This is a genomic window from Microbacterium sp. NPDC076768 (assembly GCF_040687205.1).
GTDB lineage: Bacteria > Actinomycetota > Actinomycetes > Actinomycetales > Microbacteriaceae > Microbacterium.
Genome location: NZ_JBFBMU010000002.1, coordinates 632768 through 860806 on the forward strand (window position 1 = coordinate 632768; position 228039 = coordinate 860806).

218 protein-coding genes and 5 tRNA genes (2 of these 223 only partly in view) are annotated in these 228039 nt (G+C 62.2%); 113 read left to right on the forward strand and 110 right to left on the reverse strand.

Annotation, left to right across the window (positions count from 1 at the left end; all coding sequences use genetic code 11):
* From leuD to AB0O87_RS09450, 5 genes are all read left to right on the forward strand, one after another.
* A protein-coding gene (gene leuD / locus AB0O87_RS09430) for a 3-isopropylmalate dehydratase small subunit (protein ID WP_363514624.1) crosses the window boundary here: on the forward strand, positions 1-114 show its 3' end. The gene continues 483 nt to the left of window position 1, outside the view; the window shows 114 of its 597 coding nt (coding positions 484-597); the start codon falls outside the window, past its left edge; its stop codon occupies positions 112-114.
* Between the two features lie 65 nt (positions 115-179).
* Positions 180-1547, forward strand: coding sequence for a UDP-N-acetylglucosamine 1-carboxyvinyltransferase (murA, locus tag AB0O87_RS09435; RefSeq protein WP_363514627.1), 1368 nt, complete (start codon positions 180-182; stop codon positions 1545-1547).
* A gap of 5 nt (positions 1548-1552) precedes the next feature.
* Positions 1553-2308, forward strand: a complete 756-nt coding sequence (locus AB0O87_RS09440) for a lysophospholipid acyltransferase family protein (RefSeq protein WP_363514629.1) — start codon at positions 1553-1555, stop codon at positions 2306-2308.
* On the forward strand, positions 2298-3431 hold the full coding sequence (locus AB0O87_RS09445) for an NAD(P)H-dependent glycerol-3-phosphate dehydrogenase (protein WP_363514632.1): 1134 nt from the start codon (positions 2298-2300) through the stop codon (positions 3429-3431). Before AB0O87_RS09440 ends, AB0O87_RS09445 begins: the two co-directional genes overlap by 11 nt.
* The gene (locus AB0O87_RS09450; RefSeq protein ID WP_363514635.1) at positions 3337-4419 is read left to right on the forward strand and encodes a D-alanine--D-alanine ligase family protein; all 1083 of its coding nucleotides are present in this window, start codon (positions 3337-3339) and stop codon (positions 4417-4419) included. The genes AB0O87_RS09445 and AB0O87_RS09450 overlap by 95 nt, the downstream gene beginning before the upstream one ends.
* A gap of 18 nt (positions 4420-4437) precedes the next feature.
* On the opposite strand, the gene AB0O87_RS09455 is transcribed toward AB0O87_RS09450, so the two are convergent.
* The gene (locus tag AB0O87_RS09455; protein WP_363514638.1) at positions 4438-4920 is read right to left on the reverse strand and encodes a DUF3515 domain-containing protein; all 483 of its coding nucleotides are present in this window, start codon (positions 4918-4920) and stop codon (positions 4438-4440) included.
* Positions 4921-4943: 23 nt separating this feature from the next.
* On the opposite strand from AB0O87_RS09455, the gene thiL reads away from it, so the two are divergent.
* Positions 4944-5939 (forward strand): thiamine-phosphate kinase, encoded by a 996-nt coding sequence (gene thiL, locus AB0O87_RS09460; protein ID WP_363514641.1) that lies wholly within the window; start codon positions 4944-4946, stop codon positions 5937-5939.
* On the opposite strand, the gene rsmD is transcribed toward thiL, so the two are convergent.
* The gene (gene rsmD / locus AB0O87_RS09465) at positions 5909-6526 is read right to left on the reverse strand and encodes a 16S rRNA (guanine(966)-N(2))-methyltransferase RsmD (protein WP_363514644.1); all 618 of its coding nucleotides are present in this window, start codon (positions 6524-6526) and stop codon (positions 5909-5911) included. The two genes, thiL and rsmD, sit on opposite strands and share 31 nt — an antisense overlap.
* Before the next feature lie 61 nt (positions 6527-6587).
* On the opposite strand from rsmD, the gene AB0O87_RS09470 reads away from it, so the two are divergent.
* From AB0O87_RS09470 to mutM, 6 genes are all read left to right on the forward strand, one after another.
* Positions 6588-8762, forward strand: coding sequence for an ATP-dependent DNA helicase RecG (locus AB0O87_RS09470; RefSeq protein ID WP_363514647.1), 2175 nt, complete (start codon positions 6588-6590; stop codon positions 8760-8762).
* A gap of 30 nt (positions 8763-8792) precedes the next feature.
* Positions 8793-9290, forward strand: coding sequence for a pantetheine-phosphate adenylyltransferase (coaD, locus tag AB0O87_RS09475; RefSeq protein WP_363514650.1), 498 nt, complete (start codon positions 8793-8795; stop codon positions 9288-9290).
* Between the two features lie 70 nt (positions 9291-9360).
* Positions 9361-9909 (forward strand): DUF177 domain-containing protein, encoded by a 549-nt coding sequence (locus AB0O87_RS09480; RefSeq protein ID WP_363516183.1) that lies wholly within the window; start codon positions 9361-9363, stop codon positions 9907-9909.
* A 2-nt stretch (positions 9910-9911) separates the two neighbouring features.
* The gene (rpmF, locus tag AB0O87_RS09485; protein WP_046014316.1) at positions 9912-10121 is read left to right on the forward strand and encodes a 50S ribosomal protein L32; all 210 of its coding nucleotides are present in this window, start codon (positions 9912-9914) and stop codon (positions 10119-10121) included.
* A 34-nt stretch (positions 10122-10155) separates the two neighbouring features.
* The gene (rnc, locus tag AB0O87_RS09490; RefSeq protein ID WP_363516186.1) at positions 10156-10824 is read left to right on the forward strand and encodes a ribonuclease III; all 669 of its coding nucleotides are present in this window, start codon (positions 10156-10158) and stop codon (positions 10822-10824) included.
* The gene (gene mutM, locus AB0O87_RS09495) at positions 10817-11680 is read left to right on the forward strand and encodes a bifunctional DNA-formamidopyrimidine glycosylase/DNA-(apurinic or apyrimidinic site) lyase (protein ID WP_363514654.1); all 864 of its coding nucleotides are present in this window, start codon (positions 10817-10819) and stop codon (positions 11678-11680) included. Before rnc ends, mutM begins: the two co-directional genes overlap by 8 nt.
* A 6-nt stretch (positions 11681-11686) precedes the next feature.
* On the opposite strand, the gene AB0O87_RS09500 is transcribed toward mutM, so the two are convergent.
* Together AB0O87_RS09500 and AB0O87_RS09505 are read right to left on the reverse strand one after the other, a co-directional pair.
* Positions 11687-12766 carry a GNAT family N-acetyltransferase gene (locus tag AB0O87_RS09500; RefSeq protein WP_363514657.1) on the reverse strand — a complete coding sequence of 360 codons (1080 nt, stop codon included), beginning with the start codon at positions 12764-12766 and terminating at the stop codon, positions 11687-11689.
* Positions 12766-13050 carry a hypothetical protein gene (locus AB0O87_RS09505; protein WP_363514660.1) on the reverse strand — a complete coding sequence of 95 codons (285 nt, stop codon included), beginning with the start codon at positions 13048-13050 and terminating at the stop codon, positions 12766-12768. Before AB0O87_RS09505 ends, AB0O87_RS09500 begins: the two co-directional genes overlap by 1 nt.
* 523 nt (positions 13051-13573) lie before the next feature.
* Between AB0O87_RS09505 and smc the strand changes: the two genes are divergently transcribed.
* The 3 genes from smc to AB0O87_RS09520 are packed head-to-tail and all read left to right on the forward strand — an operon-like array spanning position 13574 to position 18594.
* Positions 13574-17137, forward strand: a complete 3564-nt coding sequence (gene smc / locus AB0O87_RS09510; protein ID WP_363514663.1) for a chromosome segregation protein SMC — start codon at positions 13574-13576, stop codon at positions 17135-17137.
* A 39-nt stretch (positions 17138-17176) separates the two neighbouring features.
* Entirely contained in the window at positions 17177-18049 is an 873-nt protein-coding gene (ftsY, locus tag AB0O87_RS09515; RefSeq protein WP_363514666.1) for a signal recognition particle-docking protein FtsY, read from the forward strand.
* A 44-nt stretch (positions 18050-18093) separates the two neighbouring features.
* On the forward strand, positions 18094-18594 hold the full coding sequence (locus AB0O87_RS09520) for a DUF2004 domain-containing protein (protein ID WP_363514669.1): 501 nt from the start codon (positions 18094-18096) through the stop codon (positions 18592-18594).
* A gap of 14 nt (positions 18595-18608) precedes the next feature.
* Here AB0O87_RS09520 and lipA read toward each other — a convergent pair whose 3' ends face one another.
* Positions 18609-19598 (reverse strand): lipoyl synthase, encoded by a 990-nt coding sequence (gene lipA / locus AB0O87_RS09525; RefSeq protein ID WP_363514671.1) that lies wholly within the window; start codon positions 19596-19598, stop codon positions 18609-18611.
* On the reverse strand, positions 19595-20248 hold the full coding sequence (gene lipB / locus AB0O87_RS09530) for a lipoyl(octanoyl) transferase LipB (RefSeq protein WP_363514674.1): 654 nt from the start codon (positions 20246-20248) through the stop codon (positions 19595-19597). The genes lipA and lipB overlap by 4 nt, the downstream gene beginning before the upstream one ends.
* Before the next feature lie 123 nt (positions 20249-20371).
* On the opposite strand from lipB, the gene AB0O87_RS09535 reads away from it, so the two are divergent.
* Together AB0O87_RS09535 and ffh are read left to right on the forward strand one after the other, a co-directional pair.
* On the forward strand, positions 20372-20956 hold the full coding sequence (locus AB0O87_RS09535) for a TetR/AcrR family transcriptional regulator (protein WP_363514677.1): 585 nt from the start codon (positions 20372-20374) through the stop codon (positions 20954-20956).
* A gap of 53 nt (positions 20957-21009) precedes the next feature.
* Entirely contained in the window at positions 21010-22575 is a 1566-nt protein-coding gene (gene ffh, locus AB0O87_RS09540) for a signal recognition particle protein (protein ID WP_363514680.1), read from the forward strand.
* On the opposite strand, the gene AB0O87_RS09545 is transcribed toward ffh, so the two are convergent.
* Complete coding sequence (locus tag AB0O87_RS09545) at positions 22472-23434, reverse strand: EamA family transporter (RefSeq protein WP_363514683.1); 963 nt, start codon at positions 23432-23434, stop codon at positions 22472-22474. The two genes, ffh and AB0O87_RS09545, sit on opposite strands and share 104 nt — an antisense overlap.
* Before the next feature lie 78 nt (positions 23435-23512).
* Here AB0O87_RS09545 and AB0O87_RS09550 point away from each other — a divergent pair, with 78 nt between their 5' ends.
* Positions 23513-24412: a LysR substrate-binding domain-containing protein gene (locus AB0O87_RS09550; RefSeq protein WP_363514686.1), complete on the forward strand. Its 900-nt coding sequence runs from the start codon at positions 23513-23515 to the stop codon at positions 24410-24412.
* Between the two features lie 81 nt (positions 24413-24493).
* Here the strand turns inward: AB0O87_RS09550 and glpK are convergent, their stop codons facing one another.
* The 3 genes from glpK to AB0O87_RS09565 all read right to left on the reverse strand — a co-directional run bounded on the left by glpK (position 24494) and on the right by AB0O87_RS09565 (position 28604).
* Positions 24494-26008 (reverse strand): glycerol kinase GlpK, encoded by a 1515-nt coding sequence (gene glpK / locus AB0O87_RS09555; RefSeq protein ID WP_363514688.1) that lies wholly within the window; start codon positions 26006-26008, stop codon positions 24494-24496.
* 39 nt (positions 26009-26047) lie between these two features.
* On the reverse strand, positions 26048-26803 hold the full coding sequence (locus AB0O87_RS09560) for an MIP/aquaporin family protein (RefSeq protein WP_363514691.1): 756 nt from the start codon (positions 26801-26803) through the stop codon (positions 26048-26050).
* Positions 26804-26894: 91 nt separating this feature from the next.
* Complete coding sequence (locus tag AB0O87_RS09565) at positions 26895-28604, reverse strand: glycerol-3-phosphate dehydrogenase/oxidase (protein WP_363514694.1); 1710 nt, start codon at positions 28602-28604, stop codon at positions 26895-26897.
* Positions 28605-28706: 102 nt separating this feature from the next.
* On the opposite strand from AB0O87_RS09565, the gene AB0O87_RS09570 reads away from it, so the two are divergent.
* Positions 28707-29678: a sugar-binding domain-containing protein gene (locus AB0O87_RS09570; protein ID WP_363514697.1), complete on the forward strand. Its 972-nt coding sequence runs from the start codon at positions 28707-28709 to the stop codon at positions 29676-29678.
* Between the two features lie 18 nt (positions 29679-29696).
* Here AB0O87_RS09570 and AB0O87_RS09575 read toward each other — a convergent pair whose 3' ends face one another.
* A complete protein-coding gene (locus AB0O87_RS09575) occupies positions 29697-30848 on the reverse strand; it encodes a glutamate--cysteine ligase (RefSeq protein ID WP_363514700.1) in 1152 nt (383 codons plus the stop codon).
* A 200-nt stretch (positions 30849-31048) separates the two neighbouring features.
* On the opposite strand from AB0O87_RS09575, the gene rpsP reads away from it, so the two are divergent.
* The 5 genes from rpsP to AB0O87_RS09600 are packed head-to-tail and all read left to right on the forward strand — an operon-like array spanning position 31049 to position 33836.
* On the forward strand, positions 31049-31480 hold the full coding sequence (rpsP, locus tag AB0O87_RS09580; RefSeq protein ID WP_363514703.1) for a 30S ribosomal protein S16: 432 nt from the start codon (positions 31049-31051) through the stop codon (positions 31478-31480).
* Between the two features lie 6 nt (positions 31481-31486).
* The gene (locus tag AB0O87_RS09585) at positions 31487-31717 is read left to right on the forward strand and encodes an RNA-binding protein (RefSeq protein WP_017830729.1); all 231 of its coding nucleotides are present in this window, start codon (positions 31487-31489) and stop codon (positions 31715-31717) included.
* Entirely contained in the window at positions 31701-32324 is a 624-nt protein-coding gene (gene rimM / locus AB0O87_RS09590; protein WP_363514708.1) for a ribosome maturation factor RimM, read from the forward strand. Before AB0O87_RS09585 ends, rimM begins: the two co-directional genes overlap by 17 nt.
* A gap of 20 nt (positions 32325-32344) precedes the next feature.
* A complete protein-coding gene (gene trmD, locus AB0O87_RS09595; RefSeq protein WP_363514711.1) occupies positions 32345-33055 on the forward strand; it encodes a tRNA (guanosine(37)-N1)-methyltransferase TrmD in 711 nt (236 codons plus the stop codon).
* Positions 33056-33098: 43 nt separating this feature from the next.
* Complete coding sequence (locus tag AB0O87_RS09600) at positions 33099-33836, forward strand: class I SAM-dependent methyltransferase (protein ID WP_363514714.1); 738 nt, start codon at positions 33099-33101, stop codon at positions 33834-33836.
* Between the two features lie 37 nt (positions 33837-33873).
* Here the strand turns inward: AB0O87_RS09600 and map are convergent, their stop codons facing one another.
* A complete protein-coding gene (map, locus tag AB0O87_RS09605; RefSeq protein ID WP_363514717.1) occupies positions 33874-34656 on the reverse strand; it encodes a type I methionyl aminopeptidase in 783 nt (260 codons plus the stop codon).
* 110 nt (positions 34657-34766) lie between these two features.
* Here map and AB0O87_RS09610 point away from each other — a divergent pair, with 110 nt between their 5' ends.
* From AB0O87_RS09610 to AB0O87_RS09650, 9 genes are all read left to right on the forward strand, one after another.
* Positions 34767-35255 carry an MFS transporter permease gene (locus AB0O87_RS09610; RefSeq protein ID WP_363514720.1) on the forward strand — a complete coding sequence of 163 codons (489 nt, stop codon included), beginning with the start codon at positions 34767-34769 and terminating at the stop codon, positions 35253-35255.
* A 169-nt stretch (positions 35256-35424) separates the two neighbouring features.
* Entirely contained in the window at positions 35425-35766 is a 342-nt protein-coding gene (gene rplS / locus AB0O87_RS09615) for a 50S ribosomal protein L19 (protein WP_363514723.1), read from the forward strand.
* Positions 35767-35882: 116 nt separating this feature from the next.
* Positions 35883-36608, forward strand: a complete 726-nt coding sequence (gene lepB, locus AB0O87_RS09620) for a signal peptidase I (RefSeq protein ID WP_363514726.1) — start codon at positions 35883-35885, stop codon at positions 36606-36608.
* On the forward strand, positions 36605-37264 hold the full coding sequence (locus AB0O87_RS09625) for a ribonuclease HII (RefSeq protein ID WP_363514728.1): 660 nt from the start codon (positions 36605-36607) through the stop codon (positions 37262-37264). Before lepB ends, AB0O87_RS09625 begins: the two co-directional genes overlap by 4 nt.
* A gap of 40 nt (positions 37265-37304) precedes the next feature.
* Positions 37305-37631 (forward strand): DUF2469 family protein, encoded by a 327-nt coding sequence (locus AB0O87_RS09630; RefSeq protein ID WP_017204525.1) that lies wholly within the window; start codon positions 37305-37307, stop codon positions 37629-37631.
* A 133-nt stretch (positions 37632-37764) separates the two neighbouring features.
* Positions 37765-38127: a YraN family protein gene (locus AB0O87_RS09635; RefSeq protein ID WP_363514731.1), complete on the forward strand. Its 363-nt coding sequence runs from the start codon at positions 37765-37767 to the stop codon at positions 38125-38127.
* Positions 38124-39653 (forward strand): YifB family Mg chelatase-like AAA ATPase, encoded by a 1530-nt coding sequence (locus tag AB0O87_RS09640; RefSeq protein WP_363514734.1) that lies wholly within the window; start codon positions 38124-38126, stop codon positions 39651-39653. The genes AB0O87_RS09635 and AB0O87_RS09640 overlap by 4 nt, the downstream gene beginning before the upstream one ends.
* Positions 39650-40831, forward strand: coding sequence for a DNA-processing protein DprA (gene dprA / locus AB0O87_RS09645; protein WP_363514737.1), 1182 nt, complete (start codon positions 39650-39652; stop codon positions 40829-40831). Before AB0O87_RS09640 ends, dprA begins: the two co-directional genes overlap by 4 nt.
* A gap of 73 nt (positions 40832-40904) precedes the next feature.
* Positions 40905-41807 (forward strand): tyrosine-type recombinase/integrase, encoded by a 903-nt coding sequence (locus tag AB0O87_RS09650; protein WP_363514740.1) that lies wholly within the window; start codon positions 40905-40907, stop codon positions 41805-41807.
* 25 nt (positions 41808-41832) lie between these two features.
* Here AB0O87_RS09650 and AB0O87_RS09655 read toward each other — a convergent pair whose 3' ends face one another.
* On the reverse strand, positions 41833-42357 hold the full coding sequence (locus AB0O87_RS09655) for a M23 family metallopeptidase (RefSeq protein WP_363514743.1): 525 nt from the start codon (positions 42355-42357) through the stop codon (positions 41833-41835).
* Between the two features lie 304 nt (positions 42358-42661).
* On the opposite strand from AB0O87_RS09655, the gene rpsB reads away from it, so the two are divergent.
* The 9 genes from rpsB to AB0O87_RS09700 all read left to right on the forward strand — a co-directional run bounded on the left by rpsB (position 42662) and on the right by AB0O87_RS09700 (position 49393).
* On the forward strand, positions 42662-43582 hold the full coding sequence (rpsB, locus tag AB0O87_RS09660) for a 30S ribosomal protein S2 (protein WP_363514745.1): 921 nt from the start codon (positions 42662-42664) through the stop codon (positions 43580-43582).
* Between the two features lie 42 nt (positions 43583-43624).
* Entirely contained in the window at positions 43625-44452 is an 828-nt protein-coding gene (gene tsf, locus AB0O87_RS09665; protein WP_363514748.1) for a translation elongation factor Ts, read from the forward strand.
* A gap of 92 nt (positions 44453-44544) precedes the next feature.
* Positions 44545-45261, forward strand: a complete 717-nt coding sequence (gene pyrH / locus AB0O87_RS09670) for a UMP kinase (RefSeq protein WP_363514751.1) — start codon at positions 44545-44547, stop codon at positions 45259-45261.
* A 67-nt stretch (positions 45262-45328) separates the two neighbouring features.
* Positions 45329-45883, forward strand: coding sequence for a ribosome recycling factor (gene frr / locus AB0O87_RS09675; protein WP_363514754.1), 555 nt, complete (start codon positions 45329-45331; stop codon positions 45881-45883).
* A 5-nt stretch (positions 45884-45888) separates the two neighbouring features.
* A complete protein-coding gene (locus AB0O87_RS09680; RefSeq protein WP_363514757.1) occupies positions 45889-47046 on the forward strand; it encodes a phosphatidate cytidylyltransferase in 1158 nt (385 codons plus the stop codon).
* The gene (locus AB0O87_RS09685; protein ID WP_363514760.1) at positions 47031-47624 is read left to right on the forward strand and encodes a DivIVA domain-containing protein; all 594 of its coding nucleotides are present in this window, start codon (positions 47031-47033) and stop codon (positions 47622-47624) included. The genes AB0O87_RS09680 and AB0O87_RS09685 overlap by 16 nt, the downstream gene beginning before the upstream one ends.
* A 159-nt stretch (positions 47625-47783) precedes the next feature.
* Positions 47784-48371 carry a transglycosylase SLT domain-containing protein gene (locus tag AB0O87_RS09690; protein ID WP_363514763.1) on the forward strand — a complete coding sequence of 196 codons (588 nt, stop codon included), beginning with the start codon at positions 47784-47786 and terminating at the stop codon, positions 48369-48371.
* A 9-nt stretch (positions 48372-48380) separates the two neighbouring features.
* A complete protein-coding gene (locus AB0O87_RS09695) occupies positions 48381-48668 on the forward strand; it encodes a hypothetical protein (protein WP_363514766.1) in 288 nt (95 codons plus the stop codon).
* Between the two features lie 2 nt (positions 48669-48670).
* The gene (locus AB0O87_RS09700) at positions 48671-49393 is read left to right on the forward strand and encodes an alpha/beta fold hydrolase (protein WP_363516189.1); all 723 of its coding nucleotides are present in this window, start codon (positions 48671-48673) and stop codon (positions 49391-49393) included.
* Positions 49394-49406: 13 nt separating this feature from the next.
* Here AB0O87_RS09700 and AB0O87_RS09705 read toward each other — a convergent pair whose 3' ends face one another.
* On the reverse strand, positions 49407-50468 hold the full coding sequence (locus AB0O87_RS09705; RefSeq protein WP_363514769.1) for an AI-2E family transporter: 1062 nt from the start codon (positions 50466-50468) through the stop codon (positions 49407-49409).
* Positions 50469-50648: 180 nt separating this feature from the next.
* Here AB0O87_RS09705 and AB0O87_RS09710 point away from each other — a divergent pair, with 180 nt between their 5' ends.
* Positions 50649-52580: a glycosyl transferase gene (locus AB0O87_RS09710; RefSeq protein ID WP_363514772.1), complete on the forward strand. Its 1932-nt coding sequence runs from the start codon at positions 50649-50651 to the stop codon at positions 52578-52580.
* A gap of 20 nt (positions 52581-52600) precedes the next feature.
* The gene (locus AB0O87_RS09715) at positions 52601-53500 is read left to right on the forward strand and encodes a tetratricopeptide repeat protein (RefSeq protein WP_363516192.1); all 900 of its coding nucleotides are present in this window, start codon (positions 52601-52603) and stop codon (positions 53498-53500) included.
* A gap of 43 nt (positions 53501-53543) precedes the next feature.
* Here the strand turns inward: AB0O87_RS09715 and glgB are convergent, their stop codons facing one another.
* The 3 genes from glgB to glgX all read right to left on the reverse strand — a co-directional run bounded on the left by glgB (position 53544) and on the right by glgX (position 59940).
* Positions 53544-55733, reverse strand: coding sequence for a 1,4-alpha-glucan branching protein GlgB (gene glgB / locus AB0O87_RS09720; protein WP_363514775.1), 2190 nt, complete (start codon positions 55731-55733; stop codon positions 53544-53546).
* Positions 55730-57745: an alpha-1,4-glucan--maltose-1-phosphate maltosyltransferase gene (locus AB0O87_RS09725; protein WP_363516195.1), complete on the reverse strand. Its 2016-nt coding sequence runs from the start codon at positions 57743-57745 to the stop codon at positions 55730-55732. Before AB0O87_RS09725 ends, glgB begins: the two co-directional genes overlap by 4 nt.
* 122 nt (positions 57746-57867) lie before the next feature.
* Positions 57868-59940, reverse strand: coding sequence for a glycogen debranching protein GlgX (glgX, locus tag AB0O87_RS09730; RefSeq protein ID WP_363514778.1), 2073 nt, complete (start codon positions 59938-59940; stop codon positions 57868-57870).
* A 100-nt stretch (positions 59941-60040) separates the two neighbouring features.
* On the opposite strand from glgX, the gene AB0O87_RS09735 reads away from it, so the two are divergent.
* The 4 genes from AB0O87_RS09735 to AB0O87_RS09750 are packed head-to-tail and all read left to right on the forward strand — an operon-like array spanning position 60041 to position 65163.
* Positions 60041-61216, forward strand: coding sequence for a cysteine desulfurase family protein (locus AB0O87_RS09735; RefSeq protein ID WP_363514781.1), 1176 nt, complete (start codon positions 60041-60043; stop codon positions 61214-61216).
* Positions 61217-61225: 9 nt separating this feature from the next.
* The gene (mnmA, locus tag AB0O87_RS09740; RefSeq protein ID WP_363514784.1) at positions 61226-62323 is read left to right on the forward strand and encodes a tRNA 2-thiouridine(34) synthase MnmA; all 1098 of its coding nucleotides are present in this window, start codon (positions 61226-61228) and stop codon (positions 62321-62323) included.
* Between the two features lie 39 nt (positions 62324-62362).
* The gene (gene ligA, locus AB0O87_RS09745; RefSeq protein WP_363514787.1) at positions 62363-64696 is read left to right on the forward strand and encodes an NAD-dependent DNA ligase LigA; all 2334 of its coding nucleotides are present in this window, start codon (positions 62363-62365) and stop codon (positions 64694-64696) included.
* A complete protein-coding gene (locus tag AB0O87_RS09750; protein ID WP_363514790.1) occupies positions 64693-65163 on the forward strand; it encodes a hypothetical protein in 471 nt (156 codons plus the stop codon). Before ligA ends, AB0O87_RS09750 begins: the two co-directional genes overlap by 4 nt.
* Positions 65164-65190: 27 nt before the next feature.
* Here the strand turns inward: AB0O87_RS09750 and AB0O87_RS09755 are convergent, their stop codons facing one another.
* On the reverse strand, positions 65191-67014 hold the full coding sequence (locus AB0O87_RS09755; protein WP_363516198.1) for a DEAD/DEAH box helicase: 1824 nt from the start codon (positions 67012-67014) through the stop codon (positions 65191-65193).
* A gap of 65 nt (positions 67015-67079) precedes the next feature.
* Positions 67080-68780 carry a long-chain-fatty-acid--CoA ligase gene (locus AB0O87_RS09760; RefSeq protein WP_363514793.1) on the reverse strand — a complete coding sequence of 567 codons (1701 nt, stop codon included), beginning with the start codon at positions 68778-68780 and terminating at the stop codon, positions 67080-67082.
* Between the two features lie 67 nt (positions 68781-68847).
* Here AB0O87_RS09760 and gatC point away from each other — a divergent pair, with 67 nt between their 5' ends.
* The 6 genes from gatC to AB0O87_RS09790 are packed head-to-tail and all read left to right on the forward strand — an operon-like array spanning position 68848 to position 74399.
* The gene (gene gatC / locus AB0O87_RS09765) at positions 68848-69147 is read left to right on the forward strand and encodes an Asp-tRNA(Asn)/Glu-tRNA(Gln) amidotransferase subunit GatC (RefSeq protein ID WP_363514796.1); all 300 of its coding nucleotides are present in this window, start codon (positions 68848-68850) and stop codon (positions 69145-69147) included.
* On the forward strand, positions 69144-70661 hold the full coding sequence (gene gatA / locus AB0O87_RS09770) for an Asp-tRNA(Asn)/Glu-tRNA(Gln) amidotransferase subunit GatA (RefSeq protein WP_363514799.1): 1518 nt from the start codon (positions 69144-69146) through the stop codon (positions 70659-70661). The genes gatC and gatA overlap by 4 nt, the downstream gene beginning before the upstream one ends.
* Positions 70661-72175: an Asp-tRNA(Asn)/Glu-tRNA(Gln) amidotransferase subunit GatB gene (gene gatB / locus AB0O87_RS09775; protein ID WP_363514802.1), complete on the forward strand. Its 1515-nt coding sequence runs from the start codon at positions 70661-70663 to the stop codon at positions 72173-72175. The genes gatA and gatB overlap by 1 nt, the downstream gene beginning before the upstream one ends.
* A gap of 47 nt (positions 72176-72222) precedes the next feature.
* Positions 72223-73479, forward strand: coding sequence for a DNA polymerase IV (gene dinB / locus AB0O87_RS09780; protein ID WP_363514805.1), 1257 nt, complete (start codon positions 72223-72225; stop codon positions 73477-73479).
* 37 nt (positions 73480-73516) lie between these two features.
* A complete protein-coding gene (locus AB0O87_RS09785) occupies positions 73517-73834 on the forward strand; it encodes a hypothetical protein (protein WP_363514808.1) in 318 nt (105 codons plus the stop codon).
* Complete coding sequence (locus AB0O87_RS09790; RefSeq protein WP_363514811.1) at positions 73818-74399, forward strand: hypothetical protein; 582 nt, start codon at positions 73818-73820, stop codon at positions 74397-74399. The genes AB0O87_RS09785 and AB0O87_RS09790 overlap by 17 nt, the downstream gene beginning before the upstream one ends.
* On the opposite strand, the gene AB0O87_RS09795 is transcribed toward AB0O87_RS09790, so the two are convergent.
* The 6 genes from AB0O87_RS09795 to orn form a co-directional block, all read right to left on the reverse strand.
* Complete coding sequence (locus AB0O87_RS09795; protein ID WP_363514814.1) at positions 74396-74902, reverse strand: DUF2017 family protein; 507 nt, start codon at positions 74900-74902, stop codon at positions 74396-74398. The two genes, AB0O87_RS09790 and AB0O87_RS09795, sit on opposite strands and share 4 nt — an antisense overlap.
* Positions 74899-75192 (reverse strand): ATP-dependent Clp protease adapter ClpS, encoded by a 294-nt coding sequence (gene clpS, locus AB0O87_RS09800; protein WP_363514817.1) that lies wholly within the window; start codon positions 75190-75192, stop codon positions 74899-74901. The genes AB0O87_RS09795 and clpS overlap by 4 nt, the downstream gene beginning before the upstream one ends.
* Positions 75189-75536, reverse strand: a complete 348-nt coding sequence (locus AB0O87_RS09805) for a metallopeptidase family protein (protein ID WP_363514820.1) — start codon at positions 75534-75536, stop codon at positions 75189-75191. Before AB0O87_RS09805 ends, clpS begins: the two co-directional genes overlap by 4 nt.
* A 26-nt stretch (positions 75537-75562) precedes the next feature.
* A complete protein-coding gene (locus AB0O87_RS09810; protein ID WP_363514823.1) occupies positions 75563-76192 on the reverse strand; it encodes a LysE family transporter in 630 nt (209 codons plus the stop codon).
* Between the two features lie 92 nt (positions 76193-76284).
* Positions 76285-76357 (reverse strand) — tRNA-His (locus tag AB0O87_RS09815).
* A gap of 36 nt (positions 76358-76393) precedes the next feature.
* Entirely contained in the window at positions 76394-77020 is a 627-nt protein-coding gene (gene orn / locus AB0O87_RS09820) for an oligoribonuclease (protein WP_363514826.1), read from the reverse strand.
* A gap of 86 nt (positions 77021-77106) precedes the next feature.
* Here orn and AB0O87_RS09825 point away from each other — a divergent pair.
* Positions 77107-77179, forward strand: a tRNA-Arg gene (locus AB0O87_RS09825).
* 1 nt (position 77180) lies between these two features.
* Here AB0O87_RS09825 and AB0O87_RS09830 read toward each other — a convergent pair.
* Positions 77181-77447 (reverse strand): hypothetical protein, encoded by a 267-nt coding sequence (locus AB0O87_RS09830; protein WP_363514829.1) that lies wholly within the window; start codon positions 77445-77447, stop codon positions 77181-77183.
* A gap of 92 nt (positions 77448-77539) precedes the next feature.
* Here AB0O87_RS09830 and AB0O87_RS09835 point away from each other — a divergent pair, with 92 nt between their 5' ends.
* From AB0O87_RS09835 to AB0O87_RS09845, 3 genes are all read left to right on the forward strand, one after another.
* Positions 77540-78034 carry a hypothetical protein gene (locus tag AB0O87_RS09835; RefSeq protein ID WP_363514832.1) on the forward strand — a complete coding sequence of 165 codons (495 nt, stop codon included), beginning with the start codon at positions 77540-77542 and terminating at the stop codon, positions 78032-78034.
* Positions 78035-78097: 63 nt separating this feature from the next.
* Entirely contained in the window at positions 78098-79777 is a 1680-nt protein-coding gene (gene ettA, locus AB0O87_RS09840) for an energy-dependent translational throttle protein EttA (RefSeq protein WP_363514835.1), read from the forward strand.
* 16 nt (positions 79778-79793) lie between these two features.
* Positions 79794-80270: a thioesterase family protein gene (locus tag AB0O87_RS09845; protein WP_363514838.1), complete on the forward strand. Its 477-nt coding sequence runs from the start codon at positions 79794-79796 to the stop codon at positions 80268-80270.
* 26 nt (positions 80271-80296) lie between these two features.
* Here the strand turns inward: AB0O87_RS09845 and AB0O87_RS09850 are convergent, their stop codons facing one another.
* Positions 80297-81190 carry an acyl-CoA thioesterase II gene (locus AB0O87_RS09850; protein ID WP_363514841.1) on the reverse strand — a complete coding sequence of 298 codons (894 nt, stop codon included), beginning with the start codon at positions 81188-81190 and terminating at the stop codon, positions 80297-80299.
* A gap of 50 nt (positions 81191-81240) precedes the next feature.
* On the opposite strand from AB0O87_RS09850, the gene AB0O87_RS09855 reads away from it, so the two are divergent.
* The 3 genes from AB0O87_RS09855 to AB0O87_RS09865 are packed head-to-tail and all read left to right on the forward strand — an operon-like array spanning position 81241 to position 83274.
* Positions 81241-81906 carry a hypothetical protein gene (locus AB0O87_RS09855; RefSeq protein ID WP_363514844.1) on the forward strand — a complete coding sequence of 222 codons (666 nt, stop codon included), beginning with the start codon at positions 81241-81243 and terminating at the stop codon, positions 81904-81906.
* Positions 81907-81955: 49 nt separating this feature from the next.
* Complete coding sequence (locus tag AB0O87_RS09860; RefSeq protein WP_363514847.1) at positions 81956-82930, forward strand: hypothetical protein; 975 nt, start codon at positions 81956-81958, stop codon at positions 82928-82930.
* A complete protein-coding gene (locus AB0O87_RS09865) occupies positions 82927-83274 on the forward strand; it encodes a DUF2834 domain-containing protein (RefSeq protein ID WP_363514850.1) in 348 nt (115 codons plus the stop codon). The genes AB0O87_RS09860 and AB0O87_RS09865 overlap by 4 nt, the downstream gene beginning before the upstream one ends.
* On the opposite strand, the gene AB0O87_RS09870 is transcribed toward AB0O87_RS09865, so the two are convergent.
* The 4 genes from AB0O87_RS09870 to pepN form a co-directional block, all read right to left on the reverse strand.
* Positions 83267-84934 carry an FAD-binding dehydrogenase gene (locus AB0O87_RS09870; RefSeq protein ID WP_363514853.1) on the reverse strand — a complete coding sequence of 556 codons (1668 nt, stop codon included), beginning with the start codon at positions 84932-84934 and terminating at the stop codon, positions 83267-83269. The genes AB0O87_RS09865 and AB0O87_RS09870 overlap by 8 nt on opposite strands.
* Positions 84931-85434: a globin gene (locus AB0O87_RS09875; RefSeq protein ID WP_363514856.1), complete on the reverse strand. Its 504-nt coding sequence runs from the start codon at positions 85432-85434 to the stop codon at positions 84931-84933. Before AB0O87_RS09875 ends, AB0O87_RS09870 begins: the two co-directional genes overlap by 4 nt.
* Positions 85431-86516 carry a mechanosensitive ion channel domain-containing protein gene (locus tag AB0O87_RS09880; protein ID WP_363514859.1) on the reverse strand — a complete coding sequence of 362 codons (1086 nt, stop codon included), beginning with the start codon at positions 86514-86516 and terminating at the stop codon, positions 85431-85433. The genes AB0O87_RS09875 and AB0O87_RS09880 overlap by 4 nt, the downstream gene beginning before the upstream one ends.
* A 149-nt stretch (positions 86517-86665) precedes the next feature.
* Positions 86666-89224 (reverse strand): aminopeptidase N, encoded by a 2559-nt coding sequence (pepN, locus tag AB0O87_RS09885; RefSeq protein WP_363514862.1) that lies wholly within the window; start codon positions 89222-89224, stop codon positions 86666-86668.
* A 123-nt stretch (positions 89225-89347) separates the two neighbouring features.
* Between pepN and AB0O87_RS09890 the strand changes: the two genes are divergently transcribed.
* The 5 genes from AB0O87_RS09890 to AB0O87_RS09910 are packed head-to-tail and all read left to right on the forward strand — an operon-like array spanning position 89348 to position 94097.
* The gene (locus AB0O87_RS09890; protein ID WP_363514865.1) at positions 89348-90532 is read left to right on the forward strand and encodes a ferrochelatase; all 1185 of its coding nucleotides are present in this window, start codon (positions 89348-89350) and stop codon (positions 90530-90532) included.
* A gap of 37 nt (positions 90533-90569) precedes the next feature.
* Complete coding sequence (locus tag AB0O87_RS09895; protein ID WP_363514868.1) at positions 90570-91055, forward strand: ribose-5-phosphate isomerase; 486 nt, start codon at positions 90570-90572, stop codon at positions 91053-91055.
* 1 nt (position 91056) lies between these two features.
* On the forward strand, positions 91057-92055 hold the full coding sequence (locus tag AB0O87_RS09900; protein ID WP_363514871.1) for a DNA-formamidopyrimidine glycosylase family protein: 999 nt from the start codon (positions 91057-91059) through the stop codon (positions 92053-92055).
* Between the two features lie 39 nt (positions 92056-92094).
* Positions 92095-92604: an FMN-binding negative transcriptional regulator gene (locus tag AB0O87_RS09905; RefSeq protein ID WP_363514874.1), complete on the forward strand. Its 510-nt coding sequence runs from the start codon at positions 92095-92097 to the stop codon at positions 92602-92604.
* A complete protein-coding gene (locus AB0O87_RS09910) occupies positions 92601-94097 on the forward strand; it encodes an amidohydrolase family protein (RefSeq protein ID WP_363514877.1) in 1497 nt (498 codons plus the stop codon). Before AB0O87_RS09905 ends, AB0O87_RS09910 begins: the two co-directional genes overlap by 4 nt.
* A 74-nt stretch (positions 94098-94171) precedes the next feature.
* On the opposite strand, the gene AB0O87_RS09915 is transcribed toward AB0O87_RS09910, so the two are convergent.
* On the reverse strand, positions 94172-94657 hold the full coding sequence (locus AB0O87_RS09915) for a DNA starvation/stationary phase protection protein (protein WP_363514880.1): 486 nt from the start codon (positions 94655-94657) through the stop codon (positions 94172-94174).
* Positions 94658-94787: 130 nt separating this feature from the next.
* Here AB0O87_RS09915 and AB0O87_RS09920 point away from each other — a divergent pair, with 130 nt between their 5' ends.
* The 5 genes from AB0O87_RS09920 to AB0O87_RS09940 all read left to right on the forward strand — a co-directional run bounded on the left by AB0O87_RS09920 (position 94788) and on the right by AB0O87_RS09940 (position 100175).
* Complete coding sequence (locus AB0O87_RS09920; RefSeq protein ID WP_363514883.1) at positions 94788-95324, forward strand: gamma carbonic anhydrase family protein; 537 nt, start codon at positions 94788-94790, stop codon at positions 95322-95324.
* Between the two features lie 30 nt (positions 95325-95354).
* Positions 95355-95428: transfer RNA gene (locus AB0O87_RS09925), tRNA-Ile, on the forward strand.
* Positions 95429-95739: 311 nt separating this feature from the next.
* A complete protein-coding gene (locus tag AB0O87_RS09930; RefSeq protein ID WP_363514886.1) occupies positions 95740-99030 on the forward strand; it encodes a hypothetical protein in 3291 nt (1096 codons plus the stop codon).
* Positions 99031-99124: 94 nt separating this feature from the next.
* Entirely contained in the window at positions 99125-99817 is a 693-nt protein-coding gene (locus tag AB0O87_RS09935; protein ID WP_363514889.1) for a class F sortase, read from the forward strand.
* A 97-nt stretch (positions 99818-99914) separates the two neighbouring features.
* Complete coding sequence (locus AB0O87_RS09940; protein WP_363514892.1) at positions 99915-100175, forward strand: DUF6458 family protein; 261 nt, start codon at positions 99915-99917, stop codon at positions 100173-100175.
* 8 nt (positions 100176-100183) lie between these two features.
* Here the strand turns inward: AB0O87_RS09940 and AB0O87_RS09945 are convergent, their stop codons facing one another.
* Positions 100184-100501 carry a hypothetical protein gene (locus AB0O87_RS09945; RefSeq protein WP_363514895.1) on the reverse strand — a complete coding sequence of 106 codons (318 nt, stop codon included), beginning with the start codon at positions 100499-100501 and terminating at the stop codon, positions 100184-100186.
* A 195-nt stretch (positions 100502-100696) separates the two neighbouring features.
* Between AB0O87_RS09945 and AB0O87_RS09950 the strand changes: the two genes are divergently transcribed.
* A complete protein-coding gene (locus tag AB0O87_RS09950) occupies positions 100697-101596 on the forward strand; it encodes an alpha/beta hydrolase (RefSeq protein WP_363514898.1) in 900 nt (299 codons plus the stop codon).
* Here the strand turns inward: AB0O87_RS09950 and AB0O87_RS09955 are convergent.
* Entirely contained in the window at positions 101568-102041 is a 474-nt protein-coding gene (locus tag AB0O87_RS09955; RefSeq protein WP_363514901.1) for an Lrp/AsnC family transcriptional regulator, read from the reverse strand. The two genes, AB0O87_RS09950 and AB0O87_RS09955, sit on opposite strands and share 29 nt — an antisense overlap.
* Before the next feature lie 171 nt (positions 102042-102212).
* On the opposite strand from AB0O87_RS09955, the gene pdhA reads away from it, so the two are divergent.
* Genes pdhA through AB0O87_RS09970 form a run of 3 tightly spaced genes read left to right on the forward strand, consistent with a single transcriptional unit; the run spans position 102213 to position 105705 of the window.
* Entirely contained in the window at positions 102213-103328 is a 1116-nt protein-coding gene (gene pdhA, locus AB0O87_RS09960; RefSeq protein WP_363514904.1) for a pyruvate dehydrogenase (acetyl-transferring) E1 component subunit alpha, read from the forward strand.
* 2 nt (positions 103329-103330) lie between these two features.
* Positions 103331-104341 (forward strand): alpha-ketoacid dehydrogenase subunit beta, encoded by a 1011-nt coding sequence (locus tag AB0O87_RS09965; protein ID WP_363514907.1) that lies wholly within the window; start codon positions 103331-103333, stop codon positions 104339-104341.
* Complete coding sequence (locus AB0O87_RS09970; RefSeq protein ID WP_363514910.1) at positions 104338-105705, forward strand: dihydrolipoamide acetyltransferase family protein; 1368 nt, start codon at positions 104338-104340, stop codon at positions 105703-105705. The genes AB0O87_RS09965 and AB0O87_RS09970 overlap by 4 nt, the downstream gene beginning before the upstream one ends.
* On the opposite strand, the gene AB0O87_RS09975 is transcribed toward AB0O87_RS09970, so the two are convergent.
* Positions 105698-106306, reverse strand: coding sequence for a TetR/AcrR family transcriptional regulator (locus AB0O87_RS09975; RefSeq protein ID WP_363514913.1), 609 nt, complete (start codon positions 106304-106306; stop codon positions 105698-105700). The two genes, AB0O87_RS09970 and AB0O87_RS09975, sit on opposite strands and share 8 nt — an antisense overlap.
* 111 nt (positions 106307-106417) lie before the next feature.
* Here AB0O87_RS09975 and AB0O87_RS09980 point away from each other — a divergent pair, with 111 nt between their 5' ends.
* The 5 genes from AB0O87_RS09980 to AB0O87_RS10000 are packed head-to-tail and all read left to right on the forward strand — an operon-like array spanning position 106418 to position 112393.
* Positions 106418-107971, forward strand: coding sequence for a carboxyl transferase domain-containing protein (locus tag AB0O87_RS09980; protein WP_363514916.1), 1554 nt, complete (start codon positions 106418-106420; stop codon positions 107969-107971).
* 5 nt (positions 107972-107976) lie between these two features.
* Positions 107977-109905, forward strand: a complete 1929-nt coding sequence (locus AB0O87_RS09985) for a biotin carboxylase N-terminal domain-containing protein (protein ID WP_363514919.1) — start codon at positions 107977-107979, stop codon at positions 109903-109905.
* Positions 109902-111056, forward strand: a complete 1155-nt coding sequence (locus AB0O87_RS09990; RefSeq protein ID WP_363514922.1) for an acyl-CoA dehydrogenase family protein — start codon at positions 109902-109904, stop codon at positions 111054-111056. The genes AB0O87_RS09985 and AB0O87_RS09990 overlap by 4 nt, the downstream gene beginning before the upstream one ends.
* A gap of 9 nt (positions 111057-111065) precedes the next feature.
* A complete protein-coding gene (locus AB0O87_RS09995; RefSeq protein ID WP_363514925.1) occupies positions 111066-111554 on the forward strand; it encodes a MaoC family dehydratase in 489 nt (162 codons plus the stop codon).
* The gene (locus AB0O87_RS10000; RefSeq protein ID WP_363514928.1) at positions 111551-112393 is read left to right on the forward strand and encodes a CoA ester lyase; all 843 of its coding nucleotides are present in this window, start codon (positions 111551-111553) and stop codon (positions 112391-112393) included. Before AB0O87_RS09995 ends, AB0O87_RS10000 begins: the two co-directional genes overlap by 4 nt.
* Before the next feature lie 105 nt (positions 112394-112498).
* Here the strand turns inward: AB0O87_RS10000 and AB0O87_RS10005 are convergent, their stop codons facing one another.
* Positions 112499-113086, reverse strand: coding sequence for a histidine phosphatase family protein (locus tag AB0O87_RS10005; RefSeq protein ID WP_363514931.1), 588 nt, complete (start codon positions 113084-113086; stop codon positions 112499-112501).
* Complete coding sequence (locus AB0O87_RS10010) at positions 113083-113922, reverse strand: Sir2 family NAD-dependent protein deacetylase (RefSeq protein WP_363514934.1); 840 nt, start codon at positions 113920-113922, stop codon at positions 113083-113085. Before AB0O87_RS10010 ends, AB0O87_RS10005 begins: the two co-directional genes overlap by 4 nt.
* 50 nt (positions 113923-113972) lie before the next feature.
* Between AB0O87_RS10010 and AB0O87_RS10015 the strand changes: the two genes are divergently transcribed.
* A complete protein-coding gene (locus tag AB0O87_RS10015; RefSeq protein WP_363514937.1) occupies positions 113973-114770 on the forward strand; it encodes an RNA methyltransferase in 798 nt (265 codons plus the stop codon).
* 45 nt (positions 114771-114815) lie between these two features.
* Here the strand turns inward: AB0O87_RS10015 and AB0O87_RS10020 are convergent, their stop codons facing one another.
* Positions 114816-115643 carry an SGNH/GDSL hydrolase family protein gene (locus AB0O87_RS10020; RefSeq protein ID WP_363514940.1) on the reverse strand — a complete coding sequence of 276 codons (828 nt, stop codon included), beginning with the start codon at positions 115641-115643 and terminating at the stop codon, positions 114816-114818.
* A 107-nt stretch (positions 115644-115750) separates the two neighbouring features.
* Between AB0O87_RS10020 and AB0O87_RS10025 the strand changes: the two genes are divergently transcribed.
* Together AB0O87_RS10025 and AB0O87_RS10030 are read left to right on the forward strand one after the other, a co-directional pair.
* Positions 115751-117535 carry a DEAD/DEAH box helicase gene (locus AB0O87_RS10025; protein WP_363514943.1) on the forward strand — a complete coding sequence of 595 codons (1785 nt, stop codon included), beginning with the start codon at positions 115751-115753 and terminating at the stop codon, positions 117533-117535.
* A gap of 269 nt (positions 117536-117804) precedes the next feature.
* Positions 117805-118902, forward strand: a complete 1098-nt coding sequence (locus tag AB0O87_RS10030) for a VIT1/CCC1 family protein (protein ID WP_363514946.1) — start codon at positions 117805-117807, stop codon at positions 118900-118902.
* 16 nt (positions 118903-118918) lie between these two features.
* Here the strand turns inward: AB0O87_RS10030 and AB0O87_RS10035 are convergent, their stop codons facing one another.
* Positions 118919-119680 carry a polyphosphate polymerase domain-containing protein gene (locus AB0O87_RS10035; protein ID WP_363514949.1) on the reverse strand — a complete coding sequence of 254 codons (762 nt, stop codon included), beginning with the start codon at positions 119678-119680 and terminating at the stop codon, positions 118919-118921.
* The gene (locus tag AB0O87_RS10040; RefSeq protein ID WP_363514952.1) at positions 119677-120246 is read right to left on the reverse strand and encodes a DUF4956 domain-containing protein; all 570 of its coding nucleotides are present in this window, start codon (positions 120244-120246) and stop codon (positions 119677-119679) included. The genes AB0O87_RS10035 and AB0O87_RS10040 overlap by 4 nt, the downstream gene beginning before the upstream one ends.
* 316 nt (positions 120247-120562) lie before the next feature.
* On the opposite strand from AB0O87_RS10040, the gene AB0O87_RS10045 reads away from it, so the two are divergent.
* The gene (locus tag AB0O87_RS10045) at positions 120563-121804 is read left to right on the forward strand and encodes an RtcB family protein (RefSeq protein WP_363514955.1); all 1242 of its coding nucleotides are present in this window, start codon (positions 120563-120565) and stop codon (positions 121802-121804) included.
* A gap of 153 nt (positions 121805-121957) precedes the next feature.
* Here AB0O87_RS10045 and AB0O87_RS10050 read toward each other — a convergent pair.
* Positions 121958-122040 (reverse strand) — tRNA-Leu (locus AB0O87_RS10050).
* A gap of 112 nt (positions 122041-122152) precedes the next feature.
* On the opposite strand from AB0O87_RS10050, the gene AB0O87_RS10055 reads away from it, so the two are divergent.
* Both AB0O87_RS10055 and AB0O87_RS10060 read left to right on the forward strand, forming a co-directional pair.
* Positions 122153-123448, forward strand: coding sequence for a M20/M25/M40 family metallo-hydrolase (locus AB0O87_RS10055; RefSeq protein ID WP_363514958.1), 1296 nt, complete (start codon positions 122153-122155; stop codon positions 123446-123448).
* A gap of 43 nt (positions 123449-123491) precedes the next feature.
* Positions 123492-124316: an undecaprenyl-diphosphate phosphatase gene (locus AB0O87_RS10060; RefSeq protein ID WP_363514961.1), complete on the forward strand. Its 825-nt coding sequence runs from the start codon at positions 123492-123494 to the stop codon at positions 124314-124316.
* 41 nt (positions 124317-124357) lie between these two features.
* On the opposite strand, the gene AB0O87_RS10065 is transcribed toward AB0O87_RS10060, so the two are convergent.
* Positions 124358-125206: a PAC2 family protein gene (locus AB0O87_RS10065; RefSeq protein WP_363514964.1), complete on the reverse strand. Its 849-nt coding sequence runs from the start codon at positions 125204-125206 to the stop codon at positions 124358-124360.
* Positions 125207-125295: 89 nt separating this feature from the next.
* Between AB0O87_RS10065 and AB0O87_RS10070 the strand changes: the two genes are divergently transcribed.
* Genes AB0O87_RS10070 through lnt form a run of 9 tightly spaced genes read left to right on the forward strand, consistent with a single transcriptional unit; the run spans position 125296 to position 135013 of the window.
* Positions 125296-125979: an HAD family phosphatase gene (locus tag AB0O87_RS10070; protein WP_363514967.1), complete on the forward strand. Its 684-nt coding sequence runs from the start codon at positions 125296-125298 to the stop codon at positions 125977-125979.
* Positions 125976-126995, forward strand: coding sequence for a tRNA (adenine-N1)-methyltransferase (locus AB0O87_RS10075; RefSeq protein ID WP_363514970.1), 1020 nt, complete (start codon positions 125976-125978; stop codon positions 126993-126995). The genes AB0O87_RS10070 and AB0O87_RS10075 overlap by 4 nt, the downstream gene beginning before the upstream one ends.
* 10 nt (positions 126996-127005) lie before the next feature.
* On the forward strand, positions 127006-127917 hold the full coding sequence (locus AB0O87_RS10080) for a hypothetical protein (protein WP_363514973.1): 912 nt from the start codon (positions 127006-127008) through the stop codon (positions 127915-127917).
* Positions 127917-128909: a WYL domain-containing protein gene (locus tag AB0O87_RS10085; RefSeq protein ID WP_363514976.1), complete on the forward strand. Its 993-nt coding sequence runs from the start codon at positions 127917-127919 to the stop codon at positions 128907-128909. Before AB0O87_RS10080 ends, AB0O87_RS10085 begins: the two co-directional genes overlap by 1 nt.
* Entirely contained in the window at positions 128906-129901 is a 996-nt protein-coding gene (locus AB0O87_RS10090; protein WP_363514979.1) for a WYL domain-containing protein, read from the forward strand. The genes AB0O87_RS10085 and AB0O87_RS10090 overlap by 4 nt, the downstream gene beginning before the upstream one ends.
* Positions 129902-129933: 32 nt before the next feature.
* A complete protein-coding gene (gene tatA, locus AB0O87_RS10095) occupies positions 129934-130191 on the forward strand; it encodes a Sec-independent protein translocase subunit TatA (RefSeq protein ID WP_363514982.1) in 258 nt (85 codons plus the stop codon).
* A 57-nt stretch (positions 130192-130248) separates the two neighbouring features.
* Positions 130249-131007 (forward strand): twin-arginine translocase subunit TatC, encoded by a 759-nt coding sequence (tatC, locus tag AB0O87_RS10100; protein ID WP_363516201.1) that lies wholly within the window; start codon positions 130249-130251, stop codon positions 131005-131007.
* Complete coding sequence (locus AB0O87_RS10105) at positions 131004-133478, forward strand: DEAD/DEAH box helicase (RefSeq protein WP_363514985.1); 2475 nt, start codon at positions 131004-131006, stop codon at positions 133476-133478. The genes tatC and AB0O87_RS10105 overlap by 4 nt, the downstream gene beginning before the upstream one ends.
* Positions 133479-133489: 11 nt before the next feature.
* Positions 133490-135013 carry an apolipoprotein N-acyltransferase gene (gene lnt, locus AB0O87_RS10110; protein WP_363514988.1) on the forward strand — a complete coding sequence of 508 codons (1524 nt, stop codon included), beginning with the start codon at positions 133490-133492 and terminating at the stop codon, positions 135011-135013.
* Here lnt and AB0O87_RS10115 read toward each other — a convergent pair.
* The 4 genes from AB0O87_RS10115 to AB0O87_RS10130 form a co-directional block, all read right to left on the reverse strand.
* The gene (locus AB0O87_RS10115; RefSeq protein ID WP_363514991.1) at positions 135010-135393 is read right to left on the reverse strand and encodes an RNA polymerase-binding protein RbpA; all 384 of its coding nucleotides are present in this window, start codon (positions 135391-135393) and stop codon (positions 135010-135012) included. The genes lnt and AB0O87_RS10115 overlap by 4 nt on opposite strands.
* A 124-nt stretch (positions 135394-135517) precedes the next feature.
* Positions 135518-136294 (reverse strand): glycerophosphodiester phosphodiesterase family protein, encoded by a 777-nt coding sequence (locus AB0O87_RS10120; RefSeq protein WP_363514994.1) that lies wholly within the window; start codon positions 136292-136294, stop codon positions 135518-135520.
* Entirely contained in the window at positions 136291-137220 is a 930-nt protein-coding gene (locus AB0O87_RS10125; protein ID WP_363514997.1) for an SPFH domain-containing protein, read from the reverse strand. Before AB0O87_RS10125 ends, AB0O87_RS10120 begins: the two co-directional genes overlap by 4 nt.
* 9 nt (positions 137221-137229) lie before the next feature.
* Positions 137230-137703: an NfeD family protein gene (locus tag AB0O87_RS10130; RefSeq protein WP_363515000.1), complete on the reverse strand. Its 474-nt coding sequence runs from the start codon at positions 137701-137703 to the stop codon at positions 137230-137232.
* Positions 137704-137827: 124 nt separating this feature from the next.
* Here AB0O87_RS10130 and AB0O87_RS10135 point away from each other — a divergent pair, with 124 nt between their 5' ends.
* Positions 137828-138592 (forward strand): SDR family oxidoreductase, encoded by a 765-nt coding sequence (locus AB0O87_RS10135; protein WP_363515003.1) that lies wholly within the window; start codon positions 137828-137830, stop codon positions 138590-138592.
* Positions 138593-138662: 70 nt separating this feature from the next.
* On the opposite strand, the gene AB0O87_RS10140 is transcribed toward AB0O87_RS10135, so the two are convergent.
* Positions 138663-139262, reverse strand: a complete 600-nt coding sequence (locus tag AB0O87_RS10140) for a DUF308 domain-containing protein (RefSeq protein ID WP_363515006.1) — start codon at positions 139260-139262, stop codon at positions 138663-138665.
* 84 nt (positions 139263-139346) lie between these two features.
* Here AB0O87_RS10140 and AB0O87_RS10145 point away from each other — a divergent pair, with 84 nt between their 5' ends.
* Positions 139347-141704 carry an excinuclease ABC subunit UvrA gene (locus tag AB0O87_RS10145; protein WP_363515009.1) on the forward strand — a complete coding sequence of 786 codons (2358 nt, stop codon included), beginning with the start codon at positions 139347-139349 and terminating at the stop codon, positions 141702-141704.
* Between the two features lie 205 nt (positions 141705-141909).
* Positions 141910-142260, forward strand: a complete 351-nt coding sequence (locus AB0O87_RS10150; RefSeq protein ID WP_363515012.1) for a hypothetical protein — start codon at positions 141910-141912, stop codon at positions 142258-142260.
* Between the two features lie 187 nt (positions 142261-142447).
* On the opposite strand, the gene AB0O87_RS10155 is transcribed toward AB0O87_RS10150, so the two are convergent.
* Positions 142448-144070, reverse strand: coding sequence for a GMC oxidoreductase (locus AB0O87_RS10155; protein ID WP_363515015.1), 1623 nt, complete (start codon positions 144068-144070; stop codon positions 142448-142450).
* 190 nt (positions 144071-144260) lie between these two features.
* Here AB0O87_RS10155 and AB0O87_RS10160 point away from each other — a divergent pair, with 190 nt between their 5' ends.
* Both AB0O87_RS10160 and AB0O87_RS10165 read left to right on the forward strand, forming a co-directional pair.
* A complete protein-coding gene (locus AB0O87_RS10160; RefSeq protein WP_363515018.1) occupies positions 144261-144659 on the forward strand; it encodes a hypothetical protein in 399 nt (132 codons plus the stop codon).
* A 54-nt stretch (positions 144660-144713) separates the two neighbouring features.
* Positions 144714-146039 (forward strand): MFS transporter, encoded by a 1326-nt coding sequence (locus tag AB0O87_RS10165; RefSeq protein WP_363515021.1) that lies wholly within the window; start codon positions 144714-144716, stop codon positions 146037-146039.
* Between the two features lie 17 nt (positions 146040-146056).
* Here the strand turns inward: AB0O87_RS10165 and AB0O87_RS10170 are convergent, their stop codons facing one another.
* The 5 genes from AB0O87_RS10170 to polA are packed head-to-tail and all read right to left on the reverse strand — an operon-like array spanning position 146057 to position 153367.
* The gene (locus AB0O87_RS10170; RefSeq protein WP_363515024.1) at positions 146057-146803 is read right to left on the reverse strand and encodes an SUMF1/EgtB/PvdO family nonheme iron enzyme; all 747 of its coding nucleotides are present in this window, start codon (positions 146801-146803) and stop codon (positions 146057-146059) included.
* 19 nt (positions 146804-146822) lie between these two features.
* A complete protein-coding gene (locus tag AB0O87_RS10175; RefSeq protein ID WP_363515027.1) occupies positions 146823-147578 on the reverse strand; it encodes an SGNH/GDSL hydrolase family protein in 756 nt (251 codons plus the stop codon).
* Between the two features lie 35 nt (positions 147579-147613).
* Positions 147614-148966: an MFS transporter gene (locus AB0O87_RS10180; RefSeq protein ID WP_363515030.1), complete on the reverse strand. Its 1353-nt coding sequence runs from the start codon at positions 148964-148966 to the stop codon at positions 147614-147616.
* A gap of 31 nt (positions 148967-148997) precedes the next feature.
* Complete coding sequence (locus AB0O87_RS10185; RefSeq protein WP_363515033.1) at positions 148998-150674, reverse strand: DUF885 domain-containing protein; 1677 nt, start codon at positions 150672-150674, stop codon at positions 148998-149000.
* Positions 150675-150733: 59 nt separating this feature from the next.
* Positions 150734-153367 carry a DNA polymerase I gene (polA, locus tag AB0O87_RS10190; RefSeq protein ID WP_363515036.1) on the reverse strand — a complete coding sequence of 878 codons (2634 nt, stop codon included), beginning with the start codon at positions 153365-153367 and terminating at the stop codon, positions 150734-150736.
* 45 nt (positions 153368-153412) lie between these two features.
* Between polA and AB0O87_RS10195 the strand changes: the two genes are divergently transcribed.
* Positions 153413-153841: a hotdog fold thioesterase gene (locus AB0O87_RS10195; RefSeq protein ID WP_363515039.1), complete on the forward strand. Its 429-nt coding sequence runs from the start codon at positions 153413-153415 to the stop codon at positions 153839-153841.
* A gap of 29 nt (positions 153842-153870) precedes the next feature.
* On the opposite strand, the gene AB0O87_RS10200 is transcribed toward AB0O87_RS10195, so the two are convergent.
* Complete coding sequence (locus tag AB0O87_RS10200; protein ID WP_363515042.1) at positions 153871-154491, reverse strand: response regulator; 621 nt, start codon at positions 154489-154491, stop codon at positions 153871-153873.
* A 99-nt stretch (positions 154492-154590) separates the two neighbouring features.
* Between AB0O87_RS10200 and AB0O87_RS10205 the strand changes: the two genes are divergently transcribed.
* Positions 154591-154673, forward strand: a tRNA-Leu gene (locus AB0O87_RS10205).
* A gap of 45 nt (positions 154674-154718) precedes the next feature.
* On the opposite strand, the gene AB0O87_RS10210 is transcribed toward AB0O87_RS10205, so the two are convergent.
* From AB0O87_RS10210 to AB0O87_RS10420, 43 genes are all read right to left on the reverse strand, one after another.
* Positions 154719-155375 (reverse strand): alpha/beta hydrolase, encoded by a 657-nt coding sequence (locus AB0O87_RS10210; RefSeq protein ID WP_363515045.1) that lies wholly within the window; start codon positions 155373-155375, stop codon positions 154719-154721.
* 107 nt (positions 155376-155482) lie between these two features.
* Entirely contained in the window at positions 155483-156931 is a 1449-nt protein-coding gene (gene pyk, locus AB0O87_RS10215; RefSeq protein WP_363515048.1) for a pyruvate kinase, read from the reverse strand.
* 58 nt (positions 156932-156989) lie between these two features.
* Positions 156990-158456 (reverse strand): glutamate synthase subunit beta, encoded by a 1467-nt coding sequence (locus AB0O87_RS10220; protein ID WP_363515051.1) that lies wholly within the window; start codon positions 158454-158456, stop codon positions 156990-156992.
* Positions 158449-162972, reverse strand: coding sequence for a glutamate synthase large subunit (gene gltB, locus AB0O87_RS10225; RefSeq protein WP_363516204.1), 4524 nt, complete (start codon positions 162970-162972; stop codon positions 158449-158451). The genes AB0O87_RS10220 and gltB overlap by 8 nt, the downstream gene beginning before the upstream one ends.
* A gap of 143 nt (positions 162973-163115) precedes the next feature.
* On the reverse strand, positions 163116-164141 hold the full coding sequence (gene lgt / locus AB0O87_RS10230) for a prolipoprotein diacylglyceryl transferase (protein ID WP_363515054.1): 1026 nt from the start codon (positions 164139-164141) through the stop codon (positions 163116-163118).
* Positions 164142-164151: 10 nt separating this feature from the next.
* On the reverse strand, positions 164152-164955 hold the full coding sequence (trpA, locus tag AB0O87_RS10235) for a tryptophan synthase subunit alpha (RefSeq protein ID WP_363515057.1): 804 nt from the start codon (positions 164953-164955) through the stop codon (positions 164152-164154).
* On the reverse strand, positions 164952-166160 hold the full coding sequence (trpB, locus tag AB0O87_RS10240) for a tryptophan synthase subunit beta (protein WP_363515060.1): 1209 nt from the start codon (positions 166158-166160) through the stop codon (positions 164952-164954). The genes trpA and trpB overlap by 4 nt, the downstream gene beginning before the upstream one ends.
* On the reverse strand, positions 166160-166933 hold the full coding sequence (gene trpC, locus AB0O87_RS10245) for an indole-3-glycerol phosphate synthase TrpC (protein ID WP_363515063.1): 774 nt from the start codon (positions 166931-166933) through the stop codon (positions 166160-166162). The genes trpB and trpC overlap by 1 nt, the downstream gene beginning before the upstream one ends.
* Complete coding sequence (locus AB0O87_RS10250) at positions 166933-167163, reverse strand: HGxxPAAW family protein (RefSeq protein WP_363515066.1); 231 nt, start codon at positions 167161-167163, stop codon at positions 166933-166935. Before AB0O87_RS10250 ends, trpC begins: the two co-directional genes overlap by 1 nt.
* Before the next feature lie 47 nt (positions 167164-167210).
* Positions 167211-167798 (reverse strand): Trp biosynthesis-associated membrane protein, encoded by a 588-nt coding sequence (locus AB0O87_RS10255; RefSeq protein ID WP_363515069.1) that lies wholly within the window; start codon positions 167796-167798, stop codon positions 167211-167213.
* Entirely contained in the window at positions 167795-168175 is a 381-nt protein-coding gene (gene hisI / locus AB0O87_RS10260; RefSeq protein WP_363515072.1) for a phosphoribosyl-AMP cyclohydrolase, read from the reverse strand. The genes AB0O87_RS10255 and hisI overlap by 4 nt, the downstream gene beginning before the upstream one ends.
* Positions 168172-168933 (reverse strand): imidazole glycerol phosphate synthase subunit HisF, encoded by a 762-nt coding sequence (gene hisF, locus AB0O87_RS10265; protein WP_363515075.1) that lies wholly within the window; start codon positions 168931-168933, stop codon positions 168172-168174. The genes hisI and hisF overlap by 4 nt, the downstream gene beginning before the upstream one ends.
* Complete coding sequence (gene hisG, locus AB0O87_RS10270; protein WP_363515077.1) at positions 168933-169775, reverse strand: ATP phosphoribosyltransferase; 843 nt, start codon at positions 169773-169775, stop codon at positions 168933-168935. The genes hisF and hisG overlap by 1 nt, the downstream gene beginning before the upstream one ends.
* Before the next feature lie 38 nt (positions 169776-169813).
* A complete protein-coding gene (locus tag AB0O87_RS10275) occupies positions 169814-170077 on the reverse strand; it encodes a phosphoribosyl-ATP diphosphatase (protein ID WP_363515079.1) in 264 nt (87 codons plus the stop codon).
* Positions 170074-170754: a ribulose-phosphate 3-epimerase gene (gene rpe / locus AB0O87_RS10280; protein WP_363515081.1), complete on the reverse strand. Its 681-nt coding sequence runs from the start codon at positions 170752-170754 to the stop codon at positions 170074-170076. The genes AB0O87_RS10275 and rpe overlap by 4 nt, the downstream gene beginning before the upstream one ends.
* Before the next feature lie 4 nt (positions 170755-170758).
* Complete coding sequence (locus AB0O87_RS10285) at positions 170759-172255, reverse strand: transcription antitermination factor NusB (RefSeq protein ID WP_363515083.1); 1497 nt, start codon at positions 172253-172255, stop codon at positions 170759-170761.
* A complete protein-coding gene (locus AB0O87_RS10290) occupies positions 172252-173172 on the reverse strand; it encodes a methionyl-tRNA formyltransferase (protein ID WP_363515085.1) in 921 nt (306 codons plus the stop codon). Before AB0O87_RS10290 ends, AB0O87_RS10285 begins: the two co-directional genes overlap by 4 nt.
* A gap of 18 nt (positions 173173-173190) precedes the next feature.
* Positions 173191-175149, reverse strand: a complete 1959-nt coding sequence (locus AB0O87_RS10295; protein ID WP_363515087.1) for a primosomal protein N' — start codon at positions 175147-175149, stop codon at positions 173191-173193.
* Positions 175150-175165: 16 nt separating this feature from the next.
* Positions 175166-176359, reverse strand: coding sequence for a methionine adenosyltransferase (metK, locus tag AB0O87_RS10300; protein ID WP_363515089.1), 1194 nt, complete (start codon positions 176357-176359; stop codon positions 175166-175168).
* An 88-nt stretch (positions 176360-176447) separates the two neighbouring features.
* Positions 176448-176702: a DNA-directed RNA polymerase subunit omega gene (rpoZ, locus tag AB0O87_RS10305; protein WP_017204385.1), complete on the reverse strand. Its 255-nt coding sequence runs from the start codon at positions 176700-176702 to the stop codon at positions 176448-176450.
* Between the two features lie 64 nt (positions 176703-176766).
* On the reverse strand, positions 176767-177678 hold the full coding sequence (gene gmk / locus AB0O87_RS10310; protein WP_363515092.1) for a guanylate kinase: 912 nt from the start codon (positions 177676-177678) through the stop codon (positions 176767-176769).
* Positions 177671-178516, reverse strand: coding sequence for an orotidine-5'-phosphate decarboxylase (gene pyrF, locus AB0O87_RS10315; RefSeq protein ID WP_363515095.1), 846 nt, complete (start codon positions 178514-178516; stop codon positions 177671-177673). The genes gmk and pyrF overlap by 8 nt, the downstream gene beginning before the upstream one ends.
* Entirely contained in the window at positions 178513-181800 is a 3288-nt protein-coding gene (gene carB, locus AB0O87_RS10320; protein WP_363515098.1) for a carbamoyl-phosphate synthase large subunit, read from the reverse strand. The genes pyrF and carB overlap by 4 nt, the downstream gene beginning before the upstream one ends.
* A complete protein-coding gene (gene carA / locus AB0O87_RS10325; protein ID WP_363515101.1) occupies positions 181800-183020 on the reverse strand; it encodes a glutamine-hydrolyzing carbamoyl-phosphate synthase small subunit in 1221 nt (406 codons plus the stop codon). The genes carB and carA overlap by 1 nt, the downstream gene beginning before the upstream one ends.
* Complete coding sequence (locus AB0O87_RS10330) at positions 183017-183529, reverse strand: hypothetical protein (RefSeq protein WP_363515104.1); 513 nt, start codon at positions 183527-183529, stop codon at positions 183017-183019. The genes carA and AB0O87_RS10330 overlap by 4 nt, the downstream gene beginning before the upstream one ends.
* A complete protein-coding gene (locus AB0O87_RS10335; protein ID WP_363515107.1) occupies positions 183526-184830 on the reverse strand; it encodes a dihydroorotase in 1305 nt (434 codons plus the stop codon). Before AB0O87_RS10335 ends, AB0O87_RS10330 begins: the two co-directional genes overlap by 4 nt.
* Positions 184827-185792, reverse strand: a complete 966-nt coding sequence (locus tag AB0O87_RS10340; RefSeq protein WP_363515110.1) for an aspartate carbamoyltransferase catalytic subunit — start codon at positions 185790-185792, stop codon at positions 184827-184829. The genes AB0O87_RS10335 and AB0O87_RS10340 overlap by 4 nt, the downstream gene beginning before the upstream one ends.
* Positions 185789-186319, reverse strand: coding sequence for a bifunctional pyr operon transcriptional regulator/uracil phosphoribosyltransferase PyrR (gene pyrR / locus AB0O87_RS10345; protein ID WP_363515113.1), 531 nt, complete (start codon positions 186317-186319; stop codon positions 185789-185791). The genes AB0O87_RS10340 and pyrR overlap by 4 nt, the downstream gene beginning before the upstream one ends.
* Before the next feature lie 57 nt (positions 186320-186376).
* On the reverse strand, positions 186377-187945 hold the full coding sequence (locus tag AB0O87_RS10350) for a Rieske 2Fe-2S domain-containing protein (protein ID WP_363515116.1): 1569 nt from the start codon (positions 187943-187945) through the stop codon (positions 186377-186379).
* 80 nt (positions 187946-188025) lie between these two features.
* Positions 188026-191316, reverse strand: a complete 3291-nt coding sequence (locus tag AB0O87_RS10355) for a DEAD/DEAH box helicase (protein ID WP_363515119.1) — start codon at positions 191314-191316, stop codon at positions 188026-188028.
* A gap of 55 nt (positions 191317-191371) precedes the next feature.
* The gene (nusB, locus tag AB0O87_RS10360) at positions 191372-191782 is read right to left on the reverse strand and encodes a transcription antitermination factor NusB (RefSeq protein WP_363515122.1); all 411 of its coding nucleotides are present in this window, start codon (positions 191780-191782) and stop codon (positions 191372-191374) included.
* A gap of 3 nt (positions 191783-191785) precedes the next feature.
* Positions 191786-192346 carry an elongation factor P gene (gene efp / locus AB0O87_RS10365; protein WP_363515125.1) on the reverse strand — a complete coding sequence of 187 codons (561 nt, stop codon included), beginning with the start codon at positions 192344-192346 and terminating at the stop codon, positions 191786-191788.
* Positions 192347-192417: 71 nt separating this feature from the next.
* Positions 192418-192855 carry a type II 3-dehydroquinate dehydratase gene (gene aroQ, locus AB0O87_RS10370; protein ID WP_363515128.1) on the reverse strand — a complete coding sequence of 146 codons (438 nt, stop codon included), beginning with the start codon at positions 192853-192855 and terminating at the stop codon, positions 192418-192420.
* The gene (aroB, locus tag AB0O87_RS10375) at positions 192852-193940 is read right to left on the reverse strand and encodes a 3-dehydroquinate synthase (RefSeq protein ID WP_363515131.1); all 1089 of its coding nucleotides are present in this window, start codon (positions 193938-193940) and stop codon (positions 192852-192854) included. Before aroB ends, aroQ begins: the two co-directional genes overlap by 4 nt.
* Positions 193937-194455, reverse strand: coding sequence for a shikimate kinase (locus AB0O87_RS10380; protein WP_363515134.1), 519 nt, complete (start codon positions 194453-194455; stop codon positions 193937-193939). Before AB0O87_RS10380 ends, aroB begins: the two co-directional genes overlap by 4 nt.
* Positions 194439-195668 (reverse strand): chorismate synthase, encoded by a 1230-nt coding sequence (gene aroC, locus AB0O87_RS10385; protein ID WP_363515137.1) that lies wholly within the window; start codon positions 195666-195668, stop codon positions 194439-194441. The genes AB0O87_RS10380 and aroC overlap by 17 nt, the downstream gene beginning before the upstream one ends.
* Positions 195669-195728: 60 nt before the next feature.
* Positions 195729-196541: a shikimate dehydrogenase gene (locus AB0O87_RS10390; RefSeq protein WP_363515140.1), complete on the reverse strand. Its 813-nt coding sequence runs from the start codon at positions 196539-196541 to the stop codon at positions 195729-195731.
* 4 nt (positions 196542-196545) lie between these two features.
* Complete coding sequence (mltG, locus tag AB0O87_RS10395; protein WP_363515143.1) at positions 196546-198042, reverse strand: endolytic transglycosylase MltG; 1497 nt, start codon at positions 198040-198042, stop codon at positions 196546-196548.
* Positions 198043-198044: 2 nt separating this feature from the next.
* Positions 198045-198518: a Holliday junction resolvase RuvX gene (ruvX, locus tag AB0O87_RS10400; protein ID WP_363515146.1), complete on the reverse strand. Its 474-nt coding sequence runs from the start codon at positions 198516-198518 to the stop codon at positions 198045-198047.
* Positions 198515-201175, reverse strand: coding sequence for an alanine--tRNA ligase (alaS, locus tag AB0O87_RS10405; RefSeq protein WP_363515149.1), 2661 nt, complete (start codon positions 201173-201175; stop codon positions 198515-198517). The genes ruvX and alaS overlap by 4 nt, the downstream gene beginning before the upstream one ends.
* A gap of 55 nt (positions 201176-201230) precedes the next feature.
* Positions 201231-201419, reverse strand: a complete 189-nt coding sequence (locus AB0O87_RS10410; RefSeq protein ID WP_363515152.1) for a hypothetical protein — start codon at positions 201417-201419, stop codon at positions 201231-201233.
* 123 nt (positions 201420-201542) lie between these two features.
* Positions 201543-202172: a 30S ribosomal protein S4 gene (rpsD, locus tag AB0O87_RS10415; protein ID WP_363515155.1), complete on the reverse strand. Its 630-nt coding sequence runs from the start codon at positions 202170-202172 to the stop codon at positions 201543-201545.
* A gap of 180 nt (positions 202173-202352) precedes the next feature.
* Positions 202353-203711, reverse strand: coding sequence for a replication-associated recombination protein A (locus AB0O87_RS10420; RefSeq protein ID WP_363515158.1), 1359 nt, complete (start codon positions 203709-203711; stop codon positions 202353-202355).
* Positions 203712-203812: 101 nt separating this feature from the next.
* Between AB0O87_RS10420 and AB0O87_RS10425 the strand changes: the two genes are divergently transcribed.
* Positions 203813-204103: a hypothetical protein gene (locus AB0O87_RS10425; protein ID WP_363515161.1), complete on the forward strand. Its 291-nt coding sequence runs from the start codon at positions 203813-203815 to the stop codon at positions 204101-204103.
* Here AB0O87_RS10425 and AB0O87_RS10430 read toward each other — a convergent pair.
* The gene (locus AB0O87_RS10430) at positions 204091-205818 is read right to left on the reverse strand and encodes an FAD-dependent oxidoreductase (protein WP_363515164.1); all 1728 of its coding nucleotides are present in this window, start codon (positions 205816-205818) and stop codon (positions 204091-204093) included. The two genes, AB0O87_RS10425 and AB0O87_RS10430, sit on opposite strands and share 13 nt — an antisense overlap.
* Positions 205819-206032: 214 nt before the next feature.
* On the opposite strand from AB0O87_RS10430, the gene AB0O87_RS10435 reads away from it, so the two are divergent.
* Positions 206033-207385, forward strand: coding sequence for a DUF349 domain-containing protein (locus tag AB0O87_RS10435; RefSeq protein ID WP_363515167.1), 1353 nt, complete (start codon positions 206033-206035; stop codon positions 207383-207385).
* Between the two features lie 64 nt (positions 207386-207449).
* A complete protein-coding gene (locus tag AB0O87_RS10440; RefSeq protein ID WP_363515170.1) occupies positions 207450-208001 on the forward strand; it encodes an SAM-dependent methyltransferase in 552 nt (183 codons plus the stop codon).
* On the opposite strand, the gene AB0O87_RS10445 is transcribed toward AB0O87_RS10440, so the two are convergent.
* The 10 genes from AB0O87_RS10445 to pdxS all read right to left on the reverse strand — a co-directional run bounded on the left by AB0O87_RS10445 (position 207988) and on the right by pdxS (position 218190).
* The gene (locus AB0O87_RS10445; RefSeq protein ID WP_363515173.1) at positions 207988-210240 is read right to left on the reverse strand and encodes a bifunctional (p)ppGpp synthetase/guanosine-3',5'-bis(diphosphate) 3'-pyrophosphohydrolase; all 2253 of its coding nucleotides are present in this window, start codon (positions 210238-210240) and stop codon (positions 207988-207990) included. The two genes, AB0O87_RS10440 and AB0O87_RS10445, sit on opposite strands and share 14 nt — an antisense overlap.
* Positions 210241-210307: 67 nt before the next feature.
* Entirely contained in the window at positions 210308-211297 is a 990-nt protein-coding gene (secF, locus tag AB0O87_RS10450) for a protein translocase subunit SecF (RefSeq protein WP_363515176.1), read from the reverse strand.
* Positions 211297-213027: a protein translocase subunit SecD gene (gene secD, locus AB0O87_RS10455; protein ID WP_363515179.1), complete on the reverse strand. Its 1731-nt coding sequence runs from the start codon at positions 213025-213027 to the stop codon at positions 211297-211299. Before secD ends, secF begins: the two co-directional genes overlap by 1 nt.
* Positions 213028-213082: 55 nt before the next feature.
* Entirely contained in the window at positions 213083-213496 is a 414-nt protein-coding gene (locus tag AB0O87_RS10460) for a preprotein translocase subunit YajC (protein WP_363515182.1), read from the reverse strand.
* A 71-nt stretch (positions 213497-213567) separates the two neighbouring features.
* Positions 213568-214593 carry a Holliday junction branch migration DNA helicase RuvB gene (ruvB, locus tag AB0O87_RS10465; RefSeq protein WP_363515185.1) on the reverse strand — a complete coding sequence of 342 codons (1026 nt, stop codon included), beginning with the start codon at positions 214591-214593 and terminating at the stop codon, positions 213568-213570.
* The gene (gene ruvA, locus AB0O87_RS10470; RefSeq protein WP_363515187.1) at positions 214586-215206 is read right to left on the reverse strand and encodes a Holliday junction branch migration protein RuvA; all 621 of its coding nucleotides are present in this window, start codon (positions 215204-215206) and stop codon (positions 214586-214588) included. The genes ruvB and ruvA overlap by 8 nt, the downstream gene beginning before the upstream one ends.
* 27 nt (positions 215207-215233) lie before the next feature.
* Complete coding sequence (gene ruvC / locus AB0O87_RS10475) at positions 215234-215797, reverse strand: crossover junction endodeoxyribonuclease RuvC (protein ID WP_363515189.1); 564 nt, start codon at positions 215795-215797, stop codon at positions 215234-215236.
* Between the two features lie 45 nt (positions 215798-215842).
* Complete coding sequence (locus AB0O87_RS10480) at positions 215843-216604, reverse strand: YebC/PmpR family DNA-binding transcriptional regulator (protein ID WP_363515192.1); 762 nt, start codon at positions 216602-216604, stop codon at positions 215843-215845.
* A 97-nt stretch (positions 216605-216701) separates the two neighbouring features.
* A complete protein-coding gene (gene pdxT / locus AB0O87_RS10485) occupies positions 216702-217307 on the reverse strand; it encodes a pyridoxal 5'-phosphate synthase glutaminase subunit PdxT (protein ID WP_363515195.1) in 606 nt (201 codons plus the stop codon).
* Positions 217297-218190, reverse strand: coding sequence for a pyridoxal 5'-phosphate synthase lyase subunit PdxS (gene pdxS, locus AB0O87_RS10490; protein ID WP_363515198.1), 894 nt, complete (start codon positions 218188-218190; stop codon positions 217297-217299). Before pdxS ends, pdxT begins: the two co-directional genes overlap by 11 nt.
* An 89-nt stretch (positions 218191-218279) precedes the next feature.
* Between pdxS and AB0O87_RS10495 the strand changes: the two genes are divergently transcribed.
* Both AB0O87_RS10495 and pdxY read left to right on the forward strand, forming a co-directional pair.
* Complete coding sequence (locus tag AB0O87_RS10495) at positions 218280-219587, forward strand: aminotransferase class I/II-fold pyridoxal phosphate-dependent enzyme (protein ID WP_363515201.1); 1308 nt, start codon at positions 218280-218282, stop codon at positions 219585-219587.
* Positions 219588-219633: 46 nt separating this feature from the next.
* Positions 219634-220485 (forward strand): pyridoxal kinase PdxY, encoded by an 852-nt coding sequence (gene pdxY, locus AB0O87_RS10500; RefSeq protein WP_363515204.1) that lies wholly within the window; start codon positions 219634-219636, stop codon positions 220483-220485.
* A gap of 366 nt (positions 220486-220851) precedes the next feature.
* Here the strand turns inward: pdxY and AB0O87_RS10505 are convergent, their stop codons facing one another.
* Complete coding sequence (locus AB0O87_RS10505; protein ID WP_363515207.1) at positions 220852-221385, reverse strand: HIT domain-containing protein; 534 nt, start codon at positions 221383-221385, stop codon at positions 220852-220854.
* A gap of 27 nt (positions 221386-221412) precedes the next feature.
* Positions 221413-223338: a threonine--tRNA ligase gene (gene thrS / locus AB0O87_RS10510; RefSeq protein WP_363516207.1), complete on the reverse strand. Its 1926-nt coding sequence runs from the start codon at positions 223336-223338 to the stop codon at positions 221413-221415.
* A 170-nt stretch (positions 223339-223508) separates the two neighbouring features.
* On the opposite strand from thrS, the gene AB0O87_RS10515 reads away from it, so the two are divergent.
* From AB0O87_RS10515 to AB0O87_RS10540, 6 genes are all read left to right on the forward strand, one after another.
* On the forward strand, positions 223509-223916 hold the full coding sequence (locus AB0O87_RS10515; protein WP_363515210.1) for a hypothetical protein: 408 nt from the start codon (positions 223509-223511) through the stop codon (positions 223914-223916).
* A 10-nt stretch (positions 223917-223926) separates the two neighbouring features.
* A complete protein-coding gene (locus AB0O87_RS10520; RefSeq protein WP_363515213.1) occupies positions 223927-225270 on the forward strand; it encodes a deoxyribodipyrimidine photo-lyase in 1344 nt (447 codons plus the stop codon).
* Positions 225271-225345: 75 nt separating this feature from the next.
* Positions 225346-225951, forward strand: a complete 606-nt coding sequence (locus AB0O87_RS10525; protein ID WP_363515215.1) for a hypothetical protein — start codon at positions 225346-225348, stop codon at positions 225949-225951.
* A 119-nt stretch (positions 225952-226070) separates the two neighbouring features.
* Positions 226071-226691: a copper resistance CopC family protein gene (locus tag AB0O87_RS10530; RefSeq protein WP_363515218.1), complete on the forward strand. Its 621-nt coding sequence runs from the start codon at positions 226071-226073 to the stop codon at positions 226689-226691.
* Positions 226688-227242 carry a copper chaperone PCu(A)C gene (locus AB0O87_RS10535; RefSeq protein WP_363515221.1) on the forward strand — a complete coding sequence of 185 codons (555 nt, stop codon included), beginning with the start codon at positions 226688-226690 and terminating at the stop codon, positions 227240-227242. Before AB0O87_RS10530 ends, AB0O87_RS10535 begins: the two co-directional genes overlap by 4 nt.
* Positions 227242-228039, forward strand: partial view of a Dyp-type peroxidase gene (locus AB0O87_RS10540; protein WP_363515224.1) — the 5' portion only. It continues 429 nt past the right edge of the window; 798 of the gene's 1227 nt are visible here — the first part of the coding sequence; it begins with the start codon at positions 227242-227244; the stop codon falls past the right edge of the window. The genes AB0O87_RS10535 and AB0O87_RS10540 overlap by 1 nt, the downstream gene beginning before the upstream one ends.

The window sequence follows — 228039 nt, forward strand, 5'->3', positions numbered from 1 at the left end:
CGGCTCCTCGAAGGGCTCGATGACATCGGGCTCACGCTGCGCAATGAAGACAAGATTGCGCAGTTCGAGGCCCGTCGCGAGTCGTGGCGGCCCCGAACCCTTCCCATTCAGTAACCGGTGGGGGCGGGGGAGCCAGGGGCAACCCGCCCCCGAAATCCGTAAATGAAGTGAGGCTCCGAATGACGACATCTGTGCGCGACGCTCTTCCGGACGGAGTCCCTGCACTCACCGGAGACGTCCTCGCCATTCGAGGCGGACGACCGCTTCGCGGTCGAGTCGACGTCAAGGGTGCAAAGAACCTGGCTACCAAGGCCATGGTCGCGTCTCTCCTTGGGGAGACGGTGAGCACTCTTCGCGACGTGCCAGCGATCAGCGACGTTGCTGTCGTTCGTTCACTGCTAGAGGTTCACGGCGTGCGAGTCTCCGAGGGAGACGAGCCGGGTGCGCTCACCTTCGACCCGAGTGACGTGGAATCCGCTCACTTCGAAGAGATCGACGCCCATGCTGGCGCCTCTCGCATCCCGATTCTGTTCTGTGGCCCGCTGCTGCACCGGCTCAGCCAGGCTTTCATCCCCGACCTCGGCGGCTGCCGCATCGGTGACCGTCCGATCGACTTCCACCTGGATGCGCTACGTAAGTTCGGTGCCGTGGTTGAGAAGCTTCCGAGCGGTATCCGCCTTTCCACCGGCGGAAACCGTCTGCACGGCGCGAACATCCACCTGCCGTACCCGAGCGTCGGCGCGACGGAGCAGGTTCTGCTCACCGCGGTTCGCGCGGAAGGCGTGACGGAGCTCCGCAACGCGGCGATCGAACCCGAGATCATGGACTTGATTGCCGTCCTGCAAAAAATGGGCGCGATCATCTCCTACGAGCCCAACCGCGTCATCGTGATCGAGGGCGTCGAAAAGCTCCGGGGTTACGACCACCGTTCAATCTTCGACCGCAACGAGGCCGCTTCCTGGGCCTCTGCGGCGCTTGCCACTGACGGAGAAATTTTTGTCGGAGGCGCGAAGCAGCAGGAGATGCTGACGTTCCTCAACATCTTCCGCAAGGCTGGCGGTTGGTTTGACATCCAGGAAGACGGCATCCTCTTCCGTCGTGATGGCGAGATCAAGCCCGTCGTTATCGAGACCGACGTGCACCCCGGGTTCATGACCGACTGGCAGCAGCCGCTCGTTGTCGCGCTGACCCAGGCGCACGGTCGTTCCGTGGTGCATGAAACCGTGTACGAGAACCGCATGGGCTTCACCGAGGCGCTCGTCAAGATGGGCGCAGACATCGTTGTGCACCCGAATGGACTGCAAGATGGCCCTCGTCGCGTCCCTCGCCGTGACCTCGAGCAGGCCGCTGTCGTTACCGGACCCACGCCGCTGCACGCTGCCGACATCGTGGTGCCAGACCTTCGTGGTGGGTACAGTCACGTGATTGCCGCATTGACGGCTTCGGGTGAGTCGAAGGTGTCTGGCGTCGACATCCTCAGCCGTGGATACGAGAAGTTCCTCGCCAAGCTGGACGGGCTCGGCGCCGACTTCGACGTCATCAAGTGACGACGATGACTTCCCGATCCGTCGAGAAGACCAGGCCGAGCATTTTCTGGCCGCTCGCCGCTCTGGTCATCCCGGTGGTGTCGTTGATCGCGAAGATTCGCATCAGCGGTGCAGAGAAGCTCCCCAAAGATGGCTCGTTCATCCTTGCGCCGAACCACTATTCAGAGTTCGACCCGATCATCGTCGGTATCGCCGTCTGGCGAAGCGGTCGTGCCCCACGCTTCATGGCGAAGCAGAGCCTCTTTGACGTTCCTGTATTGGGCTGGTTGCTGCGAGCTACCGGGATGATTCCCGTCGCCCGCACTTCTTCGGCGGCTTCGGCCAGACAGACGATGGCGCAATCAGAGAAGCTTGTCGAGCTGGGCCGCGGCGTGATTGTGTACCCCGAGGGCACGCTTACCCGTGATCCCGACCTGTGGCCGATGCGTGGGAAGTCTGGGGCAGTCCGGCTGGCTCTCGCCGACGGTATTCCGTTGGTGCCGATGGCGCACTGGGGCACCCAGGAGATTATGGGGCGCTACCAAAAGGGACTCAGCTTGTGGCCGCTGCGCAAGCCAGTGCAGGTCATCATCGGAGATCCGATTGATGTCAGCGATCTGCGAGGCCGAGCGGGGGAGCCTGCTGCCCTCAACGAGGCGACCAACCGGCTGATGAACGCCATCACGGCTCTTCTCGAAGAGTTGCGCGATGAAAAAGCGCCCGCAGAACGCTGGAACCCCACCACCCACGGACAGAAGGAGACAGGACGCCTTGACTCCTAAGAGAACAGCACCGGCCGGCCCGCGCACCACGGTCATCGGCGCAGGTAGCTGGGGCACCACCTTCGGCAAGATTCTCGCCGATGGTGGAGCGCAGGTGACCATGTGGGCTCGTCGCGCCGAACTGGCGCAAGAGATCAACGAGGCGAAACGTAACTCTCGTTACTTGCCTGGCATAAACCTGCCCCGCACGATGGCGGCGACGCACGACCTAGCGGCGTCGCTTGACGGCGTCGATCAGGTCTATCTCTCTGTTCCGAGTCAGTCGTTGCGCGAGAATCTGAAGGCACTCCGCCCGCTGTTGGAAGACAGCGATTCGAAGATCATCAGTCTGATGAAGGGCGTTGAGCGCGGTTCAGGACTCCGCATGAGCCAGGTGATTCAGCAGGAGCTGCGCTGCGATCCCGATCGCATCGCTGTTGCCTCTGGTCCAAACCTCGCGCTGGAGATCGCGAGAGAGCAGCCAACCGCTGCCGTGATCTCTTCTCGGAGCCAGGAGACCGCTGACACTGTTGCTCGCGCCGCACGCAACAATTACTTCCGCACGTTTGTGAACACGGATGTCATCGGCACCGAGTTCGGCGGCGTGCTGAAGAACCTCATCGCCGTGGCGATCGGCATTGTCGATGGGGTCGGCTACGGAGAAAACACCAAAGCATCCATCATCACCCGAGGCCTTGTGGAGATGACTGACTTTGCGGTGGCAAACGGCGCGCACCCCGAGACGCTCCAGGGACTTGCAGGGCTCGGCGACCTTATCGCTACCTGTCAGTCGCCGCTGAGCCGCAACAACACCGCAGGGCGCCTGCTCGGCCAGGGCTACAGCTTCCAAGACGTGGTGAAGCAGATGCAACAGACCGCGGAGGGACTCGCCTCTGTTGCACCTATCTTGCAGCTGGCGAGCGAGTCAGAGGTCGACATGCCCATCGTCGAGCAAGTGAAGATGGTGCTGGACGGCAAGATGGATCCGCGTGACATTGCACCCCACCTGACGACGGACGACGACACCCCGCAGGGTGAGAGGACCAACCATGGACAAGCAGACGGTGGTGGTGCTCTTCGGCGGGCGCTCCAGCGAGCATTCGATCAGTTCCGCAACGGCGGGGGGCGTGCTGGGAGCAATTGACCGCACCCGCTACGCCGTGATTCCGGTAGGAATCACGCGTGAGGGTGCATTCGTCTTAGAAGACGACGACCCAGCAAAGTTCCCGCTGGATGCGGCACACCTGCCAGAGGTAGTCGACAACGGCACCCGCGTTCTGTGGCCGGAGCCTGGGGGCGATCGCACCCTGCGCGTCGTGCGTCAAGACGGCTCGATAGACAGTTTCGGTGAGATCGATGTGGTGCTTCCCATCCTGCATGGGCCGCACGGCGAAGACGGCACGATCCAGGGCTACTTCGACACACTCGAAGTTCCCTACGCCGGCGGCGGCGTTCTCGACTCTGCGCTGTGCATGGACAAGCACTTCATGAAGATCGCGCTGGAGGCCGCAGGGCTTACGGTCGCCCCCTCCCATACCGTTCGTCGTCGGGACTGGGATCGCGACGCAGAAGCAGTGCGCGTGCGGGCTGCGGAGCTTGGACTTCCCTTGTTTGTGAAACCTGCCCGCGCAGGCTCAAGCGTCGGTGTCTCCAAGGTCGAGGCAGCTTCCGAACTCGATGAAGCTCTGGCTGTGGCATTCGCCGAAGACGACAAAGTACTGATCGAGACCGGTGTAACCGGACGCGAGATCGAGGTTGCTGTTCTGGAGAGCTCTTCAGGTGTCCGCGCGTCGTTGCCAGGCGAGATCGTGCTCACCTCTCGCGGCTTCTACGACTTCGAAGGCAAGTACCTCGGCGGTGACGGGGTAGACATCGTGTGCCCCGCTTCTGTCACGCCCGCAGAACTGGAAGCGATTCAGCAGGCCGGGATCCGCGCGTTTGAGGCGGTCGACGGGCGCGGACTCGCTCGCGTCGATATGTTCCTCACCCCGACTGGAGAGCTTGTGGTGAACGAGCTCAACACGATGCCCGGTTTCACACCGATCTCGATGTTCCCGAAGTGCTGGGTCGCATCGGGACTCACCTACGGCGACCTGATCACCGAAGTCATCGAAGCAGGTCTGCGCCGCTGACAGCGCCGCAGACCTGGGTTAGCTCGCGGGGAACTCCACGCGGTCGGTGCACTGTGCTGTTGCTGGTGCGAGCCCGGACTGGATGTTCGTGGAGATCGTGTCGACGATCGACTGGAAGTCGACCTGCTCGCCACGACGAATGTTCACCTCGATCGCCGGGTCGCGCCCGTAGGTGACGAGTCGCTGACGCTCTTCTTCTTGTTCGAGGACCAGCCAGTCAACGCCGCCCAGTGTGGTGCACACCAACGAGGAAGGCGCTGGCGGTTCTACACCGCAACGAAGCACGATAGTGGGATCGCCCCACGCGCCGGTTGCCTGAGCATCGGTCCACACGCGCTCGTAGTCGCCGACAGAGTCAGGGAGCAAAACGGAGACAGAAGCGCAAGCGGGGTTGTTCGCATCGGCAGCCGGTTCGAGGTGCGTGGTGGCAGAGCATCCGGCGAGCATCGCGGCGAGGGCCACTGCACCCGCGATGAGGGCAAGGCGACGGGAGCGGGGCATGGTTCCAGGCTACCTTTGACAACATGGCCTCCCGACCCGAATCCGACGATCCGTTCCTGGGTGATGTCTCTGAGGGACGCATTTTGCAGGCGATTCTGACCCGAACGCCGCCAGCAACCCACACGCTGATTGGCCCCGGTGACGATGCGGCCGTGATCGCTACTCCGTCTGGGTCGGTTGTGGCGACAACAGACACGCTCGTGCACGGGCCCGATTTTCGGTTGGCCTGGTCCAGCGGCTACGACCTTGGATGGAAGTCGGCCGCGGTGAACCTGGCAGACGTGGCAGCGATGGGAGCACGTCCGACCGCTCTCCTGGTGGCGCTGGCCGTGCCGCGAGACCTGCGCTTGTCATTCGTCGAGCGCGTCGCTGACGGGTTTAGGGATGCATGCTCCGCGCTCGCCCCCGGCTGCGCCGTTGTCGGCGGTGACCTGACTGTCTCCGATGTACTGACGGTGGCGGTGACCGCTTTGGGCGATCTGCAAGGCCGTGACGCGGTGACACGAGGTGGCGCGCGCCCCGGCGATGTCGTGGCGATCGCCGGCGAGCTCGGTCACGCGGCGCACGGCCTCGCTGTGCTGTTCGGACGCTTCCGCGATGGCGAGACTCCCGTTCCCGTCGACACGGCGTTGCTTGAGGCGGGGGAGCGCGCGGCGGTTGCGGCACAGTTACGGCCTTCCCCACCGATTGCGCTGGGTGCAGTGGCAGCGACATCGGGCGCCACGGCGATGATGGATATCTCAGACGGGCTCGCCATCGACGCCCGTCGTCTCGCCGCAGCTTCCGATGTGACAATCGCTTTGGACAGCACAGCGCTCGGTGAGAACCCCGAGCGCTCGATTGCCGGGGGCGAAGACCACGCGCTTCTCGCCACTTTCCCCGAAGGATTCTTGCCACCGGGATTTCGGGTCATCGGAGTGGTGCGCCACCGCGGCGAGGAAGATCTGTTGTGCGACGATCTTCCTGTCGATCTCAGCGGGTGGGATCCCTACCGAGACTGGGATTCCGTCGCCGGCTGATCAGCGGCCGCGGCCTGTTGTTCGGCTGCCAACGGCTCCGCCCACCACAGCATCGTGTCGCCGTATGCCTTTTCACGGAACGCTTCCAGTCCGGCAGCCGCAAACTCCGGCGGTGTGGCGCGGCGGGCACGCTCGATGACGACAACGGCGTCGGTGGAAAGTAGCGGCGCAAGTGCGACGAGGTCAGCGGTCATCGCCGCATCGTCGAGGTCGTAGGGCGGGTCAGAGAAAACCAGATCGAACGGGCCGCTCGCGCGTTGCAAGAACGTATGCACGGCCCCCTCATGCACGCGTGCGGGCGACATGCCGCCCGCCTTCGCCACCACTGCGGCGTTGCGCCGCACGATTGCGGCCGCTTGGCGTCCTCGCTCCACCAAATCTGCGGTTGTCGCCCCGCGGCTGAGTGACTCCAGCCCGAGAGCACCTGAGCCGGCGTAGAGGTCGAGAACCCTGGCGCCTTCGATGACTCCGAAAGATTCGAGGGCGCCGAAAAGTGATTCGCGCACACGGTCGCTCGTGGGGCGCGTCCCGGCACCGGGTACCTCGAGTCTGGCGCCCCTGGCGCTCCCTGCGATGATCCTCGTCACCCGTTCACGATACGACAGGTCAGATGCAGGCAGTGTCGGATGCGTTCCCTAGACTCGGACTATGTCGCTCACGCTCGATTCCTCGTTAGAGGATGCGCTCGGTGCGGCGTCTGCCAAGACGCTCGGACGCGCGTTCAGTATGAAGAGCGTTGGTGATCTGCTGGCGCACTACCCACGACGCTACGCAGACCCGGGCGAATTGACGCCTATTCGCGAGTTGCCGCTCGGTGAGACGGTGACCATCGTGGCCGAGGTGCTTTCGTCGAGCTTTCGCCGCATGCGAAACCGTCCGGGAGCAATGGTCGACGTCGTCATCGGAGACGGCGTCGGAAGAATGTCGTTGACTTTTTTTGCGAAGAACGCCGGTGCCGCGGAGTGGCGCTCGAAAGACCTCGCGGTAGGACGCCGCGGTGTCTTCTCCGGCAAAGTGGGCGAGTTCAATGGCGTCACTCAGTTCGCGCACCCAGAGTACGAACTTTTCGATGATGAGGATGCGGCGCGTCGAAGCGCAGACGCACGCTCGACCGTTCCGATTCCGATCTACCCTGCGACATCGGCGATTCAGACATGGCAGATCGCCAGACTTATCGGACGAGTTCTCGATGCGCTTGCTGAGGTGCCAGACCCGCTGACACCGGAGATTCGCACCAAAGAAGAGTTGCTCACGGCGGCAGAAGCGTTAGAGCTCGTGCATCGACCGCGTACGCGCAACGACATCGATCCCGCAGTGCGGACGCTGAGGATGCACGAAGCGCTCACGTTGCAGACGGCGCTTCTGCAACAGCGAGACGCTATTCGCGCACTTTCCGCAACGTCACGGCCTGCGAGCGACGGTGGGCTGCTTGCGCGGTTCGATGCCACGCTTCCCTACACGCTCACCCCCGACCAAGAAACGGTCGGGCATCAGATTGCCGCTGATCTCGTCGGTTCCTGGCCGATGAACCGGCTGGTGCAGGGAGAGGTCGGCTCGGGCAAGACCCTTGTCGCTCTCCGCGCGATGCTGCAGGTTGCGGAGAGCGGCGGGCAGGCGGCGCTGATCGCGCCCACCGAGGTGCTGGCAGGCCAGCATCTGCGCTCGATCACGAAGATGCTCGGCCCTGAGCTCGCGCCCTTGCTGATGCCGACGCTGCTCACAGGCCAACTTCCCGCGGCCGAGAGACGCAAGGCTGCGCTGCGGGTTGCTTCTGGGCAATCACTCATTGTGGTCGGCACCCACGCGCTTCTGGGCGCAAAGACGACGTTCGCCGACCTCGGCCTCGTCGTCGTTGATGAGCAACATCGATTCGGTGTCGAACAGCGGGAGGCGCTTCGCGCAAAAGGTTCGAGTCCGCATGCCCTAGTTCTCACCGCAACACCTATTCCTCGCACGGTCGCGATGACGGTGTTTGGTGACCTCGATACCTCCGTCATTCGTACGATGCCAGCCGGCCGCGCAGGCATCGAGTCGTTTGTGGCACCGCTCGCGGAGCATCCAGGCTGGTTCAACCGTGTGTGGGAACGTGCAGCAGAAGAAATTGCGCAAGGACGGCAGGTTTTTGCCGTGTGCGCAGCGATCGACACGACGAAGAAGACCGGGGAACCGGGGGAGCAGCCTGCTGTTCCCCCGGAGACAGGGAACGGTCCTCGCTGGGGTGTGGTGCAACTCGATGAGGCGCTCGCGACGCACCCCACGCTCGGCGGAATACGAAGAGCAGTGTTGCACGGGCGCATGCCCTCTGACGAGAAAGATGCCGTGATGCAGTCGTTCGCACGCGGCGATATCGACTTGCTCGTCGCGACCACGGTCATCGAGGTAGGCGTTGACGTACCGAACGCCTCCACCATGATTGTTCTCGACGCCGACCGGTTCGGGGTGTCGCAACTGCATCAGCTTCGCGGTCGTGTGGGACGAGGTGGCGTGCCTGGTCTCTGTCTGCTCGTCACTGACGCAGAGTCAGGCTCCCTCGCTCGTGATCGCGTCGATGCCGTCGCAGCAACCCTCGACGGATTCGCGCTTGCAGAAGTCGACCTGGAGCTCCGCGGTGAGGGAGATGTGCTGGGTGCTGCACAGGCAGGAGTCCGTTCCTCGCTCAAGCTGTTGCGCGTGGTGAAAGATGCTGGCCTCATCGCCCGAGCGCGGGAGGTGGCCCAAGAGATCCTCACTGCCGACCCCACCCTCACCAGCCATCCCGGTCTGCGAGAAGCCATTGGCAGGCGAGTGAGCGACGAGGATCGCGCGGCGCTCGCTAAGAACTAACGCATAAGTGGTGTGCTCTAGGCTGGAGTTATGAGCAGCCGGATCGCCGTTGTCCCGGGTTCCTTTGATCCGCCGACCCTGGGTCACCTTGACGTCATTCGGCGCGCTGCCGCGCTGTACGACGAGTTGCATGTGCTGGTGGTGCATAACCCTGGCAAAGAAGCGATGCTTCCCATCGCACAGCGACTATCGCTGCTTGAGCGTTCGATCGCCGATGACGGGATGCCGGGGAATATTGTGATCGGCTCGTGGACTATGGGCTTGCTGGTCGACTATGCGCGCGACGTCAACGCGGGAGTGCTGGTAAAAGGCATCCGCTCGCAGGTCGATGTCACCTACGAATCTCCGATGGCGATCGTCAACAGGCACCTTGCCGGTATCGAGACGGTGTTCCTTCTTCCTGATCCGTCGCACGCCATGGTTTCGAGTTCTCTCGTTCGGCAGGTAGCGGCGCTCGGGGGAGACGTGGCTCCGTTTGTGCCGACAGCGGTTGCAAACTTTTTGGACACCGGCTCTCGCGGCATCTGAGCAGTCACCTGAGTACGGCGTCAGCCTCGGGCTTGAACGATCCGGGTAGCATGGTTGGGTGCGCTCTCGAATGAACGGCCCTTTTGTACTCCCTGTCCGCGACATCGTTCGGCACCCAGGGGAGATGCGTGAACACGAGTTCACGGTAACCCTCTCCGAAGCCTGGGGTGAAGGAATCGTCTCCTTCGAATCAGGTTCGAAACTCGATCTCGATGTGCGGCTGGAATCTGTCCACGAAGGCATTTTGGTATCGGGAAATGCCGAAGGTCAGTACGTCGGAGTCTGCGGTAGATGTCTGATTGACATCACGCGGCCCGTCGAAGTCGAGTTCCAGGAGCTTTTCGCGTATCCTGGTGAGGAAGAAACTGACTTCGAGGTTCAAGACAACCACGTGGATCTTGAAACTCTGGTCAGGGATGCGGCCGTATTGTCGCTTCCTTTTCAGCCGGTGTGTCAGCCGGATTGCCCAGGGCTTGACCCGCAAACGGGCGAACGGCTTAATGAAAACACTGAAACGGAGCAGGTGGCTCCCATCGATCCTCGGTGGAGCGCGCTCCAGAACATCACAGACCAAGACGGCACGGAAACATCTCGTGCCGCCGAGAAAGAAGAGAGCTAGTCATGGCTGGTAACCCCCCAAAGCGCAAGGTATCGCGTTCGAACACCCGCTCGCGTCGCGCGCAGTGGAAGGCAGCGCCCATCGCGCTCGTAAAGACCATCGAGAACGGCCAGGTTGTCTACAGCCGTCCGCACCAGGCGAAGGTCGTCACCGACTCGCAGGGTACTGAGCTGTACATGGAGTACAAGGGCCGCAAGGTCGCTGACGTCTGAGTCGCGAACCGTGACGGAGTTCCCCGGGGGGACAATGTCGCTCCCAGAGAAGCTCCGCGTCGATATTGACGCGGAGCTTCTGGAGTTGGCGCTGACCCACCGCTCTTACGCTTACGAGCACGGCGGCATTCCGCACAACGAGCGGTTGGAGTTTCTTGGAGACTCCGTTCTCGGTCAGGCCGTCACCGTAATGCTCTTTACCACCCACCCGACCCTCGATGAGGGTGAGTTGGCGAAGCGACGTGCAAGCGTCGTTTCGACAGTCGCGCTGGCAGAGGTCGCTCGTGGGATCGACCTCGGTAGCCATTTGCGACTGGGGCGCGGCGAGGAGCAGACCGGTGGTCGGGACAAGGATTCGATCCTTGCGGACACGATGGAAGCTGTTATCGGCGCCACGTACCTTTCGGCTGGCCCTGAGTCGGCGACGGCGCTCGTTCTCCGTCTGACCAAACCGCTACTGGCTGACCCAGAGCGCTACGGGGCCGCGATGGACCCTAAGACGAGTCTGCAAGAACTTGCTGCTCGCTCTGGCGCCACGCCGCCGCAGTACTCCATCGAAGCGAGCGGGCCGGATCATGAGCGTCGCTTTACGGCGACTGTCGCGGTCGGTGATCTGAGTATGACCGGGTCTGGTACCAGCAAGAAGACGGCGGAGATGGCGGCAGCGCTCAGCGCATGGCGCACGCTCAGCGAGCGTGCCTGAGCTTCCAGAGGTCGAGGTCGTTCGTGCTGGCCTCGAACCGGCGGTCGTCGGATCTCTGATCACTGCGGTGAGCGTGCTCGATGAGCGCGCGCTCACGCGCCATCTTGCCGGCGCCGCAGATTTCGTCCGCAGGTTAGAGGGCCGCAGATTCACGGGCACCGCACGCCGAGGCAAGTTCCTGTGGCTGCCGCTCGACGACCGAGGTTCTGCACTCATCGCTCATCTGGGCATGAGTGGCCAGATGCTTTTGCGCAGCAGCGACGCGGCCCCGGAGCGCCACGAACGGGTGCGCATCTCTATCGATCATCCAACGCATGGCGACATTGCGATCGTCTTTGCTGATCAACGGACGTTCGGATCCCTGGCTGTCGATGCGCTTATCGACGACGTGGGAAGTCTGATTCCCACTCAGGTGGCCCACATCGCTCGTGATCCGCTGGATGCAGCTTTCGATGATGCCGCGTTCCACTCGAATCTGGCCCGACGCGGCAGTGCCATCAAGCGAGTGCTCCTTGATCAGGGAGTCGCCAGTGGTATCGGGAACATTTATGCGGACGAGTCACTATGGGCTGCCCGCATCCATCCAGAGACACCAGCGAACCGGCTCTCCGCATCCGCCGTCAGCAGGCTCCTCATCGAGGTGCGGAGCGTGCTCGAGAAGGCTCTCGCCGAAGGAGGCACCAGCTTTGATGCCCAGTACGTCAACGTCAACGGCCAGGCTGGCTACTTCGCGCACAGTCTGAATGCGTATGGGCGGCAGGGTCAACCGTGCCCGCGCTGTGGAGGCGAGATCCGCAGGGTCTCCTTCATGAATCGCTCCTCGCACTTCTGCCCGGCCTGTCAACGGCGCCGCTGATGCGCATCAGATCTCTTTTTGCCAGGCTGCGGCATAGGAGACAGGACGAAAGCCGATTGCTTCGTTGATGTTCAGCATTGGCCTGTTCTCTTCGGCGTTGAAGGTGGAAACCACGGGCGACTGCGGCATCAGTTCTCGCCACCGCAGCAAGTTTGCGCACTTGACGATGGTGCCCAGGCGGTGACCGCGGTGCTTCTTGCTCACCAGTGTGCCGAACTGATGCGTGACGCTTGTTCGGTCGGCGCCGATCAAGAGCTCGTTAAACGCCACGAGCGCGCCGGATGACACGTGTCGCACGGCGACCACCGACACCGCCTGACCCGCACCGAGTAGTCGTGCTTCCCGGCGCACGACCCGCTCGGCATCCCAGTTTTGTGCGGCAAAGTCCATGTCGCCGCTGGGTGCGTCCGTCGACAATCGCGCGAGTACCTCGGCGAACCCCTCCCGAAACTCCGGAGGTGTGGGCATGTTCCACTCGACGACCTCATAGTCGTTGCCAGCGGCCATCATTGCCTCGGCCAGGGTCTCGCGCACGGGGTCGGCGTCACTCTGGAGGTCATACTTACTGTTGCGCTCCATCTGCTCAAGCGTGAACCCGTTGGAGGACAGCAGATCAGAAAGCGGGGTGGCCGGAACGCGACCCCAGCCGGTGCGCGGAACCAGCATCTGTTGCTGCTCTCGCGGGGGATGCAAGCTCCAGAGCTGCACCAGGCTGCGTCCGCGTGCTCGCGCCTCGGTTTCGGCCCGCGCAAGCAAAGCGTCTTCGACGCCGTGCCCCCACGTGGCCTCTGGCACAAGAAGATCAACCTCGGCAGCGCGCGCTTCGGCCTCCTGCGCAAACGACATCGTCACCATGCCGACGATCTGCTGACCCTCGCGTGCGACAAAACCGAGGTCGACGGAATCGGTGTTGTCGCTCCAACTCGGGAGCATCTGCGCGGCAGAGGGGGCGAGGTCGGGAAGCCCCACCTGCTCGTCGCAGATGAGGCGGTTGAGTTCGGCGCACGCGCGGAACTCAGCGGCGTTGTCGTCGCTGAGTTCCGCTGGCACGACCAGGCGGGTGATGGTGAGGGGAGTGTGGGGCATCAGCGCATTCCTCGTTGCATGTCGAACATCAGCATCGCCCGGGTTTCCGCCTCGGTGCGATGTCTTTGTTCCCCGAGCATCAGGGTGTCGGCGGTATGAATATCGAAACCTCGACGCTGGCGTCGTGGCCGTTGCGCTCTTTGCAGCAACCAGAGACCGACTCTGAGACCAATGCGATCAAAGAGTGGAAGACGACGTAGCTCGTCTGGGCGGGGGATGTGGAGGACCTCGCGGTCCTCGATATCCGGTGGATGAATAACGTCGCGACGCAACGTGGCGTTCATGATGATTCCTTAGGTGAAGTGGGGAAAGTGCGCGAACGATCGCGCGGCAACAACGGCGAGCACCGTTGATGGGGGCAGAAGAACGCCGTCGAAGCAGAACCACAAAAGTGGTGGCTGGCGGCGATGAGGATCCATGATCTGGATGCAGATCAGAGGGTGAAGCGCGGATGCACCGAGCGGGCCACGCCCACTACGGGCGTTAATTCTCGCGGTGCGGTTCTAGCAGAAGGCGCTGAGGCGGACGCTGGCGGCTACCGAGAACTCAGAGCGTGTTGCAAGATGTGCAGACGCTGCATGCCCTGTGGCCTGTGCGCGGAGCTGAGTGGTCATCATCGGTAACCTCCTTTCAAATGGCGATCCGAGGCAAAACTAACGAACAGAGAATGCCAGCGTCAATCATTTCTTTTGAACCCCGGCGTGTCGCGTCGCACGGGACTTCGGCAGAAGCAGCGCGGGATACCTGCCGAGCCGCGGAATTCCGGTAGCGTAGCCGCGTGAATCTCCCCGGACGAGCGGTGCTCGCATGCATCTAAAAAGCCTGACGCTCAAAGGGTTCAAGTCGTTCGCGCAACCGACCAGTTTCGTTTTCGAGCCGGGCGTCACCTGCATCGTCGGACCGAACGGTTCCGGCAAATCGAATGTCGTCGATGCGCTTGCATGGGTGATGGGCGAACAGGGCGCCAAGACTCTGCGCGGCGGCAAGATGGAAGACGTCATCTTCGCTGGAACTTCGACCCGTGGTCCTCTCGGCCGGGCCGAGGTGCAACTGACCATCGACAACGCGGATGGCGCACTGCCCATCGAATTTGCCGAGGTGACGATCAGTCGCACGCTCTTCCGCAGTGGTTCCAGTGAGTATGCGATTAACGGCGAAGGTTGCCGGCTGCTTGACGTGCAAGAGCTGCTCAGTGACTCAGGGCTGGGCCGTGAGATGCACGTCATCGTCGGACAGGGACGACTGGACACTGTTCTGCAGGCATCACCCGAAGATCGGCGCGGCTTCATCGAAGAGGCTGCCGGGATTCTCAAGCATCGCCGCCGCAAAGAGAAAACTCTCCGCAAGCTCGACGCGATGGAGGCCAACCTCACCCGCCTCAGCGACCTGGCAGGAGAGATCCGCCGTCAGCTCAAGCCGTTGGGTCGGCAGGCAGAGATCGCGCGTGAAGCCCAGACCATCGCGGCCGTTGTGCGCGATGCGAAGGCTCGAATCTTTGCCGACGATGTGGTCGCGCTCCGCGCCGCGCTGGCTGACCATACTCGAACAGAGCACGAACGACACACCGAGCGGCTGGTGCTCTCTGATCAAGCCGATGTTGTGCGGGCGAGTATCGCGAGACTTGAACGAGATCAGAATTCGGTGGCCGTAGACCAGGCGCGCGGCGTCGCATTCGGGCTTGAGCAGGTGCAGGAGCGCATGCGCGGTCTGTATACGTTGGCGAATCAGCGGCTCGCGCTTCTTGGTTCAGAAGATGATGATGCGGCCGTGACAGCCGTCACCGTGACGCAGAGCACGATCGATGAGGCGAAAGACGAGATCTCTGTAATCTCTGCAGGCCTGGGGGACGCGCAAGATGCAGCAGCCTCAGCGAGCCGCGAGGTCGTGCACGCGCGAGCAGAGCTGGACACGCTCGACGTCGACATCGCAGAGCAGAGCGCGCTCGTATCGGAGTACGACATGCGATTGTCGGCACTACGAGGAACGGCAGACGCGGCAGCATCGGCTCTGGCCGCTGTGCGCGGGGCCGTACTCAGGCAAGAGAACGCGCTCGAAGCAGCGAACGCGCGACGTCGAGAAGCAGCAGAAGCCTTGGAAGCCATCGACGACGCAGAGGCGCCGCAAGGAACGGCGGCAGAACATGCTGCTGCCTACGACAGTGCGCAACGCGCAGCGACATCGGCGGAAGCGGAGCGGGACACCCTCCGTGACCGGCTCCATGCCGCCGAGCGCGAGGTGGACTCTCTGACGGCGAAGGCCGCAGCGCTCACGAGTGCCTTGTCGTTGTCTGGCGGAGCCGCCGAAGTCGTCAAATCTGGCGGCAAAGGCGTGCGCGGTCTGGTCGGCGACTCTGTGCAGGTGCGCGCAGGCTACGAAGCCGCGATCGCTGCCGTGCTGGGACCGCTCGCCGAGGGCGTGCTGATCGACACCGCAGACGATGCGTTCCTCCTCGCGACAGACGAAATGCAACAGCACAGGGGAGTTGTCGACTTTGTCATCGCGGCTGCGCATCGGCCGAACCCCGTCTCGTCTGCTGTCGAAGGGTTGCCTGCTATCGAAGGCGTGACCCCCGCGGTGGAGACAGTCACAGCACCAGACGGAGTGCTCGCTGTCCTTTCCCACGTGCTGATTGCAGAAGATCTGGTTTCGGCCCGTGCCGCAAGGTCCGCGCTGGATAGCACAGGTGACACCGCCACGACGATCGTGACAGTGGGAGGGGATGTCATCACAGCGCAAACCCTTCGCACAGGTTCTGGTGGTGAACGTTCGCGCCTAGAGCTCGCGGCCGAAAGAGATGCGGCCACCGAGCGGCTGGCAGAGATCCAGGTTGTGGTCGACTCTCTTCGTGAAGCGCGCGAAGACGCGAATGAGGCCGTCGAAACCACCAGAAGGCAGGCGAAAGACGCGCTGCGAGCGTTGCGTGAACACGATGCCGCGCTGGCGACCCACGCAGAGCAAGTCAACCGTGTGACCGTGCGGCACGAGTCAGCCGTCGCCGAGTGTGAGCGGTTGGAAACCGGACTGGCTCAGGCCCAGGCCGCGGTCTCAGACGCGGAGACCAAGGCTCACACAGCGAAAACGGCCGTGGACGAAGCGATCGCCGCGCCGCGCCCCGTTCTCGACGCATCCGCTCGCGACGGGCTGCTTGAGGCACTAGAAAGTGCTCGCGAAGGCGAAGTACGCGCCCGACTAGAGATTGAGACTCTGCGAGAACGTGTGCGTGCGGCTCAAACGCGGGTGACCACTCTGGAGCGCCAGCGTGAGCAAGAAAGAGACGCGGCCGCTGAAGCAGCCCGTCGGGCCGTGATCCGTCGTGCCCAGCGGGAAGCCGCCTCGGGCGTTGCCGATGAGCTGCCGCGCATTCTTGACTCGCTCGACCGGTCGGTGACCGAGGCGCGGCTCGCACTCAAAGAGGCTGAGGCGGCGCGCTCTGCTCAGAACGAGGAACTCGTTGGCCTCCGCGCTCAAGAATCGTCACTGCGTGAACGCCTTGCCGGGCTCACGGAGAGCGTGCATGGGCTCGAGCTTCAGATCCACGAGAAGAAGCTGCACCTCAACAGTCTGCTGGAGCGGGTCTCATCCGAGCTTGCTCTTGATGAAGACATTCTTGTTGCGGAATATGGGCCAGATCAATTGGTGCCGCGCGACGATGTTGCCGACGAATCGACAGACGAGGAGACCGATCACGCCGGGCTCCCGTTTGATCGCCAGGTTCAGGAGCGCAGGCTTGCTCAGGCGGAGCGCAAGCTTGCGCAACTCGGACGCGTGAACCCGCTCGCACTCGAAGAGTTCGCAGCATTGGAACAGCGTCATGCCTTCTTGACCGAGCAGCTCACAGACCTCACGCAGACGAGACAAGACCTGCTGACAATCATCACCGACCTCGATGAGCGGATGCAGACGATCTTCGCGAGCGCGTTCGAAGACACAAAGGAAGCATTCGGACAGGTCTTCCCGCTGTTGTTCCCTGGCGGGACCGGAAGCATCTCGCTCACTGATCCAGACAACATGCTGACGACGGGCATCGAAGTGTCTGTGCGGCCAGTAGGAAAGAAGATTGAGCGATTGTCGCTTCTTTCCGGTGGCGAGAGATCGCTGGCGGCGGTGGCATTGCTCGTGGCGATCTTCAAGGCGCGGCCGAGCCCCTTCTACATTCTTGACGAGGTGGAAGCTGCGCTGGACGACGCGAACCTCGGTCGGCTTTTGAGTGTGTTTGAGCAACTGCGTGAGAGTTCCCAGCTTCTGGTGATCACTCACCAGAAACGCACGATGGAGATCGCCGACGCGCTGTACGGGGTATCGATGCGCCAGGACGGTGTTTCTGCCGTGGTTGGGCAGCGTGTGGGCGACCGTGCCGCAGCGTCCTCCTGATGGTGTGGGCGCTGGCGCGTCTACCCGTAGGCTGGAGTAATGGCGGAGAAGTCTTGGTCTTTGAGTCGCGCGCTGCGCGGCATGTTCGTCAAACCCACCATCGATGAGACGACCTGGGAGGACCTAGAGACCGCGCTCATTACAGCGGACTTTGGTCCCGACATCAGTGAGCGTGTTGTGGATGAGCTTCGGCAGAAGGTGGAGAAGTACCGGACGACGGATCCTCAAGACCTCCAGCGCATGCTGCGGGAGACACTAGAGGAGCACTTCGCGAAGTTCGACACCACTCTCAAGCTCACCGAGCGCCCGGCTGTGGTGCTCGTCGTTGGCGTCAACGGCGTCGGCAAGACAACGACGATTGGTAAGTTCACGAAGTTCCTTCGTGGCTACCAGCGCAGTGTCGTCGTGGGCGCTGCCGATACCTTCAGGGCGGCAGCCGTCGATCAGTTGGCGACCTGGGCTCAGCGTGGGGGAGCGGCGATCGTCCGCCCGCAACACGAGGGTCAAGACCCCGCCTCCGTCGCGTTCCAGACTGTGGAGTACGCGAAGCGCGAGGGGATTGAGATCGCGATCGTCGATACCGCTGGTCGTCTTCACACCAAGGGTGGACTCATGGATGAGCTCACCAAGGTGCGGCGCGTCATCGAGAAGCAGGCGCCGATCAGCGAAGTGCTGCTTGTTCTCGACGCCACGACCGGCCAAAACGGCGTGATGCAAGCGGAGGCGTTTCTCGAACACGCGGGCGTGACGGGTCTCGTTCTCACCAAACTCGATGGCTCGGCGAAAGCCGGATTCGTTCTGGCTGTGCAGGAGCGCACTGGCATCCCGGTGAAGTTGCTCGGACAGGGCGAAGGCATCGATGATCTCACCGGTTTCACCCCGCATGTCTTCGTTCAGTCGCTCGTCGGTTGACGACAGGACTACCGCAGTGAGCAAGAGGCTGGTTTTATAGCGTTATGGCGATCGAACATGATTACTTCGGACTCCTGTCATCTGGTCCAGATGGCTCGATCTTCTGGTCGGAGACTGTCGAGCTGGGTGACCAAAGCGTCACCATCGACCTGACGGCTCCCGACCAAGACGACGTGTCAGCGGCAGGGCTCGATATTGCGGCCTCGCTTATCGCACGCCTCGAGGGTGTCGACGACACGGCACGTCGTGGCATGCTCGCCGAGGTCGATGACCGCACGAGCGAAGTTACGGAGTACATCCTGCAGCAGCAGGAGAGCTACGGCGACGAGCTGGAGGACGTCCTTGTCGATGTTTCTGGCGACGCCGCTGTCGACATCATTCGTTCGTTGCGTCTGATGAGCATGACGATTCTCGCGGATGAACACGGCGGCTCTGAGCCCTTCGCCGTTCTGGAGTACGCGATGGACGACAGCTCCTCCGATGATGTTCTGCTGGTAAATCTGGGCTCCGACGGCACTGTCCAGTCGGTAATGAGCGCTGACTGACTCTTCGGCTCAGATCACACCGCCTGCGCAAAGCCCAAGTCAGCGCTTTCCGCGATGTGAGCAAGGTGCTCGGGGATTTGGTGTCCTTTCGACGCCATGGATTGCGCCCACAGCCTGCCCGCTCGGTACGAGGAGCGAACGAGCGGACCCGCGAGGACGCCAAGGAAGCCAATTCGTTCAGCTTCTTCCTTGAATTCGACGAACTCCGCTGGCTTCACCCAGCGGGCGACCGGCAAGTGGCGTGGCGACGGGCGCAGGTACTGCGTGATTGTGATGATGTCGCAACCGGCCTCGTGGAGGTCGACCAGTGCTTGTATGACTTCCTCCGGTTCCTCTCCCATTCCCAAGATCAGATTCGATTTAGTGATCAGCCCGGCGTCTCGCGCTTGCGTCAAAACGTCAAGTGAGCGCTCGTATCGGAACGCCGGTCGGACGCGCTTGAAGATCCTTGGCACAGTTTCGACGTTGTGTGCGAAGACCTCCGGTCGCGATTCGAAGACGACATCGAGCTGTCGCGGGTCGCCATTGAAGTCTGTGGCGAGGAGCTCGACTCCGGTATTTGGGTTCTGTGCGTGTATCTGGCGCACAGTTTCGGCATTGAGCCAGGCGCCGCCGTCTGGCAGATCGTCACGCGCGACGCAGGTGACGGTGGCGTAGCGCAGGTTCATCTTGGCAACGCTCTCCGCGACGCGGCGCGGTTCATCTGTGTCGTACTCGGCCGGCTTTCCGGTGTCGATCTGACAGAAGTCGCACCGACGCGTGCACTGCGACCCGCCGATGAGGAAGGTTGCTTCCCGGTCTTCCCAGCACTCGTAGATGTTGGGGCAGCCCGCTTCTTGGCAGACCGTATGCAGATCTTCGCTCTTCACCAGCGAGTGCAGCGCGGTGTACTCCGGCCCCATCTTCGCTTTGGTTTTGATCCACTCCGGCTTCCGCTCGATCGGCGTCTCTGCGTTGCGAACCTCAAGCCGGAGAAGCTTTCGTCCGTCGGGTATAGCGGTCATGCAAGGGCTCCTGACTTCTCTGCGTGTGAAAATTCTGTGCGGAATGCCGCGGTCACGGTGGCCACAAGGTCGATCGGCTCCACCGCGCGTCCCACGACCTCGCTCACAGTGGTGACGCCGGCGTCTGTGATGCCACAGGGGATGATGCCGCGAAAACCCGCCAGGGAGTTGCTGCAGTTCACGGCAAAGCCGTGCATGGTGACCCCCTGTTGCACCCGCACGCCAATCGCAGCGACTTTGTCTTCGGAGAGTGGTCTGCGTACCCACACCCCACTTCGCCCCTCGACTTGATAGCCATCGACATCAAAGCCGCGCAGCACGGCGATCAACAGGCGTTCCAAACGGCGCACGTGTGCGACCACATCCATCGGCTCGACAAGCCGGACGATCGGATAACCGACGAGCTGGCCTGGTCCATGCCAGGTGATCTTGCCGCCTCGATCGACATCGACAACAGGGGTTCCGTCGTGAGGTCTCTCGTGCGGTTCGGTGCGTTTTCCCGCGGTATACACCGCTTCGTGTTCCAGCAGGATCAGCGTGTCAGAACGGTTGCCGCTCACAACGTCTGCATGAACCCGGCGTTGCAGATCCCATCCGTCGAGGTACGGCAATGGCGTGGGGGTGAATCCCGGAGTGAGTATTTCAAGCAATGCCTGACCGCCTTGGCGTGGAAGTGGCTAAGTAGTTCGAATGAGGGTAGTTGGACTGAGGCTAACAATACTCTCGTAGGAAAGAAAGGCGGCGTGCGGAACCTCACGCGATAACGTGAGGGCATGAGTTTTACAGGCAAAGTCGGCCGCCCGAAGGCTTCTTCGCGGGAGACGCTGGCCGAGGCCGCGTGTGAACTCTTCCTGGAGCGTGGCTATGACGCCACCTCTGTCGCCGACATCACGCAACGCGCGGGTGTAAGCCGATCTAGCTTTTTCAACTACTTCGCTTCCAAGAGCGACGTGCTCTGGTCAGGGGTAGACGAGCGGATTGCCCAGGCAATTCGTTCGCTCAACGACCTGCACAAGGCGGCGACGGGAGACGCCGTTCGCGAAGTTCTTCTCCTGATCGTGCGGGACTTTGAGCCGGACCCGCTAGCACTCGCGCTCCGCAACGCTGGTGCAATGGGCCTAGACGATGAGCTGGTGCGCGACACTGGACTGCGACTCGCTCGACTTGCTGCAGCCGTCTCGCGGGCCGCTTCGGCGGCTGGCGTTGACGTTATCCGAGCGGACATTCTCGGTGCAGCGCACGCCGCTGCCGTGCTGTCGTCGCTGCGTGTATGGGCTGAACACGGGGCTGGTCTCGGCACCCCAGATGCGGTCTTGCGGGATGCACTCGCGACCATTCACCACCTGCCCTGGGCGTGAGCGTCGTGGCGCGCTGATCATCCCCGCTCTGCTCGCGTAGAATCGGAAGCACCATGGCTACCTTTGGCACCCTCTCCGACCGGCTTACCGAGACCTTCCGCAACCTGCGCACGAAGGGAAAGCTCACTGCGGCCGACGTCGACGGCACCGTACGCGAGATTCGACGCGCACTGCTTGACGCCGACGTCGCGCTCGTCGTTGTGAAGGAATTCACGGCGAAGGTGCGCGAACGTGCGCTGGGTGACGAGGTAAATAAGGCACTCAACCCTGCACAGCAGGTGGTGCAGATCGTGAACGAGGAGCTCGTTCAGATCTTGGGTGGCGAACAGCGTCGCCTGCAGTTCGCGAAGACTGCGCCGACGGTGATCATGCTCGCCGGCTTGCAGGGATCCGGTAAGACGACCTTCGCGGGCAAGCTCGCGAAGCAGCTCGAGGGAGAGGGACACACACCGCTCCTGGTTGCCGCTGACTTGCAGCGCCCAAACGCCGTCAATCAGCTTCAGGTCGTCGCTGAGCAAGCGGGCGCGACGATCTACGCGCCCGAGCCAGGCAACGGCGTGGGAGACCCCGTCAAGGTTTCGCGGGACGGCGTCGAGCACGCGCGGCGCCAGCAGCACGATGTTGTGATTATTGACACCGCTGGCCGCCTCGGCGTCGATGCGGAGCTCATGAAGCAAGCCGCTGACATTCGTAAGGCAGTAAACCCTGACGAGGTTCTGTTCGTCATCGACGCGATGATCGGTCAAGACGCCGTGAACACCGCGAAGGCATTCCAAGAGGGTGTCGACTTCACCGGTGTCGTGCTCTCCAAGCTCGATGGTGACGCGCGTGGTGGTGCGGCGCTGTCCGTTGCCTCCGTGACCGGTCGTCCGATCATCTTTGCCTCCACCGGTGAGCGTTTGGAAGACCTGGAAGCGTTCCACCCGGATCGCATGGCCAGCCGGATCCTCGATCTCGGCGACATTCTGACCCTCATTGAGCAGGCCCAGCAGGCCTTCGATGAGGACGAGGCCATGAAGATGGCCGAGAAGCTCGCGACCGAGGCCTTCACCCTTGAGGACTTCCTCGACCAACTTCAGCAGATGAAGAAGATGGGCTCGATGAAGAAGATGCTCGGAATGCTTCCGGGCATGGGGCAGATGAAGCAGCAGCTCGACGACTTCGACGAGAGTGAAATTGATCGCACCGAGGCCATCATCCGCTCGATGACACCGGGGGAGCGTCACAACCCCAAGGTGCTGAACGGGTCTCGTCGTCTGCGTATTGCGCGCGGTTCCGGCGTAACAGTGACCGAAGTGAACCAGCTTGTGCAGCGGTTCGAGCAGGCAGCCAAGATGATGAAGACCGTAGCGCGCGGTGGCACACCGAACATTCCGGGGATGGGCCCAGTGCCAGGTATGGGGCGGCCAGGCGCATCTTCCAAGCGTAAGAAGAAGGGCAAGTCTTCCGCAGGTGCTTCGCGGTCGGGCAACCCGGCGAAGCGTGCTGCAGAAAACGCGGGCATCGCGACCACGTCTACTCCCACCGGGTCTGGATTTGGCCTCGGCGGCGGTGGTGCCGCTCAGCAGCCAAGCGAGGCTGACCTCGCGGAGATTCAGAAGCTCTTCGGCAAGGGCTGATCCGACGTGGCCTGACAGCGATCTGCCCCAACACAAGTGCGCCTAAGGTGATCGCCAACCCCAGGGTTTGCACGATCGTGAAGCGCTCGCCTGCGATCAGCACGCCGAGCATGGAGGCGACGATGGGGGAGAGCAGCGCGAGAAGCCCAGGCGCGATCACCGGAAGTTGCTGAACTCCGCGGAACCATAGCGTGTAGGCCACGATGCCTCCGATGGTTCCGAGCCAGAGGTACCCCAGAACTGCGCCGGGGCTGATCTCTGCAGGCAGACCCTCAAACACGAGGGTGAGGGGGAGTAGCACCAGTCCCCCCGCAGCCAGTTGCCAGCCCGCGTAGCCGATCGGACCGACGGTGCTGGGGCGCCCCCAACGCTTTGTGAGAATCATGCCCATCCCGGTCGCGGTGACGCCGCCGACTGCGGCAAGAATCCCCCAGACATCCAGTTCTGCGGCAGGGCTCAGTACGACGAGAGCGACGCCCACGGTCCCGAGCGTCGCGGCGGTCGCGGTGGCAGGGCGAATTCGTTCCCGTAGTACGAGAGAACCGAGTCCGAGGACGATGAGCGGCTGGACACCGGCGACGGCTGCGGCGACCCCGCCGGGGAGTCGTTCAGCTGCGAGAAACAGGAGCGGGAAGAAAGCCCCGATATTGAGCGCGCCGAGGACGACGGCTTTCCACCACCATGAACCTCTGGGCAATTGCCTACTGATGGCGATAGCGAGAAGGCCAGCAGGGAGCGCGCGCAGAAGGCCAGCGAAGAGCGGGTGTCCCGGGGGCAAGAGTTCGGAGGTTACGAGGTAGGTCGTGCCCCACGCCATCGGAGCGAGAGCGGTGAGCAGCAGCAGCAGCGGTCGAGACATATCTTCAGCCTCCGCCGGACGCGTACATGAGTCCAACGCATAGTTGTCACCGCATCGATGAACGGAGATCATAGGTGTATGGATCTTCAGCAATTGCGCTACGTTGTCGAGGTCGCCGACACCTCAAGCTTCACGAAGGCAGCGGCGCGGTGCTTCGTCACTCAATCGGCACTGAGTCATCAGATCGCGGCGCTTGAACGCGAGATAGGAACCCGGCTCTTCGTGCGGTCAAGTCGTGCTGTGCGGCTGAGCGAGGCGGGGAGTGCCTTCTTGGGGCACGCTCGCGCAGCGTTGCGCGCTGCGGAACAGGCGAAGGAAGACGCTGCTGCCGCAGACGGCATTGTGACCGGCACTCTCCGGATCGGCGTCATCCCGACGTTGACGGCTATCGACCTCCCTGCGGTGCTGGTCGCCTACCGCGATGCGCACCCGGACGTGAGGGTCGAACTCCGAGTGGGGAACAGCGATGACCTCATGGCACAGCTCCGACTCGGTTCGTTAGATGTCGCCTTGCTCGGACTTCGGCACGATCTAAAGCCCGTAGGAGTAGCCACGCGTGCGCTCTCGACGGATCGACTGGTAGCGGTTCTTCCGCGCTGGCACGAGCTGGCGGGATCAGGCACGATAAGTCTTCGGGATCTCGCAGGGCTCACCTTCGCGGATTTCCCCGCCTCGACGTCTGGACGCTTGCAGAGCGACACAGCCTTCGCATCGGCAAGCATCGAGCGCGACGTCGCCTTCGAAGCCGACTCCGCCTCGATGATTCTGGGGCTGGTCGCTGCCGGACTCGCGGTGACGTTGCTCGCTCCCGGCACTGTCGCGCGTTCCGGGGCAGATGTCGTCACGGCCGAATTGCGCGATGGGCCGGTGCGCGTTGAGTTGCTGGCGTGGGATGTGGACGCGCCGAGAAACGTCGCCAAGGCGTTTCTCTCGGTTGTTGCGGCTGCTGGACCAGGGGAGGTGTCTGCCGCGTCCTAACGGCCCTCGTGTGGAAGGGTGCGCCGACAGACAAAAGCGGGTCTGGAGCAATGCTCCAGACCCGCTTTTTAGTGAACTAAATTACTTCACGTCTTCGTCGACCCAGTCCATCGACTTGGTGACGGCCTTGCGCCACAGGCGCAGCTGACGGTCGCGCTCGTCCTCATCCATCGAAGGCTCCCAACGCTTGTCTTCCTGCCAGTTGGCGGAGAGGTCGTCGAGACCGTTCCAGAAACCGACAGCAAGACCCGCAGCGTAAGCGGCGCCGAGCGCGGTGGTCTCTGCGACCACCGGACGAACGACCGGTACGCCGAGAACATCGGCCTGGAACTGCATGAGAGCGTCATTGGCGACCATGCCGCCATCAACCTTGAGCTCGGTGAGGTCTACCCCTGCGTCGGCGTTGACAGCATCCAACACGTCGCGTGTCTGGAAGGCAACAGCCTCCAGTGCGGCGCGCGCGATGTGGTTCTTGTTCGCGTAGCGGGTAAGGCCGACGATCGCACCACGAGCGTCGGAGCGCCAGTACGGAGCGAACAGACCAGAGAAGGCAGGAACGATGTAGACACCACCGTTGTCGTCAACCTGCTCGGCCAGCTTCTCGACATCAGGGGCAGAGGAGATGATGCCGAGCTGGTCGCGCAGCCACTGAATCAGCGATCCGGTGACGGCGATGGAACCTTCCAGCGCGTAGTGCGTCGGCCCGTCGCCCAGCTTGTATCCGACGGTAGTCAGCAGCCCGTTCTTGGAGTGAACAACCTCTTCACCCGTGTTGAAGATCAGGAAGCAACCCGTTCCGTAGGTGTTCTTGCTCTCACCCTTCTGGAATGCAGCCTGACCAAACGTCGCGGCCTGCTGGTCGCCAAGGATGCCAGCGATCGGCGTCTCCCGCAGAAGCGAGGAGCTCTCCGCAGCGCCGTATACCTCGGAAGAGGAACGGATCTCCGGCATCATCGAGCGCGGCACGCCGAACGCTTCGAGGATGTCGTCTCGCCACTCGAGAGTCTCGAGGTCCATGAACATCGTGCGCGAGGCGTTCGTGACGTCTGTGGCGTGCACGCCACCGTCAGCGCCACCGGTCAGGTTCCAGAGAACCCAGCAGTCGGTGGTGCCGAAGAGCAGGTCGCCTGCTTCTGCCTTCTCGCGTGCGCCGTCGACGTTCTCCAGGATCCACGCGATCTTGGTGCCGGAGAAGTACGTCGCCAACGGCAGACCGACAACCGGCTTGAACCGCTCGACGCCGCCGTCTGCCGCCAGACGATCCACGATGGGCTGCGTGCGGGTGTCCTGCCACACGATGGCGTTGTAGATCGGCTTGCCGGTGTTCTTGTCCCAGACGACAGCGGTCTCGCGCTGGTTCGTGATGCCGATGGCAGCCACGTCGTGTCGCGTCAGGTCGGCGCGGCCAAGGGCCATGCCGACGACTTCTTGAACGTTGCGCCAGATCTCAGATGCGTCGTGCTCGACCCAGCCGGCCTTGGGCAGGATCTGCTCGTGCTCTTTTTGACCGGTAGCAACGATGTTGCCCTTTTTGTCGAAAATGATCGCGCGACTGGAAGTAGTTCCCTGGTCGATAGCGATGATGTAGTCAGCCACTTGTGCTCTCCTTTGAATTCAGTGCGGGTGAGATGGGCGTCAGCCAGCGAGGCCGAGCAGCACCGGTGCGGCAAGTGCAGCGATCACACCACCGATGAGCGGTCCAACAACGGGAACCCACGAGTACGACCAGTCGCTGGCACCCTTGCCCTTGATGGGCAGGATGGCGTGCGCGATACGCGGTCCGAGGTCACGAGCTGGGTTGATCGCGTAGCCGGTCGGGCCACCGAGGGAGGCACCAATTGCAACAACAAGCAGAGCAACAGGAAGTGCCGTGAGCGGTCCGAGTCCTCCAGGAACGCCAACCTCGATGTCGCCGTAATCAGCGAACGCGAAGATGACGAACACGAGCACGAAGGTGCCGATGATCTCGGTAACGAGGTTCCACCCGTAGGAACGGATAGCAGGACCGGTGGAGAAGACGCCGAGCTTGTTTGCAGACTCCGGCTCCTCATCGAAGTGCTGCTTGTAGGCGAGCCACACGACGATCGCACCGAGGATTGCTCCCACGAGCTCCGCGGCCGTAGCCGTGAGGAACATCACGAAAGTGATCTTGCCAGCGACCAGGAGGCCGATACCGACGGCAGGGTTGAGGATCGCACCGGAGTACGCGGAGACGAGCACACCGGCGAAGACCGCGAGGCCCCATCCCCAGTTCACCATCAGGAAGCCGCCGCCGAAGCCCTTGTTCTTTGCAAGGGCGACGTTGGCCACCACACCACATCCGAGCAGTACCAGCATTGCGGTACCAACGAGCTCGGAGAGGAAGTAGAGACCGAGATTCACATCAGCCATGTCTTCTTTGACCTTTCTTGTGTGTCGAGGCCCCTCTGCCTCGACACTTTATGGGGTTGCGCCGCGAGGAGGGCGGCAGCCCGAAATCCTGTCAGCCGCGGGTGCGGGACGGGATATCGAGTCCGTGTCTTTCATTCAACAGTTGACGGGTCTGGTCGAGCTCTGCCTCGTGGCGCGATTCGTCCCAACCGAGTAGCGGAGCAAGTGCTGCAGCGATCTCATCGAGCGTCTCCGCGTTGGCGCCGCCGGTGAAAGCGATGCTGGTGCGGCGAAGCACAACGTCTTCGAGACGCGTGACCATTTCGTTCTGGACCATCCACTCGAGCTCACGCGTCGACAGGTCGCCATCAGCGAGAGGAGCATCCGATCCCTGCTCGACATATTCCCACACCTGAGCGGCGCGGGTGCCGTAGCGGGCAAGGAGCTGCTCGGCACGAGAGTCGGCGCCAGGAAGGTTCTCCTGGATCCAGATGCGCTTGGCCTTCTCGGTCCGCGGGAACTCGCGTCCACCGCCGATGGCGCGCCCTGCGGTCGATACCGTACGGGTGCGGTCGAGGAGACCGAGCACGATGTTCGACATCGATTCTCCGAGCGCGCGGAAAGTGGTCCACTTGCCGCCGACGAGACTCACGAGCGGCACAGCGCCCTTCTCGTCAACCTCCACGCGGTAGTCGCGCGACACGAAACCGGGGGCAGTGTCTTCGTGGCGAGGAAGTGGACGGATTCCCGAGAACTTGTAGACGATCTGGTCGCGATCTACCGGGATCGAAGGGAACACGTGGTCGACAAGATCGAAGAAGTAGTCCACTTCTTCCTCCGTGCACACGGGCGTTTCGCTAGGATCAGCGTCGATGTCGGTCGTGCCGACAAGCACGCGCCCCTTGAGCGGGTAGATCAGCACGATGCGGCCGTCGGAGTGCTCGAAGAAAATCTCGCGCCCCTGGGTGGCTTCGAGGAGCTCAGGGTGGTCAAGCACAATGTGCGACCCCTTGGTGCCGCCCATGAACTGTGTGTCGAGGCCGAGGGCATCGTTGGTGAGGTCAGTCCACGGGCCAGAGGTGTTCACGACAACGTCGGCCTGCACCGAGAACTCCGTACCGCTCTCGCGGTCCCGCAGAATCACCTTGTCGCCGTCGCGAGCGATGGCCTCTACATAGTTGAGCGCATGTGCACCGGGGTGCGCTGCCAAGCCGTCTTGCAGTACGTCCAGAGCGAGGCGTTCCGGGTCGTGCATCGAAGCGTCGTAGTACGTCGCCGTGTACTTGATCTTTGGGTCGAGCGACGGCAGCTCAGCCAGCGACTTCTTGCGACCGACGAAGTGGTGGCGCGGAACGGTTCCGCCGTCTCGGGAGAACGTGTCGTAAATGATCAAGCCGATTTTGATGAGGAACGCGCCGCGCTCCTGTGGCTTGCCACTCTTGTGCGTCAGGAATCGCAGGGGAGCAGCGAGGATGCCCGAGAAGGTCGAATAGATCGGGATCGTGGTCTGCAGCGGCTTCACGTAGTGCGGGGCGATCTTGAGGAGACCGTTGCGCTCTTCTACGGATTCGCGAACGAGACGGAACTCGCCGTTCTCGAGGTATCGAATACCACCGTGGATCATGTGGCTCGACGCTGCTGATGCTCCGGAGGCGAAATCGCCGCGTTCCACGAGAACAGCGTCAACACCCTGGAGGGCGAGATCTCTGAACGTGGAGATTCCGTTAATCCCGCCGCCGATGACGAGAACGCTGGTGCGTCCGGACTCACGGATGGCGCTGACATTTGCGCGCTCCGCTGACGAGTGTGTCGAATCGATCATCCTCGACCTCTCTTCCTTGCTTGCCCCCCAGCATCGACCTCTGGGTCATCCCGCGCAAGCCCAGTGCACATATGTGCAAGTATCGATGGACAGGAGGTTGTCATGGCAGGTGCAGGTGCGGAATCCCGCGACAGCAAGCTGATCGCGGCGCTCACCGCAGCGCAGCTCTACTACATGCAAGACAAGACGATGGAGGTGATCGCGCAGGAACTCGGCACTTCGCGTTCATCTGTGTCGCGCCTCCTCAGCTTCGCGAGAGAGAGTGGGCTGGTCGATATTCGAATCAACTCACCGCTAGAGCGACTGGGGATGCTCGAGCAGCGCATACGCGACCGCCACAGGGTCGCTGCGCACGTCGTGCCAATGCCAGAGATTCTCAGTGAGGTGGAGCGGCTCGAGCGTGTAGCGCTCACTGCTGGCCGTCTGCTGTCACAGTTCGTCGATTCGAACATGGTCATCGGGGTGGCATGGGGATCGACAATCAGTGCGGTCAGTCGCGCGTTGACGCACAAAGAGACGCACAACACGACTTTCGTGCAGCTGAACGGCGCAGGAAACACGCAAACCACTGGTGTGGAGTACTCCAGCGACATCTTGCAGCGTTTCGGCGGGGCGTTCGGTGCCCAGGTTCAGCAGTTCCCCGTTCCTGCCTTCTTTGACGACCCCGCCACCCGCGAAGCCATGTGGAGAGAGCGCAGCACGCGACGGGTACTCGACATGCAAGCAAAAATGGATGTGGCTGTTTTCAGCTTGGGTTCTCCTGCGGCAGAGGTGCCCAGCCGCGTGTATGTCGGTGGCTACCTGGGGCGGGACGACTATCGGAGTCTTCGCGAGGATCACGCGATCGGCGATGTGGCTACCGTCTTTTTCCGCGCGGACGGTTCGTGGCACAACATTCGGGTGAATGCGCGCGCGACCGGCCCGGGACTCGATCGTCTTCGGCGGGTGCCGCGGCGCGTGTGCGTTGTTTCTGGCGTTCCCAAACTCGTGAGTCTCCGCGCGGCGCTGGCCGCTGGGCTCATTACAGACGTCGTCTTAGACGAGGGGCTTGCTCGAAGGCTCGTCGACGACTGAAACGCTTTGGCGTTGGGTTCAGGGCGTGTCAGTGGAAGATTCCGGCCCTGTGCGGAATTCTCGAATGAGATGTTGCACCACCGCGGTCAGGTCACTCCCGGTGGCGTCCGCGACGAAGAGCTGACGCGCGTAGCTGGCGCCGCCCTCCAGAATCGTCGCGATCCCGCCAAATTCTCGGCCACAACCGAGTTCGACGGCCGTCGGTGCGAGCCGCTCCAACGTCTCTGCAAGGTGCTCGCGTACCGGACGCTGGGTGCCATCGGCATCGACGATGACACGCGCCTCTAGCCCGTATCGCGCGGCGCGCCACTTGTTCTCGCGGTGGAACCAGGCGGGCATCGACGGCAGTGTCTCGCCGTCATCGAGTCGCCGAGAGAAATCCTCTACTAGCACCTGCACAAGCGCCGCAACCGAGGCAAGCTCCGGAAGTGTAGAGAGACCGTCGCATGCGCGCACCTCGATGGTGCCCCATCGGGGGGCAGGGCGAATATCCCAGCGCACTTCTGTCGCGTCGGCCATAACGCCTGTTCGCACCATGTCGTCGAGATAGGACTCGTACTGTGCCCAGTCCTGCAGAGGCCAGGGGAGGCCCGCCGTGGGGAGTTGCTGAAAGACGAGCGCTCTGTTGGAGGCGTAGCCCGTGCGCTCACCAGCCCAGAAAGGACTCGACGCTGACAGTGACTGAAGGTGCGGGAGATAGCCGGAGAGCGCGTTGATGATCGGGAAGACTTTGCGGTGGTCCTCCACACCAATATGCACGTGGATACCCCAGATCATCATGTTGCGCCCCCACCATTGGGTGCGCTCAATGAGCGAGTGGTATCGAGACTTGTCGGTGACTTCCTGGTCGAACCACTGGGCGAACGGATGGCTGCCGGCAGAAAGAAGTTCCACGCCGGCCGGGTCGGTAGACGCGCGTACCGCTGTCAACGCGTTCGCAATGTCGTCGACGGCGTGCGCCACGGAGTCGCCGATTCCGCTGGTCACCTCGATCGTGTTCGTCAGAAGCTCGCCAGTTACGGTGTGGCGTTCGTCAGCGCTTGCATCTTCGAGCGCCTCCAGCAACTCGGGCGCGCGACCCACCAGGTCACCGCTCGCGGGATCCGCGAGCATAATTTCCCATTCGAGGCCGACGGTGGAGCGGGCCGAAGAGGCGAACTCGATCTTCACCCGCATAGTCTGGCACGCACCAGTGGCGACACGGCACCCCCTCGTTTCGCGCGGGGCGTTCACATCTGGCAGAATAGAAGGTCGGAAGGCTTGCTCGACCCTCTATCCAGCAGACCTCCACCTCATTTGAGCTTCCGCCGGGTGTGCACCCCACTCTCCAGGCGACCAGTTCGTTTCCTTCCACACAATTCAGGAGAATCGTGGCTGTAAAGATTCGTCTCAAGCGCATGGGCAAGATCCGTGCGCCGTACTACCGCATCGTCGTTGCGGACTCGAAGACCAAGCGCGACGGTCGCGTGATCGAAGAGATCGGCAAGTACCACCCCACCGAGGAGCCTTCCTTCATCGAGGTCAACTCTGAGCGTGCGCAGTACTGGCTCTCGGTTGGCGCGCAGCCGACCGAGCAGGTTGCCGCGATCCTCAAGATCACTGGTGACTGGGGCAAGTTCAAGGGCGACAAGGACGCAAAGTCCACGCTCAAGGTCAAGGAGCCTAAGGTTCCTTTTGAGATCGACGCTTCGAAGAAGTCGGTCGTCAAGCCCAAGGCTGAGAAGAAGGTGGAAGCTCCCGCAGAGGACGCTCCCGCCGCCGACGCGGAGGCCGCTGAGGCTCCCGCAGCAGACGCAGAGTAATCCGTCGTGCTTGCCGCCGCGCTCGAACACATCGTCAAGGGGATCGTTGATCACCCCGAAGATGTCCGTATCAACGAATCCACATCGCCGCGAGGCGATCTCCTCGAGGTGCGCGTGCACCCCGACGATCGTGGACGCGTGATCGGGCGCGGCGGCCGCACTGCGAAGGCCCTTCGCACCCTCGTCAGCGCGTTGGCTGATGGGCGTCGGGTCCGCGTCGATGTCGCGGACGACTGACGTGGTCTCGAAGGACCGCAACCAGGGCAAGAACCAGCTGCGAGTAGGTCGCCTTGTCAAGGCGCATGGACTCAAGGGCGGGCTCAAGCTCGAGCTGTACACCGATAATCCTGCTGGCCGCTTTGTAACGGGCGCAGCATTTACTGTGCAAGTGCCTGAGGCTTCGCCATGGCACGGCAAAGACATCACCGTGCGTGAGTACAGAGTGATGAACGGTAGCCCCGTCGTATTCTTCGAAGACGTGGATGACCGCGAAGCGGCCGAGAGCCTCGTCAAAGCAATTCTCTGGATCGATCAAGATCTTGACGAAGTTGAAGATGACGCGTGGTTCGATCACCAGCTGGTGGGCCTTGACGTCGTTCGTGACGACGTCGTCGTCGGAAAAGTTGTGCGCGTCGAGCACTTCCCAGCCCAAGACCTATTAATCGTCAAGTCGGGCGAGAACGAACTCATGGTTCCGTTCGTCTCCGCAATCGTGCCGACGGTAGATGTTTCCGCCGGCCGTGTGATTGTGACGCCGCCACCTGGACTGTTCGAAGAACTTCCTGAGGCTGAACTCCCGGCAGATGAGTCGACGCCGACTGCCGATCCCGAAGCTACCGAGTAGCCGCGGATAGGACTCTTCCGGTGCGCATCGACGTCCTCTCCATTTTCCCGTCCTACTTTGACGGCTTGACGCTGTCGTTGCTCGGGAAGGCCCAGCAGTCTGGCATCCTGGATCTTCGCGTGCGCGACCTTCGGGAGTGGGCATTTGATCGTCATCGCACCGTAGACGACACGCCCTATGGCGGTGGTGCCGGCATGGTGATGAAGCCTGAGCCTTGGGGAGCCGCGCTTGACGAAATCGTCGAGTCGGCTGGGCCCGTGCGTCCGACGATTATCTTCCCCTCTCCGGCAGGCGAGGTTTTTACGCAGAAGACTGCGCGCGAGCTCGCGAATCGCGAGCACCTGATTTTCGGGTGCGGGCGATACGAGGGGATTGATGAGCGCGTTTTTGAGTATGCCGCTGAACTCGGCGAAGTACGGCTGATCAGCCTCGGCGACTACGTTCTCAACGGAGGAGAAGTCGCGACCATGGCGATGGTCGAGGCCATTGGCCGTCTCATCCCCGGTGTCGTCGGAAACCCGGAGAGCCTTGTCGAAGAGTCACATGAAGATGGGCTGCTCGAATATCCGTCATACACAAAGCCGGCGTCATGGCGAGAACGCGCTGTGCCGGAAATGCTGCTGAGCGGCAACCATGGTGCGATCGCCACTTGGCGTCGCGAACAGCAGCTCGAGCGCACCAGGGAGCGTCGCCCCGACCTTCTTCCGAAAGACGACTCGCGTCAGGACTGAGGTCTGGCCATCAGGATGGCGCCTCCGCTGGTACCTTCGACGCATGCCGCATGAAGCGCTCGCGAGATCATTTCAGACGACTGGAGCGGACTACGACTTGTATCGGCCAGGGTTTCCACAGGCCGCTGTCGAAGCGATCCTTCCGCATCCGGTCGACACCGTCTTGGAGCTCGGCGCGGGAACAGGAAAGTTCACCGAGAATCTGCTCGAGGTAGCCGGGCAGGTCATCGCCGTTGAGCCGTCGGAACAGATGCTGCAGGTGCTTCGTTCCAAGTTTCCTGACGTCGAAGCTCTCGTTGGCACGGCGGAGAGCGTTCCCCTAGTCGATGACACCGTGCAAGCGGTGACCGTTGCGCAGGCATTTCACTGGTTCGACAGGGCCGCAGCCTGTGCGGAAATCGCTCGGGTGCTTGTGCCAGGCGGAACGCTCGGATTGGTCTGGAATCACTCGGACCCGTCGTGCGAGTGGGATAGGGCGTGCCACCGCATCGCTCACCCGGCCGCTCGCGCTACTGATGACACCACTGCAACGTCGGATAGTGAGCTACCTGGTTTCAGGCTCGCGCTTCACAAAGAGGTGCAGTGGACAGAGCGAATCACCCGGGAGCACTACATTTGTCGCTGGGCGACTGTCAGTAGCTTTCTTATTGCAGACGATCAGACGCGCGCGACGATGCTATCCGAAATTGAAGCGGTCCTGGACACCCACCTCGAGACCGCGGAGAAAGCGGAGCTCGCGCTGCCGCAGGTCACCGACGTCTACGTGTATTCCGCGCGCTGAAAAGTTCCAGCTCCGGGGAATCTACTGGGACGGAGTCCTAGTTGACGCCCAAGAAAGAACGGTCCGTCAAGATGATGGGTCCGTCTTCGGTGATCGCGATTGTGTGTTCTGAATGTGCCCCGCGGGAGCCGTCTGCGCTGCGCAGTGTCCATCCGTCTGGGTCGGTGATCAGCTTGTCGGTTGTGGCGAGGAACCACGGCTCAAGCGCGAGCACGAGTCCTGCGCGCAGCGGATAGCCACGGCCTGGGCGGCCATCGTTGGCCACATGCGGATCTCCGTGCATGGTGCGTCCGACCCCATGCCCACCGAATTCCATATTGATCGAGTAGCCCTCGCCATGCGCCACGTTTGCCACTGCCGCCGAGATGTCTCCAATGCGGTTCCCGACCGTCGACGTTTCGATGGCCGCGGCGAGAGCGCGTTCCGAGGTGTCGATGAGGCGGAGGTCTTCCTCGCGGGCGGTGCCGACGACGAACGAGACCGCGGAGTCTGCGACCCAGCCATCAACCGCTACTGCAAAGTCGAGGGTAACGAGGTCGCCATCCTGCAGGGTGTAGTCGTGGGGGAGTCCGTGCAAAACTGCGTCGTTTACAGACGTGCAGATCACCTTGCCAAACGGGCTGGCTCCAAACGACGGGTGGTAATCGATGTAGCAGGACTCCGCGCCGACTTTGCGGATCATGTCGTGAGCGCGGCGATCGATCGAAAGAAGGTTCGTTCCGACCTTCGTCTCGTCGCGCAACGTCGCTAGTGTCTCGGCGACGAAACGGCCAGCGGCGCGCATTTCGTCGATCTCGGCAGGGGTGCGCAGTTCGATCATCAGATTTCCTCTCGTCTTGTCTATTCTCCCTGATCTGGCGGGCGAGATTCTCCGCGCGCTCTCAGCGAACATCAGGCCTTTTGGGGAGCGCGGCACCATACGATCTGAGCATGTGGTTGCGACAAGCCTTCTTTCGCTGGCTCTTTCCAGCGGCCTTCCTGCTGCCGCTCTGGCTACTGATCGGCTGGGGCATCTTTCAGGGTGGCTGGTCGATCCTCTGGGTACTGCTCATAGCAATGCCGTCGGTGTTCTTGGGGCAGCTTGTGCTTACCCTTCTTACGCGGTCGCGCCCGTCTGTGCGGATCGAGCGTGCGCTGTCATGGTGGGACGTTGCGGGGTTCTCCCTCTGGAATGGCCTCACTATCGCCGTGGGATTCTTCATCGACGGAGCTTTCGCCTGGTTGCTTACCGGCGCAATCATCGCTGGAATTGGCCTTTTCTGGCTGCAACTTTGGCAGCTCTGGAGTGAGGCGAGAGGAAGCGGTGCCCGGCTTCGAGAGACCATCACTTGGTCCACGATCCCGAGAGCAGACGAGCAGGCCGCGCCCTCGCGCGAGCGCGAGGTCATCGTCATCCGAGAGACAGATACTCCCGACTGACGCGGCGGTTTTGGTTGGCCGCTCTATTCATGACAGAATGAGTCGTTGTGCCGTCTCCGGCTCTGCCTCAGGGGAGCCCGCGGATGCGTAAGCGCCGTCTGGCACATTCCATTCTTGTTCCTTCAAAAATCATGCATCCGACCTGTGGCGAGTGCAGAGAGAGACGATCATGCAGATCCTCGATGCCGTTGACGCGGCTTCCCTCCGTTCGGACATTCCGGACTTCTTCCCCGGTGACACCGTCAAGGTGCACGTCAACATCACGGAGGGCACCCGCTCTCGTATCCAGGTCTTCCAGGGCGTCGTCATCGGCCGCCAGGGTGACAGCGTGCGTGAGACCTTCACTGTTCGCAAGATCAGCTTCCAGGTGGGCGTCGAGCGTACCTTCCCGGTGCACTCCCCGGTGATCGACCACATCGAGGTCGTTACCCGCGGTGACGTGCGTCGCGCGAAGCTCTACTACCTCCGTCAGCTTCGTGGCAAGAAGGCGAAGATCAAGGAAAAGCGCTGAGTCGCAGTTTTTCCGAAGCACCCCAGGACACGACGTCCTGGGGTGCTTCGTTCTCTGCAGGGTGTGCGAACCTTGTTATCGCGCGTCACAACGGCGCTTGATCGTGAAGGAACCTGATGGCTGACTCCTCCTCTGCGCCCGCGGCCAAGCGTCGCCGCGGCTTCCTGGTGTTTCTCAGGGACGTCCTGGTGATCATCATCATCGCCGCGCTGGTTTCTTTCGTCGTCAAGACTTTCGTGGTGCGATCCTTCTACATTCCGTCAGCCTCGATGGAGCGCACGCTTCTCGTCAACGACCGCATTTTGGTGGATGAACTTACACCGCGCTGGACCGGATACGAGCGGGGAGACGTTGTCGTCTTCAAAGACCCGGGCGGATGGCTCGATGCTCAGGTTCAGCCGCCAGCGCAGCCCCCGCTGTTGGAGGCCGTCGATTGGGTTCTGAACTTTATTGGTGTTTCGGCGACGGACTCCCAAGACCACCTCGTCAAGCGCGTGATCGGACTGCCTGGGGATCGTGTGGTGTGCTGCAATGCGCTCGGACAAATCACCATCAACGGGGCGCCGATCGACGAGCTCAGTTATTTGAATCTCCCGGAGGGGGATACCGCAGCATCGAACGATCCGTTCGACGTCGTCGTGCCGGAAGGGGCGGTCTGGCTCATGGGCGACAACCGTGACCGCTCTCGTGATTCGCGTGCCCACCAGGACCTCCCCAGTGGTGGGTTCGTTCCGATGGAAAACATCGTCGGCAAGTCGTTTCTCACCACCTGGCCGCTTGATCGAGTGGGCACCATCGACGGGCACCACGAGCTCTTCAACGGCGTACCGGCTCCGGAATGACAAGTGCCGCGCCGCGATTGACCCTCGAGCGTCAGCTGCTGGGGGAGTGCACGCACATTATTTCGCTCGACGAGGTAGGGCGAGGAGCCTTGGCAGGGCCGGTCGCCGTTGGCGCCGCCATGATGGACGCCTCCGGAGCACGTAGGCGTGTGCCGGAGGGCCTCCGCGACTCCAAACTGGTCACGGAGCGGCGCAGGCCGGAACTCGCCGTGAGGGCCGCAGCCTGGGTGCAGGCTTCATCGGTCGGCTGGGCGAGCGCAGAAGAGGTCGATGAGGGCGGCATCATGCGCGCGCTCGGGCTCGCCGCTTCGAGGGCGGTTCAGGCGATCGCTGATCAGGGAGTGGCGGTTGACGCTTCGATTGTGTTGCTAGATGGAAACCACGATTACGTGTCCAAGGTTCATCCAACCGCGCTGCGAGTTCGCCCAGTCATCAAAGCAGATCGCGATTGCGCGTCGGTGTCGGCGGCATCCGTCATCGCCAAGGTGGCACGGGATGGGTACATGGCTGAGCTGCACGAGGTGTATCCCGACTACCAGTGGAACCGCAACAAGGGGTACGCGAGTCTGGCGCACCGCGATGCCATCAGAAACCTCGGAATTTCTCCCTTCCACCGCGCTTCCTGGGCGATAACCGACGCGCCAGCACTTTTCTGAGAGAGCTAGGGGCCACTCGCGACTCTAGGATGGAGTCATCATGGATGAGGAAGCCTTCGACGACTACGACCGCGAGCTCGAGCTAGCACTGTTCCGGGAATACCGGGATGTGGTGTCCCAGTTCCAGTACGTCGTCGAGACCGAGCGTCGTTTCTACCTGGCGAACGAAGTCAACGTCGTCCGTCGAGACACCGAGCATGACTTCTACTTCGAGATATCGATGAGCGATGTGTGGGTTTGGGACATCTATCGCGCGGATCGCTTCGTGAAGGCCGTGCGGGTTCTCACTTTCAAAGATGTCAACGTGGAAGAGCTCCAGCGCCGTGAGTTCGAGTTGCCGCAGGAACTCTCCCTCGACGGCGAATAGCCGCGGCTCGCGTGCTATCGGCGCACGCCCAAGACTTCTGCACACGCTGTCGCGTTTCTGACTTTTCCCGCGTCCCCGGGGTCGAGGGTCTCGGCGCAGTCAATCCCCACAGGCAGCGCGTGATGCTGGGGTCATGGCAGCGAAGGATGAGCTCGGCAGAGCAGGCGAAGAGCGCGCCGCGCAGTACCTGATAGCGAACGGCTACGCAGTGCTCGCGAGGAACTGGCGGTGTTCTCAAGGGGAAATCGACATTGTCGCCGCGAGCGGCACGCACCTGGCGGTGGTCGAGGTAAAGACGCGCCGCACGGCCGCGTATGGGCATCCGTTCGAGGCGGTCGACCGCCGTAAACTTCGTCGCCTCTGGCAGCTTGCCCAAGCATGGGTCTCCGCGCATCCTGATCGCACCCGAAACCTCACTCTCAGGATCGACGCCATCGGCATCATCGGACCGGATCCATCTCGTGGTTCTCTCGAGCACCTCGTGGACATCGCGTGAGTACGGCACGAACTTGGGCTGTCGCGCTGACCGGGGTCGATGGCCACCTCGTGGAGGTGGAGGCTGATATGTCCAACCAGACTCCGGAATTTCGCATCATCGGTCTGCCGGACAAGTCTCTGGGAGAAGCAGTGCAGAGGGTGCACAACGCGTGCAAAAACGCGGGCCTTGACTTGCCCCGTCGAAGATTGACGGTAAACCTGTCGCCGGCGAGCCTGCCAAAACATGGTGCCGGGTTCGATCTGGGCATTGCAGTCGCTTCGCTCGCTGCGGGCGGATCGATTGATCGAAGATCCATCTCGGCCGTCGTTCACATGGGTGAGCTCGGCCTGGATGGGCGCATTCGACCGGTACCAGGGGTGCTCCCCGCGGTTTTTGCCGCCGCGCGCGCGGGCTTCTCTTCGGTCATCGTTCCCCGCGGAAATGAGGCGGAAGCCAATCTCGTACCCGACATCGAAGTGCGCGGTGCGGCATCACTCGCCGAGGTTGCGCTCTGGCATGGCGCTGACGTCGAGGTGCCAGATGTGGAAGACATTGAGCTGATCGTGGCAGATCACGGCGGCCGGGAGCTGCTGGACCTGGCAGATGTTGTGGGACAGGAAGAAGCAGTAGAGGCGCTGGTCGTCGCGGCAGCCGGAGGTCATCACATGCTCCTTAGTGGCCCGCCTGGAGCGGGCAAGACGATGCTCGCTCGCAGACTCCCTGGCATCATGCCGCTGTTGATCGATCAGGAGGCCCTCGAAGTAGCCTCGGTGCGTTCTCTCAGCGGCGAGGCTGTTGCGGTGCTCGATGCGCTCCCTCCCCTCGAGGCGCCGCATCACAGTGCGTCTGTTGCCGCGCTTGTAGGAGGGGGATCGCGCTCAGCGCGACCCGGAGCGATCGCGCGGGCACATCGAGGGGTCCTATTTCTGGATGAAGCAGCCGAGTTCTCGCGCGTGGCGCTCGACGCCCTCCGGCAGCCTCTCGAATCAGGCACGATCGAGGTGCATCGTGCAGGCTTCACCGCTCGCTTTCCCGCACGGTTCCAGTTGGTACTGGCGATGAACCCATGTCCGTGCGGCAATCATGGTGTGCGAGGAGCGGAATGCGTGTGCCCTCCAATGGCGATCAGACGGTATTCGACTCGACTCTCTGGTCCGCTTCGCGATCGCATCGACATAGATCTACAAGTGACTCGTGTCGCGGCGTCGCGCGCAACAGGGGAGGGACGCGCTGAGATCACCACAGCCCACGCGCGGGCCCGAGTGGCAGCGGCGCGGGAACGAGCGGCCTTGCGTTGGAAAAGTACGCAGTGGCGTCGCAACGCCGATGTCCCAGGAACGTGGTTGCGTCAGGGAGCGCTTCGACTTCCCGCGGCCACGAGGTCGCCACTGGATCGCGCTCTGGAGCGCGGCGCGCTGACGCTGCGTGGCTACGATCGGGTGCTCCGTGTTGCGTGGACCATGGCTGATTTAGCGGGGATTGAGCGGCCAGAGATCGATCAGATAGGGCGTGCACTACACCTACGGAGCGGGGTGCCACGATGATTGAGGGCTTGCTGACTGATCCCGCTGTTGCCGATCTCGCTCATCGGCTCCGCCCTGATGGAGACATGCGCGAGAGCATCGCGCGTGCGACATGGACGGTGATCGCGGAGCCAGGCGACACTGTCGCGGGCGCGCTCATTGAAGCGCTGGGGGCGGCAGATGCGCTGTCGCTGGCCGTGGGGGAGAATTCGTCCGCGATCTCGTCTGGCAGGGGAAGTGCTGCTGCTTCTCAGGCGCTCCAAGATGCACGAAAACGGTGGCACCCCAGGGCGACGGTGGGTGCTGTGCGCGATGCCCTCAACGCCGCAGTGAACGTGCAAGCGCGGCTACTCGTACCCGGCGACGAGTGCTGGCCGACTTCGCTCGACGATCTCGGGGCGAGTGCCCCGAGTGCGCTCTGGGTGCGGGGCAACCCCGAGCTGCTCACTCGTGAACCACGGGTGTCGATTGTCGGAGCCCGCGCTGCGAGCGGATATGGAGAACACGTGGCCGCTGAACTGGCTGGCGATCTGGCGGCGACGGGCGCCGTGGTGGTGTCCGGAGGTGCGTACGGGATCGACGGAACAGCGCATCGAGCCGCACTCGGTGTGGGAGGGGCGACGGTTGCCTTCCTCGCGGGTGGTGTCGACCGTGCGTATCCGGCAGGACACCAGCTGCTTCTGCGCCAGATCGCGAGTGAAGGAGCCGTGGTGAGCGAGCCTCCGTGTGGAACTGCGCCGACAAAGTGGCGGTTTTTGGCGCGGAACCGCCTCATCGCTGCCCTTGGTCAGGCGACGGTCGTCGTTGAGGCGGGGTGGCGAAGCGGTTCGTTGAATACGGCGGGGCATGCGGCAACTCTCGGTCGCCCGCTCGGCGCTGTTCCCGGGCCGGTGACATCAGCATCGTCGGCAGGATGTCATCGGTTGTTGCGGGAGTACGACGCGCAATGCGTGACCTCTGCGTCAGAAGTCAGAGAACTATGGGGGATCGGGGTTGAGGGCAGGGGCGAAACCGCGGGAGGGGACCCGGATCGGACTCGTCTCCTTGATGCAATGAGTACGAAGATCCGTCTGTCTGTGGGCGAGCTTGCAAGCAAATCGGGTCTCACACCAGAACGCGTGAGTGCGTTGCTGGGAATATTGCAGCTCGAAGACGTGGCTCAGGTCGACGGAGAAAGGTGGCGGCGAGTGAGGGTGTGAAACCGCGTCTCACATCCTGGAGATGGGCGGCGGGGCAACTCCCGAGACTCCAAGTTGGCGGCAAAGTGGAGGGATGGACTTCGAATCGGCGATCGACGCGTTCGCCGGGCATCTCGAGCAGGTGCGGCGACTATCCCGTGCGACCGTGAAGGCATACCGCTCCGACCTGCGCGACTTTGCGAGGTCAGCGGGCGGGGTCATGCCGAGAGACGTCGATTTGGAGCTGCTCAGGAACTGGCTGTGGGAGGCTACGCAACGCGGCGATGCGCGGTCGACGCTCGCGCGTCGAGCGGCGGCCGCCAGGGCATTCTTCAGCTGGGCCTACGAAACGGGTCTCACCCCGCACGACCCAAGCCTTCGTCTGATCGCGCCGAAGAAGGCGCAGACGCTGCCGACCATCGCGTCACGCGATGCGATGACGGCGCTGCTCGACACGCACCGGGAGGCGGCGGCGACAGGGGACCCGATTGCGCTCCGGGACCACGCGATTTTGGAGCTTCTGTACGGGGCGGGAATTCGCGTTTCTGAGCTCTGCGGGCTGGATATCGATGACCTCGATCTGGATCGCGCCACCGCACGGGTGCTAGGTAAGGGAGACAAGGAGAGGGTCGTACCTTTCGGCGTCCCAGCCAGAGACTCGGTACACGCCTATCTTCGTCGCGGCCGGCCCACGCTTGTCGCACGTTCTGGCGCATTCACGCCAGCGGTCGTTGTGGGAAGCCGTGGCTCCAGAGTCGGTCCACGGACGGTGTACGAACTTGTCGCCCGAGTGTTGGCGCCCATCGTGGGGGCGGAGACTATTGGCCCGCATGCGCTACGGCACACCGCAGCCACGCACCTCCTTGACGGCGGAGCCGACCTGAGAGCGGTGCAAGAAATACTCGGGCACGCGAGCCTCGGAACCACGCAGATCTACACCCACGTTTCGACAGAGCGACTGACCAGCGCTTATAAGCTCGCGCATCCGCGAGCCTGATACACACCCACCCGGGGTAAGCGCTTCAGAAGCTCCCGCAACAGGGCAACAAAATTGCGCGCGGTACCTCTCCAAACAGCAGCAGCGGATTGATGTAGGCGCCGCTGCTTCTCACGCCGAGGTGAAGCGAACCGGGGGACGCATGTCCGCCGACATCGACCACTCCAATCTCTTGACCAGCCGACACTCTATCGCCGGCGTCTAGGTCAGATATGAGGGGCTCGAAGGTGGTCACCAGACCGTCGGGGTGCTCAATTGTGAGGAGCGCCCGGTCAACAACACGCCCACGGAAGGCGACGATGCCGTCCGCTGGGGCGTAGACAGCGACTCCCAGCGTCGCAGAAATGTCGATACCTCGATGACCAGCTCCGTATTCATGGGCTGGTGCACGGTAGGGGACGGCGACTGCGCGTGCCATCTGCAGCGGCCATTCCCAGGTGGGCCACTCACCACGGTCCTCGGGGGAAGCGGCGGGCGCCGGGCTTGAGCCAGAAAGCAGAAGAACGACAACCATCAGGGCGCCCAGAGCGGTGCGGGGGTGAGTGCGCATTGCGGAAGTCTGCCGCAGCATCAGCCCCGAGTGTGGGGGCGATCTTTCCTTTCTCACGATGGCCGCGAACCAAGCGAGAACTCTGGCACGTGCAGGACAAGTGTCGAGACGTCATCCTGTATGCTGGAGGGGCACCTCGATCTCGAGGTGACTACGCGTGCCCAAAGCGATTCAAGTCGTGGCATCCACTCCCACAGGTCCTTTTCTTTGAAATGGCGGGTGTGAGCCGGGCACCAGGAAGTCCGATCATTCGATCGGCTAGCAACCTCAACGGCACAAAACGTGCCAGAACCAGGAGACGACCATGGCTGTGGTCACCATCCGCCAGCTGCTCGACAGCGGCGTGCACTTCGGACACCAGACCCGTCGGTGGAACCCGAAGGTGAAGCGCTTCATCCTCACCGACCGTAGCGGTATCCACATCATCGACCTGCAGCAGTCGCTGGGCTACATCGACAAGGCCTACGACTTCGTCAAGGAGACCGTCGCACACGGCGGCACGATTCTCTTTGTCGGCACGAAGAAGCAGGCGCAGGAGATCCTCGCAGAGCAGGCGACCCGCGTCGGTCAGCCGTTCGTGAACCAGCGCTGGCTCGGTGGACTCCTCACCAACTTCTCCACGATCTCCAAGCGTCTTGCACGCATGAAGGAGCTCGAGGAGCTTGACTACGAGACCCCGGCGAACAGCGGCTTCACGAAGAAGGAGCTCCTGCTCAAGAAGCGTGAACTCGACAAGCTGCACAAGTCGCTCGGTGGTATCCGTAACCTCACCAAGACGCCTTCGGCGCTCTGGGTTGTTGACGCCAAGCGTGAGCACCTCGCCATCGATGAGGCCAAGAAGCTCGGCATTCCGGTTATCGGCATCCTCGACACGAACGCTGACCCGGATGACTTCCAGTACCCGATTCCTGGAAACGACGACGCGATCCGTTCCGTCTCGCTGCTGACCCGCATCATCGCTGACGCCGCTGCCGAGGGCCTGCAGCAGAAGCACAACCCCGAGTCTGGCGACGCAGAGCCGCTGGCCGAGTGGGAGAAGGAACTCCTCGAGACCCCGTCTGAGGAGTCAGCTGACGCTGCCGAGACTGCTACCGATGAGGCTGCAGCTGCCGAGACGCCCGCTGCAGACAAGGCTGGCGCCGAGGCACCAGACGAAGCCGTTGCCGCAGAATCCGGTGAGGAGACCGCTGAGGTCGCCGCAGCCGAGGCAACCGACGCCAAGTAATTTCCTCGTACACATACATAACGAAGCAAGGAGCCACCACACATGGCCAACTTCACCATCGCCGACCTGAAGGCGCTGCGTGAGCAGCTCGGCACAGGAATGGTTGACACCAAGAAGGCGCTCGAGGAGGCTGACGGCGACGTCCAGAAGGCCACCGAGATCCTGCGTCTCAAGGGTGCCAAGGGCAATGCAAAGCGCGCTGACCGCTCCACTAGCGAGGGACTCATCGTCGCTCGCGAGCAGGACGGTGCCGTTACGTTGATCGAACTCGCGTGCGAGACCGACTTCGTCGCCAAGAACGAGCGTTTCATTGCACTCGCTGACAAGGTTGCTGACGCAGTGGCAGCCGTCAAGGCTGACTCTGTTGAGGCCGGTCTTGCCGCTAGCGCGGGTGACAAGAACGTCGAGCAGGTCGTTTCCGAAGAGGCAGCGATCATCGGCGAGAAGGTCGAACTTCGTCGCGTGCGCACGATCTCTGGTGACAACCTCGAGGTCTACCTGCACCGCACAAGCAAGGACCTGCCGCCGCAGATCGGCGTTGTGGTCGCGTACTCGGGTGACGACGCTGAGACGGCGCGGAGCATTGCTCAGCACATCTCGTTCGCCAACCCGTCGTACCTGTCCCGCGCAGACGTGCCGGCTGACGCTGTCGAGAAGGAGCGCGAGATCGTCACTGAGATCTCCCGCAACGAGGGAAAGCCGGAAGCGGCTCTCCCGAAGATCGTCGAGGGTCGCGTCTCTGCATTCATCAAGCAGGTTGCCCTGCTTGAGCAGGACTACGCAAAGGACAACAAGCTCTCTGTCGCCCAGGTGGCGAAGGACGCCGGTATCACCGTCACGGACTTCGCGCGCTTCAAGGTCGGCGCGTAACAGAGTTGAAGGGGTTCGGATCGCCAAGATCCGAACCCCTTCTTCATGCCCACAAGGCACTATCTTGAATCGGGACGAGAGGAAACTCACCCATGACTGAACGAACCGGACGCCGTCGCGTCCTTCTCAAGCTCTCCGGCGAAGCCTTTGGAGCAGGACAGCTGGGTGTCAGCCCCGACGTTGTCTCTCAGATCGCTCGTGACATCGCAGCAGCGGTTGATCGTGTCGAGGTCGCCATCGTTGTCGGTGGGGGGAACTTCTTCCGCGGCGCTGAGCTGAGCCAGCGTGGCATGGATCGCGGACGTGCGGACTACATGGGCATGTTGGGCACAGTGATGAATGCACTCGCCCTTCAGGACTTCCTCGAACAGGCAGGGGCTGCCACGCGTGTGCAGTCGGCTATCTCGATGACTCAGGTCGCAGAGCCCTACATTCCGCGCCGTGCAGAGCGCCACCTGGAAAAGGGGCGCGTCGTCATCTTCGGTGCCGGCGCTGGGTTGCCCTATTTTTCGACAGACACTGTCGCCGCGCAGCGCGCGCTCGAGATCGGTGCGCAGGAAGTGTTGGTCGCTAAGAACGGCGTCGACGCCATCTACACGGCCGATCCGCACAAAGACCCCAGCGCAGAGCGCATTGAACGGGTGACATACCGCGATGCACTGCAGCGTGGCCTCAAGGTCGTCGACTCGACGGCGTTCAGCCTCTGCATGGACAACAGCATGGATATGCGGGTGTTCGGCATGGAGCCAGCAGGCAACGTGACACGTGCGTTGCTGGGCGATCCGATCGGAACCCTCGTCACCACCTGAGTGTGTGACCGGCGAAGAAGGCTTCGCCCGATAGAATTTGCAGAACACCCCGACGATAGGAGTCACCGTGATCGCGGACGTCCTCGCTGAAACCACCACTCGTATGAACCGGGCGGTCGATGCTGCCAAGGAAGACTTCTCCACGGTGCGCACCGGTCGTGCAAACCCGCAGATGTTCCAGAAGGTGCTCGTCGACTACTACGGCACGCCCACCCCTCTCGCGCAGCTCGCTTCGTTGGCGAACCAAGAAGCTCGCACGCTCATCATCACGCCGTACGACAAGACGGCGCTGAAAGGGATCGAGCAGGCTATCCGAGACATGCCCAATCTCGGAGCCAACCCGACGAACGACGGCAACCTGGTTCGCGTGACCATGCCGGAGCTCACCGCGGAACGGCGCAAAGAGTACGTGAAGCTCGTAAAGACCAAAGCAGAAGATGCAAAGGTGCACGTCCGTGGCATCCGTCGCAAGGCGAAGGACGAACTCGACGCGCTCAAGAGCGAACTCGGCGAAGACGAGATTGTGCGTGCCGAGAAAGAGCTCGATGCTCTCACGCGTCAGCACGTCGACCTCATCGACGACGCGCTGAAGCGCAAAGAGGCCGATCTCCTCGAGGTGTAACCGGGATGTCTGATGAAACGCGAGAAGCCGAAGACGGCGAGCCGGTGACGCATCATGAGGAGGGTCAAGAGGCCCCCTCTGATGCAGTCCCGCTCGCCGACTCGGCGTTCCCGGCGTTCGACGCGGCTGCGGTGCCGCCGCGTCCGCCGCTCCCTGCAGTGGGGCTGTCTCCTTCTGATGCGGGCGCGCAGATTGCCGTCGAGTCGTTGAACACCGACGAGCACAACGCGATTCGCGAGCAGTGGAAGCTAGCCAAGGACGAACTCGGGACTCACGTTTCGCACGCACGTGATCAGCTCGATCAGGCGAATGAGCGCATCAAGCAACGCACTGGACGCGACCTGATTCTCGCGATCGTGATTGGTCTCGCGTTCGGTGCGGCACTGCTGGGGTCGCTGCTGTTCATCAAGGCGTTGTTTCTCCCGTTTGCACTCGCGGGTGCATTGCTTGGCATCTATGAGTTGTCTAGAGCTCTCCGTGCGTCAGGGCGACGCATCGACGTAGTTCCGCAACTGATCGCTGGCGCATTACTGGTCTTCTCTGCGTATTTTGCCGAGCTATGGCTGTGCTGGATCATGCTGTTCATCTCGGTCGCTTTCGTGATCGTGTGGCGGCTGGTCGCACAGATGGTTGTGCAAGACGGACGCACGTATGGTGATGTGCTCGCTGACGCGGTCATCGGCGGTTTCGTGCAGATCTACGTGCCATTTCTTGCGGGTGTCGCGCTGATCCTGCTCAAGCAAGAGGGTGGCGAGTGGTGGGTGTTGGGGTTCATCGCGATTGCCGTGGCAGCTGACACCGGTGCATACGCGGCAGGCCTCGCATTTGGTCGGCACCCGATGGCTCCAAAGATCAGTCCGAAAAAGACGTGGGAAGGCTTCGGAGGGGCAGTCGTCGCTTCGCTCATCGTTGGGGCGCTGCTGGCGATCTTCTTGCTCGAATTGCCGTGGTGGGCTGGCTTGATTTTCGGCGTCTCGATTCTGCTCTCTGCCACGTTGGGCGATCTGGGCGAGTCGATGCTCAAGCGCGACCTTGGCATCAAAGACATGAGTTCGTGGCTTCCGGGCCATGGCGGCCTCCTCGACCGTTTGGACAGCATCCTTCCGTCCACGATTCCCGCACTCTGCCTCTACTTCCTGCTCTCTCCATGGGCGACGCTGTGATGTCGGCGGACCGGAGCGACGACGAAGCGCCAGAGGGACCGCCAGCTTTTGCGCTCACATCTGGTCGTGTTCGTGGCTATCACCGCACGGCTGTGGATTCCTTTTTGGCCTCAGCTCGACGCACCTTCGAGTCTGGCGGCGATGAGCTCGCAGCAGAAGATGTGCGCACAGCTTCCTTTCCGCTCGTCAAGGGCGGTTATGTCGTCGCAGATGTAGACGCTGCTCTTGGGCGCGTAGAGGATGCGTTTGCCGCACGGGAGCGGGAGCGCATGGTGCGCACGCACGGGGCCGGCGCATGGGTCGAACAGGCGAGGAGCGATGCCCAAGTTATCTTGGACCACCTTGCGCGTCCGAAGCGTCATCTTTTTGCGCGCACGGGTGTTCTCACGTTTGGTTACCGCATCGACGAAGTCGATCACGTCTCCACGCGGATCGTTCGCTATCTGCGCGACGGCGATGCACTGACCGCAGAACAACTGCGTTCAGCTGCATTCCGCATGCAGCGTGGGGGATATCGGGAAGAGCAGGTCGACGCCCTCCTCGATGCAACGATCAACGTGATTCTTGCCGTCCGATGATGTTTCTGATGGTCTCCTCAGGGACCTTTGCGTAGACTGTTATACATCGTGAACTCCCGAAACGACATGAATCTTGACCAACGTAGCCCCGCGCTGGCGTCTTCAGCGCGGGCAGCTTCGGCGCGCAAAAGCACTCGTCGCCGTGGTGTGGCTAGTGCCGTGAGTGCTCTTGCGGTCATCGGATTCGCGGGAGCACTTGTTGCTCCCACCGGTGTCGCTCTCGCACAACCTGCAGAGCCAGACGCGCCGGACTCGGCGTATTCGCTCGCGCTTGCTGACACGCAGAACCTCACTGTCACGGTAGAGGGCGCAGCTATCACGCCGGTCGAGCGCGGCGCCTTCGAGGTGTACGTGAAGCCCAAGCCGACGCCCACACCCACACCCACACCCACTGCCGCGACAGCGACGGCTGAGGCTGAATCGAGTGGCGAGTCTTCTGGCGGTTCTTCGCTGCCCACCTATTCCGGTGGGGGAGCGCCTGCAGAGTGGATGGCCGCTGCAGGAATCGCTGCCAGCGACATGCAGTACGTCGACTACATCGTCTCGCGAGAGAGTGGATGGAACCCCAACGCGACGAACTCCTCTTCTGGGGCGTGCGGTCTCGTACAGGCACTGCCTTGCAGCAAGGTGCCAGGCAACGGCTACAACCCTGTCGACAACCTGCAGTGGGCTACCGGGTACGCCACCGGTCGCTACGGCAGCTGGGCTGGCGCATACAACTTCTGGATCAACAACCACTGGTGGTGAGCAGGCACGATGCCCCGCTCCCGCAAACGCTCGCAGGTGCGCCCCGACGCCGGTGACTCGTTCGAACGGCTCCTTGCGGGGTGGAAACGCTCAGAAGTACGGCGCGGCGTCGAATGGACTGTCCAGCCCGTCTCTGCGCCTCGCGCTCAGAAGGAGTACATCTGTCCAGGTTGCGCTCACGTGATCGCGTCTGGCACCGCACACCTTGTGGTCTGGCGCGCGGACGGAGTGCTCGGTGATGCAGCCGACCTTGCCGCGCGGCGCCACTGGCATCAGCACTGTTGGAGGATGGCATGAGCATGGAGATTCGCGGACCGTTGGAGCTTCCCGCACAGCGTGAAGACATCGAGTTGACCACGGTCGATGGGCTGACGCTCGTCGGTGAACTCGCGCTACCGCAGGATGCCGCGCCCGTCGCTACGCTTGTCACACTGCACCCTTTGCCTACTGCTGGCGGGTTCATGGACTCTCATATTCTTCGCAAGGCGGCGGCACGCCTACCTGCCCTGGCTGATCTTGCCGTCCTGCGTTTCAACACTCGGGGCACGACATCTCCTCGTGGCACGAGCGATGGTGCATTCGACGGCGGCACCGCGGAGCAGTTCGATGTGGCTGCAGCCATGGACTTCGTGCGGGAGCGTGCGCTGCCACGCCCCTGGCTTGTGGGGTGGTCTTTCGGTACGGAGTTGGCGCTCAAGTACGGCAGAGACCACGAGATCGCCGGCATCATCCTGCTCTCTCCGCCGCTTCACCGGGCAACGGCAGATGAGGTCGCCGCGTGGGCAGACACCGACTACCCGGTCATCGTCCTTGTGCCTGAACTCGACGACTATCTGCGCCCTCCGGAGGCCAAAGAACGCTTCGCTGCAATTCCGCACGCGCAGGTGATCGGAGTCGACGGCGCGAAGCACCTCTGGGTCGGCGAGACGCATACGCGACGAGTGCTGACCGAAGTAGTGGCAGCGGTAAACGCTGCGGCTCTTCCGTTGCCTACGCAGTGGCCTCCGACGCCGGGAAACTGAGCACTAAACCGGGTTAGCGTTCGTTCATCCGAGGGATCAACACCTGCCGGTAGATGATCAAGATGCTCGCAGCAACGGGGATTGCGATGAGCGCGCCCAGAAGCCCGAGGAGACTTCCGCCTGCCAACGCAGCGACGACTACCACCGCGCCGGGTACCGAGACAGCGCGGCTCATGATGCGCGGCGAGATGATGTACGCCTCCACCTGCATGTAGATGAGGTAGTAGATGGCGGCGGTGATCGCCGTGGCGGGGGAGCCGAGGCCAGGGATCAGGCAGACGAGCACGATGATCGTAGAGCCTGTCAAAGTGCCGACCAACGGAATGAGCGAGAAGAAGAAGGCGATGACCGCAAGGACCGCGGGAAACGGCGCTTGGATGATCGTGAGAAAAATCGCGCTCAAAATTCCGTTGAGAACACCCTGCGATACCTGCCCCATCACGTAATAGCCCACCGAATCGGCGATCTGTTCTGAGAGGTCGATGAAGCGGTCGCGCTTAGAAGCAGGTGCCAGCTGGTAGACCGCACGCTTGAGTGAGGGAGTCGACGCGGTGAGGTAGATCGTCAGGATCAAGACGATGAAGGCACCAAAAAGTCCACTCAGTACCGCGCCGCTAGCGACAAGCACCCCTTGCCCGATCGATCCGCCGATATCGGTCAAGTTCGTAGTGAGCCATTCGGTGACGTAGGTGAAGACATCGTCAACGAGTAGATTCGGGAAGGTGACCTGCATCCAGTCTTTGATATCGGGGATCAGGTTGCCACGCGAGACGATTGCCGAGATCTGAGCGATCAGCTGAGAGATCTGATCGACGAGAACCGGGAGAACGATCAGCACAATCCCGCCGAACACCGCCAGCACCGCGAGAATCGTGATGAGCACGGCGAGCCAGCGGGGCAGGCGACGGCGCTCGAGGAACGACACAAGAGGATCAAGTCCGAGGCTGAGGAACAGAGCAGTACCGAGGTAGAGCAAGACCGTCGAGAGCGTCTCGACACTGTCGATCAGCAGGATTCCTAGTCCCACACCGAGCGTCGCCACCAGGGCGGTGCGGAAGGGATTATGGATCTTCATGTATGGACTCCTTGAGACAGATGGAGCAAGGCTACCCAGACGCGGTGTTCTTGCATCGACGCCGTGCCGGAACAGCGCTCACTACGGGTGCTCGTGGGCAACACACAGCTGATTTCGCTAGGCTGAAACGTCGAGTGTTGCCTCGTCGGCAGATGTCGGCGACGCGTGAGGAGACTATTCGTGCGTTTCGTATGGGCCGTCGTGGCCTTTGTGCTGGCCGCGGTGTTGATCGGGGCAGGCATTGCCCAGCGCACCATTTTTCAGGGACCAGATTCCCAAAGTGCCCAAGTCGCGATCGACGATCCCGCACCGTTTGTGGTGATTGACGGTGAAGTTCTTCGCACGAATCCTGGTGCCCAAACGCTTATCGTGCGCGGCGAAGGCGAGATCTTCGGCAGCTTTGGGCGCACGGCAGACCTAGAAGCGTGGCTCGCTGACTCTGACTACAACCAGGTTGTTCTCGATGACGAGGGCGGCTTCATGGTCGATCGGATCGCCGCCACGACAACCGACGATGCGGCAGGCGATGACACCGCAACCGAAAGTGATGAGGCGACTGAAGAGCCCGCAGGGCGTAACCCTCGGGGCTCGGACCTTTGGCTTGACTCGTTCATCGAAAAGGACCGGCTCATCGCCGACAACATGCAGCTCCCTGAAGGCACCAGCTTGCTGATCGCTTATGACGGAACAGCCAATGCCCCTGACGACATCGTCGTGTCGTGGCCGCTGGATAACTCGACCCCGTGGGCCGGTCCGCTGCTGGTCACCGGTGGAATCGTCTTGTTCATCGGACTCGTGCTCTACGTGCTCGGGATTCGTCACCAGCGTCGAGGTCGCGGACCGCGACGCAAGGGTCCAGGGCCGCTTCCCGTGACACAGCCCATCGACATCTCAGCGCTGCCAGCGCGAGAGCGTGAAGCTATCGAGACCTCTGAACCTGGGCGCGCTGAGGTAGAACCTGTGCAGCCTGAGGTGGAAGACGCTGAAATCGTGGATGAAAAGGACGAACCTCGCGGTCAGACCTCGATGCGCGCTGCTCAGGTTTCTCGCCGTCGTCGGCTGCTGGTGATCCCTGCGCTGGGTCTTACGGCGTTGCTCGCGGCCGGGTGTTCGGCAGACTCTTGGCCTCAGCTCGGCGAGGCGAGCCCTTCTCCGTCTCCGAGTCCGACAGTGGTCGCTCCGGAGAATCAGAAGCCGCCCGCTGTCACTGATGCGCAGGCGAAGCGAATTCTGATGAACCTTTCGGAGACGGTTGCCGAAGCGGACGCTGCACTCGACCTTGACCTGGCGGCGACACGTCTCGAGGGTCCCGCTCTTGCTGCGCGGACCACCGACTATGCGCTTCGCGCAGAGGTCAGCGAGATCCCCGTTCCATCGGTCATCCCTACCGATGATGTTGAGGTCGTGCTTCCCGAAGCCGTTGATGAGTGGCCGCGCACCGTGTTGATGCTTTCCAAGAGCACCGGCGATGAGACCGTGCCACCTGTGCTTCTCACAATGACTCAGGCCGACCCGTGGTCGAACTACAAGATCACGAACATCGCGGAGATGTCTGCCGACGCAGTGTTCCCTGAGGTGGCAGCTCCCTGGCTAGGAACCTCGCTTGTGCCGGCGGACTCTGCGTTCTTGGAAATCGCCCCCGGCGATCTCGCCGCGACGTTTGCCGACGTGGTCGATAGCGGCGAGAAGAGTGAGTTCTACGACCAGTTCGACGACCTCGCATTGAACCTCGCTAAGTCGATCACGGAGAGTCGGCAAGCTGTGGTCCAGGGGCTCGCCGATAAGGGCGCCGCAGAGACGACGAAGGCTGCCTTCGATATGGTGCCGACCGCTGATGAGCCTGTATCGATGACGACGCTTGACAGTGGGGCAATTGTCGCTGTGGCGCTGACCGACACGGAGTCCGTCACCCCGACGTCGTCAGACGTCGTGATCCGCTTTGGCGATAATGCCGATGCCAAGGCGCTTACGGGTGTCACTGAGTCGGCCAAGGGTGTTGAAACGACGTATGAGTTCCAGCTGTTCTTCTCGGTACCCGCAAAGGGATCGACCGAACAAATCAGGCTCCTGGCTGTGCACCAGGACCTCTTGTCTGTGAAGGTGATCAAGTGACTGAAATTTCTCCTGCCGCTATGCGCGGCGCCGTCGACCTCTCGAGCCTGCGTAACAGGCCGGCTTCCCCTGCAGAGCAGGCGCCCACGGGCGATATCGATGTCGTCGTCGACGCGACAGACGAGACTTTCGGTCAGATTCTCGAGCTGTCGCGCACCGTTCCGGTCGTTGTCGATCTGTGGGCTGAATGGTGCGGCCCGTGTAAGCAGTTGAGCCCGATCATCGAGAAGGTCACGCGTGAGCTCGGCGGTCGTGTGCTTCTTGCGAAGGTCGATGTCGACGCGAACCCGCAACTCGCTCAGAGCTTCCGTGCACAGTCCATTCCGATGGTGGTGGCGTTGATTGCCGGGCAACCCGTGCCGATGTTCACCGGTGCGGTGCCGGAGCAGCAAGTGCGCGAGGTCTTCGAGCAGTTGCTGCAAGTGGCTGCAAAGAATGGCGTCACTGGCACACTTCCCGGTGCGACCGAGGAGGCACCGACGGAGGCTGAGCCTGCGGAGCCAGAACTCTCACCACTACACGCCGAGGCTTTCGCTGCGATCGAGGTCGGCGACTACGCGGCCGCGATTCGTGCATACGAGAAGATTCTCGCCGAGACGCCACGGGATGCGGACGCGCTTGCTGGCTTGGGACAGGTGCGTTTGCTTGACAGGGTCCAAGGGCTTGATTTGCAGCAAGCACGAGCTGCCGCCGCCGAGGCACCGCTTGACACGCAGGCACAGTTCAACGTTGCGGACCTCGATCTCGCAGGTGGACATGTAGACGACGCGTTCGGACGCCTTCTCGACCTCTTTGCTCAGCTGCCTGCGGATCAGCGCACTCCGGTAAGAGAGCGTCTCGTAGAGATGTTCGGGCTTATTGGTGTGGACGACCCGCGGGTTGTTGCAGCGCGCAATCGACTCTCGTCGCTCTTGTTCTGACCCTCGCCATAGCCGGTACTTGCGTAGTCAAACTGGTGGCGAGTCAGGCCTGTGGCGAGTCGGGCTGGTGTCGCAGCCACAGGGTCGAAAGCGCGGGCAGAGTTACGGTCGCTAGCGGTTCGCTACCGTCCTCAGCATGGGCGATGACCATCCCCATGTTTCCCGAGCCACGTCCGCCGAAGTCAGCGGCGTCTGTGTTGAGCACCTCTTCCCAGACGCCGGCAACGGGCAGGTTGAGCGTGTGGCCGGTGCGCTCGACCCCGGCAAAGTTACTGATGACCACGAGGTGTCCTCCGTGGGCATCTCTGCGCTCGAAGGCAATCACGGTTGGATCCCAGTTGGGGGCACCGAGGCGGCTGAACGAAGAAGCGTCGTTATCGCGCTCCCAGAGCGGAGCCTGGGCACGGTAAGAGCGGTTCATTGCTCCAACGAAGCTCTGCAACTGTGCGTGGGACGGCTGATCAAGGAGCCACCAGTCAATCTCGCGACCTTCTGACCACTCCGCAAGCTGCCCGAACTCCTGGCCCATGAACAGCAGCTTCTTGCCGGGGTGACCCCACATGTACGCGAGGTATGCGCGCACGTTAGCGAGCTTGTGCCAGTGATCTCCTGGCATTTTCGCGAGCAGGCTACCTTTGCCGTGCACGACCTCGTCGTGGCTGATCGGCAGCAGATAATTCTCACCGAACGCGTAGACGAACGAGAACGTCATTTCGCCCTCGTGATGACCGCGGTACATCGGGTCTCGTTCGATGTACTGGAGAGAGTCGTTCATCCAGCCCATGTTCCACTTGAACCCAAACCCCAAACCCCCGTGGTCTGTGGGGGCGGTGACTCCAGGGAAACTGGTCGACTCTTCAGCGATCATCATGACGCCAGGGTGCAGACGGTACGCCGTCGCGTTCACTTCTTGCAGGAACCGGATGGCTTCCAGGTTCTCCCTGCCTCCGTGAATGTTCGGCTCCCATTCACCGGCCTCGCGGGAGTAGTCGAGATAGAGCATGGAGGCGACGGCGTCGACCCGGAGCCCGTCAACGTGAAACTCCTTGAGCCAGTAAAGCGCGTTGGCGACAAGAAAACCTCGTACCTCTGCACGACCGTAGTCGAAGATGAGGGTGCCCCAGTCTTGGTGCTCGCCACGTCGGGGATCTGGATGCTCATAGAGGGGCTGACCGTCGAATCGCGCGAGAGCGAACGCATCTTTGGGGAAGTGGCCTGGTACCCAGTCCATGATGACGCCGATACCTGCCTGGTGCAGCTTGTCGATCAGATACCGCAGATCATCCGGACTGCCGAACCGACTTGTCGGGGCGTAGTAGCCGCTGATCTGGTAGCCCCAGGATCCCCCAAAGGGGTGCTCTGCCAGCGGCATGAACTCGACGTGCGTAAAGCCAGCATCTGTGACGTGCTGGATCAGCGGTTCTGCGAGTTCACGGTAGCTGAGTCCTACTCGCCAGGAACCGACATGTAGTTCATACACGGACAGCGGCTGTGCGACGGCGTGTGTTGCCGCGCGACGGGTCATCCACGCTCCGTCTCCCCAGGTGTACCGGGATGAGGACACCACGGAGGCTGTCGCTGGAGGCACCTCGGCGGCGAGCGCCATCGGGTCTGCCTTCAGGATCCAATCGCCGTCGCGGGTGCGGATTTGATATTTGTAGCGGGTGCCAGCGGAAAGATCGGGGATGAAGAGTTCCCAGACGCCGCTGACGCCCATCGAGCGCATCGCGTGATTCTCGCCGTTCCAGTCGTTGTGATCTCCCACGACGCGCACGGCGGTGGCGTTCGGAGCCCACACAGCGAATGACACACCGGATTCGCCCGCGAGCACGCGTTGGTGGGCGCCCAGAGACTCCCAGAGACGCTCGTGTCGTCCCTCAGCGATCAAATGCAGATCGAGGTCTCCCAGAGTTGGTGCGTGCCGATAAGGGTCACCAGTGACGACCTCGTCGAGACCTGAGTACGTCGTCGCGAGCCGATACGGAACGGGAGGGCCTGGGTGCTGGATCTCCCAGATCCCCTGATCGACGTGAGCCATCTCGATCCTCGTGCCGTCGGCGAAGACGGCAAAAACCGCGGTGGCGAGGGGGCGACGGGCGCGAATGACAGTGGAGGCACCATCAGCAGCGCTCTGGAAAGCATGTGCGCCAAGCAAGGAGTGCGGATCGTGGTGGCTGGATGAGGCGATTGCCTCCCAGTCAACGGATCTTGCGGTGTTTTCCTGGTGGGTCATGACTGTTCCTTCACCTTCAGGATGTGCACTGGCTCGGCAAAAGCGTCGAGTCGTACGTAGTTGTGCTCGCCCCATGTCCACACCGCGCCGGTGAGGAGATCTTCTACTTCGAACGTGTCGCCCAGGGGGATACCCCACTGAGTCGTGTCGAGGTGCACCGTCGTCTCGCGCACCGAGTGTGGGTCGACGTTAGCGACCACGATGATTGTGTCGGCTGTCCCGGTGCCGGTAAACGGTGCCGCGAGATGCTTGCTGTAGACGAGCACCGCGTCGTCGTCGCTCCAGTGCGCTGAGAAGTTTCGCAGCTGCCGTAGAGCAGGGTGAGCGGCGCGAATGGCATTGAGTTCTCGAAGGAGCGGAGCAAGCGAGTCACCCTGCTCTTCCGCCTCTCTCCAATTGCGGAACTTGTATTCGTACTTCTCGTTGTCGATGTTTTCTTCTGAGCCGGGGCGGGCGACGTTTTCGAACAGCTCGTAGCCGGCATAGACACCGTAGATCGGTCCTGCTGTTGCGGCGATGCAGGCACGAATCCGATATGCGGCTCGTCCACCGAACTGGAGATACTCGGTCAAAATATCGTGGGTGTTCACGAACAGATTGGGACGCATGTAGTCCGCGGTGTCGTGCGAAACGGTTGTCAAAAACTCTTCCAGCTCAGCCTTGCTGTTTCGCCACGTGAAGTAGCTGTAGCTCTGCTGGAAGCCGACTGCCGCGAGGGCACGCATTACGGCGGGGCGGGTAAATGCCTCTGCAAGGAAGATGACATCGGGGTCAGCGGCGTTCACAGTGGCGATCAGCCACTCCCAGAACTGCAGCGGCTTGGTATGAGGGTTGTCAACGCGGAAGATTTTGACGCCTTGAGAGACCCAGTACTGCACAACTCGCAGCATCTCGGCGTAGATTCCCGCCGGATCATTGTCGAAGTTCAGCGGATAGATGTCCTGGTACTTCTTTGGCGGGTTCTCGGCGTACGCGATGGTCCCGTCAGGAAGAGTCGTAAACCACTCTGGATGAGTGTCGACCCACGGATGATCAGGCGACGCCTGTAGCGCTAAGTCGAGCGCAACTTCCAGACCTTCCTTCTCAGCGGCGCGGACGAAGGCACGAAAATCCTGGGGGGTTCCGAGGTCTGGGTGGATCGCATCGTGTCCGCCTTCGGGGGCGCCGATGGCGTAGGGGGAGCCGGGGTCACCCGGTTCCGTGGTGAGGGTGTTGTTGCGTCCCTTGCGGTTTGTCGTACCGATGGGGTGCACAGGCACGAGGTAGACAACGTCAAAACCCATTGCGGCGACCTCAGGAAGTCGCTTCATCGCGGTGCGGAAGGTGCCGCCTTTTACACTGCCATCCTTGCGACGTTTTGCGCCTTCTGAACGAGGGAAGAATTCGTACCAGGATCCAACGCCCGCAGCGACTCGCTCGACGTTGAGTGAATGCTCTGCCGTGGCGGAGTGCAACGTAATGAGGGGGCGGTTGTGGAAGATCTTCGCCAGTTCTGGATCTGTTGACAGCGCGAGAGTCGTTTCGCCGTCTCCGTTATTGAGCGCTGCCGCATCAGCGAGAAGGCGTTTGCGTTCTGCCGCCGGACGATCCTTCTCAGCCGCAGCACGGGTGAGAATTTCTGCACCGAGAGCGCCCATCACCGGCACATCAACGCCAGCCGCAACTTTGAGTTCAGCAGCATGCGCCCACGTGGCGAAATCATCAGAGAATGCTTCGAATCGGAACTGCCATGTTCCCTTTTCGTCGAGAGCGACGCTGGTCGACCAGGTGTCTGTTCCATCAGCACGGGCGCTCAGCCTGTGCAGGCTCACATCGCCAGTAGGAGATGTCAGGCGAAGCTGAACCCCGATGATGTCGTGGCCTTCTCGGAACGCGACAACGCTAAACGGTACGACCTCGCCGACGAACGACTTCGGTGCGAAGCCGCCAGGTACGCAGGGCGTAGCTGCCAATAGCGGGATGCGGGTGGTGCGCAATGCACCGGGTGTATCCGCTTCGCCTCCCTGACGCATAGGGATCTGAGTAGGGCTTCGGAAAGCCGAGGACCGAGTACCACCGCGTGCAACCACCCCCCGAATGTACCGCGCCGAGCCGTTCTCGGATAGCGCGCCGCCCAGTTCTTCTGGAGCAGTCGTCATTCGACGCGGAATAGCCTCATCGAGGTTCCAGAAACGGGAAGTACATCGCCAGGCGCGAAGACCTCTTCATCGTCCGATGGCTGCTCGTGCGCACTGGACCACAGGGAGACGAAGCGGGTAGCACCCTCGAGCTCCACGGGCAGGCGCACGTCGATGGGGGACTCCGTGCCGTGCACGATGAGCAGAATGCGGTTGGACTCTTCGGTATCCGGGGTGGACGCCGCGACGTACTGCAAAGTTCTGTTCCCGGAATCGGTCCACTGCTCCGACTCCATGGTCTCGCCATTTTGGTCGTACCAGTCCATGACAGATGCGTTGGGGATGTGCTCGCCTAGGCGTGCATAGCGACTCGGACGAAGTGCGGGGTTCTCATGGCGTAGCTCGATCAATCGCGCAACGTGTGCGCGCAGGTCTTCCTGCCAGGGCTCAAAGTCCCAGCCGATCCAGGTCAGCGCCGAGTCTTGCGCGTAGGCGTTGTTGTTGCCACGCTGCGTACGGCCGAACTCGTCGCCCGCCGTCAGCATCGGGATACCGGCAGACAGCAGCAGAGTTCCGAGGAGATTCCGCATTGCCTTCCGTCTGGCAGCAAGAACGGTCTGGTTATCGGTCGGACCCTCGATGCCGTGGTTGAACGAGCGGTTCATGTCTGCACCGTCGCGGTTGTCTTCGCCGTTGGCCTCGTTGTGCTTGAGGTCGTATGACACGAGGTCGTGCAGGGTGAAACCGTCGTGTGCCGTTACGAAGTTGACGCTGGCCAGCGGCCCTCGATCTTCGCTGAACGTGTTCGAGGATCCGGCAAGACGAGTGGCAAAACCACCGATACCTACCGGTGCCGATGCCCGGCGGGCATAGTCGATGTCACTCAGCCAGAAGTTGCGCACGCGGTCGCGGTAGCGGTCGTTCCATTCATGCCATCCAGCGGGGAAGTTTCCGGTCTGCCAACCACCGAGACCGACATCCCACGGCTCCGCGATGAGCTTTGTGTCGGCAAGGATCGGGTCATTGGCGATCGCCGTCAGCAACGGGTGTTCCGGGGTGTAAGTGTGTGCTTCGTCGCGGGCGATCGCGGTAGCGAGATCGAAGCGGAAGCCATCGATCTGCATTTCCTGTGCCCAATAACGCAACGAGTCCAGAACGAGTCGTGCACCAGCGTCGGTGGCTGTGTTCAGAGTGTTTCCGCACCCCGTGGTGTCGACGTAAACGCCAGAGCCGTCTTGTCGGTAGTAACGTGCGTTGTCGATTCCGCGCAGGCTCGAACGGGGACCGCCGATGCCTTCCTCTGATGTGTGGTTGTAGACGACGTCGAGAATTACCTCGAGCCCTGCTTCATGCAGAAGCCTGACCATGCCTTTGAACTCAGCCAGTACCGCTTCTGGTCCGGCCTTGCGTGCCTCGTCGGTGGCGTAGGCGGTGTGCGGGGTGAAGAAGTTGAGGGTGTTATAGCCCCAATAGTTCGTCAGACCTCGCTCCAGCAGACGTGGCTCAGGAACGAAGGCGTGCACAGGGAGCAGCTCGACACTTGTGATTCCTAGCGAGCGGAAGTGCTCGATCATGGCCGGGTGCGCGAGCCCGGCATAGGTGCCGTGTAGTGCGGGTGGCACGTCGGGGTGACGCTTGGTGAGGCCCTTGAGGTGACCCTCGTAGATCACTGTGCGGTCGAGCGGCACACGGGGCTTCTGGGAGTCGCCCCAGTCAAAACCATCGACGATGACGACCGATCGCCACTCTTCATAGCCGTCGCCCTGCGCAAGACCTCGTGCGTAGGGGTCCAGCAGCAAGCTCTCGGAATTGAAAGTGTTGCCGGTGCTGTGGGGGCCGTCGACGCGGATGGCGTAGCGAACGCCCGGCTGAAGCAAGTCTGTTGTTACCTCCCAGATGCCGCCAGGCTGGCGCTCCAGGTGGACTTCTTCGATCGCCCAATCGAGGTCAGTTGCGTCGAAGATGACGAGTTCGACGCTGGAGGCGTTCTGAGACCAGACACGCAAAGTACCGACGCCGTCGTGAAGACGAACGCCAAGATTGTCGAGGGCAGAGCCGCCGGGCATGATGAGGTCTTGGGACGCGGGCATGAGTACACACTAGGCGCGAAGTGTTGCAGTCTCATGTCAGGTCGTACTCGGTTTCACCCGCGGGCGCGCCATAACGCCCGTTTCGCGAGAGAATCGAAGGATGCGGCACTACCTCGATCATGCGGCCACGACGCCGCTGCGCCCCGAAGCGCGCGACGCGTGGCTGGCTGCCACGCACACGGTAGGCAATGCCTCGTCGACCCACGGCGCAGGACAAGATGCACGACGTGTGCTGGAGGAAGCGCGCGAGCGCGCGGCGGCCGTGCTGGACGCTGACCCCATCGAGATCGTTTTCACCTCGGGTGGTACCGAGTCCATCAACCTCGCCATTCAGGGACTCTGGCGTGCGCGGCCAGAAGGCACGCAAGCGATTGTGATGCCCGATGCCGAGCATCACGCGACGATGGATACCGTCGCTGCTCTCGTTGAAGACGGGGCCGAACTGCGGAGCGTGGCGGTGACGCCAGAGGCCAGAGTCTTGCCGGCGCAATTTGCAGCGCACCTTCCTGGTGCTGCCCTTGCGACATCGCTCCTTGCGAACAACGAGGCGGGAACGGTGAACGATGCGTTCGCACTGGCATCCGCTGCCGCCGCTGCCAACGTGGCGTTGCACCTAGACGCAGTCGCAGCGGTGGGTCATGTCCCGCTGTCGTTTCGGACCCTGCGGGGTGATGCGCCGGTGGGGGAAGGGCTGGTGGGCATGAGTATCGCTGGCCACAAGATCGGTGCGCCCGTGGGCATTGGTGCTCTCGTCGTGGCTCGCTCAGCGAGACTGACCGCGATGTTGCGCGGAGGGTCCCAGCAACGCGGACTGCGCGCAGGCAGTCAAGACGTCGCTGGTGCTGCGGCCTTCGCTACTGCTCTCGAGCTGGCAGAGGTTGAGCGGGTGCAGGAAGCGGCGAGACTCACGGCGATGAGAGATCGTCTGATCGCGGGTATCCAAAGCGCAGTGCCCTCCGCGGAGTTGCTCGGTGACCCGCAGCGGCGTCTTCCTGGCAACGCACAACTGCTGTTCCCCGGCGCAGTGGGGGAGAGCCTGCTCTTTCTTCTTGATATTGCTGGTGTCGCTGCATCCACGGGGTCTGCGTGTCAGGCGGGAGTTGCCGAGGCTTCACATGTCGTGATGGCGATGGGGCGCCCCGAAAGAGATGCGCGCAGCGTGCTTCGCTTCTCGTTGGGTCGCACATCGACAGACGCAGATGTGGACGCCGTTCTTGCGACGATCGCCGATGCCTATGCGCGTGCATCCGGCGCCAGTTCAGGCGCGCTCTCGTAGACTATTCACATGCGGATTCTTGCAGCGATGAGTGGCGGCGTCGACTCCGCCGTGGCGGCCGCGAGAGCCGTCGAGGCCGGGCACGACGTGGTGGGTGTGCACCTCGCGCTCTCTCGCGCTGGCGGAACGCTGCGCACAGGGAGCCGCGGGTGCTGCACGGTGGAAGACGCCCTTGACGCTCGCCGAGCTTCCGATCTGCTGGGCATCCCCTTCTATGTGTGGGACTTCTCTGAGCGGTTCAGGGACGATGTCATCGAAGACTTCATCTCCGAGTACCAGGCTGGTCGCACGCCAAACCCGTGTATGCGCTGCAATGAGAAAATTAAGTTCGCGGCGCTCTTGGAGCGCGCGATCGAGCTGGGCTTCGACGCCGTCTGCACAGGGCACTACGCGACGCTGATCGATGGCCCAGAGGGGTTGGAGCTCCACCGCGCTTCGGACAATGCGAAGGATCAATCCTACGTTTTGGGCGTATTGACGGCGGAACAGCTGGCACACACGTATTTTCCGCTGGGGACGACGCCCTCGAAGGCAATCGTGCGGGCAGAGGCGGAAGCACGCGGTTTGAGCGTTGCGAAGAAGCCGGACAGCCACGACATCTGTTTCATTCCAGACGGAGATACACGCGGTTGGCTCGCAGAGAAGGTGGGCACAGCGACAGGCGAGATTGTGGACCGAGACGGCGAGATCGTCGGTTCGCACGAGGGCGCTCATGCGTTCACTGTCGGACAGCGTCGTGGCCTAAAGCTCGGGACTCCTGCCGCAGATGGGAAGCCTCGCTTCGTGTTGGAAGTCCGCCCCGTCTCGAACACGGTAGTGGTGGGGCCGAAAGAAGCGCTCGCTATCGCTGAAATCTCGGGGGAGCGGTTCAGCTGGGCTGGCGCCGCGCCGACAGAGTCTTCTTTCGACTGCCACGTGCAGATTCGCGCGCACAGCGAACCTGTCGCCGCGTACGCGGTTGTTTCCGACGCAGGGGTTCATGTCACGCCGGAGGTTGCTTTGGATGGTGTGGCGCCTGGGCAGACGGCCGTGCTCTATGTCGGGACGCGGGTGCTCGGACAGTTCACGATCGACACGACTGTTTCGGCGGTACCGGTCGGCGCTTAGCCTCACCTCGTTGTCGGCGCCCACTCGTAGACTGGCTAAGTGCCAGAGACTATCTCGCTGGAAGATGCCAGAACTGAAGCGGAAGAGCTGACCAGTCGTATCCTCGCGGCTAAAGAGGCGTACTACGGCCGAGACACCTCGGTAGTGGACGACGAGACTTACGACGGCTGGATGCACCGTTTAGAAGAGCTCGAACGGTTGCATCCCGAGCTTCAGCGTCAAGATTCGCCTACCCAAATGGTCGGAGCAGCCGAAGCGACAGACCTCGACACAATCGAGCACGCAGAGCGGATGCTTAGCCTCGATAACGTCTTCTCGGTCGAGGAGCTGCGCGAGTGGGCGGCGAAGACCAAGGCCGCCGCCGGTCGCGATATCGCCTGGCTCACCGAACTGAAAATCGATGGGCTGGCCATCAACCTGCGCTACGAAAATGGGGTTCTCACCTCTGCCGCCACCAGAGGAGATGGCCGCGTCGGTGAAATCGTCACAGAGAATGCGCTCCGCCTGAGCTCTATCCCACCAAAGCTGAGCGGAGCAGGGCATCCAGACATCGTTGAGATTCGCGGTGAGGTGTTCATTCCCGTTGCAGCGTTCGAACGTCTCAATGCCGCACAAGCGGCTTTTCGCGATCGCGCGTACACCGACGCGTTTGAGCGTTGGAACTCCCGTGGCGGAACAAAGAAGGCGTTTGACGAAGAGAAGGCAAAGACGGCGGCTGCGCGTCGCTTCCCGTCTTTCGCGAACCCTCGAAACGCAGCCAGCGGCGGACTTCGCCAGCAGATCGACAAGAAGAACGGTCTCGAGCTCGAAGCAGGACTCCTGCGCATCGAATCGCTCGCGCTGTATGTGCACGGTATCGGAGCATGGACCAACCCACCGGTCGCTGCCCAGAGTGAGGTCTACGATTTGCTGGCGCAGTGGGGGCTACCCACCAGCCCGCACACCAAAGTGTGTACGGCAATCGATGAGGTCGTCGATTTTGTCGAGCACTTCGGAGAGCATCGGCACGATATCGAGCACGAACTCGACGGCATCGTCGTAAAAGTCGATGAGCTCGAGCTGCACGATGAGCTTGGCGCGACCAGCCGTGCTCCACGCTGGGCGATTGCCTACAAGTATCCGCCAGAAGAGGTCCAGACCATACTCCTCGACATTGTGGTCTCCGTCGGCCGCACTGGCCGGGCCACGCCCTTCGCGGTGATGGCGCCAGCGCACGTTGCTGGGTCCGTCGTGCGACAGGCGACTTTGCACAACAAAGACGTGGTCAAGGCCAAAGGCGTATTGATTGGCGACACCGTGGTGTTGCGCAAAGCAGGAGACGTCATTCCGGAGGTGCTGGGCCCGGTCGTCGAAAAGCGTGACGGCAGTGAGCGCGAGTTCGTGATGCCCGTCGAGTGCCCGGAGTGCGGCACACCGTTGCGCGCGATGAAAGAAGGAGATATCGACCTTCGGTGCCCGAACGCGCGATCGTGTCCCGCTCAGGTGCGAGGACGCGTGGAGCACATCGGTTCCCGCGGGGCGCTCGACGTCGAGGCGCTGGGTGAGGTGACTGCCGCGGCACTGACGCAACCAACATCACCTGCAATCCCGCCGCTAGAAACCGAAGCCGGGCTGTTTGCGCTCACCATAGACGAGCTCGTGCCTATCGAACTGTATGTGCGAGATGCCGAGACTGGTCTGCCGAAGGAAGACGATGAGGGCGCCGCAAAACGTCGCGCACCGTTTCGTCGACACCCGACCACGGCGGAAAAGAAGTCGGGGTTGGAGGGCCCGCAGCCGTCGTCGCAGGCGCTCACCCTGCTGGCGGAGCTAGAGAAGGCGAAGAAAAAAGACCTGTGGCGTCTGCTCGTCTCCCTCAACATCCGTCACGTCGGGCCGGTCGCCGCCAGGGCTCTCGCTCAGTGGTTCGGGTCGCTGGATGCCATCCGTACGGCGACACGGGATGAGTTGGCCGCCGTAGAAGGTGTCGGGGGGATCATCGCCGATTCACTTCTCGCCTGGTTCGATGTCGACTGGCACCAAGAGATCGTGCAACGGTGGGCCGACGCCGGGGTGCAGTGGTCGACTCCAGGTCACCCCGGCCCAGGAGCAGCTGCGGCCGCTGGCGGAGTGCTGGAAGGGCTCACGGTCGTCGCCACTGGATCGCTCGAGGGTTACACGAGAGATGGCGCGCAAGAAGCGATCATCAACGCAGGAGGCAAGGCGGCCTCGAGCGTTTCGAAGAAAACCGACTTCGTCGCTGCAGGCCCCGGAGCAGGGTCCAAACTTGCAAAAGCCGAAGACCTGGGCGTGCGCATCCTCGATGCTGCCCAGTTTCACATTCTTGTGACGCAGGGTCCTGACGCGCTCGCTCCCGCACCTGACGAGACATGAAGAGATATGGCCCGCTGATCGTCGTTCCGAATGCTCTGGCAGTCGGCGACCCGGGGCGGCACCACTTGCGCCTCACCCCTGAGGCGGTGATCATTCGTGACGGCGCCGAAAGCCGCGACATCATTGCGTGGTCGGACGTGACAGAGATCGCGCTCGACGTGCCAACGACGCGGTTTCGGTTGCCTGGCCTTCTGAGCACTGTGCTACTGGGAGCGCTGTCTGCAGCCACTCTCTCAGCCGACCTGGGAGCGGATCCAGAGGATGGCTTGGTCACGCTCACGATCGATGGTGAGCCCTATTCAGTGCCGCTGAGCCGTCACCATGTGGGTGGTTACTGGGCGCCGACCGTCGCCGGAGCGCATCGGTTGATCAGGCATCTCATCGACCATCCTGAGCAAAGAGCGCTTCTGATGCGACCAGAGCCACTGATTGACGTGGCCGCGAGACTCGCGCGCGCAAGCGGATAAATCCGCCTGCGCGCGCGAGTCCTCGTGTCAGCTCTTGTGACGCGGCTTACGGAACGGCTTCTCTTCGCGGCTGTCGCGCGCGGGACGCTCGTCGCGGTCACGACGTTCGAAACGATCGCCGCGGTTGCCGCCATCGCGGTTTTCGCGGGGACCACTGCGGCGTGCACCGGGTCCGCGGTCCGGCTTGATCTCGATCAGACGACCCGAAATGCGCGTGTCGCTGAGCTTGTTGAGCACTGCTGGATCGAGGTTCGACGGAAGCTCCACGGTCGAGAAATCGGGGCGAATGTTGATCGCACCGAAGTCATCACGGCCCAAGCCGCCCTCGTTCGCGAGGGCTCCGACGATCTGCCGAGGCTCTACCTTGTGACGACGACCGACCTCAATCCGGTACGCGGTGTAGTCGCCGCGCCCGCGGCGCTCGGTGCGTGGCTCTCGCGACTCGCGTCCCGCGCGCTCGCGCGGCGGACGATTGTCTGACTCCACAGCCCTGGTGAGGGGGTCGTTGGCGGGGTCGAGGAGCAACGGCTTGTCGCCCTGCGCCACCACGGCGAGGGCCGCAGCGACGTCTGCCTCAGGCACATCGTGATGACGCACGTAGTGAGCCACGATGTCGCGGAAGGCTTCGATACGCCCTGTCTCCGACAACGCGGTCGTGATCGCATCATCGAAGCGGTTCAACCGAGTGGTGTTCACATCTTCGGTGCTGGGAAGCTGCATCTGAGTGGGCTGCTGACGCGTTGCCTTCTCGATGTGCTTGAGCAGGTAGCGCTCACGAGGGGTGATGAAGCTGATCGCGTCGCCAGAGCGCCCCGCCCGACCGGTGCGGCCGATGCGGTGCACATAGGACTCTGTATCGGTCGGGATGTCGAAGTTGACGACGTGGCTGATCCGCTCGACGTCGAGACCGCGGGCTGCCACGTCAGTGGCTACCAGGATGTCGAGCTTGCCGTCCTTGAGCTGATTGACGCTGCGCTCGCGCTGCACCTGCGGGACGTCGCCATTGATGGCGGTGGCTGAGTATCCGCGGGCGCGCAACTTCTCGGCGAGCGTCTCTGTCTCGTTCTTCGTGCGGACGAAGACGATCATTCCGTCGAAGTTCTCTACTTCGAGGATGCGCGTGAGGGCATCGACCTTCTGCGCGTACGAGACGATCAGATAGCGCTGCGTGATGTTGGTACCGGTCGCCGTCTTCGACTTGATGCTGATCTCTTCCGGTTCGCGCAGGTACTTCTGCGCGAGGCGACGGATCGTCGGCGGCATGGTGGCGGAGAACAGGGCAACCTGCTTCTCTTCCGGAGTCTGAGCCAGAATTTGCTCGACGTCTTCTGCGAAGCCCATCTTCAGCATCTCGTCTGCTTCGTCGAGCACGAGGTACTGCAGCTGGGAAAGGTCGAGCGTGCCCTTGGCCAGGTGGTCCATGATTCGACCTGGCGTACCGACGATCACGTGAACGCCTCGGCGCAACGCCGACAGCTGAACGCCGTAGCCCTGCCCGCCGTACACGGGAAGCACGTGCACGCCCTTCATCTTGGACGCGTAGGACTCGAAGGCCTCGCACACCTGGAGCGCCAGCTCACGGGTAGGCGCGAGGACGAGAGCCTGCGGGGTCTTCTGCGAAATGTCGAGACGTTCGAGCACTGGCAACGCGAAAGCCGCGGTCTTACCTGTACCTGTCTGCGCCATACCGACGACATCGCGGCCGGCAAGGAGGGTAGGAATGGTGGCCGCCTGGATGGGCGACGGGGTCTCATAGCCGAGATCTTTAATGGCTTTGAGGACGGGCCCGGTGATCCCGAGCTCCTCGAATCCGGGGGTAGCGGGGGAGTCCTCGGGGGCGTCGGTCAGCACTGCATCTTCAGGGGTCACTTCCCAAGGGTAGCGCGCAATGGCGTGCCGTGTCTGTGAGGACGTCCTCAGCGAGTCGTCGTGAGCGTGGTGAGGGTCTCTTTCACCTGCCGTCGAAGCACCTTTCCGATGAGCGACTTCGGGAGCTCGTCCACGATGTAGATACGGCGAGGAACTTTGTAGGGGGTGAGGATTCCGCGGGTGAACTCGCGAATGGCTTTCACGTCGACATCGCTTCCTGCGTCGACCACGATTGCGGCCACGACGTCTTCGCCCGAGTGCTCACTGGGCATTCCCACGACCGCGGCATCGACCACCTGGGGGTGCTGGCGCAAGGCATGCTCGACCTCGGTCGGCGCCACGTTGAAGCCACCAGTGATGATGAGTTCTTTAATGCGGTCGACGACGCGGACAAAGCCGGCTTCGTCGATTGTCACGATGTCGCCGGTGCGGTACCAGCCGTCAACGAAGACTGCTTCCGTCTCTTCCGGCTTGCCGTAGTAGCCAGAGAAAACTTGTGGTCCGCGCACGACAAGTTCGCCAGCGGAACCCGCAGGCACGTCGTTCCGCGGGTTTTCCGGGTCGATCACGCGGCACTCTGTGCCGGGGAGAGGCAACCCGACGCTCCCAGGCACGCGGTTGGCTGCCACGGGGTTGGCGATCAGCACAGGAGAGCACTCGCTCAGACCGTAGCCCTCGACCAGATAGCCGTTGGTTGCCTCTTCGAAGGGAACAACGAGTTCGTGTGGCAAGGCCATAGCTCCGGAGATCGCAACTTCAACGCCATCGAGCGAAACTCCCTTGCTCTTTGCAGACGCCAACAAACGATCGGCGATCGGTGGGACGAGGGGAAGGAACGTTGCTGGTCGTTTCTTCATGACATCGAGCACCAAGTCGGGGTCGAATTTGGGGAAGAGTACGAGTCTGGCTCCCATCGACATCGCGAAGGTGAGACACAGCGTGAGCCCGTATGCGTGGAACATCGGCAACACCGCATAAACGACGCTTCCGGTTCCCCGCTGGATCGATGGCACCCATACCCGTGCTTGGGCGGCGTTCGCCAACAGATTGCCGTGCGTGAGGGAAGCGCCCTTCGGGGTCCCCGTTGTGCCGGAGGTGTACTGGATGATCGCGAGATCGTTCGTGCCCGGTTGGGGGTGCGATGCGGGCAGCGGCGTCGCAGCAAGCAACGTTTCCCATTTGACGGTGCCGCGCACCTTCGCGGTCAGGGCATCACGCGACTTGCGCGCCTTGGCGACAGGCAACCGCAGAGCGAAGCGGGTGAGTGCGGGCATGGCACGAGTCACATCGACGGAAATGAGGTTCGTGACCGCGAGGTCAGCGGGGAAGTCCTGGACGGTCGCGACGACCTTGTTCCAGACGATCGCGTGCGTCGCACCGTGATCCTCGAACTGCTTGCGCAGTTCCCTCGGGGTGTAGAGCGGGTTGTGCTCCACCACGACGGCGCCGAGTCTGAGCACCGCGTAGAACGCCACGATGTGTTGTGGACAGTTGGGCAGCACGATCGCGACGGGGTCGCCCGCCCGCACACCCAGGTCGCGAAGACCCGTAGCGGCACGGTCGATGGCGCGCTGTAGTTCGGCATAGGTAGTTTCCTGGCCGAAAAACTCCAGCGCGGGGGCATCTGGATAGTCCCGCGCAGAGGTTGCGACGATATCGACCAGCGAACCCTCGACGGGCGGAAGGTCTTCGGGAACTCCCGTCGCGTAGCTGGCGATCCATGGGCGAGGGGGCTCGAACGTGCTCACACGCCCAGCATATGCGCGGTCGAGCAGAGAGCGCGGGAGTTCGAGGCGCGCCAACTAGACTGGGGGAGTGTCTGAAATCACCCCTGAACTCGTACGCCATCTCGGTGTGCTTGCACGCATCCAGTTGAACGATGACGAGGTGTCGCGGCTCACGGGCCAGCTTGACGCGATCGTCGACAACATTGCGAAAGTGTCTGAGGTCGCGACCTCAGACATTGCAGCCACGAGCCATCCGATTCCGTTGACCAACGTCTTCCGCCCCGATGTGGTCGGTCAGACGCTGACGCATGAGCAGGTGCTGCAGAACGCTCCTGACGCCGCAGACGGTCGCTTCCGCGTGACCGCGATCCTGGGAGAAGAGCAGTGAGCGACATCATCCGTCTCGACGCGTCGGAGCTTGCCGCGAAACTTGCCTCGCGGGAGATCTCGAGCGTCGAAGCAACACAGGCGCACCTCGACCGCATTGCTGCCGTCGATGGAGATGTCCATGCATTCCTGCATGTGAACGAGGGAGCGATCGCGGCCGCTGCCGAGATCGACGCACGGCGTGCTGCCGGTGAAGACCTCGGTCCGCTCTCTGGCGTGCCGCTGGCGATCAAAGACGTCCTCGCCACCACAGACCAGCCGACCACGAGCGGCTCGCGCATCCTGGAGGGCTACCGCTCACCGTACGACGCGACAGTGGTTGCTCGCTCGCGTGCGGCAGGAATGATCCCGCTGGGTAAAACCAACATGGACGAGTTCGCCATGGGCTCCTCCACTGAGCACTCGGCATATGGGCCCACGCACAATCCCTGGGATCTCGATCGCATCCCCGGGGGATCCGGTGGCGGCTCAGCAGCTGCGGTTGCCGCTTTCGAAGCTCCACTAGCTCTCGGTTCTGACACGGGTGGGTCCATCCGTCAGCCGGCGCACGTCACAGGAACCGTCGGTGTGAAGCCGACCTACGGAGCCGTAAGCCGATACGGAGCGATCGCGCTTGCATCGAGCCTCGACCAGGTCGGCCCCGTTTCGCGGACTGTTCTTGACTCTGGACTGTTGCATGACGCCATCGGCGGGCATGACCCGAAAGACTCCACGTCGCTTTCCGACCAGTGGCCTTCTTTTGCAGCGGCCGCACGTGAGGGTGCGCGGGGAGACGTGCTCAAGGGGCTCAGGGTCGGTGTGATCCGCGAACTGCCAGATAGCGGATTCCAGCCGGGCGTCGCCTCGTCTTTCCGCAGCGCGCTGTCGATGATGCAGGCGCACGGGGCAGAGATCGTGGAGATCGACGCTCCGCACTTCGAGTACGGTGTGGCCGCCTATTACCTCATTCTTCCGGCGGAAGCATCGAGCAACCTGGCGAAGTTCGACTCTGTGCGTTTCGGGCTTCGGGTGACGCCTGACGGCAACCCCACGGTAGAAGACGTGATGTCCGCGACCAGAGCCGCAGGCTTCGGTGACGAGGTCAAGCGCCGAATTGTCCTCGGTACTTACGCTCTCTCTGCTGGCTATTACGACGCGTACTACGGCAGCGCGCAAAAGGTGCGTACCCTCATTCAGCAAGACTTCGCGAATGCATTCGCCGAGGTCGATGTGATCGCTACGCCGTCGGCTCCGACCACCGCCTTCAAGCTCGGCGAAAAGATCGATGATCCGTTGCAGATGTACCTCAACGACATCACGACGATCCCGGCCAACCTCGCTGGCGTGCCAGGCATCTCTATCCCCAGCGGTCTCTCGGATGATGACGGACTCCCCGTCGGTATCCAGTTCCTCGCTCCCGCACGAGAAGATGCTCGCCTCTACCGTGTCGGGGCAGCGCTGGAAACATTGCTTGTTGACTCGTGGGGTGCGCCGTTGCTGACTCGTGCACCGCAGCTCGCAGGAGGGAACCGCTGATGGCCGCCGCCAAGCTTATGGATTTCGACAAGGCGCTCGAGATCTTCGAACCCGTTTTGGGATTCGAAGTGCACGTCGAACTCAACACCAACACGAAGATGTTCTCGGACGCGCCCAACCCGGCGAACGAGGCTTTTCACGCCGCGGAACCGAACACACTCATCGCTCCGGTTGACCTCGGCCTTCCCGGTTCTCTTCCTGTGGTGAACGAGACCGCCATCCGCTCGTCGATCAGCCTGGGACTCGCGCTCGGCTGTTCGATCGCTGCGTCGAGCCGGTTTGCGCGCAAGAACTACTTCTACCCCGACCTGGGCAAGAACTACCAGATCTCTCAGTTCGACGAGCCAATCGCATACGAGGGCTCCGTCGAGGTTGAACTGGAAGACGGAACGCTCATCACGATCCCGATCGAGCGCGCGCACATGGAAGAGGATGCGGGCAAACTCACCCACATGGGCGGAGCGACCGGTCGCATCCAGGGAGCTGAATACTCTCTCGTCGACTACAACCGCGCTGGTGTTCCTCTGGTCGAGATCGTCACCAAGACGATCTTCGGTACAGATCACCGCGCTCCCGAGGTAGCTAAGGCGTACGTGCAGGCCATTAGGGACATCGTGCGCGGTCTGGGAATCTCGGAGGCACGGCTGGAACGCGGGAACCTTCGTTGCGATGCCAACGTCTCTCTCCGACCGCGTGATCAGGAGAAACTGGGCACACGTACTGAGACCAAGAACGTCAACTCAATGCGTTCGGTCGAGCGGGCAGTGCGGTACGAGATCCAACGTCAGGCCCAGATTCTCGCCGATGGTGGCACGATCACCCAGGAAACCCGGCACTGGCACGAAGACACCGGAACGACGTCGCCCGGCCGGCCGAAGTCGGATGCCGATGACTACCGGTACTTCCCTGAGCCCGATCTGCTTCCGGTCGAGCCCGCTGCCGAGCTCATCGAAGAACTGCGCGCCGCGCTTCCAGAGCAGCCAGTTGCTCGCCGTCGCCGGTTGATGACCGAGTGGGGTTTCACCGATCTTGAGTTCCAGGATGTACGCAACGGTGGTCTGCTTGAGGTTGTAGAAGCCACGATTGCGGCAGGTGCTGCCCCCGCAACGGCGCGCAAGTGGTGGACGGGCGAGATTAGCCGGATCGCGAACAACCAGGAACGGGATGTCACCGAACTCGTGACGCCCGAGAACGTCGCCGCTCTGCAACTGCTCGTCGACGAGGGAACGCTCACAGACAAGCTGGCCCGCCAGGTGCTGGAAGGCGTGATCGCCGGCGAGGGCACGCCTCAAGAGGTCGTTGATGCTCGTGGTCTTGCTGTGGTCTCCGATGACGGCGCGCTGATTGCTGCAATCGACGAGGCGCTTGCCGCTCAGCCCGATGTAATGGCGAAGATCAAAGACGGCAAGGTGCAAGCTGCCGGTGCCGTGATTGGTGCGGTCATGAAGGCGATGAAGGGCCAAGCCGACGCCGCACGAGTGCGTGAGCTGATTCTCGAACGCGCTGCGCAGTAGCGCGTTGCCCCGGGCCTTATGTCTGAGGCCCGGGGGAGAATGGTTCTATGGGACACGGTGACGGCAGAGGACGCATTGTCTCCGCTGCCGACGCTGTCGATACCGGCACGCGTATCTTGCATGTCGATATGGACGCGTTCTATGCGGCTGTCGAGGTGTTAGACGACCCCAGTCTGCGGGGACTCCCGCTGATCATCGGCACGAGAGATGGTCGATCGGTCGTCTCGACGGCTTCTTACGAGGCGCGAAAGTATGGCGTTCGCGCTGCGATGCCGGTTTCGCACGCCCTGAGATTGTGCCCGACGGCGCGCGTCGTTCCTCCGCATTTTCACCGCTATCACGAGGTTTCTCGACAGGTGATGGCGATCTTCGAGTCGTTCACGCCACTAGTGGAACCTCTGTCTGTCGATGAGGCATTTCTCGACGTGCAGGGGGTGCGCAGGCTCTGGGGGAGTCCCGCCCGAATCGCGGAGCTGATCCGAGCCCGCGTCTTGAAAGAGGTGGGCATCACCTGCAGCGTGGGCGTGGCGGCCACAAAGCATGTCGCGAAGATGGCATCCACGATCGCAAAGCCAGACGGGATGCTTGTGGTGGCAGAGAAAGACACACTCGACTTTCTCGCTCCGCGTTCGGTCCGAGCTCTCTGGGGTGTCGGTCCCAAGGCGTCAGAGGCGCTAGAAGCGCGCGGAATTCGCACGGTCCAGGACGTACGCTCTTCTTCGCGCGAAAGCCTTGAGCGCGCGGTGGGTGGTGCGCTGGCTGCGCGGCTCACCGAGCTCGCTCTCGGGATAGATCCACGCACGATCAACACGGAACGCGTCGAGAAGAGCGTCGGTCACGAAGAGACGTTTGAGGAAGACATACTCGACCGGCCGTTCCTGCGCGCCGAGCTCTTGCGACTAGCGGACAGAGTGGCATCGAGGCTGCGACGTGCAGAGTGGGAAACGTCGACGGTGGCGATCAAGATTCGTTTTGACGACTTTCGCACCGTCAATCGATCGCAAACATTGAGTGAGCCCACCGCGGTCGGGCAACGCATTGGAGAAGCAGCTCAAGCACTCTTTGAGCAGATCGATCGACGGGACCCCGTGCGCCTTGTCGGCGTTCGCGCAGAAAATCTCCGCCCTGCGGGTGGGGGCGGGCTTGGTCTCTGGGATGACGATGAAGGCTGGCGAAAGGTCGAAGGAGCGGTCGATGAAGCCATGGCCCGCTTTGGCAGCGCAACGATCAGTCGTGCCCGTCACATCGGCCGAGGAGATGGTCGAGGCGCCGCACAGCATCCGAAAGATCACGGGCAAGAATAGTCGTACGCGCTGACCATTCCTCGGCTAGCGTGGGAGCATGCCGAACATTGCACTAGAACTTGGAAAGCAAGCAGCGTCCTTCGGCGTGAAGAGCGCGTACGGAGAGCCGCAAGACGTCGATGGCGTGAGCATTACGCCGGTCGCCTTCACCTACGCAGGCTTCGGTGGCGGGAGCGGCGAGGGCGCAGAGGGTGGCGGAGGCGGGGGCATTTCGGTTCCTGTCGGTGTCTATGTGCGGCGCGAAGAAGGTCTGCGCTTCGAGCCGAACATCGTCACGCTGGTCGTTGTCGCAGTGCCCTTCGTCTGGGTAGCAGGACGAGTACTCACGCGCGTTATTCGTGCCCTCAAGAAGTGACGATCCCGTCGCAGTAGCGCTCGAGCGTGCTGCGGCGTCGATTGAACAAGACATCCGTGAACTCGCCGCTGTTAATCCGGTGGTGTTGATCGATGGATGTAGCGGTGCAGGCAAGTCTTCGCTTGCTGCGCTGTTGGTGCGGCGCTGGCCGGTACGCGGTCATGTACAACTCGTCGCCCTCGATTCGCTTTACCCCGGATGGGATGGGCTCGATGACGGCGCCGAACGGGCTCGTGAATGGGTTCTGCGTCCGCACGGTCGCGGCTACCTCGGTACCTGGCGGCGGTGGGACTGGGATGCGCAAGCGGAGGCAGAGAGTCATGCTGTCGACCCGGCCCTTGGCGTGATCGTCGAAGGCAGTGGAATTCTTCGCCCCTCGACAGCAGGGCTCGCCGATATCCGGATCTGGGTGGAGGCGGGGGAGTCGTCGCGCAAGAACCGTGCGCTGGCGCGCGACGGCGACACGTACCGTCCGCACTGGGATCGCTGGGCTTTGCAGGAGCGTCTTCACGTCGAGCGAGACAATCCGCGCGCGCTCGCTACCCGAGTGGTAGAGGTTCCTTAGTCGCCGAGTCCCGCACCCGCATCGTCGGCTGCCTCGATCAGCAATTCCAAACGATAGCCCAGCCAGTCGTACACTTCGTGGCGAGCGTATGGGGGCGAGTCGTCCTCGGTGGTGATTCCAAGTCTCGTGGCGACGACAAGGCGGATCGCGGTGAGCGTGCGTAGCCAGCTGTCGATGTCTTCTGCAGGCACTGCGAGCTCGCGCGAGATGAGTGCCTCTGCTTCATTTGCCGGCGAGAATTCTGCATCAAAACTGCCCAAGCCGGAACGCATGCGACGAGCGTCTGCAAGCCTTCGGTCAAGGAGATCATCGCGCGTGCTCTCTGCGAACTCCACGGCGGATGCGACGTCCTGGGGGTAGGGGGTCGGGGTCAGGCGCTCAATGGCCGGATCTTCGTCGCTGCGCGAGGTGTCGATGAGGTCGATGAAATCATCAACCAGTTGCGCAAGGTGATATTCCTCAATGGCGGTGATCACGGTGATGATGGGGGGAGCAGGATTCATGGTGCCTTCCTGACTGTCGCCCACAGACCGTAGTCGTGCATCGCTTGCGCGTGTACCTCCATGGTCTCGCGCGGGCCGGTGGCAACAACCGCATGACCTTCGTGGTGCACTGCCTGCATCAGCGTCGTCGCGCGGTCGATGGAGTACCCGAAGTAGGTGCGGAACACTCGCACCACATAGCTCATGAGATTAACGGGGTCGTTCCACACCACTACTTGCCATGGTTCCAGCGGAGCGGCCTGCAGGTCGGTTGCTTCGTCGAGTTCCGGCAGGCTCGTGGACGCGCTCATGCCCAGCCCAATTCGTGGAGTTGGCGGTCGTCTATGCCGTAGAAGTGAGCGATCTCATGCACAAGGGTGGTGTGGATCTCATCCCGAAGCTCTTCCAATGACTCGCACTGCGCCAGGTGGGGCTCGCGATAAACGACGATGCGGTCGGGGAGTTCCCCCATGCCGTACTGCGTGCGTTCTGGCAGTGCGAGCCCGTCGTAGAGCCCGAGCAGATCTAGGCTGCCGTCTTCTGGGCGGTCTTCCACCACGAACACCACGTTTTCTAACCCCGCGACCATGTCATCGGGGAGTCGATCGAGCTCGTCGATCACAAGTTCTTCGAAGGCTGCGGCGTCTATGTCCATCCCCTCCAGCCTAGAGGCGCATGCTCTCAATGGAGCAGGACGAGGATCGCAGCGACGAGTATGAACAGCGAACCAAAGACTGTATTGAGCACGCGCTGGCCGCTCGTTGTTCTCGTGAGACGACGAAATGGCCTCGCGGCGGCGGCAAAAAATCCCCACATTACGGCGACATCCACGACGATCACGGTGGCCAGAAGTGAGAGATATTGGGGCAGCGGCGGCTCATCGAGACGCACGAACTGCGGAATGAAGGCTAAAAAGAACACGATCGCTTTGGGATTGAGAATGTTCACCCAGAATCCCCGACGGATCATCGACCAGTGGCTTTCGCGGGAGTCGATCGGTACGGGGGCGTCGTCGACGATAACCACGGGCTTCGTGAGAATCAGCCGGACCCCGAGGAACACGAGGTAGGCGGCGCCGGCATACCGAATCCCGTTGAACAGGAACTCGGATTGTGAAACCAGGAGCCCGACGCCGGCAGCGACGACAGCAACATGAACGACCAGAGCGATCTGTTGTCCGATGATGCCCCAAATGGAGCGTCGCCATCCTTGGTTCATGGCGTTCGACATGGTGTTGATCGCTCCGGCGCCTGGAGTGAAGCTGATCACGACAGACGCCGTGAGAAGAGAGAACCAGACCGCTAGTGACACCACGCAAGTCTAGGGCGCGGCGCGATAGAGACTGCGCCATCGCGATAGAACAAAGAAGGCCTGAATCCGAGGATTCAGGCCTTCTTTACGAGGGTGAGTAACGGGACTTGAACCCGCGACATCCGGCACCACAAGCCAGCGCTCTACCAGCTGAGCTATACCCACCATGTGCCCACCGGAGCAGGCAACCATACGAGTGTATTACATGTTCGGAGTGAACTCGGACACGGTGCGGGCTGCAATCTCCCGCGCTTCGTCACTGGAGGGTCCTGGTTCGTCGACGAAGACAGCCTCGCGGTAGTACCGCAACTCCCTGATTGACTCCAGAATGTCGGCAAGAGCGCGGTGCCCGCCGTCCTTTGCGGGCGCCTGGAAGAAGACACGCGGGTACCAGCGTCTCGAAAGTTCTTTGATGCTGGAGACGTCAACGTTCCGGTAGTGCAGCCACTGATCTACCTGCGACATGTACTTCGCGAGGAACATTCTGTCGGTGCCGATCGTATTGCCGGCGAGGGGAGCCTTGCGCTCCAGCGGCACAAAGCGCTTGATGTACGCGAGTGTCTGCGCCTCTGCCTCTTCTAGGGAGACACCGTCGGGGATCTCGTTGATCAGACCAGAGGTCTCGTGCATCTTGGTCACGAAATCGTTCATGTGCTCAAGCGCAGCTTCACTGGGACGAATCACCACCTGAAAGCCCGGATCGATGGGGTTCAATTCGAAGTCAGTGATGACGACGGCGATCTCGACAAGCTCGTCGACCGTAAGATCGAGTCCCGTCATCTCGCAGTCGATCCATACGAGACGATCGTTTTCGGACGCAGATACCATGCCGCCATCCTATCGACGGGTCTGACATTGCCGGCCGGAGCGTGCTTCGAGAATAGGTAGCCGACCGTTGTACGGTAGAAGGGTGCGCCTCCGTAGCTCAGGGGATAGAGCAGGAGCCTTCTAATCTCTTGGTCGCAGGTTCGAATCCTGCCGGGGGCACTTAAGACGAGCGCAGCACGGCGACCGCATCGTCTGGATCCCAGAACTCTCCGACTACTCGGAAACCTCCGGTAGCCAGGTGCAGACGCTCGGCGCGATAACGGAGCCCCAGCGGGTCTGCCACGATGCGGAGATGTCCGAGGACGTGGTTTCTGCGGTCTTGGACGCGCCAGAGATGGTGGGCCGCGCGCACCAGATGCTCACGAGCCGAGCTGATCTGTGGCGGTGCCAGAGGTACCTCTGGCACCGTGGTCAGGCTGTCAGACATAGAAGCTCCTTCCTGGTCTGACGGTATTACCCACCCCCGACATTTGAGGCCCCGCGCGCACCCCGCTCATGCCGTCAACGTAGACTCGGGGCGTGCTTCGTCGATCAGTTTTCCCGCAGACGCGCGCTACGTGCTTCGTCGCCGCGTTTGCTGCAGTCCTCCTGCTTGCGGGGTGTGCCCAGGAGCCAGGTTTGTCCGCGTCACCCTCGCCCACAGTTTCTGCAGAAGAAGGGGCAACCGTTCCTGAGTCTCCCCGCTTGGTTCCCGATGGCACAGCGGAAGACAATCTTCCTGTTTTCACGGCGATTGCCGAAGAAGTGTGGGCGACAGCTGAGCGAGGTGCAGGGCGCGCGTATATAGACGCTCTCGTCGGCGCGGGGTTCGATAAAGCGGCGATGCAGGTCACTCAAGATCTTTCAACTGTCGGCAATCCTGCAGAGAGCATCCAGTTCTCGGTCCGCTGGGGCGAGAGCGAGTGTCTCGTTGGTCAGGTGGGACCGTCAACCGGTCAGGTTGTGACCGCAGTGATGCCGCAACTCGCAGAAGGACGCTGTCTTGTCGGCGTCACGCGATCGATCGACTGGTGATTCGGCCTCAGGCCGGTAGGCTGGAGTGTCGATCTTCGACGCCAACAGAAGGAGCGGTTTTCGGTGGCTGAGTACATCTACTCGATGGTTCGTGCGCGTAAGGCAGTGGGCGAGAAGCTCATCCTCGACGACGTCACCATGGCGTTTCTTCCCGGGGCAAAGATCGGCATGGTGGGACCTAACGGTGCCGGTAAGTCGACGATTCTCAAGATCATGGCAGGGATGGACACCCCCTCCAACGGTGAGGCGAAGCTCTCTCCAGGCTTTACCGTCGGCATCTTGATGCAGGAGCCAGAACTCGACGAGTCGAAGACCGTCTTGGAGAACGTCCAAGAAGGGATCGCAATCAAGGCGAAGCTTGACCGCTTCAACGAGATCTCGGCGTTGATGGCCGATCCTGACGCAGATTTCGACGCGCTCCTCGCCGAGATGGGGACGCTACAGGAAGAAATCGACGCGGCAGACGGCTGGGACCTCGATTCCCAGCTCGACCAGGCCATGGACGCGCTGCGTACCCCGCCGGGAGACGCAGCGATCGCGCCGCTTTCCGGTGGAGAGAAGCGCCGTGTGGCCTTGGCAAAGCTTCTGCTTCAGAAGCCTGACCTTCTGCTTCTCGATGAGCCGACTAACCACCTCGACGCCGAGAGCGTGCTGTGGCTGGAGCAACACCTTCAGGCCTACAAGGGTGCCGTTATCGCGATCACTCACGACCGGTACTTCCTCGATCACGTTGCGGAGTGGATCGCCGAGGTGGACCGCGGCCGCCTGATCGGCTACGAGGGTAACTACTCGACCTACTTGGAGAAGAAGGGCGAGCGACTCGAAGTTCAGGGCAAGAAAGATGCCAAACTCGCCAAGCGGCTCAAGGAAGAGCTGGAGTGGGTTCGCTCCAGTGCCAAGGGACGTCAGACGAAGTCGAAGGCGCGTCTCGCTCGCTACGAGGAGATGGCATCCGAGGCAGAACGCACCAGGAAGCTCGACTTCGAAGAGATTCAGATTCCTGCGGGTCCGCGTCTTGGAAGCGTCGTCATCGAGGCCAAGAAGCTGCAAAAGGGATTCGACGGCCGTTCGTTGATCGATGGCTTGAGCTTCAGCCTGCCGCCCAACGGCATCGTCGGCGTTATCGGCCCGAACGGTGTCGGAAAGACCACGTTGTTTAAGACAATCGTGGGCCTCGAGCCTCTCGACGGCGGAGATTTGAAGATCGGTGAGACCGTCAAGATCAGCTACGTCGACCAGTCTCGCTCCAACATCGATCCCAACAAGTCGCTGTGGGAAGTTGTCTCTGACGGCCTGGACTACATCACCGTGGGCAAAACCGAGATTCCGTCTCGCGCTTACGTATCGAAGTTCGGCTTCAAGGGACCCGATCAGCAAAAGAAGGCCGGTGTGCTCTCCGGTGGTGAGAGAAACCGCCTCAACCTTGCCCTGACTCTGAAAGAGGGCGGCAACCTGCTGCTCCTCGATGAGCCCACAAACGACCTTGACGTCGAGACACTGAGTTCTTTGGAGAACGCGCTTCTCGAGTTCCCCGGCTGCGCCGTGGTCATCACTCACGACCGGTGGTTCCTTGACCGCATCGCAACGCACATTCTGGCGTACGAAGGTACCGACGAGCAGCCAGACAAGTGGTACTGGTTCGAGGGAAACTTCGAGGCTTACGAAGAGAACAAGATCGAGCGCCTCGGAGCAGATGCGGCGAAGCCGCACCGGTCAACGCACCGCAAGCTGACGCGCGACTGACGAGTCGGAGTCTGTAGTGCCTGGTACTCGGCTGCACATCCCCATCCACCTTCGCTGGGGAGATCTGGACGCGTTCAATCACGTCAACAACACCTCGATGCTGAAACTGCTCGAAGAGGCCAGAGTGCGCGCGTTCTGGCGGGCGGGACCCGGCGAAGAAGCGCCGGCTACCGCCGTGCTCGACTCGGGAATCGCCGAGGGGGTACTCACCCTCATCGCACGACAAGAGATCGAGTACTTGGCGCCTGTGCCCTATCAGCGTCGCCCGCTAGAAGTGCAGATGTGGTTCGGCAAGCTCGGTGGGTCAAGTGTTGAGGTCTGCTACGAGGTTCACAACGACCCCGCCGCAGAGCCACGCCAGATCTACGCGCGCTCGACGGCGATCATCGTGCTCGTCGATGCGGCCACGGGGCGCCCAACCCGGCTCACGCAAGAGATGCGTGACGCGTGGGAGCCACACGTCGGGCCATCAATCGAGTACGCCCACCGCTAAGCAGTTGCTCCCTGATGGGGTCGCTGTCAGGCGGATTCCTCTTCGGGAACGCGGATCATGATCTCCTGAGCGACGCTCGCCACAAGCGAGCCCTCGCGAGAATAGATGCGCCCAGTGGCGAGGCCGCGCCCGCCGCGCGCATTCGGAGATTCCTGCACGTAGAGGAGCCACTCGTCTACACGTGCCGGTCGATGCCACCACATCGCATGGTCGAGGCTCGCGACCTTCAGTCCAGGCAATGCCCAATACGCCCCGTGTGCGCGCAGGATCGACTCTTGAATGGTCATGTCGCTGAGGTAGGCGAGTGCTGCTCTGTGCAGGCGCTGATCATCGGGGAGAGGAGCGCGCAGGCGCATCCACACGGCCTGACGCGCGATGCGATCATCTGCTGTCGGCAGGTATAGCGGAGAATCCACGTGGCGAATATCGGCTGCGCGATCGCTCAGCATCCGCAGAGCGCCCTCCGGCAGACCGGTCACGCGCGCCTCATCCGGCTCGAGGTCTTCTGGCGCCGGGATTCCTTCCGGCATCGGTGCTGCATGCTCAACGCCGGGGTCTTCGTCTTGGAAAGACGCGATCATCGAGAAGATGGGGACACCATTTTGGTATGCCTGCGTACGACGCGTAGAAAAGGAACGACCGTCGTGGATTCGATCAACAGCGATCGTGATGCCCTGACTCGCATCCCCAGGTCGAAGAAAATAGCCGTGCATTGAGTGCACGCCGCGGTCTTCCGGGAGAGTGCGCTCTGCCGCGAGAAGAGCTTGCGCGAGGACCTGGCCACCATAGATTCGTCCGGTTGGCATGGGATGCGAAGAGCCGGTGAAGATGTCTTCGGTCGTGCGGGCCTGCGTTGCATCGAGGTCGAGCACCTCAAGTAGTCGCTCGACGGTCTGGATGGCGTGGGTATTCGCGCTCATGGATTCCTCTCTGCGACCGCGGACGCCGCTCCGTTGATAGTTTAGAGCGCGTGCCCCATCCCCTTCTTCTCGCCGACTCCGAGACTGCCAAAGACGTGCTCACGTTCGTGGGCCGCGCGACCAGGATCACCGATGAAGGCGTCAGGCTGCAGGCCGCAGGGGGAGTGCTCGCTCTCACCACTGCGGCACTCGCACCACAGGGCCTCTTCGATCAGACGCCGACCATCCTGGCGATGCGGATCGTGCGTGCAGATGCCGAGCTCGAGTGCGACATCGTTATCGATCAGCTAGAGGCGACGGATGAGGCGCACCGGCTCACTCTTCCGGAGACAGGGCTTTCTCCCGCGTGGGCAGGTGTCGCGCCGCCCAGGGGCGGTTGGGCTGCTGAGGCAACTCTGGATGCATCCGTCATCGCTCAACGTGCCCAATGGGGCATCTCCGCCGTTGCCCGAGGTGCGGCTCCCGGCTCAGGGGAAGAAGCAGTGCGCGCATTGCGTGCCTCCATATGGGGAGAGCCGGACGAGGATCTGGCTGGACTGCCGCGAGGAGTAGCGTTCGCTGCCGACGCGATGGGGTTCATCTCCGGGCAAGAGCAGGTTGCAGTGTCGCGGTCGGGAAGGTGGACCAGGCTGGCGTTTAGTCGTGGGCATGTGCTTGCTCGTGGTCCTGTCGCGTCTGGTCTCACAAGCGTGCGGGGAACGGGCCACGCAGGCTGAGTCACACCCAATTGGATAGTTAGGCTATCGATAGTGCTACTATCGATACATGATGAAATCCACTGAGCCGTCAGCACTTGCCCGAATGTATGCCTGGCATCGGCCACTTATGGCTGTTGCCGCCTTGATGGTCCCGTTGACCATCGTGTGCATCATCGGGTTGATCTTCGATCCTCGTGAGATCACAGAGGCAGCCGCTTGGGCGAAGCCGCTGAAGTTCTCCGTTTCGATTCTGCTTTACACAGTTACCTGGGCATGGTTGATCGCTCACCTGCCTCGCTGGCAGAAGATCGCCCATACAGCGGGAACGATCATGGCTGTTGCACTGATCATCGAGCAGACGGCGATTGTCGGTGCGGCTGCTGCCGGAACGACGAGTCACTTCAATGTGTCTAGCCCGTTCGCAACAGCGGTGTGGGCAATCATGGCGATATCGATCACCGTGTTGTACGTGTGCACGTTCGTCACCACCATCGCCCTCATGTTTATGAAGCTGCCCACCCGGTCGTTGACTTTCGCGCTTCGTGCCGGAGCAGTGCTCGGCCTTGTCGGTCTCGGGCTCGCATACCTGATGACGGGCCCCTCTGGTACTCAGGTTTCTAACTTCGAAGGCGTTGTCGGCGCGCACACTGTCGGGCTTGCAGACGGCGGCCCGCAGCTTCCGGTGCTCGGGTGGAGCACGGTTGCTGGCGACCTCCGCATTCCGCACTTCATTGGGATGCACGCCTTGCAGTTGCTTCCTCTGCTTGCAATCTTGCTGAACTCACTCGGGCGGAAGTGGTCGGCACTTTCACTCGATAAAACTCGGCTGCAGTTGATGGTCGTTGCGGCAGCCGTCTTTGCTGCTACGCTCCTCGTCGTGACTTTCCAGGCGCTCTCCGGGCAATCAATCGTTCAACCTGCCGGCATTTTCCTCGTGGCTGGGTGGCTGATCGTCGCGAGCGGCATCATCGCCTCCACCACCATCCTCGTGATCGGTGCACGTGCGGCTCGGGCTGAGTCCGTTGTGGCGGTGCAGTCATGAAGCGCTGGACGCCGCTTGCCCTCACGTATCTCACGCTGGCGATTGCCGGTCTTATCGTCACGTGGACGTACAACATCATCTCGATCGCCGCTGGTCGCGACTACCTGGGGGACTGGCTGGGTAGCGGCCCATCTGTCTTGTCACTGGTGGGGGACGTGGTGGTCATCATGGTCTGTGCGGCCATATTTATTGTGGTGGAGGGGCGCCGTGCGGGCATGAAGTGGCTGTGGCTGTACATCGTGTTGATGCCATCGGTCGCCGTCGCCTTCGCCTTCCCGCTGTTCCTGGCGATGCGCGAACGTGCATTGGCTCAGCAGAAGAAACTCGGGTCTAGCGTTAGCTAACGAACCCGGCAGCGGCGCGTCCCGCAGCGCGACCAGAAAAGAGGCAGCCTCCGAGGAAGGTGCCCTCTAGCGCTCGATATCCATGTACACCGCCACCGCCGAACCCACTGGCCTCTCCAGCCGCGTAAAGCCCGGGAATCGGCAATCCTTGAGTATCGAGCGCGCGACCATCGAGGTCGGTATTGATCCCGCCAAGAGATTTACGTGTGAGCACGTGTAGCTTGACGGCGATCAGCGGCCCCGCAGCAGGGTCCTGAAGCCGATGCGGTGCGGCGGTGCGGATCAGTTTGTCGCCACGGTAGCTTCGCATCGACCGCAGCATTCCGATCTGCGCGTCTTTGGAAAAATCGTTGGTCATTGCGTTGTCGCGAGCCACAATCTCGCGACGTACGTTGGCGATGTCGAGCACATCGCCGCCTGGGTGCCGCTGCATCTGCTCCAGCAAAGAGTCGAGATCGTTCTCGACGATAAAATCTGCACCTTCGTCGAGGAATGACTGCACCGGTCCAGTGGGGCCCTTGGCGAGGCGCGACCGAAGTAGCAGCCCAATGTCGCGTCCCGTCAGGTCGGGGTTTTGCTCGCTGCCAGACAGCGCGAACTCTTTCTCGACAATCTGGCGTGAAGTCACGAACCACGAGTGGTCGTGGCCGGTCGTTCGAAGGTGCGCGAGCGTACCGAGGGTGTCGAACCCTGGGAAGAGCGGGGTGGGAAGCCGGGTGCCTGTCGCATCAAGCCAGAGTGATGAGGGGCCGGGCAAGATGCGGATGCCATGCGATGGCCACACCGGGTCCCAGTTCGCGATGCCTTCGACGTAGTGCCACATCCGGTCACTGTTGATCAATCGCGCGCCGGCGGTCTCGCTGACTCCGTGCATCGAGCCGTCGACGTAGGCGGGCACTCCGGTGAGCATGTGATTCGGGGGAGTGCCCAAGCGTTCCGGCCATGCAGCGCGGACGAGGTCGTGGTTGCCTCCTATGCCACCGGAAGATACGACGGTGGCACCGGCAAAGACCTCAAAATCTTCGATGACCTCACGCGATGTCGGTGCGCCGCGGCGAGCGCCACTCGAACGCAGCACGCTTCCGCGTGCGCCAGACACCGTTCCATCTGTCATCACCAACTCCGACACGCGATGGCGTGGGAGAACAGTAAGACGGCCTTCGCGCTCACCCTGTTCTACTGCCGCGGCGAACGGAGCAACGATGCCTGGGCCCGTTCCCCAGGTGATGTGGAAGCGGGGGACAGAGTTGCCAGGGCCGATCGCGCCGTAGCCACCCCGCTCAGCCCACCCGACGACGGGAAAGAAACGGACGCCGCGCTGTCGGAGCCATGACCTCTTCTCCGAAGCGGCGAACTGGAGGTACGCCTCTGCCCACTTTCGCGGCCACTCATCTTCAGGGCGGTCGAACCCTGCGCTCCCGAACCAGTCTTCGGTCGCAATTTCGAGCGAGTCCTTGATCCCCAGACGGCGTTGCTCCGGTGAGTCGATCAGAAAGAGCCCTCCGAAAGACCACCATGCCTGCCCGCCGAGGTTTGTTCTCGGCTCTTGGTCAACCAGCACGACGCGCTTGCCCGCATCGAGTGCCTCTGCGGCGGCGACCAGGCCAGACAGCCCCCACCCGATCACCAAAACATCTGTGGACAGGGGCTTAGTCGTCATGAGGTCTCCGTTGAATCCTGACGTGATTGTGCTTGTTGACCCGGTTGTGCTTGTTGACCCGGTTGTGCTTGTTGACGTGATCGGGTTTCCAGCGTGGGGCGTCCACCGGGAGCAGCCCCAATTCCTGATGACTCCATCGTGTTCACCATGGCATGCGCGGCTCGTTCGAGGTAGTCCCACAGAGTCGCCTCGTGCAACGGCGACAGCTGCGCTTCATCAACGGCCATCCGCATATGCCGCAGCCACCGATCGCGTGCATCCGGATCAATGTGGAACGGCATGTGGCGCATCCGCAACCGGGGGTGCCCGCGAGTTTCACCGTAGGTCGTTGGCCCACCCCAGTACTGCTCCAAGAACATCCGGAGTCTGTCTTCTGCAGGTCCGAGATCCTCTTCCGGGTACATCGGCTTCATTACGGGGTCGAGCGCGACCTCTCGGTAGAACACCGACGCGATCTTCGCGAATGTGTCGTGCCCGCCAATTTCATCGTAGAAGCTCACTGCTCTGGATTCCCCTCATCTGTCGACTTCTTGCGGCGCCAAATCCCGCGTGCGGGAACTGCCGGCACACCTGTGACAGCGTTCGGTCGCGTTTTGGGCGGGTTGGCACCTCGCACGCGACGTGCTCCGTCTAGCCCGGTCGGGACAACATCGACCATCCGCGGAACGCCGATCTCATTCTCCAGCAGTGCGCTCCGCAACCGGCGACGCAACTCCTGAGCGACGTCGTCCTTCGCGTTTGCGCGCGCCTTGATCACGATGCGTACGACGAGCGCATCGCCGTCGACGGACTCGAGCCCCCAAAGCTCCGGTGTGTCGATGATGCGGGTGCGCCACTTCGGGTCTTTCGCCAGCTCTTGGGCGGTGTCCAGCATGATGTGCTCGACCTGCTGAAGGTCGGAGTCGACAGGCACGCCAATGTCGATGATGGATCGGGCCCAGCCCTGCGACATATTTCCGATACGGGTGACTTCACCGTTGCGGACGTACCAGAGAGTGCCATTGACGTCTCGTACCTGGGTGATGCGCACGCTGACGTACTCAACAACGCCGCTGGCGAGCCCCAGATCGACGACATCGCCGATGCCGATCTGATCCTCGGCGACAAGAAACATCCCGTTCAAGACGTCTTTGACGATGTTCTGCGCCCCGAAACCAAGTCCAGCGCCAACTGCCGCTGTAAGCAGTGTCAGCGAGCCGAGAAGATCGGGAGCCAAGGCCTGCACAATGAGGATGAAAGCAATGACCACCAGCATCACGTTGACGATGTTCTGCAAAATGGTGCCCAGTGTGCGGGTGCGCTGCACCAGTCTCATGTCCGCCAGAGGCGAGCGCTCCAGCGCCTGTGTGTCTTCGACGGAGGCCTTCGTCTTCGCGCGATCCACGATGCGGTGCACGACGCGTCGAATAACGACGCGAAGCAGGAGTCCGATCACGATGCAGGCGATGATGATCAGAGCGATCGACAGCGCGTTCTGGCCGGCCTCGATCAAGAAGGCCGAGACATTCGTCCAGGTGCTGGCCCACCACGCAGGAAGGTCGCCAATGTCGGCTGGCGGTGTTGTTGCGGAAGGGAGCATCATCATCCTGATACTAGTGATCCGGAATCTGCGTGGGCTGGATAAATCTCCCGACAAAAACGGAGACCACCTGCGGTGTCATAGGCATGTCGCAGGGCGACACGCCTATGACGCGCAGATGATCTCCGTTTTGTGAAGCTCAGTCGTCGAGCTCAGTCGTCGGTGTCGGCGTCGCGAGCCTGGGCTACGAGAGCGCGCTCGACACCGGAGAGGTTCTCCAGCACGAGTCGCCGCAACGCGGGGGACGCTTCTTTGTTCTCCGCGAGCCACGCGCGAGTTGCATCGCGGAGCGCGATGTCGGCGAGCGCGGTCGGGAAGAGTCCAACAACGAGGTACTGCGCGATCTGATAGGTACGCGTCTCCCATACCGGCAACAGCATGTCGAAGTATGCCGGCACGAATTCGCTCAGTACCGACGCTCCTGCGGGGTGCGTGAACCCGAGGGCGGCAGAGCGAAGGATCGTGTTGGGGGCATCGTCACGCTCGATGAGCGAGTCCCATGCCGCCTTCTTGGAAGCAAGGTCGGGGAGGGAGGCACGAGCCTGAGCTGCGAACTCGGCGCCCTTCGCCGTGTTGTCGGCAGCGAGCGCCGCGTTGATGGTCGCAACATCCGTGGCACCGATTGTGGCAAGGCCGACCAGGAGTTGCCAGTTGAGGTCGGCATCGACCTCAAGCCCGGGGAGCGTCTCTTCTCCTGAGCGCAGGCGGCCAACGATCCCCGCGTGTTCTGGAGTAACCAGAGCATTCGCGAACGAGGTGACGAACTGCAGTTGGCTGTCGCTACCAGGGGTGGCCGACTCAGCGAGAGCCCACAGCCCGTCAGCGATCTTGAGCCGCGCTGCTTCCCTCTCAGCGGGAGCAACGTACAGCGTCGCCGCCGTGCGCAACTGCGCGAGCGTGGTGCGAACCGTCGTCGACTCGGTTTCGCGACCGATGTTGCGCAGGACGAGGTCGAGGTATTCCGATGCACCGGTTTCGGCATCGCGCGTCTGATCCCACGCTGCACCCCACACCAACGAGCGAGCCAGCGGGTCGTGAATGTCTGCAAGGTGAGCGATCGCCGTCTCCAGCGAGCGATCATCGAGGCGAATCTTCGCGTAAGCGAGGTCGTTGTCATTCAGGAGCACGAGGTCGGGGCGGGCGAGGCCGTGCAGCTCAGGTACTTCGGTGCGATCGCCGTCGACGTCAACTTCGAGGTAGTGCGAACGGGTAAGCGAACCGCCGCTGAGCGTGTAGAAGCCGATCCCCAGCCGGTGCGGCCGGATCGTCGGATAGTCAGCTGGCGCTGTTTGCGTGATGGCAAAGCGCGAGATCTTGCCGTCATTGTCTTCCGCGATGACGGGCTCAAGCGTGTTGACACCCGCTGTTTCCAGCCACTTCTTCGACCAGGTGCTCAGGTCGCGTCCGCTGGTGGCCTCGAGCTCTGAGAGCAGATCGCTCAGTTCGGTGTTGCCCCAGGAGTGCTTCTGGAAGTACTGCGAGACGCCGGCGAAAAACGCTTCGATGCCGACCCAGGCCGCCAGCTGCTTGAGGACGGAACCGCCCTTGGCGTAGGTGATGCCGTCGAAGTTGACCTGTACGTCTTCAAGGTCATTGATTTCGGCAACGATCGGATGCGTCGAGGGAAGCTGATCCTGGCGGTACGCCCAGGTCTTCTCCATGGCGTTGAACGTGGTCCACGCCTCTGTCCACTCCGTGGCCTCGGCGGTGGCGATGGTCGATGCCCACTCGGCGAACGACTCGTTGAGCCAAAGGTCGTTCCACCACTTCATCGTGACGAGGTCGCCGAACCACATGTGCGCAAGCTCGTGCAGGATCGTGACGACGCGGCGCTCCTTGACAGCGTCGGTCACCTTGCTGCGGAAGACGTAGGTCTCTGTAAACGTGACAGCACCGGCGTTCTCCATCGCCCCCGCGTTGAACTCGGGAACGAAGAGCTGGTCGTATTTGGCGAACGGGTACGGGACACCGAACTTCGACTCGAAGTAGGCGAATCCCTCGCGGGTCTTGTCGAAGATGTAGTCGGCGTCGAGATGCTGCCACAGGCTCTTGCGGCCGTAGACCCCGAGGGGGACGACGCGTCCGGAAGCGCTCGTGAGCTCCGAGAAGGTCGATTCGTATGGTCCGGCGACGAGCGCCGTGATGTACGAAGAGATCCGTGGGGTGGGCTCGAAACCCCAGGTCGCTGTGACCTCGTCGTCGTGCACGATCGGCTCTGGCGTGGGGGAGTTGGAAACGACTTTCCATGCCGCCGGAGCGGTGATGGTGAACTGGAATGTGGCTTTGAGGTCTGGCTGCTCGAACACAGCAAAAACCCGGCGAGAGTCCGGCACCTCGAATTGCGAATAGAGATAGACCTCGTCGTCGACAGGGTCGACAAACCGGTGCAGACCTTCTCCGGTGTTCGTGTACAGGCAGTCGGCGTCGACCACGAGCACGTTCTCAGCCTGCAGATTGCTCAGCGCGATGCGCGAGTCTGCAAAAACCTCGCTCGGATCAAGCTGCTCGCCATTGAGTGAGATCTCGCGGACCTCGTGGGCGATGAGGTCGATGAAAGTGAAGCCCTCAGGAGTCGCGGTGAAGTGCACCACGCTGCGGGAGCCGAAGACTTCGGCACCTTTTGTCAGATCGAGGGCGACTTCGTATGACTGAGTGTCTATGACGTCGCGGCGCTCTTGCGCTTCGATACGGGTGAGGTTCTCTCCAGGCACAGCTGTACTCCCAGGGGTGAGGGGACGTTACCGGGGGATGGCGCAGTTGGCGCCTGCGGCAACCATGACAGCCTACGCCAGCGTGAGCGCCTTGCTACTCTCGCGAGGTGTAAAGATGGAGGGGTGACCGCAACTGCGCCGAATCCCGTCTCCTATGCCTCACCCGCCGCTGCAGGTGGCGCGCCATTTGTGACAACACCTGTTGCCTATGACGCCGTGCTCCTAGCCAGCTTCGGCGGTCCAGAAGGACAGGACGACGTCATCCCGTTCCTTCGAAATGTGACCCGCGGACGAGGAATCCCCGATGAGCGGCTAGAAGAGGTCGCCCATCACTACCGTCATTTCGGTGGTGTAAGCCCGATCAACGCGCAAAACCGCGTGCTAAAGGTCGCGCTGGAGGCAGCGCTTGCCGAACGCGGCATCGACCTGCCTGTCTACTGGGGCAACCGCAACTGGGGTCCTTACCTCGAAGAGGCCGTGACCGAAGCATCGGCGAATGGGCACAACACGCTGCTCGCGTTCTCGACGAGCGCTTACAGCTCTTTCTCTAGCTGTCGCCAGTATCGCGAAGACTACGCACGCACGCTCGAGGAGACCGGGCTTGCCGATACGGTGACGATCGACAAGATTCGTCCGTTCTACGACCACCCCGGTTTTGTCGCCGCGTTCGAGTCGGGTGTGCGTGAGGCAATCGAAGGGTTCCTTGCTCAGGGAATCGCCGCAGCCGATATTCAGATTCTCTTCTCTACGCACAGCATCCCCACCGCCGATGCCGAGCGCTCCGGCGCACGGGACATCGACTGGGGCGAGGGCGGAGCATACGCCGCGCAACATCTCGCCGTCGCTGAGTGGACGATGTCGCGCGTCAGGGAGTCGCTCCCTGACGCCGCAGCTGTGTCATGGGAGCTGGTGTATCAGTCCCGTTCGGGACCCCCCACCCAGCCATGGCTCGAGCCGGATGTGTGCGATGTGATCGCCGAGTTGCCCGGACGTGGACGCAAGGCCGTGGCCGTCGTTCCCGTCGGTTTCATGAGCGACCACATGGAAGTGCTGTGGGATCTTGATACCGAGGCACTGGAGGCCGCAGAGGAGGCCGATCTCGCATTCGTTCGTACGCCGACCCCCGGCGTATCTGCTGCCTTCGTGGCCGGGATCGTCGATCTGATCGAAGAACGTCTGCAGGGGCGCCCCAATGAAGAGCGCGCTCACGTGACATCTCTTCCCGGCGGCTTCGATGTCTGCCGCCCTGGATGCTGTGAGAATGTGCGCGCCGGCTTCAAGCCAGCCGCTGCGGGTGTCGCTCCGTGACATTTCGCTGAACGTCGGCGCTTCTAGGATGGGAATCATGCGCATCCACATCGCCACTGACCACGCAGGGCTCGACTTCTCGACGCAACTCCAGCAACACCTGAGTGCTGCGGGACACGACGTCGTTGACCACGGCCCGATCGAGTACGATGCCGTTGACGATTACCCCGCGTTTTGCATTCGGGCGGCACAGGCCGTCGTTGCCGACCAGCGGGCAGGCGTTGAGGCGCTCGGAGTGGTGTTCGGTGGATCAGGAAACGGCGAACAGATCGCCGCCAACAAGGTCGAGGGCGTTCGTGCAGCGCTGGTGTGGAACCTGTCTACAGCGGAACTCGCGCGGGAACACAACGACGCCAACGTGATCTCCATTGGTGCGCGCCAACATACCTACGAAGAGGTCACCTCGTTCATCGATCGCTTCATTCAGACGCCTTTCTCTGCTGACGAGCGGCACGTCCGACGAATCGGTCAGATCGCCGACTTCGAGAAGGACGGCTCGCTGTTGCCGGATCCGCGAGCCTGAAATGCCAGAGGGTCACTCCGTTCATCGGATAGCCAGACAGTTCGAGCGCAACTTCGTCGGGAAGCCGATGTTGGCGTCGAGCCCGCAGGGGCGCTTCGCCGAAGGGGCAGCGGTGCTCAACGGGCGCGAGGCTGTCAGCGTGCAAGCTGTCGGCAAGCAGATGTTCCTGGAGGCAGAGGGCGACGTGTGGCTGCGGGTGCACCTCGGACTATACGGCGCGTGGGACTTCGCTGGCGAAATTGTTGTTGATCCCACCATCGCGTCAGCGAATGGGCGCATGGGGCAAACCAATCAGCGAGGTACCGCTCTCGAAGCTCCGATTTTGGATACCGCCGGTGAGAACTCCTTGTCATCGATCGGTGCCCCCAGGCGCACCCGCGTCCACGTGCGCATGTCTGAGCAGACGAAGGGCCTCAGCCCAGATGATTCTGAGTGGCCGCCACCGATCGTCGGACAGGTGCGCCTGCGATTGATGACGGACATCACCGCCGCGGATCTGCGGGGGCCCACGGCGTGTGTTCTGCAAACTCCGGAAGAGATGCTGGCTTCGGTGGCGAAGCTCGGACCAGATCCCCTGGTGGGGGATGCGACCGAAAACGAGGAACGTTTCGTCCGAGCCGTGAAGAAGCGGCAGACGGCGATCGCTCTGCTTCTGATGGATCAGGCGGTGGTCAGCGGCATCGGCAATGTGTACCGCGCGGAGATGCTGTTCCGTCAGCAGCTGAATCCGCATACACCGGGACGGGATGTACCGGAAGACATCGTGCGGGAGCTCTGGCTGGACTGGGTTCGACTCCTCGCAGTGGGAGTCGAGACGGGTCAGATGATGACCATGGACGGTCTCTCTGGTGACGCCTACCGGGCAGCGATGGCGAACAGAGACGACCGACACTGGGTCTACCACCGTGCAGGCTTGCCGTGCCGGGTGTGTGGGAGCGAGATCGCGCTTGAAGAGATCGGTGCCCGCAAACTCTACTGGTGCCCGCGCTGCCAGGCGTGAGTGTGCGCGGTTTGTGCTCATCCGATCTAGGCTGATCGAATGCGACACAACCCCAGCTTCACGCTGGAAGATATGACCGAGATCCGCCGTGTGATCGAAAACAACCCATGGGCAACGATCATCAGCAACGGCGGGGATGGCCTCATCGCCTCTCACTACGCCGTACTCCTTGACGACACGCGTGCGGTTCCCACCTGGAACTACACCGCGGTTCATCTTTCTGGCGTGCCGGAGATCATGTCGGACGAAGAGAATCTCGAGGTGCTTGACCGACTCGTCGCACACTTCGAGTCCCGAATGTCAGATCCACGGATGATGTGGGAACGACCGAATGATCCAGAGTACGTGCGAGGCCACGCATCGGGAACGGTGGGCTTCCGCCTCACACCGACGCGCGTCGTTGCGAAACGGAAACTCAGCCAGAACAAACCGCCAGAGGTAGTGGAATCGGTGATCTCGTTTCTCAGCGGTGACGGTCCGTATGCCCACCCCGAGCTGGCCGACGAGATGCGCCGCGCGCAAAAGCCACAGACGGAAGAGAAAAAGTGACCGATCTTGGTTCGGCGATCAGCACAGTGCGTGCCGTCAGACTTGCGGGGCCTGGGCGCGAGTATTTGGTCAACGAAGAGCCTGTCGATATTCACATCGTCAACGGCACGATCGCAGACATTTCCCCGACGGGTGCCCTCCCTGCGCGTGGAGAGGTGCTTGATGCGGAAGGCGCGTGGGCGGTTCCTGGTTTATGGGACAACCATGTGCACACGGTGCAGTGGGCACTGGCGGCTGAGCGCGCACCGCTAGGACACGTGACCTCCGCCGCACACGCCGCCCAGGCGATGAGCAGTGTCGAGCCATTGCCTGATGGTCGCCGTGTGGGGACGGGGTTCCGTGATGCTCTGTGGCCAGATCGTCCCTCGCTCGACGCCCTCGACGCCACAACCGGCACTGTTCCGACCTACCTCATCAACGCCGACGTTCACAGCGTGTGGTTAAACTCCGCAGCGCTCGCACGTGAGGGGTTCTGGAGTGACGACGGGATGCTCCGCGAAGAAGACGCGTTCGAGATTTCACGGCGTCTGAACGCGGTGGATCCTGAGCATGGTGATCAGGCGATGATGCGCGCGGGGGAGCAGGCCGCGGCGCGAGGCGTGACCGGACTCGTCGACTTCGATATGGCGTGGAACGCCGAAGCATGGCCCCGCAGACTGCGGGCCGGATTTGCTTCGCACCGGGTCGAGTTCGCGGTATATCCATTCGATCTTGATCGCGCTGTCATCGCAGGATTGCGCACAGGCGAGTTTTTGACCGAAGACGAGGTCCCCGAGGCGGCTCGCGGTTTGGTGCGGGTCGGACCGGTAAAGGTCATCACTGATGGTTCGTTGGGAACGAGAACGGCGGCGTGCTCGCATGCTTACCCTGGCGACCCACAGAACTTCGGGGTGCTCACGGTTCCGGCGGACCAGCTCACCTATCTGATGACGCGTGCGACAGGCGCAGGCCTGGCGATCGCTGCGCACGCGATTGGAGACCGGGCTATTACGGCGGCGCTCGACGCTTTCACCGCCAGCGGGGCGAGCGGTTCGATCGAACATGCGCAGCTGACACGACATTCGGATCTCGCCCGCTTCGCGCGGCTTGGTGTCGTGGCCAGCGTGCAGCCGCAGCATGCGGTCGATGATCGAGATTTGGTGGACCGCCATTGGAACGAGCAGACGGCAATCAGGTACCCGTTGGCTTCGTTGCGAGACGCGGGGGCAGAACTCCGCTTCGGATCAGACGCACCTGTCGCAGATCTCGATCCATGGCATGCCATCTCTGCCGCGGTTTCGCGCACAGCGGGCGAGCGCACGCCGTGGCACCCGGAAGAGCGGCTCACACTCGATCAGTCGCTTGAGGCGAGTGTGCGTTCATCGCTGCGTCCGGGGGAACCCGCAGACATTGTGTTGTGCGCCACCAATCCGCGGACGGCGACGGGGAAGGAGCTGCGGTCGATGAGGGTCGTCGCCACGCTGCTCGCTGGTCGCACCACTTTTGTGAGCTGACGACTCCATTTGCACACAAAAAGGTGGCCCTCGGAATTCCGAGGGCCACCCTTTTGTACTGTCTGGCTGTGACGTCAGGCTGCGACGTGGGAGATCAGGAACCAGCGGTCCTTCTCCAGACCACGCTGGATCTCGATGGCGACATCCTGGCTGGTCAGATCAACCTCATCGAGGCCATCGACTGCGGCCTTGACGTCTACAAGAATGGCGTCGATGTCAGCGACAACGGCGTGGATCAGCTCGTCGGACTGCGTGAAGCCAGCGGGAACGGAGGTTGCCCCGGCCTTGTCTGCGACAGCGCTCACACGAGCGTCAATCGGGAGGCCAAGAGCGACAATGCGCTCAGCGGCGGTGTCTGCGAAGTCGCCCGCGTGGGCCACAATCGTGTCGAGCAGTTCGTGAACGCCGACAAAGTTAGCGCCGCGTACGTGCCAGTGGGCCTGCTTGCCGTTGACGGTAAGTGCCTGAAGACCGAGCACGACAGGGGAAAGGAACTGAGCCGCCCCTGCAGCCACGGTCGGGTCGATGGCGGTGGTGGAAACAGTCTGTGCCTTGCTCATCTTGTGCTCCTCTGGAACGGGTTCTCGTATCTGATGTAGATAACGCTACTCACGCTCAGACATTCCGCAAGCAAGCTGAGGCTCGGCTCACTTCCGCGTGATTCCGCGGATGTGAGGGTAGTCTGCCCTTATGAGCATTGCCGATGGAGCATCCGTTCTCGCCCTGCCAGATAAGCAGCCAGTGATTGATTCGACGGCATTCGTTGCCGATGGAGCGCGAGTCATCGGCAGTGTCACGATCGCCGCGCGCGCAAGCGTCTGGTACAACGCGGTGCTGCGAGGTGATTCTGCGGACATCGTGATCGGCGCCGAATCCAACGTGCAGGACAACGTATCCATCCACGTGGATTCAGGGAACCCTGTGCGTGTGGGCGCTCAGGTGTCGATCGGACACAACGCCGTTGTGCACGGCTGCACTATCGGCGATGGCACGTTGGTGGGAATGGGGTCGGTGATTCTCAGCGGGGCGGTGGTCGGAGCGGGCTGTCTGATTGCAGGCGGAGCAGTCGTGCTCGGCGGCACAGAGATTCCCGCAGGCTCACTCGTCGCCGGCGTTCCTGCGAAAGTGCGCCGAGCCCTGAGTGACGAGGAGCGGCGGGGACTGATTGCCAATGCCGAGACCTACCTCGCACACGCGCAAACCCATACCCAAGCGACGCAAGTGTGAGGGCGACGGCCGCTAGGCTGGAATAAGTACGGGGCGGTGGCCAAGCTGGTTAAGGCAGTGGGCTCATAACCCAACGATCGTCGGTTCAAGTCCGACCCGCCCTACTGTTTCATCACGGAGCGTAGCTCCCCGCACGATGCAGAGATCGCTCTGTTGTCGAGTTTGCATTCGCGCTCACCCTGCTTTCACCCCTCCCTAACCCTTTATCTCATCCTTTACGCCACCCTCAAATCACCCAATTCTCGCTGATTTGACAGCACCATTACGGTGCGGCTTAGGGTTGCCTCGGGGGTCACACGAAGCGGCAATAAATGTGCGCGCGGAATGATCTGGGGAAGTGATGACGGGTGTTCGAATGCTGATTTCCGGGATAAAGTCTCGTGCTGCCGCAATAGCTACAATTTTTGGGCTCGTGGTGGGCAGTCTTGTAATAGGTGCCACTGCCGCTCATGCCGCGGCTTCCGGTGAGGTGGCGGTGAGCACAACAACACCCATCGTTCAGGAGTCGGGCAGGACTTTCAGTTATCAAATTGACGTAGCCTGCTCTGGGCTGAATGCATCTGAGGCGTGCCTTGACGCGCGAGTTTTCATCCCTTTCGATGACGCACTGGAAACGTACTCTGACCCCGCACACCCCGATAACGTCGGGGACAGCGAGTGGACGTTCGATGTGGCAACCGGCGCGGGAATGGTCCCTGTGGTGGGGGCGGAAGAAACAGTTGACGGTGTCGACGGCTACATGATCACGTTCCAGGGCGGCCTTGAGCCTGGCGAGTCAACTGCTGTTCGATTCAACATCGTCACTGAGACACGAACGACACCGAACGGCACGACTTGGGAGATCAACCCGGTGCTGACGTTTACGGCCGACGGCACGCCCATGACTGAGCGAGTACTCGCCCCAGTCACCGGCACAGCGACTGCAGAATTCGATTATGAGTTGACCAAAACTTTCAGCAGCGGTCGCGACACCTCGTTTGCCCCCGAAAAGAACTCTGCCACCGGCGAAATAATCTACATGCGCCTCCGCACGATAGATCGCAACAGCGTCGCTGGTTCGCTCATGGTGAGCCCAGGGGACGACTGGGTGTTCACAGATGTAGTTCCCGATGGGCTCGAGTATCGCGAGGATCTGAGTGACCCTGATTACGCGACAACCTACGACGCGGCGACGCGCACGATCCGCACGGTCGTGCCCGGCGATGTTGCGGTGCCAACTATCTACGGTTATGCGTTTGAAGTAACAGAAACGATCGCCTCCGGTGAAACAGCGACGATCTCGAACTCTGCGCAGATGACAGCGCGCGGGCTTGCAGAGCCGGAGGCGATTGAGCGCACGAGTACGGCGGATGTGCATCTGTCGAACTTCACGCCTTCGGCTGGACTGTTCAGTAAAACTGCGAGTGGTAACATCCCACGTGCAGCCAGATTTGGCGAAGTGCTCACCGATGATCAGACGACAGCCGAGGCGTATTACACGCTTTCAATGTCGCGTGTGGACCTCGGGGATTACACGGGTCGCATTGTTGACGAAATGCCCTGCTATGACAATCCTGTAACGGGTGGCTATAGCTCCGGTGATGTCGAGAGTTTGTGTCAAGACGTGGTAATTAACGTCACGTCATTGGCAACCTTCGGGGACCCAAGCTTCCATTCTGATGTCGACTACACACTGACCTTTGCTGATGGAAGCACGCAAGTTGTTACGGTGCCCATGCAAAACAACGCCACGGCTGCGAGAGAAAACGCGGTCGCAGTACCTGCTGGTGTCGTCGCTATTGAGGCCGAGATTGATATTGCACCGCGTGCTGCCGGGTCGACGACCGCTGTGCAGACTTACGTCAGTTTCACCGTCCCTGCCGATCCACGCTTGGTGGATGGCACGCTCATCGAGAACCGTGCGAATTTTTGGACTAAGACCCCCGACACTGAGTACGGAACACGTTCAACGGACGATGCGGACCTGATTGTTCGTTATTTCGAACCGGAGCTCTCCGTTGGCGCGCAGAACGCTTATCGCGAGTTGGATGAGACAGGAAGCCTGGCCACCGGTAGCTACCTGGCTGTGTACATGGGTGCACATGCTGAGGTCCCGCCGTTGACGCCGGAATACGAGAACATCCGCTCTGTCTTCTTGTTCCCGTCTACGGATACGGGTATCAGTCTGCAGCTTACGGAAACGACGCTGAACAACGCGTTTGGTCCAGGTAATTGGGAGTACTTCGAGGACTACCAGGCCACCGGGCGTCCAGCTCTGGAGTACACAGGAGTGTCACCGATATCTAGGACATGGCCGCTACGATTCGACGTCGAGGACGCTGTCGCTGGCGTTTACGACTACGAGGTTTACAGCGCGGTTGACGGGTACGACGCAACGAGCTGTCAGCGAAGCATCAGCTCAAACAGCTCGCCTGTTGAACTCACCTACCCAGATTTCTGGCCGGTTTCGGAAACTCCTGTCTGCACGACCACTGGCACGATTGTGCTGACGGGGCCTGTGCATGCTTTCGATATTGAGAAGGAGATCCGTGAGGACTCTGGCTCACTCTGGATGGGCGCGTCGTCAGAAGCTATCGTGGCGCCGAGCGGTTCGGTTCAGTACCGCCTCAGCTATGCAAACGTTGGTCCCGCAGCGCATGAGGGCGTTGTGATGTATGACGTTCTGCCTCGCGTCGGCGACACGGGGAGCGTTGCGGGTCAGGCGGATTCGCCACGTGGCTCGACGGCGCCGGCCTACCTCACGCACGCGGTTGATGCGCCTGCGGGCTTCACGGTGGCTTACTCAACATCTGAAACGCCTTGCCTTGCGGGCGTGAATGATTCGATCCCCGACTGTGACGATGATTGGAATGAAACAGTTCCGAGTGACCTGACTGAGGTGACGGCGATTCGGCTGATGGCTGATGCGGGCCATGTTGTCGAAACGGGTATGTCTGTGTCCGCGATCATTTCTGTCGCGTTCGCCGACGGAACGGAGCCTGGGCTCGAAGCATGGAACACCGTTTCTGCCGGTGGTCGTGTTGAGGGGCAGTCGGACAATATGCTCTCGACCGAGGCTCCGAGCGTGGGCTTCACGTCAGCGGCAACGGTCACACCTGTTGCCCCTGTGTTCAATGCTGCCGAGACCTGTGGGGTTCAGGGCACAGTGACAATTGCTGAGACGGAAGGTGTTGTGTACACCGAAACTCGTGAAGGCGACATCGTGACGGTTACAGCCTCCGCCGTGGACGGGTTTGCGCTGATGCCTGGCGCGGAGTCGAGCTGGGAGATCACAATCCCCGCTGCTGAGCCGTGTGACGTGGAGGTGACGCCGGTTGCTCCCGTGTTCAATCCTGCGGAAACATGTGGTGTTGAAGGCGACGTAAAGATCGCTGAAACCGAAGGAATCGTCTACACCGAGGCACGCGAGGGCGACGTTGTAACTGTCACGGCGACCGCCATCGAAGGGTACGTCCTCACCGAGGGTGCCGAGGTTTCATGGGTGTTCGAGATCCCTGCGGTAACCCAGTGTGCTCTCGAACCGCCGGTTGTAGAGACCACGCCCCCTGCGGAGACACCAGGAATCGAGGGCGCCGGAGTCGTGGCCGGAAGTCCGCTTGCCGGCACGAGCAACAACCTTCTTGTTGCGGGGGGAGCAGCCATGGTTCTCCTGGCGCTTTTGATGGGCGCGTTCCTCTCACGCAAGCGCTCAGCTAGTGACTCTTGAATGAAGAGCCCTGCGTCCTGGTAGGAACAGGCGATTGCCCTGGAAAGGTGCGCAGCACGTGAGTAGTGGAGCACAGAAACGCTGGTCTCTGCGTATGGGTGGGATCGTGGTGGCGCTGCTCCTGATCGCCGGAGCAGTGGTCATGTATATCGGGTTTGCTGAAACCGGTGAAGTCGAAGATGCGAAGCTTCCTGATGCACCCATTACCGTCGGATCTGACGCGCCATTGCGAGGCGATGCGGGCGATGCCACGGTAGACACGAACGCCGGACCTATGGACGCGGCCTCGATGCAACCCATGCACTATTTCATCCCTGCGCTGGGCGTGTACTCGGAGATCCTCCCGATGGACGGCTTCGAACCATCGCGCTACTCCGGCTTCGAATCCCTGCAACTCCCCGGCGACCCAGAAAAGTCCGCGTGGTTCGATCCTGGCGGCGGGCTCGCGTTCAACGAACCGGGCACAGAGGGAACGACGATGCTTGCGTCGCACGTTTCGGGTGAAGGTAAGTGGGGGGTCTTAAAGGAGCTCTACAGCCTGCAGGGCGGTGAGCTGGTGTACTCCACGGACGCGGACGGGGTTCTGGCAGCGTGGAAGCTCACAGATCTATATACAAAGTTCCACACCGATTTTCCGGAGGAGTATTGGAACTCCAACGGGGTGCGTCGGCTCGTGCTGACCACCTGCGGTGAATACGACCCTGCTTCTGGCACGTACTTGCAGAACATTTTCGCGGTAGCTGTCCCGGTAGACCCCGTAACGAAAGAACCCTTCACACAATCCTGAACATGATGGGGGAGCGTGCTGTCAACCCCCTCCTCATGGCGCGTGCAACGCGTCAGCCTCGTTGTATGCGGCAGCGTGCTGCAGAACGGGAGGCTTTATGAGTATCGGCAGCGGAATCGCCCTATTCGTCATCGGCGCGATCCTCGTCTTCGCGATCAACGTTGACGTGGCATGGCTAGACCTCGACATGGTCGGCTACATCTTGATGGGGGCCGGAGTCTTGGTGTTCCTCATCGGTATCGTGATGCTGGTGCGCCGCCGACGCACGGAGACTGTTTCTCGCACCTCAGTCGATCCTGCAACAGGAGAACCGACCACTCGCCGCTCGGTGAGCTCAAGCGGCGATGGTGTGGTTTAGCGCCTCGATCAGACGCTGACGGCCGGCTCCAGATGCTCTTCCACGAGCGTGATTCCGCCACTTGAGCTCGCAGAGTGCGCGAGTTCCTCGATCCACCGTCGGCTGAGCTCGGGGGGAGCGGCATCCTGAAAGACAAAACGCAGGGGGATCGACGGGTGAAGCCACAGGGTTGAGCGGCCGGGTGCACCACCCTCAGGGTGACGCCACGACAGCGTAAAGCTCTCGTTTCGACGGAGCTTGGTAGCGATGACTACTTTGAGGTGCGCGAGCGCCCTGTCGTCAATCTGAATCGGCGTATGGGCGTCGCCGTAATAGAGACTGCCCATCAGCAGCTGGAGGAATTAAACGTAAAAGCGGAGGGGGAAAGAACCATGGTGTTCCTCGATGCGTGCTCAAGGGACCGAGAAATCGGTCCAGTTACTTGAACTCTAACCAATATTTTGGATGTCGTGCGCACCGACTCGAAGTATCTAGTCGCGATGCGAAAGTTCTTCAACGCTGCTCTCTCCTAGAATCAGATGATGAGCGTGCCTTCACCGTATGCGGACCGTCTTCGTCGCCTGCCAGTGAAGCGCGCGGAGATCGAGGTGCGCGGCGCAACCACCGTGTACTGGATCTATGGGCCTGCGGATGCGGCGACGACGGTGCTTGCCGTGCACGGCTTCCGCGGCGAACATCATGGGCTCGAGCCGGTGCTCGCCTATCTTCCCGATGTGCGCGTTATCGCGCCCGATCTGCCGGGCTTCGGCGAGTCCGTACCGCTTCCTGGTCGTCGACACGATCTCGACGAGTATGCGGGTTGGCTGGATAATTTTGCGAGTGCGGTCGCGCCGGAAGCCGTCATTCTGGGCCACTCGTTCGGCTCCATCGTCGTCGCGGCTGCGGTAGCGCGCGGGCTGAATACCCCGCGCGTGATCCTGATCAATCCGATCGGGGCACCAGCGCTGGAGGGGCCCAAGGGGCTAATGACCCGCCTCGCTGTGCTGTACTACGCGCTGGGCGCTCGACTGCCGGCGAAACTGGGGACGGCGCTCTTGCGCAACCGCCTCATTGTGCGCGTGATGAGCGTCACGATGGCGAAGACGTCGGATCCCGAGTTGCGACGCTTTATCCACGACCAACATGACACTTACTTCTCGCGGTTCTTCGATCGTGACGTGCTGCGTGATGCGTTCGTGGCGAGTGTGTCGCATGACGTGCGCGAATTCGCCCCGGAGATTGCTGCGCCTACGCTGCTCATCGCGGCTGAACGTGATGACATCACTCCGATCGAGGCCGAGCGCACGCTCGCTACGCTCTTTCCTGACGCCACGCTTGTCGAGATTGCGAAGGTGGGGCATCTGATCCACTATGAGACCCCCGCAGAGGCGGCCGGGGCGATCAGACGCTTCCTTAGGATTCGCGTCGCGCGAGACCGATAAGACCGGCAACACGGAAGGGGATCACTTCCCCCATCGCCAGTGAGGTCTCGGTGCGTTCGACCCCCTCAATGGAAAGGATGCGCGCGTCGGTATCGAAGAGGTGACGGGCGTCGCGACATGCCACTCTGGCGAGAAGGTCGATAGAACCGCTCAGTCCGTGCGCCTGTACGACTTCGGGAATGCGCGCGAGCTCGCTGATGATCCGAGGAAGCTCCGTTTGTCGCACCCCGATACTGACGAACGCTTGTAGCGGGAACCCCAAGACATCAGGAGAAAAAGAACGCTCGTAGGAGAGGAAGATTCCACTCTGCTCCAGTCGCGCCATGCGAGCTTGGATCGTGTTCCGGGAGAGCCCCAGGTTCTCGGCGAGCGCCACGACCGTGGTCCTTGGGTCATCCGCTAGGGCGGCGAGAAGTTCAAGATCCGTGCGGTCCATGCCTGACATAGTGCCAAACCATAGCAGGGCGGGCATCGGGCAAATTGAGCAACATGCTCAATTCCGCCGAGAATGCTTGAGCGACGTGTAAACCAGTCGTAGCCTCAGAACATGCTGGCGATGACGCCGGCATCCGTGCGCGGAGCCTCACGAGGGCCCCCGCCGACGAGGAGGACGACGATGTCACCGCAGATCACCCCTATCGCAGACACCGCTCAGGATCTAGAGCTTTCGGAGCGCATTCTGTCGCCAGATGGGACCAGAGTCCTGAACCCTCGGCTCGATCCATTTGTCGCGGATGTTGACCCCGCCCAACTCCGTTCGCTGCTTCGCGACATGATCATTCTCCGCCGCATCGATGCGGAAGGCGTTGCTCTGCAACGTCAGGGACAGCTCGGGCTCTGGGCGCCCTGTCAGGGCCAGGAAGCCACGCAAATCGGAACAGCTAGGGCGCTCGCTCCGGCTGACTACGTCTTTCCCAGCTACCGCGAGACCGGCGTGATCTACGCCAGGGGTGCGAAGCCGGGCGACTACGTGCGCATGTGGCGGGGTGAAGAGGGCGCAGCTTACGATCCTGCGGAGCTGCGGATCGCTCCGTTGCAGATCATTATCGGTGCGCAAACGCTGCATGCGGTGGGTTACGCACTCGGAATCAAGCACGACGGAGCCGACGAAGTCGCCGTCACATACTTTGGCGATGGCGCCACTAGTCAGGGCGATGTGAACGAGGCGATGATCTTCGCCGCCTCCTATCAAGCTCCGGTCGTGTTTGTTTGTCAGAACAATCACTGGGCGATTTCGGAACCAGTGACGGTGCAATCGCAGTACCCGATCGCGGGGCGCGCACCTGGGTTTGGTATACCAAGCCTCCGCGTCGACGGTAATGATGTTCTTGCCTGCATGGCCGCAATGCGCTGGGCTCTCGACCATGCACGCACAGGCAACGGCCCTGCCTACATAGAGGCCGTGACGTACCGGATGGGTCCGCACACGACCGCTGACGATCCCACCCGCTACCGCGACACGGAGGAGCTGGAGTCTTGGCGTCAACGTGATCCGATCACCCGCCTCGAAGCCCACCTTCGCGCCGCCGGTGAACTCACTGACGACCACGTGGCCGAAACCCAAGCGGCAGCAGACGTCGTCGCAAAAGACATGCGTGCGGCCTGCCTCGGGATGGTGACGAGGCCGCCACTCGCCGTTTTCGATGGGGTGTACGCAGAACCACACACGGGTCTCGACCGCCAGCGTGCGGAGTATGCCGCGTACGTGTCGAGTTTCGAAAGTGAGGTCTGAGCGTGCCAGAACTCACTCTCGGTAAGGCGCTCGGGGCTGGCTTGCGTCAGGCGATGCGCGACGATGACAAGGTTGTTCTCCTCGGCGAAGACATCGGCAAGCTCGGCGGTGTCTTCCGCATCACGGATGGACTGCTTGACGAGTTTGGTGCTGCCCGCGTGATTGACACCCCGCTGGCGGAGTCCGGGATCGTTGGCACCGCTGTCGGGCTCGCGTTTCGTGGCTATCGGCCCGTGGTGGAGATCCAGTTCGACGGGTTCGTCTATCCCGCTTTCGATCAGATCGTCGCCCAGGTGGCGAAGCTGCACTACCGCACGCAGGGGCGCGTCAAAATGCCCATCACAATCCGCATTCCGTGGGCTGGTGGCATCGGCGCGGCCGAACATCATTCGGAATCGCCCGAGGCCTATTTCGTTCACACCGCTGGTCTGCGCGTCATCGCAGTCTCCAATCCGGAAGACGCCTACCGCAGTCTTCGTCAGGCGATCGCGTCTGACGACCCCGTTGTCTTTTTTGAGCCGAAGCGGCTGTATCACCACAAGGGGGAAGTCAATCTCAACGCCTCACTCGCAGATGCGCCCCCGATGGGGCTCGCACGAGTGGTCAGAGAGGGGACCGACGCCACTTTGATCACCTATGGCGCGATGGTGACGACGGCATTGCAGGCAGCGCAAGCTGCGGAGGATGAGGGGACCTCGGTTGAGGTCATCGATCTGCGATCGCTGTCGCCAGTGGATTATGACTCAGTCGCGGCGTCGGTGCGAAAGACCGGACGGGTGGTCGTCGCGCACGAGGCGTCAAGAGAAGCCGGTGTCGCGGCGGAAGTGATTGCCAGTATTACCGAGCGTTGTTTCGAGTACTTGGAGTCTGCGCCGCTACGGGTGACGGGGCACGATGTGCCGTATCCACCCGCCAAGCTCGAGAAGTACTATCTGCCAGACCTCGACCGGATTCTTGATGCTGTCGACCGAGTTCTAGGCAGGCCGAACAGCATGACGGAGGCGCACGCATGATCGCGGATTTCCATCTTCCTGATCTCGGCGAAGGGCTTACCGAAGCCGAGGTGGTGCAGTGGCTGGTCGCGCCAGGCGATGCGGTCACCCTGAACCAAACACTCGCTGAAGTTGAGACGGCGAAGGCGATCGTAGAGTTGCCCTCGCCGTACGAAGGAACCGTGTCGACTCTGCATGCCCAAGCAGGCGAGACCATCGCTGTCGGGTCGCCGTTGATCGCCTTCCTTGTCGAGGAGGAAGATGCGGGAACAGGAGAAGATCCCGCCGGCACCGAAGAGAAAGCTCAACCGAACCTTGTGGGTTACGGAGCAGCGCCCTCCTCTGCAGGCCGGCCAGCGCGCCGTGCGCGACGTACCGCCGGACGGCCACCGGTAACGATTGACGCTGCTGTTCTCGAGGCGGCTCCCCATGACGCGGCGCCCTCTGCCGCTGTGGACACCGTTGTTGAGAGACCGCGATCGACTCCGCCGGTGCGGGCACATGCGAAGCGGCTCGGTGTTGACCTCGTCCTCGTTGCAGCAGAGGTCGGCGACCGCGTCGTCACGCGTGATGACGTCGATGCGTACGCCGAGCGCGTTGGTTCCCGTGCTCTGAAGTCGACAGCAGCACCGGTAACGACTTCTGAGGTGTCGCTCGATTCCCGTGGAGGAGCGAACGGGCAGGCTCGCGAAACTCGGATCCCTATTCGAGGGGTCCGAAAGCACACTGCAGCGGCGATGGTGGAGAGCGCCTTCACTGCGCCGCACGTGACCGTCTTTCACACGGTCGATGTCACGGCCACGATGGACCTGTTAGCGAGTCTCCGCGAAGACAAATCCTTGGCGGCCCACCGGATCGGACCGCTCGCCGTGGTGGCGAAGGCTGTCTGCCTCGCTCTCGATGCGGCTCCAGGATTGAACTCGCAATGGGATCAGGCAGCGGGCGAGATTATTCAGCACAACTACGTCGATCTGGGAGTGGCCGCGGCCACGGAGCGCGGACTCATTGTTCCTCTCATTCGAGATGCAGAACGGCTGAGCCTTGTGGGTTTGGCTGACGCGATCAGATCACTTGCTGAGACCGCACGTGCCGGAAAGACCTCACCGGCGGAACTGACAGGTGGCACGTTCTCGATCTCGAACATCGGGGTGTTCGGGGTCGACGCAGGAACGCCGATCCTCCCGCCTGGGCAGTCGGGAATCTTGGCGGTCGGGGCAGTGCGCCGACAACCTTGGGAGTTTCGGGGCGAGGTGGCACTGCGTCACCTGATGACCTTGAGCCTGTCGTTCGACCATCGACTTGTCGACGGTGCGGAGGGGGCGCGCTTCCTCAAGAGCGTCGCCAACATTCTCGAAGAACCCGGAAGGGCAATGCTTCTCAGGTAGGAGCTCGCAGTGCGGCATCCGCCATCGCGATCAACACGGTCGCGGTGGCGCGGTGCTTTCTGGTGGCGCTGCGTGTGCTGTGCGGAGTCGAGTTGATGAGGCCGAAGCATGCCTGCACTCGTAGTCGCAATGCGTCTTCGTCCCATTCGCCGCCTGCGTCGGTTTGCAACGGCGAGAGGGCGTCCATCCACAGCTCGATGTACGCGCGTTGCAGCCGGCGCACCGCGGCGCGATCTTCGGCCGACAGAAACGCCACATCTCGATCCTGCACTTGAATGACCTCAGCGTTGCCAAGGGCGAAGTCGACGTGAAAACTGATGAGCGCTCGCATGCGTTCCGCCGGCGCGAGCGGCTGCTCTGCCACGCGTTGGCCACCATCGACGAGGTCCTGGCTGACTTTGACGAGGACGGCACCGAGGAGCGCTTGTTTGCCTGCGAAGTGGCGATACACGGCTGGCCCGGAGACGCCGACGGCTGCGCCAATGTCTTCGAGACTCGCGCCACTGTACCCACGCGCGGCGAAGAGTCGCGCAGCTGCATGCAAGAGCGCATCAGAGCGCTCCGCTTTGGCTCGGTCTCGGTCGGTGACAGGGGTTGTCATCACAGTTAATCCTCGCTAACCTGAACCAATCGGTTAGTGAACACTAACCGAAAAAGTATGCACCGCGCCAGGGCATCGCCCGCGCACACGTGAGTCGAGGAGGACATCACGATGCCCGCAACCCAAGAGTCACTCGCTCAGACGCTGCGTCAGCGGCTCTCGACCGCAGCACGCGGGGGGCCAGAGGTATCTCGCGAGCGTCACCTAGCTCGGGGCAAGCTGCTTCCGCGTGATCGCGTGACACGGCTTCTCGACGAAGGCAGCCCCTTCGTTGAGATCTCGCCGCTCGCAGCTGACGGGCTCTACGGAGGGGAGGCACCGGGTGCTGGGGTGATCGCCGGAATCGGGCTCGTGCATGGTCGTCATGTCATGGTCATTTGCAACGACGCGACGGTGAAGGGCGGCACCTACTATCCGTTGACTGTCAAAAAGCACCTGCGTGCGCAGGAGATTGCATCGGAGAACCGGCTGCCATGCCTCTACCTCGTCGACTCCGGCGGGGCGTTCCTTCCTCGCCAAGATGAGGTGTTTCCCGACAAGGAACACTTTGGCCGGATCTTCTTCAATCAGGCACGAATGTCGGCGGAGGGCATCCCGCAGCTGGCGGCTGTCCTCGGGTCTTGCACGGCTGGCGGTGCTTACGTGCCAGCGATGAGCGACGAAACCGTCATTGTGCGAAATCAGGGCACGATCTTTCTCGGCGGGCCACCATTGGTCAAGGCTGCTATTGGCGAAGTCGTGACGGCAGAAGAGCTGGGGGGAGGGGAACTACACGCGCGACGGAGCGGTGTCGTCGACCACCTGGCAGAGAACGACGAACACGCGTTGGAGATTCTCCGAGACATCGTCGCGACGTTGCCACAGCCCGCTCCGCCCGCCTGGGAGGTTCAGCCCAGCCAACCACCCACAGAATTGAGCAGCCTTTACGACGTTGTGCCGGTCGATGTGAACGCCGCGTACGACGCACACGAGGTTGTTTCACGTCTTGTCGATGGCGAGAGCTTTCTGGAGTTCAAGCCCGACTACGGCACCACCCTCGTCACCGGATTCGCTCGTCTGCACGGTCATCCGATCGGCGTTGTCGCCAACAACGGAGTGCTGTTCGGTGAGTCTGCCTTGAAAGGCGCGCACTTCATTGAACTGTGCGACCAGCGCGGCATCCCTCTGCTTTTCCTACAAAACATCACGGGCTTTATGGTCGGCTCCGATGCGGAAGCAGGAGGGATCGCAAAAGACGGTGCAAAGATGGTCACCGCTGTCGCCAGCACCCGCGTCCCCAAACTCACCGTGATCATCGGTGGTTCGTTCGGAGCCGGCAACTATTCGATGTGCGGGCGGGCGTACTCTCCGCGGTTCCTATGGACTTGGCCAGCGAGCCGCATCTCTGTGATGGGGGGCACTCAGGCCGCATCAGTGCTGGCCACGGTCAAAGAAGATCAGATCATTGCCCGAGGCGAAACCTGGAGCGGTGAGGATCGCGCAGCGTTCGAAGAACCTATCCGCGAACAGTACGAACAGCAGGGCGAGCCGTATTACGCGACGGCACGACTTTGGGACGACGGGATCATCGATCCAGCGCAAACACGCGACCTTCTCGGCCTCGCCCTCGATGTCGTCGCCCGCAGCCCCCTCCCGGAGCCACGCTTCGGCCTCTTCCGGATGTGAGCGATATGCCTACCTCGAACAGCATTTCCTTTGACACCGTTCTGGTCGCCAACCGGGGTGAGATCGCCCGCCGAGTGATTCGCACGCTGCGTGACCTCGGGATTCGTAGCGTCGCCGTGTACAGCGACGCTGACGCCACCTCACCTCACGTGCGGGAGGCTGATACCGCTGTGCGGATCGGAGCAGCACCCGCCGCCGAGTCTTACCTCGATATCGACGCGGTGATCGCGGCAGCGCGCACGTCTGGCGCACAGGCGATCCACCCTGGATATGGGTTCCTCTCCGAAAGTGTCGGCCTTGCGGATGCGTGTGCGGAGAGCGGCATCGTCTTCATTGGTCCGTCGATCGAAGCGTTGCAGATTATGGGAGACAAAGCCCGCGCGCGTGAGCACGTGCAGCGGCACGGCGTTCCCGTGGTTCCAGGCTTTGACGCCAAGGGTCTCTCCGACACTGAGATCAGGGAAGAAGCAGACCGGATCGGGTACCCACTCCTTGTTAAACCCAGCGCAGGTGGCGGTGGCAAAGGCATGGAAGTCGTTGCTGAACCCCGCGGACTGCTCTCGGCCCTTGCCTCGGCGCGCAGGGTCGCTGTCGCCGCTTTCGGCGACGATTCCTTGATACTCGAACGGCTGATCAGACGGCCACGACACATCGAAGTACAGGTCTTTGGCGATACTTTCGGCACTGTGCTTACGCTGGGCGAACGCGAGTGCACTTTGCAGCGTCGCCATCAAAAGGTCATCGAAGAGGCACCGTCCGCCGGCATCCCTGAAGAAACGCGCACTCGGATACTGGCGGCTGCGGTGCTGACGGCCGAAAGCGTGAAGTACATCGGCGCGGGCACAGTGGAGTTTCTTGTCGATGCGGATGCCCCGGAAGATGTCTTCTTCATCGAGATGAACACTCGGCTCCAGGTAGAGCATCCGGTAACAGAGGAGGTCACCGGAATCGACCTCGTCGCTCTACAATTACGGGCCGCGGACGGGCTTGCACTCGACGTCAGTCCGCAACTCGCGGGGCATGCGGTGGAGGCACGCATCTACGCCGAGTCACCGGAAAGAGGATTCGTGCCCTCCACCGGGCGAGTGCTGCTTTTCGAACCGCCCACCGGCGTCCGGGTAGAGGCCGCAATTGAGACGGGGAGCGAGGTGACAGGCTTCTACGATCCCATGATCGCCAAGGTTATCGCGTTCGCGGATGATCGCGATACAGCGCTCGCTCGACTGGACCAGGCGCTCGCGCGCACTGTCGTGTTAGGCATCGAAACGAATATCCGGTTCCTTCGTACTCTGTGCCAAAACTCTCGCGTCATGGCCGGCGATCTCGACACTGGACTGATCGAGACTCTGCTTCCCGTGCTCTCGGTGCGTCCGTCGCCCCTACAACTTGCGGCAGCGAAACACGCGGTCTCGCGCTCTGTGACGCCGCTTCGCACACACCCTTTGTGGCGAGAGCTCGCGGGCTGGAGGCTCGGAGCTGATTGCGCCGCCGCGGAGCCGTTCATCGCGCTCAGCGACGACGATGAGCTCCTGACCCTCGATGCGCCGATGCCGATGCCGATGCCGCATTCGCATCTCCTACCCGCAGCCGTCGACGCAGATGGCGCAGTATGGGTCGCCGAAGAGGGCAACACTGTGCGGATTCGTCCCCTCAGCAGGCGTCAGCAAATGAAGCGGCGTCTTGCCGAGCGTGAGACAGGATCAGCAACCACGCAACCCGAAGGCCGTGCTCCGATGCCGGGCACCGTGGTGGCGGTGCATGCAACGGAGGGCGCCACTGTCGCCGCCGGTGCTCCGTTGGTTGTTATCGAGGCGATGAAGATGGAACACCAGGTGCTCGCGCCGCACGATGGCGTGGTGCACCTGCTGGTCGCTGTGGGCGATCAGGTGCGGCGCGACCAACCGGTCGTCCGTGTGAAAACGGAGGAGAGTTGAACATGCACGACCTGTCAGAGGAGGAGCGCGAGCTTGCGGGAATGGTGCGCGAGTTCGCAGAGACTGTTGTCGCTCCACAGGCATACGAAGCCGATCGCACGCACTCGCTCTCGATGGACGTTGTTGCTCAGATGGGCGACCTCGGACTGTTCGGACTGCCGTTCCCCGAAGAACACGGTGGGCAGGGCGGTGACTACATGGCACTCGGTATTGCGATCGAAGCGTTGGCGCGCGTCGACCAGTCCATCGCAATCACACTCGAAGCCGGTGTCAGTCTCGGCGCGATGCCGATCTATCGGTTTGGTACAGATGCTCAGCGTCAAGAGCTTCTTCCCGATCTTCTCGCCGGCAGAGCGTTGGCGGGTTTCGGTCTCACCGAGCCGGAGGCCGGCAGCGATGCGGGAGCCACCAGGACGACAGCGCGGCTCGATGGTGATGAGTGGGTGATCGATGGCTCGAAACAGTTCATCACCAACTCGGGGACGCCCATCACCCGCTTCGTCACGGTGACTGCGGTGACAGGAAACGAGAACGGCCGCAAGGAGATCTCCACCATCATTGTTCCGAACGGAACACCAGGCTTCACCGTCGAAGCGCCGTACGACAAAGTGGGGTGGAACGCTTCAGACACCCACCCACTGACCTTCGATGGCGCTCGTGTGCCGGCAGCCAATCTTTTGGGGGAGCGCGGGACGGGGTTCCGCAGCTTCCTCAGCATTCTGGATGAAGGACGCATCGCCATCGCCGCCCTTTCGACAGGGGCCGCTGAGGGCTGTCTCGAAGCCGCGGTCGAGTACGCCAAGAGCCGGACAATCTTCGGCGCTGCTCTCAGCACGAGGCAGAATGCCCAGTTCACGCTCGCGCGTATGCGTGCTCGTGTGCACACCGCTCGCCTGGCGTGGCACCATGCTGCGCGACTCCGCGATACCGGAAAACCGTTCGCAGAAGAAGCGGCGATTGCCAAGCTCGTGGCGGGAGAGGCGGCAATGGACAATGCCAGAGACGCGACGCAGATCTTCGGAGGCAACGGCTTTATGAACGAGTTCCCGGTGGCGCGTCACTATCGCGACTCCAAGATTCTGGAGATCGGCGAAGGCACAACCGAAGTTCAGCTCCTCGTGATCGCTCGAGGTCTCGGACTGGCCGGGTAGCGTGGCGGTATGAGCGCGAACGACATCCTCCAGCGCGGGCTGTACTACGAGGAATTCGTGGTGGACGCCCGGTATCTGCATCGCCCAGGTCGCACGGCCACCGAGGCAGACAATGTTCTCTTCACCACACTCACGATGAACACGCAGGCGTTGCATCTGGATGCGGCGTTTGCCGACGCGCAGGAGCCGTTTCGCGCGCGTGTGATGAATTCGATGTGGACGCTGTCGACGATGGTTGGTGCGTCGGTTGCGCAGTTGACGCAGGGCACTTTGGTTGCGCAGCTCGGCCTCGGCGACATCGTTTTTCCTCATCCGCTGTTTGCGGGGGACACGCTTTACACCGAGAGCACGATCATGCAGAAGCGGCTGTCATCGTCGAGGCCTGGTCAGGGAATCGTGCACATCGCGCACACCGGACGCAACCAAGACGGCACCGTCGTTGCCACCGCAGTGCGATCTGTCCTCGTGCTCTGCCAACCGGAGGAGTCGGCACTATGACGTTCGATCTCGGTCCGGCGCTCTTGTTTTGCCCCGCTGACAGACCAGAGCGCTTCGCTACAGCGCTTGAACGCGCGGATGCCGTGATTCTCGATCTCGAAGACGCGGTCCTCCCTGATGCGAAAGCAACTGCCCGCCGGAATCTCATCGATGCTGACGTAGACCCGGCGCGCGTGATCGTGCGCGTGAATGCGCCAGGAACCGACGCCTTCGCTTCGGACCTTGAGGCGCTCGCGCAGACCGATTTTTCGACGATTATGGTGGCGAAAAGTGAGACCCCCGAGAGCTTCTCCGCTTTTGACGACCGGTACTCATTGATCGCACTGTGTGAGACGGCGCGGGGCGTTCATGCGGCGGCCAGCATTGCAGCCCACCCGCTTATCGTCGCGATGATGTGGGGTGCAGAAGATCTGGTCGCGTCCCTCGGAGGGACCTCCTCGAGAAATTCTGACGGTGGTTACCGCGATATCGCACGCTACGCCCGATCTCGGGTGCTGCTGGAGGCTGGAGCACACGGGAAGGCGGCGATCGACGCCGTGCACATCAATCTCGATGATGCGGCCGGGCTGGAGCGCGAGGCTATTGACGCCGCTGCCTCGGGTTTTCGAGCGACCGCGTGCATCCATCCTCAGCAGGTCGCCGTGATTCGAGACGCGTATCGTCCAGACGACGCAAGCGTTGCCTGGGCACATGCCGTTCTCTCGGCAGCAGCGCACGAACGCGGCGTCTTCCGTTTTGACGGGCGCATGATCGATGAGCCCGTGCTGCGACACGCGCGTTCTGTCGTCTCCCGCGCCACTGTCTCCCGCGGCGCTGTCTCCCGCGGACCCCGTTCATAACTCAGGAAATAGCCCGCAAACCGGCCAGATAGACAGCAAAACGGGCTGCGGCAGCGGTTCTTCCTGAGTTGTGAACGCAGGGAGATGCCGATGACCGTGCGCGAGTTAGAGAACTGGCGACTCTTCGAGCAGGCGCAGATATCCGGGTGTCGCCAAAAAGCGATGCGCTGACCCATTGAGGATGGGTTCGCCATCGCGCGGCAGCGTACCGCTGGATACGTGATCGATCACGGCTCTGATCACGCCGCCATGCGCGACCACGATTACTGACTCAGCGACGGGACTCGATCGGCGTCGTGCTTCGGCCGCGATAGTGTGCAGCGCCTCGATGGCTCGGGCGCCCACATCCGACAAAGACTCTGCACCTGGGACCGCTGCATGCCAATCGCCATACTTGTCGATGAACTCGGGGACCAGCATGCCTTCGCCCTCCCCAAACTCACGCTCGCGAACATCGGGCACCACCCCCGCGATCGCAATGCCGAGACGGTTCGCGATGATCTCACCGGTCTCCCGTGCTCGCACTAGCGGGCTCGTGTATACCGTGTGGTGCGTACCCGCGGCGAGTTGCTCTGCCGCCCAACGCGCATCTTCACGGCCGGTGTCGTTCAGGGGAATGTCTGTGGAGCCTTGAATTCGCTTCGCCAGGTTCCAGTCGGTTTGACCATGGCGGACGAGGGTGATGTAAGTCACGAAAGAAGTTCCTGTAGGGCGGGGAGCACATCACTGGTGCCCGCGGCGATGGTGACATCGGCCCAGACATCCGCGCGCGTGGGCTCACGGTTGATGATGATGAGCGGAATGCCGCGTCGGCGGGCCCGCTCGACTAGGCGAACACCGGAGTTCACGACGAGTGATGAGCCAGCGACGATCATCGCGGAACTGGAGCGCAACAACGACTCCGCCGCGCGAAAGCGATCCTGGGGCACATACTCGCCGAAGAAGACGACATCCGGCTTCAGCATGCCTTCGCACACTGTGCACACCGGGACGATGAATCCTTCAATGCTCTCGGGAAGCACGTCGCCGTCTGGTGCGAGTGCGACGTTCTCCGGCACCGTGATCCACGGATTCAGATCTTCGATCTGCACAGCGATATCGCGTCTGTCAAACACCTGCCCGCACCGCAAACACAGGACGCGGCGCATTGTGCCGTGGACCTCGATAACGTGTGTGCTGCCAGCTCGCAGATGCAGACCATCGACGTTTTGAGTGATGACGCCTGACACGGGGCCGGCCGCTTCAAGTTCGGCCAGAGCGGTGTGTCCTGCGTTGGGATCGGCGTGCGCGAAAGCCTGCCAGCCGAGATGCCCGCCAATCCAATATCGCCGTCGCGCCGCTTCATCTCCCAGATAGGTCTGGATGGTCATCGGATCGCTACGAGTCCGTGCGCCTTCTCCCCGATACGCGGGAATGCCCGAGTCGGTAGAAATGCCAGCGCCCGTCAGCAGGGCGATGCGCTTCTCCTGCAACAACTCGGCAGCATGGGCGATGGTGGCCGATAAATCGGCAGTATTCGACGCGCTCACATGACCTCCGCGAGCGAGTCTACGGGGCGCACGATGGCAGAGTGGAGCCCGTGGAGCTTGTGACTGTGACCGATGCCGCTGACCGACGCCTCGATGACTATCGTGGCCTGACCGACACAGCGCTTCGTGCCGTGCGGGAACCCGCGGGCGGGCTGTACATCGCCGAGTCTGCGAAAGTGATCGCGCGGGCGGTTTCTGCCGGTCACCAACCACGGTCTGTGCTTGTGCAGGCACGGTGGGTCGACGGCATCCGTCAAATCGTCGGCGACCTCGATGTGGTTGTCTATGTCGTGCCAGACACTGTGGCCGAAGCGGTGACGGGTTTTGCCGTGCACCGCGGAGCAATGGCGGCGATGCACAGGCCGCCGCTTGCTGCAGTCCGAGAAGTGCTCAACGGTGCCTCGCGCATCGCCATCTTGGAGGGCCTGACCGACCACGCCAACGTTGGCAGTGCGTTCCGCAACGCCGCTGCGCTCGGCGTGGATGCGGTGCTGGTAACGCCGACCTGCGCTGATCCGCTGTATCGACGATCGGTGCGCGTCTCGATGGGGACTGTCTTTCAGATCCCGTGGACCAGGATTCCGATCTGGCCGGCGGGCATCGACGAGCTCAAAGACGAGGGCTACGTCATTGCGGGAATGACACTGGGGGAGGGCGCCATCACTCTCGACCATCTGGTTTCAGAGCGGCACGAGAGAGTTGCATTCGTCTTCGGTACTGAAGGCGATGGCATCACCCCGGCGACGGATGCTTTGCTTGATCGTCGCGTCACCATTCCGATGATGGGCGGCGTTGATTCGCTGAATGTGGCAGCCGCAACCGCAGTCGCGTTCTACGCGACAAGATGAACACGGAGCGCTGACCGGCGCGACGCAAGCGTCGTGCCGGTTGATCTAGTCGCGCGGCGGCAGAAAGACGGGGGACGGGTCAGGTCGCTTCGCGACCAGGTTGTCGCCAGACGACTGATGCCGCAGCCGGCGCAGTACCCACGGTACAAGGTGCTCGCGCGCCCATCCGAAGTCTTCGGAGCGGGCCTCGCGCCATGTGCGCAGCGGGAATGGCTCCGGCTGCATCGGTTCGAGGTCGTTGGGCACATTGAGCGTGCGCAACACCATCCGCGCGACTTCGTGGTGGCCCAAAGCGTTGAAGTGCAGACGGTCGTCGTCGAAGAACCGCATGTCCTGCACAGTCTTGAGCGCCCATTGATCGGCAACGATGCAGTCATGGCGTTCGGCGATGGTGCGGACGTTCTCATTGAAGATCGCTACCTTGCCGCGGAATGCGCGGAAGACAGGCGTGAATCCGGTGTCGAGGCCGGTGAATAGCAGGACGGCTGCGCCGGTTGAAGCCAGGCGTGCCACGGCGTCGTCGAGCTGGGTCGCCATCGCATCGGGGTCGGTGCCGGGGCGGATGGCGTCGTTACCACCGGCGCAAATCGATACGAGGTCAGGACGCAGTGCGACCGCAGGCTCAATCTGGTCGGCGACGATCTGCGCGATCAGTTTTCCGCGCACGGCCAGATTCGCGTACGCAAAGTCATCTACCTGGCTCGCGAGCACTTCTGCGACGCGGTCTGCCCAGCCACGGTGGTGGCCTGGATTAGCGGGGTCCGGGTCGCCAATCCCTTCAGTGAAAGAGTCACCGATCGCGACGAACCGGCGCCAAGGATGCGCAGTTTCGTTCGGAATATAGGGGGTACGAGTCGAATCCTGCTCTGGCATCCGGTCTCTCCTTCGCTTACGTTCTGTGGCGCAACGATGGCCACGGCGCAATGACCGAGTTTACCTGCACGGACCTCGCTGGGTGAGGGGAGTACCCGGAACACCCGATGCGTGAGCCAGTGTCGGCGGCAACGATTATCGTGGAGTCGATGCTCTCTCCGTCCTTTCCTCAGCGCGCCCCTTGGGGAACCGCGAACAAGCTGCGTGCCTGGCAGCAGGAAGCGCTTGAACGCTACTTTGAGGCAGAGCAGAGAGACTTCCTCGTTGCCGCAACGCCGGGCGCTGGCAAGACCACCTTTGCGCTGACACTTGCCGTCGAACTCATGCGTTCGGGTGAGGTCAATCGCATCATCGTGGTCGCGCCCACCGAGCATCTCAAGACGCAGTGGGCCGATGCGGCCGCCAAGGTGAATATTCGACTGGATCCGCGGTTCCGCAACAGTCACTGGGCTCCTGCGCGGCACTATCACGGCGCGGTGGTGACCTATGCGCAGGTGGCGGCGAAATCGTCTGTGCATCGACATCTGACCGAAGATGCCAAGACGCTGGTGATCCTCGACGAGGTGCACCACGGCGGCGATGCGTTGAGTTGGGGTGACGCGATCCGCGACGCCTATGGCCCGGCGAAGCGACGGCTGCTTCTTTCGGGTACTCCTTTTCGGAGTGATACGGCACCGATTCCGTTCGTGGAATACCACCCCGACGAATCAGGGGCCCGCATCTCGCGCACCGACTACAGCTACGGCTATGGCAGAGCGCTGGCAGACGGTGTTGTGCGCCCGGTGCTTTTTCACATGTACGCGGGAAAGATGCGTTGGCGGTCAAGTTCCGGCGACGAGCTGGAGACGCACCTCGGTCAGGACAACACCAAAGACGTGACTTCTCAGGCCTGGCGCACGGCGTTGGACCCAGAGGGGGAGTGGATGCCGGCCGTGCTTTCGGCAGCAGACCGGCGGCTCACCGAGATCCGGCATCACGTTCCAGATGCCGGGGGACTCGTACTGGCGACAGATCAGACCGTCGCTCGTGCGTACGCCAAAATCCTGCACAGCATCACAGGTCAGCAGCCGACCGTCGTTTTGTCAGATGATGCGTCCGCCTCGGAACGCATCGAGAAGTTCAGCGAAAGCAACGCTCGCTGGATGGTGGCAGTGCGCATGGTGTCTGAAGGGGTCGACGTACCGCGTCTCGCCGTCGGCGTCTATGCCACCTCGTCGTCGACTCCGCTCTTTTTCGCGCAGGCGATCGGCCGATTCGTGCGCGCGCGCCGTCGCGGTGAAGCAGCCAGCGTCTTTCTGCCTCAGGTGCCTGTTCTCATGGGGCTGGCGAATGAGATGGACAAGCAGCGCGACCACGCGCTGGACAGACAGTCCGCAGACGATGATGGTCTTGACGACTCGCTCCTCGAGAGCGCGAACCGCGAAGAAGACTCCTCTGACGCGCTGACGCAGGAGTTCAGCTATCAAGCACTCTCTTCGGTGGCGCACTTCGACAGAGTCGTCTTCGAGGGGCAGGAGTTCGGCCAATTGGCTGAACCGGGCACTCCAGAAGAAGAAGAGTTCATCGGCTTCCCCGGCTTGCTTGAACCTGAGCACGTGCATGAACTGTTGATGCAACGACAGACACGGCAGTCGCGTTTGCGTGAGGCTCGGGAAGCTTCGGCCGGTCCGACAGAGACAACCACGCTCCCCGCGCCGCTTCATCGCACGCTCAAGGAACAACGACAACTCCTGAATAGTCTTGTCGGCCTGTACGCGAGGCAAAAAGGCGAGCCGCACGGTGCTGTGCACGCGGAGCTTCGCCGTATCTGCGGCGGTCCGGCCGTCGCGCAAGCGACGGTCACCCAGCTGCAGTCTCGTATCGAGGTTCTCCGCAAGCGCGTCCGTTCCTGAGACCGGGGACGCTTCGACAGGCTCAGCGACCCAGTCGCGCTCCCTGAGCCTGTCGCGCTCCCTGAGCCAGTCGAAGGGCGGGGGACGCTTCGACAAGCTCAGCGACCCAGTCGCGCTCCCTGAGCCTGTCGAAGGGTGGTCCCTGAGCCTGTCGAAGGGTTCGGATCCCCGAAATGCTGTCAATTCCGGCGTGAGCAGGGCGTCGGCAGGGCCACACGGCTAGCGTGGAACGGTTGCCCGGACGCCGGGTCATAACTTTGGGAGGACCCATGCCTGTGCCCAGCGCACCAGAGCCGACAGCAGCCGATCGTCGGCGCTGGGCCCGCTACCTGGTCGAGGAGCGTGCAGAAGGTGCGGTCTACCAGAAGCTTGCTGCACGGCGAGAGGGGGAGGAGCGGGAGATTCTTCTGAGCCTTGCGGAGGCTGAGCGGCGGCACGAACAGCATTGGCTCGATCTTCTCGGAGCCGAGCCCGCACGGTTGCCCCGACCAGGTTTCCATTCGCAGTTTTTGGGATGGATGGCTGGTCGCTTTGGCTCCATCTTTGTGCTCGCGCTTGCTCAGAGTGCGGAAGCACGCTCTCCGTATGACGAGGAGCAGTACGCGACACCAGCGATGCGGGCCGACGAGAAGGTGCATTTCGAGGTGGTCAGGGGGCTCGCTGCCAGAGGCCGCCGCCGCCTCTCTGGATCGTTCAGGGCCGCTGTCTTTGGTGCCAACGACGGACTCGTCAGCAACCTCGCGCTCGTTTTGGGCATCGGCGCAACCGGGGTCAGCTCCAGTTTTGTATTGTTCAGCGGGTTTGCGGGCCTGCTCGCCGGTGCGCTCTCGATGGGCGCAGGCGAGTTTGTTTCCGTGCGTTCACAGCGGGAGCTTCTCGCGGCGACGGAAGCGAACGACGATGCCGCTGATTCAGCAGGCGATCTTGATATCGACGAGAACGAGTTGGCCCTTGTCTACCGTGCGCGGGGGATGGATCCGCTGGAATCTCTCGCGCGGGCTCGCCGTATCGTGGCCGCCGCGCAAAAGGGTGCGGGACGCACGGCCACCGGGCCGGTGCGCACCCCCGTTGGCGATCAGAATGACATTATCGGCGGCGACTGGTCGGCGGCCATCTCCAGCTTCTTGCTCTTCTCCTCAGGAGCCATCATCCCCGTCCTCCCGTGGATCTTCGGCCTGCAGGGTACGGCGGCGGTTGTCGTCGCTCTGGTGCTGGTCGGGATCGCGCTTCTGAGCACCGGCGCGATGGTGGGCATTCTTTCGGGTGGACCGCCGCTACGCCGTGCCCTCCGCCAATTGGCGATTGGGTTTGGCGCAGCGGCGATCACTTACCTTCTCGGGCTGATCTTCGGAGTATCCGTGGCCTAAACACCGGTTCCCAAGCTCAGGCCACGGCCAGAGCCGGCTCAAAGCTCCGCCGAAGCACTCGCGCCCACTTGTTCGAAGGCAGATCGGGGCGCAACGCGGCGAGTCCTGTGCCGTACTTACTGATGGTGGAAGGGCGGATGCCGTTTCGCCAGAGCAAACGGTCGAGGTCGCCTGTTCGCTGACCGGACTTCGTCTCAACGATCACCATGCCGGGCACGCGCATGCTCGCCCCGTCTGCGAGCTCCCAGGCGAGGTTGCGGTCGATCGTTGCCCGACCACCACCTCCGTGCGCCAGCAGTGTGGTCCGCTCGTAACGGGTGGCGAGCGTGGGCTTCAGCTCGTCTTCGCGCAGCCGGGGAATGCCGAGCGCCCCCAGGCCAACCGCGGCATATTCCCTTCCCTCGGGGGTGAGTTCGTCCCGAGCCTCAAAGTCGTAGCCAATGCGCTCTTTGACCGTGGTGCTTCGAGCACCTCGGGTCTTCAGCTCGAGGAAGGCACTCCCCGTATCGATGTAGCTTCGCGTGCGGAGCTTGAACCGGCGACGGCGACCGTGGGCTGCCATCCGAAAACTCAGCAGGTCGGCGGTGTCGAAATAGAGCGACTCGTAAGAGAACGCGCGGCGTCCCTCGATAGTGAGAACCCTGGTCTGTTCGGAAAGCTCGCCGAGTACGGCATCGGCCTGCTGTGCTGTCATCACATACTTGCGATCGACTCGGGTGAGCATCTCTGCCTCATTGACCATTTCCTCGAGCGAGATCGAGGAGAACTGCGCGATCATCGACGTGCTCCGCTCAATGCGCTGGGAACCTCAGCGCCAGCTGCGACGCGATAGCGAACGTCTACCTGGGTGGTGTCGTTGACGAAGTCCAGCTGCAGAATCGAGAGCTGGGTGACGGTGCCTCCGAGCAAGCGTTCGAGGTGCGACGCAAGCTCCTGCTCGTTGCCCTCAGCACGGTCAAGTGTCATCACCAGCTGCCGAGAGCGGGAAAGCAGGCGCGGGTGGTCTGCAACGAACATGGCGAGGATGATGAGCGCCATAAGTGCCAGCGCGATGGGGGAGAAGTCGCTCGTCAAACCGGAGATGAGGCCCAATGCGAGTGAGGCGAAGTAATACGCCACCTCGCGCTGAGAAATTTCGGACGAGCGCAACCGGATGATAGATAGGACGCCGAAGAGCCCAAGCCCCAGACCGAGCGCCACGCTGGAGCCCGCGAGTACGACGGAGACCGCGAGGACGCCAATGTTGACTCCGACGAAGGCGACGACGAGATCGCGACGACGGTGGCGGGTGTAATAGATGCCGAGCGCGAGGACCGTGATGGCGATGACGTCTGCGGCGATCATGAGGAGCGTGTACACGAGCGGTGTCCTTCAGTAGGTGGATGAAGAACTCCATTCCGCCAGTTGAAGCTATGTGCTTTCTATGTTCCGCCTATGGTCGGTAAATGTATCTAGTCCGGACGCGACGCACCCCGGTATGCCGTTGCTTCCGATCGCGGATCGTTACGAGCAGAGAGATGCTGTTATTGTCGACCCCTCGCTTCGGCGCGGACCTCAGCGCCATTGGCTTCGCGTCGCGCAAACCGTCATGCGCGGGGCTCCCCTTGCAAGTAGGCCCCGCGCAGGTGGACGACAGAAACCCGACCGAAGGAAGAAAACCATGGAAGCCCCGCTTCCCATCGCGCTCCGTGGCGCAGCAGCCCCCACGTTGATGTGGGCGAATGAGCACGAAATCGAGCCGTCCGCATTACAGCAGCTCCGCAACGTCAGCGAACTCCCCGGCTTGCACGGCCTCCGCGTGATGCCCGACGTGCACTGGGGTAACGGTGCCACCGTCGGGTCCGTCATCGCCATGGAGCAGGCCCTCGCGCCGGCGGCCGTCGGGGTAGACATTGGCTGCGGAGTAAACGCAGTACGCACGAATCTCACCCTCGAGGATGTGGGCGACCGTGACCTGCATACTCTTCGTCTGCGCTGGCAGAAGGTCGTGCCTGTTGGTTTCGCCTCGCACCAGCGGGCGGGGCATCAGCTGGAGGTTCTGCGCCCGTTCGAGCGGAAGCGCTACGAAGTGTTCCTGAACTCCATCGACGGGCTGAAGGCCGATCTCTCGGAGAGGAAGCACAGCGACGCCGACGTGCGCGGACGCGCGGCTCACCAGCTGGGCTCTCTTGGCGGAGGGAACCACTTCATCGAGCTGACCAACGACTCGACCGGTCGGCTGTGGATAACTCTTCACTCCGGTTCACGGAACATCGGCAAGAGCCTGGCTGAGCGTCACATCAGCATCGCGATGGAAGACCCTCGGAACCAGGCGCTACCAAAGCACCTGCGGGAACTGAGTTTGTTCTACAGGGGTACGCCGCAGATGGACGAGTACCTCCACGATCTGCGCTGGGCGCAGAAGTTCGCGATGCTGTCGCGCACACTGATGATGGAGACGGTGAAGGCCGAGCTCGAGGCGTATTTCGGTGACCGCGGTAAGGTCACGACGTTCGACGAGGAAATCAACTGCCACCACAACTACGTGGCGGAGGAGTTGATCGACGGGCGCATGATGATCGTCACCCGGAAGGGCGCGATCAGCGCCAAAAAGGGTGAGTTGGCCCTCATTCCCGGTTCCATGGCCACCGGGTCGTACATCGTGCGCGGCCGGGGGAACCCGCTGTCCTTCAACAGTGCGTCGCACGGTGCCGGGCGAAAGATGAGCCGTGCCGAGGCGAAGCGCCGGTTCACCACCGAGGACGTGGAACGCACGATGGTCGGCATTGAGGCACGCAAGGACGAAGGGGTGATCGACGAGATCTCACTCGCGTACAAGTCGCTCGATGACGTGATCACTGCGCAATCGGATCTTGTCGAGGTCGTCCAGAAGCTCGACACGATCCTTTGCGTGAAGGGATAGCACGTCGCCACACGCGACTGGGGTTTCGTTACCCTCGACCCCACCAAGAACGACCAACGCAAAAACGGTTGAACCCCCGAAACCGGGGGTTCAACCGTTCACCATGTCCGGACGCGAAAAAGGCCCCCATTTCTGGGAGCCTTTTCCATCCTGTGCGCGGAGGGGGACTTGAACCCCCACGCCCTTTCGAGCACTGCGACCTCAACGCAGCGCGTCTACCATTCCGCCACCCGCGCAGGTTTTGGATGATCGTTGCCGACCGAAGAATGACACTATCACGTTCTCTGCGGGCTCTCGAACTGAGCCGTACGCCCGGGCGTGGCACGCTATTTCGATACCCTTGGTCACATGACAGATCCGTCGCTTCCCGAGGTGGCTCGCATCGCGAGCGACCTGATTCGCTTCGACACTTCCAACTTCGGTGGTGGTAACGCGAAGGGGGAGCGAGAGGCTGCGCAGTACGTGGGCGGGTACCTCCAAGAGCTCGGGCTCGAGGTCGAGTATTACGAGCCTGTGCCGCGTCGCACCAACCTGATGGCGCGGGTTCCTGGCCGCGATCCGAACAAGCCTGCACTGGTCGTGCACGGTCATCTCGACGTGGTGCCAGCGATGGCGGAGGACTGGAGCGTTGATCCGTTCGCTGGCCTCATCAAAGACGGCATGCTGTGGGGGCGAGGCGCCGTCGATATGAAAAACATGAACGCCATGATCCTGACCTCCGTCGCCGAAATTCTTCGGAGTGGGGAGCAGCCGGAACGTGACTTGATTCTGGCGTTTTTCGCTGACGAAGAAAACGGCGGCGTCGAGGGATCCACCCTGGTCGTGCAGAACCGCCCAGAGTGGTTCAAGGGGGCATCGGCAGCCATCAGCGAGGTGGGCGGGTACTCGATCACCGTGGATGATCGGCGCGCATACCTGCTGCAGGTGGGGGAGAAGGCCATGATCTGGATCAGGCTGGTGGCGAAGGGTCGCGCAGGTCACGGCAGTCGGCTGCACGACAACAACGCTGTCGTGAAGCTCGCCGAAGCCGTCGCCGCAATCGGTCGCACCCAGTGGCCCATCAATCTCACGCCGACCACGAAGGAGCTGCTCGAAGGGTTGAGCGCGCTCAGTGGCCGCAGCGTCGACGATCCAGATGCACTAGCTGCGGCTGCGGGCCCGGCGGAAGCGTTTCTCCGGTCGACTTTTCGCACAACCTCGAACCCGACAGCGCTGACGGCGGGGTACAAGCACAACGTGATTCCCGAGCGTGCCGAAGCGCTCATCGATGTGCGCGTGATTCCAGGTACCGAAGACGACGTGCTCGCCGAACTGCAAGCGATCGTGGGCGACGACATCGTGATTGAGACCGTTGTGCGGGACATCGGCATGGAGACCCCGTTCGAGGGCGAGCTCGTCGAGGCGATGGTTGCCAGCATCGGCAAGCATGACCCAGGCGTGCCGGTCATCCCGTACCTGCTTGGCGCTGGTACCGACAACAAAGCGCTCGCATATCTCGGGATCACCGGATACGGCTTCGCGCCGCTGAAGCTCCCTGCCGATCTGGACTTCACAGGAATGTTCCACGGAGTTGATGAGCGAGTGCCCGTAGAATCACTTGTCTTTGGTCAGCGAGTGCTGACCGATTTGTTCCGCTCGTACTGAACGCGCAACGCTATGCCGTCCTGAATCCAACTGAAGGCCCACCATGCACCTGCTTGAAGCATTGATTCTCGGCATCGTCCAGGGACTCACAGAGTTCCTTCCCATCTCTTCCAGCGCTCACCTGCGCATCTTGGGTACCTTCCTGCCGTCTGGAGAAGACCCGGGCGCAGCGTTCACTGCCATCACTCAGATCGGCACGGAAGCTGCCGTAGTGGTGTTCTTCTGGCGCGATATCGTGCGGATCGTCACGCAGTGGTTCCGCTCTCTCGCAGGCAAGGCGCCCCGCAACGACCCAGATGCCCGCATGGGATGGCTCATCATCATCGGCAGCATCCCGATTGTTGTGTTGGGTCTGCTGTTCCAGGATCAGATCGAGACAGTGCTTCGTTCCATGTGGATCGTTGCGATCATGCTCATCGTCTTCGGTATCTTGCTCGGGATCGCTGACCATGTGGGAGCAAAGCGCCGCACTCTCGGCGACCTCACCTACCCGCACGGCATCGCGTTTGGGTTCGCACAAGCGATGGCGCTAATCCCAGGGGTCTCGCGCTCCGGCGGCACGATTACGATGGGACTCTTCCTCGGGTACGAGCGCGCCGCTGCCGCACGCTACGCCTTCTTGCTGGCCATCCCCGCGGTATTTGGCAGTGGTTTCTACCAGGTGTTCAAGAGCTGGGGCGAGCCATCGTTCTTCTCATTCGGTGACACGCTCGCCGCGACAGGCATCGCATTTATCGTCGCGCTCGGAGTGATCGCGTTCTTCATGAACTGGATCTCGAAGCGCAGTTTCCTGCCTTTTGTGATCTACCGCATCTTGCTCGGTACTGTGCTTCTGGTGCTCCTCAGCACCGGAGTAATCGCGGCCTGACCAGCGCTCAGCGCTAGCGATCACTCAGCGCTTGCGATCACTCAGCGCTTGCGATCACCTGGGCCATCGTCGCGACGACGAAGGTATCTCTCAAAGGCCTGCGCGATAGCGTCGCCCGATGCCTCTGGGGAATCCCAGGTGTCGCGGGTGCGCTCGAGTTGGTGAATGTACTCGGCCATGTCTTCGTCTTCCGCCGCGGCAGCGTCGATTGATGCTTCCCAGGCTGCTGACTCCGTGTGCAACGCCGTGCGGTCAAGGTCGAGTCCGGTGAGCTGCTCCAAACGGTCCAAAAGCGCGAGGGTGACTTTCGGGGATGGTGTTGCCGAAGCCACGTAGTGCGGCACACTCGCCCAGAGGCTTGCGGCAGGAATGCCGGCGCTCTCTGCAAAGTGCTCAAAAACGGTGAGCACGCCCACCGGTCCCTCATAGAGCGAGCGCTCCACGTCGCTTGCTTCGCGCACTGTCTCGTTCTGACTGGAAGAGAAGATCGAAATCGGCCGCGTGTGCGGAACATCGGCGAGCATCGCACCAAGTGTGACCAGGCCTGTGATGTCGTCGCGGAGTGCGATGTCGATGAACTCGGAGACGAAGGCTTGCCACGTGCGTGCGGGCTCCGCCCCGGTCAGGATCCAGAACTCCGGTCCCGGCCCTGGATTGCGGGGACGCCAGAGACCCGCCTCCGGCCACTTGAGCTGACGGCGTCCTTCGGCATCCATGCGCGTGGAAGGTCGGGTGTACTGGTAGTCGAAGTACAGCTCAGGGTCGACCGAGTGGACGAGGTCGTACTCTGTCGATGCGCGCAGCGCTTCGATCGCGCCGCTTGCGGCTTCTCCTGCATCGTTCCAGCCGTCGAAGGCGGCAATGATGATGCGTTGACCGAGAACATCCATCGAGGGCTCCCTTCGATATCGCAGATGTGATCCTTCCAGGCTAGTCCGCGAAAGCGGGATGTGCGCGGCGCCGGGCTAGCATGGGTTCAGTGAGCAGAAAGCCCAGCGCGGTCCTTTGGGACATGGATGGAACACTCGTCGACACCGAACCGTATTGGATGGCCGCCGAGACATCGCTTGTCGAATCCTTCGGCGGGACCTGGACGCATGAAGATGCGCTCAAGCTCGTCGGCAGCGGATTGCTCGATAGTGCAGGCATTTTGCAGAACGCCGGTGTCGAGATGGAAGCCGAAGCGATCGTCTCTCACCTCACAGACGTGGTGCAGGAATCTTTGCGCACCAATGGCGTTCCGTTCCGCCCTGGAGCGCGGGAGCTCCTCCGGGATTTGCGAGAGTCCGGAATTCCGACTGCCCTGGTGACGATGTCTTTGCGCAGGATGGCGCTGAACGTCGTTGAGCTGATCGATTTCGAGGCATTTGATCTGGTCGTCGCTGGTGATGACGTGGATAATCCGAAGCCGCACCCCGAGCCTTACCTGCAAGCGGCAGCGCTGTTGGATGTCGACATTGCAGAGGTGCTTGTGATCGAAGATTCCCCGACGGGCGTGCGCGCAGGTCTCGCATCAGGGGCGGTGACACTCGCTGTGCCGCACATCGTGCCGCTGGATCACCTCGGTGCACACGGACTCTGGCCAACCCTCGCAGGCAGGGGAGCAGCCGACATCACCGAACTTTTCAACAGCGAAGCCGCTGAGACAGGAACGAACCGATGATGGATTCATCTGCCCAGCGGCCCAGCGGCGAATTCCGCGCGGGTGATCGCGTGCAGCTGACAGGGCCCAAGGGTCGTCTGCACACCGTCACCCTTCGCGAAGACGGCGAGCTTCACACGCACCAGGGTGTTCTCCGCCACCGCGATCTGATCGGTCTGCCGGACGGCTCCGTCATCGCGAACAGCTCCGGTCACGAATATCTCGCGCTGCGCCCGCTGTTGCGGGACTTCGCGATGTCGATGCCGCGTGGCGCCGCCATCGTTTATCCGAAGGATGCGGCGCAGATCGTCATGCAAGCCGACATTTTTCCTGGCGCCACGGTTGTGGAGGCTGGAGTCGGCTCTGGGGCACTTTCGCTCTCGCTGTTGCGGGCGGTCGGGCCTGTCGGAAACTTGATTTCGTTCGAGCGCCGAGAAGACTTCGCCGATGTGGCACGCGGCAATGTCGAGACCTTCTTCGGGGAGCGGCCGGATACGTGGCGCGTCGTTGTGGGCGACCTGGTCGAGCAGCTCCCGCACGAAGTCTCAGCGGGATCCGTTGATCGTGTCGTCCTCGACATGCTGGCGCCCTGGGAATGCATGGATGTCGTCGCTGATGCGCTCACCCCTGGCGGGGTTGTGCTTTGCTACGTAGCGACAGCAACGCAACTTTCTCGCGTCGCAGAATATATTCGAGGCACTGGCCTCTTCACCGATCCCGATGCCTCAGAGACCATGGTGCGAGGCTGGCATGTCGAGGGTCTTGCTGTGCGTCCGGATCACCGCATGGTGGCGCACACAGGCTTCCTCCTTACCGCGCGGCGGCTGGCGCCAGGAGCTGTCGCTCCATCGGTCAAGCGGCGCGCGTCCAAGAGCAGTTATGGCGATGAAGACGTCGAGGCCTGGACGCCGGGTGCTGTCGGTGATCGCGAGATCAGCGACAAAAACCTGCGAAAGCGCGCCAGAGAAGCCGAGAAAGCCGCGGAAGGTGCACGTCGCGCCGCGGCATCGCGCGAATCCGAGCACACGACGGAATAGACTGGAGCGCGTGCGTAAAACGTCCGCCGTTCTGGCATCCCTCAGCCTCGCCGTCCTCACCCTGACCGGGTGCACCACGACAGCCTCCGACGCTGGCGACGCGTGCGAACGCGAAGTCACTGACAGCATCGCGAATGTCGCAGATGTCTCTGGCGAGCTCGGCTCCCAGCCAGAGGTTTCGGTGTTCGGACCCGTCAAGGTCGACGAGACATCGTTTGCTGACATCACGGTCGGAGACGGCGCCACACTTGCGACCCAGTTCCAGCCAGTGGTGATCGACATCGCCTTCTACGGCGGCGACAGTGGCGAAGCACTTTACGCTTCAGAGTTCAACGGCGACGAGAGCCGGGTACACAGCATCGATTACTGGGCACAGCGTTCTCCTGGCCTGACGCCGGTTCTGGAGTGTGCCACTGAAGGTAGTCGCGTACTCGCCGTGCTCACCCCAGAAGACTTCGGAGCCCAGAACGTCGAGGCTTTCGGCCTCGCTCAGGGCGAAGACATCGTCGCTGTCATCGACATTCTCGACGTGATGCCGACACGAGCTTCCGGAGAGTTGCAGTTCAACGATGCCAGGGGAATGCCGACCGTCGTTCGCGCTCCCGACGGCACCCCCGGTGTCATCATTCCTGATGTGCCAGCCCCGACCGAGATCACGACGCAGACCCTGATCAAGGGCGATGGCGAAGAGGTACAGGCGACAGACATCGTGGTCACCAACGTGATGGGTGTCGGCTGGGACGACAAGCAGGTCACCACGAGCTCGTGGGGCGCAGAAGCGAGTATCGGCGTTGCCGCAGAACAGCTGATCGGCGCGACTGTCGGCTCGCAACTCCTTGTTGTCTTCCCGGAAGCAGAAGGCACGCCTGCGACAGCTATCGTCGTCGACATCCTGGGCGCAGTGTCGGCGCCCACTCAGTGATGGCAACCCGGATCCCCGCGGAGGAGCGCCTGACGAATCTCGTCGTGGCGCTCATGTCCACGGAGATCGGGTTGACCAAGCAGCAGATTCTCGACAACGTCTCTGGGTACCGTCAGCGCGCTGACGCTGGTACCCGGTCCGATGCGCTGGAGAAGATGTTCGAGCGCGATAAAGAAGACTTGCGTGCTCTCGGAGTGCCGATTGAGACGATTGGTGAGGCGAGCGACCCCAACGATCTTCGCGAGGCTCGATACCGCATCCCGCAGGCAGAATACGACCTTCCAGGCGACATCGAATTCTCACCCGCGGAGCTTGCGGTGCTACAGCTGGCGGGGAGCGTGTGGAGCGCGGAGTCTGTCTCGGGCGATGCGCAGTCGGGGGTACGCAAGATTCGAGCGCTCGGCATCGACGGAGACGAGCCGATCATCGGATTTTCCCCGCGCATCACGGCGCGAGACGCCGCCTTCTCGCCGCTGCAAGACGCGATCGAGCGTTCCAAAGTGGTCGCTTTCGACTACTTGAAGCCTGGTGAAGACAGTCCTCGTCGTCGACGCATTCGCCCACTGGCGCTTGTAGATTTCGAAGCCCGCTGGCATGTGTTCGGCATCGACATTGAGGCTGAAGAAGACCGCACTTTTTTGCTGAGTCGAATCGTCGGCGACGTGCGTGCGGGCGCGCAAACCTTCGACCCGTCGCTCCGTGAAGGTGCGGGGGAGCGAGCACTGCGGGGGTTGGAGCGTGTCGCTTCCGACAACTTGGCACTGCTTGAAGTCACCCCAGGCACCGAGGCTGCCCTCCGCCTTGGCCGCCGCGCTATGGCTGCGCCGCAGGGTATTCATGTGCCGTTCGTCGATCTGCACATCTTCGCTGACGAGCTGGCTTCTTACGGGCCTGAGGTGCGGGTCGTCGAACCGGCTTCGCTCCGCGACGCGGTAGTCTCGCGGCTTCTCGCAGTGGTTGAGACGAATAGCGACACGGAGGGGGCACGATGAGCGCAACAGCGAAGCCGCTGCTCGCGGCAGACCGTGTTCGGCTCTACCTCACGCTCGTCCCGTACCTTCTCGAGCACGGCCAGGTATCGCTCGAAGAGGCTGCGGCGGAATTTGGTGTCACCCCGCGCGAGATGCGTGGGATGGTCGAGAAATTGACAGTCATCGGCCTTCCAGGCGAGGCGGGTTACTGGCAGCAACCGCAAGAGATGTTCGACATCAACTGGGATTTGCTTGACCTAGAAGACGTCATCGAGATCACTAACGACGTTGCGCTCCGGCGCGTTCCTCGGTTTACCGCGCGAGAGGCCGCCGCGTTGCTCGCAGGTCTGCAGATGGTGGCGGCGGTTCCTGCCGTGTCTGATTCTGGTCTGGTGGCCGGGCTCATCACGAAGCTCTCCCGCGGAGCAGCAGACGCCCCAGCCGATGTGGTCGTCGCCCCCAGCGCCGTCGACGAGGTGCGCGAGGCGGTCGCCAGAGGATTGAACGAAGGCGTCGCGATCTCGTTCACCTACCAGGCCCCTGACGCTGCTGCGATGACGCGCACCGTCGACCCGATGCAGATTCTCATCACCAACGGCCAGTGGTACCTCCAAGGCTGGTGTCACCTGCGCCAGGCAATGCGCACCTTCCATCTCGACAGGGTGAGTGCGCCGAGCCTGACAGATATCCCGATTACCCACAGCGAAGATCAGGTACCTGATGCGTTCGCCGGACTCGCTGACGAGAGTGAAGTCACCGTGTGCGTGCCAGAGCGACTGGCACCCTTGCTTAGTGGATTTGTTCCCGCAGGCGCGGTCGAAGCTGTCGGGGGACTCGTGACAACACGTCTTCATCTCGCTGATCCTCGTGGCATCAAGCGGCTGGCCGGGCGCTTCGGGGGAGCCATGGAAGTGCTCGAACCGAGCGTCGCACGTACGGCGGCAAGAGACTGGGCCGCAGCGGGACTCGCGCTGTACCACCGGCCCGATCCTGCGCATAGATCTGTAGAATAAAGTGATCGCTCACCAACGACGGGAATCTTGACATGTTCGCTGGAATGCAAGGCTGGCACCTGCTGATTGTGCTTGTTGTGATCCTTCTCCTGTTCGGTGCTACCAAGTTGCCGGCTCTCGCCAAGAGTATGGGTCAGTCTGCCCGTGTATTCAAGGGCGAGATGAAGGCGATGAAGGAAGAGGACGCCGCGACGGTGGACTCTACTGTCGCTGAGCCCACCACGGTGGTCGCTGAGCCCACCACGGTGAAGGACCCGCACGTCGGCCCCGAGACGCCTCCTCGCGCCTAACTGCTCGTGGCAACCATCGAATCCCCCGAGATGCCGAAGGCAGATCGGGATCGACGGATGTCGCTGGGAGCGCATCTGGTCGAGCTACGCAAGCGCCTGATGTACGCAGCGCTCGCGCTGGTCATCGGAATGGTGATCGCGTTCCTTGTCGCAGACCCCATCATCAATTTCATCACTGAGCCGATCCGGATCATTGCCGATCGACGCGGCGACAGCTTTAGCGCGTTGAACTTCGGCACCATCACATCTGCGTTCGACATGCGGATGCGGATTGCCTTCTCGATTGGCCTGTTCCTTTCTGCGCCGGTGTGGCTCTGGCAAATCTGGGCCTTCATCATGCCGGGCCTCACTCGCAAAGAGGTCAAGTACACCATCGGCTTCGTTGCGGCCGCGGTTCCGCTCTTTTTCGCTGGTTGCTATCTCGGCGTCATGATCATGCCGCACATCATCGAGTTGATGTGGAGCTTTACTCCCGACGGGGGAACCAACCTTTATCAGGCCCAGGAGTACTACGACTTCGTCTTCAAATTGATGATCGTGATTGGTGTCTCGTTTGTTTTGCCGGTCTTTTTGGTCGCGCTCAACGTCGCAGGCGTGATGTCGGGCAGAGCGATTCTCAAAGGGTGGCGTGTTGCCATTCTTATCGCGACGATTTTCGCGGCGCTGGCCACCCCAGCGGCCGACGTGGTGAGCATGCTCATGCTGGCTGGCATCCTGATCGTTCTCTTCTTCGCGGCAACCGGACTCTCGATGCTCTTTGATCGGCGTAAGCGCAAGCGCGATGAGGCTTCGGGCCTGGCACCGGACCTGGTATGAGCTCGCCTTCCGAGAAGTACGCCCAGGCTCGTGCAGCCGCGCAGAACCCGGAGTCTTCCGCGTTCGCCGAGCTCCAAAAGTTCGAGCTTGACCCTTTCCAAGTTGCGGGCTGTCACGCACTGGAGAGCGGCAGCAGTGTGCTCGTCGCGGCCCCGACCGGTGCCGGAAAGACGATTGTCGGCGAGTTTGCGATTCATCTCGCGATGCAGACAGCCGGTGACAAGGCGTTTTATACGACGCCGATGAAGGCGCTGTCGAATCAGAAGTTCCGCGAGCTCGTCGAGGTTTATGGCGCAGACCAGGTGGGACTCCTGACCGGCGACACGAACATCAACGGCAACGCCCGCATTGTCGTGATGACAACCGAAGTGCTGCGCAACATGATTTACGCCGACTCTGCGGCGCTGCGTGACCTGCGCTACGTGATCATGGACGAGGTGCACTACCTCGCCGACCGCTTCAGGGGCGCTGTCTGGGAAGAGGTCATCATCCACCTCCCCGCATACGTGCGTTTGGTGTCGCTGAGCGCCACCGTATCGAATGCCGAGGAGTTCGGAGACTGGCTCGATACTGTCCGCGGCGACACCGAGGTTATTGTCTCGGAGATCAGGCCAGTGCCTCTGGAACAGCATGTTCTGGTGCGTGATGACCTTCTTCCGCTGTTCGATGATCGAGGTGGCGTTGCCACTACTCAGGTCAACCAGGAGCTGATGCGCATTCGCTCGTCTGCGGGAGCGAGCTACGGAAACGGTCGGCAGACGCAGTCGTATCGTGGCGATCGCCAGGGCGGACGCCACGCGCAACGCCAGCGGAACGGTGGACGTCGCTCTGACCGAGTGGCCAACACGAGGCGGGTCGAGCGAGTAGATCGCCCAGAAGTGGTGCGCCTGCTCGAGAGGGCGAATCTGCTTCCGGCGATCTTCTTCATCTTCAGCCGCGTCGGATGTGACGCTGCGGTGCAGCAGGTACGTCGTTCGGGCCTGCGCCTGACAACGGATGAGGAGCGCGCAGAAATTCGCGCTCTCGTCGAGGAGCGCACGCGTAGTTTGCAGGAAGAAGATCTCGGTGTTCTCGGCTACTGGGAGTGGCTAGACAACCTCGAGCGAGGGGTCGCGTCGCACCACGCTGGCCTCCTGCCGGCTTTCAAAGAGGTGGTGGAGGAGCTCTACCGTCGCAAGCTCGTCAGGGTCGTATTCGCAACAGAGACGCTCGCGCTTGGCATCAATATGCCTGCCCGCACGGTCGTGCTCGAGAAGATGGAGAAGTTCAACGGCGAGGCACGGGTGCCGATCACGTCGGGGGAGTACACCCAACTGACCGGTCGCGCGGGTCGGCGCGGAATCGATGTCGAGGGCCACGCCGTTGTGCAGTGGACCGAGAGCATGGACCCGCAGGCGGTCGCCGCGCTCGCGTCGCGCAGAACCTACCCGCTGAACTCCAGCTTCCGGCCGACGTACAACATGGCCGTGAACCTGATCGACATGTTCGGCAAGGCTAGAGCCAGGCAGATTTTGGAGTCGTCGTTCGCGCAGTTCCAGGCGGATCGCGCCGTCGTCGGCCTCGCGCGTCAAGTACGGGAGTCCGAGGAGTCTCTGGCCGGCTACCAAACGGCGATGGCGTGCGAGCACGGGAGCTTTCCTGAGTACGCGGCCATTCGTCGCGAACTGAGCGACCTCGAAAAGAAGAACCGCCAGGATTCGCAGGCGCCACGTGCGTCGCGCGATAAGCGGATGAAGCGCATCCAGACGCTGCGCACCCAGATGCAGCGGCACCCCTGCCACCGGTGCCCTGACCGCGAAGCGCACGCGCGCTGGGCCGAACGATTCTGGAAGCTCAAACGACAGACCGATCGTATTCGGCGTCAGATCGAAACCCGCACTGGCACCGTGGCACGCGTATTCGACCGCGTCGTGGAGGTACTCGAAACCCTGGACTATTTGACCCAGGTCGATGGCGAGACAGCCCTGACCGAGGCAGGTCGCACAATGCGCCGCATCTACGGCGAACGTGATCTGTTGGTGGCAGAGTCCCTTCGTCAGGGGCTGTGGTCTGGTTTGGATGCCCCGTCGCTTGCGGCGATGGCATGCTGCCTTGTCTACGAACCTCGGCGCGATGAAGCCAACTCCGGAGAGCGGGGGTTGCCGCGAGGTGCCTTCAGATCGGCGTATGAGAAGACGACCACGCTCTGGGCAGAATTGGACGACCTGGAACAGGACCATCACCTGCCAGGCAGTGAGCCATTGGCGGCAGGACTAGCGAGTGCGATGCACTCCTGGGCGCGCGGCGGGATGTTGGATCGTGTGCTCGTCGATGCAGACATGGCAGCGGGCGACTTTGTGCGCTGGGCCAAACAGACAATCGATCTGCTGGATCAGCTGTCTATCGTCGCCGAGGACGCGAAAGTAGCGCGCACAGCCCGCGCTGCCCTCGACGGTGTCCGCCGTGGCATCGTTGCCTACTCCGCAATGTGAGAATGGACGGGATGTCTGACTCCCGTGCGCCGCAGCGCGCCCTCTTGCCGCTCTGGGCCGCGGCGCTCAGTGCGGCAATCGCTGCCATTTTGATGAGCTTTGCTTACCCGGCAGCAGCAGTGTGGGGTTTTGCTTTTCCCGCGACGGCGCTGCTCCTGGTGGCACTCATCGGGCGACGCTTCGGGGGAGCGGTGCTCGTATCGCTTATTTACGGCATCGTCTTCTTCGGCTTCCTGGTGTCATGGGTGTCGCGCTACCTCGGCCCCATCCCGTGGGCCGCGCTGAGCGTTGTCGAAGGAGTGCTGACAGCGGCCGCACTCCTTCCCATCGCGCTTGCCTACCGTTGGCTTCCTCTGGCCTTCCCTGGCACCGCAGGACGCCTTTTCGGGCTTCCGACGGTCGTCGCGGCGTTGTGGGTGGGGCGCGAGCTTTTCGTCGGCTCATGGCCGTACGGAGGCTTCCCGTGGGCGCGCATCGCCATGAGCCAGGCAGAGAGTCCTCTCGCGCCTGTGACTTCGTGGGTGGGAGTCAGCGGATTGAGCTTCCTCATGGTTCTGATTGTTGCCATGCTCATCGAGGTGGTGCGACTAGGCGCATGGCGCCAGCCGGTGCGACTGATTGCTCCGGCGGTCATCGCTGTCGCCCTGCTGTTCACGCCTCTTTTTCCGACCGCTGCGACCGGCTCAATGCGAATCGCAGCGGTACAGGGGAACGGTCCGACAGGGTACTTCGACGAGCGTGAGCCGTTCTCGGTGATTCAAGCGCAGACCGATGCCACTGTGCCGCTGTACGGCGAAGATGTCGACCTGTTGGTGTGGCCAGAAGGGTCATTAGACGGCGACCCTTTTCAGAACGAAGCTATCGCGCGGCGTATGACTCTCGTCGCGAACCGCATCGATGCGCCCTTGCTTGCCAACGCGGCGACGGGGCGGGACGACCTGTTTTTCAACACGTCGCTGCTGTGGAACACCGATGGGACGTCCACGCAACTGCACGACAAACGTCATCCAGTGCCGTTCGGCGAGTACGTTCCAGATCGCCCGTTCTTCAACGCGCTTGCACCAGACCTGATCGGGCTCATCCAGCGCGAGTACACGCCTGGATCGAATCCACCGGTTTTCGACGTCGACGGGGTGCTGGTCGGACTCGCGATCTGTTTTGACGTGATCTACGACGATGTGATCTGGGAAGACTTGAACGGCGGTGCCGAAGTGCTCGTGTTCCAGACAAATAACGCGGACTTCCGCGGCACCGACGAGAATTTGCAGCAGCTCGCCTTCGCCCGCATGCGCGCGATCGAAACAGGACGCAGCGTCGTCAACATCTCCACCGTTGGCACCAGCCAGGTCATCACCCACGACGGAGCAACGACGACCAGTCTGGACGCAGATGAGGCCGGGGCGATGCTCGAAGATGTCGAGCTACGCTCCGGCCTCACGGCTGGTGTTGTTGTGGGCCCCTGGATTCAGCAGTTGCTGCTGTGGGGCGGGTTGGGCGCACTCCTCGTTGGATGGTGGCGCGCCCGCCGGCGCTAAGCGCCGATCTTTTCGCGGGTGGGGTCTTCTCCGGCTCCACGACGGGCGCGGATAAACGCAAGGCGCTCTTCGAGGAGCTCCTCAAGTTCTGCACGACTGCGTCGTTCAAGCAGCATGTCCCAGTGGGTACGCGCTGCCTTCTCATCGGTGACCTCTAGCGTGACGGCATTGCCATCGACGTTCAAACGGGACTCAGCGCCGCACGCGCGGCACTCCCAGGTCTGGGGCGGCTCGGCGTCTGCCGCGAACATCAAGTTCGTGACGTGGGCGCAAGTGTCACAGGTATAGGTGGTCTCACGGCGTTCCATGAAAACGACGCCCTCTTCGCTCTGTAGGCTTTGGGCGCCGAGTCGGATGCCGCGCAGGCTGCGATCTGCCATTGTGTGGTCCTCTCGTCGCTGTCAGGTATAACGCTCCAGCCTGTGCGCTTCATCCACGCAAGCGCATTCTCGGCAGAACTCACAGGTTAATCCCAGCACCGGAGGTTATAGGGCGCGTCGGGGCTCACTGTGGATGAAGAACTTCGTACGCCAAATCTGCGCGATCAGACACCACTCCGTCAACGCCGCTGGCGACGAGCCGCTGCATATCTGCAGGGTCGTTGATGGTCCAGACGTGCACTTCGGTATCGTGCTTGTGCGCCGCGTCGAGAAGCGCAGGAGTGAGCACCTTCACGGGGCCCTGCTTCTCGGGAATCTGAAGCGCATCGATGTCTGCGAGGGCACGCGCAGGGGAGAGGTGCAGGGCGGTCAGGGCTCTGATTAGCGCGATGGTCGCACTTCCGGCCGACACCGCTGGACGCATTCTGGCGCCAGATCGCAACACTGAGGCGACTGCATCTCGACGAACACGATCAGAGAAGCTCGCGAGAAGTACCCGGTGCGTGTGTTCGCGCAGGGTCGGGCCAAGGGAGTCGATGGCTGTGGCAGTCTTCACATCAATATTGAAGCGGGCTTCGGGGAAGCCGTCGAGCGCCTCCTCAACCGTCAGAAGCCCGCCGTGATCTTCGAACATCGCCCGCAGGTCGCGTGTAGAGACGCTATTCACAGCGCGGGGATCGCCCGCGAGACGCTCGATCGTTGCGTCGTGGAACAGCACCACGTCGCCGTCTGCTGTCACCTGGCAATCGGTCTCGATGTACTCGATTCCGGCGGCGTCTGCTGCTGCAAAAGCGGCGGCAGAGTTCTCCCACACGCCGGAGTTTTCGCCCTCCGCGGTAACGAGACCGCGGTGGGCGAAAACTCGAGGAAAACGCGTTCCCGTAAAGAACGGGTGGGTCACGCGCCGGGGGGAGTGTTGGGCGGGGTCTGGCCCGGCTTCGGTGTGAACGCAGATCCGATGCCCTTGAGGGCCTCCGTCAGCTCGCTCGGGATGATCCAGAGCTTGTTGGAGTGGCCTTCGCTGATCTTCGGCAGCATCTGCAGGTACTGGTAGGCAAGGAGCTTGTCGTCAGGCTCGCCCTGGTGGATCGCGGTGAAGACGTTCTGGATGGCTTCGGCCTCACCCTGAGCACGCAACACTGCTGCCTGTTTGTCGCCTTCTGCACGCAGAATCTCGGCTTGGCGTGCACCCTCGGCCTCGAGGATCGCCGACTGCTTCGTACCCTCCGCTGTCAAAATGGCCGCACGGCGGTCCCGCTCTGCACGCATCTGTTTCTCCATCGAATCCTGAATGGAGATGGGCGGATCGATAGCCTTCAGCTCCACCCGGCCGACGCGGATGCCCCACTTGCCCGTTGCCTCATCGAGCACGACCCGCAGCTGTCCGTTGATGTTGTCACGGCTGGTCAGAGCTTCTTCGAGGTTCAACCCACCGACGACGTTACGCAGGGTCGTGGTCGTCAATTGCTCGACAGCGCCGAGGTAGTTCGCGATCTCGTAGGTTGCCGCACGTGCGTCTGTGACCTGAAAGTAGACGACCGTGTCGATGGAGACCACGAGGTTGTCTTCGGTAATCACCGGCTGCGGCGGGAAAGAGACAACCTGCTCGCGCATGTCGATCAGGGGGCGGAGTCGATCGATGAACGGCACGAGAACGTTCAAGCCGGGTGTGAGTGTCTTGTGATATCGGCCCAATCTCTCAACGACCCCCGCAGTGGCTTGAGGGATGATGCGGATCGCTCGAGCGACGGTGACCACCACGAAGATGATCACGGCAATCACCAGGATCCACAGAATCACGGTGGGGATGAACGATGAGTCGTTCACGAGGTACTCCTAGTCGTTTGTAGGACGGACGATAACGGTGGCGCCGTTGATCTCGCTCACGGCGATCGGTGCACCCTGCGGAATCGAGACGCGGGCCACCGGTCGGGCGGTCCATGTGTCTCCGTTGGCGAGTTTGACCTGACCGGAGACCGGAGTGATATCGCTCAGCGCGACACCTCTGAGGTCTACAAGCGCATCGACATTCGATTTGGCTGGGTCTTCGCCCCGTCGAAGGCGCTTCAGTAACGGCGGGCGCAGAAAGAGAATGAACAGTGCGGAGGCTGCTGCGGCGATGATGACCTGCAGCCACACTGGTGCGCCGATGAGGTCGCTGGCGAGACCCACCACGCTGCCGAAACTGAGCATCAAGAAAGTGAAGTCCAGCGTGAGCATCTCGATGACGAGGAAGACGGCGATCAGTACCAGCCAACCGATCCAAGCCCATTGGTCGACGAATGTGACGAATGTTGAGAAGTTGTCCATGCGGTCTCCTTTGTGGTCAACGTATCACGCGCAAGAGCGCCGAACACGGTGCCTCGCACTGCACGCTTGGTAGTGTGTGAGAGCCGTGCGATCGCGGCTTTTTCACGCATTATGAGGAGTCACCGTGACCGACGTTCTTCCCGCAGGATCTCTCGAAGGCAAGGTGGCCCTCGTCACCGGTTCATCGCGAGGAATTGGTGCAGATACCGTCCGCTTCCTCGCTGAAGCCGGCGCCGATGTCGTCATCAATTTCCGCAACAAGGCTCCTCGTGCAGAGAAGCTTGCCGCACAGCTGCGTGAGCTCGGCCGTCGTGCGCTCGTCGTCGGCGCCGACCTCACCGACCCGGCATCTGTGGCTGAGATGTTCGACGCCATCCGTGCCGAATATGGGCGACTCGATGTTTTGGTGCTCAATGCTTCTGGCGGCATGGAGTCTGGAATGGCCGAGGACTACGCGCTAAAGCTCAATCGTGATGCGCAGCTCAACGTCTTGAACGCCGCGACTCCGCTGCTGTCCGACGGTGCTCGTGTGGTCTTCGTGACCAGCCACCAAGCCCACTTCATCCGCACCACGCCGACAATGCCGGAGTATGTCCCCGTTGCGCTCTCGAAGCGCGCGGGAGAAGATGCGCTTCGTGAACTCATCCCGGGTCTGGCAGAAAAGGGGATTGGCTTCACCGTTGTCTCCGGAGACATGATCGAGGGAACCATCACCGCAACGTTGCTGGAGCGCGCGAACCCCGGTGCGATCGCTGGTCGCCGCGAGTCGGCTGGCAAGCTGTACAACGTCTCGGAGTTCGCTGCCGAGGTCGCTCAGGCCGCGGTTGACCCGGTACCTGCTGACAACACCCGGCTCGTCGGTGACGTGAGCGCGTTCGTCGCTGAGTAAGACGACCAAAAGGTTCGGCCCCGCTCTGCTGTTGCAGAGCGGGGCCGAACCTTTTGTGTAGCTGGGGGAGTTACTTCGCTGCGCCACCCTGGACGGCTGCGATGTATTCCTTTTCATCCTTACCGAGCGTGAAGGCACGCACGATCTGGATGATTCCGAGCACCACCAGAGAGATGCCGAGCAGCAGCCAAAGCGCGAAGCCAGCGATCAGCGGCGAGAACAGCACGATGATTCCCGCGACGATGCTGAGGATCGCGTAGAGGAGAGTCCACACGCGCGATCCGTCGCTGCCCAGCAGAGTCAGCGCCACAACGCCATCGACGATCCAGCTGATGCCGATGAAGATGACAACAATGATCGCCAGAGTTGCGGTGGCAACCTCCAGGTTGAAGAACGCGATAACACCGGCGACGATGTAGACGAGGCCGAGGAAGATGTGACCGACGCGGGCCCATCCACCCTTCGAGCTGGAGAAGATTCCGAGGCCGATGTATACCAAGCCGGCGACGACGAGGTAGGAAGCGAAGATCGCCGTGACGATGACCGCAGACTTGCCCGGCCAAACAAGAAGGACGATTCCTGCGATCAGCGCGAGCACACCGGCGACGGCGAGCGAGATGCGGATCGACTTGAACAGGGACTTAGTGGCCGCCGTAAGTGGTTCAGACATGGTTGGGGGACCCCTTTCTGAGAAATTGCTGTGAGGGTGCCTCACTAGGTTAGCGTGTCTCACCCCGCGTGTACGGTAACCAGAATGAGCGCCGACGAGCATCCCGCAGACAGCCACGACTTGATCCGCGTGCAGGGAGCGCGCGAGAACAACTTAAAGGATGTCAGCGTCGACATTCCCAAACGTCGTCTGACCTTATTCACCGGGGTCTCCGGGTCGGGTAAGAGCTCGTTGGTCTTCGACACGATTGCCGCGGAATCGCGGCGCATGATCGACGAAACATACAGCGCGTTCGTGCAGGGCTTCATGCCGTCGGTTCCGCGCCCAGACGTCGATGTTCTCGAGGGGCTCACGACGGCGATCATCGTCGACCAGGAACGGTTGGGCGCGAACCCTCGATCGACGGTGGGAACAGTGACAGACGCGAACGCCATGCTTCGCATCCTGTTTAGCAAACTGGGGCAGCCGTATATTGGTGGACCGACCGCGTTCTCCTTCAATATCCCTACCCAGAAGGCGAGCGGAGTGATGACGGGGCCTGGCGGTGAGAAGAAGATCGTCAAAGACGCGATCTACCTCGGCGGCATGTGCCCACGATGCGAAGGCAGGGGAGCGGTCTCCGATCTCGACCTCGCTCAGGTGGTCGACGAGTCGAAGTCTCTCGACGGTGGAGCGATCATGGTTCCGGGGTACACCGCAGATGGCTGGATGGTGAAGGGATTTTCTCAGTCGGGTTTTTACCCTGCAGACAAGCCGATATCGCAGTTCACCGACAAACAACGACGCCTCTTTCTCTATGGCGAAGTGACGAAGGTGAAGATCTCGGGGATCAACATGACCTATGAGGGTCTGATCCCAAAGATCACCAAGTCGATGCTCTCGAAAGATCTGGAGGCATTGCAGCCGCATATCCGGGCGTTCGTCGAACGAGTGGCCACTTTTGCGCAGTGCCCTGAATGCGACGGCTCTCGACTCACCGAGGGTGCTCGGTCGTCGAAGATCGATGGTGTGAGCATCGCCGATGCGTGCCGTATGCAGGTCACGGATCTGGCCACATGGGTCGGCGGGTTAAATCTTCCGGGCGCTGGGCCGCTCCTGGAAGCATTGAGAGCAAATCTCGATGCTTTCGTCACGCTGGGGCTGGGCTACCTGTCATTGGACCGCCCATCGGGAACTTTGTCTGGGGGAGAGGCGCAACGCATAAAAATGTTGCGTCATCTGGGATCTTCGCTCACCGACATTACCTATGTCTTCGACGAGCCGACCATTGGGTTGCACCCACATGACATTGAGCGCATGAACAAGTTGCTCCTGCAGCTGCGTGACAAAGGAAACACGGTGCTCGTTGTGGAGCACAAGCCAGAAACGATCGCGATTGGCGATCATGTTGTTGATCTCGGGCCTGGAGCGGGAAGCGCCGGGGGAGAGGTGTGTTTCGAGGGGACTGTCGAGGGGTTGAAAACCAGCGGCACCCAGACGGGCGAGCACCTTGATGACCGCGCGCAACTCAAAGAGTCGGTGCGGTCAAGTGACGGTGCCATCGAGGTGCGCGGTGCGACCGCCAACAACCTTCAAAACGTCGACGTCGATATTCCCACAGGCGTGCTGACCGTCGTCACGGGCGTCGCAGGTTCGGGAAAGAGTTCCCTCATTCACGGTTCGGTGTCACAACGCGACGGTGTTGTGGCGATCGACCAGGGGGCGATCAAGGGGTCTCGGCGCAGCAATCCTGCGACTTACACCGGGTTGCTCGATCCGATCCGCAAAGCTTTCGCCAAGGCAAATGGCGTGAAACCTGCATTGTTCAGCGCGAACTCCGAGGGCGCGTGCCCCTCATGCAAAGGCGCCGGGGTCATTGTGACCGAGCTTGGATTCATGGACACGATCGAGACGCCCTGTGAGGACTGCGGGGGCAAGCGTTTTCAGGCCAGCGTTTTGGAGTACCACCTCGCCGGCAAAGACATCACTCAAGTTCTTGACCTACCCGTCGCCGAAGCACGGGTGTTCTTTAGCGAAGGCGACGCCAAGCTTCCCGCTGCCGCTGCGATCCTCACGCGATTGGAAGACGTGGGCCTCGGATACCTTTCGCTGGGACAGCCATTGTCTACGCTTTCGGGCGGTGAACGCCAGCGCATCAAGCTCGCCATCCAAATGGGCGAGAAAGGCGACGTGTACGTGCTCGATGAGCCGACGACAGGACTGCACCTGGCGGACGTCGAGAAGATTCTTGGTGTGCTGGATCGTCTTGTCGAATCCGGTAAGACGGTGATCGTGATTGAGCATCACCAGGCTGTCATGGCTCACGCTGACTGGATTATCGACATTGGGCCAGGTGCTGGTCACGACGGCGGCAAGGTGGTGTTCGAAGGCACACCGACCGAGTTGGTGAACCAGAAAACGACACTCACCGCGAAGCACCTCGCTGAATACGTCGGCGCCTAGCCCGCAGACGCCTTGGCGCGTCTCAGACCCTTTCGGCAATGTGCACTAATGCTGAGCATGTCGTCCAACGCTGGAGTCGATACTGTTGACGTATGGGATCCGCTGTTCGATGAGGTCAAGTACAGATTTCCGATCCGGCGTCCGAGCATCATCGTGGCCCGTGCGCTCAACGGTTAGCGGGTCGCGGGCTCTGTGGGTCATGTTGATGGCAATTGCGCTTGGTCTGGTCGGTTGCGCAGCTCCTGCATCGTCCGTGCAACCCGAGGTCGATAAAGCAGTTGTGGCGACAGTGCCTTACGAGTTCGCATCCGCACTAACGGTATTCGACGCCGATGCCGGCGAGTGCCTCACGACCGTCGTCCTGCGACCTGACAAATACGGTCTCAGTGCCTCTGAGGCGGAAGCAGCGATCGATCTCCTCCGCGAGAGCGCCAGGGAAATGTCCTGCAGTGCGGTGCTCCACCTTGTGGACAGCGATGGCTCGCAACGCGATATAAGCCACATCGCAAAGTACCTGCCCGTCGAAGCGCGAGACGGCGACCTCATTATTCCCTGACTTGCACACGGTCGTCAGGTCGCGTTCTGAGATGCAATCGCGCCGGAGTCTAGCGCGGCGGCCAGAGTGAATTAGGCATGACGTCCTAAGAACAAGACCCAAGCTGATCGATATCCGATAATGCACATTATGTCAGTTTGAAACGGTGGCGCGTCTCCCGTCTCCTCAGAACGCCGGTTATAAGCCGTCAACCTTTCGCTGCGATGATCTGTTCGATGTTGCGTTCAGCCAAAGCCGAAATCGTCAGCGATGGATTTACTGCCCCGGTACTACCGGGGATTAGTGCTCCGTCTACAACGTAGAGGCCGTCGTAGCCCCGGACTCGCCCGTAGTCATCCGTAGCTTTGCCGATCACTACTCCCCCGAGTGGGTGTGCGGTAAAGCTCGCATTGACGTCAGGCACTCCCGCAAGTGGGAAACCGACGCCGGTGCCGGCTGCCGCCGCTATCCGGTTGTGTACGGCGCGCAGTGCCGCCACGACATTGGCATTGCCATTGTCGGGCCAGATGAGTTCCGTTTTGCTGGTCTTAGAGTTGAAAACGAACTCGCCGCGAGTCGGATCCATGACCATTCCGAGCGATCCGATGAGCGACATGTCGAGAGGCAGACCGGGAACGTACCAGTTCTCCAAAGTTACCGGCAGCGACTGGGAATCACTGATCATCGAGGCTGAGGGCGCCGCCTGAACCAGGCCGTTTCCGGCGGTGGTCAGACCGCGCACAAGCGCCGCGTCGCCGTTATTGCCCCACCCTTTTCCGACGTGCTCGTTGAGGTTCGGTAGGGCTCCGGTGGCCTTGGCTTTGACAAGCAACTCCGACGTGCCCATTGAGCCCGCCCCGAGGAAGAGACGGTCGCAGGTGAGCGTGCGTGATTTAAGCACTCGCGCCGCCGGGTCAAGCTTGTCGATCGTCACGACGTAGCGCCCGTCGGCGGCTCGAGATACCGAGGTGACTTCGTGTCTTGCGTAAATCTTGCAACGGCCAGTTGCCTGTGCGTCCAACAAGTAATTCTGGTTGAGGTCGAATTTTGCGCCGTTGGCGTTTCCGAGGTTCGACTCCCCCTTGATGGCCGACGGCCGTGAGGCACCCCGTAGCTCCTTCGCGACGGTGTCCCAGTTCCATAAGCCCTCGATCTTCTTCGGAGAGTAGCCGGCTTTCCGTGCGTCGGCGTCCCAGATTCGTGAGTGGGTGAATGGCCTAGATTCGTAAAGCTTCGTGGGCAAGGTGCTGAGGTTGAGGCGGTTGCGCACACGCGGGTAGTACGTGGAGTTCATCTCTTCGAAGGGCACAGTGCTGCCGAATAGGTCTTCGAAATGACGCTGTTCAGGCTGGATCATCACGCCGGTGAACACCATGGACCCTCCGCCGACAAGCGACCCTCGCCATACAGAGAGCGTCCCGTGCGTTGTCACCTCCAGCACTCCGCCGTAGCTGTCAGTAGGGACCGTCGGTGCTCCGGTCAGCGGAGGAACACCTCTGCTTCGCCAGTAGGCACGACCGTCTGGCAGTGCGTCATTGGCAAAGATGGGTCGCCAGGAGCTCGTCGGCCACTTTGACCCCCGCTCCAACATCGTCACGGACACGCCAGAGGACGCGAGTCGTGCGGCTGTAATCGACGCACCAAAACCGGTCCCGATGACCAGGGCCTCCGAGTGATCTGGTGCATCGGGGATCGGCCGGTAGAGCTCCGGAACGAGGAACGGATACTGCGGTCCCGCCGCTTGCGCAGCGCCTGCCCCCGGCCCAGCGATCGCGCCAAACAAGCCGAATGTGGCCGCTCCCCCAAGTAGCTGCCGTCGGGTCACTCTCATGAATACTCTCCAGTCGTCGAACGCGTGACTTATCTGCGGCGGTCTCCGCCACAAATCCCCGTCGGGAACTTTATGTTGTGGCGTAAAAGTGAGACGACATTTTCTCCGCGCGTCTTCTGGCGTCGCAAGAAGATAGATCTGGCATTCTCGTCGTGACGGTGCCGTCTTGTTCCTCGGCGGAGTGTTGATAATGCCTCTCTCGACTCTGGTGCTCAAGCTGATGGGCGGTCCTGCCGCTCTCCCCCAGGGGCACCCATCTATCTCCCTCGCAATCCAGAGTGCCTTCACCGTGCCGTTGGGGTTACTCGTCGCGATCGCGCTCGGCAGCCTCGAACCGTCGCTGTTTCTACCGGCGGCTCTGATCATCGTGGGCGCGCACTACCTCACCTTCATCTCCCTCTATGGGATGTGGCTCTACGGGGCGTTGGCTGGCGTTCTTGTCGCGGTCGGTACAGCTGCCATATTCGTCATGCCCGACCTCCGTGATACGAGCGGATGGGTCGGTTCAGCAATCCTGCTTCTCGCCGCAATTCCGCTGTATCTGACGTACCGAGCCGAATTCCAAGGTCACCACTCCTCCGTGGCCTAATTTGGCGTACCGGTGTGCCGACATCGCTGTGCAACACAGGAGTAGCGTTGGGACGTGCAACAAGTCTCCCGCTCCCCCGTCTCTACGCCGGGCTGGCGCGCATGGGTGATCTGGTCGGTCGGTGTCGCCGCGTACGTTCTCGCGATCACTAACCGCACCTCGCTCGGTGCGGTGGGAGTGGAAGCGGCAGACCGGTTCCAGGCCGATGCGTCGACACTGGCGTTGTTCGCCGTCGTGCAGCTTGCTGTCTATGGCGGGATGCAGATTCCGGTGGGGATTCTGCTTGACCGGTTCGGTTCGCGACCCATCATGACTATCGGCATGCTGTTGATGGCCGCTGGCCAGTTGACGATGGCCCTCTCCCCCAGCATTGGCGTCGCGCTGGTTGCGCGTGTGCTGCTGGGCGCCGGAGACGCTGCCATCTTCCCCGCGGTGCTGCGCCTGGTCGCCACCTGGTTTCCTGCACAGCGGGGACCCATCATGGTGCAGTTCACCGGAATTATCGGTCAGTCAGGGCAGCTTGTTGCGCTGGTTCCCGTCGCTGCCCTGTTGCATGCAACGACATGGACGATCACGTTTGGCAGCATCGCCGGACTCGGCGTGCTCTTTAGTATTTTGGTTGCCCTTGTCATACGCAACCACCCTCCAGAGCGCGGTGCCGATGTCTCGGTGAACACCGACACCGGAGTAATCCGCGTGGTGACATCCGCCATCGATACCGGGGTTGGCATTCGGGCGGCGTGGGCGCACCCTGGCACACGTCTCGCATTCTGGTCGCACTTCACCACGCCATTCGCTGGAACCGCCTTCGTGCTGCTCTGGGGCATGCCGTTCTTGACCGCCGCTGAAGGGCTCGACACGGCACATGCTGCTGGTGTGATCTCTGTATATGTCGTTGCGGGCATGCTCATCGGACCGATCATTGGTGACCTATCCCGTCGCTTTCCGACCTATCGATCGCTCGCACTCGTCTTGCCAGCGGTGGCCGTGCAGATGACCGCGTGGATCGCCGTGATTGCGCTTCCGGACACCGCGCCGATCTGGCTGCTCTACGTGTTGGCCGTGGCGCTCGCTACCGGTGGCCCGGCGTCAATGATCGCGTTCGACCACGCACGTACTCACAACCCCAGCCACCGGCTCAGCACAGCCACTGGCGTCACGAATGCTGGCGGTTTTATCGCCGCACTCATCGCGATCTTCTTGATCGGCCTCGCCCTCGACATCCAGGGCGCTGGTACCCCCGAGACGTACTCCCTAGACGCGTTCCGTGTCGCATTCCTGATGCCGATCCCCCTGTGGCTGATCGGCACGACGTTCATCCTCATCGAACGCAAGCGAACGCGCATTCGCATGGGGCTAGATCCCGAGCGTCAGCGCTAGGCGCTCTCTACCTCGTGCTAGCTGCGACGAGGCGTCCAGCCGGAAGGTAGCGGACCATCTTGCAGCTCACGCTCGCGGTCAGCCTTGGCAGACCAGCCTTGGGCTTCGTGAGGGGTATCGAATGCGCCGCGAGCGAGGCGGAAGCCGACATCATCGTGATGCATGCGAGGCGCTCCCCCGCGCCGAACGGATGCTCGTACGCTCCACGCATCGTCGGCGAAACCGCCGCCGCGGAAGACGCGGTAGTCGTTGTAGCGAGCGGGATCGAGGTAGTCCCAGCACCACTCCCATACATTGCCGAGGGTGTCGAAAAGTCCGTTCAGATTCGGCAGCTTTCCTCCCACGTTTTGCGGGGAGGCAACTCCATCGGCAGCGGTCCATGCGGCATCAGCCAGCGGGGCATAGTGCGGGCCATTAGAGCCAGCGCGGCACGCGAACTCCCACTCCGCTTCTGTGGGCAATCGAAAGCCGTCAGCGGTGGTATCCCAGCTGACCTCTTCACCGTCGAAGAGGTACACAGGGTCAAGGCCCTCCCACTCCGAGGCAGCGTTGCAGAAGTGCACGGCGCGTAGCCAGCTGAGATCCGTGGCCGGTCGATGGGGATGCGCCACCGGAATCCCGAGGACGTCGGCGAGTTGTTCCTGCGTGACCGGATACACAGCGATCTCGAATGCGTCGAGCACCACCTGACGGTGTTCCTCGCGACGAGCGTCATGCAAGGTCACCGCGCCGGCGGCGATGCGAGAGAACTCGAAGTCACTCATGGCTGTGGCGGGTGCGAAGTCATGAAGGTGGCAGTTCGACCCATGCGGGGAACTTCGCAGTGCGCCCATCACCAGAGGAGGTCTTGGTTACGCGACGTCGCACCCACGGCCCGACAAATTCGCGGTAGTAGGCGAGGCCAGACGGTCCACCCTGGAAATTCTCGTTCAGCGCCCACCAGTCTTTCGGAGGCTCATAGCCGAGACCTTGCAGTACGCGGGCAGCCACTCGGTGATGGCCCGCTGCATTCATATGCAGCCGGTCGTGAGACCAGTAGGTGCCAGTGGCGAGCTCACGATCGTGCCAGTTGAGGGCGCGCACGACATCGGGTCGATCCTCTACCCGCCGCAACACCGCCTCAGAGAGGGCATCACCCCGTCGGTGCACGAGCGAACCCATCGGCAGTTGTGCGCTGGGGTTTGCTCCCGACAGGAGGATGGTGGTGACTCCCTCTTCATCGCATCGTCGGAGGACGCGACTAAAAGCATCGGCGATGTGCTCAAGGTCAGTGCGTGGTCGCAGCATGTCGTTGCCGCCGCCGTTGAAGGAGAGGTGCGTAGGCTTCAGCGCAAGTGCCGGCTCCAGCTGCTGCTCCACAATGGGCCAGGCCAGCTTGCCTCGAATGGCGAGGTTCGCGTACTGGATAGAGTGCCCTGCTGCATCTGCCCAGCCCTGTGCCGCGATGTCAGCCCAGCCGCGCTCCCGCCCATCGGGAAGAACGTCACCGACGCCTTCCGTGAACGAGTCGCCGATTGCTACGAAGCGTACATCTGCCATCGTTCCAGCCTATTGCGGTCAGGCCCCTCGTGGCGTCACCGATCGTCGAGCGCAGCGCCCCCACGGTCCACAAGTCCCCAAGCAGCGGCCGCTGCGGCGAGAAAACAGAATCCGAACACAGCAAAGAGAAGCGGTGCTCCCCCGGCAACGAGCAACACAGGCACCGAGAGTGGCGCCACGATCGACGCGATGCGCCCGACGCCGGCCGCCCATCCTGCCCCGGTGCCACGGAGCGAGGTGGGGTAGATCTCCGGCGTGACGGCGTATAGCGCGCCCCAAGCTCCGAGATTGAAGAACGACAGCGCCATACCGGCGCCGATAATCGCGCCTTCAGTCGTGGCTGTGCCGAAGATTACAGCCGCGACAGCGGATCCAAGCAAGAAGACAGAAAGGGTGAGACGTCTCCCCCATACCTCGATCAGCCAGGCGGCAACCGCGTAGCCCGGCAACTGAGCGAGGGTGATGATGAGTGTGAAACCAAATGACTTCACGAGATCGAATCCCGCATCAAGCAGAATGCTGGGAATCCAGATGAAGGCGCCGTAGTAAGCGAAGTTCACCCCCAGCCACACCACCCACAGGCTCAGCGTGCGGACTCGGAACTCCGGGTTCCACAGCGTCGTCAAACGGGCTCGGGCCGTCACAGCGATCGCCCGAGACGGCGGCTCTTTGTTGATCAGCGGTGCATTTCCTACCCTGGCGTCTGCTTCGAAGGCAGACACGATCCGGTCGGCCTCGGCAATGCGTCCACGTGAGGCGAGCCAGCGCGGTGACTCCGGCATGCGCCAACGCACGAAGAGGGCATACGCCGCCGGGATAGCGCCGAGTGCGAAGGCCCAGCGCCATCCGTCGTCGGAGGCCGGAATGACGAAGTATCCGATCAGGGCTGCCGCAGTCCACCCGAGCGCCCAGAAAGCTTCCAACACCACGATGAGACGGCCTCGGATGCGTGCGGGAGCGAACTCGCTGACGTATGTCGATGCGACGGGCAGCTCTGCACCCAAACCGAGCCCCACCAGGAAACGCAGAACCAACAGTGCCGCGATGCCACCAACGAGCGCGCTGGCTCCGGTGGCGACGCCGTAGATAAGGAGCGTCATTGCGAAGATCTGTCGACGCCCGAAGCGGTCGGCCAGCAGACCGCCGAGCGTGGCACCGATGGCCATGCCGATGAAACCGACGGATGCGATCCAACCGGCCTCGCCCTTACTCAGTCCCCACTGTTGGGTCAGCGCGGCGAGGATGAAGGAAATCAACCCCACATCCATCGCGTCCAAAGCCCAGCCGACCCCCGAGCCGGTAAGCAACCGGAAGTGTCGACGAGTGAACGGCAGAACGTCCAGACGTTCTGCCAGCGATGCACGGCTCGGGAGGGCGGAGTTAGCCATACGTTTTATCGTAGGGCGACGGAGACCCCCGTCAGCGCGGAAGCAGAGCGCTGCGCAGAGTATCGAGCCCCACACCGCCCAGATCGAGTGCGCGCTTGTGGAAGTCCTTGAACGAGAACGCGTCGCCCTGTTCAGCCATCACACCGTCCCGCACCTGTTCCCAGATGCGCTGACCGACCTTGTAGGACGGAGCTTGCCCTGGCCAGCCCAAGTAACGGTTCACTTCGAACTTGACGAACTGGTCTGACATATTCACGTTCTGGCGCATGAACTCGAGCGCGTAGTCCGCGTCCCACGTTCCGGTGCCATCGAGTCGTGGCTTGCCAAGGTGCATACCGATGTCGAGTACGACGCGGGCCGCGCGCATGCGCTGTCCGTCGAGCATGCCGAGGCGATCGGCTGGGTCGTCGAGATACCCGAGCTGCTCCATCAGGCGCTCGGCGTACAGCGCCCACCCTTCCGCATGTCCGGAGGTGCCAGCAAGCAGTCGCCGCCACGAGTTGAGCTCCGCGCGGTTATGCACTGCCTGCGCGATCTGCAGGTGGTGACCAGGCACGCCCTCATGGAACACCGTGGTGAGTTCGCGCCAGGTATCGAACTCGGTGACGCCCTCGGGCACAGACCACCACATGCGTCCAGGACGCGAGAAGTCGTCCGTCGGCCCGGTGTAGTAGATGCCGCCTTCTTGCGTCGGCGCGATCATGCATTCGATCGTGCGAATCGCGTCGGGGATGTCAAAGTGTGAAGCGCCGAGGTCTGCGACCGCACGGTCGCTTGTCTCCTGCATCCACTTCTGCAGGGCATCCGTTCCGATGAGCTTGCGGGCAGGGTCGGCTTCCAGGTGCGCGACGGCTTCTTCAACAGTCGCACCGGGCAAGATCTCGTTGGCAATCGCCGTTTGCTCGGCGACCATGCGCGCGAGTTCTTCGCGGCCCCACTCGTATGTTTCATCGAGGTCGATTGTCGCGCCAAGGAAGCGTCGAGAGTTCAGCGCATACAGATCACGACCGACGGCATCGGTGTCGCTAGCGACAGGAGCAAGCTCTTCGACAAGGAATCGACGCAACTCGTCGTACGCAACGCGTGCTGCCGCGGAGTTGTCGGACAGCGTGCGGGCGAGCGACGCGGGAAGCTGCCCCTGGTCCGGATCTGCGTTGGCGACGAACGCGGCGAAGAATCCATCGTCTGCGGTATAGCGGTCGATCTGTGATGCGACCTCTGTCACCTGCCGGCGGGCAGGTGTGACGCCTTCGGCGATCCCTGCGCGGAGCGTCTCTACGTACCCGCGCAGTGCGCCGGGAACAGCCGAGAGGCGAGTCGCGATGACATCCCAGTTTTCCGCCGTTGCCGTCGGCATGAGGTCGAAAGCAGACCGCACGTCTTGGGCAGCAGAGGCGATCACATTGAGGTCGCGCAGATGCCACTTGGCGTCGTGCAGTTCAAGATCGAGACGGAGTTCCGCGCTCAAGTCTGTTTTGGTGACCTCATCGATGGCATCGACGGGCTCCAGGGCCGAGAGCTTGTCGAGAGTTGACCGCGTCGCGGCTGCAACCTCTTCATGCCCTGCAGGGCTGAGGTCGCTGAACCGATCGTTCACCTCATCGCGGCCGATGTAGGTTCCCAGCGTCGGAGCCAGCGTGACGAGCGTGTCGACCCATTCATCGGCGACGGCGTCGATGGCAGAGGGGGTGCGGGGGGCTAAAGTCATACCTTCCAGACTAGGCCCCGCGCTTTTTGTGCCCTCTGCTCCCGCGCCGGTACTCCGAATCAGTGCGCGGCTTCGTTCCAATCGCCTCCGCGCCCCACCTGCACATCGAGCGGAACCGTCAACGATGCCGCATCGCCCATCCGGGCTCGCACGATGCGTTCTGTGGCTTCCCACTCCCCCGCAGCGACCTCGACAACAAGTTCGTCATGGATCTGCAGCAGCACTCGGGAAGACAGTTTCTCGGCATGAAGGTCGTCGTGAATGTGCAACAACGCGATCTTCATGATGTCGGCGGCACTTCCCTGAATCGGAGCGTTTAGGGCGGCACGCTCCGCGTTCTCGCGAAGCACCCTGTTGGGGCTCGCGAGGTCGGGGAATGGTCGGCGGCGACCGAAGATCGTTTCGGTATAGCCGACCTCTTTGGCCTTGATTACCGAGGCGCGCAGGTAGTCGCGCACAGCGCCAAATCGGGCAAAGTACTCGACCATCAACTGCTTCGCCTCGGACTGTTCGATGCGTAGTTGCTTGGAGAGTCCGAAGGCCGAGAGGCCGTAGACCAAACCGTACGACATCGCTTTTACCTTGGTGCGCATCGCAGAGGTGACTTCGCTCGGATCGACACCAAACACGCGAGCGCCCACAAAGCGGTGCAGGTCTTCGCCGCTGTTGAACGCTTCGATCAGGCCTTCGTCGCCCGAGAGATGCGCCATGATGCGCATCTCGATCTGCGAGTAGTCGGCGGTAAGAAGTGCTTCGTAGCCCGCACCCACCTGGAACGCGCTGCGAATGCGACGCGACTCTTCTGTACGCACCGGAATGTTCTGCAGGTTGGGGTCGGTACTGGAGAGCCGCCCTGTCTGACTTCCGGTTTGCACATAGGTGGTGTGCACTCGGTTGTCTTCGCCGATGGCCGAGTCGAGAGACTCAATGATCTGCCGTAGCTTCGTGGCTTCTCGGTGCTGTAGCAGCAGGCTCAAAAACGGGTGCGGGTTGCTCTCCTGCAGATCAGCAAGCACCGCGGCATCGGTGGAATACCCGGTCTTCGTCTTCCGTGTCTTGGGGAGTTGGAGGTCTTCGAACAAGACCTCTTGTAGCTGCTTTGGGGAGCCGAGGTTGAACTCCCGGCCGACAACGGAGAAGGCTTCCTGGGCGAGAGCTTCTGCGCGGGTTGAGAGCTCGCCGGAGAAGGTCGAGAGCACGTCGTGAGACACCGCAACCCCTGCGAATTCGAGGTCAGCGAGAGCGAGCAGCGTCGGAAGCTCGATGTCGACCAAAACCTTCGCGACTGGTTCTGGAATGTCTTCCCGCAACGCGTCGGCGACGCGCAGAGCAAACCAAGCCTCTTGCGAAGGCGTCGCACCCTCAGTTTCTGGGACCAGCTGTGTCGGGTCAGCCTCCGGAAGCTTCTCGCCCAGGTAGCGTTGCGCCAGATCGGCCAGCGTCTTGTCGGGAAAACTCGGGCGCAACAGCCATCCGGCCAAGCTGGTGTCGTAGGCGAGCCCGCCGAGGCGAATGCCCTGACGCATAAGCGCCTTTACCTGCGGTTTCGCGTCGTGGAAAACCTTCGGTGCATCAGATTCGAGCCACCCGCGTAGATCGTCGGCGGCGGTGTCAGACCAATCGGTTTCGCGCAGCTCGGTCAGAGTGGCCGCGCCGACTCGCAGCGGAACGCCGTTCTGGAGCGAGAAGCGCACGGCGACCTCACTCCCCTGCGCCACGGCCCAAGCTGCAAGATCTGCAGGCGAAAGGTTGACCGGTGTCGGGAGAACGACAGCAGATGCGGGATCGTCAGCGACTTCTCCTGCGCCCACTGCTTCGAACACACGTGGGAGCAGTGTGCGGAACTCGAGACGAGCAAAAATGTCGCGAACTGCCTGTGCATCGATGGGGGTTGCTGCGAGCTCGGCAGGACCGACCGGAAGTTCTACATCGGTAAGAAGACGGTTGAGCTTGCGGTTGCGACGAACATCTTCGATGTGATCACGGAGGTTTCCGCCCACCACACCCTTGATCTCGTCGGCGCGGGCGATCAGCTCATCAAGTGAGCCGAACTGCGTCAGCCACTTCACCGCAGTTTTCTCTCCGACCTTCGGCACCCCAGGCAGGTTGTCGCTCGTCTCGCCGACGAGGGCGGCGATGTCGGGGTACTGCTCCGGACGCACGCCGTATCGCTCTTGCACAGTGCTGGGGTCGTATCGCTTAAGTTGCGAGACTCCCTGCACTGACGGGTAGAGCAGAGTGACGTCGTCGTTCACGAGCTGAATCGTGTCACGATCGCCGGAGACGACGAGGACAGTGAATCCCTGTTCTGCGCCCTGCGAGGCAAGCGTGGCGAGAATGTCGTCGGCCTCGATGCCCTCTTTGGTCAACACCGGAATCGACATCGCCGCGAGGCAGTCTTGAAGCAGAGGGATTTGTCCTCGGAACTCTTGTGGCGTCTCTGACCGTGTCGCCTTGTACTCCGGATACTCGTCCGTACGGAAAGAGTGACGAGAGGTGTCAAAAGCAATTGCCAGATGGGTGGGCTGCTCTGCCTTAATGAGATTCACCAGCATCGAGAGGAACCCGTAGATGGCGTTGGTGTGCTGGTTATCTTTGGTCGTGAAATTCTCTACCGGGAGGGCGAAGAATGCACGATAGGCGAGCGAGTGGCCGTCGACGACCATGAGGGTAGGCTTTGCGGAGTCCGTCACCCTGTCAGCCTAACGAGGACGACAGACACCCGCTGAGGAGGATTCATGAGCGATGCCGCGATGAGCGAAGGACTTGACTGGGCGACAGCGCGAGGCATGGGCGCTTTGGCCGAAAAAATGGGCATGGAATTCACGGAATTCAGCGTCGAACGATGTGTCGCCACGATGCCGGTCGAGGGCAATACCCAGCCCGTCGGTCTCCTGCACGGCGGAGCTTATGTGGTGCTCGGCGAATCGCTCGGATCGATGGCGGCGAATCTGCATGCGGGCCCCGGCCGACTTGCGGTGGGAGTAGACATCAACGCAACTCACACGCGCTCGGCGACGTCTGGCGTCGTAACCGGCGTATGCACCGCGGTGCACCTTGGGCGCAGCATGACAGTGCACGAAATTGTCGTGACAGACGATCAGGGACGCCGGTGCTCCACCATTCGCATCACCAACATGATCAAAGAAGCCCGGGCAGGGCGTTGATCACCGGCGGGTAGTACCCGCAGAGCGGACTACTTCTTAGGCGTGAGTTGCTCGATGATCGCCTTGGCGACATCTTGCATCGTCAGACGGCGGTCCATTGACGCCTTCTGAATCCAGCGGAACGCCTCGGGCTCGCTGAGCCCCATCTTCTCGTTGAGTAGGCCCTTGGCCCGGTCAACAAGTTTGCGGGTCTCGAAGCGCTCGACCATGTCGGCGACCTCGGCCTCGAGCGTGATGATCTGCTCGTGACGCGCCAGTGCGATTTCGATCGCGGGAAGCAGATCGTTCGGCGTGAACGGCTTCACCACGTACGCAAGGGCACCGGCTTCGCTCGCCCGCTCTACGAGCTCCTTCTGGCTGAAGGCCGTGAGGAGCACCACGGGGGCGATGTTGCCCTTGTGCAGCTTTTCTGCCGCGCTGATGCCGTCGAGCTGGGGCATCTTGACATCCATGATGACGAGGTCGGGGCGAAGCTCGGTCGCCAGCGCAACCGCGGTTTCACCATCACCAGCCTCACCAACGACATCGAAGCCGTTGTCACGAAGAATCTCGACAATATCGAGACGGATCAGCGATTCATCCTCCGCGACGACGACGCGTCGGGGTGCGGATGACGTGGGCTGCTCGGCCTGCTCTTCTTGCTCAGTCACAGAACCATCCTAGTGGAGAGGCACTGTCAAGAGCCCTTAGACGCACGTCGTGACAAAACATGCTCATTCCTGCGCTAAAGTCGTAGACGCAACGCACAAGCCGGCGTGGCGGAATGGTAGACGCGGAGCACTCAAAATGCTTTGTTCGAAAGGACGTGTGGGTTCGAGTCCCACCGCCGGCACAATATGAGGTGGCCCATCAGACGGCCGCCCGGAACTGATGGTCGTCAGCCAGCGAGTGAGGCGAGTTCCGCCATCACCTGAGGGCGCGCCAAGATACGGAAATGGCCGCCGGTGTCGAGGCAGACATTTTTGGCCCCTGCCAGCTCGCTTCGCTCTGGAATGTGGGGGTCGAAGCGCGCGTATATCGAAACGATGCGCTCGTTGACTGTCAGCTGTTCGGCAAGGCCGACGATCGACGGGCTCTCTGGGGAAAACTCCCGGAGAGTTTTTGAGAGCATCAGGCGCGCATAGCGCGACCCTGCGAACGGTGTCGCGATGGCCAGCATCGAGCGCACTCTGGAGCTTGCAGGGCCCGTCATAACGAGTTTTCCTGCCAGCCCGCCTTTACTGTGCGCGACGAGGATCACGTCGGTGAGATCGTTTACTTCGAGGAACTCGTCCACGCGTCGTGCCATGTCGACCACTGGCCGCTGATTTCGGTGCAGGGTGTCCACAATGTGCACAGGGTGTCCCTGTTGGTGCATCGCCGCCACCAGCGGCTGCATGAACTTCCAGGTCTCGTAGACGCCAGGTAACACCACGATGTGCGCGGCGCTCCCTGAGGAAAAAGACGCAGGATCGGTGCGGTCACACACGGCGCGGAGCTGCCAGTAGCCGGCGTAGATGTAGTCAGCGAGCCACCAGCCGGCCTTCCTCAGCACGCCGATGACGTGCTCCTCAGCAGGCGATGCGCTCTCATATGTAAAAACTATCTGACCGGACGAGAAAGGGGCGAGACCGTAGTCCCGCCCCTCCCCTGTTCTTCGTGTCAGACGCCAGCCTTGTAGATCGGCGCGGCACCGTGCACGGCGTCGCCAACCTTGTGCACGCGAAGGTCGTTGGTCGAACCAATGATTCCGGGAGGGGAACCAGAGATCACGACGACCTTGTCGCCCTCCGCAGCGAGACCGTTGCTGAGCAGGTAGTCATCCACCTGGTGATACATGAGGTCGGTGTGCTGCACCTCGTCAACCAGTGTGGAGCGGATGCCCCACGTGAGCGACATGCGGCGGCGGATGTCGGGCTCCGGCGTGAACGCAATCATCGGGATGCGCGAGCGCAGACGCGACAGACGGCGAGCGGAGTCTCCGGACTGCGTGAAGACGCAGAGGAACTTGGCCTCAACGAACTCGGCAACTTCGAGGGCGGCGAGGGTGATGGCGCCACCCTGCGTGCGAGGCTTCGCGGTGAGCGGCGCAATGCGCTCTAGCCCGTGCTCCTCTGTGGACTCGACAATCCGGGCCATCGTCTCAACGACGCCAACCGGGTAGTCGCCCACGCTGGTCTCGCCAGAGAGCATGACAGCGTCTGCACCATCGAGCACGGCGTTGGCGACATCCGAAGTCTCGGCGCGCGTCGGCACCGGGCTGTTGATCATCGACTCGAGCATCTGCGTCGCGACGATGACGGGCTTGGCGTTGCGACGAGCCAGCTCAACGGCGCGCTTCTGCACGATCGGCACTGCCTCAAGCGGCAGTTCGACGCCGAGGTCGCCGCGGGCGACCATGATCGCGTCGAATGCATCGACGATCTCTTCGAGGGCATCGACAGCCTGCGGCTTTTCAACCTTGGCAATCACAGGAACGCGCACGCCCTCTTCTGCCATGATCTCGTGCACGCGGGTCACGTCAGCGGCGTTACGCACGAACGACAGGGCGATCATGTCGGCGCCAATACGCAGGCCCCAACGCAGGTCGTCTTCGTCCTTCTCGCTGAGCGCAGGGACGTTCACGGCCACACCCGGAAGATTGATGCCCTTGTTGTTGGACACAGCGCCCGCAACGATGACCTTGGTCGTGACAGTCACGCCGTCGGTCTCAACGACCTCCACGCGCACCTTGCCGTCATCGATCAGGAGGAAGTCACCGGGCTTGACGTCGTGCGGGAGACCCTTGAAGGTCGTGCCGCAGATGTCTTTGTTGCCGATGATGTCTTCGGTAGTGATCTTGAAGATGTCGCCGGCTGCGAGCTCGTACGGGCCGTTCTCGAACTTGCCGAGGCGGATCTTCGGGCCTTGCAGGTCAACGAGGATGCCGACGGGGCGGCCGGCGTCGTCGGCTGCCCGACGCACGTTCGCATAGTTGTTCTCGTGCACGGAGTAGTCGCCGTGGCTGAGGTTCAATCGAGCGACGTCCACCCCCGCATCGATCAGTGCGCGCACTGTTTCGTAGGTGGAGGTAGCGGGGCCCAGCGTGGCGACGATTTTCGCGCGTCTCAACAGATTCTCCAGGGTAGAAGTGGGGGAAGGTAAATCAGGCGACGGTGCCGCGCTCAGCCTACGCGGGCTGGAGGCCTAGCGCGACATCGCTCGGGCGTACCGGCTCAGGCAGCACGGTGGTACCCATCAGGAAACGGTCGACATTCGCTGCCGCTGCGCGGCCTTCAGCGATAGCCCACACGATAAGCGACTGGCCGCGACCAGCGTCGCCAGCCACGAAAACACCAGGAACCGTGGACTCGTAGGACTGCTCACGGTGGAAGGAGCCGCGCTCTGTGACCTGCGGAAGGGTGTCTTCGGTGTACCCCTCCTGCTCTGGTCCTGTGAAGCCCATCGCAATGAGAATGAGGTCGGCGGGAATCTCGCGCTCTGTGCCGCTCTTCGGCACACGGCGTCCGTCGATGTACTCGGTCTCGGCGACGCGGAGGGATCGCACTTCCCCGACGTCGTTTCCGAGGAACTCAACAGTCGAGGCGAGGAACATCCGCTCGCCACCTTCTTCGTGTGCGGACTGCACCTCGAAGAGGGTCGGCATCATGGGCCATGGCTGGTGGTCGGGGCGCGTGTCTCCCGGCTGCTTGCCAATCGCGAGGTTCGTGACGCTCAGAGCGCCCTGGCGGTGGGCCGTGCCGATGCAGTCGGCACCGGTGTCGCCTCCACCAATCACGATCACGTGCTTGCCCTGTGCGCTGATCTGGTCTGGAACCTTATCTCCCGCGACCGCATGGTTCGACTCCACCAGGTACTCCATGGCGAAGTGCACACCGTCGAGATCGCGCCCAGGAATCGGAAGATCGCGCGGCACTGTCGAACCTGTGGCGATCACGACGGCGTCATAGCGCGCGCGCAGATCTGCCCAGCCGATGTCTTTGCCGATTTCGACACCTGCACGGAACCGGGTTCCCTCTTCTTGCATCTGGCGAAGACGGGACTCCAGCTGAGTCTTGCTCATCTTGAAGTCGGGAATTCCGTAGCGCAGCAATCCGCCGATGCGGTCATCACGCTCGAAAACAGCAACCGTGTGCCCTGCGCGGGTGAGCTGCTGGGCTGCGGCGAGGCCTGCGGGGCCTGAACCGACGACTGCCACTGTTTTGCCGGTGAGACGCTCTGGCGGCTCTGGCTCCACCCACCCCTTGGCGAAGGCCTCGTCGATGATGGAGACTTCGATCTGTTTGATCGTGACGGCTGGCTGATTGATGCCCAGTACACAGGAGCTCTCGCACGGTGCGGGGCACAGACGGCCGGTGAACTCCGGGAAGTTGTTCGTTGCGTGCAGACGTTCGATGGCCTCCCGGCCTTCGCCCCGCCACGTCAGATCGTTCCACTCCGGAATCAGGTTGCCGAGCGGGCACCCGGAATGGCAGAACGGAACACCGCAGTCCATGCACCGGCTTGCTTGACGGCGCAGAACCGCCTTGTCGCCCGGCTCGTAGACCTCTTTCCAGTCCATGATGCGCACTGGCACCGGACGTCGTGCGGGAAGCTCCCGCTCGGTTACCTTCAGAAAGCCTTTGGGGTCAGCCACCAGTCACCTCCAGGATGCGGTTCCACACGATGTCGCCGTCGGGGTCGATCCCCTCGGCCAGAGCTTCCTCGCGCATATTTCGCACGGCGGCGAAGTCACGAGGCAATACCTTTACGAACTCTGCAGCTGACTCCTCGAAGTTCTCCAGGAGTTCGGCCGCGCGGGGCGACGCGGTGCGCTCCACATGTGCGACGAGAAGATCACGCAACATTTCAAGGTCCGCGCGATCGAGTGGCTCGAGCATCAGTTCGCCACTACCCAGCGACTGCGCGTTCACCTTGCTCGTGTTCAGGGCATGCACATACGCGACGCCGCCGGACATACCCGCACCGAAGTTGCGCCCGGTCGTGCCGAGAATCACAGCGAGACCGCCGGTCATGTACTCGAGCGCGTGGTCGCCCACACCCTCTACGACAGCCGTTGCTCCCGAGTTGCGCACGAGGAAGCGTTCACCAACCACACCGGAGATAAACATCGACCCAGAGGTCGCGCCATATCCGATCACGTTGCCGGCGATCACGTTCTCCTGTGGGGTGATGGCAGAACCACGCGGCGGACGGATCGTGATGTCTCCACCGGAGAGTCCCTTGCCCACGTAGTCGTTCGCGTCGCCTTCCAGGCGCAACACGATTCCCGGCGGCAGGAACGCACCGAGCGATTGCCCTGCGGTGCCGTGCAGAGTGATGTCGATCGTGCCCTGAGGGAGGCCGTCAGCACCGTGACGCGAGGTCACCTGGTGACCCAGCATTGTGCCAACGGCACGCTCGGTGTTGGCGATCGGAAGCTCAGCCACCACGGGCTCACCGTTCAGGAGCGCACCCTTGGCGAGATCGATGAGCTGCACGTCGAAGTGCTTTTCGAGTTCGTGATCCTGGGGACGCCCGAATCGGCGCGGCTCCCCTGCCGGGAACGCGGGGCCCTCGAGCACTGGCGTGAGGTCGAGACCTTCGGTCTTCCAGTGGTCTACGGCCGCGTTCACTTCGATCAGGTCAGCACGTCCGACGATCTCGTCGATCGACCGGTAGCCGAGTTCTGCCAGAAGCTCTCTGACCTCTTCGGCGATGAACTCCATGAAGTTCACTACGAACTCTGGCTTCCCGGTGAAGCGCTCCCGCAGAACGGGGTTCTGCGTGGCAACGCCCACGGGGCAAGTGTCGAGGTGACACACGCGCATCATGATGCAGCCGCTGACGACGAGAGGCGCTGTGGCGAAACCGAACTCTTCTGCACCCAGCAGGGCGCCGATGATCACGTCACGCCCAGTTTTGAGCTGCCCGTCGACCTGCACGACAACGCGATCACGCATGCCGTTGAGCATCAGCGTCTGCTGGGTCTCAGCGAGACCGAGCTCCCACGGCGTTCCCGCGTGCTTCAGCGAGTTCATCGGGCTCGCCCCGGTGCCACCGTCGTGTCCTGAGACGAGAATGACGTCGCTCAGCGCCTTGGCGACACCGGCCGACACAGCACCGATGCCCGACTGGCTCACCAGCTTGGTGTGCACCCGTGCCTCTGGGTTAGCGCGTTTGAGATCGAAGATGAGCTGCTTGAGGTCTTCGATCGAGTAGATGTCGTGGTGCGGGGGCGGTGAAATGAGCCCGACACCAGCGGTCGCGTGCCGCGTGCGCGCCACCCAGGGGTACACCTTGGTGGGCGGAAGCTGACCACCTTCGCCGGGCTTTGCACCCTGGGCGAGTTTGATCTGAATGTCGTCTGCCTCGGTGAGGTAAAGACTCGTCACACCGAAACGTCCCGACGCCACCTGCTTGATGGAGCTGCGACGCTTCGGGTCGACCAACCGGTCTGGGTCTTCGCCACCCTCGCCCGTGTTCGACTTGCCGCCAATGCTGTTCATAGCGACAGCGAGCGTTTCGTGCGCTTCCCGGGAGATCGAGCCGTAGCTCATCGCGCCGGTAGAGAACCGCTTGACGATGGCAGAGACAGGCTCCACCTCATCCAGCGGCACTGGACGGCGCGTGCCGGTGCGCAACTTGAAGAGACCACGGAGAGTTTTCAGCTCCGCCGCTTGCTCGTCAACAAGCTGGGTGTACTCACGGAAGATGTCGTAGCGACGGGTCCGCGTTGAGTGCTGCAGCTTGAAGACTGTCTCTGGATTGAAGAGGTGCGGTGAGCCATCGCGACGCCACTGGTACTCGCCGCCGGTCCACAACCGTTCGTGCGCCCTCGCGGCAGCATCCTCGGGGTATGCGTAGTCATGGCGCGCCTGGTTCTCGGCGAAGATCTCTTCAATGCCGATGCCGCCGAGCTTCGACTCAGTGCGGGTGAAGTAGGCATCGATGAATTCTTGGCTGAGACCCACTGCCTCAAACACCTGGGCGCCCGCGTAAGAGGAGACGGTGGAGATGCCCATCTTCGACATGATCTTCAGCACGCCCTTGCCGAGCGCGTAGATCAGGTTCTTGACGGCCTTCTCGGTCGTGATGCCGGTGATGTACCCGGTGCGCACGAGATGCTCCACAGATTCCATCGCCAGATACGGGTTGACGGCAGAGGCGCCGTAACCGATCAGCGTCGCGACGTGATGCACCTCGCGCACATCGCCAGCTTCAACGATGAGGCCCACCTTCATCCGGTTTTCGCGCCGGATCAGGTGGTGGTGGATCGCGGAGACCATAAGCAGCGACGGGATCGGGGTCAGATCCTTGTTCGAGTCACGGTCAGAGAGAATGATGAACTCTGCACCATCAGCGATCGCTTCGTCGACCTCTGCGCACATCTCACTCAGACGCTCTTGCAGAGTCTCTGGGCCGGCGTCGAAGTGGTACAAACCGCGGATGGTCACGCTCGATCGACCGGGCATCGCCTTGTCGATGTGACGGACCTTCGCCAACTCGTCGTTGTCGATAACGGGGAAATCCAGCGAAACAGTGCGAGTGTGCTCTGGACCCCAGGTAAGCAGGTTGCTCTGCGGTCCCAGACCGAGCTTGAGACTGGTGACGACCTCTTCGCGGATGGAATCCAGCGGTGGGTTTGTCACCTGCGCAAACTGCTGCGTGAAGTAGTCGAACAGCAGCCGGGGGCGCTTGCTGAGCACCGCGATTGGCGTGTCAGATCCCATGGCTCCGAGCGGCTCTACGCCTGTCTGCCCCATGGGAGTGAGGAGGATACGCACCTCTTCTTCGGTGTACCCGAAGGTGCGCTGACGACGCGTGATCGATGCGGGCGGGTGCACGATGTGCTCACGCTCAGGAAGATCAGCGAGCCGTACGGCGCCCGCATCCAGCCATTCCTGCCACGGGTGCATGGTGGCGAGCTCGCGCTTGATCTCTTGGTCTTCGACAATGCGACGTTGCGCGGTGTCGACCAGGAACATTTTGCCCGGCTGCAAACGGCCGCGGCGCTTGATGCGCTCCGGCTCGAACTGCAGCACACCGGTCTCTGACCCGATAACGACAAGGCCGTCTGTCGTCTCGGTCCAACGGCCAGGACGCAGACCGTTGCGGTCAAGCGTCGCGCCGACCAGCGTGCCATCAGTGAAGATGAGGGCGGCAGGGCCGTCCCACGGCTCCATTTGGTTGGCGTGGTAATCGTAGAACGAGCGCAGCTCCGGCGTAATGTCGGCCTGCTTCTCGTAGGCTTCCGGCACCATCATCATGATGGCGTGGGGCAGGCTACGACCCGTGAGCGTCAGGAGTTCCAGCACTTCGTCAAACGAAGCGGAGTCGCTGGCCCCGTCGGTGCAGATCGGCAGCAGCGGGGCGACGTCGCCGAGCAGCTCAGACTCAAGCTGGGACTGGCGTGCACGCATCCAGTTGCGGTTTCCGCCGACGGTGTTGATCTCGCCGTTGTGCGCCAGCATTCGCAGCGGCTGTGCCAGCGGCCACGAAGGGAACGTGTTGGTGGAGTACCGCGAGTGCACGACAGCCAGCTCAGAGGCGAAGCGCTCATCTAGCAGATCGGGGTAGAACGGCTCCAGCTGCAGAGTCGTCACCATGCCCTTGTAGCCGAGGGTACGGCTAGAGAGCGAAACGAAGTAGGCACCGAGCTCGTGACCCGCGCGCTTGCGCAGCCGATAGGCAACGCGATCAAGCGCGATGTCGGTGAGGGGAGCTTCGGAGTGGGTGGCGCCACCGGCGCTCACGAACAGCTGCTCGAAGGCGGGGCGCGCTTCGTCGGCGAGCTTGCCGAGGTTTTCGTTGGCCGTAGGTACCGAGCGCCAACCGAGAACACGCATGCCCTCAGAACGAGCGATCTTCTCGATTCCCGCCTTCTGCTGGCGGCGCTCGCTCGAGTCGCGAGGCAGGAACGCCAGTCCAGCGGCGTACTCCCCCACCGGTGGCAGTTCGAAACCTGCGACCGCGCGGAGGAAGGCGTCCGGCATCTGCGTCAAGATGCCTGCACCGTCTCCTGTACCAGCGTCAGAGCCGATAGCTCCGCGGTGCTCCAGGTTGCGCAGGGCCTCGAGGGCCAGCGCAATGATGTCGTGCCCGGCTTCGCCGCGCAGGGTCGCAACCATGGCTAGGCCGCAAGCGTCCTTTTCGAACGCCGGGTTGTACATTCCCTGCTTCGGGGGGTAAGCGCCAGAGGCGCCGTAGGGTGGCTGGAAATACACCAGTAACCGTCCTCAGATTTTCGGATGAATCCCGGGGACGACGTCGGCCCGCTCGTTCAGTGAAATGGTTCTGTCGCCGCGAGACGGCGTTATCGGGGGCCGCCCTCGCTCTGGGAAGCGCTGCTTGTGGCAGTGGCTCCTGCGGTGACTTCTTCGGTTGGAGGCTCGCTCACATCTACGAAGTCGGAGGGATTGTTCTGCGATTGTACATCAGCGTCTACATCCGTCCTCCCGCGACCCGGCTTGTAGGGCGAAGGCTCGAGGCCAGGGTGACGACGAGTCTGCACGATCAGGATGGCGACACCGATGATGATGCCGATGATTGCGGCCAAGACGTTACTGCGCAGCCCGAGAATAATCTCACTCGGGTCGATCCGGATCGACTCCCAGACCACGCGACCAGCGCTGTACCAGATCAGGTAGATGGCGAACAGACGGCCCCACTGGAAGAACAGCTTGCGGCCGAGCCACAGCAAGACGAGCACGCCGAGCCCGTTCCACAGCACCTCGTAGAGGAACGTCGGGTGAAAAAGCGTTCCTTCTGGCAGGCCTGGGGGGAAGGCGGAGTTGGTCGACTCGATCTCCAAGCCCCACGGTAGATCGGTGGGGAGACCGAAGAGCTCGTTGTTGAACCAGTTGCCAAAGCGGCCCATTGCCTGGGCAAGCAGCAGACCGGGCGCCAGAGCATCCGCGAAGGTCCAGAAGCGGATACCCGTCCAACGGCATCCGAGGTACGCGCCGATTGCACCACCAATCAGTGCGCCGAAGATGGCGATGCCGCCCTCCCAGATTGCCCAAACAGAACCAGGCTGCAAGGGGTTCCAGGTGTTGAGGCCTTCACCGAAGTAGTCATTCGGGTGCGTGACGACATGGAAGATGCGTGCACCGATGATGGCCAGCGGCACAGCGAGGATCGAGATGTCGATGACGACCCACGGTTCTGCCCCACGCTTGGTGAGACGCCGATTGGTCAAGATCGTGGCGGCAATGATGCCGGCGATGATGCACAGCGCGTAGAAGTGAATCCGGACGGGCCCGAGGTCAAAGTAAGAAACCGTGGGGCTCGGGATGCTGGCGAGCACACCGGTGAAGGTGCTGTGGAGCGCGAGTGACATGAGTGCGATTCTAGTTCTCGGTATCGGGGCGCGCCGACGAAGTGCCGGCCGCCAGGTTTCGGGTAACTTCTGCGAGGGCGGGTACGCCGCCGTCGCGCAGAGCGCGGACAAGTGCTGTGCCCACGATCGCTCCGTCGGCGTATTCGGAGACGCCAGCGATCTGTTCTGCGGTGGAGATGCCGATACCGACACAGGCACGGTGCGCGCCCTGCTCTCGCAACCGACCGACAAGGGTGCGTGCGGCCAGATCAAGCTCGGCACGTTCTCCCGTGATGCCCATCGTCGAGACGGTGTAGACGAATCCTGTCGACGACTCCACGACGAGCTTGAGGCGTTCGTCTGACGAGGTCGGTGCAGCGAGGAAAACGCGGTCAAGTCCGGTCCGCTCGCTGGCGGCGATCCACTCCCCCGCAGCATCTGGGGTGATGTCTGGGGTAATGAGACCAGCCCCGCCCGCCGCCGCCAGATCGTCGGCGTAGCGGTCGATGCCGTACTGCATCACCGGGTTCCAGTAGGTCATCACCAAGACGGGTACATCGGTCGCGGCAGTGATCGCCCGGATAGCGGTGAAGAGATCAGCCATCCGGAACCCGGCGGCAAGGGCTGTGCGAGTTGCCTCTTGGATGATTGCGCCATCCATCACTGGATCGCTGTACGGCGGTCCCAGTTCAATGATGTCTACGCCGTTCTCCGCGAGCGCGATAGCCGCCTGAATGCTCGTTTCGAGATCGGGAAAGCCGACGGGAAGGTACCCGACGAATGCGCTGCGACCTGCGGCATTCGCCTTCTGGATTGCCTCCTCGATACGACTCACTCTGCTACTCCCGCGTCGTACAGCTCGAAGTAGCGAGCGGCGGTGTCCATGTCTTTGTCGCCACGGCCAGAAAGGCACACAGCAATCACGGCATCTGGGCCCATTTCGCGACCCAGCCGCATTGCTCCGGCGAGAGCGTGCGCCGATTCGATCGCGGGAATGATTCCCTCGGTGCGGCTCAGCAGGCGCAGTGCCTGCATCGCCTCGTCATCGGTGGCGGGAATGTACTCCGCGCGCCCGATGTCCGCCAGCCAAGAGTGCTCAGGGCCGACGCCGGGGTAGTCGAGTCCAGCCGAGATCGAATGGGACTCAATCGTCTGTCCGTCTTCGTCTTGCAGCACGTATGTCTTGGCGCCGTGCAACACTCCAGGCCGACCCCGCTCGATCGAGGCAGCGTGCTTGTCGGTATCCACGCCGTCTCCGGCAGCTTCTACGCCGTAAAGCTTGACGGATTCATCATCGAGGAATGCATCAAACATGCCGATGGCATTGGAGCCTCCCCCGACACACGCAAACACCGCGTCAGGAAGCCGTCCGACCTCGTCAAGAAGTTGCGCACGAGCCTCTTCGCCGATGATCTTCTGGAAGTCGCGCACCATAGCGGGGAACGGGTGCGGTCCTGCGGCCGTGCCGAAGATGTAGTTGGTGGTCTCAACAGAGGCTACCCAGTCGCGGTAGGCGTCGTTGATGGCGTCTTTGAGCGTGCGCGAACCGGAGGTGACGGGAATGACCTCCGCGCCGAGCAGACGCATTCGAGCGACGTTCAGCGCCTGTCGCTCGGTGTCGACCTCGCCCATGTAGATCGTGCACTCGAGTCCGAAGAGCGCGGCGGCCGTCGCGGTAGCGACACCGTGTTGGCCTGCACCCGTCTCGGCGATCACTCGCGTTTTGCCGAGTGTCTTTGTCAAAAGCGCCTGACCGAGCACGTTGTTGATCTTGTGCGAACCAGTGTGGTTGAGATCCTCGCGCTTCAGGAAGACGCGAGCACCGCCAGCGTGCTCAGCGAAGCGGGGAACCTCGGTAATCGCGGAGGGCCGGCCGGCGTAGGAGCTCAGCAGGCGCGCGAGCTCCGCCTTGAACTCCGGGTCGACGATCGCCGCCTCATACGCCGCGGTCAGCTCATCGATGGCGGCGATCAGCGATTCGGGCATGTAGCGCCCACCGAAGTCGCCGAAGAAGGGGCCGTGCTGCTCGCGCAGACTCATTATGCCTCCAAGAATTTTGTGAGGGTCGCGACGGGATCACCGGTCACGAGTGCCTCGCCGATCAGAACCACATCTGCCCCCGCTGAGCGATAGTGCCGAACATCGGCCGGGGTGAGTACTGCGGACTCCGCGATCTTTACTGCAGTGTCTGGGATGCGGTCGACGAGGCGTCCGAACAGGTCGCGGTCGAGTTCCAGAGTTTTCAAGTTGCGTGCGTTGACACCGATCAAACCGGCCCCGAGGTCTATTGCGGCCTCGAGTTCGTCGGCAGAGTGCGTCTCTACTAGCGGGGTCATGCCCAGTTGGGTAATGAATCCGAAAAGGTCTTTCAGCACGGCGGGCTCCAGCCCAGCCACGATCAAAAGCACCAGATCAGCACCAGCAGCACGCGCTTCTAACACCTGGTAACGCGTGGCGATGAAGTCCTTACGCAACACCGGAAGCGACACACGAGCCGTGACAGCCTCAAGATCAGCCAGGCTTCCGCCAAACCGACGCTCTTCGGTGAGAACACTGATTGCAGACGCGCCGCCCTGCTCATACAGCGAGGCTTGGAAGGCAGGATCGGGGATCTCTGCCAGTGCTCCCCGAGACGGGCTGGCACGCTTGACCTCTGCAATGATCTTCACGCGCTCAGCGGGGGCGAGAAATGCAATCGCGTCTTTGGCAGGCGTACGTTCCAGTGCTGCGCGCTCGACGGTTGCGAACGGGCGTGTGAGCGAGCGACGCTCGGCGTCTGCGACAGCGCCGGCCGTCAGGTCGGCGAGGACCATCAGTGCGCCTTCGGAGAGTACTTCGGACCCTTCACGCCGTAGCCGGCCTTTGCAAGTGCCCATCCCACGATTGCGCCGATGGGGACGAGTGTGACCGAAATCAGGACGAGCGTGGGCTCCTCGAAGCAAAAAGCGACGGTGCCGGCGGCGACGCCGACCAGCATGATCACGACAGCGGTCCAGGCTGCAGGCGAGTGTCCGTGGCCGGGGTCAGCGATCGGGTTGGTCATGTTCTCCTCCGGGGGACGGCGTGCGGGACAGTGTCAGTCTATCGGGGTCAGCGAGTGGGGTCGGTTCCGCGGGACAGCTCGTCCCAAGAATCGACAGCGTCGATGGGGCCATCGTGGGCCACCTCGACGTGATCAGTGCGGTAGCGCCGCCCTCCGGCCTTCCACTGCCGCCAGGTCGCGAGGACAACGACAGAGGCGATGAGCAGGATTGCCCAGCCGACGAGGGCGATGTAGGGCCATGCCGATGGGGTGATGCTGACAACGACGTCGTTGACTGCTTCGCCGCCCGCAAGCCCGGTGACCTCTGTGACGGTCGTTGAGATGGCATCGACGGGGTCAGCCACGAGAAGTTGCAGCGTCGACCAGCCGAGCATCAGGGCCGTTGCCGCGGCGAAAATACCGAAAATGAGTCGAATAGCGCGACCAGAGATGGAGAGCGCGGCGCCCAGCGCCAGCACCGCCAAGCTCAGCGGAGCCAGCAGAACCAGCGCGGAGGCACCTGGTACCAAAATGTCTTCGCTCGCATCGGCACGCGCAACCGTAAACCACGTTTGCGTCGACGAGATAATGCCGATCGCACCCGCGAGAAGAAACCCCAAGACGGAGATCGAGCGTCCGCGCTGTGCGAGATTCATGACGGACCAGTTCCGTCAGCTGCGCCCAGGTCTGTGGCGTCGAAACAGGTGCGGGTGCCTGTGTGACATGCGGGTCCTGTCTGATCGACCAGAAGCAGAATCGCGTCCCCATCGCAGTCAAGTCGTGCCTCACGCACAACCTGGATGTGTCCGGAGGTATCTCCCTTGCGCCAATACTCCTGTCGGGAGCGGGACCAGTAGGTCGCGCGGCCAGACGTTAGCGTGCGGCGAAGTGCCTCGGCATCAACCCAGGCCAGCATGAGCACTTCACGGCTATCCCACTGCTGAACGATGACGGGAGCCAAACCTTCTGCGGTGAATGCAACCTGAGCAATGCGCTCATCAACGGCACTGGCGTCGTGATCTCGGGAGCTCATCGAACCAGGATTCCTTCCGTGCGCAGTGCATCTTTGACGTTGCCGACTGTGAGTGCTCCGGTGTGGAAAACGCTCGCCGCGAGGACGGCATCTGCGCCAGCTGTGATCGCAGGGGCGAAATCAGACACACTCCCCGCTCCTCCTGAGGCGATGACGGGTACGGGAGAGATCTCGCGCATCAACCGAATCAGGTCGAGGTCGTAGCCGTCACGCGTACCGTCAGCATCGATGGAGTTCACGAGCAGCTCGCCCGCGCCACGCTCTGTGGCCTCCCGTGCCCATTCCAGCGCATCGAGAGTGGTGAGTGTTCGCCCTCCGTGCGTAGTCACGGCGAAACCCGAAGGTGTCGCTGGCGCTCGCCTGACGTCGAGTGAGAGCACCAGGACCTGTGCGCCGAACCGGTCAGCGATCTCGCCGATGAGCTCGGGCCGCGCAATTGCCGCCGAGTTCACACCGACCTTGTCTGCCCCCACAGAAAGAAGCCGCGCGACGTCGTCGACGCTGCGCACTCCCCCGCCGACAGTCAGCGGGACGAACACCTGTTCTGCGGTGCGCTGTACAACGTCGTATGTCGTCTCGCGTGCGTCGACCGTAGCCGTCACATCGAGGAAAGTGATCTCATCCGCGCCCTGGGCGGCGTAGTGTCTGGCGAGTTCGACGGGATCGCCCATGTCGCGCAAATTCTCGAACTTGACGCCTTTAACCACGCGTCCACCGGCGACATCGAGGCAAGCGATGACCCGACTAGCGAGGGTCATCAGATCCTCGCGTTGTGAATAGCGGTAACGAGAATCGCGCGCGCACCGAGTGCGTAGAGCGCATCCATTACCGGGTTTACTCGCGAACGAGCGACCATCACCCGCACGGCTACCCACTCGGGGTCGCGCAGTGGAGAGACCGTGGGCGACTCCACGCCGCCAGCGACCTTCACTGCCTCATCGAGAAGCGCGACCGGAAGGTCGTAGTCGATCATGACGAAGCGGCGGGCCACCATCACGCCGCGAAGGCGACGCAAAAGCGTGTCTGCCCCTTCGGCGTCAGCCGGTCCGGCGATAAGCACGGCCTCGGACTGGAGGATCACAGGGCCGAACACCTCAAGCCCGGCCTGGCGAAGGGTCGTGCCCGTCTCAACGACGTCAGCTACTGCATCTGCGACGCCGAGCCGAACAGCCGACTCGACTGCACCATCCAGCGGCACCAGGTCTACAGCGATGTCGCGCTCGTCGAGGAAGGCGTCAACAAGGCCGGGGTACGAGGTGGCAATGCGCAGGCCATCGAGTTCGGAGACATCGGAGAACTGCCCTGTGGGAGCAGCGAACCGGAACGTTGACCCCGCGAAGCCTAAAGCTTCGATTTCCCGAGCGCCGGGCATCCTGGCGTCCAGAAGAAGGTCGCGGCCTGTGATGCCCACGTCAATGGCACCGGAGCCGACGTAGGTCGCAATGTCTTTGGGACGCAGGAAGAAAAACTCGACGTCGTTCTCGGCGTCAACGATGTGGAGCGTCTTGGTGTCGCGACGACCGGCGTATCCGGCCTCAGCGAGCATGTCGGCGGCGGTCTCAGAGAGTGAGCCTTTGTTGGGAACAGCAATGCGCAGCATGGAGAGCTTTCAGTTAGAAGAGGTCATTACGGAGCGCATCACAGATGTCGATAGACATCTTGCAGGCTGAGACCCTTTGCGATCATCATGACCTGCACGTGGTAGAGCAGCTGAGAGATCTCTCCCGCTGCGTCCTCGTTGGACTCATATTCCGACGCCATCCACACTTCGGCGGCCTCTTCGACAATCTTCTTGCCGATTGTGTGTACGCCACCGTCGAGCTCGGCGACCGTTCCCGATCCCTCTGGACGGGTCTCGGCCTTGACGCTGAGCTCAGCAAACAGCTCGTCGAAAGTCTTCACTGCTCTAGGCTAACGGCTCGAGCGAGGTCTCTGAGCCCGTTCACGGCAGCTTCGACGTCGTCGGCGCCGTAGACGGCTGATCCGGCCACAAAAGTGTCTGCTCCAGCGGCTGCGGCAATCTCGATTGTGCGATCAGAAATTCCCCCGTCGACCTGCAGCCACACGCGAGATCCGCGGCGACGTGCCTCGGCAGACAGCGCCTGCAACTTCGGCATCGTCTCTGGCATGAAACCTTGCCCGCCGAATCCAGGTTCAACGGTCATCACCAAAATCTGATCGAACTCGTCCAGCACCTCATAGAGCTCGTCTACCGGTGTTGCGGGCTTTACCGCCACGCCGGCGCGTGCGCCCATATCGCGCAATCGACGAGCCAGCGCGATGGGCTCTGTGGCGGCTTCAAGGTGAAAGGTCACGCTGGCGGCGCCGAGCTCGGCATAATCCGGTGCCCAGCGCTCAGGGTCAGTGATCATGAGGTGTACGTCGAGCGGGATAGGGCTCGTCGCCTGAATGCGCTCCACCATCTGGGTACCGAAGGTCAGATTTGGCACGAAATGGTTGTCCATCACATCGACGTGCGCAAAATCGGCACTCGCGATGCGAGCAAGATCGGCCTGCATATTGACGAAGTCTGCGGCGAGAATGCTCGGATTAATGCGCGGAGCAGCGGGGAGGTTCATCGTCTTAGTCTTCCTTCCGGTCACCGGTAGCGGTCGCTGAGCGTTGCAACAACGCGAGGAACATGGCGTCTGTGCCGTGGCGGTGTGGCCACAGTTGCACGCTCCCTGAGCCAGAACGGCCCTCAGCTGCCAAGTCGATGGGCGACTGGGCAGTGCCTGTTACGACGGCGCGTGCATCCAGCTCAACGATGTCAGTGCGCTCTCGGAGCACTTCTTTGACGACGCCTGTTGTCTCAGCCAGATGCGGTGAGCAGGTCACATAGGCGGCGATACCTCCGGGAGCAAGCGCGTCGAGAGCGGCAGAAAGCAGCTCGACCTGAAGCGGGACGAGTTCGGCGACGTCGGCGGGTGACTTACGCCACCGGGCCTCCGGACGGCGCCGCAGTGCGCCCAGACCAGTGCACGGCGCATCGACGAGCACCCTGTCGAACTCCCCCGCGCGCGACGTGGCGAGCTGACGCCCGTCTTGCTCGTGGACTTCAATCTCGCCAGGGACCGCTCGCAGCGCTTTGCGTACGAGGCGAGCACGCACTGGCACAACCTCATTCGCCTCGAGCGTGACGTCGTGCTGGAGAGCGATCGCGCCAAGAAGCGCGGTCTTTCCCCCGGGGCCGGCGCACAGATCGAGCCACCGCTCCCCTGCAACTATTGGCGCCGCGCTAGCGAGCGCAAGGGCGACAAGCTGTGAGCCCTCATCCTGCACGCGAATCGTGCCGCCGGAGCGGTCGACCGAGAGACGCGGGTCGCCGCCAGGGGAAGTGAACGCCGTTGATGCGTAAGGCAGACGTGGTTCGTCTGGTTCAGCAAGCCCAGGCAACGCCACCAGAGTGACCTCAGGAGACGCGTTGTCTGCCTCAAGGAGCGCCTCAAGCTCGTCAGCGCGTCCCTCCGCAGCGAGTGCCCGACGCAACGCACGGATAACCCACACTGGATGGGCCGATCGCAGCGCCAGTCGCTCGTCATCGGAGCGCGCTTGCTCTTCGATCCGCGTCTGCCAAGTTTCCACCGAGTCACGGGTGATACGGCGGAGGACCGCATTGACAAAGCTGGACGCACCGCGTCCAGAGGCGATGGCGGCCAGGTTCACTGACTCGTTCACTGCCGCGTGGGAGGCGACGCGAGTGGCGAGAAGTTGATGCACGGCGAGCCGTAGGGCGTCAAGAACCGCAGGGTCGATGGTGTCGGTCGCGCGGTCAGCCGCCGAAGCGATGATCGCATCGTAGGTGCCGAGTCGCCGCAACGTGCCGTAGGTGAGCTCCGTCGCAAGCGCTGCGTCTTGCGGGGTGAGTCGCGCATCGGCGATAGCGGAGGGAAGAACGAGGTTTGCGTATGCATCCGTCTCCGACACGGCGCGAAGCACATCAAACGCGACGCGTCTGGCTGGCTGAACAGTGCGCGTTGTTCCCCGCTGTCCGGATTCGCGCGGCTGTGCGGAGTTTCCGGCGCGGCCACGTCTCGCCTGCGACTGCGGAGAACGGTTGTTTCTGCCCTGGTCGCTCATGATCCTGCCTTCAGATTTTCAGTGTCGCGCTGCCCGCGCCACCAGTCGAGTGCGTTCATTGCGCCCTTGCCCGCAGGCTGAACGCGGGTGACGGCAAGTGCACCCGTCGCTGTGCCGATGTGGAGAGCAGTTTTTGTTCCCCTGATCTGACCTGCACCCAGCGGTGCGGCATCGAATGCTGGCACAGCTTCCAGAATCTTGAACGGCAGTCCTTCGACCGTCGTGTGTGCCCCCGGCTCGGGCGTCACACCACGGAAGCGAGCGAACACTGCTTCCAGCGGCTGGCTCCAATCGAGAAGTCCGTCAACAAGCGTCAGTTTCTTCGCCGACGTCGGCTCACCCTCTTGCGGCACAGCCACGGCCGTGCCGTTCTCGATTGCGTCTACGACAGTGGCCGTGAGCTCGGCGCCGTCTGCTGCTAATGCGTCCAGAGCCTCACCTGCCGTTGCTGTTTCGCTCAACGACACCTCTCGCATGGCGAACACGTCTCCGGCATCGAGTTCGGCGACCAACTGGAACACGCTCGCGCCGAGCGTGCGGTCGCCGGCGATCAGCGCCCGCTGCACGGGCGCCGCTCCACGCCAAGCCGGAAGCAGAGAAAAGTGCAGATTGATCCACCCGGCCGCTGGTGTCGAGAGCAGAGGTTCGCGGACGAGCCCGCCGTAGGCGACAATCACTCCCAGCTCTGCGTTCAAAGAGGTGATCTCCGCCGTCGCTGCGTCGTCAAGCTTCGCCGTCCTGATCACAGGCAGACCGAGTTCCTCTGCGGCCTGAGCGACCGGCGACGGCGTCAACACGCGGCGACGGCCGAGAGGGGCATCTGGTCTGGTCACCACAGCCGCGATTTCGTGGGAGATCGCCAGACGACGAAGAGTGGGCACGGCGGCAGAGGGTGTGCCGGCAAAGACAAGGCGCATGAAGGTTCTCCGGAAAGGTTAGAGCTCTGGATCGAGGATATCGAGGCGAACCGAGAGTGTGCTCTTGGTCGCACGCCCTTTGCCTCGACGCCCGCCGACGGCCTCGGCAACGACAGCGGCGCGGAGGACCGTTGCCACGCGAGCACCCGACGCGTAGTCAAATCTGACGAGCGCCCGCACCCGAGGCGGGATGTCATCGGATTCCACAGGGACGGGGCCGAGCACGGCGTCTGCCGGGAGGGCGAGTTCGGTGAGGGCCGCCATCGCGCGTGCCACCGCTGGCACGGACCCCTGCACCAGTGCTACTCGGGTTGTGGGGGGCATATGCAATGGAGCCCTGCTGTCGAGCTCTGAGCGCGCATGAGCCGCGTGATTCCAGGTAGCGAGAGCCTTCGCCACGGCACCGTTCACACCGACCAGGTGCACGGGAGCGCCTGGTGCAGCAAGCGCAGCGGCGTTTGACCACCACCGCAGGCACGATTCGGCGACACGGAGGTCAGGTGCCTGGAGCATACGAGGGCCATCGAGCAGAACGACAGCGCGATACCCACCATCCGCCAGCGGTTCCGCGCCCCTGGTCGCGACAACGAGCGCAGGCTTGCTATCGACGCGCTCTACCGGGTGTGCGCTGTCAGCGACGATGACCCGGACCCCGGGAAACGCACGTCCTAATTCATCGGCAGTGCGTTCACTCCCCGACGACGAGAGGCGGAGCTTTGTCGACGAACACGCCGGGCACGCCCACGCGCTGGCGCTACGGCCGCACCAGCCGCACACGGGTATCGCGCCGCGATGGCGTGCCCCCAGGGGGCCGCCGCAGTGCGCGCAGCGTGCGGGTGCCCGGCACTCGGCACACACCAGCGACGGAGAAAACCCGGGTCGAGAGACCTGCACAAGCACTGGCCCCTCCTGCGCGGCAGTGCGCGCTGCGAGGAACGCCGACGACGGCATTCGCTGAGCGGTCGGCTGCTCCATTTCTTGCGGGGTGCTGAGCACTACGCGCGGAAGCACCCGTCGTGTCGCCCTCACATCCCGCAACCAGCCGAGTACAACTAAACGTTCCACGTCAGTGGTGCGAGTGTGCCCTGCGAACAGGAGCGCTGAGCCCTCCAGCTCTTGTCTCAGCAGCGCCGCATCCCTCGCATTGACATAGGGGGAAAGAGGCTCGCCGAGCAGCGAGTCGCCGTCGTCCCAAATGGCGACCAACCCCGCGATGACGGGAGCGTAAACCGCCGATCGGTTGCCGACCACGATGCAGGGAGCATCCTCTAGCGTGCGGAGGAAGGCGCGGTAGCGATCGGGATTCGATTGCTGAGCATCATGCCGGACCACCGCATCGGCTGGCACAAGAAGTGTGAGCGCCTCGAGAAGCCGATCGAGGTCGCGGTGATCAGGGACCACCAAAACGGAAGACTTGCCTGCCGCCAGCATTCGCCCCGCCGCGGCGGCAAGCAAGAGCGCCCACCCCTGCACACCGTCGGTGAGCTGAGGCACAGCCTCGACGGCGGCACGGCCCTGCTCGTCAAGAACGCAAGCAAGTCCGTCGTAGACGCCGACGATCTCTTCAGCGCGGAGACGTGGGCCTTCATCGAGCGTCGGAGCGGGGGCGTCGGCCGTCCATGCCTTCTCTACCCGCACCTGACGCTTTGGGATCACAAGGCGCAGCACATCGGACGCAGAGCCAGCCGCGCGATCGGCGACCCGTCGCGCGAGCGCGTGCAGCCTTTCGGGCAACACCTGCACCGCAGAGACGACCGAATCGACTTCAGAAAGAGGCCTATCAGCGTCATCTTCGGTATCGATCGCGACGATGTAGCCGTCGACAACCCGTCCGGCGGTGCGCAGAGGTACGCGCACGCGCACACCTATTGGCACATCTCCGAAGTGTGCCGGAAGCGAGTAATCGAAGAGTCGGTCTAACTGTGGCAGCGGAGAATCAAGGAGCACACGAGCGATGCGCCGGCTCGCCGCAGGCATCAAAACCGGCTCCCGATCAGAGCCCGGCAGCGCGACGCAACTCTTCTGCGCGGTCGGTGCGTTCCCACGTGAAATCAGGAAGTTCGCGACCAAAGTGGCCATACGCAGCGGTTGCTGCGTAGATCGGCCGGAGCAGATCGAGCTGCTCGATGATGGCTTGCGGGCGCAGATCGAACACCTTGTTAATCGCCTGCGTGATGATCTCGTCCGATACCTTGCCGGTACCAAAAGACTCCACATACAAACCGACAGGACGTGCAACGCCGATGGCGTACGCCACCTGCACCTCGAGACGATCAGCCAGTCCAGCGGCGACAGCATTCTTTGCGACCCACCGGGTCGCGTAGGCACCAGAACGGTCGACCTTCGAGGGGTCTTTGCCGCTGAAGGCTCCGCCACCGTGGCGTGCTGCGCCGCCGTAGGTGTCGATGATGATCTTGCGTCCAGTGAGACCTGCATCGCCCTTGGGGCCGCCGGTGACGAAAGGGCCAGCAGGGTTGATGTAGTGCGTCACCGCATCGAGGTCGAGGCCCGTCATAGCGAGCACCGGGTCGATGACATGCTCGCGCACCTGAGCCCTGAGCTCTTCCTGCGAAATGTCGGGGTGATGTTGCGTGGAGACCACAACCGCATCGACGGTTTTCGGAGTGAATCCGTCGTATCCGAGCGTTACCTGGGTCTTGCCGTCTGGTCGCAAGAAGGGAAGCGTGCCGTCGCGGCGCACTTCGGTCAGACGCTCCGCGAGCCGGTGCGCTGTCCACGCAGCCATCGGCATGAGCTGTGGCGTCTCATTTGTGGCGAACCCGAACATGATGCCCTGGTCACCAGCGCCGAGGCTGTCGAGGGGATCAACGGAGGATCCGTCGCGATGCTCTTGCGCGCTGTCGACACCGTGCGCGATGTCAGTGGACTGCTCCCCCACCGATACGCTGACGCCGCACGAAGCACCGTCGAAGCCGGTGTCGCTGGAGGTGTAGCCGATACCGTTGACAACATCGCGGACGATGGTCGGGATATCGACATACGCGTCGGTGCGGATCTCGCCGGCGACGTGAACGAGACCCGTCGTGACGAGCGTCTCTACGGCCACGCGCGAGTCGCGATCTTTGGAGAGCAAGCCGTCGAGGATGCTGTCCGAGATCTGGTCACAGATTTTGTCTGGGTGCCCCTCGGTGACGGACTCAGACGTGAACAGACGCAAGGCGCTCATCGGTACTCCAGAACGAGACAGGTGGAAAGCGGGCAGTGCACCCATTCTGAACCGCGCCTCCGACAAAGCGAAGGCGCGGTATCAAACATCACTCTGCGTGACGGAGGCGGAGCTTGTCTTCGTTGATTTCGTGAAGCGCGATGGTGAGCGGCTTGTCCTCGACAGAGGAGTCGACCAGCGGGCCCACGTTGTCGAAGAGGTTGCCCTCGTGAAGGTCGGAGTAGTAGTCGTTGATCTGGCGCGCGCGCTTTGCGGCGTAGATCACGAGCTCGTACTTCGAGTCGACCCGGTCGAGCAGGTTGTCGATGGGGGGATCGATGATGCCGTTGTTGTGTCCGGCCATAGTGAGACCTCCTGATCAGGCGACGGGATCGTCGCGAAGACGGTGCAAAGGCGCGCGAAGACGATCAGCGCGCAGAGCTTGAAGACAATTCTACGACCTCGCGAGCCGCAGTGGCGACGTCCTCGTTCACGATGAGGTGGTCGAACTCGTTCTGAGAGGCAAGTTCGACCTTCGCAGTGCGGAGTCGGCGTGCGCGTTCCTCGGCCTCTTCTGTGCCGCGACCGACCAGTCGCTGCACCAATTCGTCCCAGCTCGGCGGCAGCAAAAAGATGAGTGTCGCGGCTGGTTCTGCGCGACGCACCTGCCGCGCACCCTGCAGATCGATCTCCAGCAGAACGGTCTTGCCCTCGGCCAGCGCCGCGTCGATGGGCGCGCGCGGCGTGCCGTAGCGCGAACGGTTATGAACGACGGCGTACTCCAGTAGCTCGTCTTCCGCAATCAGGCGATCAAACTCCGCATCGTCAACGAAGTAGTAGTGCACACCATCGATCTCACCCGGTCGAGGTGCGCGCGTTGTCGCAGACACAGAGAGATGAATCTCTGGGTTGTTTTCACGAATATGCGCCGCGACTGTCCCCTTCCCCACGGCCGTGGGGCCAGCCAATACCAGCAGCCTGCTGCGTGCGCCGCGAGGGGCTGGCAGCGGAAAACGGGAGTCGAGCCAGTCCTCCAGGACCCGGCGCTGTCGCGCGCCCAATCCGCCGAGGCGCTTTACGGGAGAGATGTGCAGTTCGTCCAACACACGATCCCGCTTACCTGCGCCGATGGCAGGCAGCGCGAGTAAGAAATCGGTGATGCGCATCGAACCTTCCACCGACTCCGCGTCGGCGGATGCTCGGTGCAAAACCTCTTGCGGGGTGACGACCCGCATGGCGAGGTCACGTTTGACCGATGCGCGTGCGCGTCTTCTTTCTACGGCACGGCGGGCGGCGGCTGCCCGATCGACTTCGGGGACCGTACGTTGTGGGTCAGACACTAGTTACCTCGAGATACTGAGCGGCGCGGGTAGAAATCGCCTCTGCCAAGCCGGCGGGCCCTGCAGAAAGAATGCTGCGGCTTTCGCTGGCAATCACCGCATTCGACATCACCCCGAAGCGCGGTCGAAGATTTGCTGGGGTTGCTCCCTGCGCCCCGAAGCCGGGGGCGAGGATGGGAGCAGTCGGGGTGAACGAGTCGATTCCGGTCGGAGCCCAGTCGACGGTGGCTCCAATGACGAAGCCAAAGCTCCCCCACTCCCCTTCACCGATCACCTGAGCATTGCGGGCAGATACCTCCGCGATCACCGAGGCCGAGACCGTTGCACCACCGCGAGTGGTGGAACGCTGAATCTCTTCCGCTTCTGGATTGCTCGTGGCGGCAAGGACGAAAAGCCCTTTGCCGCTTTGCTCCGCAAGGCCAAATGCTCCGTCAAGCGCGCCGACCCCCAGGTACGGGTTTACGGTGAGCGCATCGGCTTCCAACGGTGAGCCGGGAGTCAGCCATGCTCGGGCGTAGTCCTCCATCGTCGAGCCGATGTCGCCTCGCTTTGCATCAGCGATCACGACCAGGTCTGCTTCTCTGGCAGCGGCCAATACATCTTCGAGAGCGGCGATACCACGGGATCCAAAGCGTTCGAAGAAAGACACTTGCGGCTTCACGATCCCGACGCGCCCGACAGCCGCCTCGACGGTACGAAGCCCGAACTCGCGCACCCCGTGTGCATCCTCATCCAGCCCCCACGCCGCGAGCAACGCAGCGTGGGGGTCGATGCCGACGCAGAGCGGTCCGTGTTCGCGCAGAACCGCGCGAACGCGTTCGCCGAAGCGTGGGGTCACAGCGCTGCCTTCCGGTCCAGCGCGTACTCCTGAAGGCTCTTCACCTCGAAGCCTTCGTGTGCGGCGTCCATTCCGCTCACTGCCGCGCCCAGAACTGCCATCGTGGTGAACAGAGCCTTGTCAGCGGCGACTGCTGCGGCCCGAATCTCGTACCCATCGGCGCGCGCGGTGCCACCAGAAGGTGTGTTCACGACAATGTCGATCTCACCGTCGTTGATCAGATCGACGATGTTCTTCGCTCCGGATTCTTGCGTGGCGCTGTACTTCTCGACCACGGTGACGGCAATGCCGTTACGGGACAGAATCTCTGCGGTGCCCTCAGTGGCCACAATCGTGAATCCGAGCTGCTGCAGGCGGTGTGCTGGCAGAATCACGGCACGCTTGTCAGAGTCTGCGACCGAGATGAACACCGTGCCGGAGGTGGGCATGCCGCCATACGCGGCCGCCTGACTCTTCGCGAAAGCCGTGGGGAAATCGCGGTCGATTCCCATGACTTCGCCAGTTGAGCGCATCTCCGGTCCGAGGATCGAGTCAACGGTCTTCCCGTCAGCGGTGCGGAACCGCTTAAACGGAAGCACAGCCTCTTTCACCGACACCGGTGCATCCAACGGCACCCTGGATCCGTCCTGAATAGGCAGCATGCCTTCTGCGCGGAGTTCGGCGATCGTCGATCCAGCCATCACTCGGCTCGCCGCCTTCGCCATCGGAATGCCGAGTGCCTTGGAGACGAACGGAACGGTACGGCTCGCGCGGGGGTTCGCCTCAATCACGTACAGGACGCCGGCGCTGATCGCGAACTGCACGTTCAATAGGCCCCGCACGCCCACGCCCTTGGCGATGGCGAGCGTGGCTTCGCGCACGCGGTCAACATCGGTGCGCCCGAGCGAGACCGGCGGCAGCGTGCAGCTGGAATCTCCGGAGTGGATGCCTGCTTCTTCGAGGTGCTCCATGACTCCACCGATGAAGAGATCGGTACCGTCGTACAGCGCATCCACGTCGAGTTCGATCGCGTCGTCAAGGAAGCGGTCAACCAGCAACGGCTTGCCCTCTTCAATCACGACCTCGTCAGCGGTGCGCACAAAGTAGTCGCGCAGAGAAGCAGTGTCGTAGACGATCTCCATGCCGCGTCCACCGAGCACGAAGCTGGGCCGCACGAGGACCGGGTAGCCGATTTCTTCGGCGATGCGCACAGCGCCATCGACGTCGATCGCGGTTCCGTTTCGCGGCGCGAGCAGGCCAGCCTCGTCGAGGAGACGCGAGAAGAGCTCGCGCTCTTCTGCGAGGTCGATTGCTGCGGGGCTGGTGCCGAGGACCGTGTAACCCGCTGCCTCGATTCCCTTAGCGAGTCCGAGGGGCGTTTGGCCGCCGAGCTGACACACGACACCGAGGATCGTGCCGCTCGCCGCCTCTGCATCGAGGACTTCCAGAACGTCTTCGAGCGTGAGCGGCTCGAAGTAGAGCCTGTCGGAGGTGTCGTAGTCCGTCGAGACAGTCTCCGGGTTGCAGTTGACCATCACCGTCTCAAAACCCGCGTCTGAGAGGGCGAACGACGCGTGCACGCACGAGTAGTCGAACTCCACACCCTGGCCGATGCGGTTCGGGCCGGAGCCGATGATGACGACCTTGGTGCGGTCAGAGGGAGTGACTTCGGTCTCAAAGTCATAGCTCGAGTAGTGATACGGCGTCAGCGCAGGGAACTCGCCAGCGCAGGTATCGACAGTCTTGTACACGGGACGAATACCCAGGCCGCGGCGCACACCGCGCACCTCCTCTTCCTTCGAACCACGCAGCTCAGCGAGCTGTGCGTCGGAGAAGCCGTGCTCTTTGGCGTAACGCAGGGTGGCGGCGTCAAGCTCTGGCGCGTTGCGCACGATCTCGGCGACCTCGTTGATGAGCACGATCTGGTCGAGGAACCACGGATCCATCGCTGTCGCATCGAAAGCCTGCTCGACAGTAGCGCCCTTGCGCAGTGCCTGCTGCAAGGTCACGATACGGCCGTCGGTCGGAATCTTTGAAATCTCGAGCAGCTCTTCCACTGAACGCTCTTCGACACCCCAGTGGAAGCCGGAGCCGCGCTTCTCGAGCGAACGGAGTGCCTTCTGCAGCGCTGTCGCGTAGTTGCGCCCGATGGCCATCGCCTCGCCCACCGACTTCATGGTGGTGGTCAGCGTGGCGTCAGCAGCCGGGAACTTCTCAAATGCGAACCGCGGAACCTTCACCACGACGTAGTCGAGTGTCGGCTCGAAGCTCGCTGGAGTCACACCGGTGATGTCGTTGGGAATCTCGTCGAGGCGGTAGCCGAGCGCGAGCTTTGCGGCGAGCTTCGCGATGGGGAAGCCTGTGGCCTTCGACGCGAGTGCGCTGGACCGGGACACCCGAGGGTTCATCTCGATCACGATGATGCGGCCGTTGGACGGATCCACCGCGAACTGGATGTTGCAACCGCCTGTGTCCACACCCACGGCGCGAATGATGTCGATGCCGATGTCGCGCATGTTCTGGTACTCACGATCGGTGAGCGTCAGCGCAGGGGCAACGGTGATCGAGTCACCGGTGTGCACGCCGACCGGATCGACGTTTTCGATGGAGCACACGACGACCGTATTGTCTGCGGTGTCGCGCATGAGCTCGAGCTCATACTCTTTCCATCCCAGGATGGACTCTTCGAGGAGCACTTCGGTGGTCGGCGAGTCGCGAAGACCCGCTCCACCGATGCGCCGAAGGTCTGCCTCGTTGAAGGCGAACCCGGAGCCCAAACCGCCCATCGTGAACGAAGGCCGGACGACGACCGGGTAGCCGAGTTCTTCTGCACCGGCGAGCAGGTCATCCATTGTGTGCGCGATCACGCTGCGCGCAACGTCTGCCCCCGCTTCGAGGACAAGCTCCTTGAAGACCTGGCGATCTTCGCCCTTGCGGATGGCTTCCACCTTGGCGCCGATGAGCTCGACGCCGTACTTCTCCAAGATGCCCTGCTCGTGCAGCGACATAGCGGCGTTCAGCGCTGTCTGCCCGCCGAGGGTCGGCAGAATCGCGTCTGGCTTCTCTTTGGCGATGATCGTTTCGATGACCTCTGGGGTGATCGGTTCGATGTACGTCGCGTCTGCGAAGTCGGGGTCGGTCATAATCGTGGCCGGGTTGGAGTTGACCAGAATGACTCTGACGCCCTCTTCCCGAAGCACGCGGCACGCCTGGGTGCCGGAGTAGTCGAATTCACAGGCCTGGCCGATAACGATGGGGCCAGAACCGATGACGAGGACGGAGTTGATGTCGTCGCGCTTGGGCATTACTTTGCGTCTCCCTGGGTGGTTCCCTGAGCCTGATTGGTTCCCTGTGCCTGTCGAAGGGACTTCACCACAAGCTCACGGAACCGGTCGAAGAGGTAGTTGGCATCGTGCGGGCCAGCCGCTGCCTCTGGGTGGTACTGCACCGAGAACGCGGGAATGTCGAGCGCCCGAAGACCCTCCACCACGTTGTCGTTGAGACCGACGTGGCTCACTTCCACTTTGCCGTACCCGTTCGGGCTGTCGAAAGAACCATCCAGTGGAGCTTCAACGGCGAATCCGTGGTTGTGCGCGGTGATCTCCACGCGCCCTGTTTCTTTGTCGAGCACTGGTTGATTGATGCCGCGGTGACCGAAAGGCAACTTGTAAGTGCCGAGACCTAGCGCGCGCCCGAGAAGTTGGTTGCCGAAGCAGATTCCGAAGAATGGAAGGCCTTCATCCAAAACCGAACGCAGCAGAGCGACATGGTCGCCCGATGCTGCGGGGTCGCCAGGTCCGTTGGAGTAGAACACCGCGACGGGGTCAATTGCGCGGATATCGTCGATGGTTACGTGCTGAGGGAGCACGTGCACCTCGAAGCCGCGCGCGGCGAGGTTGTTGATCGTGGCCTGTTTGACGCCAAGGTCGAGCACGGCGAGGTTGCCGATCCGCTCCCCCGTTGCCTGCGTGACTTCATTCCGCTCGACTGAAACTTCTGCGGAGAGGTTTCTTCCTGCCATCTGCGGAGCTTCGCGCACGATGCGCAGCTGCTCATCGGCATCCAAATCTGCATCGGGGCCGGAGAAGATGCCGCCGCGCATTGAGCCAGCAGCGCGAATGTGGCGTGTGATCGAGCGGGTATCAATGCCGCTAATGCCCACAACGCCGTCGCTGACGAGCACGTCGTCGAGCGACGCGTTCGCCCGCCAGTTGGAGACAACTCTGGAGGGGTCTCTGACGATGTAGCCGGCGACCCAGATGCGACGAGACTCGGCGTCTTCGTCGTTCATCCCGGTGTTGCCGATATGCGGCGCCGTCTGCAAGACGATCTGTCCGGCGTACGAGGGGTCAGTGATCGTCTCTTGGTAGCCAGACATCCCGGTGGAGAAAACTACTTCACCGAGGGTTCGTCCGCGGGCGCCGTATGCGCGTCCGGTGTGCCTGGTGCCGTCTTCCAGCACGAGGATGGCTGGGTCGGGAAGCTGGGCCGCGGTGGCGTGCCCTGATGAGGTCGAAACTGTCATGAAGATGCTCCTGTGTCGGTGGCAGCGGGGACGAGCTGCTGCAGGTCGGAGATGAGGTTCTGGGGATCGCCATTGGCGAGGCGCATATAGCTGTCGACAATGGTGTTGTCGTCGATGTTCCAGGCGATACGCACCAGGCCACCGGATTCCACCACGCGGTCGATGGTGACGTTCGCGCTGTCGATGGCGACCAGCCTGCTGCGAGAAAGGAACACCGTCGGTGCGCCATCCAGACAGAGCGCCACACCGCGGTCGGTGAGAGCGATCTCGCCGCGCGCCCTGTAAGCCAGTGGCGACACGGCAAGCCGCTCCAGCGGCTGTTCGTGGTGCGTCGTTGAGACGTAGAGCACTTCGTCACGCCGGACGACCTCTGCGTGTTCGGGAACTCCAAGCGGGGCGGTGAATACCGCATCCCGCCGGATTCGTCGTCGCCATGCGAAAAGCATCACCAGCAACACCGAGACGGCAAGCGCGATCATGATCGCGACTGCGAGGTCCCGAGCGCTCATGCGAGAAGCTCCTCGACGACGCTCGCGCCGTCAACGGTGACAAGACCGCGGTGAATTGTGTATTCCACACGGCCTGGCAACGCACGACCCAAGTAGGGCGAGTTCACGCTACGCCCGTGCAGATCGGCTTCGGTGAATGTCCCATCGACGGAGGCATCGTAGAGCGTCAAGTGTGCTGGCTGCCCGACTTCGAGGGGAGTGCCGTGTCCGGCAAGACCGCCGATGCGTGCAGGCGTCGCGCTCATGACGCGTGCGATATCGGTCCATTCGAGCATGCCGGTCTGCACCATCGCCTGGTGAACCACCCGCAGGGCACTTTCAAGGCCCACCATGCCGTTGGCTGCCGCCTGCCACTCGCACGCCTTGTTCTCACTCGGGTGCGGGGCATGATCGGTCGCCACGATGTCGATTGTGCCGTCGGCGAGACCTTCGCGCACCGCGTGCACGTCTTCTTCGCGGCGCAGCGGCGGGTTGACTTTGTACCGTGCGTCGTAGCCACGCACAAGCTCGTCTGAAAGCAGCAGGTGATGCGGCGTCACCTCGGCGGTCACGTTGATGCCGCGCTTTTTGGCCCAGCGGATGATGTCCACCGAACCGGCCGTCGACAGGTGGCACACGTGCAGTCGTGAACCGACATGCTCTGCCAGCAGCACGTCGCGAGCAATAATCGACTCTTCGGCAACAGCTGGCCACCCGGTAAGGCCGAGCTCGGCTGAGACGGTTCCTTCGTTCATCTGCGCGCCTTCGGTAAGACGCGGATCTTGGGCGTGCTGGGCGATCACGCCGCCGAACGACTTCACGTATTCCAACGCACGGCGCATGATCAGCGGGTCGAACACGCAGAAGCCGTCGTCGCTGAAAACACGCACCTGCGCACGGGAGGTCGCCATCGCGCCGAGTTCGGCAAGACGCTGACCTTTCTGACCGACAGTGACAGCGCCGATGGGTTGCACCGTGGCGTAGCCAGCTGCTTCCCCGAGCGCCAACTCCTGTTCGACGACGCCGGCGGTGTCGGCAACAGGCGACGTGTTCGGCATGGCGAACACGGCGGTGAAGCCGCCAGCAGCCGCGGCTTTGGTGCCTGTGAGAATAGTCTCGGAGGCTTCGTACCCAGGTTCCCGCAGGTGGGTGTGCAAATCGACAAGACCAGGCAATGCCACCAGCCCTGCAGCGTCGATGACGCGGGCACCTGTGCGGCGGAGTCCGCTGCCGATCTCCGCGATCCGGCCGTCTTCGATGATGATGTCGGCGCTCTCGGCGCCGAGTAGCTGTGCACCGGTGATCACGAGGGTCTCGTTCACAGGTTTCCCCCTCGTTCGTCGTCTCGTTCTCCTGCCAACAGCAAGTACAGCACCGCCATGCGGACTGACACCCCGTTCGTGACCTGTTCCAGGACAGTGGAGCGGGGGGAATCAGCTGCTTCAGAAGAAATTTCTAGTCCCCGGTTCATGGGTCCGGGGTGCATCACAATGCTACCGCTCGGGAGAGCAGCGACTCGCCGTGCGTCCAGCCCCCAGCGACGGGAATACTCCCGCTCAGTCGGGAAATACGCGGCGTTCATCCGTTCGAGCTGAATCCGCAGCATCATCACGGCGTCTGGCTCTTCGACGAGCGCCTCATCCAGGTCGTACACCACCCGAACCGGCCAGAGCGATACGTTCTGCGGCACCAGCGTCGGCGGCGCTACCAGTGTGACCTCGGCGCCGAGCGTGGTGAGGAGCCAGACGTTTGAACGCGCTACTCGTGAGTGCAGTACGTCGCCCACGATGACAACGCGCATGCCGCTGAGGTCTTGTCCCCTGCTATCTGCACCGAAACGACGTTTGCGGATTGTGAAAGCATCAAGCAACGCCTGCGTGGGGTGCTCATGCGTTCCGTCTCCCGCGTTGACCACACCCGCTGAGATCCACTCGCTGGTGGCCAGCGTCTGCGGAGCGCCAGAACCGGGGTGCCGCACAACCACAGCGTCGGCACCGATGGCTTCCAGGGTCTGCGCCGTATCTTTCAGGCTTTCACCTTTGGAGACGCTCGACCCCTTGGCGGCAAAGTTGATCACGTCGGCGGAGAGCCGCTTGGCCGCCGCCTCGAAAGAGATCCGCGTGCGCGTCGAGTCTTCGAAAAAGAGGTTGACGACGGTCTTGCCCCGGAGTGTCGGGAGTTTCTTGACCTCGCGCGACTGAGTGTCAGACATGTCTTCTGCGACATCGAGAATCCGCAGGGCGGTGGTTTTGTCGAGCGTGCGTGTATCGAGGAGGTGTCTCATTCGCCGATCGTCACCTCCTCTGCCCCATCGTTTTCGACGAGGCGGACGTTGACCCGCTCTGAGCGGGCCGAGGGGATGTTCTTTCCCACAAAGTCGGGGCGGATCGGAAGCTCGCGATGGCCACGATCGACAAGGATCGCGAGGCGCACGACGGCGGGGCGTCCGATCGACTGAATCGCATCGAGAGCGGCGCGAATGCTGCGTCCAGAAAAAAGCACGTCATCGACGAGCACGACAGTCTTGCCGTCTATGCCCCCACCTGGAATATCTGTGGGCTGAGGGGAACGCGTCGGGTGCTTGGCGAGGTCATCGCGAAACAGCGTGACATCCAGCGATCCGACAGGAACCGACCTCTGCGCGATCTCACTGATCAGCGCGCCAAGACGATGGGCGAGCGTGACCCCCCGAGTGGGGATTCCCAGGAGGACGAGGTTTTCGGCCCCTCGATTCGACTCCAGAATTTCGTGCGCGATACGAGTCAATGCTCGTGAGATGTCGGCTTCGTGCAGCACAGTGCGCATGCTCATCGGCCGCTCCCTTCTCCGCCTCACAGGACGGTGTTAAAGGTTGCTGTTCTCTGCAGTCTATCCGAGCAGTGCCTCGATATCCGCGTCACTCTTCGATGAGCGGATCGGGTGACCAGCCGTGGACAGGCAACGACCGCTCTTCAGATCCCATTTCCAGTCGTGCATGCTGCACGTGAGGATGCCGTCTTCATCGACGGTGCCCGTTCTCGTGAGGTCTGCGCGGAGGTGAGGGCAGCGACGCTGAACGACCCAATCCCCGATCTGGGTATCTTCGGTTTGGTCTGTCTGCTCCTGGTACCAGTTTTCGACGTACTCGATGCGGTCGACAGAAAGGCACTTCAAGAACGTCGTAAGGAACTCGTTGAACTTGCCGCTGCGACCGACAGAGAACTGCATCGAGAGGAAGATCGAGTTCGACCAATCGATTTCGTGATCGTGGATGTTCGTCGATACGAGGTCGGCGGGAATGGTGTACCAGTACACGCACTCCTCCCCCGCGTACTCGCGCACTTTTGCCCGCGGAAAGTCGACGACCATATCGAGTTCGCCGATGCGGAACCGCACGCAGCCGCCAACGCCGAGGCGAATCGTGCGCGACTTCTTCAGCAGAGGCTCCCACCAGGTCTTGATTGCTTCCAGCATTTCTGCCGGGGGGATCACTTCGGCTCTCGAAGCCTCTTCGTCACGAATCTCTTGCTGCCGACTTGCGCGCTGCTCTTCGAGGTACTCCCACTTCTCATCGAAGATGTGGGAAATCTCGGCCTCGCTGTAAAGCGTTTGTTCCGTGCTCACTGCCCCGCCATCGACGGTGACGACGGTTCCAGGGATGAAGAGCTGGCCGTCGTACTTCGGAGCCAACTCCTGCATGTGCGCAAGGAACTGCTTCTGATCCGTGAAGATCGATTCGCCGTTCTTCCCCATGCCGTTGTACTGGAACAGCTCGTCGCGCAGGAACATGGGCGGCCCTGCCATCGGGAAGACGTGCGGGGCATCGACTTTTTCGATGTAGTACATGGCGCGCTTGTTCTGCGCTTCGCGCTTCAAGCGCGCGAAGTTCTGCTTCGCGTCCAGCGGAAGGTCGTAAACCATCGGCCACCAGATGGCACCAGATACCTGGGTGAAGTACGCGTCAGGCTTACCGAAGTCGAGCAGCGTCTCCAGATCGAGCGGGTGCGAATCGTTCTGGTTCAGAATCGATCCGGTGCCATCGTCAACGCTGAGCGATGAGTCGCCGATAGGCCCGTCACTGGGCGCACGGAGAGGGGTGATCATCATCTTCAGAGCGCCGCGCTCGATGATCTGCCCTGCGGGTGCGTAGGTAATGTTCGTGTACCCCAGCGCGCGGATGTCTTTTTCTAGATCATCCGTGGGGTATTCGGGCAGCAACACTTCGATGTCTTTGCGGATGTACCGCTCAAGGAACTTCGGGTCGAAGTGGTCGCGGTGCCGGTGCGAAATCCACAGAAAATCAGCGTCGCGACCGTAGCGCTCCCAGTCCAGTCCCCTGTTATCGGGAAACGGAAACCACGACCCATAGAACGAGGGTCCGAGGACCGGGTCGCAGATGATGTTCCCGCCAGCCGTCTCGATGAACATCCCGGCGTGGCCGAGTCCCGTAATCCGCATTGCATTCCTCCCGAAAGTGAACCGTTTGATTCTACCGACGGCTCCCCGTGTACCCGCCCGACTCGGCCGTGACTATCCGCTCAGTCCTCGAAAAGTCCGCGGATGTCGTCGGCCGTTAGCGACTGCGCGAAGAGTGCCTCATCGTCCATTACGGCGGTGAACAGACGGGCCTTGCGCTGTTGCAACTCGCGGACCTTCTCTTCGATCGTGCCAGCCGAGATCATCCGGTAGACGAACACCTGACTGGTCTGACCGATGCGATGAGTGCGGTCGATCGCTTGGGCCTCGGCCGCAGGGTTCCACCAGGGGTCGAGGAGAAACACGTAATCCGCCTCGGTGAGGGTGAGCCCGAACCCGCCAGCTTTGAGGCTGATCAAAAAGACCGTTTGCTCTCCCCCGCGGAACCCGTCGACCACGTCTTGGCGACGACGGGTCGAGCCATCGAGATGTGCGAAGGGGATGCCCGCCTCTTTGAGGCGTGCGGCCGCGAGGTCGAGGAAAGAGGTGAATTGGCTGAACACCAGTGCCCGATGCCCTTCGGCCTGCAGCTCGGCGACTTTCGTGAGGAGCGTATCGAGCTTGCTTGAGCCAATATCCGCATCGTTCTCGTCTACGAGAACAGGAGCAAGACTCAGCATCCGCAACAGCGTGAGCGAGCGAAAAACGATAAACCGGTTGCGGTCGAGATCGTCGAGCAATCCCAACACCTTTTGCCGTTCGCGTTGCAGCACCACGTCATACAGTGCGCGGTGTGAAGCGCTCAGCTCGACCTCAAGCACCTGCTCTTGTTTGGGCGGCAGATCTGGTGCGACAAGCTCTTTTGTCCGTCGAAGCATGAGCGGACGGATCCGACGGCGCAGTTGCGTGAGGCGTCGCTGACGGAACTCTCCGCCCTCTTCGTTCTCGGGGACTTTGCCCTTCTCGATCGGTTGGATGTACCGATCACGGAACTTTCGTGCGGAAGGAAACAAGCCGGGCGCTGTGAGTTTCAAAAGCGCCCACAGGTCGGAGAGGCTGTTCTCCATCGGGGTACCGGTAACGGCGTAGGTGACGTCGGCATCAAAGGTCGCGATCGCACGGTGCAACTTCGTCTTCGGGTTCTTGACGAACTGCGCCTCGTCAAGAATGAGCCCAGCCCAGCTGACCGTTCCGAATTCGCTCTCGTCGAGGCGCGCCACTGTGTAAGAACTCACCACTATGTCGGCTCCGGCGGCAGACTCCGCCACTGATCGTCGCCGCGTCCCGCTTGTGCTGTCGACAACCGCCACGCGAAGCTCTGGTGTGAACCGCGCTGCCTCTGTTTTCCAGGTGCTGAGCACAGACGTCGGGGCCAGCACGAGGAACGGACGCTGTTCACCGCTGTCTTTCGCATGCTGCACAAACGTCAGCAACTGCAGGGTCTTGCCCAAGCCCATGTCGTCGGCAAGGATTCCGCCGAGCCTGTGTTTCCAGAGGAAGGCGAGCCAGTCGAAACCCGACTTTTGGTACGGACGCAATTCTGCGCGCAACGACGCCGGCACAGGACTCGACGGCACCTCAGTGGTTTGTCGCAGCCCCTCGGCCGTCGACCGCCAACTGACCGCTGGCTGGGCCTCGTCTGCGAGATCTTCGAACTCTTCCCAGAGGTCTGTCTGGTAGCGGCTGATGCGTGGCCCCGTCTCCCACTCATCGAGCTCGCCTGCCTCCTCGATAAGTTCACGCAGACGATCAAGCGCCGGGTGGTTCACGCTGAAGTAGCCGCCGTCAGAGAGCAACAGCTTCTTCTTCCCTCTGCTGAGAGCCGTGAAAAGCGGTCCGAACGGGATGCTTCTTCCATCGATCTTCACGATGATGCCGAGATCGAACCAATCGGCGTCGGTTGACTCGACGGTCGTCACAGAGACTTCTGGCACGCCAGTGAGTTCGCGATACTCCTTGCGGGTGCCCGTGGTGGAGAGCACCACCCCTGCCGCCTCAAACGCGGGGACAGTGTGCGCCATGAACGACGCAGCTTCGATGTCATGGAACGAACCTGACGGTCGGAAGCGCGTTGTCATGTGCTCGTGCCAGACGGCTTCCAGTTCCGTCTGCCGCACTGCTTCGGTTTCCAAATCGCGCACAGCCGCCGGGCTCGGTGTGAAGGGGACTTTCCCGAATCCCCGATACGACCATCCAAAGGAGTAGCTGATGACGTCGCCCTTCTCGAACGCGACGTTCAAGATGGGCTCTGGCGCGGGGACCTCCGGGAGAGCGACGTCTCCCACTGTTTCGATAACCGCACGTCGTGCCAGCAGTGGATAGGCCTCGGCGACGAAAGCTTCTTCTTCTTCTTGGGGCACGAGAATCGGCGTTTTCGCCTCGACGAGAGCGCGCAGCTGAGGGGTGAGCGAAAGCTCCGCGAGCGAGATGCGGATGCGACTGCCCTGAAGTGTCGCGGCGTATACACCTGACCGTCCGATGGGCTGCACGACGGAGCTGTCGGTCTCTGCGTCGTCGATCGTCACGACGGACTCCAGCGTGATCGCTCCTTGGTCATCGCGGGAAATTCTTGCCGAGACTTCCGCCGACTCCGCGAGGTGAACGGTGGAGTGTTTCTGGCTCGCGACCAACGGAATTCCCAGCGCAGCACCAGCGCGCAGATGGCCCCAAAGCAACCCAGACTCGATCTGGTCTACGACCAACCAGTCGCCCGCGTTTCCCGACAGCAGCGAATCGCGCGAGATGCTGAGCAGATCACCGAACCAGCGGTTCTGCACACGGCCGAACTGCGTCACGTCGCGCCGCACCGCTTCCCAGGTGGCATGGCCCTGGATCCACGCTCCGGTTTGATGACTGCGCATGAGAGGGCGGATAGCCAATAGCAGCTCGCCCGTGCCCCGGGCGAGGTCGCGCGGGGTCGCTGGTCGCACAGAGCGTGGCGCCCAATGGTTGTCGCCGCGCGGTTCACGGTGCCGCAACTCCACACCCAGCGCGAGCGACTGGAGCTGTGTGGTGCGTGAAGCTTCGACAAGCGCGCGCCACGAAGGAGCAACCTGTTGTTTTGCGGGTGCGGGGTCAGCGACCGGTTCAGCAATGCGGGATCCGGTCTGCTGTGAGTACTCCTGCACGTTGGACGCGAGGAGTGCGGCCACCACGTGCTTGCACCCTGAACGCACGGGACAGGTGCACCGCGTCGAACGCGCATGGCTCTTGCCGTGCGAGGAGACAAAGCCCACTTCGACGAGGTAGGTCGCGTCGTGGCTGCCCTTTACGTGGGCTTCGAGTTCTTGACGGTCTTCGTCCCATTCGACATCGAGGACGTTGCCTTCGCGGAAGTACGCGAGCCCACGTGAATAGCCACCGGCGTCCGTGATCTGCATGAGATCACGGAGGTCGACGTGAGGTGCAGGCACGCCAGTATCCTTCCCGCGGCATCCGACAACGGCGCAGCGACTCGTGCTCGACGGGTCAGGCTGCGCGGTCTACCCTGGCGAGGACGCCGTGGACAAACGCGCCGGAATCGTCGGTAGAGAACTCCTTGGCGAGTTCCACTGCCTCGTCAATCGCGACAGCAGTGGGAACTTCGTCGTTGTAGAGCATCTCCCACACACCGATGCGCAGCAGCGCACGGTCGACCGCCGGCATCCGCTCAAGCTTCCAATCGCGACTGTGCGTCGTAATCTGCTCGTCGATCTCATCGCGATGGTCGATGATGCCGTCCACAATCTCCCTGGCATACAGCCAAGAAGCTTCGCGGGCGGGCTCACTCGCTGCGCGCTTGGCCTCAGCGGCAAGCGTCACTGCAACGGCATCGCCGCGGACATCGGCAGAAAAGAGAATGTCAAGAGCGCGCTTGCGCGCCTTCGTCCTGGCACTCACGCCTTACTTCTCGCGGCCGAGGTAGTCACCGGTGCGGGTGTCGACCTTGATCTTGGTTCCGGTCTCAAGGAACAACGGCACCTGCATCTCGTAGCCGGTCTCGAGGGTTGCAGGCTTGGTGCCAGCCGAAGAGCGGTCACCCTGCAGACCAGGCTCGGTGTAGGTGACTTCAAGAATCACCGAGGCGGGCAGGTCGAGGTACAACGGGGTGCCGTTGTTCAGGGCGATGGTGACAGCCTGGTTCTCGAGCATGAAGTTCTTCGCGTCGCCGACGGTTGCTGCGCCGACCGTGATCTGGTCGTAGTCGCTCTGATCCATGAAGACGTAGTTGTCTCCATCGGTGTAGAGGTACGTGTAGTCGCGGCGGTCGACATTCTCGATGTCGATCTTGGCGCCAGCGTTGTACGTGCGGTCGACGACCTTGCCAGACACGACGTTCTTCAGCTTGGTGCGCACAAAGGCGCCACCCTTGCCTGGCTTGACGTGCTGGAACTCGATAACGCTCCAGAGCTGCCCGTCAATGCTGAGGACGACGCCGTTCTTGATGTCTGCGGTAGATGCCATTCGCTGGGGGTTCCGTTCTGGGTCCGTGGGGGCGGCCTCCCCACGCGATACGGAGCGGCCGACAGTCGATTCTACGGGATGAGTGCCGCAAGCTGCCGCACCGCATCTGCATAGCCGTCGATGCCGCGGCCGATCACGCGTACCGCGGCGACGTCGTGCAGGTAGGAGTGGTGTCGGAACTCCTCTCGCGCGTAGACGTCAGAGATGTGCACTTCTGCGAAAGGCAGTGACACCCCGGTAAGGGCGTCGCGCAACGCGACAGAGGTGTGGGTGAGCCCGCCAGGGTTGATGACGATACCGACACACTCGGTGCGAGCGGCATGGATCGCGTCAATCAACACGCCTTCGTGGTTGCTCTGAACAGCCCCCAGCTCGAAGCCCTCTTCGGCTGCGGCATCGGCGGTGAGGCGCTCGACATCGGCCAGCGTTGCCGTGCCATACACATCTGGTTCCCGTACGCCGAGGAGGTTCAGATTCGGTCCATTGACCAGCAGGATGCGCCTCGTCACTCCGCCACCTCCTGATACGCCGCAAACAGGAGTGACTCGTCTGGGGCCTGAAGTACGGTCGGCTTCGCGAAGTCGTCGAGCAAGATGAAGCGAAGCATGCCGCCACGGCTCTTCTTGTCGCGTTGCATGGAGGCCAGCAGCGTCTGCCACGCCCCACCACGATAAGACGTGGGAAGTCCCAGAGATTCGAGAATCGTGCGGTGCCGCTCTGCTGCAGCATCGGGCAGTCGCCCTGCAAGCCGCGAGAGTTCTGCGGCATAGAGCATGCCGATTGAGATGGCCGCCCCATGCCGCCAGCGGTAACGCTCGGCGTGCTCGATCGCATGCCCCAGGGTGTGCCCGTAGTTCAGGATCTCGCGTTGCCCTGCCTCGCGGAAGTCGTCAGAAACAACCTTCGCTTTCATGTCGATCGCAAGCTCGACCGCGCGCCGAAACTCGGGCGTTGTCGTGTCTACGGCGCGCACGGGGTCAGCTTCGACGATGTCGAGAATCTCAGGTGCCCAGATGAAACCGGCCTTTACGACCTCCGCGAAACCGGCCGTCGCCTCGTTCGGGCTGAGGCTGGACAGCTCGTCCAAGTCGCCGATAACGGCTGTCGGCGCCCAGAAAGCACCAACGAGGTTCTTTCCCTCTGCCGTGTTGACGCCAGTCTTTCCGCCGACGGCCGCATCAACGAGTCCGAGCACCGTGGTCGGTACCTGAACCAACTGCACGCCGCGCAACCAGGTCGCCGCCACAAAGCCGGCCAGATCTGTGACCGCTCCCCCGCCGTAACCGACGACGGCATCGCTGCGGGTGAAGTCGGCCTGGCCCATGACCTGCCAGCAAAACGCCGCGACTTCGATGCGCTTTCCCTGTTCCGCATCAGGGATCTCGGCCAGCAGCACCTCGCGCGGCCCATTTGTGGTGTCAGCCAGAAGTCGGTCGCGGAGCTCCGCCGCGCGGAGGGCAAGCGTCGGCGGATGCACGACGAGAACCTTGCGCACCCCCGGCGCCAGAGCATCAGAAACCTGGTCGAGGATGCCTCGTCCGATGGCAATGCCGTATGCGTCGTTTCCGGTCACGTTGATGGTTGTCGTGCTCATTGCTGCTCTCTCCTCCATGCCACGATCTCGTCCGCGATCTTCTGCATCGGACGCCGAGAAGTGTCGAAGGTCGCGGATGCGACCTCCGCGTACCACCCCCGACGCTCCTCAAAAATTCTCTTCCATCGCTCGACCGGATCTTCCCCGGCCAACAGGGGCCGGCTATTGCCGCGGATCCGATCGGCCACTGCCTCTTCGTTCACCGTGAGAAAAGCGACGTGGTGCGCCTTTAAGAGCGTACGTGTTGCTTCTTCTGTCACGGCGCCGCCGCCGAGCGAGATGACTCCGCCCTCTGCGAGAGCCTCAGAAACCGCCGCCAGCTCCAGATAACGAAAATGCGCTTCGCCCTGCTCAGCGAAGATTTCAGGGATAGGGCCGTTGGCAGCAACGATCCGCTTGTCTGTGTCGATGAACTGCACGCCGAGACGTCGGGCAACGCGCCGACCAACGCTGGTTTTACCCGCGGCCATCGGGCCAACGAGCACCAGCGTCAGGGGGTCAGCTGCGTTCGTCATGCGCGATGAGCGCGGCTTCAGAGGCGGGAGCGGTGCGCAGCTCGGCAGGGATACCCGCGATGTAGCCCTCGAGGTTTCTTCTGGTCTCGCGCACGCTGTCGCCGCCAAACTTCTCCAGCACGGCGTTCGCCAGCTCCACAGCGACCATCGCCTCAGCGACCACGCCGGAGGCGGGCACAGCGCATACGTCAGAGCGCTGATGGTGTGCCGTAGCGTCGTCGCCTGTGGCTACATCGATCGTGCGCAAAGCATGCGGGACGGTGGCGATCGGCTTCATGCCTGCACGCACGCGCAGAACGGTACCCGTCGACATTCCGCCTTCGGTTCCCCCTGCACGGTCTGAACCGCGGGTGATGCCTCCGTCTGTGGCGAAAAGTTCGTCGTGAGCGGCCGATCCTCGCCGGCGAGTGGTCTCGAAGCCGTCACCGACCTCCACCCCCTTGATCGCCTGGATGCTCATCAACGCTTGCGCGAGGCGGGCGTCCAAACGCCGGTCCCAGTGCACGTGCGAGCCGAGCCCAGGCGGAAGACCGTAGGCCAAAACCTCGACGATGCCGCCAAGGGTGTCGCCGTCTTTCTTGGCGTCATCGACCTCTGCGACCATCCGTGCCGAAGTTACGGGGTCGAAGCACCGCAACGGATCTGCATCGAGAACGTCGACATCGTCCGGCGTCGGAAGCGCTGATCCGACCGGCACCTGAACGGGGCCGATCGACAGCGTGTGACTGACGAGACGGATGCCGAGTTCACCAAGAAACGAGCGGGCGATCGCGCCGAGGGCAACGCGCGCCGCCGTCTCTCGCGCGCTTGCACGCTCAAGAATCGGGCGGGCTTCGTCGAAGTCGTATTTCTGCATGCCCACCAGATCGGCATGGCCAGGACGAGGACGGGTCAGCGGCGCGCCGCGACCGCGGGATTTGTCACTGAGCTCGACGGGCTCTGGATTCATCACTTCGATCCACTTCGGCCACTCGGTGTTGCCGATACGCAGCGCGATCGGGCTTCCGAGGCTCTGCCCATGGCGCACACCACCGGAGATCGTCAGCGCGTCCTGTTCGAACTTCATCCGCGAGCCGCGACCATAGCCCAACTTGCGGCGAGCGAGATCGATCTGGATCGCTTCAGAAGAGACGGGGACGCCGGAGGGCAAACCTTCCATCACGGCGATGAGTTCTGGGCCGTGCGATTCGCCGGCTGTGAGCACGCGGAGCATTGCTCCAGTCTTCCATGTGTTGGGACCCCCGCTGCGCCGCGTGTCGTCCAGGGCAGATCGTCAGAGCGCCGCGCGCATAGCAGCGACGACCGCATCTTCGTGGGGAAGAGCGACAGCGGGGTCGCCGTGGTCAAAAATTCGGATCTGGCGAACAGCCTGGTGTAGCAACATCTCCAGCCCAGAGATCACCGTGTGCTCTCTCCATGCCACCGCGAGAGCGGACGGCCACGGCGCGTATGCGGCGTCGAACAGCGCGCCGCCGTGTGTGGCCAGCGGCGTAACCGTTTCTTCCGAAAGCGCGGTGCCGCTGGGCAGCGTCGCAATCGTCAAGTCCACAGGCTCGGGAGAGCTTTCAAAGGCGTGGGTTCTCACAACGACCCCCATCTGGTGGCCGATCTGCTCGAGTGCGATCGCGCTCTCTGGACGCCGCGCACGCACCTCGATCTCCGAGGCTCCCATCTCCGCAGCGGCGACGAGAGCCGACGCTGCCGTGGCGCCGGCGCCGAGGATGCGGACTCTCTCGACATGGTGCACATCAGCGGCAGTCAACGAATCGACAATCCCGCCGACATCCGTGTTGAACCCCGCCAGGACATCTCCCCAGAGGAGCGTGTTCACTGCACCAGTGAGCTCGGCGTGCCGGTCATGCGTGGCGGCTGCCTGAAATGCCGCCTCTTTCAGCGGCATCGTCAAAGAGAGTCCGCGCCAGCTGTCGTCAAGCCCGGCGAGAGCCGCCGTGAAGTCAGCCGTGTCGGTCTGCCGCCTGCCATAGTGCCAGTCGAAGCCGAGAACGCGGTAGGCCGCGGCGTGAAGATCTGGAGACTTGGAGTGCGCGATCGGGTCGCCCCACACGGCGAGCCTGTTGCGCGTCACGCTTTCAGCACCCGCCATCGGGGTTGGCCCTGCACCACTCGCGCCACTTCTCGATGCCCTGTTCGTGCTCGGCGTAGGTTTCGGAGAATTGCGTCTCGCCGGTCGCCAGGTTGATGGTGACGAAGTACAGCCAAGGACCATCGACAGGATTCATGGCGGCATCAATAGCCGCGTCACTCGGGCTAGCGATCGGTGTTATCGGCAGACCAGTTCGCACGTAGGTGTTCCAGGGGTTGTCGTCTTCGAGCGCCTCGGCGGAGCTAGAAACGACGCCCTCGTGCAACGAACCGTAGCCATACTGGGCTGTCGAGTCCATCTGCAGCATCATGTCGATGTCTAGCCGGTTCTGGATGACCCGAGAGACCTTCGGGAAGTCGTCCAACCGACCTTCGCGCTGAATGATCGAAGCGATCGTCAGCACGCGCTGTGCCTCCTCTGCCGGCACCCCTGCCATGTCCAGCGACTCACGGGTGCGATCTACCATGCGCTGGATCACATCTGTGGCCGTCACCTCCGGGTCGAAGGTATAGACAGCGGGGAACAACCACCCCTCAAGGCTCTGGGCATCAACACCGTACTGCGATGGATCTTCCACCGCCGCTTCGAAATCGGCTACCGGGAGTCCGAGTGTCTCTGCCATGGCCGGGAGCGAAGAGAAGATGGTTCCCCCCTCCGATACCGAGACGGTGTTCTCCAGTTTGTTGGCATCGTCTTGCAGCGCAGCGAGAGCGGCTTCCGCCGTCATCTTCTCTTGCATGCGGTAAACGCCGGGATAGAACGTCGCGGCAACATTTTCGTCGACCAGGTAGTCGTAGAACACGTCTTCTGTCTTGGTGACGCCTGCTTCATAGAGCGCCACAGAAACGGGAGACCCGGTGTCGCCCTGCCTGATCGTGACGAAAGTCTCACCGGAGGCCTGCCCAGGCTCCCAGTCCTTGGAGTCACCCCAGCCCATGAAGTCGCTGATCTTCTCCCCATAGGTGTTCGCCACCCACACTCCGGCTACGGCCATCCCACCGAGGATCGCCAGCACAATCACCAGGGCAATGAGGCAGCCCTTGCGTCGCTTCTTCTTCGCTGGACGCGCGTGAGCGTGATCTTCTTCTGCCGCAAATAGATCGTCGAGTCCCCCGCCAATTGCAGGCTCCTGCGCTGATTCGGGAGTAGATGGCTGAGGGATAACGCGCGTCGGCGTCTCTACCGCATCGGCAGAATCCCGCACGGGATGAGCATCAGGGGCTGAGCCCGTAGCCGTCGCCTCATCTGCAGAGGCGCGGTGCGGAAGTTCCACCGGATCCGCTGGCGAGCCGTCACTAGCGGCGGTGCGCGCACCGTTGTTGTGGGCTGCTTCGCGAGCCGCGCGTCGCGATCCAGGAGCTGGTGCGCTGTTGTCTACCGTCGGCGTTTGTGTGTTCGGCGCCGGAAGGTTCTCGAACAGGTCGCCAAGGCGAGCATCGGGGTCAGGCTCGCCTGCGGGCGTAGCGCTGTCACGGTCAGACATCGTCAGGCGTGCTCCTCGTCGGGCGAGATCGTGGCTCCGGCCGGGTTTCCGGTGCTTTTCTCCATATCGATTGCCTGCTGCAGCAGAACCACAGCGGCTACCTGATCCACAATGCTACGAGACTTCTTCTGTGATCTTCCGGAACTGCGCAAAGCCGCGTGTGCCGTCACCGTGCTGAGTCGCTCGTCGACCATCCGCACGGGGATTCCCGTCCGCTCCCCCAGCGCAGCCGCGAACTCGCGCGCGTCTGTTGTGGAAAGCGTGTCGGCACCCTGCATGTTCACCGGCAGCCCGACAACGAACTCCAGTGGCTCGTGCTCGGCCGCCAACTGCACAAGGCGATTGACGGACTCCTCATTGCGCTGCACTGTTTCTACAGGTACCGCGAGCATCCCATCCGGGTCGCAACGTGCGACGCCGACCCTCGCTCGACCGACGTCGATCCCCAGCCGCACGCCGCGGCGAAAACCACTCACGCGGCCTTTAGCTCCTGAGAGATGGCGTCAAGCGCTGCGGGCAACGCCGCAGCGTCCGCGCCGCCGCCCTGCGCCACATCATCACGTCCGCCGCCGCCGCCGCCCAACACTCCGGACGCACGCTTGGCCAGCGCACCGGCCTTCGCGCCAGCAGAACGCGCGGCGTCGTTGGTTGCGACAACCACGACAGGGCGACCATTGACGACCGCTCCCAGAGCGACAACGGCCGCCTCAGAGCCCAGCCGATCGCGAACGCCATTGACGAGGTCGCGCACATCATCTGCAGATGCAACTTCGCCGAGGTGCTGCGCAGCCAGCCGGAATGAGCCCACACGCGTCGCTGCTTCGACGATGGAGGGGATCTGGCCTGCTCGTTCCTTGGCCTCGAACTGAGCGATCCGCTTTTCTGCCTGCTTCAGGCTCGCTGCAAGATCGGCAATCCGCTCGGGCAGTTGCTCGCGCGGAGTCTTCAACGAGCTGGTGAGCTGTGAGACGATCGCACGCTCTGCCGCGAGTTCACGGAAGGCGTCAGCGCCGACGAGCGCCTCGATGCGACGGTTGGATGCGCCGACAGAGGACTCTCCGACCAGGCTCACCAGACCGATCTCCGCACTTGTGCCGACGTGCGTGCCCGCGCAAAGCTCGCGCGACCACGGGCCGCCAATATCGACCATCCGCACGACATCGCCGTACTTTTCGCCGAACAGAGCCATCGCGCCGGCCTCTTTTGCTTCGTCGAGCGAGACGACGCGGGTGGTCACCTCCAGTGCGTCTTGGACGGCACGGTTGGTGATTTCCTCGATTTCACTGCGGGTGTCACCGGAGAGAGCCTGCGACCACGAGAAGTCGAAGCGCATGTACCCGGCGCGGTTCAATGATCCGGCCTGTGTCGCGGTGGGCCCGAGCGTGTCGCGAAGTGCGGCGTGCACGAGGTGCGTCGCCGAATGCGCTTGACGGGCGGCGCGACGGTTAGCCGCGTCGACAACAGTCGTCGCCACATCATCAACCGCTACCGATCCGCGGGTCACCTCTACCGTGTGGCTGATGAGTCCGGGAACAGGGCGCTGAACATCAAGTACCTCAAGTGCGTAGCCGGGGCCGACGATGGTTCCCTTGTCGGCAACCTGTCCACCTGATTCGGCGTAGAGCGTGGTTTCCGCGAGGACGACCTCGGCGATCTGCCCCTCTGCTGCGCTTCGGACAGGAGCGCCGTCTACCAGCAAACCAAGTACGCGTGATTCGATCTCGAGTTCTGTGTAGCCATCAAAACCGGTCTCGCCCATGGCGCGAAGATCGCGGTAAACCGAGACATCGGCCAGCTGCCGCTTGCGGTTCTTCGCATCGTTCTTCGCGCGCTGACGCTGCTCCTGCATGAGCGTGTCAAAGGCCTCACGGTCGACGTTGAGTCCCGCTTCCTCAGCGACCTCAAGAGTGAGATCGATGGGGAAACCGTAAGTGTCGTGCAGCAGGAAGGCTTCGGAACCGCCGAGCGTCTTTCCCCCGCCCTTCCGCGTCTCATCGAGCGCCAAGTCGAGAATCGTCGATCCGGCGACGAGCGTGCGTCGGAACGTGTCTTCTTCCGCGAACGCGGAAGAAGACAAAATCGACCAGTCGGTCTCCAGTTCGGGATAGGTCGCCTTCATCGCGTCACGCGAGACCGAGAAGAGTTCAGGGAAGACAGGCTCATCGACGCCGAGCAGGCGCATCGCACGAACGGCGCGGCGCATGAGGCGGCGAAGAATGTACCCACGACCCTCGTTCGAAGGGCGCACCCCATCAGAGAGAAGCATGAGAGAGGAGCGCACGTGATCGGCGACAACGCGGAATCGCACGTCGTCTTCGTGCACTGCACCGTAGCGCCGTCCGGAGAGCTCCACTGCCCGGTCAAGCACAGGACGCACCTGATCTGACTCGTACATGTTCTCGACGCCCTGCTTCAGGAAGGCGACGCGCTCAAGGCCCATCCCCGTGTCGATGTTCTTCTGCGGCAGCTCGCCCGTGATGTCGAACTCTGTTTTTCCCCGCACGTTCTCAATGAAATCCTGCATGAACACGAGGTTCCAGATTTCGAGGAAACGGGAATCGTCGGCGGCTGGCCCGCCATCTTTGCCGTAGGAAGGACCGCGGTCAAAAAAGATCTCGGAGTCCGGGCCGCCTGGGCCTGGCTGACCGGTGTTCCAGTAGTTGTCCGCGCGACCCAGACGCTGAATACGCTCGGGCTTTAGCCCGACGATGTCGCGCCAGATCGACTCGGCCTCGTCGTCAGTTTCGTAAACGGTGACCCAGAGGTCTTTCTCGTCGAACCCGAGGCCGCCGTCAGACTCTGAGCTGGTGAGAAGTTCCCAGGCGTAGCGGATGGCTTCTTCTTTGAAGTAGTCGCCAAACGACCAGTTGCCCATCATCTGGAAGAACGTGCCGTGCCGAGCGGTCTTGCCCACTTCTTCGATGTCGTTGGTGCGGATGCACTTCTGCACGTCAGCGATACGTGGGTGAGGTGCAGGCACCACACCGGTGAAGTACGGAATGAACGGCACCATGCCGGCCACCGTGAACATCAGTGATGGATCATCACTCACCAGCGAGGCCGAAGGGACAATGACGTGGTCGTTTTTCTCGAAGTAGTCGAGGTAACGCTGCGCGATTTCCGCAGTTTTCATAAGTTTCCGGGTGTCCTTGCGTGAGGATGCCGCGCCGAAGCGCCGCTACGGTGGTTCAGTTGTTGCCCGGCTCCGTGAGCCGTGCCTCTTGCTCGCGGTACGCGTCGCCGAGGATGGCGGTGAAGCCATTGATCCTCGCATCGACCTCGGCGAGGATGTCGTGGCCCCGCGGATCTTTGTTCATGAAGTGAGCCGCGACGAAGCCGCCGATCACGCCGATCAGGAACCAGAGCACGTTCTTCATGTCATCATCCTTGCCTTTGACCCGCGAAGGCGCGGTGCCTCCATCGTATGCGGAAACGACAAGAGGCGTCGGAATCCCGACGCCTCTTGCCTTGATGCTCTGAGAGAGCGGTGTGCGCGATGCTTAGCGCGCTGCGTAGTACTCGACGACCAGCTGCACTTCACAGGTCACGGGGACCTCTGCGCGCTTCGGGCGACGGACCAGACGCGACTGAAGCTTGTCGAGCTCGACCTCGAGGTAGCCGGGAACGGGAGGCAGAACCTCGGCGTGACCGCCGGCTGCTGCCACCTGGAAGGGCTCAGTGCCCTCGCTCTTAGGCTTGACGTGGATGAGCTGGCCCGGCTTCACGCGGAAGGACGGGCGGTCAACGAGCTGACCATCAACGAGAATGTGGCGGTGCACGACGAGCTGGCGAGCCTGCGCGGTCGTGCGGGCAAAGCCCGAACGCACGACGAGTGCGTCAAGACGCATCTCGAGCAGCTCGACCAGGTTCTCACCGGTCAGACCGTCGTGGCGACGGGCCTCGTTGAACGTGTTGCGCATCTGCTTCTCGCGAATGCCGTACTGCTCGCGAAGACGCTGCTTCTCGCGCAGACGAACCGCGTAGTCACTGTCGGTCTTGCGCTTGGTGCGGCCGTGCTCACCCGGAGCGTAGGGACGCTTCTCGAGGTAGCGGGCGGCCTTCGGGGTAAGAGCAACGCCGAGGGCGCGGCTAAGACGCACCTTGCGGCGGTCCTGGGACTTCGTAGTCACGAAGTGTTCCTTCCGATGACGTGGTCGCGTCTTTCACGACTCACGGACGTATCACCCGCGTTCTGCCTTGGAGCGCACGCCGGGGCGCTGTCAAGGTGTGTAGTGAACGAGGAGATGCCCGAAAACACGGTTTCGAGCCGCTCAAGTCTAACAGACCCGTCGTCCCGATCTGTTCCTGGACTAGCGGTCCCCCAGGATGCGTCTGATGCGCTCGAGACGGGCGCTGATCTCGCGCTCTGCTCCGAGAGTTTTGGGTTGGTAGTACTGACGACCATCCAACTCATCTGGAAGGTATTGCTGCGGCACGATGCCGAACTCGCTGTCGTGGGAGTACACATAGCCGCGACCGTGGCCCAGCCGCTTCGCCCCCGGATAGTGCGCATCTCTCAGATGCAGCGGGACGCGGCCAAAGCCACCCTTGCGGATGTCTGCGATCGCCGCGTCGATACCCACATACGCTGCATTCGACTTCGCTGTCGTTGCGAGGTAGACGGTGGCCTCAGCCAGCGGGATGCGCCCCTCAGGCATGCCAATGAAGGCGACGGCGTCTGCCGCAGCGACCGCGATGCTCAGCGCCTGTGGGTCTGCCAGGCCCACGTCTTCGGAGGCGGAGATGACGAGACGCCTGGCGATGAATCGGGGGTCCTCCCCCGCCTCGATCATGCGTGCGAGATAGTGCAACGCGGCGTCTGGGTCTGACCCTCTAATGGACTTGATGAAAGCACTGATGACGTCGTAGTGCTCGTCACCCTGCCTGTCGTATCGCAGCAGCGCCTTATCCACAGCCTGAGCGACGTCGTCAGCAGTGACCTCAGGCACGAGAGGCGCTTCTTGCCCCTCTTCGGGCGTCGCTTCCGCCGCGTGAGACTGTGCGACGGCAGCACCGGCTTCAAGGCCCGTCAGCGCACGGCGCGCATCGCCTGAAGCCAGTCGCACCAGAGCGGAACGGGCTTCGTCGGTCAACGTGACGGCGCCCTTGAGGCCGCGCGCATCGTCGACTGCTCGGTCCACGAGAAGCCCGATGTCGTCGTCGGTGAGGGGCTGAAGCGTCAACAACAGGGAGCGAGATAGCAGTGGGGAGATGACAGAGAACGATGGATTCTCAGTCGTCGCCGCGATCAGAATGACCCATCCGTTTTCGACCCCCGGCAGCAGTGCATCTTGCTGCGCTTTGGTAAAACGGTGAATCTCGTCGAGAAAGAGGATTGTGGTCTGACCGTAGAGGTCGCGCTGGGTGATGGCTTCTTGCATCACCTCGCGCACGTCTTTCACTCCTGCGGTGATTGCAGATAGCTCGACGAATCGTCGTCCTGAAGAGCGCGCAATGGCCTGCGCCAACGTCGTTTTGCCTGTGCCAGGTGGCCCCCACAGAATGATCGACACCGCTCCGGGTGAAGTGGCTGCGGGGTCAGCAAGAGCGACGATCGGTGAGCCTGCTCGTAAGAGGTGTCGCTGTCCGGCCACCTCTGCAAGCGACACCGGACGCATCCGCACGGCGAGGGGCGTCTGCCCTGAGAGCAGTGCAGCTGGGGACGTCATCCCTCCAGGCTAACGGCGGGCGCTGACACTTCGGCGATCCGCTCATCCGGGTAGGCTCTCAGGCGACGTCGGAGTGCGACGTTCAGATGGGAGATGCACAGATGGCCGCACGCGGTTCCAAGAACGCGCAGGCGCGCATGTCAGCTGAGCGCGCTCGTCTGCACACCGCGCGCGCACAGTGGCATGAAGGCCAGATTCGCCGTCGCGTGCGCGACAACACGATCGCCGCCATTGCCGCCAGCCTCATCGTTGTCGCGGCTATTGGCAGCCAAGTCCTGCATGCTCAGGCCACAGTGCCCGCGCCTGAGCCCACGTCGACCCCCTCGGTCGAACCCTCGACGGTGCCGACGGATCAGCCGAGCCCGGAGCCATCCGAGACTCAGGCCGAATAGGCGGCTGGACTGACCGCGCTGCGGTCAAAGGTCAGCCCCGCTCGAGTCAGGCGTTCGCGCAAGACCGGCTCTTGGTCTGAACTCGCCCCACGGAGCTCGATCCTGTCCCCCGCAATCTGCGGTTGCAGATCAAATTCGGTCGCAATGCGTCCGATCTCGATGAGCTGAGCCGCACTGAGCGTTCCCTGAGCCACCGTTGGTGACAGCGTACGCAGGAGCTCAGGACGGATCTGGATGGGTGACGGGTTGCTCTCGCTCTGACGGGTCTTCGCGGCAGCGATGCCCAGCGTTGGTGAGATTTTGGCAAGCACCAGAGCAACGGCTCGAGTGCAGGACGCGCACTCGACTTCCCATCCAAACTGCGCACCGAGCGCGCTAAAGCTGCAGAGTCCAGCGGCCCGCACTGCCACGCTCAGCTGGTCGAGCGTCAGCCCGATGTGCTCGCACACCACCGCTGTGGGCTGGCGAGTGTCGGTTGAGGGGACGAGATACGGAGCGATTTTGTGGCCATCGCGCTGTCCGACGAGCGTACGAAGAGTTTCGAATCCTCTTGTGTCGCCGACAAATATGCCGCCGAGCACGGTTTGGGCATCATCGGTGAGTACGAGCTTCCGATAGGTGCCGGTTGCCGCGTGCTCCTCAACCACGACTTCGACGGCTCCGCGCGTGTGTCCGAGCGAGTCGCCCCACCACGCGGCGTGCACACCCGCTATCGAAACTCGCTCCGCATCTTCCTGCGCAAGCGGACGCAGTTTCTCCTCTCGTACACGCATCGCTGCGACCTCAGCGGTCGAGAGAGCGTCAGCCGGCGAGGTCAGACGATCCTGCCTTCTCCGCGCTACTTGGCCGATTGCGAGGATGTCGGGGTCGGAGGTGCCGCAGCGTTCATCAATGAGCACACCCCCTTTGGGGTCCACGTCGAGACCCAAATTGCGTGCGAGTTCATCGCGGGCACGCACCCCGACTGTGACCACGACAACATCAGCGAGCTGAAAAGACCCATCCTGAAATTCCAACGAGGCGACAGCGCCGGACTCATTCTCATCGATACGAGTCGTGCGAGTGCGGGTGCGCACCGTGATGCCCTGATCCACGAGCAGCCGCTGCATGAGCGCCGCACCGGCTGCATCAAACTGCCGTGGCATCAAGCGTTCCTGATACTGCACGACAGTGGTGTCGACTCCCCTGTTGCGCAGTGCAACGGCGGCCTCGAGTCCAGAACGTCCACCACCGATGACGACCCCGCGAAGCGGACGCCCCAGCTCCCGAGTGCGGGAGTCGAGGAAGGCGCGCAGCAGCACCGCGTCGTCGATCGTATGCAGCAGAAAACAGCCGGGAAGACGCGCGCCGTCAACGGCAACTCGGGCGGCGTACGAGCCCGTTGCAAGCACGAGCGTGTCGTAGAAGTAGTCGCGCCGAGATCGTGTTCGTACTGAGTGCGTGCTGCGGTCAATGCGCAGTACTCGATCGTCGGTGACCAACCGCACACGAGCGTCACGGAATACCGAGGAGTCAATCAGAAGCTCGTGCGGGTCGACTCCGTCAACGATGCCAGCTACGCCTGATCTGTCATATGGGGCGTGTGCCTCATCGCCGATCACGGTGATGCGCGCCGTAACATCTGGATCACGAAGCAGGCACTCGACAAACGTCGCCGCTGCCACCCCTGCGCCGACGACAAGGATCTCCTTCGTCGTGGATACGGGGTCGTTCATCGCGCTCCTGTCACCGAAAATCTTCCCTTTACCGCGAGGTTATGAGGGTCGTGTTTCCGCTATGCAACGTGGTGTGTTTCGTCGGGCGAACGTTCTCCTCACAAATCGGTAACGCCGAGAGGTAACCCCACGCCCGCACTCGCGGCGCTCTGGCGTACTAGGCTGAGCCTCGTCCTTTCCGCCTCCCGCGGCCCAACCGCGCAAGGAGAATTACGTGTCTGCCAACGAGCCTTCGAAGCCGACCCCACCCGTCCCAGTGCCGCCAGGCGTACCGATGCCACGAAAGGCGCCGACTCCGGCGTCCGTTGCGTCATCGACGACTGCGTCTGTGTCTTCCTCTACCTCCGCTGAATGGGGTCGAGTCTCAGAAGACGGCACTGTTGAGGTCAAGGAGGACGGCGTCTGGCGCGTCGTCGGCCAGTACCCCGATGGAACGCCGGAAGAAGCGCTTGCGTACTTCACGCGCAAGTTCGACGACATCGCCTTCAAAGTGCACACCCTCGAGCAGCGCCACCAGGCAGGCGGGGCAGCGGCAAGTGATCTCGCCAAGCAGGCCGAGCATCTGATCGGCGAGGCGACCGACGCCGCAGCGGTGGGCGATCTCGCCGGACTACGCGAGCGTCTCACTGCACTCACTTCATCGCTTTCTGAGGCGACTGAGCAAGAAGCTCAGCAGGCCAAGGAGCTCGTCGACAAGGCGATTGCGGAGCGCACAGTGCTTGTCGAGCGCGCAGAGGCGATCGCTGCCAGCGACCTCAGCAAGGTGCAGTGGAAGCAGGTCACGGCAGAACTCGGCGAGCTGTTCGATGAGTGGCAAGCTCAGCAGCAGAATGGGCCTCGCCTGTCGAAGAGCGTTTCGCAGCAATTGTGGAAGCGGTTCCGTGATGCGCGTGCCGTCGTCGACAAGCAGCGCCGTGCGTTCTATTCTCAGCTCGATGACGCCCATAAGGTGGCCCGGGATGCGAAGTCCCGTCTCGTCGAGCGCGCCGAGGCACTCGCTCCTCGCGGCGTCGACGGCATTCCCGCCTACCGCAACTTGCTCGACGAGTGGAAGGCCTCCGGACGCGCCGGCCGTAAGGCTGATGACGCTCTGTGGGCTCGCTTCAAGGCGGCAGGAGACGCCCTCTACGCAGCACGTGCAGAGCAGTCCGCCGCAGAAGAGGCAGACTCCGCTCCCAAGATCGAAGCCCGCGAAGCCCTGCTTGAAGAGGCAAAGGCCGTGGCCGACGAGTCAAACATCAAGCGAGCGCGGGCTCTGCTCACGCGTATCCAACGTCAGTGGGATGAGATTGGCCGTGTCTTCCCCAGGGAGAAGGAACGCGCACTCGATGACAAGCTCCGTGCCATCGAACAGGGCCTAAAAGGCCGCGAAGACGTCGACTGGAAGAAGAACAATCCAGAGACTAAGGCGCGCGCCAACGACATGACGTCCCAGCTCCTCGAAGCAATTGAGAAGCTCGAAGCCGAAGTAGCCGCTGCCGACAAGGCTGGCAACAAGAAGGCGGCCAAGGAAGCAGCAGACGCGCTCGAAGCGCGTCGTGCCTGGCTCAGCGCCCTCGGCGGCTGATCGGTTCTCCACAGGCAACCCCACCGCACAGCAAGCGCGGGGTGCACTACGCCAAACTGGCGTGATGCACCCCGCGCTTCTGTATTTTCCCGGCCAGCGCCTCTCGCAACCCGAGCTCAGCGCCGCACGGATCGATGGTCACCTTGTCGAGGTCGGAGACGCCTACATCCCCGCCGATCTGGTGGAAGGCCCTGATGTTCGCGCCAGCAGCATCGCCCACATCATCCAGCCCGGTACCGCAGCCTCTGGCCCCTCCGCGGCGTGGATACATGGCGCAGGAGACGTTCCGCCTTCGGTGCACCACGTGCGGCGCTACGTGGCGCGACGCTTACGCCCGATCATGAGCTCGCGAGTCGTCTTCCACGACACGCTTCTGCCCGCATCAGACGTCGTCTTCATCGGCGGCGCTGCGGTGTCGTCTCCGGTGAGGACAATGCTCGACCTGGCGACGAGTCTGCACCGCGATCCGCGGATGATGACCTGGATGGACCGTCTCGCGGCCGTCCAACCTGATACGCCTGGTGCCGCGGCTGCGGTACTCAGTGAAATGCGCCGCGTTCCGGGAAGCCGCGTCGGATCAGCCGTGCTCCAGCGACTTGCTCTCAGGAAGAAGTAACGCGATAGACGTCGTATACGGCATCGATACGCCGCACTGCATTGAGGACTCGATCAAGATGCACTGCATCACCCATCTCGAAGACAAAGCGACTCAGCGCGAGCCTTTCATCTGTGGTCGTCACTGACGCCGACAGAATGTTGAGGTGGTGCTCGCTCAGTACGCGGGTCACGTCAGAAAGCAGAGCAGAACGATCCAGTGCCTCTACCTGAATATGCACGCGGAACACACTCTTGGTGGTGGGAGCCCACGAGACATCCACAAAGCGGTCTTGCTCGCCGCTCAGCGCCTTCACATTGACGCAGTCGGCGCGGTGGACGGATACTCCGCTCCCCCGCGTGACGAAGCCCACAATCGGGTCCCCCGGCACGGGAGTACAACACTTCGCCAGCTTCACGAGGATATCGTCGGCTCCGCGCACGAGGATTCCGGAGTCGCCTGTGCGAGGCTCTCGCGTAGGGATGCTTCCTGGGAGATCAATCGCGCCAGTTGTCGGGTCATCTGCGGCAACGAGAGCTGTCACCTTTTCCAGCACGGACTGCGTGGACACGTGCCCTTCGCCGACAGCTGCATAGAGCGCAGACACATCTTCGTAGTGCAACCCGCGCGCAACCTCAGCGAAGGAATCCTGACTCATCAAGCGCTGGAGAGGCAGGTTCTGCCGACGCATCGCTCGGGCAATCGCCTCTTTACCCTGCTCGATCGCTTCTTCTCGTCGCTCCTTCGTGAACCAGCCACGAATCTTGTTGCGCGCACGTGTGCTGGCAACAAACCCCAACCAGTCCTGGCTTGGACCCGCATCCGGGTTCTTGGAGGTGAACACCTCTACGACGTCGCCACTCTTGACCTCGGATTCCAGCGGCACGAGCCGGCCGTTCACCTTGGCACCCATGGTCCGGTGCCCAATCTCGGTGTGCACAGCGTAGGCGAAGTCCACGGGGGTGGCCCCCGCAGGAAGCCCGATCACACGACCCTTCGGCGTGAAGACGTAAACCTCTTTGGCACCGATCTCGAACCGGAGGGAGTCTAAGAACTCACCCGGGTCAGCGGTCTCGGCCTGCCAGTCGGAAATGTGCGCCAACCAGGCCATGTCAGCGTCGGAGGCGCGCACCTCCGTTCTGCTTCCGCCGTTCATCCGCTCTTTGTACATCCAGTGCGCCGCCACACCGTACTCCGCTTGCTGGTGCATCTCGTGCGTACGGATCTGGATTTCGACAGTGCGCCCTGCTGGGCCGATGACGGTGGTGTGCAACGACCGATAAAGGTTGAACTTGGGTGTGGCGATGTAGTCCTTGAAGCGCCCAGGCAACGGCGTCCAGCGTGCGTGGATGGCTCCCAGCACCGCGTAGCAATCTCTGACAGAGGCGACCATCACACGGATTCCGATGAGGTCGTAAATGTCGTCGAACTCGCGACCTCGGATCACCATCTTCTGGTAAACGGAATAGAGCTGCTTCGGGCGCCCGACAACCTTGCCGCGAATACGCAGGTCTCTGAGATCTTCGTCGATCTCTTCGACAACCTGCCCCAGGTACTTCTCCCGCTGCGGGGTGCGCTGCGCGATCAGACTGTGAATTTCGTTGTAGATCTTCGGGTGCAGTACGGCGAAGGAGAGATCTTCGAGTTCCGATTTGATCGCCTGGATGCCGAGGCGGTTTGCGAGCGGAGCGTAGATCTCCAGCGTCTCTTTGGCCTTCTTTGACGCTTTCTCCGGCGGCACGAAACCCCAAGTGCGGGCGTTGTGTAGGCGGTCGGCCAGCTTGATGAGCAGAACACGAATGTCTTTCGACATCGCAACAATCATCTTGCGGACGGTCTCTGCCTGCGCACTTTCGCCGTACTTGACCTTGTCGAGTTTGGTGACGCCGTCGACCAGCATCGCGACCTCGTCGCCGAACTCCGCGGTGAGATCGGCCAACGCGTAGCCCGTGTCTTCGACGGTGTCGTGCAGCAGCGCCGCTGCGACGGCACGAGGTCCTAGCCCGAGCTCCGCGAGGATCTGAGCGACCGCGAGCGGGTGCGTGATGTACGGCTCACCGCTCTGGCGCTTTTGTCCTTCGTGCTTTTCTTTGGCGACCGCGTACGCCCGCTGAATCACGGCGATGTCGCCCTTGGGGTGGTTCACCCTCACGGTGCGGATCAGGTTGTCGAGATCATTAATCCTCGACGCGCGCGAGAAGATGCGAGGAACCAGTCGACGCAAACTCGAACCCTGCGACGATGACTGCGGTTCCGCCATCAACCCACCTCCAGATCAGTTCATCCTACGTCTGCTGTGCGGGACTGGTGCCCGCTGAGCAAGCGGACTACGCCTTGATGGCGGCCTGGGCACGTGCCTCACGGATGCGAGCGTCACGTTCCTTGAGCTGCGGCTCGTTCTCGCGGAAGAGCGAGTACAGCGGAGCAGCAACAAAAAGCGTGGAGTACGTCGCGACCAGGATGCCGACAAAAATCGACAACGAGATGTCAGTGAGCGACTCTGCGCCAAGCCAGAACGAACCGATGAACAGCACAGCACCGACAGGAAGCGCCGCTACAACCGATGTGTTGATCGAGCGCACCAGTGTCTGGTTCACCGCGAGGTTCACCGACTCACCGAGCGTTCTCGCGGACTTCTCACCGTCTTCTGTGGTGTTTTCCCTGATCTTGTCGAAGACCACAGTGGTGTCGTAAAGCGAGTACGCAAGCACGGTCAAGAAACCGATGACTGCTGCGGGCGAGATCTCAAAGCCAGCCAACGCGTAGACGCCGATCGTGATCACGAGCACATCCAGCAGACCGATGATTGCCGCGGCCGACATCTTCCAGGTGCGGAAGTAGATCGCAAGAATAAGAAAGGTCAGCGCCAAGAAGATCGCAAGACCCCATAGCGACTGCTTCGTGACGTTCTCGCCCCACGCCGGTCCGATGAACGACGATGCGACGTCAGTCGGCTCGACACCGTAAGCGGCAGCGAGTGCGTCGGAGGCTTCTTGCGTCTCTTCTGCGCTCATCTGAGATGTCTGCACGCGGATGTCTGTTCCGTTGACAACGACGACCTTGGTGGTCGCCCCTGGCACGACCGACTGCACAGCCTCCGTGGCCGTCTCCTGCTCGACGCTGTCAGGCGCCTGCACGGTGAACTGCGAGCCGCCAGTGAACTCGATCGAGAACTCGATCGGACGCAGGAGCGGCACAAGAGCCGAACCGACCACAAGCGCGATCGCGATGATGAACCACAGGCGACGCTTAGCGACAAACGGGAAGGAAGTTTTTCCCGAATAGAGGTTGTTGCCGAACTCATTCATGGAAGGCATCAGGAGTCTCCCTCACTTCCGGCGTTTGTCGATTTGTCGTTGGCAAGCGCTTCGGCGCGCTTGCGCTCTGCAATGGTTTGTCGGCGATCAGCTTCTCCGCGGGAGCGAGCGTTCTTTGCTCCGCGGCCCGCAGAGGTAGTTGTCACCTCTCGGTACTGCGACCGACTGCGGTACACCGCCCCCAGTGCTGCGGGATCCAGTCCAGACAGCTTGTGTCCACCACCGAAGAACTTCGTCCTCGCCAACAACTGCATCACCGGGTGGGTGAAGATCACGAAGATCAACACGTCAATGAACGTCGTGAGCCCGAGCGTGAACGCGAAGCCCTTCACTGTCGAGTCCGCAAGGATGTAGAGCACGACTGCAGCAAGAATGTTGATCGACTTTGAGATGTAGATGGTCCGCTTGGCGCGACCCCATCCGTCTTCCACCGCGGAAGTGACAGATTTGCCGTCACGCAACTCATCTCGTATTCGCTCGAAGTAGACGATGAACGAGTCGGCCGTGAAACCGATCGACACGATCAGACCCGCAACACCAGCGAGCGAGAGGCGGAAGCCGATACGCCACGCCAGGATGCAGATGACGATGTATGTCAGCACCGCCATCACGGTGATGGATGCGATGATCACTGATCCCAGTGCGCGATAGACGATCAGGGAGTAGATCGCCACGAGCGCCAACCCGATCAGTCCAGCGATCAACCCGATCTGCAGCTGCTGCGTACCGAGCGTGGCAGAAATCGTGTCAGAGCTCTGCACGGTGAAGCTCAGCGGCAAAGCACCGAACTTGAGCTGGTTCGCCAGCGTGGTCGCTGTCTCCTGGGTGAAGCTGCCCGAGATGCTGGGGCGTCCATCGAGGATCTGCCCGTTCATGCGCGGTGCGCTGATGACGCTGCCGTCAAGCACGAACGCGAACTGGTCTTGCGGTGTCAACCCATCCAGGCGGTTCTGGTTGAGACGGGTGCTGACCACACCGAACGCATCTGCACCGTCGCCGTTCATCGTGAGCTGCACGAGCCATGCACCGGTCTGAGGATCGCGGCCTGCGGTGGCATCCGTGATTGCTGTGCCGTCGAGCTCTGTTGGCCCGAGGATGTACTTCGACGTGCCATCGGCGGAACACGCAATGACAGGCTCGTCCCGCGGAGCGCGTGAGGGGTCATTGGCGGGGTCACTGCAGTCGTACGCCTGGAACTCCGCGGCGAGCATATCTGTCACCCACGACAGGTCGCTCGCGTCTGTGGGGGTGGCTGTCGGGGTGGAGTTCAGCGTCGGATCTGGCGTGGGAAAAGGTGTGGCATTGCCGTCTTCGCCGACGAACTCCGTGCTCGCGACGTCTGTGTACAGCACTGGACGGAACTCCAGCTGGGCGCTGGACTGAATGCGCTCACGCGTTTCTGCGTCTGCTTCACCAGGAATCTGGACGACGATGTTCTGTCCGCCCTCAGTGGTGATATCCGCTTCTGCGACGCCCGATGCATCAACGCGCTGACGGATGATCGCTGCGGCCTGGTCGAGCTGCTCCTGCGATGGAGCGGCTCCGTCCTCTGTCTCGGCGCTCAGGACGATCTGGGTGCCGCCCTGGAGGTCGAGGGCGAGTTCTGGTGCCCACGAGCTCTCTTTGAAGACGTAGACGCCCATGGCATTAATGCCAAAGAGCACACCGGTCACAAGGAGCAAGCCGAGCAGAACCCGCCAGGCGTGACGGACGGGAGAGGATGAAGCCACGTGTATTCAGCTTTCTGGAAGAACGGTGATCCGAGCGGCTACGCCGGCGACGGACTTACTTGTCGTCTGCGTCGCGCTCGAGACGAGCGTGCGTCTCCTCGGGCGTTTCCGTTGCGGGAGCAACAGACTCTTCTACAACGATCTCTTCGATCTCGTTGTCTGCGTCGACAATGACGACATCTTCTTCGACAACGGCATCCTTCGGTTCAACAACGCGCAGAATCGCCTGGCTGTGAACGTCGATGATGGTGCCGGGAGCAATCTCCACCAGTGCGGGAGTGTCGAGGTCTTCCGGGTCGTACGCGACGATCGTTCCGTAGATGCCGCCCTGGAGCAGTACCTTCGCGCCGGGAACGGTCTTGGTGGCCTTCTCTTCCTGCTCGGCCTTCATCTGCTTCGTACGCTTGCGCGTGTTGAAGATCATGAAGACAAGGAGTACGGCAAGAAGACCGAAGAGGAGAATTTCCATGAGGGAGCGCCTTTCTCAGGTGCACGCTCCAGCCTTTGGGCGCGCGAAGGTAACCGGGAAGTCTTCTGCGATTATAGGTCATCCAAGGTAAGCGCCCCGTCCGGATGGGCCACACCCAGATGTGCATAGGCCTCTGGCATGGCGACTCGACCGCGCGGAGTGCGCCCCAGAAAACCGATACGTACCAGGTAGGGCTCCACCACGCTTTCGACGGTTTCCGCCTCTTCACCGACCGCTACCGCAAGGGTGCTGAGACCGACGGGTCCTCCGCGGAATCGTTTGACGAGTGCTTCCAGAACCGCACGGTCGAGGCGATCAAGGCCGATCGGATCGACGTCATACAGCTCCAAGGCTGCGCGCACATCGTGGATTGTGGCGGCACCTTCGCCGTGCACCAGCGTGTAGTCGCGCACTCGGCGCAGCAGGCGGTTAGCGATGCGAGGGGTCCCCCGTGAGCGGCGGGCGATCTCTGAAAGCGAATCGGAAGGAAGGTCGACTCCGAGCACGATTGCCGACCGCGCAATTACCTGCTCAAGCTCTGACTCTTCGTAGAACTCGAGATGACCGGTGAATCCGAACCGATCGCGCAGCGGGTTGGGGAGCAGGCCGGAACGAGTGGTGGCTCCGACCAGAGTGAACGGCGCAAGCTCCAGCGGGATGCTTGTCGCTCCAGCGCCCTTACCGACCATGATGTCGATGCGATAGTCCTCCATCGCGAGGTACAGCATCTCCTCTGCGGAGCGAGCCATGCGGTGGATCTCGTCGATAAAGAGCACTTCGCCAGGCACGAGGCTGGACAGCAGAGCCGCAAGGTCACCGGCGTGCTGGATAGCAGGACCACTCGAGAGCCGCAGTGGCCGCTCACTTTCGTGCGCGACGATCATCGCCAGCGTGGTCTTACCGAGCCCTGGTGGGCCCGCGAGCAGGATGTGGTCGGCCGGGCGACTCTGAATGCGCGCTGCTTCGAGGAGCAGAGTCAATTGGCCACGAACTTTTTGCTGGCCGACGAAGTCGCCAAGACTGGTGGGACGAAGAGCGCCTTCGATGGCGAGCTCGGTGTCGTCGGAAGGCTCGGTGGCGTCGAGCGGGTCAGACACGAGCATTGCCTCCCTGCGCCGGGCCGAGCAGAGCGAGCGTGCGTCGCAGCAGCGCGGAGACAGATGAGCGCTCCGCGTCTGATGCCTCAGAGGCCGTTTGGGTCGCCGCTTCTGTCGCCACCTTCTCCGACCATCCCAGGCCGATCAAAGCAGCGGCAACCTGGGTCACCACATCCGTCTCCCCCGCGGGAGTCCGCTTCGGGGCGGCGGCGAACGCCTGCACCTTGCCCGCAAGCTGCAAGACGATGAGCTTCGCTGTCTTGGGGCCGATGCCGGAGACGCGCCTGAACGGCGCATCGTCTTCGGCGGTGACAGCCTCCGCGATCTGATCGGTGGTGAGATGCGAGAGCACCCCGAGTGCCGACTTCGGGCCGACACCGGTGACGCTGATCAGGAGCCCGAAGATCTCGAGCTCCCCGCGGTCGGCAAAGCCGAAGAGGGAGAGGGCGTCTTCACGAACGATCAAGCTTGTGTGCAGCAGGATCTTCTCTCCCACAACCGCGGTGTGTGCGACGTCGGCGGGGACCGCGACAGAGAATCCCACTCCTCCCACATCGACGATGACCTGGTCGGATGTCGCGTGCAGGACGACACCGTGCAGAGAAGAGATCATTCCGTCAGCCTACGGTGCGGCTCGTATTTATGTTCGAGCGACACGCTCCGCCTCAGCCCAGGCACGTTGCGCCGGGGTGAGTGCGGTGCGACCTGTGGGTGTAGCGCCGCCGCGACGCCAGGCGTGACACAGCGCAATCGCCAAGGCGTCTGCGGCATCGGCTGGCTGCGGAAGAGCATCTAACCGAAGAATGCGCGCAATCATCGTCTGCACTTGCCGCTTGTCTGCCGCGCCGTACCCTGTCACCGCGGCCTTCACTTCACTCGGTGTATGGGTCGCTGCGGGAAGGCCGGCTTCAGCCGCAATCAACAGTGCGACGCCACTGGCTTGAGCCGTCCCCATCACCGTGTGCGTGTTCTGCTGAGCGAAGACGCGTTCTACTGCCACGGCATCGGGTTTGTACTCTGCGATTGCCGCACGAATCCCGGCGGCGATGATGGCGAGACGATCGCCGATCTCCGCATCGGGCGATGAGCGAACGACCCCCACATGCACGAGGGTGCCTCGACGTGACCGGTCAACATCGACCACGCCGACACCGCAGCGGGTGAGCCCTGGGTCGATGCCCAGTACGCGCAGAGAGGAGGTCACTCCCCCAGGCTATGCGCGCGACCCCCCACGGTCGGTCCGGCGCGCCTAACCCTCGTCGTTCTCGAGCTCTGCCTGAACCTCGGGGGTCAAGTCGAAGTTCGTGAACACGTTCTGCACGTCTTCGCTGTCTTCCAGAGCATCGATCAGTCGGAAGATCTTGCGGGCGGTATCTGCGTCGATCTCTACCTTGAGGTTGGGAACGAACTCCACGTCGGCCGATTCGTAATCGATGCCTGCTTCCTGAAGCGCCGTGCGCACGGCCACCAGGTCAGTTGCCTCCGTGACGATCTCGAAACCCTCAGCGTGCGGCTCGATCTCTTCTGCACCAGCCTCAAGGGCCGCCATCATCACGTCGTCTTCGGTAGTCCCCTCAGAACCGACCACGATGACGCCTTTGCGGCTGAAGTTATATGCGACGCTGCCAGGATCTGCCAGCGTTCCACCATTGCGGGTCAGTGCGGTGCGAACCTCCGCTGCTGCGCGATTCTTGTTGTCGGTCAGACACTCGATCATCAGCGCGACGCCGTTAGGTCCGTAGCCTTCGTACATGATCGAGAGGTACTCGACCGCTTCTCCGCCGATGCCCGCGCCGCGCTTCACTGCGCGGTCGATGTTGTCTTTCGGGACCGAAGTCTTCTTGGCCTTCTGAATCGCATCGAAGAGGGTCGGGTTTCCCGCAAGATCAGGTCCGCCGAGCTTGGCGGCGACCTCAATGTTTTTGATCAACTTGGCCCACGACTTCGCGCGCCTGGAGTCGATGATGGCCTTCTTGTGCTTCGTGGTTGCCCACTTGGAATGCCCGGACATATATCTCCGCTCGTCGTATCCGCCCGGAGCCGTGTCCAGGGCGTCGTCCATTCTATCGAAGCACGTCAGCGCGCTGAGCAGAAACTGCGCGGGAACACTATTGCCGCTGAACTCGTGCTTCTACGCGCCGCAGGAAGCGTTCGTGAAACCGCGTCTCCCCCGTAATCTCCGGATGAAAACTCAGTCCGAGGAGGTTTCCTTGCTCCACTGCCACCACGCGCCCGTCGGGTAGTGCCGCAAGCGCTGTCGCGTCGGCACCCACTGTTTCGACCACAGGACCTCGGATAAATGTCGCCGAAACCGAGGGTGGTCCGAATGCGGGCACGTGCAGCTCTGTCTCGAAGGACTCAACCTGGCGCCCGAAGGCATTGCGCCGGACGACGACATCGAGACCACCGAAAGTCTCCTGTCCTTCTATCGAATCCAGCACAGCGTCGGCCAGGAGGATGAGCCCTGCGCAGGTTCCGAGAACGGGCAGCCCGTGGGAGATGGCGTGGCGGATCGGCTCTTGCATCCCGAAGGTCCGCGACAGCTTGTCGATGACGCTCGATTCACCGCCAGGAATCACCAGGCCATCGACGCCCGTCAGTTCGTCGGGTCTGCGCACCAGTTGCACGTCAGCACCGAGCTGCGCGAGCAGGGCGGCGTGCTCACGCACGTCGCCCTGCAGCGCCAGGACGCCGACGCGCGGCCTACCAGCCACGCTCGGCGAGGCGGTGCGGGGCGGGGAGGTCGCTCACGTTGATGCCCACCATCGCCTCACCGAGACCGCGAGAAACCTCAGCGATCACCTTCGCATCGTCGAAGAAGGTGGTGGCTTTGACAATCGCCTTCGCGCGCTCCGCCGGATTGCCCGATTTGAAGATGCCGGACCCGACGAACACGCCGTCTGCACCGAGCTGCATCATCATGGCGGCATCTGCAGGGGTTGCCACGCCACCGGCGACGAACAACACGACGGGCAGTGTCCCCGTCTCTGCGATCTCTGCAACCAGCTCGTATGGCGCCTGAAGCTCTTTTGCCGCGACGAAAAGCTCGTCCTTCGGAAGTGCGGTGAGCGCCGCGATCTCGCCGCGGATCTTGCGGATGTGCTTCATCGCTTCCGAGACATCACCAGTGCCAGCCTCACCCTTGGACCGGATCATTGCTGCACCTTCGTTGATGCGCCGCAGTGCCTCACCCAGGTTGGTCGCGCCGCACACGAACGGGACAGAGAAGCCGTACTTGTCGATGTGGTTGACGTAATCGGCAGGCGAGAGCACTTCAGACTCATCGATGTAGTCGACACCGAGTTCCTGCAGAACTTGCGCCTCGACGAAGTGGCCGATTCGCGCCTTTGCCATCACGGGGATGGAGACCGCATCGATGATGCTGTCGATCATGTCTGGGTCGCTCATCCGAGAAACGCCGCCCTGCGCACGGATGTCTGCTGGCACGCGTTCCAGTGCCATCACCGCGACAGCGCCGGCATCTTCCGCGATCTTCGCCTGATCGGCCGTGACGACGTCCATAATCACGCCGCCTTTGAGCATCTCAGCGAGGCCGCGCTTTACGCGAGATGATCCGGTGGTCGACTGCTCTGTCATGGGGACTCCTATCGGATAGACCTAAGCTTGTTTTGATCTAGGCCAAACCTAGCACTGTCCGCAACGACCTAGAATCGGAGCAGACGACTATGAGCGACCAGATCACGGGAACAACCGCATCGGACATTGCCGACAGCGTGCGTTCTCTGCGCGACCGCGGAATTCTGGGCGCTGGAAGCCCCCTCCCACCGGTACGCGAGCTTGCGGCCACCCTCGGCGTGAACCGCAACACGGCCGTCGCGGCATACCGCCAGCTTGCACAAGCGGGGCTTGTAATCTCGCGAGGCCGTGCCGGCACCGTCATCGCCGGTCTTGAATCGGTAGCGCAGGAGGGCTATGCCGCCAACACGGTTCTCCGCGATATCGGCACAGGCAATCCGGATCCTCGCCGTATCCCTGACCCCGCGCCAGCGCTGATGAACATTGCCTCCAGACCAGTCCTGTACGGCGAACCGGTGATCGACCGCGACCTCAACAAGTGGGCCACCGAGTGGATGGCGAAGGACCTGCCAGACCGTGAGTTCCAGATCACGATCACAAGCGGGGCCGTTGACGCTGTCGAGCGGCTACTTGCTCAGGCGCTGATGCGCGACGATGCGGTGGCGCTGGAGGACCCCTGCTTCCTGGCAAGCATTCACACAGTGCGATTGAGCGGCTATCGCGCGGTCGCCGTGCCCGTCGATGCCGAGGGTATGACGGTTGACGGGCTACGCGCGGCGCTCGATAACGGAGTGCGCGCCATCATCTGCACACCGCGGGCGCAGAATCCGACGGGAGCGAGCCTTTCCGCACAACGTGCAACCGCTCTGCGAGCCGTGCTCGCCGACTACCCTTACGTGCTGATTATCGAAGACGACCACTTCTCGATGCTGTCGCAACAGCCATACGAGTCGCTGATCGCCCCAGCCCACCGCCGATTCGCGCTCATCCGCTCGGTTTCGAAGTTTCTCGGCCCGGACATGTGCCTCGCAGTGGCCGCAACAGATTCTGAGACCGCCGACCGGCTCGCGATGCGCCTGAGCCCAGGTACGACGTGGGTGAGCCACCTGTTGCAGCGTCTTGCGCTCACCCAGCTCACTGACGAAACCGTGATGGCCGAGGTCGCCGCTGCTGCCGCGCACTATGCCGAGCGCAATTCTCTGTTCGCTGCCCGGCTTCGAGCACACGGCATCCACGCAGACGCAGCGGATGGTTTGAGCCTATGGATCGAACTGCCCCCCACCGCACGCACAGTCGCAGAGCGACTGATGCGACGTGGGTGGCTTGCCCGCACCGGAGACGACTTCGCGCTCGATGAGCGTGCGGAGCCGTCGCATCACCTCCGTCTCACCGTGCATGATTTGACGGACGACGAAACCGACGCGCTGGTTGCAGACCTCGTCGCAGCCGCACGATGACCATTCGAAGCGGGGACCAGCCCGCCCTGAAGGAAAGAGCCGGAGAATGAAGATCCTCTCCATCCAGTCAGCCGTCGCTTACGGACACGTCGGCAACTCAGCCGCCGTCTTCCCGCTGCAGCGCATCGGCGTTGAAGTGCTGCCTGTGTACACCGTGACGTTCTCTAACCACACCGGTTACGGGGCATGGCGCGGGCCCCTGATCGCGCCGGATGACGTACGCGAAGTCATCACCGGCATCGAAGAACGGGGAGTGTTCGGGCAGATTGACGCGATACTCAGCGGTTATCAGGGAGGGGAAGGCATCGGCGACGTGATCATCGACGCCGTCGCGCGTGTCAAAGCCGCGAACCCGAACGCCGTGTACGCCTGCGACCCGGTGATGGGAAACGCAAAATCAGGGTGCTTTGTCGCCCCAGCCATCCCCGTCTTGCTGCGTGAACGAGTGGTACCCGTCGCCGACATCATCACCCCGAATCAGTTCGAACTTGGATTCCTCACCGACACAGAACCAGACACGTTGGAGTCGACGCTCGCCTCCGTAGACCTCGCGCATGCGATGGGGCCGCGCACGGTTCTCGTCACGAGTGTCGAACGTCCCGACCGCGAAGAGGGCACCATCGAGATGCTCGCCGCCGATGAGCATGGCGCCTGGGTTGTACAAACCCCGCATCTGCCGATGAAGGCCAACGGATCCGGCGATGTCACGGCGGCATTGTTCACGGCGCACTACGTCGAAACCGGCAGCGCAAAGGTCGCCCTGGAGCGCACAGCTTCCAGTGTCTACGACCTTCTCAAAGCGACCCTCGAATCCGGAGAACGGGAGCTGCAGCTCGTCGAAGCGCAGGAGTTCTACGCGAACCCACAGATGCAGTTCACTGCGCGCCAGGTTCGCTGACCTGTCGAGGTCGCTGAGCTTGTCGAAGGGCCGAAAAGCTCAGCGACCTACCAAACGAGGTCCCTGAGCCTGTCGAAGGGCCGGACGCTTCGACAAGCTCAGCGACCCACCAAACGAGGTCCCTGAGCCTGTCGAAGGGCCGACAAGCTCAGCGACCTACCAACCCAGGTCCCTGAGCCCGTCGAAGGGCACGACGCTTCGACAAGCTCAGCGACCCACCAACCCAGGTCCCTGAGCCTGTCGAGAAAGGCCGACAGGCTCAGCGACCCACCAAACGAGGTCCCTGAGCTTGTCGAAGGGCACGACGCTTCGACAAGCTCAGCGACCCACCAACCCAGGTCCCTGAGCCTGTCGAAGGGTCCGCGGTTAGCGCGGCCAGGCGGCGGAGATCGTCTCGCGCACCTCACCGAGGAGCTGCGGAAGTGCCTTCGTCTTCGCGATGATCGGGAAGAAGTTCGCGTCGGATGTCCACCGCGGAACCACATGCTGGTGCAGGTGTCCTTCGACGCCAGCTCCGGCCACCGCTCCTTGATTCATACCGAGGTTGAACCCGTCGCATCGCGAGACTTCACGCAGAACTCGCATAGCCGTTTGCGTGAGGGCACCGATCTCTGCGACCTCTTCTGGCGTCGCCATGTCGTAGGTGCTGATGTGCCGGTACGGGCACACCAGCAGGTGCCCAGAGTTGTATGGGAAGAGGTTTAGCAGCACATAAGCCGTCTCACCCCTGGCGACGATTAGCCGCTCGGCGTCCGGGTGTTGCGGCGCCTCACAGAAAGGACATTCCTCGCGTAGTGGTTCCGGCCCTGCCTGAATGTAGGCCATCCTGTGGGGCGTCCACAGTCGCTGGAACTCGTCAGGCACGCCTGCGAGCAGACCGGCGTCGTCGAGCTCAGTCATCAAACGCTCCGTCGCCGGAGAGACTGCTCACGCGAGGTCTCCCGCCTTCAGCACCAAAGCGTGAGAGGCAATAGCAGCGGTGATGCGAGAAACTGCGTCAGCTACAGGCACTCCGTTCTCCTGCGTGCCATCACGGAACCGGAACGAGACCGTCCCGGCCGCGCGGTCCTGCTCGCCGACGATGAGGATCACGGGCACCTTGGCAGTGGTGTGAGTCCGGATCTTCTTCTGCATACGGTCATCGGAGTGATCAACATCGGCACGCACACCGGCCGCACGCAGCTGGGAGATGACGTCGTCGAGGTAGTCGCCGAACTGCTCTGCCACTGGTACACCAACCACCTGGCTGGGTGCCAACCACAGGGGGAAGTCGCCGGCATAGTGCTCCAACAAAATGGCGAAGAACCGCTCGATGGAACCAAACAACGCACGGTGGATCATGATCGGGCGCTTCTTCTGCCCGTCTTTATCCATGTACTCGAGGTCAAAGCGCTCGGGCAGGTTCGGGTCAACCTGCACCGTCGACAGCTGCCAGACGCGTCCGATTGCGTCGCGCGTTTTCAGGTCGATTTTCGGACCGTAGAACGCGGCCTCTCCCGGCACCTCGGTGAGCTTGAGGCCGGAGGCGACAGCGACCCGACGCAGAGCTTCTGTGGACGACTCCCAGAATTCCTCTGAGCCGATCCACTTCGATTTCTCGTTGTCTTTCATGGAGAGCTCGAGTTCGAAATCGGTCAGACCGAAATCGCGCAGCATCGACAGGATGAACTCCAGCACCTTCGAGACTTCAGCCTCGAGCTGGTCTGGCGTGACGAACAGGTGGGAATCGTCTTGAGTGAACCCGCGCACTCGGGTCAGACCGTGCAAGGCTCCAGAAAGCTCGTTGCGGTACACAGTGCCGTTCTCTGCGAAGCGCAGCGGCAGGTCGCGGTAGCTCCTGGCGCGTTCCTTGTAGATCAGGATGTGCATCGGGCAGTTCATCGGCTTCAGGTAGTAATCCTGGCCGTGCTTGGTGATGTTGCCCTCGTCGTCGCGCTCCTCGTCCATCACGATCGGCGGGTACATGCCCTCCTTGTACGTGACGAGGTGGTTCGAGGTGAGGAAGAGGTCTTCCTTCGAGATATGCGGGGTGTAGACGTAGGTGTAGCCGCCCTCGATGTGGCGCTTGCGGGCGTGCTGTTCCATCTCGCCACGGATCACGCCGCCACGAGGGTGCCAGACGGAGAGCCCAGAACCGATCTCCTCCGGGAAGGAGAACAGGTCGAGCTCCTTGCCGAGGCGGCGGTGGTCGCGCTTCGCTGCCTCTTCCAACCGGTGCTGGTAGGCACGCAACTCGTCTTTGGTGGGCCAGGCCGTGCCGTAGATGCGCTGCAGCTGCGGATTCTTCTCGCTGCCGCGCCAGTATGCGGCGGCAATACGGGTGAGGTCCCAGCCGTTGCCAACCATGCGCGTGTTGGGCAGGTGAGGTCCGCGGCAGAGGTCTTTCCATACGACCTCGCCGTCACGGGTGGTGTTTTCGTAGATCGTGAGTTCCCCATCGCCGACCTCTACAGAGGCACCTTCAGCGGCTTCTTTGCCACCTTTGAGGCCGATGAGTTCGAGCTTGAACGGCTCATCAGCAAGCTCTGCGCGTGCCTCTTCGTCGGTCACAACTCGGCGCACGAAACGCTGACCCTCGCGCACGATGCGCTGCATCTCTTTCGAGATGGCCTTGATGTCTTCTGGGGTGAACGGAGTCTCGACCCCGAAGTCGTAGTAGAAACCGTCGGTGACTGGTGGTCCGATGCCGAGGTTCGCTTGCGGGTTGATGCGCTGCACCGCCTGCGCGAGCACATGCGCTGCAGAGTGACGGAGGATGTTGAGCCCGTCAACGCTGTCGATCGTGACCGCTTCGACTTCGTCGGTGTCTGTCACCGTCGTCGCAAGATCTTTAAGATCGCCGTTGACGCGCATGGCGACAACGTTTCGGTCAGTGAACAGGGCGAAGCCGTCATTCGGCCGGGCGTTTTCAGGCACAGAAACTCTCCATTTGGTCGTTACCCAGGTTACTCGCATGATGACGTTGCGCTGACCGCCGCACGCATACTTCCGCAGACGATGAAGGACATCTGTAACGTGGGCGAATGAGCAGAGTAGCCGCGCGTTGGATCCTTGCCCTTCTCCTCGGTGTCGCGGGGGTGGCGCACTTCGTCAGTACGCGCGGCTTTCGCGTGGTGGTCCCCGACTGGGCAACGCGATTTACCCGCATGGACAAAGACGCCATCGTCCTTACTTCGGGCGCTGTCGAGGTCTCCCTCGCCCTCGGTCTTGTTGCGCTTCCTCGTGAACGACGTCGGATCGGCTGGGCCACGGCCGTGTTCTTCGCGGCAGTATTTCCCGGCAACGTGCACCAGTGGCGCACTGGCCGCTCTGTTCCTGGACTGGACACGGATGCGCGCCGATTCGGGAGACTTTTCCTGCAACCGGTGCTCGTGGGGTGGGCGCTGTGGGCCACAGCGGGAGACCGCCCCTCCCGCCGGCACCGTGCATAAGAATGGAGCAATGGCCTCCCCCACGCTCCTCTGGTTTCGTGATGATCTGCGTCTAGCCGATAATCCTGCGCTCCGTGCGGCAGTAGACCGCGGAGAGCCGATCATCGCCGTCTTCGTCCTTGATGAGGACTCCCCCGGCATCCGTCCGTTCGGCGGCGCGGCACGTTGGTGGTTGCACCACTCGCTCGAGTCGCTGGGAGCGAGGCTCCGCGAGCACGGAGTCTCACTTGTCCTGAGGCGAGGACCAGCAGACCCCGTCATCCGTGACCTTGTGGCGGATACGAATGCGGGCGCGGTGTTTTGGAACCGCCGCTACGGAGGCGCAGCGCGTGCGGTCGACGCCGGGATCAAATCGGCACTGCGTGCCGAAGGGGTCGAGGTTGCCTCTTTCGCCGGATCGCTGTTGCACGAACCCTGGACCGTGACCACCGGTTCAGGCACGCACTACTCGGTGTTCACGCCGTTCTGGCGCAGTTGTCTTGCACTTCCCGCTCCGCGCGCCCCTCTTCCGGAACCGCGAGAGCTATCGGGTTTACAAAGTGCCGCCGCGAGCGATGCCCTCAATGATTGGTCTCTCCTGCCGACAGCACCTGATTGGGCTGCCGGACTCCGCGACACGTGGGAGCCGGGCGAGCCAGCTGCACGTCGCCGCCTGCACGAGTTTCTTCTCGACGATCTCCCTAGCTATGACCGCGCAAGGGACGAGCCGTCGGCGGGAGCAACCTCGTTCCTCTCCCCCCGGCTGCGATGGGGCGAACTCAGCCCGTTTACCGTGTGGGACAAGGCTGTCGATGTCGAGGGCGCTGGTGGTTTTCTCTCCGAGATCGGGTGGCGGGAATTCGCCTGGCACACGCTCTACCACTTTCCCGACCTTGCCACGAAAAACCTTCGCTCCGAGTTCGATGCTTTTCCGTGGCCGCCGCTTGACCCGTCGCATCTGGAGGCGTGGCAATACGGCAACACCGGAGTGCCTCTCGTTGATGCTGGAATGCGAGAGCTCTGGCACACAGGATTCATGCACAACCGAGTGCGGATGGTGACGGCTTCTTTTCTGATCAAGAACCTCATGATCGACTGGCGTCTCGGCGAAGAGTGGTTCTGGGACACGCTTGTCGATGCCGACGATGCCAGCAACCCGTTCAACTGGCAGTGGGTCGCAGGTTCCGGTGCAGATGCCGCCCCCTATTTCCGCGTCTTCAATCCTGAGCTTCAAGCGAAAAAGTTTGATCCGGCCAGGCTCTACATCTCGCAGTGGGCCGCTGACGCACCGACCGACCCCATCGTCGACCTCGGAGAAACCCGCAAGGCTGCGCTCAATGCATATGACGTCGTAAAGAGGAGCCCCCGTAAGTAGCGCTGCTGTTTACGACAGCAATACGCACGGCCTGGGACGACGGGACCACCGCGGCATCCGTGTCAGACTGGCAGGGTGAACGAATCGAGGAAGCCAGCCGTTGTTCGCGGCTTCGCTGCTTCTTCACTGGCGATTTTCGTGGCCCTCGCCGCTCACATCTCCGGCGGTGGGCAGATGCCTGGGCCGCTCGGGATCTTCGTGCCGTGGGTCTTCTCTTTCATGATCTGCGTGTTGCTGGCCGGGCGTTCTCTCTCACTGATACGCCTGAGTATCTCGGTCGCCGCAAGCCAGTTTCTCTTCCACGCGCTGTTCATCTTGGGAACTATTACCCCCTCAGGCGTTTCGGCGCCGCATGTGCATGGGGCGCCGATCGTTCTTCCCGCAGCGACGGGAATCTCTGAAGCTGCGGCAGCTGACGCGACCATGTCAGCGGCGCACGCTGTGGCGGCACTGCTGACCGTTGTGGCGTTGTATCGCGGCGAGCGTCTTGTCCTGGCCGCGCGCGACCTTGCCGTTCAGCTTGTTCGTTGGCTGCGACGTCGGGTCGATGACGCGGTCGTACTCCCAGCGGCAACCGCAACGCGGCTTCTCCGCGGCTTGTTCGATGTGCGCCGCCCCATCAGTTCGAACCTTCTAGCGACTCTGCGGGGCAGGGCGCCGCCACTCTTCGCTGCGATCTGATCCGCATCCACGGCGCTGTATCGCCGTGTGATGCGTCACGTTGCGCGCACCCACCGCGCGCACGTTCTGAACGCACACAGATACGTCGCGCCAGTGACGTCTGATGAGAGGCCACTTCTATGTCCCCTGTCCGCCGAATCGCGGCAGGGTTGACGTTGGCAGCGATCGCAACCCTGATGATCGCCACGCCAGCGTCTGCCCACGATCAATTGATGTCCAGCACACCCGTCGCCGATGAGCAGTTGGCGGCGGCACCGGAGAGCGTCTCCATGACTTTCTCCGGAGACCTCTTGGTGCTCGATGAGTCACTCACCGGGGCTGTTGTCCTGGTCGTGGACGCCTCAGGAAAAGACTGGGTTTCCGGAGAGGTTACGGTCGCCGGTCGCACAGTCACTGCACCGCTCGAAGCAGACATGCCTACCGCCGGCTACCAGGTGCGTTGGCAGGTTGTATCGGAAGACGGACACCCGATCGCTGGCGCTATCCCGTTCACGATTGGCGATGCCGAACCGATGGCAACCGAGTCCAGCGCGACGGATGAGACAGGCGCATCGTCAGCGGCGTCCTCAGAACAAACAGATCAGAACGCATCAACCGGCGGCATTCTTCGAGTGCTGCTCATTGGAGCCGGCGGAGCAGCGTTCGCTGTTTTCGTCTTCGTGCTCGTTCGATTCCTTCGCCGTCCACGGACGGCAGCCGCTGCGCCAAACGCTGGCGACTCCGCGGAAAATGACCTGTGAAAGGCACAGCTGTGAATACCTCTAAGACTCTTCCCCGCCTCGCGGCCGTAATCGCGGTTTCTTTGCTCGCACTTACCGGCTGCAGCAATGAAACGACACCAGCGGAACCAGAAGCAGTCGCAGCCAGCGACGTCGTGACAATCGAAGACGCCTGGGTCAAGTCCGCGGATGAGGGCATGTCAGCCACATTCGGCACCCTTGTGAACAGTGGAGACGAAGATGTCACGGTCGTCTCAATCACTTCAGAGGCCTCGGCCATGGTGGAGCCACACGAGACCGTAGAGAACGACGCAGGCGAGATGGTCATGCGCAAGATCGACGCCGGGTTCATCATTCCCGCGGGTGGCGAGCTTGAGCTAGCACCGGGGGCAAACCACATCATGATGATGGATCTCACCGGACCACTGACAGCCGGTAGCGAAGTCTCGCTCACCCTGACGTTCTCTGACGATTCCACCTACGAGTTCTCCGCGCCTGTGAAGGACTACGCCGGCGCTGAAGAGAACTACGAGGGCGGCGAGGAAGACATGGATATGGATATGGATCAGTAATGGCAGCGCCCACGGAGGGCGCCCGCTCCCGCCGTTCCGGATCGACCCGGCGTCAGTTCCTTTGGGGAGGAGCTGTCGCCGGTGTCGGTGCGGTTGCGGCTGTGGGGGTAGATCTCGCCCTAAACCGCTCAGATACCGAAGCCACACAGGCTTCAGCACCGATGAACGGCGATGAGACGGTGCCGTTCTACGGTGTCCATCAAGCCGGTGTCGATACGGCAGCTCAAGCCCACGGGACGTTCATTGGCCTGGACCTCGAACCGGAGGTTGATCGAGATGGTCTGCGCCGTCTGATGCGCATCCTGTCAGACGACGCCGCCAGGCTCACGCAGGGGGTTCCGGCGCTTGCGGACTCCGAACCCGAACTTGCGCTCTCACCAGCTCGCCTCACAATCACGTTCGGCTTCGGCCCTGGATTTGTATCGCGCGCAGCAGGGACTGCACCTGCCTGGCTCGCTCCCCTGCCAGCTTTCGGAGTAGACCAGTTGCGTCAAGAATTCTCCGACGGCGATCTCGTGCTGCAGATAGCAGGAGACGACCCGCTGACCGTCGCTCACGCTTCGCGCATGCTGTTGAAAGATGCACGTGGCTTCACGCGTGTGCGGTGGACACAGCAGGGTTTCCGCCGGGCGTACGGTACGGAGCGTCCTGGCACCACGATGCGCAATTTGTTCGGTCAGGTCGACGGTACAACCAACCCCGAGCCAGGCACCGAAGACTTCGACAAGGTGGTGTGGAGCGACGCGGGATGGATGGCCGGGGGCACTGGAATGGTCATCCGGCGCATTCGCATGGAA

Bases quoted from the DNA above. Each gene is read 5' to 3' on its own strand.
- murA (WP_363514627.1), top strand. From the start codon at position 180: ATGACGACATCTGTGCGCGACGCTCTTCCGGACGGAGTCCCTGCACTC.
- AB0O87_RS09440 (WP_363514629.1), top strand. From the start codon at position 1,553: ATGACTTCCCGATCCGTCGAGAAGACCAGGCCGAGCATTTTCTGGCCG.
- AB0O87_RS09450 (WP_363514635.1), top strand. From the start codon at position 3,337: ATGGACAAGCAGACGGTGGTGGTGCTCTTCGGCGGGCGCTCCAGCGAG.
- AB0O87_RS09455 (WP_363514638.1), bottom strand. From the start codon at position 4,920: ATGCCCCGCTCCCGTCGCCTTGCCCTCATCGCGGGTGCAGTGGCCCTC.
- thiL (WP_363514641.1), top strand. From the start codon at position 4,944: ATGGCCTCCCGACCCGAATCCGACGATCCGTTCCTGGGTGATGTCTCT.
- AB0O87_RS09470 (WP_363514647.1), top strand. From the start codon at position 6,588: ATGTCGCTCACGCTCGATTCCTCGTTAGAGGATGCGCTCGGTGCGGCG.
- coaD (WP_363514650.1), top strand. From the start codon at position 8,793: ATGAGCAGCCGGATCGCCGTTGTCCCGGGTTCCTTTGATCCGCCGACC.
- AB0O87_RS09480 (WP_363516183.1), top strand. From the start codon at position 9,361: ATGAACGGCCCTTTTGTACTCCCTGTCCGCGACATCGTTCGGCACCCA.
- rpmF (WP_046014316.1), top strand. From the start codon at position 9,912: ATGGCTGGTAACCCCCCAAAGCGCAAGGTATCGCGTTCGAACACCCGC.
- rnc (WP_363516186.1), top strand. From the start codon at position 10,156: ATGTCGCTCCCAGAGAAGCTCCGCGTCGATATTGACGCGGAGCTTCTG.
- AB0O87_RS09500 (WP_363514657.1), bottom strand. From the start codon at position 12,766: ATGCCCCACACTCCCCTCACCATCACCCGCCTGGTCGTGCCAGCGGAA.
- AB0O87_RS09505 (WP_363514660.1), bottom strand. From the start codon at position 13,050: ATGAACGCCACGTTGCGTCGCGACGTTATTCATCCACCGGATATCGAG.
- smc (WP_363514663.1), top strand. From the start codon at position 13,574: ATGCATCTAAAAAGCCTGACGCTCAAAGGGTTCAAGTCGTTCGCGCAA.
- ftsY (WP_363514666.1), top strand. From the start codon at position 17,177: ATGGCGGAGAAGTCTTGGTCTTTGAGTCGCGCGCTGCGCGGCATGTTC.
- AB0O87_RS09520 (WP_363514669.1), top strand. From the start codon at position 18,094: ATGGCGATCGAACATGATTACTTCGGACTCCTGTCATCTGGTCCAGAT.
- lipA (WP_363514671.1), bottom strand. From the start codon at position 19,598: ATGACCGCTATACCCGACGGACGAAAGCTTCTCCGGCTTGAGGTTCGC.
- AB0O87_RS09535 (WP_363514677.1), top strand. From the start codon at position 20,372: ATGAGTTTTACAGGCAAAGTCGGCCGCCCGAAGGCTTCTTCGCGGGAG.
- ffh (WP_363514680.1), top strand. From the start codon at position 21,010: ATGGCTACCTTTGGCACCCTCTCCGACCGGCTTACCGAGACCTTCCGC.
- AB0O87_RS09545 (WP_363514683.1), bottom strand. From the start codon at position 23,434: ATGTCTCGACCGCTGCTGCTGCTGCTCACCGCTCTCGCTCCGATGGCG.
- AB0O87_RS09550 (WP_363514686.1), top strand. From the start codon at position 23,513: ATGGATCTTCAGCAATTGCGCTACGTTGTCGAGGTCGCCGACACCTCA.
- AB0O87_RS09560 (WP_363514691.1), bottom strand. From the start codon at position 26,803: ATGGCTGATGTGAATCTCGGTCTCTACTTCCTCTCCGAGCTCGTTGGT.
- AB0O87_RS09565 (WP_363514694.1), bottom strand. From the start codon at position 28,604: ATGATCGATTCGACACACTCGTCAGCGGAGCGCGCAAATGTCAGCGCC.
- AB0O87_RS09570 (WP_363514697.1), top strand. From the start codon at position 28,707: ATGGCAGGTGCAGGTGCGGAATCCCGCGACAGCAAGCTGATCGCGGCG.
- rimM (WP_363514708.1), top strand. From the start codon at position 31,701: ATGTCGCGGACGACTGACGTGGTCTCGAAGGACCGCAACCAGGGCAAG.
- AB0O87_RS09600 (WP_363514714.1), top strand. From the start codon at position 33,099: ATGCCGCATGAAGCGCTCGCGAGATCATTTCAGACGACTGGAGCGGAC.
- map (WP_363514717.1), bottom strand. From the start codon at position 34,656: ATGATCGAACTGCGCACCCCTGCCGAGATCGACGAAATGCGCGCCGCT.
- AB0O87_RS09610 (WP_363514720.1), top strand. From the start codon at position 34,767: ATGTGGTTGCGACAAGCCTTCTTTCGCTGGCTCTTTCCAGCGGCCTTC.
- rplS (WP_363514723.1), top strand. From the start codon at position 35,425: ATGCAGATCCTCGATGCCGTTGACGCGGCTTCCCTCCGTTCGGACATT.
- lepB (WP_363514726.1), top strand. From the start codon at position 35,883: ATGGCTGACTCCTCCTCTGCGCCCGCGGCCAAGCGTCGCCGCGGCTTC.
- AB0O87_RS09625 (WP_363514728.1), top strand. From the start codon at position 36,605: ATGACAAGTGCCGCGCCGCGATTGACCCTCGAGCGTCAGCTGCTGGGG.
- AB0O87_RS09630 (WP_017204525.1), top strand. From the start codon at position 37,305: ATGGATGAGGAAGCCTTCGACGACTACGACCGCGAGCTCGAGCTAGCA.
- AB0O87_RS09635 (WP_363514731.1), top strand. From the start codon at position 37,765: ATGGCAGCGAAGGATGAGCTCGGCAGAGCAGGCGAAGAGCGCGCCGCG.
- dprA (WP_363514737.1), top strand. From the start codon at position 39,650: ATGATTGAGGGCTTGCTGACTGATCCCGCTGTTGCCGATCTCGCTCAT.
- AB0O87_RS09650 (WP_363514740.1), top strand. From the start codon at position 40,905: ATGGACTTCGAATCGGCGATCGACGCGTTCGCCGGGCATCTCGAGCAG.
- AB0O87_RS09655 (WP_363514743.1), bottom strand. From the start codon at position 42,357: ATGCGCACTCACCCCCGCACCGCTCTGGGCGCCCTGATGGTTGTCGTT.
- rpsB (WP_363514745.1), top strand. From the start codon at position 42,662: ATGGCTGTGGTCACCATCCGCCAGCTGCTCGACAGCGGCGTGCACTTC.
- tsf (WP_363514748.1), top strand. From the start codon at position 43,625: ATGGCCAACTTCACCATCGCCGACCTGAAGGCGCTGCGTGAGCAGCTC.
- pyrH (WP_363514751.1), top strand. From the start codon at position 44,545: ATGACTGAACGAACCGGACGCCGTCGCGTCCTTCTCAAGCTCTCCGGC.
- AB0O87_RS09680 (WP_363514757.1), top strand. From the start codon at position 45,889: ATGTCTGATGAAACGCGAGAAGCCGAAGACGGCGAGCCGGTGACGCAT.
- AB0O87_RS09685 (WP_363514760.1), top strand. From the start codon at position 47,031: ATGGGCGACGCTGTGATGTCGGCGGACCGGAGCGACGACGAAGCGCCA.
- AB0O87_RS09695 (WP_363514766.1), top strand. From the start codon at position 48,381: ATGCCCCGCTCCCGCAAACGCTCGCAGGTGCGCCCCGACGCCGGTGAC.
- AB0O87_RS09700 (WP_363516189.1), top strand. From the start codon at position 48,671: ATGGAGATTCGCGGACCGTTGGAGCTTCCCGCACAGCGTGAAGACATC.
- AB0O87_RS09705 (WP_363514769.1), bottom strand. From the start codon at position 50,468: ATGAAGATCCATAATCCCTTCCGCACCGCCCTGGTGGCGACGCTCGGT.
- AB0O87_RS09715 (WP_363516192.1), top strand. From the start codon at position 52,601: ATGCGCGGCGCCGTCGACCTCTCGAGCCTGCGTAACAGGCCGGCTTCC.
- glgB (WP_363514775.1), bottom strand. From the start codon at position 55,733: ATGACCCACCAGGAAAACACCGCAAGATCCGTTGACTGGGAGGCAATC.
- AB0O87_RS09725 (WP_363516195.1), bottom strand. From the start codon at position 57,745: ATGCGTCAGGGAGGCGAAGCGGATACACCCGGTGCATTGCGCACCACC.
- glgX (WP_363514778.1), bottom strand. From the start codon at position 59,940: ATGCCCGCGTCCCAAGACCTCATCATGCCCGGCGGCTCTGCCCTCGAC.
- AB0O87_RS09735 (WP_363514781.1), top strand. From the start codon at position 60,041: ATGCGGCACTACCTCGATCATGCGGCCACGACGCCGCTGCGCCCCGAA.
- mnmA (WP_363514784.1), top strand. From the start codon at position 61,226: ATGCGGATTCTTGCAGCGATGAGTGGCGGCGTCGACTCCGCCGTGGCG.
- AB0O87_RS09750 (WP_363514790.1), top strand. From the start codon at position 64,693: ATGAAGAGATATGGCCCGCTGATCGTCGTTCCGAATGCTCTGGCAGTC.
- gatB (WP_363514802.1), top strand. From the start codon at position 70,661: ATGGCCGCCGCCAAGCTTATGGATTTCGACAAGGCGCTCGAGATCTTC.
- dinB (WP_363514805.1), top strand. From the start codon at position 72,223: ATGGGACACGGTGACGGCAGAGGACGCATTGTCTCCGCTGCCGACGCT.
- AB0O87_RS09785 (WP_363514808.1), top strand. From the start codon at position 73,517: ATGCCGAACATTGCACTAGAACTTGGAAAGCAAGCAGCGTCCTTCGGC.
- AB0O87_RS09795 (WP_363514814.1), bottom strand. From the start codon at position 74,902: ATGAATCCTGCTCCCCCCATCATCACCGTGATCACCGCCATTGAGGAA.
- clpS (WP_363514817.1), bottom strand. From the start codon at position 75,192: ATGAGCGCGTCCACGAGCCTGCCGGAACTCGACGAAGCAACCGACCTG.
- AB0O87_RS09805 (WP_363514820.1), bottom strand. From the start codon at position 75,536: ATGGACATAGACGCCGCAGCCTTCGAAGAACTTGTGATCGACGAGCTC.
- orn (WP_363514826.1), bottom strand. From the start codon at position 77,020: ATGGTATCTGCGTCCGAAAACGATCGTCTCGTATGGATCGACTGCGAG.
- AB0O87_RS09830 (WP_363514829.1), bottom strand. From the start codon at position 77,447: ATGTCTGACAGCCTGACCACGGTGCCAGAGGTACCTCTGGCACCGCCA.
- AB0O87_RS09850 (WP_363514841.1), bottom strand. From the start codon at position 81,190: ATGAGCGCGAATACCCACGCCATCCAGACCGTCGAGCGACTACTTGAG.
- AB0O87_RS09860 (WP_363514847.1), top strand. From the start codon at position 81,956: ATGATGAAATCCACTGAGCCGTCAGCACTTGCCCGAATGTATGCCTGG.
- AB0O87_RS09865 (WP_363514850.1), top strand. From the start codon at position 82,927: ATGAAGCGCTGGACGCCGCTTGCCCTCACGTATCTCACGCTGGCGATT.
- AB0O87_RS09870 (WP_363514853.1), bottom strand. From the start codon at position 84,934: ATGACGACTAAGCCCCTGTCCACAGATGTTTTGGTGATCGGGTGGGGG.
- AB0O87_RS09880 (WP_363514859.1), bottom strand. From the start codon at position 86,516: ATGATGCTCCCTTCCGCAACAACACCGCCAGCCGACATTGGCGACCTT.
- AB0O87_RS09895 (WP_363514868.1), top strand. From the start codon at position 90,570: ATGCGCATCCACATCGCCACTGACCACGCAGGGCTCGACTTCTCGACG.
- AB0O87_RS09900 (WP_363514871.1), top strand. From the start codon at position 91,057: ATGCCAGAGGGTCACTCCGTTCATCGGATAGCCAGACAGTTCGAGCGC.
- AB0O87_RS09905 (WP_363514874.1), top strand. From the start codon at position 92,095: ATGCGACACAACCCCAGCTTCACGCTGGAAGATATGACCGAGATCCGC.
- AB0O87_RS09915 (WP_363514880.1), bottom strand. From the start codon at position 94,657: ATGAGCAAGGCACAGACTGTTTCCACCACCGCCATCGACCCGACCGTG.
- AB0O87_RS09920 (WP_363514883.1), top strand. From the start codon at position 94,788: ATGAGCATTGCCGATGGAGCATCCGTTCTCGCCCTGCCAGATAAGCAG.
- AB0O87_RS09935 (WP_363514889.1), top strand. From the start codon at position 99,125: ATGGGTGGGATCGTGGTGGCGCTGCTCCTGATCGCCGGAGCAGTGGTC.
- AB0O87_RS09940 (WP_363514892.1), top strand. From the start codon at position 99,915: ATGAGTATCGGCAGCGGAATCGCCCTATTCGTCATCGGCGCGATCCTC.
- AB0O87_RS09945 (WP_363514895.1), bottom strand. From the start codon at position 100,501: ATGGGCAGTCTCTATTACGGCGACGCCCATACGCCGATTCAGATTGAC.
- AB0O87_RS09950 (WP_363514898.1), top strand. From the start codon at position 100,697: ATGAGCGTGCCTTCACCGTATGCGGACCGTCTTCGTCGCCTGCCAGTG.
- AB0O87_RS09955 (WP_363514901.1), bottom strand. From the start codon at position 102,041: ATGTCAGGCATGGACCGCACGGATCTTGAACTTCTCGCCGCCCTAGCG.
- pdhA (WP_363514904.1), top strand. From the start codon at position 102,213: ATGTCACCGCAGATCACCCCTATCGCAGACACCGCTCAGGATCTAGAG.
- AB0O87_RS09970 (WP_363514910.1), top strand. From the start codon at position 104,338: ATGATCGCGGATTTCCATCTTCCTGATCTCGGCGAAGGGCTTACCGAA.
- AB0O87_RS09975 (WP_363514913.1), bottom strand. From the start codon at position 106,306: ATGACAACCCCTGTCACCGACCGAGACCGAGCCAAAGCGGAGCGCTCT.
- AB0O87_RS09980 (WP_363514916.1), top strand. From the start codon at position 106,418: ATGCCCGCAACCCAAGAGTCACTCGCTCAGACGCTGCGTCAGCGGCTC.
- AB0O87_RS09985 (WP_363514919.1), top strand. From the start codon at position 107,977: ATGCCTACCTCGAACAGCATTTCCTTTGACACCGTTCTGGTCGCCAAC.
- AB0O87_RS09995 (WP_363514925.1), top strand. From the start codon at position 111,066: ATGAGCGCGAACGACATCCTCCAGCGCGGGCTGTACTACGAGGAATTC.
- AB0O87_RS10000 (WP_363514928.1), top strand. From the start codon at position 111,551: ATGACGTTCGATCTCGGTCCGGCGCTCTTGTTTTGCCCCGCTGACAGA.
- AB0O87_RS10020 (WP_363514940.1), bottom strand. From the start codon at position 115,643: ATGCCAGAGCAGGATTCGACTCGTACCCCCTATATTCCGAACGAAACT.
- AB0O87_RS10025 (WP_363514943.1), top strand. From the start codon at position 115,751: ATGCGTGAGCCAGTGTCGGCGGCAACGATTATCGTGGAGTCGATGCTC.
- AB0O87_RS10030 (WP_363514946.1), top strand. From the start codon at position 117,805: ATGCCTGTGCCCAGCGCACCAGAGCCGACAGCAGCCGATCGTCGGCGC.
- AB0O87_RS10035 (WP_363514949.1), bottom strand. From the start codon at position 119,680: ATGATCGCGCAGTTCTCCTCGATCTCGCTCGAGGAAATGGTCAATGAG.
- AB0O87_RS10040 (WP_363514952.1), bottom strand. From the start codon at position 120,246: ATGATCGCCGCAGACGTCATCGCCATCACGGTCCTCGCGCTCGGCATC.
- AB0O87_RS10045 (WP_363514955.1), top strand. From the start codon at position 120,563: ATGGAAGCCCCGCTTCCCATCGCGCTCCGTGGCGCAGCAGCCCCCACG.
- AB0O87_RS10055 (WP_363514958.1), top strand. From the start codon at position 122,153: ATGACAGATCCGTCGCTTCCCGAGGTGGCTCGCATCGCGAGCGACCTG.
- AB0O87_RS10060 (WP_363514961.1), top strand. From the start codon at position 123,492: ATGCACCTGCTTGAAGCATTGATTCTCGGCATCGTCCAGGGACTCACA.
- AB0O87_RS10065 (WP_363514964.1), bottom strand. From the start codon at position 125,206: ATGGATGTTCTCGGTCAACGCATCATCATTGCCGCCTTCGACGGCTGG.
- AB0O87_RS10075 (WP_363514970.1), top strand. From the start codon at position 125,976: ATGATGGATTCATCTGCCCAGCGGCCCAGCGGCGAATTCCGCGCGGGT.
- AB0O87_RS10085 (WP_363514976.1), top strand. From the start codon at position 127,917: ATGGCAACCCGGATCCCCGCGGAGGAGCGCCTGACGAATCTCGTCGTG.
- AB0O87_RS10090 (WP_363514979.1), top strand. From the start codon at position 128,906: ATGAGCGCAACAGCGAAGCCGCTGCTCGCGGCAGACCGTGTTCGGCTC.
- tatA (WP_363514982.1), top strand. From the start codon at position 129,934: ATGTTCGCTGGAATGCAAGGCTGGCACCTGCTGATTGTGCTTGTTGTG.
- tatC (WP_363516201.1), top strand. From the start codon at position 130,249: ATGTCGCTGGGAGCGCATCTGGTCGAGCTACGCAAGCGCCTGATGTAC.
- AB0O87_RS10105 (WP_363514985.1), top strand. From the start codon at position 131,004: ATGAGCTCGCCTTCCGAGAAGTACGCCCAGGCTCGTGCAGCCGCGCAG.
- lnt (WP_363514988.1), top strand. From the start codon at position 133,490: ATGTCTGACTCCCGTGCGCCGCAGCGCGCCCTCTTGCCGCTCTGGGCC.
- AB0O87_RS10115 (WP_363514991.1), bottom strand. From the start codon at position 135,393: ATGGCAGATCGCAGCCTGCGCGGCATCCGACTCGGCGCCCAAAGCCTA.
- AB0O87_RS10130 (WP_363515000.1), bottom strand. From the start codon at position 137,703: ATGGACAACTTCTCAACATTCGTCACATTCGTCGACCAATGGGCTTGG.
- AB0O87_RS10140 (WP_363515006.1), bottom strand. From the start codon at position 139,262: ATGTCTGAACCACTTACGGCGGCCACTAAGTCCCTGTTCAAGTCGATC.
- AB0O87_RS10145 (WP_363515009.1), top strand. From the start codon at position 139,347: ATGAGCGCCGACGAGCATCCCGCAGACAGCCACGACTTGATCCGCGTG.
- AB0O87_RS10150 (WP_363515012.1), top strand. From the start codon at position 141,910: ATGGCAATTGCGCTTGGTCTGGTCGGTTGCGCAGCTCCTGCATCGTCC.
- AB0O87_RS10155 (WP_363515015.1), bottom strand. From the start codon at position 144,070: ATGAGAGTGACCCGACGGCAGCTACTTGGGGGAGCGGCCACATTCGGC.
- AB0O87_RS10160 (WP_363515018.1), top strand. From the start codon at position 144,261: ATGCCTCTCTCGACTCTGGTGCTCAAGCTGATGGGCGGTCCTGCCGCT.
- AB0O87_RS10170 (WP_363515024.1), bottom strand. From the start codon at position 146,803: ATGAGTGACTTCGAGTTCTCTCGCATCGCCGCCGGCGCGGTGACCTTG.
- AB0O87_RS10175 (WP_363515027.1), bottom strand. From the start codon at position 147,578: ATGGCAGATGTACGCTTCGTAGCAATCGGCGACTCGTTCACGGAAGGC.
- AB0O87_RS10180 (WP_363515030.1), bottom strand. From the start codon at position 148,966: ATGGCTAACTCCGCCCTCCCGAGCCGTGCATCGCTGGCAGAACGTCTG.
- AB0O87_RS10185 (WP_363515033.1), bottom strand. From the start codon at position 150,674: ATGACTTTAGCCCCCCGCACCCCCTCTGCCATCGACGCCGTCGCCGAT.
- AB0O87_RS10195 (WP_363515039.1), top strand. From the start codon at position 153,413: ATGAGCGATGCCGCGATGAGCGAAGGACTTGACTGGGCGACAGCGCGA.
- gltB (WP_363516204.1), bottom strand. From the start codon at position 162,972: ATGTACAACCCGGCGTTCGAAAAGGACGCTTGCGGCCTAGCCATGGTT.
- lgt (WP_363515054.1), bottom strand. From the start codon at position 164,141: ATGTCACTCGCGCTCCACAGCACCTTCACCGGTGTGCTCGCCAGCATC.
- trpB (WP_363515060.1), bottom strand. From the start codon at position 166,160: ATGAGTCTGCGCGAGCAGCACGGCCCCTTCTTCGGCGACTTCGGTGGG.
- trpC (WP_363515063.1), bottom strand. From the start codon at position 166,933: ATGGTCCTCGCCGACCTGACGGCCGGCGCTGTCGCAGACGCCGAGCGT.
- AB0O87_RS10250 (WP_363515066.1), bottom strand. From the start codon at position 167,163: ATGACCAACCCGATCGCTGACCCCGGCCACGGACACTCGCCTGCAGCC.
- AB0O87_RS10255 (WP_363515069.1), bottom strand. From the start codon at position 167,798: ATGAATCTCGCACAGCGCGGACGCTCGATCTCCGTCTTGGGGTTTCTT.
- hisI (WP_363515072.1), bottom strand. From the start codon at position 168,175: ATGAGCTCCCGAGATCACGACGCCAGTGCCGTTGATGAGCGCATTGCT.
- hisF (WP_363515075.1), bottom strand. From the start codon at position 168,933: ATGACCCTCGCTAGTCGGGTCATCGCTTGCCTCGATGTCGCCGGTGGA.
- hisG (WP_363515077.1), bottom strand. From the start codon at position 169,775: ATGCTGCGCATTGCTGTTCCCAACAAAGGCTCACTCTCTGAGACCGCC.
- rpe (WP_363515081.1), bottom strand. From the start codon at position 170,754: ATGAACCTCCCCGCTGCTCCGCGCATTAATCCGAGCATTCTCGCCGCA.
- AB0O87_RS10285 (WP_363515083.1), bottom strand. From the start codon at position 172,255: ATGAGCGACCAGGGCAGAAACAACCGTTCTCCGCAGTCGCAGGCGAGA.
- AB0O87_RS10290 (WP_363515085.1), bottom strand. From the start codon at position 173,172: ATGCGCCTTGTCTTTGCCGGCACACCCTCTGCCGCCGTGCCCACTCTT.
- AB0O87_RS10295 (WP_363515087.1), bottom strand. From the start codon at position 175,149: ATGCCTGCGGCGAGCCGGCGCATCGCTCGTGTGCTCCTTGATTCTCCG.
- metK (WP_363515089.1), bottom strand. From the start codon at position 176,359: ATGAGCGCCTTGCGTCTGTTCACGTCTGAGTCCGTCACCGAGGGGCAC.
- rpoZ (WP_017204385.1), bottom strand. From the start codon at position 176,702: ATGGCCGGACACAACAACGGCATCATCGATCCCCCCATCGACAACCTG.
- carB (WP_363515098.1), bottom strand. From the start codon at position 181,800: ATGCCCAAGCGCGACGACATCAACTCCGTCCTCGTCATCGGTTCTGGC.
- carA (WP_363515101.1), bottom strand. From the start codon at position 183,020: ATGACAGTTTCGACCTCATCAGGGCACGCCACCGCGGCCCAGCTTCCC.
- AB0O87_RS10330 (WP_363515104.1), bottom strand. From the start codon at position 183,529: ATGAGCGCTCGGGACCTCGCAGTCGCGATCATGATCGCGCTTGCCGTC.
- AB0O87_RS10340 (WP_363515110.1), bottom strand. From the start codon at position 185,792: ATGAGACACCTCCTCGATACACGCACGCTCGACAAAACCACCGCCCTG.
- pyrR (WP_363515113.1), bottom strand. From the start codon at position 186,319: ATGAGCATGCGCACTGTGCTGCACGAAGCCGACATCTCACGAGCATTG.
- AB0O87_RS10350 (WP_363515116.1), bottom strand. From the start codon at position 187,945: ATGCGGATTACGGGACTCGGCCACGCCGGGATGTTCATCGAGACGGCT.
- efp (WP_363515125.1), bottom strand. From the start codon at position 192,346: ATGGCATCTACCGCAGACATCAAGAACGGCGTCGTCCTCAGCATTGAC.
- aroB (WP_363515131.1), bottom strand. From the start codon at position 193,940: ATGAGCACGACAACCATCAACGTGACCGGAAACGACGCATACGGCATT.
- AB0O87_RS10380 (WP_363515134.1), bottom strand. From the start codon at position 194,455: ATGACGAACGCAGCTGACCCCCTGACGCTGGTGCTCGTTGGCCCGATG.
- aroC (WP_363515137.1), bottom strand. From the start codon at position 195,668: ATGCTCCGCGTGCTCACAGCCGGCGAATCGCACGGCCCAGAACTCATC.
- mltG (WP_363515143.1), bottom strand. From the start codon at position 198,042: ATGTCTGACCGTGACAGCGCTACGCCCGCAGGCGAGCCTGACCCCGAT.
- alaS (WP_363515149.1), bottom strand. From the start codon at position 201,175: ATGAAAACTGCGGAAATCGCGCAGCGTTACCTCGACTACTTCGAGAAA.
- AB0O87_RS10410 (WP_363515152.1), bottom strand. From the start codon at position 201,419: ATGAAGAACGTGCTCTGGTTCCTGATCGGCGTGATCGGCGGCTTCGTC.
- AB0O87_RS10420 (WP_363515158.1), bottom strand. From the start codon at position 203,711: ATGACGTCCCCAGCTGCACTGCTCTCAGGGCAGACGCCCCTCGCCGTG.
- AB0O87_RS10425 (WP_363515161.1), top strand. From the start codon at position 203,813: ATGGCCGCACGCGGTTCCAAGAACGCGCAGGCGCGCATGTCAGCTGAG.
- AB0O87_RS10430 (WP_363515164.1), bottom strand. From the start codon at position 205,818: ATGAACGACCCCGTATCCACGACGAAGGAGATCCTTGTCGTCGGCGCA.
- AB0O87_RS10440 (WP_363515170.1), top strand. From the start codon at position 207,450: ATGCACCCCGCGCTTCTGTATTTTCCCGGCCAGCGCCTCTCGCAACCC.
- AB0O87_RS10445 (WP_363515173.1), bottom strand. From the start codon at position 210,240: ATGGCGGAACCGCAGTCATCGTCGCAGGGTTCGAGTTTGCGTCGACTG.
- secF (WP_363515176.1), bottom strand. From the start codon at position 211,297: ATGCCTTCCATGAATGAGTTCGGCAACAACCTCTATTCGGGAAAAACT.
- AB0O87_RS10460 (WP_363515182.1), bottom strand. From the start codon at position 213,496: ATGGAAATTCTCCTCTTCGGTCTTCTTGCCGTACTCCTTGTCTTCATG.
- ruvA (WP_363515187.1), bottom strand. From the start codon at position 215,206: ATGATCTCTTCTCTGCACGGTGTCGTCCTGCACGCGACATCCGACCAG.
- AB0O87_RS10480 (WP_363515192.1), bottom strand. From the start codon at position 216,604: ATGTCCGGGCATTCCAAGTGGGCAACCACGAAGCACAAGAAGGCCATC.
- pdxS (WP_363515198.1), bottom strand. From the start codon at position 218,190: ATGACAGAGCAGTCGACCACCGGATCATCTCGCGTAAAGCGCGGCCTC.
- AB0O87_RS10495 (WP_363515201.1), top strand. From the start codon at position 218,280: ATGAGCGACCAGATCACGGGAACAACCGCATCGGACATTGCCGACAGC.
- pdxY (WP_363515204.1), top strand. From the start codon at position 219,634: ATGAAGATCCTCTCCATCCAGTCAGCCGTCGCTTACGGACACGTCGGC.
- AB0O87_RS10505 (WP_363515207.1), bottom strand. From the start codon at position 221,385: ATGACTGAGCTCGACGACGCCGGTCTGCTCGCAGGCGTGCCTGACGAG.
- thrS (WP_363516207.1), bottom strand. From the start codon at position 223,338: ATGCGCGTCAACGGCGATCTTAAAGATCTTGCGACGACGGTGACAGAC.
- AB0O87_RS10515 (WP_363515210.1), top strand. From the start codon at position 223,509: ATGAGCAGAGTAGCCGCGCGTTGGATCCTTGCCCTTCTCCTCGGTGTC.
- AB0O87_RS10520 (WP_363515213.1), top strand. From the start codon at position 223,927: ATGGCCTCCCCCACGCTCCTCTGGTTTCGTGATGATCTGCGTCTAGCC.
- AB0O87_RS10530 (WP_363515218.1), top strand. From the start codon at position 226,071: ATGTCCCCTGTCCGCCGAATCGCGGCAGGGTTGACGTTGGCAGCGATC.